206 protein-coding genes, 4 tRNA genes and 2 pseudogenes (1 of these 212 cut by a window edge) are annotated in these 230,686 nt (G+C 37.6%); 125 read left to right on the top strand and 87 right to left on the bottom strand.

Features of this window, described 5'->3' with window-relative positions; genetic code table 11:
• Together CH364_RS12815 and perRA are read right to left on the bottom strand one after the other, a co-directional pair.
• Positions 1–456: the 5' portion of a ketopantoate reductase family protein gene (locus CH364_RS12815; RefSeq protein WP_100744520.1), read on the bottom strand. It extends 522 nt beyond the left edge of the window; the window shows 456 of its 978 coding nt (coding positions 1–456); the start codon lies at positions 454–456; its stop codon lies off the left edge, out of view.
• Between the two features lie 27 nt (positions 457–483).
• On the bottom strand, positions 484–912 hold the full coding sequence (gene perRA, locus CH364_RS12810; RefSeq protein ID WP_100744521.1) for a peroxide-responsive transcriptional repressor PerRA: 429 nt from the start codon (positions 910–912) through the stop codon (positions 484–486).
• Positions 913–1,440: 528 nt separating this feature from the next.
• Between perRA and CH364_RS12800 the strand changes: the two genes are divergently transcribed.
• From CH364_RS12800 to CH364_RS12785, 4 genes are read left to right on the top strand one after another with little or no spacing between them, the layout of a single operon-like run.
• Complete coding sequence (locus CH364_RS12800) at positions 1,441–3,327, top strand: PP2C family protein-serine/threonine phosphatase (protein ID WP_207762297.1); 1,887 nt, start codon at positions 1,441–1,443, stop codon at positions 3,325–3,327.
• Positions 3,324–4,628: a sensor histidine kinase gene (locus CH364_RS12795; RefSeq protein ID WP_100744523.1), complete on the top strand. Its 1,305-nt coding sequence runs from the start codon at positions 3,324–3,326 to the stop codon at positions 4,626–4,628. The genes CH364_RS12800 and CH364_RS12795 overlap by 4 nt, the downstream gene beginning before the upstream one ends.
• A gap of 41 nt (positions 4,629–4,669) precedes the next feature.
• The gene (locus CH364_RS12790; RefSeq protein ID WP_165779517.1) at positions 4,670–6,931 is read left to right on the top strand and encodes an NAD(P)-binding domain-containing protein; all 2,262 of its coding nucleotides are present in this window, start codon (positions 4,670–4,672) and stop codon (positions 6,929–6,931) included.
• Positions 6,900–8,123, top strand: coding sequence for a glycerate kinase type-2 family protein (locus CH364_RS12785; RefSeq protein ID WP_100744524.1), 1,224 nt, complete (start codon positions 6,900–6,902; stop codon positions 8,121–8,123). The genes CH364_RS12790 and CH364_RS12785 overlap by 32 nt, the downstream gene beginning before the upstream one ends.
• Here the strand turns inward: CH364_RS12785 and CH364_RS12780 are convergent.
• Positions 8,097–9,449 carry a C69 family dipeptidase gene (locus tag CH364_RS12780; RefSeq protein ID WP_100744525.1) on the bottom strand — a complete coding sequence of 451 codons (1,353 nt, stop codon included), beginning with the start codon at positions 9,447–9,449 and terminating at the stop codon, positions 8,097–8,099. The genes CH364_RS12785 and CH364_RS12780 overlap by 27 nt on opposite strands.
• 54 nt (positions 9,450–9,503) lie before the next feature.
• Here CH364_RS12780 and CH364_RS12775 point away from each other — a divergent pair, with 54 nt between their 5' ends.
• From CH364_RS12775 to CH364_RS12760, 4 genes are read left to right on the top strand one after another with little or no spacing between them, the layout of a single operon-like run.
• Positions 9,504–12,014: a cation-translocating P-type ATPase gene (locus CH364_RS12775; RefSeq protein ID WP_100744526.1), complete on the top strand. Its 2,511-nt coding sequence runs from the start codon at positions 9,504–9,506 to the stop codon at positions 12,012–12,014.
• 37 nt (positions 12,015–12,051) lie between these two features.
• The gene (locus tag CH364_RS12770) at positions 12,052–12,918 is read left to right on the top strand and encodes a patatin-like phospholipase family protein (protein ID WP_100744527.1); all 867 of its coding nucleotides are present in this window, start codon (positions 12,052–12,054) and stop codon (positions 12,916–12,918) included.
• 7 nt (positions 12,919–12,925) lie between these two features.
• The gene (locus CH364_RS12765; protein WP_100744528.1) at positions 12,926–14,851 is read left to right on the top strand and encodes a hybrid sensor histidine kinase/response regulator; all 1,926 of its coding nucleotides are present in this window, start codon (positions 12,926–12,928) and stop codon (positions 14,849–14,851) included.
• A 44-nt stretch (positions 14,852–14,895) separates the two neighbouring features.
• Entirely contained in the window at positions 14,896–17,067 is a 2,172-nt protein-coding gene (locus CH364_RS12760) for an ATP-binding protein (RefSeq protein WP_100744529.1), read from the top strand.
• On the opposite strand, the gene CH364_RS12755 is transcribed toward CH364_RS12760, so the two are convergent.
• Positions 17,064–18,953, bottom strand: a complete 1,890-nt coding sequence (locus CH364_RS12755; RefSeq protein WP_100744811.1) for a SpoIIE family protein phosphatase — start codon at positions 18,951–18,953, stop codon at positions 17,064–17,066. The genes CH364_RS12760 and CH364_RS12755 overlap by 4 nt on opposite strands.
• A gap of 350 nt (positions 18,954–19,303) precedes the next feature.
• Between CH364_RS12755 and CH364_RS12750 the strand changes: the two genes are divergently transcribed.
• On the top strand, positions 19,304–21,691 hold the full coding sequence (locus CH364_RS12750; protein WP_100744530.1) for an ATP-dependent Clp protease ATP-binding subunit: 2,388 nt from the start codon (positions 19,304–19,306) through the stop codon (positions 21,689–21,691).
• A 76-nt stretch (positions 21,692–21,767) separates the two neighbouring features.
• Entirely contained in the window at positions 21,768–22,595 is an 828-nt protein-coding gene (locus CH364_RS12745) for an aldo/keto reductase (protein WP_100744812.1), read from the top strand.
• A gap of 33 nt (positions 22,596–22,628) precedes the next feature.
• On the opposite strand, the gene CH364_RS12740 is transcribed toward CH364_RS12745, so the two are convergent.
• Positions 22,629–23,672: a hypothetical protein gene (locus CH364_RS12740; protein WP_100744531.1), complete on the bottom strand. Its 1,044-nt coding sequence runs from the start codon at positions 23,670–23,672 to the stop codon at positions 22,629–22,631.
• A gap of 19 nt (positions 23,673–23,691) precedes the next feature.
• On the opposite strand from CH364_RS12740, the gene CH364_RS12735 reads away from it, so the two are divergent.
• Both CH364_RS12735 and CH364_RS12730 read left to right on the top strand, forming a co-directional pair.
• Positions 23,692–26,067 (top strand): ATP-binding protein, encoded by a 2,376-nt coding sequence (locus CH364_RS12735; protein WP_100744532.1) that lies wholly within the window; start codon positions 23,692–23,694, stop codon positions 26,065–26,067.
• A 1-nt stretch (position 26,068) separates the two neighbouring features.
• On the top strand, positions 26,069–26,545 hold the full coding sequence (locus CH364_RS12730) for a response regulator (RefSeq protein WP_100744533.1): 477 nt from the start codon (positions 26,069–26,071) through the stop codon (positions 26,543–26,545).
• 86 nt (positions 26,546–26,631) lie between these two features.
• Here CH364_RS12730 and recA read toward each other — a convergent pair whose 3' ends face one another.
• Positions 26,632–27,795 carry a recombinase RecA gene (gene recA, locus CH364_RS12725; RefSeq protein WP_100744534.1) on the bottom strand — a complete coding sequence of 388 codons (1,164 nt, stop codon included), beginning with the start codon at positions 27,793–27,795 and terminating at the stop codon, positions 26,632–26,634.
• Between the two features lie 301 nt (positions 27,796–28,096).
• Between recA and xerA the strand changes: the two genes are divergently transcribed.
• The 6 genes from xerA (at position 28,097) to CH364_RS12700 (ending at position 34,608) form a co-directional block, all read left to right on the top strand.
• Positions 28,097–29,032, top strand: a complete 936-nt coding sequence (gene xerA, locus CH364_RS12720) for a site-specific tyrosine recombinase/integron integrase (RefSeq protein WP_100744535.1) — start codon at positions 28,097–28,099, stop codon at positions 29,030–29,032.
• Positions 29,033–29,251: 219 nt separating this feature from the next.
• The gene (locus tag CH364_RS12715; protein WP_100744536.1) at positions 29,252–29,941 is read left to right on the top strand and encodes a TetR/AcrR family transcriptional regulator; all 690 of its coding nucleotides are present in this window, start codon (positions 29,252–29,254) and stop codon (positions 29,939–29,941) included.
• A 48-nt stretch (positions 29,942–29,989) separates the two neighbouring features.
• A complete protein-coding gene (locus tag CH364_RS18805) occupies positions 29,990–30,769 on the top strand; it encodes a hypothetical protein (protein ID WP_243401408.1) in 780 nt (259 codons plus the stop codon).
• 15 nt (positions 30,770–30,784) lie between these two features.
• A complete protein-coding gene (locus tag CH364_RS18800) occupies positions 30,785–31,462 on the top strand; it encodes a carbon-nitrogen hydrolase family protein (protein ID WP_243401409.1) in 678 nt (225 codons plus the stop codon).
• A 115-nt stretch (positions 31,463–31,577) separates the two neighbouring features.
• Positions 31,578–33,734, top strand: a complete 2,157-nt coding sequence (locus tag CH364_RS12705) for a PAS domain S-box protein (RefSeq protein WP_100744537.1) — start codon at positions 31,578–31,580, stop codon at positions 33,732–33,734.
• Between the two features lie 94 nt (positions 33,735–33,828).
• Positions 33,829–34,608, top strand: coding sequence for a lysophospholipid acyltransferase family protein (locus tag CH364_RS12700; RefSeq protein WP_100744538.1), 780 nt, complete (start codon positions 33,829–33,831; stop codon positions 34,606–34,608).
• A gap of 18 nt (positions 34,609–34,626) precedes the next feature.
• Here CH364_RS12700 and CH364_RS12695 read toward each other — a convergent pair whose 3' ends face one another.
• Both CH364_RS12695 and CH364_RS12690 read right to left on the bottom strand, forming a co-directional pair.
• Complete coding sequence (locus CH364_RS12695; RefSeq protein ID WP_100744539.1) at positions 34,627–35,115, bottom strand: SRPBCC family protein; 489 nt, start codon at positions 35,113–35,115, stop codon at positions 34,627–34,629.
• The gene (locus CH364_RS12690; protein ID WP_100744540.1) at positions 35,112–35,447 is read right to left on the bottom strand and encodes an ArsR/SmtB family transcription factor; all 336 of its coding nucleotides are present in this window, start codon (positions 35,445–35,447) and stop codon (positions 35,112–35,114) included. Before CH364_RS12690 ends, CH364_RS12695 begins: the two co-directional genes overlap by 4 nt.
• Positions 35,448–35,577: 130 nt before the next feature.
• Here CH364_RS12690 and CH364_RS12685 point away from each other — a divergent pair, with 130 nt between their 5' ends.
• The 3 genes from CH364_RS12685 to CH364_RS12675 all read left to right on the top strand — a co-directional run bounded on the left by CH364_RS12685 (position 35,578) and on the right by CH364_RS12675 (position 40,740).
• On the top strand, positions 35,578–36,843 hold the full coding sequence (locus CH364_RS12685; RefSeq protein WP_243401410.1) for a chloride channel protein: 1,266 nt from the start codon (positions 35,578–35,580) through the stop codon (positions 36,841–36,843).
• A 305-nt stretch (positions 36,844–37,148) separates the two neighbouring features.
• Positions 37,149–38,291, top strand: coding sequence for a FecR family protein (locus CH364_RS12680; RefSeq protein ID WP_100744542.1), 1,143 nt, complete (start codon positions 37,149–37,151; stop codon positions 38,289–38,291).
• Between the two features lie 376 nt (positions 38,292–38,667).
• Positions 38,668–40,740: a methyl-accepting chemotaxis protein gene (locus CH364_RS12675; RefSeq protein WP_100744543.1), complete on the top strand. Its 2,073-nt coding sequence runs from the start codon at positions 38,668–38,670 to the stop codon at positions 40,738–40,740.
• A gap of 57 nt (positions 40,741–40,797) precedes the next feature.
• Here CH364_RS12675 and CH364_RS12670 read toward each other — a convergent pair whose 3' ends face one another.
• Both CH364_RS12670 and CH364_RS12665 read right to left on the bottom strand, forming a co-directional pair.
• A complete protein-coding gene (locus CH364_RS12670; RefSeq protein ID WP_100744544.1) occupies positions 40,798–42,612 on the bottom strand; it encodes an alginate export family protein in 1,815 nt (604 codons plus the stop codon).
• A gap of 378 nt (positions 42,613–42,990) precedes the next feature.
• Positions 42,991–43,983 (bottom strand): HpcH/HpaI aldolase/citrate lyase family protein, encoded by a 993-nt coding sequence (locus CH364_RS12665; RefSeq protein ID WP_100744545.1) that lies wholly within the window; start codon positions 43,981–43,983, stop codon positions 42,991–42,993.
• A gap of 281 nt (positions 43,984–44,264) precedes the next feature.
• Here CH364_RS12665 and CH364_RS12655 point away from each other — a divergent pair, with 281 nt between their 5' ends.
• On the top strand, positions 44,265–44,693 hold the full coding sequence (locus tag CH364_RS12655; RefSeq protein WP_100744813.1) for a globin domain-containing protein: 429 nt from the start codon (positions 44,265–44,267) through the stop codon (positions 44,691–44,693).
• Between the two features lie 896 nt (positions 44,694–45,589).
• On the opposite strand, the gene CH364_RS12645 is transcribed toward CH364_RS12655, so the two are convergent.
• Both CH364_RS12645 and CH364_RS12640 read right to left on the bottom strand, forming a co-directional pair.
• A complete protein-coding gene (locus CH364_RS12645; protein ID WP_100744546.1) occupies positions 45,590–46,522 on the bottom strand; it encodes an ornithine carbamoyltransferase in 933 nt (310 codons plus the stop codon).
• Positions 46,523–46,609: 87 nt separating this feature from the next.
• Entirely contained in the window at positions 46,610–46,957 is a 348-nt protein-coding gene (locus CH364_RS12640) for an LEPBI_I2431 family sigma-54 regulated protein (RefSeq protein WP_100744547.1), read from the bottom strand.
• Positions 46,958–47,238: 281 nt separating this feature from the next.
• Between CH364_RS12640 and CH364_RS12635 the strand changes: the two genes are divergently transcribed.
• Positions 47,239–48,225, top strand: a complete 987-nt coding sequence (locus CH364_RS12635) for a cytochrome-c peroxidase (protein ID WP_100744548.1) — start codon at positions 47,239–47,241, stop codon at positions 48,223–48,225.
• Between the two features lies 1 nt (position 48,226).
• On the opposite strand, the gene CH364_RS12630 is transcribed toward CH364_RS12635, so the two are convergent.
• On the bottom strand, positions 48,227–48,820 hold the full coding sequence (locus CH364_RS12630; protein ID WP_243401411.1) for a TetR/AcrR family transcriptional regulator: 594 nt from the start codon (positions 48,818–48,820) through the stop codon (positions 48,227–48,229).
• 318 nt (positions 48,821–49,138) lie between these two features.
• Here CH364_RS12630 and pyrE point away from each other — a divergent pair, with 318 nt between their 5' ends.
• Positions 49,139–49,699, top strand: a complete 561-nt coding sequence (gene pyrE / locus CH364_RS12625; protein ID WP_100744550.1) for an orotate phosphoribosyltransferase — start codon at positions 49,139–49,141, stop codon at positions 49,697–49,699.
• Positions 49,696–50,448, top strand: a complete 753-nt coding sequence (locus tag CH364_RS12620) for a hypothetical protein (RefSeq protein ID WP_100744551.1) — start codon at positions 49,696–49,698, stop codon at positions 50,446–50,448. Before pyrE ends, CH364_RS12620 begins: the two co-directional genes overlap by 4 nt.
• A gap of 2 nt (positions 50,449–50,450) precedes the next feature.
• On the opposite strand, the gene CH364_RS12615 is transcribed toward CH364_RS12620, so the two are convergent.
• Genes CH364_RS12615 through CH364_RS12605 form a run of 3 tightly spaced genes read right to left on the bottom strand, consistent with a single transcriptional unit; the run spans position 50,451 to position 54,557 of the window.
• Positions 50,451–51,359, bottom strand: a complete 909-nt coding sequence (locus CH364_RS12615) for a hypothetical protein (protein WP_100744552.1) — start codon at positions 51,357–51,359, stop codon at positions 50,451–50,453.
• A 37-nt stretch (positions 51,360–51,396) separates the two neighbouring features.
• Positions 51,397–53,856 (bottom strand): ABC transporter permease, encoded by a 2,460-nt coding sequence (locus CH364_RS12610; protein ID WP_100744553.1) that lies wholly within the window; start codon positions 53,854–53,856, stop codon positions 51,397–51,399.
• A complete protein-coding gene (locus CH364_RS12605) occupies positions 53,853–54,557 on the bottom strand; it encodes an ABC transporter ATP-binding protein (protein ID WP_100744554.1) in 705 nt (234 codons plus the stop codon). Before CH364_RS12605 ends, CH364_RS12610 begins: the two co-directional genes overlap by 4 nt.
• Before the next feature lie 58 nt (positions 54,558–54,615).
• Here CH364_RS12605 and CH364_RS12600 point away from each other — a divergent pair, with 58 nt between their 5' ends.
• Genes CH364_RS12600 through CH364_RS12565 form a run of 8 tightly spaced genes read left to right on the top strand, consistent with a single transcriptional unit; the run spans position 54,616 to position 62,874 of the window.
• Complete coding sequence (locus CH364_RS12600) at positions 54,616–54,903, top strand: hypothetical protein (RefSeq protein WP_100744555.1); 288 nt, start codon at positions 54,616–54,618, stop codon at positions 54,901–54,903.
• A gap of 38 nt (positions 54,904–54,941) precedes the next feature.
• Complete coding sequence (locus CH364_RS12595; protein WP_100744556.1) at positions 54,942–56,687, top strand: proton-conducting transporter transmembrane domain-containing protein; 1,746 nt, start codon at positions 54,942–54,944, stop codon at positions 56,685–56,687.
• Positions 56,688–57,569 carry an NADH-quinone oxidoreductase subunit H gene (locus CH364_RS12590; protein ID WP_100744557.1) on the top strand — a complete coding sequence of 294 codons (882 nt, stop codon included), beginning with the start codon at positions 56,688–56,690 and terminating at the stop codon, positions 57,567–57,569.
• A gap of 8 nt (positions 57,570–57,577) precedes the next feature.
• Complete coding sequence (locus CH364_RS12585; RefSeq protein WP_100744558.1) at positions 57,578–58,189, top strand: formate hydrogenase; 612 nt, start codon at positions 57,578–57,580, stop codon at positions 58,187–58,189.
• Positions 58,186–59,403, top strand: a complete 1,218-nt coding sequence (locus tag CH364_RS12580) for a proton-conducting transporter transmembrane domain-containing protein (protein WP_100744559.1) — start codon at positions 58,186–58,188, stop codon at positions 59,401–59,403. The genes CH364_RS12585 and CH364_RS12580 overlap by 4 nt, the downstream gene beginning before the upstream one ends.
• The gene (locus CH364_RS12575) at positions 59,391–60,821 is read left to right on the top strand and encodes a hydrogenase large subunit (protein ID WP_100744560.1); all 1,431 of its coding nucleotides are present in this window, start codon (positions 59,391–59,393) and stop codon (positions 60,819–60,821) included. Before CH364_RS12580 ends, CH364_RS12575 begins: the two co-directional genes overlap by 13 nt.
• Positions 60,818–61,636: an NADH-quinone oxidoreductase subunit B family protein gene (locus CH364_RS12570; RefSeq protein ID WP_100744561.1), complete on the top strand. Its 819-nt coding sequence runs from the start codon at positions 60,818–60,820 to the stop codon at positions 61,634–61,636. Before CH364_RS12575 ends, CH364_RS12570 begins: the two co-directional genes overlap by 4 nt.
• A gap of 5 nt (positions 61,637–61,641) precedes the next feature.
• Positions 61,642–62,874: an adenylate/guanylate cyclase domain-containing protein gene (locus tag CH364_RS12565; RefSeq protein WP_100744562.1), complete on the top strand. Its 1,233-nt coding sequence runs from the start codon at positions 61,642–61,644 to the stop codon at positions 62,872–62,874.
• A gap of 32 nt (positions 62,875–62,906) precedes the next feature.
• On the opposite strand, the gene CH364_RS12560 is transcribed toward CH364_RS12565, so the two are convergent.
• The 3 genes from CH364_RS12560 to CH364_RS12550 form a co-directional block, all read right to left on the bottom strand.
• Complete coding sequence (locus CH364_RS12560; protein WP_100744563.1) at positions 62,907–63,749, bottom strand: HDOD domain-containing protein; 843 nt, start codon at positions 63,747–63,749, stop codon at positions 62,907–62,909.
• A 63-nt stretch (positions 63,750–63,812) separates the two neighbouring features.
• Positions 63,813–64,934, bottom strand: coding sequence for a SpoIID/LytB domain-containing protein (locus CH364_RS12555; protein ID WP_207762299.1), 1,122 nt, complete (start codon positions 64,932–64,934; stop codon positions 63,813–63,815).
• A gap of 56 nt (positions 64,935–64,990) precedes the next feature.
• Positions 64,991–66,310: a class I SAM-dependent RNA methyltransferase gene (locus CH364_RS12550; protein WP_100744814.1), complete on the bottom strand. Its 1,320-nt coding sequence runs from the start codon at positions 66,308–66,310 to the stop codon at positions 64,991–64,993.
• Positions 66,311–66,356: 46 nt separating this feature from the next.
• On the opposite strand from CH364_RS12550, the gene CH364_RS12545 reads away from it, so the two are divergent.
• Together CH364_RS12545 and CH364_RS18940 are read left to right on the top strand one after the other, a co-directional pair.
• Positions 66,357–68,417, top strand: coding sequence for an adenylate/guanylate cyclase domain-containing protein (locus tag CH364_RS12545; protein ID WP_100744815.1), 2,061 nt, complete (start codon positions 66,357–66,359; stop codon positions 68,415–68,417).
• Positions 68,418–68,464: 47 nt separating this feature from the next.
• Positions 68,465–68,605 (top strand): site-2 protease family protein, encoded by a 141-nt coding sequence (locus CH364_RS18940; protein ID WP_100744565.1) that lies wholly within the window; start codon positions 68,465–68,467, stop codon positions 68,603–68,605.
• A gap of 4 nt (positions 68,606–68,609) precedes the next feature.
• Here the strand turns inward: CH364_RS18940 and CH364_RS12535 are convergent, their stop codons facing one another.
• Together CH364_RS12535 and CH364_RS12530 are read right to left on the bottom strand one after the other, a co-directional pair.
• On the bottom strand, positions 68,610–68,894 hold the full coding sequence (locus CH364_RS12535; RefSeq protein WP_100744566.1) for an ATP-dependent Clp protease adaptor ClpS: 285 nt from the start codon (positions 68,892–68,894) through the stop codon (positions 68,610–68,612).
• Positions 68,891–70,381, bottom strand: coding sequence for a deoxyribodipyrimidine photolyase (locus tag CH364_RS12530; RefSeq protein ID WP_207762273.1), 1,491 nt, complete (start codon positions 70,379–70,381; stop codon positions 68,891–68,893). Before CH364_RS12530 ends, CH364_RS12535 begins: the two co-directional genes overlap by 4 nt.
• Before the next feature lie 293 nt (positions 70,382–70,674).
• Between CH364_RS12530 and CH364_RS12520 the strand changes: the two genes are divergently transcribed.
• Positions 70,675–72,063 (top strand): ammonium transporter, encoded by a 1,389-nt coding sequence (locus tag CH364_RS12520; RefSeq protein WP_100744568.1) that lies wholly within the window; start codon positions 70,675–70,677, stop codon positions 72,061–72,063.
• Positions 72,064–72,083: 20 nt separating this feature from the next.
• On the top strand, positions 72,084–72,428 hold the full coding sequence (locus tag CH364_RS12515; protein WP_004786287.1) for a P-II family nitrogen regulator: 345 nt from the start codon (positions 72,084–72,086) through the stop codon (positions 72,426–72,428).
• A gap of 66 nt (positions 72,429–72,494) precedes the next feature.
• On the opposite strand, the gene CH364_RS12510 is transcribed toward CH364_RS12515, so the two are convergent.
• From CH364_RS12510 to CH364_RS12500, 3 genes are read right to left on the bottom strand one after another with little or no spacing between them, the layout of a single operon-like run.
• Positions 72,495–75,800 carry a GH36-type glycosyl hydrolase domain-containing protein gene (locus tag CH364_RS12510; RefSeq protein WP_207762274.1) on the bottom strand — a complete coding sequence of 1,102 codons (3,306 nt, stop codon included), beginning with the start codon at positions 75,798–75,800 and terminating at the stop codon, positions 72,495–72,497.
• Positions 75,797–77,500 (bottom strand): ABC transporter ATP-binding protein/permease, encoded by a 1,704-nt coding sequence (locus CH364_RS12505; RefSeq protein ID WP_100744569.1) that lies wholly within the window; start codon positions 77,498–77,500, stop codon positions 75,797–75,799. The genes CH364_RS12510 and CH364_RS12505 overlap by 4 nt, the downstream gene beginning before the upstream one ends.
• Before the next feature lie 48 nt (positions 77,501–77,548).
• Positions 77,549–78,898 carry an adenylate/guanylate cyclase domain-containing protein gene (locus CH364_RS12500; protein WP_100744570.1) on the bottom strand — a complete coding sequence of 450 codons (1,350 nt, stop codon included), beginning with the start codon at positions 78,896–78,898 and terminating at the stop codon, positions 77,549–77,551.
• A gap of 154 nt (positions 78,899–79,052) precedes the next feature.
• On the opposite strand from CH364_RS12500, the pseudogene CH364_RS12495 reads away from it, so the two are divergent.
• The 20 genes and pseudogenes from CH364_RS12495 to CH364_RS12400 all read left to right on the top strand — a co-directional run bounded on the left by CH364_RS12495 (position 79,053) and on the right by CH364_RS12400 (position 96,576).
• A pseudogene (locus CH364_RS12495) lies at positions 79,053–79,942 on the top strand (alpha/beta fold hydrolase).
• A complete protein-coding gene (locus CH364_RS12490) occupies positions 79,927–80,520 on the top strand; it encodes a TetR/AcrR family transcriptional regulator (protein ID WP_100744571.1) in 594 nt (197 codons plus the stop codon). The pseudogene CH364_RS12495 and the gene CH364_RS12490 overlap by 16 nt, the downstream one beginning before the upstream one ends.
• Positions 80,521–80,569: 49 nt before the next feature.
• Positions 80,570–82,483: a threonine--tRNA ligase gene (gene thrS / locus CH364_RS12485; protein ID WP_100744572.1), complete on the top strand. Its 1,914-nt coding sequence runs from the start codon at positions 80,570–80,572 to the stop codon at positions 82,481–82,483.
• Between the two features lie 48 nt (positions 82,484–82,531).
• Complete coding sequence (locus CH364_RS12480; RefSeq protein WP_100744817.1) at positions 82,532–83,413, top strand: hypothetical protein; 882 nt, start codon at positions 82,532–82,534, stop codon at positions 83,411–83,413.
• Between the two features lie 90 nt (positions 83,414–83,503).
• The gene (infC, locus tag CH364_RS12475; protein ID WP_002975194.1) at positions 83,504–84,067 is read left to right on the top strand and encodes a translation initiation factor IF-3; all 564 of its coding nucleotides are present in this window, start codon (positions 83,504–83,506) and stop codon (positions 84,065–84,067) included.
• An 8-nt stretch (positions 84,068–84,075) separates the two neighbouring features.
• Positions 84,076–84,276 carry a 50S ribosomal protein L35 gene (gene rpmI / locus CH364_RS12470; protein ID WP_002988170.1) on the top strand — a complete coding sequence of 67 codons (201 nt, stop codon included), beginning with the start codon at positions 84,076–84,078 and terminating at the stop codon, positions 84,274–84,276.
• Between the two features lie 3 nt (positions 84,277–84,279).
• On the top strand, positions 84,280–84,633 hold the full coding sequence (rplT, locus tag CH364_RS12465; RefSeq protein WP_002975326.1) for a 50S ribosomal protein L20: 354 nt from the start codon (positions 84,280–84,282) through the stop codon (positions 84,631–84,633).
• 57 nt (positions 84,634–84,690) lie between these two features.
• Positions 84,691–85,323 carry a hypothetical protein gene (locus CH364_RS12460; protein WP_100744573.1) on the top strand — a complete coding sequence of 211 codons (633 nt, stop codon included), beginning with the start codon at positions 84,691–84,693 and terminating at the stop codon, positions 85,321–85,323.
• Positions 85,324–85,328: 5 nt separating this feature from the next.
• Positions 85,329–85,646 carry a cell division protein ZapA gene (locus CH364_RS12455; protein WP_100744574.1) on the top strand — a complete coding sequence of 106 codons (318 nt, stop codon included), beginning with the start codon at positions 85,329–85,331 and terminating at the stop codon, positions 85,644–85,646.
• Positions 85,643–86,227: a 5-formyltetrahydrofolate cyclo-ligase gene (locus CH364_RS12450; RefSeq protein ID WP_100744575.1), complete on the top strand. Its 585-nt coding sequence runs from the start codon at positions 85,643–85,645 to the stop codon at positions 86,225–86,227. Before CH364_RS12455 ends, CH364_RS12450 begins: the two co-directional genes overlap by 4 nt.
• A 36-nt stretch (positions 86,228–86,263) precedes the next feature.
• Positions 86,264–86,767, top strand: coding sequence for a chemotaxis protein CheW (locus tag CH364_RS12445; RefSeq protein ID WP_100744576.1), 504 nt, complete (start codon positions 86,264–86,266; stop codon positions 86,765–86,767).
• 18 nt (positions 86,768–86,785) lie between these two features.
• Positions 86,786–89,983 carry a chemotaxis protein CheW gene (locus tag CH364_RS12440; protein ID WP_100744577.1) on the top strand — a complete coding sequence of 1,066 codons (3,198 nt, stop codon included), beginning with the start codon at positions 86,786–86,788 and terminating at the stop codon, positions 89,981–89,983.
• Positions 89,980–91,047, top strand: a complete 1,068-nt coding sequence (locus CH364_RS12435) for a protein-glutamate methylesterase/protein-glutamine glutaminase (protein WP_100744578.1) — start codon at positions 89,980–89,982, stop codon at positions 91,045–91,047. The genes CH364_RS12440 and CH364_RS12435 overlap by 4 nt, the downstream gene beginning before the upstream one ends.
• 1 nt (position 91,048) lies before the next feature.
• Complete coding sequence (locus tag CH364_RS12430; RefSeq protein ID WP_002975323.1) at positions 91,049–91,411, top strand: response regulator; 363 nt, start codon at positions 91,049–91,051, stop codon at positions 91,409–91,411.
• 3 nt (positions 91,412–91,414) lie between these two features.
• Complete coding sequence (locus CH364_RS12425) at positions 91,415–92,158, top strand: segregation and condensation protein A (RefSeq protein ID WP_100744579.1); 744 nt, start codon at positions 91,415–91,417, stop codon at positions 92,156–92,158.
• 6 nt (positions 92,159–92,164) lie between these two features.
• Positions 92,165–92,794 (top strand): SMC-Scp complex subunit ScpB, encoded by a 630-nt coding sequence (scpB, locus tag CH364_RS12420; RefSeq protein WP_100744580.1) that lies wholly within the window; start codon positions 92,165–92,167, stop codon positions 92,792–92,794.
• 1 nt (position 92,795) lies between these two features.
• Entirely contained in the window at positions 92,796–93,887 is a 1,092-nt protein-coding gene (gene pheA / locus CH364_RS12415) for a prephenate dehydratase (RefSeq protein ID WP_100744581.1), read from the top strand.
• Positions 93,884–94,777, top strand: a complete 894-nt coding sequence (locus CH364_RS12410; protein ID WP_100744582.1) for a prephenate dehydrogenase — start codon at positions 93,884–93,886, stop codon at positions 94,775–94,777. Before pheA ends, CH364_RS12410 begins: the two co-directional genes overlap by 4 nt.
• The gene (locus tag CH364_RS12405) at positions 94,774–95,931 is read left to right on the top strand and encodes a DUF1343 domain-containing protein (RefSeq protein WP_100744583.1); all 1,158 of its coding nucleotides are present in this window, start codon (positions 94,774–94,776) and stop codon (positions 95,929–95,931) included. The genes CH364_RS12410 and CH364_RS12405 overlap by 4 nt, the downstream gene beginning before the upstream one ends.
• A 54-nt stretch (positions 95,932–95,985) precedes the next feature.
• Positions 95,986–96,576, top strand: a complete 591-nt coding sequence (locus tag CH364_RS12400; protein ID WP_100744584.1) for a LemA family protein — start codon at positions 95,986–95,988, stop codon at positions 96,574–96,576.
• Between the two features lie 152 nt (positions 96,577–96,728).
• On the opposite strand, the gene CH364_RS12395 is transcribed toward CH364_RS12400, so the two are convergent.
• The 7 genes from CH364_RS12395 to CH364_RS12365 form a co-directional block, all read right to left on the bottom strand.
• Positions 96,729–98,159: an MBOAT family O-acyltransferase gene (locus CH364_RS12395; RefSeq protein WP_100744585.1), complete on the bottom strand. Its 1,431-nt coding sequence runs from the start codon at positions 98,157–98,159 to the stop codon at positions 96,729–96,731.
• Between the two features lies 1 nt (position 98,160).
• Positions 98,161–99,399 (bottom strand): LA_2490 family SGNH/GDSL-type esterase, encoded by a 1,239-nt coding sequence (locus CH364_RS12390; RefSeq protein WP_100744586.1) that lies wholly within the window; start codon positions 99,397–99,399, stop codon positions 98,161–98,163.
• A 42-nt stretch (positions 99,400–99,441) separates the two neighbouring features.
• Positions 99,442–100,392 (bottom strand): LA_2486 family SGNH/GDSL-type esterase, encoded by a 951-nt coding sequence (locus CH364_RS12385; protein ID WP_207762300.1) that lies wholly within the window; start codon positions 100,390–100,392, stop codon positions 99,442–99,444.
• Entirely contained in the window at positions 100,376–101,056 is a 681-nt protein-coding gene (locus tag CH364_RS12380) for a DUF6989 domain-containing protein (protein WP_100744587.1), read from the bottom strand. Before CH364_RS12380 ends, CH364_RS12385 begins: the two co-directional genes overlap by 17 nt.
• A 92-nt stretch (positions 101,057–101,148) precedes the next feature.
• Positions 101,149–101,225 (bottom strand) — tRNA-Val (locus CH364_RS12375).
• A gap of 14 nt (positions 101,226–101,239) precedes the next feature.
• Positions 101,240–102,523, bottom strand: coding sequence for a UvrD-helicase domain-containing protein (locus tag CH364_RS12370; protein ID WP_100744588.1), 1,284 nt, complete (start codon positions 102,521–102,523; stop codon positions 101,240–101,242).
• A gap of 47 nt (positions 102,524–102,570) precedes the next feature.
• On the bottom strand, positions 102,571–103,230 hold the full coding sequence (locus tag CH364_RS12365; RefSeq protein ID WP_100744589.1) for a class I SAM-dependent methyltransferase: 660 nt from the start codon (positions 103,228–103,230) through the stop codon (positions 102,571–102,573).
• An 80-nt stretch (positions 103,231–103,310) separates the two neighbouring features.
• Between CH364_RS12365 and CH364_RS12360 the strand changes: the two genes are divergently transcribed.
• The gene (locus CH364_RS12360) at positions 103,311–104,996 is read left to right on the top strand and encodes a tetratricopeptide repeat protein (protein ID WP_100744590.1); all 1,686 of its coding nucleotides are present in this window, start codon (positions 103,311–103,313) and stop codon (positions 104,994–104,996) included.
• Positions 104,993–106,162, top strand: coding sequence for a tetratricopeptide repeat protein (locus CH364_RS12355; protein ID WP_100744591.1), 1,170 nt, complete (start codon positions 104,993–104,995; stop codon positions 106,160–106,162). The genes CH364_RS12360 and CH364_RS12355 overlap by 4 nt, the downstream gene beginning before the upstream one ends.
• Here CH364_RS12355 and CH364_RS12350 read toward each other — a convergent pair.
• Complete coding sequence (locus CH364_RS12350; protein WP_100744592.1) at positions 106,159–107,133, bottom strand: alkaline phosphatase family protein; 975 nt, start codon at positions 107,131–107,133, stop codon at positions 106,159–106,161. The genes CH364_RS12355 and CH364_RS12350 overlap by 4 nt on opposite strands.
• A gap of 50 nt (positions 107,134–107,183) precedes the next feature.
• Between CH364_RS12350 and CH364_RS12345 the strand changes: the two genes are divergently transcribed.
• Genes CH364_RS12345 through CH364_RS12330 form a run of 4 tightly spaced genes read left to right on the top strand, consistent with a single transcriptional unit; the run spans position 107,184 to position 111,109 of the window.
• Entirely contained in the window at positions 107,184–109,952 is a 2,769-nt protein-coding gene (locus tag CH364_RS12345; RefSeq protein WP_100744593.1) for a hypothetical protein, read from the top strand.
• Positions 109,924–110,532, top strand: coding sequence for a tetratricopeptide repeat protein (locus CH364_RS12340; protein ID WP_100744594.1), 609 nt, complete (start codon positions 109,924–109,926; stop codon positions 110,530–110,532). Before CH364_RS12345 ends, CH364_RS12340 begins: the two co-directional genes overlap by 29 nt.
• Positions 110,532–110,723 (top strand): CopG family transcriptional regulator, encoded by a 192-nt coding sequence (locus CH364_RS12335; protein ID WP_100744595.1) that lies wholly within the window; start codon positions 110,532–110,534, stop codon positions 110,721–110,723. Before CH364_RS12340 ends, CH364_RS12335 begins: the two co-directional genes overlap by 1 nt.
• The gene (locus CH364_RS12330; protein ID WP_100744596.1) at positions 110,720–111,109 is read left to right on the top strand and encodes a hypothetical protein; all 390 of its coding nucleotides are present in this window, start codon (positions 110,720–110,722) and stop codon (positions 111,107–111,109) included. Before CH364_RS12335 ends, CH364_RS12330 begins: the two co-directional genes overlap by 4 nt.
• Here CH364_RS12330 and CH364_RS12325 read toward each other — a convergent pair.
• From CH364_RS12325 to serC, 4 genes are all read right to left on the bottom strand, one after another.
• The gene (locus tag CH364_RS12325) at positions 111,071–112,642 is read right to left on the bottom strand and encodes a LamG-like jellyroll fold domain-containing protein (protein WP_100744819.1); all 1,572 of its coding nucleotides are present in this window, start codon (positions 112,640–112,642) and stop codon (positions 111,071–111,073) included. The two genes, CH364_RS12330 and CH364_RS12325, sit on opposite strands and share 39 nt — an antisense overlap.
• An 89-nt stretch (positions 112,643–112,731) precedes the next feature.
• Positions 112,732–113,169, bottom strand: coding sequence for a ribose 5-phosphate isomerase B (rpiB, locus tag CH364_RS12320; protein WP_100744597.1), 438 nt, complete (start codon positions 113,167–113,169; stop codon positions 112,732–112,734).
• Complete coding sequence (locus tag CH364_RS12315) at positions 113,166–113,825, bottom strand: hypothetical protein (RefSeq protein ID WP_100744598.1); 660 nt, start codon at positions 113,823–113,825, stop codon at positions 113,166–113,168. The genes rpiB and CH364_RS12315 overlap by 4 nt, the downstream gene beginning before the upstream one ends.
• Complete coding sequence (gene serC / locus CH364_RS12310; RefSeq protein ID WP_100744599.1) at positions 113,818–114,915, bottom strand: 3-phosphoserine/phosphohydroxythreonine transaminase; 1,098 nt, start codon at positions 114,913–114,915, stop codon at positions 113,818–113,820. The genes CH364_RS12315 and serC overlap by 8 nt, the downstream gene beginning before the upstream one ends.
• Before the next feature lie 124 nt (positions 114,916–115,039).
• Here serC and CH364_RS12305 point away from each other — a divergent pair, with 124 nt between their 5' ends.
• A complete protein-coding gene (locus CH364_RS12305; RefSeq protein WP_100744600.1) occupies positions 115,040–116,716 on the top strand; it encodes a P83/100 family protein in 1,677 nt (558 codons plus the stop codon).
• 187 nt (positions 116,717–116,903) lie between these two features.
• Here the strand turns inward: CH364_RS12305 and CH364_RS18755 are convergent, their stop codons facing one another.
• Positions 116,904–117,071 carry a hypothetical protein gene (locus CH364_RS18755; RefSeq protein WP_207762275.1) on the bottom strand — a complete coding sequence of 56 codons (168 nt, stop codon included), beginning with the start codon at positions 117,069–117,071 and terminating at the stop codon, positions 116,904–116,906.
• Positions 117,072–117,151: 80 nt separating this feature from the next.
• A complete protein-coding gene (locus CH364_RS12295) occupies positions 117,152–118,258 on the bottom strand; it encodes a tetratricopeptide repeat protein (RefSeq protein ID WP_100744601.1) in 1,107 nt (368 codons plus the stop codon).
• Between the two features lie 111 nt (positions 118,259–118,369).
• Here CH364_RS12295 and ilvB point away from each other — a divergent pair, with 111 nt between their 5' ends.
• From ilvB to CH364_RS12280, 3 genes are all read left to right on the top strand, one after another.
• Positions 118,370–120,076, top strand: coding sequence for a biosynthetic-type acetolactate synthase large subunit (ilvB, locus tag CH364_RS12290; RefSeq protein ID WP_100744602.1), 1,707 nt, complete (start codon positions 118,370–118,372; stop codon positions 120,074–120,076).
• Entirely contained in the window at positions 120,073–120,561 is a 489-nt protein-coding gene (gene ilvN, locus CH364_RS12285; protein WP_100744603.1) for an acetolactate synthase small subunit, read from the top strand. Before ilvB ends, ilvN begins: the two co-directional genes overlap by 4 nt.
• 65 nt (positions 120,562–120,626) lie before the next feature.
• Positions 120,627–122,378, top strand: coding sequence for a peptidase MA family protein (locus tag CH364_RS12280; RefSeq protein ID WP_100744604.1), 1,752 nt, complete (start codon positions 120,627–120,629; stop codon positions 122,376–122,378).
• Here the strand turns inward: CH364_RS12280 and trxB are convergent.
• Both trxB and CH364_RS12270 read right to left on the bottom strand, forming a co-directional pair.
• Positions 122,375–123,316 (bottom strand): thioredoxin-disulfide reductase, encoded by a 942-nt coding sequence (gene trxB / locus CH364_RS12275; RefSeq protein WP_100744605.1) that lies wholly within the window; start codon positions 123,314–123,316, stop codon positions 122,375–122,377. The two genes, CH364_RS12280 and trxB, sit on opposite strands and share 4 nt — an antisense overlap.
• Before the next feature lie 61 nt (positions 123,317–123,377).
• Positions 123,378–123,899, bottom strand: coding sequence for a tetratricopeptide repeat protein (locus tag CH364_RS12270; RefSeq protein WP_035982824.1), 522 nt, complete (start codon positions 123,897–123,899; stop codon positions 123,378–123,380).
• Between the two features lie 97 nt (positions 123,900–123,996).
• Between CH364_RS12270 and xerD the strand changes: the two genes are divergently transcribed.
• From xerD to hslU, 4 genes are read left to right on the top strand one after another with little or no spacing between them, the layout of a single operon-like run.
• Positions 123,997–124,905, top strand: coding sequence for a site-specific tyrosine recombinase XerD (xerD, locus tag CH364_RS12265; RefSeq protein WP_100744606.1), 909 nt, complete (start codon positions 123,997–123,999; stop codon positions 124,903–124,905).
• Complete coding sequence (locus tag CH364_RS12260; protein ID WP_100744607.1) at positions 124,905–125,336, top strand: ATP-binding protein; 432 nt, start codon at positions 124,905–124,907, stop codon at positions 125,334–125,336. Before xerD ends, CH364_RS12260 begins: the two co-directional genes overlap by 1 nt.
• Before the next feature lie 46 nt (positions 125,337–125,382).
• Positions 125,383–125,916: an ATP-dependent protease subunit HslV gene (hslV, locus tag CH364_RS12255; protein WP_100744608.1), complete on the top strand. Its 534-nt coding sequence runs from the start codon at positions 125,383–125,385 to the stop codon at positions 125,914–125,916.
• 1 nt (position 125,917) lies between these two features.
• Positions 125,918–127,336, top strand: coding sequence for an ATP-dependent protease ATPase subunit HslU (hslU, locus tag CH364_RS12250; protein WP_100744609.1), 1,419 nt, complete (start codon positions 125,918–125,920; stop codon positions 127,334–127,336).
• A 53-nt stretch (positions 127,337–127,389) separates the two neighbouring features.
• On the opposite strand, the gene CH364_RS12245 is transcribed toward hslU, so the two are convergent.
• Together CH364_RS12245 and CH364_RS12240 are read right to left on the bottom strand one after the other, a co-directional pair.
• Entirely contained in the window at positions 127,390–129,252 is a 1,863-nt protein-coding gene (locus CH364_RS12245; protein ID WP_100744610.1) for a chorismate-binding protein, read from the bottom strand.
• On the bottom strand, positions 129,249–130,085 hold the full coding sequence (locus CH364_RS12240; RefSeq protein WP_100744611.1) for a hypothetical protein: 837 nt from the start codon (positions 130,083–130,085) through the stop codon (positions 129,249–129,251). The genes CH364_RS12245 and CH364_RS12240 overlap by 4 nt, the downstream gene beginning before the upstream one ends.
• An 87-nt stretch (positions 130,086–130,172) precedes the next feature.
• On the opposite strand from CH364_RS12240, the gene CH364_RS12235 reads away from it, so the two are divergent.
• Genes CH364_RS12235 through CH364_RS12210 form a run of 6 tightly spaced genes read left to right on the top strand, consistent with a single transcriptional unit; the run spans position 130,173 to position 135,423 of the window.
• The gene (locus tag CH364_RS12235; protein WP_100744612.1) at positions 130,173–130,415 is read left to right on the top strand and encodes a biotin/lipoyl-containing protein; all 243 of its coding nucleotides are present in this window, start codon (positions 130,173–130,175) and stop codon (positions 130,413–130,415) included.
• Positions 130,412–131,275, top strand: a complete 864-nt coding sequence (locus tag CH364_RS12230; protein ID WP_100744613.1) for a metallophosphoesterase family protein — start codon at positions 130,412–130,414, stop codon at positions 131,273–131,275. Before CH364_RS12235 ends, CH364_RS12230 begins: the two co-directional genes overlap by 4 nt.
• An 11-nt stretch (positions 131,276–131,286) precedes the next feature.
• Positions 131,287–132,339 carry an Mrp/NBP35 family ATP-binding protein gene (locus CH364_RS12225; RefSeq protein WP_100744614.1) on the top strand — a complete coding sequence of 351 codons (1,053 nt, stop codon included), beginning with the start codon at positions 131,287–131,289 and terminating at the stop codon, positions 132,337–132,339.
• 47 nt (positions 132,340–132,386) lie between these two features.
• A complete protein-coding gene (locus tag CH364_RS12220; RefSeq protein WP_100744615.1) occupies positions 132,387–133,079 on the top strand; it encodes a hypothetical protein in 693 nt (230 codons plus the stop codon).
• 50 nt (positions 133,080–133,129) lie between these two features.
• Complete coding sequence (locus CH364_RS12215) at positions 133,130–133,516, top strand: peptide chain release factor family protein (protein ID WP_100744616.1); 387 nt, start codon at positions 133,130–133,132, stop codon at positions 133,514–133,516.
• On the top strand, positions 133,498–135,423 hold the full coding sequence (locus tag CH364_RS12210; RefSeq protein ID WP_100744617.1) for a PP2C family protein-serine/threonine phosphatase: 1,926 nt from the start codon (positions 133,498–133,500) through the stop codon (positions 135,421–135,423). Before CH364_RS12215 ends, CH364_RS12210 begins: the two co-directional genes overlap by 19 nt.
• Positions 135,424–135,511: 88 nt before the next feature.
• On the opposite strand, the gene groL is transcribed toward CH364_RS12210, so the two are convergent.
• The 3 genes from groL to CH364_RS12195 all read right to left on the bottom strand — a co-directional run bounded on the left by groL (position 135,512) and on the right by CH364_RS12195 (position 139,192).
• On the bottom strand, positions 135,512–137,158 hold the full coding sequence (groL, locus tag CH364_RS12205; protein ID WP_100744618.1) for a chaperonin GroEL: 1,647 nt from the start codon (positions 137,156–137,158) through the stop codon (positions 135,512–135,514).
• A gap of 22 nt (positions 137,159–137,180) precedes the next feature.
• Complete coding sequence (groES, locus tag CH364_RS12200) at positions 137,181–137,471, bottom strand: co-chaperone GroES (RefSeq protein ID WP_004784852.1); 291 nt, start codon at positions 137,469–137,471, stop codon at positions 137,181–137,183.
• Positions 137,472–137,608: 137 nt separating this feature from the next.
• Positions 137,609–139,192: a helicase HerA-like domain-containing protein gene (locus tag CH364_RS12195; RefSeq protein ID WP_100744820.1), complete on the bottom strand. Its 1,584-nt coding sequence runs from the start codon at positions 139,190–139,192 to the stop codon at positions 137,609–137,611.
• 171 nt (positions 139,193–139,363) lie between these two features.
• On the opposite strand from CH364_RS12195, the gene CH364_RS12190 reads away from it, so the two are divergent.
• The gene (locus CH364_RS12190) at positions 139,364–141,775 is read left to right on the top strand and encodes a hybrid sensor histidine kinase/response regulator (RefSeq protein ID WP_100787867.1); all 2,412 of its coding nucleotides are present in this window, start codon (positions 139,364–139,366) and stop codon (positions 141,773–141,775) included.
• On the opposite strand, the gene CH364_RS12185 is transcribed toward CH364_RS12190, so the two are convergent.
• Entirely contained in the window at positions 141,772–142,392 is a 621-nt protein-coding gene (locus CH364_RS12185) for a response regulator transcription factor (RefSeq protein ID WP_100787866.1), read from the bottom strand. The two genes, CH364_RS12190 and CH364_RS12185, sit on opposite strands and share 4 nt — an antisense overlap.
• A gap of 187 nt (positions 142,393–142,579) precedes the next feature.
• On the opposite strand from CH364_RS12185, the gene CH364_RS12180 reads away from it, so the two are divergent.
• From CH364_RS12180 to greA, 5 genes are all read left to right on the top strand, one after another.
• Entirely contained in the window at positions 142,580–143,050 is a 471-nt protein-coding gene (locus CH364_RS12180) for a cyclic nucleotide-binding domain-containing protein (protein ID WP_002975277.1), read from the top strand.
• 153 nt (positions 143,051–143,203) lie between these two features.
• A complete protein-coding gene (locus tag CH364_RS12175; RefSeq protein ID WP_002975368.1) occupies positions 143,204–143,440 on the top strand; it encodes a DNA-binding protein in 237 nt (78 codons plus the stop codon).
• 11 nt (positions 143,441–143,451) lie between these two features.
• On the top strand, positions 143,452–144,168 hold the full coding sequence (gene flaA2, locus CH364_RS12170; protein WP_004786860.1) for a flagellar filament outer layer protein FlaA2: 717 nt from the start codon (positions 143,452–143,454) through the stop codon (positions 144,166–144,168).
• Positions 144,169–144,184: 16 nt separating this feature from the next.
• The gene (gene flaA1, locus CH364_RS12165) at positions 144,185–145,171 is read left to right on the top strand and encodes a flagellar filament outer layer protein FlaA1 (RefSeq protein WP_004787637.1); all 987 of its coding nucleotides are present in this window, start codon (positions 144,185–144,187) and stop codon (positions 145,169–145,171) included.
• A gap of 206 nt (positions 145,172–145,377) precedes the next feature.
• Positions 145,378–148,143, top strand: coding sequence for a transcription elongation factor GreA (greA, locus tag CH364_RS12160; protein WP_100787865.1), 2,766 nt, complete (start codon positions 145,378–145,380; stop codon positions 148,141–148,143).
• Here greA and CH364_RS12155 read toward each other — a convergent pair.
• Complete coding sequence (locus CH364_RS12155) at positions 148,116–149,927, bottom strand: peptidase M23 (protein WP_100744625.1); 1,812 nt, start codon at positions 149,925–149,927, stop codon at positions 148,116–148,118. The genes greA and CH364_RS12155 overlap by 28 nt on opposite strands.
• A gap of 123 nt (positions 149,928–150,050) precedes the next feature.
• Between CH364_RS12155 and CH364_RS12150 the strand changes: the two genes are divergently transcribed.
• The 7 genes from CH364_RS12150 (at position 150,051) to CH364_RS12120 (ending at position 157,107) form a co-directional block, all read left to right on the top strand.
• Positions 150,051–150,602 carry an LPS assembly lipoprotein LptE gene (locus tag CH364_RS12150; RefSeq protein ID WP_100744626.1) on the top strand — a complete coding sequence of 184 codons (552 nt, stop codon included), beginning with the start codon at positions 150,051–150,053 and terminating at the stop codon, positions 150,600–150,602.
• Between the two features lie 64 nt (positions 150,603–150,666).
• Positions 150,667–151,104, top strand: a complete 438-nt coding sequence (locus CH364_RS12145; RefSeq protein WP_051012788.1) for a Fur family transcriptional regulator — start codon at positions 150,667–150,669, stop codon at positions 151,102–151,104.
• The gene (tgt, locus tag CH364_RS12140; protein WP_100744627.1) at positions 151,104–152,219 is read left to right on the top strand and encodes a tRNA guanosine(34) transglycosylase Tgt; all 1,116 of its coding nucleotides are present in this window, start codon (positions 151,104–151,106) and stop codon (positions 152,217–152,219) included. Before CH364_RS12145 ends, tgt begins: the two co-directional genes overlap by 1 nt.
• A gap of 93 nt (positions 152,220–152,312) precedes the next feature.
• Positions 152,313–152,648, top strand: a complete 336-nt coding sequence (locus tag CH364_RS12135; protein WP_002975418.1) for an STAS domain-containing protein — start codon at positions 152,313–152,315, stop codon at positions 152,646–152,648.
• Positions 152,649–152,714: 66 nt separating this feature from the next.
• A complete protein-coding gene (locus CH364_RS12130; protein WP_100744628.1) occupies positions 152,715–154,118 on the top strand; it encodes a lipoprotein LipL71 in 1,404 nt (467 codons plus the stop codon).
• A gap of 71 nt (positions 154,119–154,189) precedes the next feature.
• Entirely contained in the window at positions 154,190–155,053 is an 864-nt protein-coding gene (gene nadC, locus CH364_RS12125; protein WP_100744629.1) for a carboxylating nicotinate-nucleotide diphosphorylase, read from the top strand.
• Positions 155,053–157,107, top strand: coding sequence for a RelA/SpoT family protein (locus CH364_RS12120; protein ID WP_100744630.1), 2,055 nt, complete (start codon positions 155,053–155,055; stop codon positions 157,105–157,107). The genes nadC and CH364_RS12120 overlap by 1 nt, the downstream gene beginning before the upstream one ends.
• Here CH364_RS12120 and CH364_RS12115 read toward each other — a convergent pair.
• Positions 157,097–158,425 (bottom strand): alpha-amylase family protein, encoded by a 1,329-nt coding sequence (locus CH364_RS12115; protein ID WP_100744822.1) that lies wholly within the window; start codon positions 158,423–158,425, stop codon positions 157,097–157,099. The two genes, CH364_RS12120 and CH364_RS12115, sit on opposite strands and share 11 nt — an antisense overlap.
• 54 nt (positions 158,426–158,479) lie before the next feature.
• Between CH364_RS12115 and CH364_RS12110 the strand changes: the two genes are divergently transcribed.
• The 4 genes from CH364_RS12110 to CH364_RS12095 are packed head-to-tail and all read left to right on the top strand — an operon-like array spanning position 158,480 to position 163,721.
• A complete protein-coding gene (locus tag CH364_RS12110) occupies positions 158,480–160,327 on the top strand; it encodes an extracellular solute-binding protein (RefSeq protein ID WP_423790177.1) in 1,848 nt (615 codons plus the stop codon).
• A gap of 30 nt (positions 160,328–160,357) precedes the next feature.
• A complete protein-coding gene (locus tag CH364_RS12105; RefSeq protein ID WP_243401427.1) occupies positions 160,358–161,419 on the top strand; it encodes a hypothetical protein in 1,062 nt (353 codons plus the stop codon).
• A 3-nt stretch (positions 161,420–161,422) separates the two neighbouring features.
• On the top strand, positions 161,423–162,994 hold the full coding sequence (locus CH364_RS12100; protein WP_100744632.1) for a hypothetical protein: 1,572 nt from the start codon (positions 161,423–161,425) through the stop codon (positions 162,992–162,994).
• Positions 162,981–163,721, top strand: a complete 741-nt coding sequence (locus CH364_RS12095) for a purine nucleoside phosphorylase YfiH/LACC1 family protein (RefSeq protein ID WP_100744633.1) — start codon at positions 162,981–162,983, stop codon at positions 163,719–163,721. The genes CH364_RS12100 and CH364_RS12095 overlap by 14 nt, the downstream gene beginning before the upstream one ends.
• On the opposite strand, the gene CH364_RS12090 is transcribed toward CH364_RS12095, so the two are convergent.
• From CH364_RS12090 to CH364_RS12075, 4 genes are read right to left on the bottom strand one after another with little or no spacing between them, the layout of a single operon-like run.
• The gene (locus CH364_RS12090; protein ID WP_004785265.1) at positions 163,702–164,112 is read right to left on the bottom strand and encodes a response regulator; all 411 of its coding nucleotides are present in this window, start codon (positions 164,110–164,112) and stop codon (positions 163,702–163,704) included. The genes CH364_RS12095 and CH364_RS12090 overlap by 20 nt on opposite strands.
• A 17-nt stretch (positions 164,113–164,129) precedes the next feature.
• Positions 164,130–165,209: a 3-isopropylmalate dehydrogenase gene (gene leuB / locus CH364_RS12085; protein ID WP_100744634.1), complete on the bottom strand. Its 1,080-nt coding sequence runs from the start codon at positions 165,207–165,209 to the stop codon at positions 164,130–164,132.
• On the bottom strand, positions 165,206–166,423 hold the full coding sequence (locus tag CH364_RS12080) for an aspartate aminotransferase family protein (protein WP_100744635.1): 1,218 nt from the start codon (positions 166,421–166,423) through the stop codon (positions 165,206–165,208). Before CH364_RS12080 ends, leuB begins: the two co-directional genes overlap by 4 nt.
• Entirely contained in the window at positions 166,420–168,174 is a 1,755-nt protein-coding gene (locus CH364_RS12075) for a phospho-sugar mutase (RefSeq protein WP_100744636.1), read from the bottom strand. The genes CH364_RS12080 and CH364_RS12075 overlap by 4 nt, the downstream gene beginning before the upstream one ends.
• A gap of 46 nt (positions 168,175–168,220) precedes the next feature.
• Between CH364_RS12075 and CH364_RS12070 the strand changes: the two genes are divergently transcribed.
• Both CH364_RS12070 and CH364_RS12065 read left to right on the top strand, forming a co-directional pair.
• Complete coding sequence (locus tag CH364_RS12070) at positions 168,221–169,309, top strand: pyridoxal phosphate-dependent aminotransferase (protein WP_100744637.1); 1,089 nt, start codon at positions 168,221–168,223, stop codon at positions 169,307–169,309.
• Positions 169,291–170,049, top strand: coding sequence for a ribonuclease H-like domain-containing protein (locus CH364_RS12065; RefSeq protein WP_100744823.1), 759 nt, complete (start codon positions 169,291–169,293; stop codon positions 170,047–170,049). The genes CH364_RS12070 and CH364_RS12065 overlap by 19 nt, the downstream gene beginning before the upstream one ends.
• On the opposite strand, the gene CH364_RS12060 is transcribed toward CH364_RS12065, so the two are convergent.
• From CH364_RS12060 to hemW, 4 genes are all read right to left on the bottom strand, one after another.
• Positions 170,046–170,477, bottom strand: coding sequence for a CBS domain-containing protein (locus CH364_RS12060; RefSeq protein ID WP_100744638.1), 432 nt, complete (start codon positions 170,475–170,477; stop codon positions 170,046–170,048). The genes CH364_RS12065 and CH364_RS12060 overlap by 4 nt on opposite strands.
• Before the next feature lie 73 nt (positions 170,478–170,550).
• Positions 170,551–170,623, bottom strand: a tRNA-Ala gene (locus CH364_RS12055).
• Positions 170,624–170,632: 9 nt separating this feature from the next.
• Positions 170,633–170,706: transfer RNA gene (locus CH364_RS12050), tRNA-Ile, on the bottom strand.
• Positions 170,707–170,787: 81 nt separating this feature from the next.
• The gene (hemW, locus tag CH364_RS12045) at positions 170,788–171,960 is read right to left on the bottom strand and encodes a radical SAM family heme chaperone HemW (RefSeq protein WP_100744639.1); all 1,173 of its coding nucleotides are present in this window, start codon (positions 171,958–171,960) and stop codon (positions 170,788–170,790) included.
• A gap of 4 nt (positions 171,961–171,964) precedes the next feature.
• On the opposite strand from hemW, the gene CH364_RS12040 reads away from it, so the two are divergent.
• The 5 genes from CH364_RS12040 (at position 171,965) to CH364_RS12020 (ending at position 175,052) form a co-directional block, all read left to right on the top strand.
• Complete coding sequence (locus CH364_RS12040) at positions 171,965–172,447, top strand: hypothetical protein (protein ID WP_100744824.1); 483 nt, start codon at positions 171,965–171,967, stop codon at positions 172,445–172,447.
• A gap of 61 nt (positions 172,448–172,508) precedes the next feature.
• A tRNA-Ile gene (locus CH364_RS12035) sits at positions 172,509–172,582 on the top strand.
• A gap of 26 nt (positions 172,583–172,608) precedes the next feature.
• Entirely contained in the window at positions 172,609–173,184 is a 576-nt protein-coding gene (locus tag CH364_RS12030; RefSeq protein WP_004786440.1) for a bifunctional nuclease family protein, read from the top strand.
• A gap of 131 nt (positions 173,185–173,315) precedes the next feature.
• Positions 173,316–173,681 carry a phasin-related domain-containing protein gene (locus CH364_RS12025; RefSeq protein WP_100744640.1) on the top strand — a complete coding sequence of 122 codons (366 nt, stop codon included), beginning with the start codon at positions 173,316–173,318 and terminating at the stop codon, positions 173,679–173,681.
• An 87-nt stretch (positions 173,682–173,768) separates the two neighbouring features.
• Positions 173,769–175,052: an MFS transporter gene (locus tag CH364_RS12020; RefSeq protein WP_100744641.1), complete on the top strand. Its 1,284-nt coding sequence runs from the start codon at positions 173,769–173,771 to the stop codon at positions 175,050–175,052.
• Here CH364_RS12020 and CH364_RS12015 read toward each other — a convergent pair.
• Both CH364_RS12015 and CH364_RS12010 read right to left on the bottom strand, forming a co-directional pair.
• Entirely contained in the window at positions 175,049–175,672 is a 624-nt protein-coding gene (locus CH364_RS12015; protein WP_100744642.1) for a hypothetical protein, read from the bottom strand. The two genes, CH364_RS12020 and CH364_RS12015, sit on opposite strands and share 4 nt — an antisense overlap.
• A 122-nt stretch (positions 175,673–175,794) precedes the next feature.
• Complete coding sequence (locus tag CH364_RS12010; RefSeq protein WP_100744643.1) at positions 175,795–176,952, bottom strand: Lsa36 family surface (lipo)protein; 1,158 nt, start codon at positions 176,950–176,952, stop codon at positions 175,795–175,797.
• A gap of 108 nt (positions 176,953–177,060) precedes the next feature.
• Between CH364_RS12010 and CH364_RS12005 the strand changes: the two genes are divergently transcribed.
• The 3 genes from CH364_RS12005 (at position 177,061) to thiC (ending at position 180,918) form a co-directional block, all read left to right on the top strand.
• A complete protein-coding gene (locus tag CH364_RS12005; protein WP_100744644.1) occupies positions 177,061–177,432 on the top strand; it encodes a PilZ domain-containing protein in 372 nt (123 codons plus the stop codon).
• A gap of 172 nt (positions 177,433–177,604) precedes the next feature.
• Positions 177,605–179,122 carry a hypothetical protein gene (locus CH364_RS12000; RefSeq protein ID WP_100744645.1) on the top strand — a complete coding sequence of 506 codons (1,518 nt, stop codon included), beginning with the start codon at positions 177,605–177,607 and terminating at the stop codon, positions 179,120–179,122.
• A 284-nt stretch (positions 179,123–179,406) separates the two neighbouring features.
• On the top strand, positions 179,407–180,918 hold the full coding sequence (gene thiC, locus CH364_RS11995; RefSeq protein WP_100744646.1) for a phosphomethylpyrimidine synthase ThiC: 1,512 nt from the start codon (positions 179,407–179,409) through the stop codon (positions 180,916–180,918).
• Positions 180,919–181,037: 119 nt separating this feature from the next.
• Here the strand turns inward: thiC and CH364_RS11990 are convergent, their stop codons facing one another.
• The 4 genes from CH364_RS11990 to CH364_RS11975 all read right to left on the bottom strand — a co-directional run bounded on the left by CH364_RS11990 (position 181,038) and on the right by CH364_RS11975 (position 185,586).
• Positions 181,038–182,168, bottom strand: coding sequence for an acyl-CoA dehydrogenase family protein (locus CH364_RS11990; protein ID WP_100744647.1), 1,131 nt, complete (start codon positions 182,166–182,168; stop codon positions 181,038–181,040).
• Between the two features lie 51 nt (positions 182,169–182,219).
• Positions 182,220–184,373, bottom strand: coding sequence for a cAMP/cGMP-dependent 3',5'-cyclic-AMP/GMP phosphodiesterase (locus tag CH364_RS11985; protein WP_100744648.1), 2,154 nt, complete (start codon positions 184,371–184,373; stop codon positions 182,220–182,222).
• Positions 184,374–184,391: 18 nt separating this feature from the next.
• The gene (gene trxA / locus CH364_RS11980) at positions 184,392–184,703 is read right to left on the bottom strand and encodes a thioredoxin (protein WP_004786415.1); all 312 of its coding nucleotides are present in this window, start codon (positions 184,701–184,703) and stop codon (positions 184,392–184,394) included.
• Between the two features lie 73 nt (positions 184,704–184,776).
• A complete protein-coding gene (locus CH364_RS11975; protein ID WP_100744649.1) occupies positions 184,777–185,586 on the bottom strand; it encodes a hypothetical protein in 810 nt (269 codons plus the stop codon).
• Positions 185,587–185,672: 86 nt separating this feature from the next.
• Here CH364_RS11975 and CH364_RS11970 point away from each other — a divergent pair, with 86 nt between their 5' ends.
• Positions 185,673–185,885 carry a hypothetical protein gene (locus CH364_RS11970; RefSeq protein WP_100744650.1) on the top strand — a complete coding sequence of 71 codons (213 nt, stop codon included), beginning with the start codon at positions 185,673–185,675 and terminating at the stop codon, positions 185,883–185,885.
• A 67-nt stretch (positions 185,886–185,952) separates the two neighbouring features.
• Here the strand turns inward: CH364_RS11970 and CH364_RS11965 are convergent, their stop codons facing one another.
• From CH364_RS11965 to CH364_RS11955, 3 genes are all read right to left on the bottom strand, one after another.
• The gene (locus tag CH364_RS11965; RefSeq protein WP_100744651.1) at positions 185,953–186,807 is read right to left on the bottom strand and encodes a hypothetical protein; all 855 of its coding nucleotides are present in this window, start codon (positions 186,805–186,807) and stop codon (positions 185,953–185,955) included.
• Between the two features lie 65 nt (positions 186,808–186,872).
• Positions 186,873–187,229, bottom strand: coding sequence for an aspartate 1-decarboxylase (gene panD, locus CH364_RS11960; RefSeq protein ID WP_004785828.1), 357 nt, complete (start codon positions 187,227–187,229; stop codon positions 186,873–186,875).
• On the bottom strand, positions 187,226–187,759 hold the full coding sequence (locus tag CH364_RS11955) for a type II toxin-antitoxin system antitoxin SocA domain-containing protein (RefSeq protein WP_100744825.1): 534 nt from the start codon (positions 187,757–187,759) through the stop codon (positions 187,226–187,228). The genes panD and CH364_RS11955 overlap by 4 nt, the downstream gene beginning before the upstream one ends.
• Here CH364_RS11955 and lipB point away from each other — a divergent pair.
• The 4 genes from lipB to murJ are packed head-to-tail and all read left to right on the top strand — an operon-like array spanning position 187,742 to position 191,934.
• Positions 187,742–188,401, top strand: a complete 660-nt coding sequence (lipB, locus tag CH364_RS11950; protein ID WP_100744652.1) for a lipoyl(octanoyl) transferase LipB — start codon at positions 187,742–187,744, stop codon at positions 188,399–188,401. The genes CH364_RS11955 and lipB overlap by 18 nt on opposite strands.
• Positions 188,402–188,461: 60 nt before the next feature.
• Positions 188,462–189,442: an LIC_12071 family protein gene (locus CH364_RS11945; protein WP_100744653.1), complete on the top strand. Its 981-nt coding sequence runs from the start codon at positions 188,462–188,464 to the stop codon at positions 189,440–189,442.
• A 3-nt stretch (positions 189,443–189,445) separates the two neighbouring features.
• Complete coding sequence (locus tag CH364_RS11940; protein ID WP_100744654.1) at positions 189,446–190,309, top strand: STAS domain-containing protein; 864 nt, start codon at positions 189,446–189,448, stop codon at positions 190,307–190,309.
• 11 nt (positions 190,310–190,320) lie between these two features.
• Positions 190,321–191,934, top strand: coding sequence for a murein biosynthesis integral membrane protein MurJ (gene murJ / locus CH364_RS11935; RefSeq protein ID WP_100744655.1), 1,614 nt, complete (start codon positions 190,321–190,323; stop codon positions 191,932–191,934).
• Positions 191,935–191,999: 65 nt separating this feature from the next.
• Here the strand turns inward: murJ and ileS are convergent, their stop codons facing one another.
• The 3 genes from ileS to CH364_RS11920 are packed head-to-tail and all read right to left on the bottom strand — an operon-like array spanning position 192,000 to position 197,613.
• Entirely contained in the window at positions 192,000–194,741 is a 2,742-nt protein-coding gene (gene ileS / locus CH364_RS11930) for an isoleucine--tRNA ligase (protein ID WP_100744656.1), read from the bottom strand.
• Between the two features lie 57 nt (positions 194,742–194,798).
• Positions 194,799–195,428: a leucine-rich repeat domain-containing protein gene (locus CH364_RS11925; protein WP_100744657.1), complete on the bottom strand. Its 630-nt coding sequence runs from the start codon at positions 195,426–195,428 to the stop codon at positions 194,799–194,801.
• Positions 195,429–195,441: 13 nt separating this feature from the next.
• Positions 195,442–197,613, bottom strand: a complete 2,172-nt coding sequence (locus CH364_RS11920; RefSeq protein WP_100744826.1) for a hypothetical protein — start codon at positions 197,611–197,613, stop codon at positions 195,442–195,444.
• A gap of 266 nt (positions 197,614–197,879) precedes the next feature.
• Between CH364_RS11920 and CH364_RS11915 the strand changes: the two genes are divergently transcribed.
• On the top strand, positions 197,880–199,409 hold the full coding sequence (locus tag CH364_RS11915) for a methyl-accepting chemotaxis protein (protein ID WP_100744827.1): 1,530 nt from the start codon (positions 197,880–197,882) through the stop codon (positions 199,407–199,409).
• Entirely contained in the window at positions 199,396–199,959 is a 564-nt protein-coding gene (locus tag CH364_RS11910; RefSeq protein ID WP_243401428.1) for a hypothetical protein, read from the top strand. The genes CH364_RS11915 and CH364_RS11910 overlap by 14 nt, the downstream gene beginning before the upstream one ends.
• A 6-nt stretch (positions 199,960–199,965) precedes the next feature.
• On the opposite strand, the gene speD is transcribed toward CH364_RS11910, so the two are convergent.
• The gene (gene speD, locus CH364_RS11905) at positions 199,966–200,727 is read right to left on the bottom strand and encodes an adenosylmethionine decarboxylase (protein ID WP_100744658.1); all 762 of its coding nucleotides are present in this window, start codon (positions 200,725–200,727) and stop codon (positions 199,966–199,968) included.
• An 81-nt stretch (positions 200,728–200,808) separates the two neighbouring features.
• On the opposite strand from speD, the gene CH364_RS11900 reads away from it, so the two are divergent.
• Positions 200,809–202,452: an alpha-glucosidase gene (locus tag CH364_RS11900; protein ID WP_100744659.1), complete on the top strand. Its 1,644-nt coding sequence runs from the start codon at positions 200,809–200,811 to the stop codon at positions 202,450–202,452.
• Here the strand turns inward: CH364_RS11900 and CH364_RS11895 are convergent.
• From CH364_RS11895 to CH364_RS11880, 4 genes are all read right to left on the bottom strand, one after another.
• The gene (locus tag CH364_RS11895; protein ID WP_100744660.1) at positions 202,429–202,722 is read right to left on the bottom strand and encodes an STAS domain-containing protein; all 294 of its coding nucleotides are present in this window, start codon (positions 202,720–202,722) and stop codon (positions 202,429–202,431) included. The two genes, CH364_RS11900 and CH364_RS11895, sit on opposite strands and share 24 nt — an antisense overlap.
• Before the next feature lie 119 nt (positions 202,723–202,841).
• A complete protein-coding gene (locus CH364_RS11890; RefSeq protein WP_100744661.1) occupies positions 202,842–203,600 on the bottom strand; it encodes a polyprenol monophosphomannose synthase in 759 nt (252 codons plus the stop codon).
• Between the two features lie 26 nt (positions 203,601–203,626).
• A complete protein-coding gene (locus tag CH364_RS11885) occupies positions 203,627–203,941 on the bottom strand; it encodes a hypothetical protein (RefSeq protein WP_100744662.1) in 315 nt (104 codons plus the stop codon).
• Entirely contained in the window at positions 203,938–205,545 is a 1,608-nt protein-coding gene (locus CH364_RS11880) for an ArnT family glycosyltransferase (protein ID WP_100744663.1), read from the bottom strand. The genes CH364_RS11885 and CH364_RS11880 overlap by 4 nt, the downstream gene beginning before the upstream one ends.
• A gap of 279 nt (positions 205,546–205,824) precedes the next feature.
• On the opposite strand from CH364_RS11880, the gene CH364_RS11875 reads away from it, so the two are divergent.
• The 4 genes from CH364_RS11875 to CH364_RS11860 all read left to right on the top strand — a co-directional run bounded on the left by CH364_RS11875 (position 205,825) and on the right by CH364_RS11860 (position 210,164).
• Positions 205,825–206,325, top strand: coding sequence for a DinB family protein (locus CH364_RS11875; protein ID WP_100744664.1), 501 nt, complete (start codon positions 205,825–205,827; stop codon positions 206,323–206,325).
• Between the two features lie 171 nt (positions 206,326–206,496).
• On the top strand, positions 206,497–208,158 hold the full coding sequence (locus tag CH364_RS11870) for a sulfatase-like hydrolase/transferase (protein ID WP_243401417.1): 1,662 nt from the start codon (positions 206,497–206,499) through the stop codon (positions 208,156–208,158).
• A gap of 144 nt (positions 208,159–208,302) precedes the next feature.
• The gene (locus tag CH364_RS11865) at positions 208,303–209,112 is read left to right on the top strand and encodes an SUMF1/EgtB/PvdO family nonheme iron enzyme (protein WP_100744666.1); all 810 of its coding nucleotides are present in this window, start codon (positions 208,303–208,305) and stop codon (positions 209,110–209,112) included.
• Entirely contained in the window at positions 209,112–210,164 is a 1,053-nt protein-coding gene (locus tag CH364_RS11860) for an MBL fold metallo-hydrolase (RefSeq protein WP_100744667.1), read from the top strand. Before CH364_RS11865 ends, CH364_RS11860 begins: the two co-directional genes overlap by 1 nt.
• Positions 210,165–210,198: 34 nt before the next feature.
• Here CH364_RS11860 and CH364_RS11855 read toward each other — a convergent pair whose 3' ends face one another.
• A complete protein-coding gene (locus tag CH364_RS11855; protein WP_100744668.1) occupies positions 210,199–211,308 on the bottom strand; it encodes a hypothetical protein in 1,110 nt (369 codons plus the stop codon).
• A gap of 351 nt (positions 211,309–211,659) precedes the next feature.
• Here CH364_RS11855 and CH364_RS11850 point away from each other — a divergent pair, with 351 nt between their 5' ends.
• On the top strand, positions 211,660–213,402 hold the full coding sequence (locus CH364_RS11850) for an alkyl sulfatase dimerization domain-containing protein (RefSeq protein WP_100744669.1): 1,743 nt from the start codon (positions 211,660–211,662) through the stop codon (positions 213,400–213,402).
• Here CH364_RS11850 and CH364_RS11845 read toward each other — a convergent pair.
• The 3 genes from CH364_RS11845 to CH364_RS11835 all read right to left on the bottom strand — a co-directional run bounded on the left by CH364_RS11845 (position 213,389) and on the right by CH364_RS11835 (position 217,964).
• Positions 213,389–214,909 (bottom strand): SDR family oxidoreductase, encoded by a 1,521-nt coding sequence (locus tag CH364_RS11845; protein WP_100744670.1) that lies wholly within the window; start codon positions 214,907–214,909, stop codon positions 213,389–213,391. The two genes, CH364_RS11850 and CH364_RS11845, sit on opposite strands and share 14 nt — an antisense overlap.
• Positions 214,910–214,978: 69 nt before the next feature.
• On the bottom strand, positions 214,979–216,103 hold the full coding sequence (locus tag CH364_RS11840) for a methyl-accepting chemotaxis protein (RefSeq protein WP_100744671.1): 1,125 nt from the start codon (positions 216,101–216,103) through the stop codon (positions 214,979–214,981).
• A 58-nt stretch (positions 216,104–216,161) separates the two neighbouring features.
• A complete protein-coding gene (locus CH364_RS11835; RefSeq protein WP_100744829.1) occupies positions 216,162–217,964 on the bottom strand; it encodes an ABC transporter ATP-binding protein in 1,803 nt (600 codons plus the stop codon).
• Positions 217,965–218,082: 118 nt separating this feature from the next.
• Here CH364_RS11835 and CH364_RS11830 point away from each other — a divergent pair, with 118 nt between their 5' ends.
• Complete coding sequence (locus CH364_RS11830; RefSeq protein ID WP_100744672.1) at positions 218,083–218,814, top strand: pseudouridine synthase; 732 nt, start codon at positions 218,083–218,085, stop codon at positions 218,812–218,814.
• On the opposite strand, the gene CH364_RS11825 is transcribed toward CH364_RS11830, so the two are convergent.
• Both CH364_RS11825 and CH364_RS11820 read right to left on the bottom strand, forming a co-directional pair.
• On the bottom strand, positions 218,804–219,634 hold the full coding sequence (locus tag CH364_RS11825; protein WP_100744673.1) for an acyl-CoA thioesterase: 831 nt from the start codon (positions 219,632–219,634) through the stop codon (positions 218,804–218,806). The two genes, CH364_RS11830 and CH364_RS11825, sit on opposite strands and share 11 nt — an antisense overlap.
• 80 nt (positions 219,635–219,714) lie before the next feature.
• Entirely contained in the window at positions 219,715–220,155 is a 441-nt protein-coding gene (locus CH364_RS11820) for an LIC_13387 family protein (protein WP_100744674.1), read from the bottom strand.
• A 90-nt stretch (positions 220,156–220,245) separates the two neighbouring features.
• On the opposite strand from CH364_RS11820, the gene CH364_RS11815 reads away from it, so the two are divergent.
• Positions 220,246–221,070, top strand: a complete 825-nt coding sequence (locus CH364_RS11815) for a helix-turn-helix domain-containing protein (RefSeq protein ID WP_125178704.1) — start codon at positions 220,246–220,248, stop codon at positions 221,068–221,070.
• On the opposite strand, the gene CH364_RS11810 is transcribed toward CH364_RS11815, so the two are convergent.
• Together CH364_RS11810 and CH364_RS11805 are read right to left on the bottom strand one after the other, a co-directional pair.
• Positions 221,050–221,580 carry a MepB family protein gene (locus CH364_RS11810; RefSeq protein ID WP_100744675.1) on the bottom strand — a complete coding sequence of 177 codons (531 nt, stop codon included), beginning with the start codon at positions 221,578–221,580 and terminating at the stop codon, positions 221,050–221,052. The genes CH364_RS11815 and CH364_RS11810 overlap by 21 nt on opposite strands.
• A 9-nt stretch (positions 221,581–221,589) precedes the next feature.
• On the bottom strand, positions 221,590–221,916 hold the full coding sequence (locus CH364_RS11805) for a DMT family transporter (protein ID WP_100744676.1): 327 nt from the start codon (positions 221,914–221,916) through the stop codon (positions 221,590–221,592).
• Between the two features lie 223 nt (positions 221,917–222,139).
• On the opposite strand from CH364_RS11805, the gene CH364_RS11800 reads away from it, so the two are divergent.
• The 4 genes from CH364_RS11800 (at position 222,140) to CH364_RS11785 (ending at position 224,174) form a co-directional block, all read left to right on the top strand.
• The gene (locus CH364_RS11800) at positions 222,140–222,520 is read left to right on the top strand and encodes an ArsR/SmtB family transcription factor (RefSeq protein WP_100744677.1); all 381 of its coding nucleotides are present in this window, start codon (positions 222,140–222,142) and stop codon (positions 222,518–222,520) included.
• The gene (locus tag CH364_RS11795) at positions 222,483–222,962 is read left to right on the top strand and encodes an SRPBCC family protein (protein WP_100744678.1); all 480 of its coding nucleotides are present in this window, start codon (positions 222,483–222,485) and stop codon (positions 222,960–222,962) included. Before CH364_RS11800 ends, CH364_RS11795 begins: the two co-directional genes overlap by 38 nt.
• Positions 222,963–223,008: 46 nt before the next feature.
• Positions 223,009–223,479: an SRPBCC family protein gene (locus CH364_RS11790; protein ID WP_100744679.1), complete on the top strand. Its 471-nt coding sequence runs from the start codon at positions 223,009–223,011 to the stop codon at positions 223,477–223,479.
• 110 nt (positions 223,480–223,589) lie between these two features.
• Positions 223,590–224,174: a putative antibiotic biosynthesis monooxygenase gene (locus CH364_RS11785; RefSeq protein ID WP_100744680.1), complete on the top strand. Its 585-nt coding sequence runs from the start codon at positions 223,590–223,592 to the stop codon at positions 224,172–224,174.
• Positions 224,175–224,324: 150 nt separating this feature from the next.
• Here CH364_RS11785 and CH364_RS11780 read toward each other — a convergent pair whose 3' ends face one another.
• Entirely contained in the window at positions 224,325–224,714 is a 390-nt protein-coding gene (locus CH364_RS11780) for a DoxX family membrane protein (RefSeq protein ID WP_100744681.1), read from the bottom strand.
• A 110-nt stretch (positions 224,715–224,824) separates the two neighbouring features.
• Between CH364_RS11780 and CH364_RS11775 the strand changes: the two genes are divergently transcribed.
• Both CH364_RS11775 and CH364_RS11770 read left to right on the top strand, forming a co-directional pair.
• The gene (locus tag CH364_RS11775) at positions 224,825–225,262 is read left to right on the top strand and encodes a MarR family winged helix-turn-helix transcriptional regulator (protein ID WP_100744682.1); all 438 of its coding nucleotides are present in this window, start codon (positions 224,825–224,827) and stop codon (positions 225,260–225,262) included.
• Positions 225,263–225,397: 135 nt separating this feature from the next.
• Positions 225,398–226,009, top strand: coding sequence for a glutathione S-transferase family protein (locus CH364_RS11770; protein ID WP_100744683.1), 612 nt, complete (start codon positions 225,398–225,400; stop codon positions 226,007–226,009).
• Here the strand turns inward: CH364_RS11770 and CH364_RS11765 are convergent, their stop codons facing one another.
• The 5 genes and pseudogenes from CH364_RS11765 to CH364_RS18750 form a co-directional block, all read right to left on the bottom strand.
• Positions 226,010–226,663 carry an SOS response-associated peptidase family protein gene (locus CH364_RS11765; protein WP_100744684.1) on the bottom strand — a complete coding sequence of 218 codons (654 nt, stop codon included), beginning with the start codon at positions 226,661–226,663 and terminating at the stop codon, positions 226,010–226,012.
• A gap of 241 nt (positions 226,664–226,904) precedes the next feature.
• Complete coding sequence (locus tag CH364_RS11760) at positions 226,905–227,468, bottom strand: DUF4256 domain-containing protein (protein ID WP_100744685.1); 564 nt, start codon at positions 227,466–227,468, stop codon at positions 226,905–226,907.
• Positions 227,469–228,385: 917 nt separating this feature from the next.
• Positions 228,386–229,162, bottom strand: a complete 777-nt coding sequence (locus CH364_RS11755) for a PhzF family phenazine biosynthesis protein (protein WP_100744686.1) — start codon at positions 229,160–229,162, stop codon at positions 228,386–228,388.
• Positions 229,163–229,791: 629 nt separating this feature from the next.
• On the bottom strand, positions 229,792–230,403 hold the full coding sequence (locus CH364_RS11750) for a hypothetical protein (RefSeq protein WP_100744688.1): 612 nt from the start codon (positions 230,401–230,403) through the stop codon (positions 229,792–229,794).
• An 83-nt stretch (positions 230,404–230,486) separates the two neighbouring features.
• Positions 230,487–230,686 (bottom strand): annotated as a pseudogene (locus tag CH364_RS18750) (hypothetical protein); the annotation flags it as partial.

Raw genomic sequence — 230,686 nt, 5'->3', positions numbered from 1 at the left:
GAGAATGAGACTTCCCACATTTGATTGGTAATAAGTTCCATCTTGCAAAGTTTGAGTATTCCATCCCACAACTCCACCAAGGATTTGACTTTGATAAGATTCTAGATGAGATTCCGGAATTCCATTTTGAATGAGTATCAATTTCCCATTAGGCTTTAGGAATTTTTTTGTTTCTTCTAAGTATTCAAGAAGGTTTTGGTTTTTGCATCCAATAAAAATATAATCAAATGTATCTTGGCAGTTTTGAATATTTGTTAAGTAACCATTCAAATCAATGGACACAAGGTTACCTTTTGGACCACGGAAACGAATTGGATTATCGCATAGAAACTGATACCTATTTTTGTTACGACAAAGAATTTGGAAAGGAATTGAATTTTGATAAAGTGCGTGGATGATCGTTGCGGTAACAGAACCGATGCCACTCAAAGCAATGGAAGGATAAACTGTTTTCATTTCTTTGAAGTCAAAGCGAGAGGAAAATTATTTCCCTCTCATTGTGATGACTAGTTTTACGTTATCTAAATTTTTACCTGTCTTTCTAAAATAACTTTCCTTTAATTCATCCAATACTTTAGATTCGAGTTCTTGATCCATTTCCACGTCTGTGATCTCTCCTGTTTCTTCATTGAGAGCATGGTGGTGTGGACCGATGTTGGAATCAAAATGTGTTACACCACTTTTTAATTCCAGAGTACCTAACATTCCCTTTTCAGAAAAAAGTTTGAGGTTATTAAAAATGGTAGCTCGTGATGCATGCGGAAAGTGGGAATTGACCAAATGGAAAACTTCTTCAGCAAAAAGATGTTGGTGTCTCTCTAAAAGCAAATGTGCCATTTCCAATCTCTGCGAAGTGGGTCGAATCCCATGAGATTCCAGGAGTTCCTTGGTTTTTTGGTAACTTAAATCCATCTCAGTTTCACCTTCTCTGGAAGCTTTTTTTTGTCAATAATTAGACTAAGTCTAAAAAATCATTTACTAGGAATGAGTTTTGTTTTAGATTTAATCTAAAATAAAATAATTACTTTCTAAGTTAAGCCAGTGAAGATAGATAGGGAGTCACTTTTTCCAATGGATGGTTTTCATTGGTGGATCGGCCAAACAATGCAAACAGCATACAAATCACCAGGCAGTGGGAAACACTCTTTCGCAATTTAGTAATGTAGTGAAAAAGGTAACTCACTTACTTTTTACACTGTCCAGAGATATCCAATGCCTTTCAAATGTTCCTGGATTGGAATGGTGTGGAAGTGTTTATTTATCTTTTTTTAGATGATTGATAATTGCCAACTAACCAAAGCAGATGCCAATTTTCTCAGGAATTTTCAAATAGTGGAACAAAAGAGGGCTTTAAAAAAAATCCTTGCACTTCGAAATGGTTTGGATTCAATCCTTCCGGTGATCTCCGGGGATTCTCGAAAACATCTACGTTGCCTGCCTATGAAATTTTTGTTTTTAGTATTTCTATTCTTTACGATTCCTGTGGGGGCAGAAGTGGTTTCCTTGGAAGAGGGTTGGACATTCCAACGTGATGGTGAAAAGGAAACCAAACCAATATTAGTTGGAGTTCCTTTGGTCAAACAAGGTTACGAAGTGCCATTACGAGGCAAATATCGACTAAAAATTTCGGTTTCAACTTTCCCTGAGTCTTCGCAAGCAATTTATATGGATCGGGTTCATTCTGCTGACCAAACCTTTTGGAATGGAGTGCCCATTGGTTCGACAGGAAGTTTTTCTCCTGACTATTACCCGTATTGGCATAAAGTGCGTTATTATGAAATTCCCATTTCTCTATTAACAAAGGGAGAAAATGAACTTGTTGTGGATATCGAATGTCGTGAAACACAGTTTAGGTGTGGAATCTTTCGATCGATACCGGTTTTTGGAACTCAAGACGAAATTAAAGATAAAATGGTTTTTGAAGATGTAAACCAAATCCTTATAGGTGCCTTGTTTTTTGGAATTTTTTTACAACAAGCAGTTGGTTATGCATTGAATCGATCTTCTAAGTCTGGATTGTATTTAGCTGGTACAGCTATTTTTTTTGTAGGTTGGCGATTGCCTTCTGTAAATAAAATTCATTTTTTGATGATTCATCCAGAGGTTCTGGTTAGACTTTTGTTTTTTTGTCAGTTTATTTTCCCCGTCTTTATTCTGTTATTCGTTCATACTTTATTTGATAGACGTATTTCGAAACTTGCGTTCACAACATTTTTTTTAGATACCGTTCTTGCGTTCATTCACTTACTTCCAATGGATCCCGATCATCGGTTTTATTTGGTTTACATCTGGTATCTATTACTTGCAATTAAGGTTCCAATTCTGATTCAACTATTGCATAGAAACTATAAAAAAACTGCGGAGGCTATTGTTGTTTCTTTAGGTGCACTGGTAGCAACATTTTTCGGAATCGCCGATGTCATCACCGATGTGATTACAGGAAAAAATGCTTATTTAACACAATATGGCATTTTAACATTTTTATTTGCTGGGGTTTTTGCCATTGCCTTACAAAGTGCGAGGACAAGAAGAGAACTTCGAAATCTAAATGAATCTCTTGAAATGTTAATCACTTTGCGTACTCAAGAATTACACAAACAGTATAAATTGTTACATGATGATTTGGTTATGGCGGCAGGTTTACAATCTAAACTAATACCACCTATGGAATTTAAACACCAAACACTGAGTGTGGCTTCAGTGTTTATGCCAATGGAAAAAATTGGTGGTGATTATTTTGACTATTATATTCATGAAGATGGATCTGTTACTTTTTTGTTATGTGACGTACTTGGTCACGGGATTGCTGCAGCCTTGATCGCCAGTATGCTAAAGGTCAATTTTTTAGAAATTGCTCCCAAGGAAAAAGATCCCGCCAAGTTTATGTTAGATTTAAATCTTAAAATGTTGCCTGTGGTCGAAAAAAACTATATCACTGCCGTAGTGAGCCATTTTGATTTAAAAAACTCTGTAATGAAATATTCTGTGATGGGACATCCTAGTCCTTATTCTATGAATATTGTTTCAAATTCCTTGGCTGCCCTCGGAGGAAGAGGCCCCATCATGGGTTGGAAAAAAGATATTTTTGTAGAAACATTTTCACATGATTTATCGCCAGGGGATCGATTCTTTTTTTACACCGATGGGATTACAGAAAGTCAAAATAAAAATAGGGAATTGTACGGAGAATCAAGGTTAAAAGAACAGTTAGCGGGTGGCTTCGACCTCTCGCTTTTTGAATTAAACGAAAAAATTAAAAAGGACATTCGGAATTTCGCATTTCGTTTGTCAGATGACGTAACATACTTTACGATCGATATCAAATGAAAACCCTTTTGAATCGATGGGGAGTCTATCGGTTGCTCAATTTAGGAGTGACGGACCAATTGGGTTTAGAGTCTTCCGTTCGCGTCCAACTTTCCAATTTAGTTGCTATTTTAGGAATATTCTCGAATATCGAATATTCCATTTTCTTTGTAATCGCGGGTGCTCCCTATTATCAAATCATGAATATCATTCATATCTTTGTGATATGTTCATTGATTTATGTGTTATATCTTAATACAAGACAACGGTATTTTTTTTCTCGAATTCTATTAATAATTACAATTTCCGTTCCATTGTTTTGTGTATCCACGATTAGTTTTGGAACCTCTGGTGGATTTTATTATTATTTTCTAATGTTCGCAATTGTTCCTTTTGTGATATTTCCATACGAGGAAAAAGGGTGGATACTCTTTGTCTTTTTAATGAACACGGCCTTTTATATCTGGTTTGAGTTTTTTGGGAGTCCAGGCAATTTTAAAAAAGGAACTTTATTGTATTATAAAGAAGTACAGGACTTGTTTCGCATTAATTCAGTTGTGTCCTGCCTGTCATTTGTGGCTTTGTTTATGTTTTATTTTTTAAGAAATATCAACCGAATCCAAAAGGAAATGACTCGGATCAATGATCATAAAGACCGAATTTTTTCTATCCTTGCACATGATCTAAAGGGACCAATTGGAACAATAAGCACATACCTTGGTTATATTACAAAATCTTTGCCAGAAAGAGAAGAGTTACTTTTTGGTTTAAATGAGCTAAAAAAAAGCACAAACCAAACCTACCTTGTATTGGAAAATTTGTTGGACTGGGTACAAAACGAAACACAAAAAACGCAATGTAATCCTAGCAATTTAAATGTATCGAAAATTTTAAGAAATGCATTGGATCTACTGAACATACAGGCAACTGAAAAAGGTATTTCTTGGGAAACTAATATTTCGGAAGAAGATTGTGTATATTGTGATGAAAGAATGACTGCAACGGTTTTGCGTAATATATTATCTAATGCAATAAAATATTCTCATCCCAATAATAAGGTATTCATTGAAACAGAGAAAAACTCGAATTGTTTGGAAATTCGGTTTCAAGACTTTGGAGTGGGAATGGATTCCGATTTAATTGCAAAGATTTCCGAAGGAAAAAAATTTGATTCAGGATTTGGAACCTCTGGCGAAAAAGGAACAGGCCTAGGTTTACTCGTTTGTAAGGAATTATTAACGGAACAAGAAGGGTCGATTCAAGTTTTCAGTAAACCGATGGAAGGAACAAAAATTATCATTCAACTTCCTTTAGCAAATTAAAATCATTTCTTTTTTTTAAACATTAAGTCCAATCATTAAGTATGTGGCCATCTGCTTATTTTCGTTGGTTAACCAAATCTGCCCCAATGGGTACTGTTGAAGTATATCCAGAACTCTCTGATTCATTTGAAACAAATCTCCCTAATGTTTTTATAATCGGTGATTTAACAGGTGTTCCTCTTTTGAAGCTGGCAGCTGAAAGTGGTGTTTTGGTCTGGAAATACATTCGTGGGTCGAATGAAGATTGTTTGGATGCAGTCATTATTGGATCAGGGCCTGCTGGTATATCCTGTGCGTATGAAGCTAAACGTTTAGGGAAAAAGTTTGCACTTCTAGAAGCAAATATACCATTTCAAACCATTCAGAGTTATCCAAAACAAAAACCGATATTTGCTGAGCCAAAGGATCTAAAGTCCCATTCTAAAATTGAAATTACAGATTCGACAAAAGAGGAATTATTAGAATATCTAAATGTTCTAATAAAAAACAATCCAATTCAAATACAAACTGGGAAACGAGTTGTTTCCATTCAAGCAGCGGGAAAGTTATATCAAGTAAAAACGGAAACTGGCGAATCGTATCTCACAAGTTCAGTGGTGATAGCAATTGGAAAATCGGGTGATCCCAAACGTTTAGGTGTGAAGGGAGAATCTAACCCATCTGTTTTTTATCGAGTTTTTGATCCATACGACACACATGACAAATCAGTCGTTATCGTAGGTGGTGGCGATAGCGCGGTAGAAGCAGCAATTGCAAGTTCTCGTTATGCGAAAGAGGTTAGATTAATTCACCGAGGAAAGGATTTTCGAAGACCAAAACAAAAAAATATAGAAGAATTGGATAGGTTGGTCCGCGAAAATAAAATCAAACTGCAACTTGAGTCAGAAGTCACAGAAATTTCTGAACAAAATGTATTTGTGAAAACTCCTGAAGCATCGGTTAAACTCAAAGCAGATGTGGTTTATGTTTTGATTGGAAATACTCCCCCCATTCATTTTTTAAAAAAAATTGGTATTAAAATTCAAAATCAAAAATCGATAACGGATTGGATTGGATTTAGTTCTCTTTTTTCCTTTGCAGGTGCAGCTTATTTGGGGAAAGCCTCTTTTTATGGACCTGGCTGGTTTTCACCTTTGGCCACAATCTTTGCGAGCATTTCATTTCTAACTTTATCTTTGTTTGTTTATTTTAAATGGAATCGGAACCAATGGAAAATCAATTCTTGGGTTTTCCTAAGAAACACCTATCTTATGTTTGTCTTTTTCTATTTTCTATTTGTTTACCTTGCAGCAACATATTTCGGATATACTCTTTTTGGCAAATATCCTTCTTTCCACTATACTATGTTATACTCTCTTACCATATTATTTTTTGGAATAAGAAGAATATTAGTTCGAAAAACAAATTATATTTTTTACCAGACTTTAAGTTTGATTTTTGTTCAAGTTTTCTTTTTGTTTTTATTGCCTGAGTTAATCCTTCCCGCATTAGGTGACTTGGGTTATTTGGGAACACCTGAAGGTTTCGTTCGATCAGAAGTATTTCCAAATGATGCTTATTGGAAGGCCTATGGATTTATTTTGGCATGGCCTTTAAGTATGGGTGTATTATATGATGGAGGAATCACCAATTTTTGGTTAGGTTACGGTTTTTTGTTTAGTTTTGGGTTCATCCCACTTTTGGTTTATCATTACGGTAAGGGTGCTTATTGTGGTTGGATTTGTTCGTGTGGTGGGCTTGCTGAAACTTTGGGAGATGAACATAGGCAGAAAATGCCTCATGGAAAATGGGCGTATCGATTAGAACATTCAGGTCAGTATATTTTATTTTTGGCTTTTATGTTAACATTATTAAAGTTAATTGGCGTTTATGGAAAAAGTAAAAATCCAAGTTTAGAATTAAGCGAAATTATTGCTGATTCAGTTAAATGGATTTATGATATCGTAGTAGATATTGGGCTTGCTGGAGTTGTAGGAGTTGGATTTTATTTTCTTTTTTCTGGAAGAATATGGTGTCGAATGTTTTGCCCTCTCGCTTCTTTGATGCATATTTATGCTCGGTTTAGTGAATTTAGAATTTTTGCAGATAAAAAGAAATGTATTTCTTGTAATGTTTGTACGAAAAATTGTCATCAAGGGATTGATGTGATGGGTTATGCAAGTCGAGGGATTCCTATGGATAGCGTACAATGTGTCCGTTGTTCTGCTTGTGTTTCTCTTTGTCCGACAGATGTATTGGAATTTGGAAAGTTGACCTCTCGTGGAATTATTTATGATTCCATTCAGGCAAAAACTAGGAAATAAATCTCTGAGTAATTTAAGAAAAGATATTGAAGAACTTTTTTTAGAAGGAGTCAGGGTGGCAACACCAGAATATCTTTCAATTGAGTTCTGGAAAAACCAGAAAGATCTATGTGAAGAGCTCTCAAATCCAAGGAAAAAAAATTATATTTTTGCATTAGGCAAAGCTGCTTATTCCATGGCTCTCTCTTTTCAAAGATCTTTTACTGTTGATAGAGGTTTTATTCTCACTAAGTACAACCATCTTCCTAAAGATATTTCGGCGAAGGGACAAATGGGTGTATGGAAATGTCGTGAGGCATCTCATCCTGTACCTGACAGAAATTCTGTATTATTTTCAAAGGAAGTGATGAATGATTTGTTGCAGTTAGGTGAAAATGACCAATTAATTGTTTTGTTATCTGGAGGTGGGTCTAGTCTTTTTGAAATTCCAGAAAACGGATTTGATTTGAATGATGTGATTGATCTGAACCAGAATTTGTTAAAAAGAGGACTAAATATCCAAGAAATCAATGCAGAAAGAAAGAAATATTCTGCAGTAAAAGCGGGTAAACTCTTAAAAAAACTTTATCCAGGTTTGAAAGTTTATACGTTTGCAATTTCAGATGTGTTAGGTGATGATCCTAATGTGATTGCCTCTGCACCTAGTTATCCTGGCAGCGAATATTACATTATGGGTAATTTAGCATCGTCTCTAAAGGCAATAGAAAATATGGCTAAAAGTTTTGGGTATGAAGTAAAAACCATTTCGGATTCATGGGAATTATCAAGTGAGGCCACGGCAGAACAGATCATTGAATACATGTTAGCTTGCGATGAGAATCCTAATAAACAGACCATTTTAATAGGTGGAGAACTAGTTTGTCCAGTCCAAGGATTGGGACTAGGAGGCAGAAATCAGGAAGCAGCACTTCGTGTGGCGATTCTTTCAGAATCAATAGCACTAAATCGGGATTGGTTATTTCTTTCCTGTGGTACGGATGGAACTGATGGTCCGACAGATGCTGCTGGTGGTATTGTTGGTCCAGGATGCATTAGAAAAATGAAAGAAAAAGGTTGGGATCCGATAAAAGAACTAAATCATTCCAATTCATATCCCATACTAAAAGATGTGGATGCGCTATTATTTACAGGTGCCACTGGCACCAATGTAAATGATGTTTTAATACTATTGTTGACGGAAAGGTATCCCTAATTTTTTATTTTGTCCAGACCAATAGATTTGGTAAAGTGGGTTTTGCCATCGACTTGTTCCTATTTTGGAACGGATGAGTTCCTCATCAATTTTTTTCAAAATATTTACATGATCTTTTAAGAATCGCCATTGAACTTCTTCTTTTTTCTGGGGAGAAAGATACTCTTTCGAAATATTTAAAATTGATTCCTGTAATCCGATAATCGCAGGAACTAAAATAGATCTGACTGCTTGGTAATCAAAATTTGATTTTCTTGCTATTGATTCATGTAACCACCATAAGGTTTCTGAATATGCTTCATTTGAAGATAAACTTGACGAACCAATGAAGTTTTTTGTTCCAAAATAAAATGGCTTAAATAAACTCAAACAAGGCGTGGACGTGCCAGTATAAAATACTCTGAGTGGGTCTTGGTTGGTTTCGGAGGTATCCCATTCAACGATCAAACTGCCATTGGTTTGGTTTGGTGTTGTGGGACCTGTTGCGTGCAAACAAAGTGATTTCATGGAAGAGGAAGATGGTTCAAATTCATCTGTGTCAACAGAATGAGTTTTTAAAGTATCCATTGCTTGTTTAGTTGTATAACTTGCGAAATCTAATGCAAAGTTTCCAGCAGTTTCTTTGTGTAAAAGTCTTCTGTCTTTACAACGACTCATATAGCTATAAAAATGATCGCTAAAATGATCTTTAAAAGAGAATTCTTTATTTGGCTTTTTTTTAAGTTTCTCTATTAAGTTAGGTGATGAATATTCGAAATCAGAGCCAATTGTTAATCCATTGGAAATGGCATAAAACGAATCAATTTTTTTAGCCACCCAATAACGATCTGCTGTTTCTAAAACGTATCCATCATTTCTATCTGCAATGATAAAGCTATTATGGTAAAAGAAGGATTTATTTTCATACCCGCCGCATGCGTCTTGTCCGTAGGTTTCCAAGAATTCAGTAATTAGGAATAATCCATCTTTGGCAGATTTACATCTTTCCAGTGACAATCGGATTAAGTCCATTCCTGTTAAACCATCATTCTTTTTAGGAATTTTTAAATTAGTAAATACTGCTTCATTACCAATACAAAGTCCAAATTCATTTACGCCCATCTCTGCACCCCACATATGAAATGGTTTACTTAAAAAAACTTCATAAGTAACGGGGGTTTGTGGAATTTCAATATAAGTCGTGCGTAATTTGGAACCTTTTTTGTGCTCTAAACGGGGAACGTGGAGTATGGATTGCGCTTCGTTTGGTTCTCGGTCTGAGTTTTTGGCAAATATTCTTTTTTGTGTTTTTGTAAATTTTTCAGTGGCAAGAGATGTATCGCACATTCTAGAATGTTAAACAGATTTTTTATAAAACACAAGAGCAAATCAAATAAGAATATGCCTTCGATTCCAAAACAAATATCAGAATACATTCTCATGGGACTTACCCAAGAACAGGTCAGAAAAAACCGCGGTAAATATGGAGCCAATGAAATCAGCTCTTCTAAAAAGAAAGGGATTTTACAGATGTTGTTCGGAGTGGTTACAGAACCAATGATTCTGCTTCTCATTTCCATAAGTATCGTTTATTTACTTTTGGGTGATCGGGGCGAAGCTCTTTTATTATTATTCTCTGTCGTTGGAATCATCACGATCACTTTTTACCAAGAGAAAAAAACAGAAACTGCAATTTCTGCATTACGTTCACTAGCTAGTCCTAGAACCAATGTCATCCGAGACAAACAAATCATTCGTATCGAAGGAAAGGATGTCGTATATAATGATTTGTTGATATTAAACGAGGGGGATCGGGTGCCAGCTGATTGCGAATTAATTTCTGACAGAATGTTCTCATGCGACGAGTCTTTGTTAACTGGTGAATCTGTCCCTGTATCTAAATCGCAGTCAAATTTAGTATATTGTGGTTCGTTAGTTGTTAGTGGAGAAGGAGTTTGTCGAGTCTATGCAGTTGGGAATCAGACAGAAATAGGAAAAATTGGACGCAAAATTGCAGATGAGGCTGTTGGTCGCACTTTGCTTGAAATAGAAGTTGCACGTCTAGTACGTAATTTATTCATTGTTGCTGCCTCTTTATGTGTCATACTCGCACTTTATTTTGGATTCGTAAAAAACCAGTGGTTACATGGTCTTCTTTCCGGATTAACACTAGCAATTGGTTTAATGCCAGAAGAACTGCCATTGGTACTGACCATTTTCTTTGCGTTAGGTGCTTTCCGTTTGAGTACTAAAAATGTTTTAGTTAGGCGTTCATCGATAATTGAAACTTTAGGAGCTGCTACTGTTTTATGTTCCGATAAAACCGGAACCATAACTCAAAACAAAATGAAAATTGGAATTGTTGTGACACAATCGGAAACAGTCACTTTGAATCCTTCATCAATTCTTTCGGAAGAAACTAAAAATTTACTTAGGATTGCATACTGTGCATCTAAACATCCAAGTTTTGATCCGATGGATACTGCGATTTCGGATTGTTTGGTTTCCTTTCATGAAAGAGAAGATTCTGCTTTATTGTCAGTTCGTGATTTTCCTTTGACGCCAGATCATTTAACAATGGTAAGAGTATTAAAAGAAGAGAATGTGTATCAAAGTTTTGCAAAAGGTTCTCCCGAAGCAATATTTGATTTATGTAAATTTGATTCTACTGAATTGAATTTTTGGACAACAAAAACCAATGAGTTGGCAAAGGAAGGTTACCGTGTTCTTGGTGTTGCAAAATCTAAATTTCCTGGAACAGAAATTCCAGAAGAAAGAAAACAAATTGAATATTTGTTTTCTGGACTTCTCGCTTTTTTAGATCCCATTCGCGAAATTGTTCCCTTGGCCGTCAAAACTGCATACGACTCGGGAATTCGTGTCATTATGATTACTGGAGATTATCCGGAAACAGCTAAAAATATAGCAGATCAAATTGGTTTAAAAGATTCTCATTTAGTTTATACGGGAAAGGCATTGTCAAGTTTGAACGAGGAAGAGATACAATCTGTCATCCGGACTTGTAATATTTTTTCAAGAGTGAGCCCCGAAGACAAATGGCGAATCGTACGGATGTTAAAAGCAGATGGTGAGATTGTTGCAATGACAGGAGATGGAGTAAATGATGCCCCAGCTTTACGGACTGCCAATATTGGCGTTGCGATGGGTGAAAGGGGAACAGATGTTGCTCGTGAGGCTGCCGACATTGTTTTGTTAGATGATTCATTTTCTTCAATTTTGGAATCTGTTCGAATCGGAAGGCAAATATTTGATAACTTAAAAAAAGCCTTGGGTTATTTAATTGGTGTACATATTCCAATTGTTGGAATTACCTTTTTCCCTATAATTTTTGATTGGCCAATCGTAGTATTGTCAGCCATTCATATTGTTTTTATGGAAATGGTAATTGACCCCACCTGCACCATTGTATTTGAAAGGGAATCACAAGAATCTGATTTGATGAAAAGAAAACCTCGGGAAACTTCGGAACCACTTTTAGATCGGGAGCTATTTATTAATTCTTTGATTCAAGGTGCCATTTCTTTATTATCAGTAGTGTCTTCTTATTGGATTACTGAGTTATTTTTGAAAGGAGCCTCTTCCCCGAAAGTTGTCAGTACTGCTACATTTGTTACATTAGTATTTTCGAATTTATTTTTAATCCTGGCCAACAGGTCTCTTCATGAGTCGATGTGGAGTAGGATGCGGATTCCCAATCCAATCATTCGTTATGTTTTTGCTGGGACGATCGGTGTGCTTATTTTGTCTATGTATTTGCCCGGTTTGAATGCAATGTTCCATTTTGTTCCGCTTAATTTTGTTCAGTTCGCATCAGCGATACTTGTTGCATTTATCGGAGTATTGTTTTATGATATGACAAAAGTTTTGGTTTCAAAATTACTTCGTGGCTGACATGATCGTAGTCTGTTTCCAAACTTAACAAAAGCTTATGATAGAACTCTTCTTTCCTAAAAAGTATTCTGCACTTTGTTTGAAATCCGCTTTTTTTGGATTTTTTGCCCATACTGGATTTGTGCGTGGTTTGCAAGAAATAGGTTTCAAACCCTCAGTTGTGACAGGCTCCAGTTCCGGTGCGATGATAGGCGCACTTTATGCGACTGGGCGTGAAATGGTCGATTTTGAATCGTTAGTTTTAGGACTTAGAAAAAAGGATTTTTGGGAAGGAAATTCTTTGTCAATGTTAGGTCGATTGTTACGAAAGGGACTCAACGGATACAGTGGGGTATTAACGGGCAAAGCCACGCGTGAAATTTTATATCCTTATTTAGGTAACAAAAAGTTTTCCGATCTTCCTATCAAGTTAGGAATTGCAGTTTCAAATCTTTCAAAAAATAAAAGAGAACTGATTACGGAAGGAAATGTTTTGGATGCAGTGATGGGATCCATTGCCTTTCCTTTTTTATATGAAGTACAGGAATTTCAGGGCCAAGAATTTTTAGATGGTGGGATCGGCGATGGAGAACCAATTAAGGAACTCATTTTGGATCCAAGTATTGACCGAATTGTAATTCACCAAATTAATAACCATCGGCCAGTTAGTCGTAATACCATGAAACGAGCATTAGATGCTTCGGTTCAAATCATCGAATCGGAAACTGAAGATTTAAAATCTTTATTAGCAAAAGAAAAAGGAAAAAAGCTCATACGATTGGAAACAAACACACCCTATCTTTCACCAAATGATTTTTCTAAAGGAAAGTTTGCACTTGCTGAAGGCCGGGGAACTGCATACAGACATAGGGCTGAGATTTTAGGTGATTTGGAATTGCCAATTTTTGGTTTTTTAAATCAGTAATTAGATTATGGACATCCAAAAGAAACTCAATGTATTGATTGTAGAAGATTCTCTTGCCTCTTATAAAGCGATTGTATCAGTTCTACAAAACTTTGGGTTTTCTATATTTTCCGAAAGAGCGGAGTGGAAGTCGGAATTTGAACAAAGAATCAATGATGAAACTTGGGATATTGTAATTTCCGATTTTTATCTACCTGATTTTGACGGCCGTTACGTCATCACAAGAGTCAAAGAAGTCAATCCGGATTTACCTGTAATTCTTGTTACTGAATTTTTACCTGAAGAAGCCGCATCTGAATTTCTTAATTTAGGAGCAGCGGAATTTTTGCCAAAATCATCAATCATCAAACTTCCGTTTGTTGTTAATCGTGAGTTGGAAGCTTACCGTCTCAAACAATCGCAGAAAAAAGCATGGGATATGTTGGTTCACGGTGAAGAAATTTTAACACGTTCGCAAAAGATTTCTCACTTGGGACACTTCGAAGTTATTTTTCCGGAAAAAAATACATTATGGTCTTTGGAATTATACCGGATTTTGGGTTTTGATTTTGCTGAAATTCCACTAATGGAAAAGGTATGGGCGCTACTAGATGAAAAGGAACAAAACCATATTAAAGTAGTTTGGACCGAATTACTGAGAGACAATCATTCCAAGGAAATGATTGTCACCTTAAATACTAAAACTGGTAAAAAGAAGGTTAACCTTTGGTTGGAAGCCGAAAAATTTGACGACTATCGATATAGAATTTTTGGAACCATACATGACATTTCCGATTTATCTGAATTAGAACATTCGATCCAACTCAACGAACAATTGTTTAAGGGTATTTTTAATAATTCTTCGCAGGCGATTTTTCTTTTGGATTTACAAGGTCATGTGATTCGTATGAACCGAAATGCTGTAATCTCATTTGAAAGAGAAGAGACCGATATCCAAGGTTTGGAATTGATACGATCCATTTTTTCTAATTCTGATGAAGAATCTAAAAAGAAATTAACTTATGGAATGAAACTTGCTTTAAAAAATCAAAGTTTTGAGGTATTTGTCAGTTATATTCTGTTAGATGGGAGAGAAAAATACTTTGATTGCGATTTCTATTCTTTAACGGACCCATCTGGAAAAATTTTATACATTGTTTTAGAAGCAAAAGACATTACAGAAAAAATTGTTCTCGAACGTGCTTATGCACAATCACAAAAATTGGAAGCACTCGGAACTTTTGCTGGTGGAATTGCTCACGATTTTAATAATTTACTCACACCTATGTTAGCATATGTTTCATTTTTAAATTCAGAATGGTCTAAAACAGAAACAAATGAAGTTATCCAAAAATCTTTACCTGCAATAGAAGGAATTTCTAAATCATTAGACAGAGCTAAAAATTTAATCCAACAAATTCTTACTTATTCTAAAATTGATAATTCAATTTCAAAACAATTAGATCTTAGAGAAAATCTTTTACAAGTTTTGAAAGAGGTTCGGACCGTTTCATCAAATCAAATCACTTTATTTACTGATTTAGGAAACGAACCAGCCTATGTAAATGCAGATCCAATTCAAATTTTTCAAATCCTTTCTAATTTATATGAAAATTCTGTATTTGCATTGCAAGATGTGACCAATCCTAAAATAACAATTACTCTTTCAAAAGTTTTATATGAAAAATCGGAATTACTTCACATTGGTTTTATGAAAAATACGGAGTATTGGAAGGTGGGTTTTGCTGACAATGGGGAAGGAATTCCTTCTGAAATTATCGAAAAGATTTTTGATCCATTTTTTACTACCAAAGGTGGAAAAGGAACAGGATTAGGTTTGCCAATAATTTACGGAATTATGGTCAAGATGGGTGGGATGATCCTTGTTAATTCTAGAGTAGGCAAAGGAACAGAATTCGATTTATATTTCCCTGCATGGAAGGCTATGCTTTAATCAATTGACAAATTTTTTCTTTTGTATTACCTAATGATGGTTCTATGAATGATTTCCTGAGAAAGCACTTCGAGTCCTTCTACCTTGGTTTTTTATGGGGACTCCTTGTCTTACTTCTGCTTTCTTCATTTTTTTTCTTTTATCAAGTTTATGAAAGCCGTAAAGACCGAAGTTTATATGAAAATCAAAGTCGTTGGAATGCTCTTTTAAATCAATATTCCTCTTACTTAAAAGATGCGGAAACGGGAGTAAGAGGATATCTTCTGACTTCCGATCCAGAATTTTTGGAACCTTATAAAATTTCTCTCATACAAATGGTTAAACTTGAAACATCACTTCGAGAAGAGTGTGAGTTTCACTTTATCGGTGAGTTAGAATCAATCATCCGAGCAAATCATCAAAAGTTGGAATTCATTCAAAAATTTGTAAAAAATTTTCCAGACAAACATCCAGTAAAATCAGATTTTATCGAAAGCAAAAGGCGAATGGACGTTTTTCGTGAAGAAGTTCAAAGTCTTTTGGATAAGAAGATAGAAAATGAAAATTCAAACAAAGAGAAGAATCGAAAATTTACAATTCGGTTGATTGCAATTTCCGGTGGTTTATTTTTTATTTTATCTATATTCATATTGTGGATGATCTTTGTTTTAAAAAGAAACACGGAAATTTTAATTGAGAAGGAATTAATCGAAGATCGTTTATTTGAGATCGATGACTTATACCAAAACTCACCAGTTGGATTCCATAGTTTGGATCCAAATGGTTACTTTGTCAAAGTAAACCGGACTGAATGTGAATGGTTTGGTTACACAGAGGAAGAGTTAGTCGGAAAAATTAAATGGCCCGATCTTCTTACCGAAGAAAGTAGAAAAAACTTTCAAAACAATTTTTCCGTTTTTAAAGCAAGAGGACAAATCAATAATCTGAGATTTGAGGTTATCCGTAAAGATGGAAGATCTTTATTTTTAAACGTATCAGCAACTGCCATTTATTCAAAGAATAACGAAATGATTCGATCTCGTTCTGTATCTTTGGACATATCTCAAATGGTTTTGTATGAAAGAGAATTAATCGATTCCCGCGTTAGGGCAGAGGAAGCTAACCGCGCCAAGTCAGAATTCCTTTCGAATATGAGTCATGAATTGAGAACTCCTTTGAATGCAGTGATTGGACTTTCGATGTGGCTTATGGAAGACAATCCCAAACCAGAACAAGTTGAGTATTTAAAAAATCTTCGTTTTTCCAGTGAAACACTTCTTACTTTAATTAATGATATACTAGATTTTAATAAAATTGAAGAAAGAATGATAATCATTGAGGAAATCGATTTTAGTTTAAAAGATTTTATTAGTTCTGTATCTTCTTCTTTTGAAATTAAAGCCAAGGAACAATTGTTATCATTTCATGCTGAAATTGATGAGAAACTTCCTGAATCAATTTGTTTTGATCCTACTCGAATGTTGCAAGTTCTTAATAATTTATTATCGAACGCTGTAAAGTTTACCAAAGTTGGTAAAATTACTCTTCGGGTTCTTCTTGTTTCAAAAATTGGAAATGAAGTTGTGATTCGTTTTGAAGTCGAGGACACTGGGATTGGAATTGCAAAAGACAAACTCAAATTTGTATTTGAAAAATTCACTCAAGCAAGTGGAGACACAACAAGGAAATATGGTGGTTCCGGTCTTGGGCTTGCAATTTCGAAAGGTCTTGTGGAGCTCATGAAAGGAAATCTTGAACTAGAATCAGAGTTAGGCAAAGGTTCCAAGTTTTCTTTTACTTTTCCTTGTAAAATTGGTAACACAAACACAAACAGACAAATTCATTCCTTAGACGAATCTTCAAATTTAGCAGGTAAGAGAATACTTGTCGCAGATGATATAGAAATCAACCGATCCATCGTCATTCGATTTTTACAGAGATGGGGCATTGAGTCAGTAGAAGCATCCGATGGTGTGGAAGTTTTAGATAAGTTATCAAATGGGAAATTCGATTTAGTTCTTATGGACTTACATATGCCAAATGTAGATGGTTATATGGCAACGAAACAAATACGCGAAAACTTAATTTGGGCAAACTTACCAATCATTGCTTTAACGGCTTCGGCCCAATTGGAAACCCAGGCAAAAATACATTCAGTTGGAATGAATGATTTTATTTCGAAACCCTTTTACCCTAATGATTTGTATCAAAAATTAACACACTGGATTGTCTCTTAAGTATCTTTATCTAAGGATATTGCAAGTATCGTAATATCATCATCCGATCGTTTTGATTTTTGAAATTTTTCAACTTCTGCAATTACTTGGTCACAAATGGTTTGTGGGCCTTGATTTGCCAAAGCCTGTAAAAGAGAAAAAAATCTTTCTTCACCAAAAAGTTCCCCAGTATTGGCTTTTCTTGCTTCAATCACTCCATCAGTATAAAGTATGAGTGTTCCAGATTTGGGGAGAGGGAGTGTTTTTTCAATTACTTGTGCTTCGATATATTCATTGATAGCTCTTCCTTGACTTGTAATATGTTCTATATTCCCATTTCGATCTAAATAAATCATAGGATGGTGGCCAGCATTGGCAATTTTCATGATTTGATTTTTTGGATGGATATAAACAAAGAAGGCACTTAAAAAATGTCCTGAAAGCGAACTGAGTAAAGATAAACGGATGCGTTCCGCTGCATAGGCCGGTCTATCGAGTGAATCATCCCAAATTTGTAGAGAAACTTTTGTCATGGATGCAATCATAGCTGCAGGAATTCCGTGTCCCGAAACATCACAGAGAAATAGACCTATTTCATTTTCTTTTACAATGAATTGAACAAAATCACCACCGATATCGGATGCAGGTGAATAACGAAATCCCAGCGCGTAACCATTTGCATGAGTTCTTTTTTGTGGTAATAGTCCATTCTGAAGTTTTTGAGCAATTTTTAATTGAAGATCGATTTCTTGTTTTTCTTCGGTTGCTTTTCGGTAATCGGAAACTTTTAACACCAATGCCATAGACAAAAAGAACACTTCCACTGCAGAACCTAAAGGCAAGGAGTAAGATGATAAATGAATTGGTTTGATAAAACCTTGAACAGTTAGTGTATTTAATGCTCCTCCAATTAATATAGAACCAAAGGCTAGTAGGAAAAGGACAACTTCGAGTTTCTTTTTATTCTTTATCATCGCCATAAGGGAAATAAAAAGAGCTAATGAAATAGGAATAATCACAAGAGAAACACCTAACTGAATGAAGTTTCTAAGTTCTAAGAAAAAGATGGTAAAAATCAAAGAAATAAATAATAGTATAAAACCTTTTGTAAGTTTTGTGACTTTTGGAAAGTTTTTTTCAGTTTCTAAAAATTCTATAGTAAAAAGTAATCCAAAGACTGATGTCAAATATATCGTAATTGGAAATAAATAATTTTTCCATGTATGCGAGTTTCCAATTTCAATGTATTGCATAAATCCTGTGGAAAACAAATTGATCAAAAGGACTGTCGCTAAATAGAAAAAATAAAAGAAAAATTTTCTGTAACGCAATGTATTCGCTAAAAATAAGCTGAATAAAAACATCATAAAACCTGCACCAAAGTATGCGGCAAAAAAGATATCCTGTTTTTTTGAAAATGCGATGAAACTTCTGGAATTATAAATGGAAACGAAGTTAAAGATTGGATTTGCTGAATCGATTTTTACGTATAAGGTTCTAGTTTCATCAGGTGAGAGTGTGATAGGAAAAGCGGGGATGTGGGAATATATCGGTTTGTTTCTTTGTAGGACTTGTTCTCCCGAAACCTGCGTAATCCAATTTCCTTTGACTTGTGTATGGAGTTCAAAGACATCAACTACCGGACTTGAAAAATGTAAGAAGAATGTATGCGGTAAATTTCCGTAATGGATCAATGTGATTCGTAACCAAAGTGGATCCTTCACTCTTGGAAAAGAGATAGTCGCTTTCGGATTTGGGTGCCAAATCGTATCCTCTCTTTGGACCCGATCCAAACTGGATTCCTGTTCCGGTACAATTACATACTCAAAGTATTTTCCGATGTCTCTATAATTTTTTGATTCTTCAATGGAGAGGGGAAAGGCGGCAATTGGGCTATGGAGAAACAAAGTTCCTAAGCAAAAAATAATCCAGAGTATGGGAGATTTTAGGAAAGATCCTTTACCAACATTTTTTTGAATTGTATGCTTTCTTCCGATTGAAAGGAATTTTACTTTTCTCCTTTCTGTTTCACATTTAGATAACGCTGTTATCTTTTTATTCTTTGGTTTGGAATTCCAACCTATGTTTCGTAGGGGAAAATGGGGTGAGGAGAAGCAAAAAGTAAGCCAGTTTCGAAACATTCGCACTATCATAGGACGAGGAATGGGAAAGAGAAAGTGATTTTCCGTGAAAAAACTGTAACAAGAACGAAGAATTGGCAGTCAAATGATTAGAGTGCTAAAAGAGAGGAAACACTATGAAACAGTATGATTCCAACGTCCAAGGAGCTTTGGACATTGCGCAAACAGAAGCAATGAGGAGACAAAATACAGAAATCACTCCTTACCATTTGGTTTGGGGTTTGATGACCCTCCCCACATCTGTTTCGGGCAAAACGTTAAGTAAGTATAAATCGACAGTCGATGAATTTTTAAAAAAACAAGCGAGAGCTTCGGGAGAGATCCCTTTTGAGTCGTTACGAACCTCTCCTAAATTGGCGCAGTGGTTCACTATGGCCTCGTCCCGAGCTGCTGAAAATGGTCGGGAAGAACTGAAAGAGGCAGATTTTTTAAAATTTTTACCTCAGATCCTACCTGAATTAAAAATCAATTATGAAGACCTGCAAGTGAAAGAGACGGATGAAGAGGTACCTAACTTTCTTGTGAATTTGAATGACCTCGCACGGGAAGGAAAACTGGATCCCGTCATCGGTAGGAGCAAAGAAATTCGTTCCGTAATGGAGATATTAGGTCGCAGGTCGAAAAACAATCCAGTGTTAGTTGGTAGTGCCGGTGTTGGTAAAACAGCTATCGTCGAAGGACTTGCAGAACAAATTGTAAAAGGAAGAGTTCCTGATGTACTCAAGGGAAAAACCATTTACTCTTTGGATATGGGCCAACTCATGGCAGGAACAAAATACCGAGGTGAGTTCGAAGAAAAATTGACCGCATTACTTCGTTATATCAAAGGACAAGCAGGAGAAGCCATCCTCTTTATTGATGAGATACATCAATTGGTGGGAGCAGGAAAAACTGATGGTGCAATGGATGCAGCCAATCTTTTGAAACCAGCATTAGCACGTGGTGAACTACATTGTATAGGCGCCACTACGCAGGATGAATTTCAAAAATATATTTTGGGTGACCAAGCTTTAGAAAGAAGATTCCGTGCAGTGCCTGTCAATGAACCAAGTAAGGAAGATGCAATCGAAATCCTTATGGGGATTCGTGATAAACATGAAATCCATCATGGAATCAAAATTTCTGATGAAGCGATTTATGCATCAGTACTTTTATCAGATCAATATATCACGGATAAGTTTTTACCGGATAAAGCGATCGATTTGGTTGATGAAGCTGCGTCTGCTTTAAAACTTTCAGCGGAAGCAATGCCTACGGAACTTGTGGAGTTGGAGAGTGAGATTCGTTCCAAAAAAATCTTTGCGCAGGTAGAAAAGAAAAACGAAGAGATTTTAAAGGAAATTGAAATCTTAGAAAAAAAATTCCAAGAAGGTAAACTGGTTTGGGAAAAAGAAGTCAATTCTTTGAAACAAATTGCTTCGATCAAAAATAAAATTGATCGAGTGAAGTTTGATTTAGATGCGGCCCAACAAAGAGCTGATTATACGGAGGCTTCTCGTTTAAAATATGCAGTCCTTCCTGAATTAGAAAAAGAGTTAAATAATTTTCAAAACAGTTGGATTCTAGAAAGAAATCATATAGCGGCCGTAATTTCTAGGCAAACGGGAATTCCTGTAGAAAAAATTCTTAAAACCAAACAAGACAATTTACTTCATTTGGAAGAAGATCTCAATACGGTTGTTTATGGACAGAAAGAATCCATTCGTGAAATTGCGGATACACTTCTCACTTCCTATGCAGGTATTTCTTCGGAAACAAGGCCGCTAGGTTCTTTTTTACTCAAAGGACCTACTGGTGTAGGAAAAACAGAAACTGCGAAAGCCATTGCTAAATTTTTATTCGATCAAGAAACAAATTTAGTTCGCCTTGATCTCAGTGAATATTCGGAAAAACATTCTGTTGCAAAGCTGATAGGAGCACCTGCCGGTTACGTAGGTTATGATGAAGGTGGAATTCTGACAGAAGCCATTCGAAGAAAACCTTACTCGGTGGTTCTTTTTGATGAAGTGGAGAAGGCACATCCCGATTTTTCAGATATCCTACTTCAAATTTTGGATGAAGGTAGATTGACAGATAACAAAGGTAGAACGATCAACTTTAAAAATACCATTGTTATTTTGACTACGAATTCAAAAAATATTGAAGCTGACTTTAAACCAGAAGTTCTAGGGAGATTGGATGCGATTCTGACCTATCATTCATTAGATTCTTCTATTATGGAAAAACTGATAGAAAAACAAGTTCGCCAATTGAACGAACGATTGAAGGTAAAAGGGATCTTTGTTGAACTATCGGAAAGTACTGAACACATTTTGCGAGAACAAGGATTTGATCCGAAATTTGGAGCAAGACCTTTAGGAAGTGTTTTTAACCGAATTGTAAATCGGCCTTTGGCAAAGGAGATTCTATCAGGGAGTATAGGCGAAGGTAAATACAGAGCTGATTGGAATGGCGACCAGTTACAATTTGAAGCCATTCCGGAAACAGTAGGATCAAAACGATAGTTTTTACCGTTTCCAAAACTGAAACCCGACTATATTAAAACTATAGTTGGGTTTTTTTTCGTCTAAAATCTACTTTATGGCAAACCTAGAAATTACATCCACTTTACTATCGAATCAAAACGTTTCCGTACCTATGTTTGGTTTAGGAGTTTGGAAGTCGCGACCGAAAGAATGTTTTGAGGCTGTCAAATCAGCATTATCTTTGGGATATAGGCATATAGATACAGCAGCAATTTATGGAAACGAATCAGAAGTGGGAGCTGCGATTAAAGAAAGTGGTGTGAAACGAAGTGAAATTTTCCTCGTTACAAAACTTTGGAACGCTGACCAAGGTTATGATTCCGCCTTACGTGCAATAGACGTATCATTGAACAAACTGGATACTGACTATGTGGATATGTATTTAATTCATTTTCCAGTGACAGGGAAAAGAAATGAATCTTGGAAAGCATTGGAAAAAATAAAAAGTGATGGCAAAACAAAATCGATTGGAGTCAGTAATTTTATGGTTTCGCATCTAGAAGAACTTTTAAAAGAAACCGGCACTATTCCTGCAATGAACCAAGTGGAATACCATCCTTTTTTACAAGATACTGAGTTAAAAGAGTATTGTTTAAAAAAAGGAATTATATTAGAAGCATACAGTCCACTTGCACATGGACAAAAGTTGGAGGACTCGCGGATCACAGAACTTGCAAATCGTTATCAAAAATCAAATGCGCAAATTTTAATCCGATGGTCTTTACAAGCAGGCCATGTAGTCATTCCAAAATCAAAAAATCCAGCTCGTATCAAAGAAAATGCAGATGTCTTCGATTTTGTTTTATCTGATCAGGATATGAAAGAAATCTCTAGTTGGAATGAAAACTTCCGAACTTGTTGGGACCCTACCACTGTAGAATGATAAAGTTTTCCTTATCGATGCATTTTACTCGATTTATTTTTTTGAAAAAACGAGTACAGCGGATTGGCGGTTGTCTTTAGTTCCTAAATATCCGTAACCAAAGGGAAAAGGAAGAGGGCTATCGTTTGTGGCTTCACTCAGGTATTTTAGTTCTGGTTGGGCTTCAGGGGTGACAGCTCCAGATAAATTCCAAGATCTTTCATATCTTCCAAAAACTTGGCGTTTCCAGTTGTCTTCCGGAAAAAAACGAATAGGAAATCCCGACTCATCCTGTACAACAAACTCTGCATTTTTTAGAAGTAGGTCTCGGATTAACTTTCTTTTTTCTCCATGAAATAAATACTCAGCTGATTTTGTGAATATACCTACATTTCGTAATTCTGAAAAATATTCGGACAAGCAGTCACCTGGGGTTCCTTCATTTCCAATTAAGAATATTTTGAAATATGTAAGTGATTCTCGTTTTTTTAGTTTTGTATCGTAAAGCGAAATTGTAAATCCTTTGTAATTGATTCCTTTACCTTCTATTGTTTCTTCTTTTGAATCTAAAATCTCTTTGCCCATTCTGCGAAGAAAAGCAACGAACACGGGATAGGCTCCATTGAGTTCTTTTTTTTTGGTTTCTTCTTTCATCTTTCTATAGGTAAAATAATTTCTACCTGCCAAATGATCAGAAAGGTTTCTAATTCCTTGTTTTACGATTTGTTTTTCTTTTTCTGAAAGAGAATCGTATTGGTTCGGAAAACCAGGATCTTCTAAACCAAAGAGGATGTAACGTTCAGCATTCGGATAAAATGAAAAAAGATTTAGGACATCAATTCCGCTGAAAGGATAAACAACTGTTTTCACATTCGGTTGGTAATCTTTGTTTTTTAAATAGTTTGTAATTGTATCTCTGGTGTTTATTAGTTTTTTCCAACTAAGATCCATTTCGTTTTTATGTAGAGGATCCGACTCAGAAAGTCCTGCCCATTCGTCGTAAACTTGTGTTTCAGCAAATGCGATCTCTGTTTTCTTTTCTTGAAATTGGCATTGGAGGGTTAAAAATAATAAGCAAATAATTAATTTCTTCGTCATATCTTGTCGGTAGGTTTGTATGGAAATCAGCGAGGCTATCGATAAAGTACTAAATGCAAAGCAGGAGTTGGAAGCTGCCTGGGATGGGAATCCATTACCTTCTTTTGTATTAAACAATGACCTAAAGATCCTCAGATGCAATGCTTCTGCAACGGAACTTTTTCATACATCCTTTTTTCATCTTCTAGGAAAGGATTTTGTTGAACTATTTTGGAAAGAAGAAATCCAAGAAGAGATTCGAACCTCTTTGGTTCGCAGGTCTGATAAGTCTTCTTATCCTGTGATCCTTTCGCGCTTGGAAGGTTCCTTCCAAATACTTTCCCAATCAATTTCCTTAGATAGACGTGTTGTTTATATCATAAACTTAGATACCATTCGAGGACTTGAAAATCGCGAAGAGGAAGTTCGTTTAAAGTTAGCTTTAGAAAGTGGGCAAAGCGGTGTTTGGGATTTTTCTCTTCGCTTGGGGAAGGCCTATTTTAGTCCGGAATATGCGAGGATGTTAGGTTTTGAGCCTGAACATTTTCCACAAAACTTTTCCCATTGGGAGACTTTGGTTCATTGGGAAGACCGGGAACAAATTCGATCCTTATTTGAAAACTATCTTAACGGTTCTATCGAATCTCATGATCTAGAAATTAGAATGTTTACTAGGTCAGGAAAAACTGTATGGGTTTGGAGCCGCGGTAAGGTGGTGGAAAGAGATGAGAATGATCTACCCGTTCGAGTGATAGGTACTCATATCGATATAACAGAACGCAAAAAAACGGAGATTCGCACGGAAGCTGTTATAAAAATTGGTCAAAAAAGTTCTCGTACGGAAAGCGAAGATAAAATATTACTTTTGGCATTAAGGTATTCTTTACAGCTAACAGAAAGTAGCCTAGGTTTTGTTAGGATTTGTCGTGATGGCGTTACTTTAAGTGAATCTGGTCTTTATACAATGCGGGACCAATCAACTTCCGTTTTTATGCCAATTGATTCCTCTACTACTTTACCTCGAATCATTCGGGAATTGCCTCTTAAGTTTAATTTAAAAGAAAATGAATCTGTCGAATTAACACTTTATAATAAAAGAACTGAATATGAGGGAATCGATTTTAAAGAAGTCGAATTACTTGGTACTGAGTTAGTTCATATTCTGGTTCGAAAAAGAACTGAAGATTTACTTTTGGCGAGTGAGTGGAATCTTCAATCAATAGTTGAGTGTTCTCCCAATGGAATTTTGATATTAGTCGATGGAAACATTCAGTTTTATAATCGAAGTTCAGAGATTCTTCTCTTACAAAACAAAAATCAGATGAAAAATAAAAAAGTTTCTGAAGTATTTGGTTTTTTGAACGGAGACGATCCTTTTGAGTTCATTCAATCCTTATCCAACAATGGATTTGCCCCTGATCAGAATGTTGTAGAGAAAAATATTATTTTGTCTAATGGTCAAAAAAAATGGATTAGTTTTTGGGCCATTGAGATTATCTATAATGGTGAAGTTTCGATTTTAGTTTACCTTAACGATCTTTCAAAAGCAAAAGATACAGAGATACAACTTTTACAAAGTGAAAAGTTGGCTACAATTGGACAATTGGCTGCAGGTGTTGCACATGAAATCAACAATCCGATGGCATTTATATCAAGTAATTTAGAAACTATGAAGAGGTATCACAAACAAGTTTCTAACATAGTGGAAAGTGTTACTATGGTTCTTAAAAAATACCAAATGGATCCTGCGGTTTCAAAGATTATTTCTGATTGGGATCGTTTTGATTTATCTAATGTTCTATTGGATACATCTGATATGTTGGAGGAGTCGATTGACGGCGCCAGTCGCGTTGTGGATATCGTTCGTAATATTAAAAGTTTTGCTCATGTAAATAAAGAAGAAAGTTTTGTTTTGTGCAATTTAAACGATGTGATTACTTCTGCTATTAATATTAGCCATCATAATATAAAATATGATAGCGTAGTGGAATTTTCTTTTGATAAAAATCTTCCCGATTTACCTTGTCATCCGCAAGAGATTGGTCAGGTGATTATCAATTTACTAGTTAATGCAGGTCATGCAATTGAAGAAAAGAAAAAACATGGTTTATTCCCTGATACTCAAGGCGAAAAACCTGGAAAAATTGAAATTAAAACAAGTTGGGTCAGTTCTGAAAATAACCAACAATTTGCGAAGATAATCATTAAAGACAATGGGATTGGAATTCCTGAAGATATCCAGTCAAGAATCTTTGATCCATTTTTTTCGACAAAAGAAACAGGAGAAGGAACTGGCCTTGGATTGTCCATCAGTATGGATATCATAAGAAAACATAAAGGGAAAATAGACTTAGAAAGTGTACGTTGTGAAGGTACAACGTTTTCGATTTCATTACCAACAAATCTGGAGGATTAGTATGGTTCCGAGTAGCATAGACCAATTGATACAAGAGGTAGAGTCTCAGGTAACTGACGTGTCAAAAGACGGGAAAGTTTATAAAATAGTTATGGTTGATGATATAAAATCGATTTCATCTTCCATGAAACGAGAGTTAACCTTTGTTGCGCGTAAATTAGACAATGTAAAATTATCTATTGTTGATATCCAGGATCCAGAAATTGCATATGAATACCTGCAAAAGAGTAGACCTGATCTGCTTATTTCTGATGTTAAGATGCCGTACTTAACTGGTGACAAATTAGTTGAGGCAGTTAAAAAACTTTATCCTGATTTGCCTGTGATTGTCGTCACTGGTTTCGCCACTAAGGAAAACATTCTTTCTGTTTATAAATCAGATAAAAACAGCATCATTTTGTCAAAACCATGGGAACCAGAGCGACTCGTTGGTGCGGTGAACCAAATGTTGGGAACGAACTTTCAGTGGAATGATTGATCATTCGTTTTTTGTGAAAGCAAAAAAAAACCGGCCCGGGAAACCCCGAACCGGTCAATGGTTCCTAAAAAGAAAGCCGTCTTTGTTTATTCTCCGACTGCCACGTCTCCGTCTGCTTCGGTTGAGAAACTAACTGGTTGTTTTGATTTTGTTTCTTTAGTTTCCTTTGGGTCCCTTTCAATGGATTTTACTTCTCTGGTTTGGATCTTTGCTTGGTCTACCAATGGAAGTCCATTGAGATCCCGAACTTGGTTCTCAATTTTAAATGCGATGTCTGGGTTTTCGAGGAAGAAAAGTCTAACTTGTTCCTTTCCTTGCCCGATCTTCTCTCCGTTATAGGAATACCAAGATCCCGCTTTTCCAACTAGGTCATGGCGAACGGCAAGATCAATGAGGGAACTTTCTTTGTTGATTCCGGTTGCATACATGATATCAAACTCTGCTTGTCGGAAAGGTGGAGCGCATTTGTTTTTCACCACTTTCACACGAACGCGGTTACCTACAGGTTCTTCTTTTTCTTTCAGAGTTTCGATACGACGAATGTCCAATCGGATGGATGCATAGAATTTTAAGGCATTACCACCTGTAGTGGTTTCCGGACTTCCAAACATCACTCCAATCTTCATACGGATTTGGTTGATAAAGATAACTGTGGTATTGGATTTGGAAATGGTTCCTGTGAGTTTACGAAGGGCTTGGGACATGAGCCGTGCCTGAAGTCCCATATGAGAATCTCCCATATCACCTTCAATCTCCGCTTTCGGAACAAGAGCTGCCACAGAGTCTATGACAATGAGATCAATCGCATTGGAGCGAACGAGAGATTCACAAATTTCTAGTGCTTCTTCTCCGTTGTCCGGTTGGGCAACGAGTAGGTCGTCTACATTGACTCCCAATTTTTTTGCGTAGGCAGGATCGAGTGCATGTTCCGCATCGATGAAGGCAGCAATGCCTCCTTTTTTTTGCGTTTCTGCGATCGCAGAAAGAGTGAGTGTGGTTTTACCAGAAGATTCTGGTCCGTAGATTTCTAGAATTCGACCAGAAGGAAACCCGCCAATCCCCAAGGCGATGTCCAAGTCCAAAGAACCTGTAGATACAACATTCATTTCTGCCATACGTGTATCTGCACCGAGGCGCATGATGGAACCTTTACCAAATTGTTTTTCTATTTGGCCTAGGGCGGCGTCAATGGCCTGCTTTCTTTGGTCGGTTTCTTTTTCTTGAGCCTTGTCAGCTTTCTCTTTTTTCATGAATCAAACGTTCTCCTAAAATCGGTGTTCCGAAAGACTAGGTAGGGGACTGGGCCGGTTGGTCTCAAAAAAATGATCTGACCGACTCTCTCAAGGATGAACCCATCCCTTCCGAATTCCACTCTTTTTCTCTTCCAGATTGACTCCAGTATGAATGAGACCTGGGACAAATTGGGAAGATGAGGGAAATTTTTCTGGATTATGTCTTTTTTTGTCGTTTTCAACACTAAACAAAATGTAAGTACTTGTATAGTATTTTTTTGCCGTTGGAGAAAGAAAACTTTGCCGATAGTTTGTCTGTATGACTCTGCCAGCTCTTGAAGTCCAAATCCCCGACCATTTTCCACAAGCCATGGCTGAACTTTTCCGAAGTTACCGAACTTACCTGAAAATTGAAAAAAACTATTCGGAACATACGTTATTCGCCTATTTACGTGATTTGAAATTTTTCTTTGAGTTTTGTCTGAAAGAGGAGATCGACATTTTGACTGTCGATGTTTTGGATGTAAGGGCTTACTTTGCTGATTTAAAATCTACGAAAAAACAAGACAAACGAACGCAAAGTCGCAAACTTTCTTCGCTTCGCACTTTTTATAAATTTTTATTCCGTGAAGAAAAAATTGGTGCAAACCCCATCTTACAGGTAAGTTTTCCAAAAACAAAAAAGAAGTTACCAAAAAATTTCACTCCCATTGAAACAGAAGACATCCTTGATTATGAAGATGGTGAAAAAGCAGAAGTGCTTGGAAAGAGGGACAAAGCCATTGTCGAAGTTTTATATAGCACTGGCCTTCGTGTATTTGAGTTAGTCAATGCAAAGTTAAGTGATCTCAATCATGAATTAACTTCCCTCAAAGTGATGGGGAAACGTCGCAAAGAACGTTTTGTTTTTATTGGCGAAGAAGCACAAAATGCACTTCGTGAGTATTTAGAAGAAAGAGGAACCACTGGACCTGAAGAAATTTTTCTAAACCAACGCGGCGGAAAACTAACGACACGTGGGATTCGTTATATTTTGTCTGAACGAAGAACAGTGATGGGAATGGAAAAAGCCATCACTCCTCATAAGTTTCGTCATACCTTTGCAACTGATCTTTTGAATGCTGGTGCTGATATTCGCGCCGTACAAGAGTTACTTGGTCATGCTTCTTTATCTTCTACACAAGTGTATTTGAGTGTTTCGAGAGACCGGTTGAAAGAAGTGTATCGGAATGCCCATCCTCACGCAAAGAAATAGGGATTGGATTTAGTTTCCGCGCGGATAGAATCTCCCCGCCCTGATTAGGGTGGGGAACTAGACCCACCGCCCAATACTTTCCTTCTACCACGAAACTACATTTTGCGAAACCAAATCCCTTCCTGAGTTAAAAAAATATCCAAATAGTTCACCTTTTGGGATGTTTTTGTAGGTAAATATGGTTGACTATAAAAATAGTCCTGACTATATTTATTTTACATGTCGCAGAACACTGAAAAAAAATCGGAAGTCCTCAAACAATTTTCCCTAAAGGAAAGAAAATTTGCCAAAACTCGCACGAACTTAACCTTAGCTTTCCTCTCGGAATTGAAATCAAAACCTTTTGAAGAAATCAAAATTAAAGATCTCTGTCAGATAGTTGAAGTTTCGGAGCCAACCTTTTATAATTATTTTCCTGAAAAAGGAGATTTAATCCTTCATTACATCCAAATTTGGAGTTTGCAAGTTTCAGTTTTTGTTCATGAGAATAATTTATCTGAAAGTGGATATGAAATCCTATCTACGTTATTTCGTTATACAGCAAAAGAATCGAAAAAAAATCCAAGAGTTCTTTTGGAAATTATTTCTTTCCAAGCGAAAACCAAAAAACCAATACAAATCAGTCGGCTTACCTATGCTGAGCGGGTATTATTATTTCCAGAGACCTCTGGCATAGAAAATCTCCCGGCAGATGGAATCGAAGGAATCATCCAGAAAGCACTTACGCTTGCTGCAAAAAATGGAGAACTTCCAGATTCGACCAACTGGAAATCCTTATCATTATCCATTGCTTCCTGTTTTTTCGGGATTCCCTTACTTGCTTTTCAATTAAATCAGAACTTAGAAAAACTTTGGTTAGACTCACTTCAGTATTTGTGGTTGGGGGCTGGTGGTAAAGTCAATGTTTGAAAAAGAAATAGTTATTAATATATTTATATTATAAAACAGGAAAATCTAATGAAATATTTGAATCAAAAATGGTTTTTGTTGTCGGTTGGTGGATTATTGATTGGATTCACGGGAATGAATTGGAACATCCCCTTGTTTGTTTGGGTAGCCATGGTTCCCTTTTTAAGGTATATGCGCCTTGGTTATTCAGTTTGGCATTTACTAATAGCTTTGATATTATTTCAAACATTATCAACTATGCGGATTGTATCCGAACCATTCCATATTATGATTGCCGTTCTTTCTGGAATTCAAGGTGGAATTGTGTTTACTGTTTTACTATGGATTTGGAATCAATTTCGAATTAAATTCCCTAAACAAATCTCGTCTATTTTATGTTTTTCGTTTCTCTTTATGATCTCAGAATGGATTGGAGGTACCTACTCTGAGTTAGGTGTTTGGGGAATGTTTGTGAATAGCCAATTAAACAATTTAATTTTGATACAATCGGCTGCATTAATCGGTGCTACAGGAATTAGTTTTCTGATTTATATGGTGAATGCGAGCATCGAACAAACTTTATCAGAACAACTATCGACTGGAAAAATATCAAATTCTTCTAGCAGGTTTCTTTTAGCCTCTTGTTTTCTATTAGTAGCATTATCATTTTATGGAACCATTCGTTTGACCATTCCAATTGAAGGTAGAAGTATCAAGGTAGGTACTGTCACATCTAAGATGGAAATCCAAACCATTTGGTCTGACCAAGAACAAAACCAAATAAACACGGAGCTCGTTTTGAGTCGTACGCAACAAGCAGCCGCCGAAGGTGCAAAAGTTGTGGTTTGAAATGAAGGCGCAGTAATGGTCCATCGAAAGGGTGAGGATTCGTTTCTGAAAAAAATTAGTTCCCTTGCTTTAGAGAAAGAAATAGAAATCATTGCGGCATACATTGTTCCTCTAAAGGAAAATGAATTCTTTATGGAAAACAAATTGTATTGGATTGGAAAAGATGGTGCCGTCCGACAAGTTTATTTTAAACAATTCATTCCTCCGGGTGAACCTATTTCTCATGTTACTTCAGAGATCAAAACGATTGATGTTGGTTGGGGAAATGCTACAGTCGCAATTTGTTATGATTTTGATAATCTTAAACTAACAAAAAAACATGCGGAATTAGGAACAGGAATCAGTTTGATTTCAGCTTCAGATTGGAAAGGGATTCATCCTTTCCATACAGAAATGGCGGTTTTGCGAGGTATTGAAAATGGTTCTTCGATCGTACGGTCAACGCGAGGCGGACTGTCTGGAATTTATGATTCTTATGGTCGTGCCAAAGGTACACTTGACTACTTTGAAGAAAATGATGGTGTTCTTGTTTCTTCCGTTCCAACAAACCAAATACCGACACTTTATCGCTTATTAGGGAATTGGATGGTGGGAATTGGTTGTTTGTATTTTCTAATTTCCGGTCTTTTCATTGTAGTTCATGTACTAATGGATAAAACTAACAGAGATTTGGGTAAGGTTAGGAAGGAATGACTCCCTTTTGTTTAGAAAAATTCTAAATATTTGATTGAATTAAAATTCGTTTTTGTCATCATTTGTAGTTTGTGAATTCCTAATGCCATCGTTAGGAATCAACAAAGGATGTTTCATGACTCTAGTCGCTGATAAATCCATTTTGCTTGTAGAAGATGAAGCCCTACTTGCAATGTTTGAGAAAAACCAATTGGAACAAGGGGGTTATTTAGTGACCCATGTTACAAATGGAGAAAATGCCATCCAATTGGTCATTCGTGAGGAAAAACCTTTCGATCTAATTCTAATGGACATTGATCTTGGAAGGGGATTGGATGGAACGCAAACTGCTACAGAAATTTTAAATCATAAAGAAATCCCTGTTGTATTCCTATCTTCCCATACAGAAAGAGATATCGTTAAAAAAACAGAGACCATCACATCTTATGGTTATGTAGTTAAAAATTCAGGTTTTACTGTGCTCGATGCTTCAATCAAAATGGCATTTAAACTTTTTGAAGCAAATGAATTGACAAAAAGTAAAAAAGAACATCTAGAGACCGTATTGCACTCGATAGGTGATGGTGTCATTGCCACAGATAGTGATGGGAAGATCATAAGGATGAATCCCATTGCTGAAAAATTAACTGGTTGGACACATGATGAAGCTGTTGGTTTAGAAATAAATCAAGTATTCAAGATTGTGAATGTAAAAACCAGATCATTAGTAGAGAATCCTGTTGATAAAGTGTTAAGAACCAATTCAATTGTAGGACTTGCGAATCATACTGTCCTTCTTTCTAAGGATGGATCAGAATACCAAATTTCTGATTCAGGATCTCCTATTAAAGATTTAAATGGTGATACAAGAGGGGTTGTTCTCGTTTTTCGAGATATTACAGCAGAGTACAATGTCCAAAGTCATATTGCAAAACAAGCTAATATGTTGAATAATGTATTAGATGCAGTGATTGGAACAGATTTTAATCATCGGATCAACTATTGGAATAAAGCTGCAGAAAAAATTTATCTTTGGAAATCTGAAGAAGTTATGGGGAAATCTGTTTTAGATACTCTTAGGACAGATTATCTTAGTTTAACAACTGACCATGTGATTGCAAAAGTTAATATAGAAGGTAGTTTTATTGGAGAAGTAGTTCAGGTTGCAAAAGATGGAAGTAACCGTAATATTGAAGTTAACCAAGTATTGTTAAACGATGAAAGTGATTTACCTATTGGTTACATTGCAGTAGGTAGAGATATATCGGAACGATTGAATGCCATGAATCATATTCGTGAATCAGAAGCAAAACTCACTCAAATCATTGAGTCTGCTATGGATGCAATCATCAGTATTGATCAATCCAAAAGAATCATTCTATTTAATGGAGCTGCTGAAAAAATGTTCGGTTACCAATCTACAGAAATCATTGGTCAACCTTTGGATCGTTTGATACCACTTGATTTTCGTAACCAACATGATAGTCATATTGATTCATTTTCTAAAACGGGAGTTAGTCGAAGAGCAATGGGCGCGCTTGGTGAAATTCGTGGACTTCGAGCCAACGGAGAAGAGTTCCCGATTGAAGCATCTATTTCACAAATTTCAGTTAAGGGTGAAAAATTATATACTGTAATCTTAAGAGATGTCAGCGTGAGAAATCTATCGGAATCAAAAATTCAAAAATTATTGCACGAAAAGGAGAATATACTCAAGGAAATCCACCACCGTGTAAAAAATAATATGAGTTCCATCTTTACCTTGTTAACTCTACAGGCAAGAGCTCAATCCGAAAGTTATGTTCAGACAATTCTCTATGAAGCAGCAGGTCGTGTTAAAAGTATGATTGTTTTGTATGATAAACTCTATCATTCGGAAACAGACAACACTGTATCTTTACAAGATTATTTTCCGGCAATATTTAAGGAAATTGTATGTATTTTTCCAAAACTCGTCGAAGTCAAGATGGACATTTTAGAAGATCCAATTGAGTTAAACGCAAAACTTCTTTCTTCACTTGGGATCATTCTGAACGAACTCATTACAAATTCAATGAAACATGCATTTGGAGAGAAAATAGATGCAGAGATCGGACTCAAAATTTTCCGCGAAGGGAAAAAAATATTTTTAGAATACTCTGATAATGGGGTGGGAATACCAGAAACTGTATCATTCGACCATTCACCTGGATTTGGTTTACAATTGATTGGTATGCTTGTCGATCAAATCGAAGGTAAAATTAGCATCGTTAGAAATCCAAGTTCTAAATTTCTATTAGAACTGACAGTTTGAATCATTATTACTTCTATTCAAAAATATTTTAATTTTCGGACAATCAATACGAATTTATTGTTTACCAACTCTTGGGTTCGGCTCCCATTCTCACATGGGCCAACTCCAATTCTTTGTGGTATTGTGTTATTCAATACCATTTCTAGTGATTCTCTTTCCTATAGGATTGTCATTCTCTTACATATTTAAAATCACTGGACTAGATCGCTGGTCGAACCGAATCAATAATTATTTAGGTTTCTTTTGGTACCGTTCTTTTTTCCTCATTACAGGACGCACTTTAGATTTTAAACAAGGAGATTGGGATCCAAACGGGAACAATCGTTTTTTAATTTGTAATCATACAAATGCAATGGAAGTTCCGCTCATTGTTGCACTTCCATATTTATCTAATTCAAAAGATGTAAAGTTATCTTATTTAGGTGGTGATATCATTCAAAGGTATAAAATCATACCGCTAATGATGCATAAAACAATTGTAGAAGCAGTGATTTATTCTGAAAAAAAACCAAATTTCCGAAACTTTAAAACCGATGTGCTCAGAGTATTAAAAACAAGATCTATTTTTTTATATCCTGAAGGCGAAAGAACTTTCACAGAAGAGATCAAACCATTTCAAACTGGTGTGATGAAAATTGCTTATAAGTTTAACGTTGACTTAGATGTATTTGTTGTGAGTGGAATGATGGGATATTCTAACCTTGCAGAATACTCTCATTTAAAGAAAACAAAAACTGTGTATTTTCATTTTTGTGGTTCTATTAAAGCAAAAGATTTTTCAACGTTTGAATCTTATCTAGCAGAGGCAGAGACTCTGATGAGGAATAAAAAACAGGAAATTGAATCTTTAGAAAAGTCCGCCGTTACTGTATAACGGCAAACATTTATAGTATTATCTTGGTAAGGTTTTCGTAAAGGCAACAAGTTGGTCTAAAGCAGTACCCCATCCATCCATAAATCCCATTTCTTCATGTTGTTTTTTAGTGTCTGGGTCTTTGTGTTTTGCGACCGCTTTGTATTTTGTTGCAGCACCAATTGATTCCATTGTTACAAATGCTGTCATAAAACTACTCCCTGAAGGTCGATATCCTGAAAGTAAACTATCGGTAAAAACAAGTTTCTCAAATGGAATGACTTCCAAAAAACATCCGTTATTTGGAAATTGGTTTCCTTCCGGCGATTGCATCAAAGTGTAAAACTCTCCACCTGGTTTTAAATCTATTCTACAATCGATTGTTTTCCAAGGAACTGGAGTAAACCATTGTTTTAATTGTTCTGGTATTGTCCAAGCATTCCAAACTAACTCTACTGGCACTTCAACGATTCTTTCCAACACCAAATCCAATTCGAGATTGATTTGTTCATTTGATTCTTTATTCATGTTTTCCCCTGTGTTTTTAATAAGAAAGAGTCCAATTGGTTCAATCGTCTCTCCCATTGCGATTTCTGCACCTGTAACCAATTTTCCATTACAGCAAATGGATTTTGATTAATATAACAGATGCGAACCCTCCCGACTTTTTCCGTGTAAATAAGTTGAGAGGATTCTAAAATATCCAAGTGCTGCATAAACGATGGCATAGCCATAGAAAATGGGGATGCCAATTCACTTACACTTGCTGGTCCCATACTTAATCTTTCGATGACTTGGCGTCTTGTTGGATCTGATAGAGCATGCAAAACGACATCAATGCTGTAGTTTCTTTTGACCATAATGGCATTTTGCGTAAGTCCAATACTTAGGTCAACACCTAAGTATTGGTTTTTCTAATTTTGAAAAGTTGGTTTTCGAAAGGATCGAATTCCATTTGATGGAAAAGGTAAGTTGATGGAAAACTCCAACTTGAGTTCAAATATACCCAAATCCCAATTCCAGCCCCTTTCTTTCGGAATTCAGTGGCTTATTGTTTTTTTGTGGATTTCCTTTTTTGTTGGTTCTGCATCAGCTATCTTTCTTTTTGCATTAGAAAAAGTAAGCCAGTTACGGGAATTGAATTCTTGGTTGGTTTATTGGCTCCCAATGGCCGGATTCTGCATCGGTTGGTTTTATTTTCATTACGGTAAAAACGTGAGTAAAGGGAATAATTTACTCTTAGAAGAGATTCATTCTCCCACTTCCATCATTCCGATCCGAATGGCACCATTTGTATTTTTAGGAACCCTAATGACCCATCTATTTGGTGGTTCTGCAGGCAGAGAAGGGACGGCTGTACAAATGGGAGGAGCCATCGCCCATCAGTTGACTCGTTTGATTCCCTTTCAAATAAAAGACCAACAAACTTTAATTATATTGGGAATTAGTGCAGGTTTTGCCTCTGTATTTGGGACTCCACTTGCAGCTACCGTATTTTCTATCGAAGTCATTCGAATCGGGGAATATCGATGGAGACTATTTTTTCCTGCTTTGATTACAGCTTATCTTTCTCATTGGGTTTGTCTTCTTTGGGGAATTGGTCATTCTCATTATCCAAAAATACCGTTTGAATTAAGTAGAACATTAATTCTTTGTTTGGTGGGAATTTCAATTCTTTCAGGCCTTGTTGCGCGAACCTTCAGTTTGGTAGTTCATAAAGTATCAGAATGGTTTTCTATTTGGATCGGATATTCTCCTCTTCGGCCTTTGGTTGGTGGAGCTATCATCGTAAGTTTGGTAGGATTGGGTCTTAATCCTATTTATTTGGGACTTGGGTTACCAACCATCCAATTAGCCTTCCATTCCCCTTTGCCAATGGAATCTTTTCTATTGAAGTTTCTCCTTACGACTGTTACTATAGGATCCGGCTTTAAAGGGGGAGAAGTGACTCCTTTGTTTTTTATAGGTGCAAGTTTGGGAAATTTATTTGGTTTTTTTGATCCCACTCATTTGTCATTGTTTGTTGCGATTGGTTTTATTTCTGTTTTTGCAGGCGCAAGTAATACACCTCTGGCTTCTGCCATTATGGGGATCGAATTATTTGGTTGGGAGGCAGGTGTTCTTTTTTTCTTTAGTACTTGGATTGCTTTTATATTTTCCGGGCACACAAGTATTTACCAATCGCAATTGATTGGTAAAACAAAATTTTTCAGTAAGTCTCAAGATTTAGGTAAAAAAATTTCGGAAATAAAATGAATTTACTCCCCAACAGTTTTGCCCTATTGTAAGTAGTGAAGCGAAAGATACAAAACTTATCTATTTCTCTCAAGTGACACAAACATTTTGGCACTGAACTCTTGTTTATTGGCGTATTTTTCTGTTGCCATTTGGTAATTTTTCCGTATTCTGATTTGTAAGTACTAATCCGGAACACGAAATCCAAATATTTTTGTATAAAAAATCCCTCAATTTCCTAAAAATAATATTTTGTTTTTACAAATTTGAAAATGAGGTTAGTTTGGGTTGTTTCCTATATTACAAGGCTTAGTTGGAAAAAAAATATGAAAACAAAAATAATCCTCACAACAATCCTCCTATTTTCCTTTCAATGCAGTCGTTTCCAATTTGGATCGAATGCCTCAATTGACCAAACTGCTGGTGCTGTGGTCACTTTTTTGCAAGGAGATGTGTTGATACTTTCTCAAGGAAAGGAATCCAAAGGCAAAATTGGTGACGTAGTGCGACCAGGAGACCGAATCCTTTCTAAATTAGGAAAGGTTGATTTACAAACCTATCGTGGGGAAGTGATTCGCATCAAAGAAAATTCAGATATAATGTTTCGCGATATCGCTGGCGAAAATCATCCGAATACAGAACTACATTTATGGGCGGGAAACCTACTTGTAAAATCTGTAAAATTAAAATCATCTCAAAATCTTTCAGTAACTTCTCCTACAATGGTCGCAGGTGTTAGAGGAACTGTTTTTTCCTTTGAATTAGAAAAAGGATCTGTTCCCAAAGTAAAAGTATATGAAGGTGCCGTTTCTGTTGCCTTTAAAACATCTCCCAAACTAGTAGAAATCAACGAAGGTCTATCTGTGGAGAATTACAATCGTTTGGTGAAAACTTTAGAAGAAAATGAAGTCATTTTGGAGCCAGGTGAAAAGTTGGAAGTGAATCCCAACTTAAATGAACTTGTGTATCTGATCAATGCAAAAGTGGCAGCCAATGCTTTGACAAATAAAGAATTGGCTGGATTTATCGATTTTGACAGCGGTTTGTCTAAACAAGAAAGTGTAGTATCGCCTCAAGAGAAAGCTGAGGCAGAAACGCTTGTTGCAATTCCATCTGAAACAATTCAAAAACAAATTGAATCGCAAAAAAACAATCCAACCAATCCATCGGAAGTGGTGATTTCTACAATTGAAAAGGAACATGCTGAGAAACGAGCGGAAGCGTTAAATAAAATTGTTTCTGATGCTACAAAAACGGGATTGGACGAAGAAGAAGAAATTCATAACCATTATAGTGTTTTGGAAACTATTCATAAATCAAATGGAGATGTTCTTTCCGGTGCCGTTGTCGCTCAGTTAGGTGACATATTTATAGTTCACTCAACAAAAGGAGTGCTCCAACTTTCAGTCGATGATATTGAATACGTGGAATACAAAAATTTCTCGGTAAAAACTAAGGCAAAAAAATAGAGATTCAATCGAAATCGATTTTTCCTCGAATTTCTCTTTAACGTAGACCAGGGACATCCAAGAAATTGACAAAAAACTTGGTGTTCCTAATTCTTGGTTAAAAAATAACGGCGATCAGTCGCCCAGTAACCAGACTCATTCTTTTCTTTCATTCATATCCACTCTCTCCAAAAACCAAAATGAGAACCTAATGTGACAGATTATCTCAATTTGGTAAAATTGAGTTACCCTAAAGGAGTCCAATCTTAGTAAAACTACCAAAAAACAAAATTAGAAATTAGGAAATTAATTTCATCCTAAACCTTAAAATCGGATTTCAAACATAAGAAACGGTAATCTATTTACAAAAAATTGAAAACACCTAAGATCGATCCTTATGAGTATACGCCAAAGGGTCTCTCTTTCCATCGCAGGAATTTTGTTTATTGGATTTGTTGTCTTAACCACTTTTCAAATCTATCGCACAGTCTCAGACCTCAATGCTGAAATTAAGGAAAATTCAAAAGTCACTTCTGAAAAATGGTCTTTTGAAATTCAAGAACACCTCAATGCTATGATGGGTGTGATACGGGGATTCCGATTTGCTTTGTTTTATACTTCACCACCTCGGGATTCTATGATCAGTAGTATGAGAGAGATCTTAGAGCGTAATGATGATATTTTTGCCATTTGGCTCTGTTATGAGCCGAATGCATATGAAGGAAGGGATGCCACTTTTGTTGGTAAACCAGGTCATGATAAAACAGGAAGATTCATTCCCTATTTGCACCGTACACCAGATGGTAAAATTAACTTTGAACATTTAGTCGATTATGATAATCCGAATGGGGCTGGTGATTATTACCTTCAGGTGAAAAAATCCAATAAAGCAAAAGTATTTGGACCTTATGAATATTTGGCAGGTGGAAAAAAAATTCAAATGATATCTCTTGTGGTACCAATTTATCCGAAAGGAAAATTTTTAGGTGCGGCAGGAATCGATTTAGATATTACAACATTACAAGAAAAAATCGGAGATACCCGACCATTTCGTGGACAAGGAAGAATCGCCTTCTTGTCATCTAATGGGACTTATGTGATGTATGGGCAAGACCAAACTAAATTAGGGAAAAAAATAGAAAATCCAGATCATCTCAAATTTTATTTAGAAAATCTAAAATTAGGAAAGAGTTTTACCATCCAACACGAAGGTTATACTCACTACTTTTCTCCATTTCATATTGGTAAAGATCCGCAGTTTTGGGCATTACAGGTGAGTATTCCTGATTCAATTTTTAGTGATCAAATTACAAAAGTAGTTCTAAGTTCAACTTTGATTTCTATAGCTATTTTAATTGTAGTTTTGTTTTTTCTGAACTTTGTATTTAAAAAACAAATCAGTAGTCGTTTAGAAAAAGCAATGGAGTTCTCTTCCCAAATTGCAAATGGAAACCTAGCTATCAATGCAGAAGAGATCAACCAGGATGAAATTGGTAGTTTATTGCATTCCATGAACCAAATGAAGAATAGTTTGGTTTCTATCATTGCTGATATAAAATCAACAGTGGAAAAACTTGGCAGCCAGTCAGGTAAGATGGCTTCAACATCTCAAACCCTATCTGATACTTCACAAGCCCAGGCATCTGCTGCAGAAGAATCCTCTGCAGCGGTAGAAGAATTATCGGCATCAGCAGATAATGTCGGTAAGTCAATGGAAGATGCTGTTGTAAAAATGAAAGAAATAGATAAGTCGGTGTTAACTCTCAGAGAAGAAGTTCAGAATATTAATAAGGAAATGGAATATCTTGCTAAGTTTGCTTCTGAATCCAGAGAACATGCTGTTGTGGGTGAAACTGCAATGAATGAATCCACAAAGGCTATGGAAGACATTGGTGAAAAAGCGGAACGAATTAGTGAAGTTCTTGATATCATTACTGAAATTTCGGAAAAAACCAATCTATTGGCTTTGAATGCTGCGATTGAAGCGGCAAGAGCTGGTGATGCTGGACGAGGATTTGCGGTTGTCGCAGAAGAAATTGGAAAACTTGCATTACAAACCGGTGCCTCAGTAAAGGAAATTGGTGATCTTGTAATATCAACCAACTCTGCTGTTGAAAACGGAAACAAAAAGGTAACTGAAGCCGCCCAGGTTTTGAATTTACTCAATAGTCGAGTGAAAGAGTTTGAAACTTCAGCGACTAGAGTTTTGGAATCAGTACTCTTGCAGGAAAACAATGCAAAAGATATTGCTCAAAATTCAAATCTTCTCACCAACTTGAATTTACAAATTGAAGATGCTGTATTTGAACAGAAAAGAGCAACTGAAGAAATTTCCAAAACCATCATCAGTATTTCAAACGGAACACAAGATGTGGCGACCGGATCCGATCAATTGACCATTGTTGCCGCTGAAATTGCTTCACAGGCTTCTTACCTTTCTACTCAAGTAGAAAGGTTTAAACTGAAGTAATTTCTTAATTAATGTGTCTGACACAAAACAGAAAAGAACAGTATTTTCGATTATTTATTAAATCGCAAATACTGTTTGGAATGTTGCCATTGTAGCGGTTGGACTCAAATCATATCGATGTAGAGGATCTGTTTCAAGAGGATTATTTTTTTGATTACGAATTGCATCTCCAGCCTTGATGACCGTTGCTCCAAACCAAAATGAAACATTTTCAAATGGAGTAATGATATAGATAAAGTTTAGTTCCGTTGCTACCAAGTTACCTAACTTTGGTTTAGTGGGATTGTATGCCTCTGCGTTATAATAATCTTCTGTAGACGCTGTTTCGCCTGTAGCTTTGCTTCCAGAAACATAATTATTGTTATCATAATAACCATCTTGTAGTTTAACTTTGTAATACCAATGAGGATTGATGATAAAAGTTCCGTAATTTGATGATTCATATTTTAAATGTAAGGAATAGTCTTTGATATTTTGCCAGAAAACAAGACCGGAGTTACCATTACCGGCAAACGGTAAGGAGCCACCTGCCATTCGTCTGGTAGCAAATAGCGGATTGTAAGTTGCAACGCTCGAGTCGTTTCGATTAGGATCACCTGAAGCTTGTACATATTGGACTCCAATTCGAAATTCCTTTACAGGTGTATAACCTAATTGGACTGCCACAATGTTCGCTTTATATCTGACTGCTTCTGAAAAAGGAGGTGGTTCTCCTGTTTTCTGATTGGTAGTGTAAACCCCATTTTGGTTTAGCCAATTCGGAGTTACTCGTTCGCCATTAAAACCTGTTTGCCAAGCTGCTTCTACCATCCAGTCGATTCCTGTTGTATCAGGGAGTGCATTATTTTTTGTTCGATTCGTGAGTCGAAAACCAGAAGTATTTAATTGATCGTCACCTCGGTAATTTCTTGTTTCAGAAAGTGTAGGAGGGGCAGAGGCTTTTCTTTGTTGTTTAAATAAGCTGTAGTTATATAAATCAATACCCAACCAATCTGCCACTTTCCAGTTATAATGAATACCTCCATAGTAAGAATCACCAATTCCACCTAACTTTGTAGAGTTGTTTGATACAATACTATTTGAATTATTTTCTGCCCCTATGACGGAACCAAAAACATCTAATGTATGATTACTAATTTTACCAGTAAACCTGAGTGCATCAAAAGAGTTTCCATTTAAACTATCGTTTCTAGTACCAAGGATTCTACCGTCACCAAATTCTAAAATTTGTCTTCCTGTTCTTAATCTGAATGCTTGATTTGTCGTTTTTAAATCCAAAAAAGCTTCTCTGAGGCCTGTGAAATTATTGATGGCAACTTCCCTCTGTTTGGTGGTATCAACTGTAGTTCCAGCATTGGCGATTGCCGCATATTTCTGCTCTGCATTTCCGCTAGAAACCACTTCTCCTCCCCAAAGGCGAACATCTTGCAATGTGATCTTAAAAAGGACATTTTCGTTGATGTCTCCCAGGATAAAAAACTGCGTTTGGGTCAAGGCATTGTTTCTGTTATCAGGTGTAGATTTATCAAAATCAGTATTATTCAATGAATCTGCTTTTGGGCGAATGCCAAACCCAACACGAAACTTGTCAGCGAACCAAAGGCTTTTGTTTTCTTGGATCGCCTTCCTTTGTTTGCTTGTAACCTGGAAACTTCTCAAATATTCTCCAGATAAATTGCCAATCTGCGAACTCACATACCCTTCTTTTTTTTCTTCTTTCGGCTGCTGAACTACGGGTTCAGAAACTGCTTCAACTTTGGGAGTTGCATTAGGTTCCGCCTGGGCATAAATTCCACTCACCTGAAACACTGCCGTTAAGATGGTAATCGAAAGGAAAAAAATGGGTTTAGATTTTGTAATTCGCCAGCTCATAGATTAGGACATTAGCTAATCTGCAGTTCAATATTGCAAATAAAAAATCGATATATTGAACTAAAAATCCGTAAAAACAGAAATTTGGTGAAAAAACATGCCTTTTATACAAGATAATTTATCCGAATAGCGGATCATTTCACCTGCCTATAAAAGTAATATTTATCAGAAATGACGAGGAACGGGTGGGTTTCTTTTGGTTTGATTTGTATTGGGATTCTAAGGTTGTAATGTGGAAAGATCAGGAATCGATTTAGAAAGTTTCGGAAAAAGGAAAGTCAGTTACCAAAGAAAGCCACTTACCTTTTAGCACAAATTACTAAGGTGAGCCAGTTTCCAAAGTAACTCGCTCACCATTTCTATTCTGTTTAAAAGTTTTTAGTTAGAAAAGAATCTTTTCTCTACTTCGTCTGGAAGTTTTTGCCCTGTCAATTTTGCTCTTTGGACAAGTTCCCAGAAATATCGGTAAGTAGCCCGGTCATGTAAGTCGCCATCATGTTGGATTGGTCCCCATTCTGCGTCTTGTGCTTTGATTAGAATGTCACATGCTGTTTGTGTTTCAGCAAAGTTTGGAGCCATTGCATCCAAAATAGATTGGATTTGAGCAGGGTAAATAGACCACATACGTAAAAATCCAAATTCATCATGTGCACGTTTTGCATCTGCATATGTTTGGTAAATGTTTTTCAAATCCAAAGTTACGTTATGAGCTGGAATCACTCCATTCATAAGTGCAGCCGCTACTAAATTCGCCTTTCCACGACGAAGAAGTTCGTGGTCAAATTGGCCTGGAGATTTCATGCAAGATGCAGGAATCGCACCGTGGTGACCGGAAATAAAATCCATAAGTCCGAAATCCAAAACTTGCAACCAAGGAAGTGCAGCAATTTCAAATACATCATTCAATGCGCCATGAGTTTCAATCAACACGTGAATTGGGATTTCTCTTTTGATACCTGCTTTTTTGCAGGCTTCTTGAATGTAAGTGATTTGCTCTTTCACCTGACTTGCTTTTGTCGGTTTTGGAATTGTGATGTAAGCAATTACATTTCCTGCTCCAGGAACAAGGATATCTACATCTCCACGCCAGTGTTCGTTAGTATAATCATGGATACGAACCCCGCTCATTTTGTGTTTATTCAGTTCGGAGTTTTGGATACGAACAATCATTTCTGCGTGTTCTTTCTCTTTTCCAGTTTGGGCACCGTCTTCGCAGTCCATCGTGATGTCGAAAAGTCCACCGAGTTTATTTTGTAACTCGAGCGCTTTTGTGATGAGTTTTTCAGATCCAGCGAAGTGTTCACAAGCAGGGATGATAGGGAAAGGTTTTTCTCCTGCAAAGAGTGCGGATTGCGGGTGAGTCAGTGCCATTTAGTATACCTTTTTCGGATTTTTTTACCAAGTTTTGTGAATTTTACCTATCGTCCAGGAATTAATGCCGAATTCGGATGGAAGCAATTTTGTAGAGGATTGCAAAAGGAAAGTCACTTTCTTTTAACAGTCGGTTCCAATGGAAATTGAGAGGGTTTCTTCTTGTTTTCTGGGGCGAACCCCTCGTGACCTCGGGGCCGGGCCATACCGGGCTCCGCCTTCGGCTCCGGTCGAAAATTCGACTTCCCCTACCAGTCCCTTTCGCTACACTGACTATCGATTTGGATCCAGATAATATCTACAACCCACCAGGAGGACCACCTCCTCAGAACCCTAACGTAAAATTGCTTTTTCAAAAATGGGGAGAAACTGCCATTCGTGAGTTGGTTTCAGATTTTTATGATCTGGTTGCCAATTCTGAAATTAAATGGATGTTTCAAGGTGATTGGGATTTGGCCAAGGAGAAACAAGCTGATTTTATGATCCAAGTGTTAGGCGGCCCGAATTACTATATTGAAAAATGGGGACCCGCTCGTATGCGGATGCGCCACTTTGTTTTTCCAATTTCAGATAAAGAAAGAGAAGTTTGGTTTCGGTGTTACGATGAAGCCTTACAGAAGTTTGATTTTGAACATGATGATAAAATCGATTTTTTATACTTTTTAGATGGTTTTAGTGCGTGGATGGTGAATCGCAAAGACTCAATCTAATAAATATGTTCTTTAGCAAGTATTAAAACGTATTTGTTGTTTGATTTACTTTTGAAATTTAAAAATTAAATTAATTCTTGTGTAAGTTTAAGTTATGGCGATTGTATTGTGCATACTTCTCAATAGTGAGTCATATGTTCCCAAAATTCATCACTTTGTTTTTTCCCTTACCTTGTTTTCTTGCACAAGTAAGGGTATTCCTCTAGAAACGCAGTTACATACGAAATCAAATATTGCTCTCCAGTGTCAGGCAACAGAAATTAGGACTTTTCGAGTTTTGTTTTTGTTACCTGTATATCACATCTAAACTTTTTAAGCGACAAGCGATAGTTATGTGATCCAAACAAAATCCTATGCAAAACCTTTTGACATTGTAATTACTATTTTGGTTTTTTTCTGTGAATTTCTCAACAGATTACATTCGTTCTTGTCCTTGGGAGCAAGTTGAAAAATCTCTGAAAGACAAGGGAGAAGGTGAAAGTAGATTGGGAAAATCAAATTGGAAGCCAGTGGAGTTCCGAATCCATCAAATCTATACTGTTTGAGCCAGATGATCATAGACTTAGTGAAGAGTTGGTAAATAAATAAATAAATTAGTTATTTTAGTCCAAAAGATATTAAAACCAGAAGAAAAAGTTAAAGTGGTTTTATATGGTAAAGTCAACATGCTGGAGATGTTGGTTTTCAAATTGGACTTCTTGAACCTCGTTATTATGAGATAAAGTCAGCTCTTTCAAAAGAATCTTCTTTCGATACAAATACTATCATTCCAATAATTGGAGAAAGGGATAACTAGGCTGATTAAATACAGTTCAACGATTCAGATTTATTTGTTAATGAACTGATCAATCAATCAAACTGAATTTTCGTTTGGATTTTGAGTTATCTTACTTTAATTAATTATGATTTTCCAAAAGTTTTAGAATCACTGCTTTTTGTGCATCCAGGCGGTTTTCTGCCTGAGTGAAAATGATGGAACGTTCGCTTTCAACCATCTCTCTTGTGATTTCATAACCTGCATGGATTGGCATATCATGCATCACTTTTGCCTTAGTATTCTTTAGAAGTTCTGAATTCACTTGGTATGGCATCATCAATTGAATTCTTTCTTCTTTTTCTTTTTGAAACTTTGGATCATTAAAATATTCCATATCAACCCATGTATCAGTATAAACATAGTCGGCATTTGAAACTGCCTTTCTGACATCCGTTTCCCAGGTAATGGTACCTTTCTTTTTTGCTCTGTCTATGGATTCTTTTACAATGGCTTCATCTGAAGCAATAGGTGTTACAAGAGTTAGATGGATCTCTAAAGCTGCAGTAATTTCAATAAGAGAATTTGCTACGTTGTTGTGCACTCCAATATAACATAAGTTTTTCTTTTGCCAATCGTTTGGCGAATCCATAACGATTGTAAGTATATCTGCTAGGGATTGGCATGGATGAAATAAATTACAACAACCATTGATAACCGGTACTGTAGAACCTGATTTTAAAACGAGTAGGTCTTCATGTTTTTTGAGTCGAGCCATAATGATTGCAACATTGCTCGAAAGATACTTCCCCTCAAAATCTATATCTGAAAGAAGAAAGTTTGAAGCCATCCAATCAAGGAAGATCGCATGTCCACCGAGTTCGGTCATCCCCGCTTCGAATGAAACTCTGGTTCTCGTTGATGTTTTTTGAAATAACATGGCAAGAGATCGTCCAGCCATGTGCCCGGAAAAATAAACGCGATTTTTCTTTACATAGACTGCAAACTCAAGGAGTTCCCGGATTTCACCATCGCTCCAATCTTGCCAAGATATCAAATGTTTCACTTGGGACATAGCTTTCCCCACTAATATCGGAACAGATTGGATTCAAATCGAGAGATTCTCGATAGAAACTAAGCCAGATTTCTGATTTTTTTCCCTTTATGCCGCCGATTCTGCAATTGACCTGGCAATGATGAAATTGGGAAGGATTAGTTCCTCTGAAAATTTGATTCCAAAAAGGAGTCCTTGGTCAGTTTCTTTCATCCAAGCTATTTTCCCTTTGAATGAAATACGAGACCGAGTTAAGTCACTTTCAATGATTCCCGTGACATGGTCTCGGTCGTTCAGTTGGATGTCCTGATCGACACATCCGCTCACCCCAAGTTCAGAAATATTTCCTATCTTTGCGAGCAGGAATTCCGGTCGTTCATTGATTGAAAAGAGTTTTAAGACCAAATCATCCCAGTCCATTGATTCGATTCGATCGGTTCTTCTTGTGTTCAACATATGCAACTCCTAAAGATCTATAGACATGGTAAGCATAAATCGTGCCAATAGAGTAAGGGAGTTACTTTTTCCGGTTTGTCACTTGGGTGCAATTTGGACGCCATTCATTTGACTAAAATTGTTAAATTTCGATCATTTTCCGTTGGCTGGACCTATCGGATAACTTCCAAACTGCTTAATCTTGATACAAATTAAAATAATTCCAAATTTAGACTCAATGTATAATAATTCTAACTTGCCGATTCTAAACAAATCTAAGAATTATCCGTTAGAGGATCGATATGCTCAAACAAATATTTACACCTTTTCTTTTATCCCTTTTATTCGTAACGCTTACAAACTGTGGGCCGTCTGCGGAAACCAAAGATTTGCAACTAAAAGCAAAACAAATCATCGGTGCACTTCCTGCAAAAATGCCTGGATCGGAAAAAGATAGTCAGGAACTAATTTCTCTCGGTAAAAAACTATACTTTGAGAAAAAACTTTCCCTCAATGAAACGCAATCTTGTAACTCTTGTCACAATGTGGAAGGAAAGGCTGCAGGTGTGGACAACCTTCCTACTTCTCCAGGAGCTTTTGGTAAAAATGGAGACAGGAATTCACCAACTGTCCTCAATGCTGGTTTTCATTTTGTTCAATTTTGGGATGGTCGAGCTGCTGATTTGAAAGCACAAGCCAAAGGCCCAATCCTAAACCCAGTGGAAATGGCAATGCCTTCTGAAAAGGAAGTTTTAAAGCGAATTAATGAAGATGCTGAATACCCAACTTTATTTGCTAAGGCCTACCCAAATGAAAAATCTGCAGTTACTTACGATAATCTAGCAGGAGCGATTGCTGCATTTGAAAGAACTCTCGTGACTTCCTCCCGTTTTGATGACTTTATCAATGGGGATCACAAAGCGATTTCAAAGGAAGAGCAAGAAGGTTTTAAAAGTTTTATTGCTGCAGGATGCACTTCCTGCCATTCCGGTAACCTTCTTGGCGGAAATTCCTACAGAAAAATTGGATTAGTGAATGAGTATAAAACGACAGACCTTGGGCTTTATAATGTGACAAAAAAAGTAGAGGATAAGTTTTTCTTTAAGGTTCCTAGTTTAAGAAACATTACTTTGACTGGACCTTACTTTCATGACGGCCAAATTAAAACTTTGGAAGAAGCTGTTCAAAAAATGGCATTTCACCAGTTGGGTATCAATCTTTCTGATGAAGAAACAAAAAAGATTGTTCTCTTCCTTGGAACTTTATCTGACAAAACAAGAACCAATTAATTCATTTCATTGAGTTCGGATATCCTTGGATCCCTGATAGCATTTGTAGAGATCCAAGGAGCCATTTTTCTAATGCACGGTGTCTGAGTGCAATCGGTATCGGTTGTAAGTATTCCTTAAATGCCTTTGAGCCCAGGATCCGTATCACAGATACCATCTGTCCTGAAATTACCCTTAAAATGGGATTAAACTCCCTAGAGCCACTTTCTAATTGCAGCGCATCAGCCAACCTAACTTCATAATGCTCCCAAAGTAATAAATACCTCTGTGCCAAATCAGGGCTATCCATCCAAGGGTGAAAACCCGGAAGTGATTCGATCAACTCTTCTGGATCAATTGACTGAATTAAGTTCCACAGGAATTGTTTGAATGCGTCAAAGAGAGATTCGGTTTCACTTCTTGCCAAAAGACTTCGAATGAGTTCATCACAGAATAGAATTTCATCTTGAAAAGCCAGATCTTCTTTAGAACGAAAGTAGGTGAATAGGGTTTTGACAGAAACATCTGCATCATCGGCGATTTCGGATACGGTCACAGCAGAGTATCCCTTTTCCTGAAATAATTGTTTGGCGGACTGCAAAATGGAAATTTGCATACTTTGCTTTTTTCTTTCTCTAAGCGGTAGTCTGAGGATCATCTTGCTCATAGGGTTCCATTTTCCGTGTCTTGGCCCTAAAATCCAAATTTCTCTAGAAAAGGAGGGTGTTCGGATTTGAGGATAAATTTTGTATCAAGTGAGTAAGTAAAAGAATATTGGAAGGTACTTTATTTCGTAAGTCACTATACTTTTACATTTATTTTATTTAGAAAGCCACTATATAAATAAAGTCACTTACTTTTTATAGTCAAATAAAATTATCCTACCAATATAAAAATTTTGTTTCCGAGGTGGAATTGGAAAAATAATTGGACTATGTCTCAAACTTACCGTGACCAGCTTTTTCTTTGGATGAAATCCTATGTTTACCGTTATTCTGAAGCGCCGTTTCGATTGGCTAGCGGGTTAGAATCCCACCATTATTTCAACTGTAAAGAAATTACACTTCATCCCGAAAGGCTTTCGGTCTTAGCTGAGTGTTTCGTTGAGGAGATCATTCCAAAACTAGGAACGGAGTTCCAAGCAGTGGGTGGGTTAACCTTGGGTGCTGATCCATTAGCCTATTCGATTGCCTTAGCGTATCAGAGAAAAGGGAAACTCATTTACCCGTTAGTTGTAAGAAAGGAAGCGAAAGGACACGGGACCGGACAACAAATTGAGGGTTTTTGGAAGGAAATCAAATCTTGTTTGGTTGTTGATGATGTAATTACTACAGGCGGATCAACGCTCAAAGCAGTCCAAGCTTTACGAGAGGCTGGAATTTCCGTCACCAAGGGGATTTGTATTTTGAACCGGGAAGAGGGCGGTGCAGAAAATTTAGAAAAGTCTGGGATTCAGATGGAATCGATCTTTCGTAAAAGCGAGTTTTTTGAATGAGTACAAAAAAAACATTTCTATATGATGTGCAGTTATTCGGTAGTAAATTAAGAAAGAGAACCGGGTCCGTTATTTTTTTGTTTGTTGTTTTTGTTGCATATAACAGCCTACAGGTTCCAAAAGAAGGAAGAGTTCAATTTTTTACAATTTTTTTGCCATTACTAGCATTGTTCTTTTGGTTTTTGAGAAAAAATTATTTAAAACAAATTGAAATACTAACATCGGGAAAAATTGAACTGGATGGTGGATCGTTAAAACAATTTGATTCAAATGGGAATTGTGCCACGATTCGAATTAAAGATTTGGAACAAATAACAACTGATAAATTTCGTGGATATAATCGGATTGTATTGGAAACAAAGGAAAAAATTCACCCAATAGTAAACATAGAGTCGCAAGAAGAGCTTGTATCCATTCTTGAAAAAGAATCTGGAGTAAAAAGAATTAATGATCTAACAGAGGATAGGATGTGGAATTGGAATACTCCTTTGTATTTTATTCCGAGTATATTAATTTTATTGGTAACCTACATTCCGGCTATTAAAGAAAAATTTCCCATACTGACGCCTGAGTTTTTCGGATTGTTTTTTAATGTGAATTTAATCGTTTACTTGTTATATTTGCCTGAAAAACAAAACCACACAATCAGTCAGTTTTCATTGAAAAGAAGAATGATTTTTATAAGTTTAGTCGTATTTTTCTTTCAGGTTTACATTCAACTTGAAAAGTCGGGTTGGCTTAAAAATTAACTTTAGTTTTCTTGTTTAGAACCAACACCTTGCCTGAGTAAATTTAGTTTTGCTTGGGCATACCGACGTAACTCTATCATTTCTGTAGCATATCTTTTTAAAAGATTATCCTGTTCCATTCTATTTTCCATTAATTGTAGAGTGTCACGAACATATTTGATATCTTTTTCATCTTTTAATTTTCCTGACTGAATGAGTTTTTTGACTACATCGAATTCATATTTTCTAAAGTGTACACGTAACAAGAATTCCGTTGAAAAATTTTCCTTTGCTTTGACCCAATTCTGGTCAATTTTTTCTTTGGGACCTTGTTCCTTTAATTGGTCAACAGCACGTTTTGTCGGATCCATATCTCTGGTCGACGTTGCATTTGCTAATTCTTCGGCCGCGTTGATTTCATCTTTATAAATTTCTTGGAGTTTGTTCCTCCGCCATTGGTCCGTATATTCGTAACTTTGTGCCGTGAGCATTCTCTGAAATTCTTCGAGCATCACAGAAACATTTATGGAACGACCAAGAGGAGTGTTGTTGAACTCTTTGATTTTTGGAAATAACTCTCTTGTTATTTGGAATGCAGATTTTCTCTTATAATTACTGGCTTCATAGAGTTTTTCTAAAGCCTCTTCTGAATGTTTTTTGAGTTCATTTAGGATGAATGGCTCTGCAAACACATAAGCGTCTTCACCGTAAACAAATAAATTTGGATCTGGTGCAACTACTGATACTATAAAAATATAATGACTGTCTCTTAGCGCTGTCAGTAATTTTCGTAGGTCTTCTTCTGTCCTAGAGAGTTGCGAAGACCAAACTCGCAAATGTGTATCGGAGGTTGGGATTTTTTCTCTGGATTCGAGATTTTCTTTTCGAATCATTTCTGCGAGATCCAAACATACCTTGATACTTCCTGCCATGAATAGAGGTTACGAGTAGCACTTTTTCGGTAAAGAATTATTCATATTTCAGTTCTTTTGAAATTTTCATTTGATTTAGAAAATAAAATGGAAGTAAACAGATAAGAAAGGTAATTGCGGGTATTATTATCGGGAGTTTTACTACAAAAGAGAGCGGGTATTGATAATCGAGTATCCACCCGAAGGCATTTCGATTGATTCCAAATATAACTATTGGAGATAAAATTAAACTATTTAAGATTCCTGAAAAAATTCCAAATGAGACAAGGAATAATGCCTGATAATAAATCAATAGAAACATTTGGAATGAGTCCATACCTATAGATTTAAGACCTGCTAACATTTGTGATTTTTCTCTTATAAAATAAACTAGCGAAGTGGAAAGTGTTAGAATAGAAATGATAAGCGCTGAAATTTTAAGCGTGTCAAGGATAGAAAACACTTTCTTCATACCTTCTAGGTATAACTTTTTTAGTTCTTCCTGGTTTATATATTTCAAATCAAATTTTTTCGATATATTTGAAAGATGTGTTAAGACATCAGTCATTGGTTTTTCTTTGTTCCGTGTGATTCTAATGGAGTTTAAGAATTTAACTTTATAATTCTTTTGGAAGAAGGTGTAATCCATCATAATGGTTCCTCTCTCCGAAAAAAAATGATCTTTTGTAGCTTGGATTTTGATAGGAACATTTGAGTTTAGATCCGTATTGATATTGATTAAATCACCTTTACAAATTTGGTCTAAAAAACATAAGTTAGTTGAAGTAATTAACTCATCTTTTTTGTATTGTTTTGGGAAATCAAATACATGTAAGGTGTAATATTTCCCATTTACAATGAATTTCGAATCAATGTAGAATGGTTCTACCGATGTGAAGTTTGTATCCTTGGTTAATGTTTCCAAAAGAGAAATTGGAACACCTGGATCACCCGAACTTAATTTTTTTTCACTGATTAACGAAAAATCCGATTTGTTTTCCTCATCCACCCAACGAACGACTGAATGTTCGTAACTTTCTGTTAGGCTAGTAAGAGTGAATACAAGGGAGCTTGATAACATGATAGTCGAAGCGGTCAGTCCATGTTTCCAAGGTTCTGATTGAATTTCTTTTAAACCGATTTTAAGGCTAGGCAGGAACTTAAATTTAGAAAAGAGTTTGTCTATTAGTTGGATGATAAAAGGCAAACATAAAAAATTTAACAATACAAAGCTAAGGATTACAAATCCAACTCCAATCATTCCAGGAACGATTAGTTTGGAAATATTGAGAAGCCCCAAAAAAATTCCTATGGCAAGTGAGAAGAGAGAAATATTAAAATTTGATTTTTTTGAAAGTCCGAAAAGGAGGAAAGATTTTTCCGAATCTTTTTCCCTGATCAAATCAATCGGTAAAATCCGAAAAGTTTTGTATGAATTGTAAATTGATGCAAGAATGGATCCTACCATGGAAATGGTAATGCCTAATAAAATGATAGAGAAGGGGAAACGTCGGTAAGAACTAATTTGGTTGGCATCAGTGATCGTGTTCACCGTTGTCAAAAAATTTGTATTAGCAATCAAGATGCCTAATAACACGCCTGTCACTCCCCCTAAAGCCCCTATAACAATAGATTGCGTTAAAAATAAAAAGAAATTATCCTTTTTGTCTGAACCAATTGATAACAAAATTCCGAATTCACGTTTTCTGGATAAATATAGTCCAGTAAACATATTTGAGACCATAAAAAAGGAAATTAAAACAGATACTAGTGAAACAATCGTTAGGTTTATTTTTAGTGAACTTAATACCGCGCCAGCTCGTTCCAATATTTGTTCTTTGGATTCATAAGTCCATTCGTCTGAATTTTGAATAATGATATTCTGAATGTTTGTTGTATTATCTTCTTTAATTAGCCAAATGGATGTAAGTTGGTTATTTAGATTACAAATGGATTGTAACCTGGTGATATCCATAACTAAAAAAATTCCTTCCATAGGTAAAATTTGAATATTGTCATGCCGTAACTGGATTTCTTTATCGCAGACAGAAATTGTTTTTTGTTCCGATTGTATTTTTAGCTGATTGGCAAGTGCTATACTAATAAAATACTTTGGAATTAGATTCGTATCACTTTTTTTCGGCAAGATCGTAGACGTTAATAGGATGTCTCTTCCCACTACAGGAATACTTTGGATTTGGTTCTCTGAAAGAGAGTAAGTTGCTTTTGTCTGTAACTCTGGTTCAATCCGAATGTTTTCGGGTAACTCCGAATCCACTTTTTTTAAAAAACGGTCGTTTGCACCTTGGCTCTGGTGGTTCGAAATATACCTTCCCGTAAAATTTTCAGAGTTATAACCAATCATTTGGTCGAGAACACTTTGTTCTGCACGCCAAGCATTGATCTGTGTGCTTACAAATAGAGCAATTCCTAAACTAATTCCTGCAATGGACAATAACATTTTTGAAAAATGGTCTTTGAAATAACCAAGTATAAAAGAATAGTAAACCATTTTCATTTGGATTTGATATTTCCATCTAACATTCGCAGGTTAATGTCTCCAGATTGACCAATTTGTTCATTATGTGTAACAAGAAATACCGAAATATCTAACTCGTGAACACATCGAACAAATAAGTCCATAATCAATTCAGAGGAATATGAATCCAAATTTCCAGTAGGTTCATCTGCGAGGATTAGTTTTGGTTGGTGGATTATTGCTCTTGCAATTGAAACTCTTTGTTTTTCACCGCCGGACATTTCTTTTGGTGTGAAATCTCTTCTGTGACTAAGTCCCACAAGGGAGAGGACTTCTTTTGCCTTGGCTTCTGCCATCCTTTTTGTAATCCCCGCAAGATATAGAGGTAGGGAAACATTTTCAATCGCTGTAAGATATGGAAATAAATGAAAAAACTGAAAGACGATTCCAATTGTTTTTCGTCTGTAAATGGTAAGATCTTGTTCTGTGGCACCAGAGAGTTTGTTTCCAAATACAGTGATTTGTCCCGAATCTGCTGACTCAATGGCAGAGAGGATATTCAATAGTGTTGATTTGCCACTTCCCGACGGCCCCATCAAGGTAATGAGTTTTTTCTCAGCAATTTCGAATGAAATATCATTCAAAACAGGGATGGTGATCTCACCTTGTTGGAAACTTTTGTTTACATTTTTGATATGGATGGCTGTTTTTATGACAGGTTCTTTTTTTTCACTACTCACTAAAAATAACTTCCCATATATAAGACAGTCGAGAATATCAAGATTAAGGTAAAACTGATTGTTAGCACGTATATTTTACATCCTAATCGTTTCAGTTTTAGTATTTGGTAAATCACAAGCATGGACATCAATTGCGGAGTTTACCGAGTCTGGCGAAATTTTCACTTCCGAAAATAGTTTCGAAGAACAACCACCTGGCGAAGAAGAGGGTTTATTATATGTGACCGCTCTTACTGTTTCTATTTCTATCATTCGAATTCATTCTTTTTTAACTGCTACTTTACTTGCACCTAATATAGTTTCTATTAAGTTCCCTGATCGTAGGGGATCACCAAATTTCACATAACACACTTATTTCTTTAAAATTTAATTTTTGAGGTAGTTATGTTAGAAGATGAAAGGATTTCAATCTTCAGATCGGTTTTAGTGGGTATATCTGCGCTTTCGCCGCTCGCTATATTTTTGTTTTCTGATTATGATGTGTTGTCGGTTGACTTCCCCATTTTAGTTGGACTTGTCATTCAGGCGTATATTGGGTTTTCTTCATTTATGTTGGTTCAGTCTTATGAACCAAAGGAAAAAAACAAAGTCACCATTGGATACGTTATTTTTTGGTCAGCACTTGGTGTTTGTTATTTATCTGGTAAGTCGCTCGTTCTTCCCATTGCTTTGGAAGTAACTTCATTTTCCACCATATTGATTTATTCAGGTACTGAATTTGGAAAAAAACAGATTGAAAGTTTGGGATCATTACTCCTTGCTTCAGGTATTGCCGCTTTGTTTCTTGCCGCCTGGGTTATGTTACCCGATGGCGATAATGTTGGAACGATTTTACTTTTAATTGGTCTTCTTATTAAATCTGGATTCTCGGGATTTCATTTATGGATACCAAAAGTAAACGAAGGTGGTCCATCGCATGCACTTGGTTCCTTTGCCGGTGTTCTCGAAGTTTTTCCACTTTTGTTATTTTATCGTTATGTGCTACCTAACCAGTTAGATCCGATCATTTATCAAATTTTATTTCCGCTGGCAGCACTCGGGATTTTCTTCGGTGGTATCACTAGTTTTTTCCATAAAGATCCAAAAATATCATTAGCATATAGTTCTGTTGAATCAATTAACTTTCTTTGGTTGTGTTTGATCATTGCAGGAATGTTTCAGTTTTCGGTTGATTCTGAGTTGATGAACCTAAGTAATTCATTTCGGATTTTGTTTTTTCTTGGATTGTTTCATCATTCTTTTTCTAAAACATTTCAATTGTTTTCTATTGGTATGGTTGCAAGATTAAAAAACTCCAGTTCCAGCGATGAGCTAAAAGGTATTGGGCGATTGCTTGGGATTTCACCTTTGTTGGTCGGAGCAGGAACGTTTAGTTATGCTGTTCTTCCTGGCACTTTGGGATTTGTTTCTGAAGCAACATATTTTTATCTGAATGCTCGTATCTTGGATATGCCCATTGGTCGTTCTATTTTCCTTTTACCATCGATGATTTTTATTTTCTTTGGGATTGTTCTCGGCGGATTTACTCATATTAAGTTGTTCTTAAGTTTGTTTTTGTCTACTCCTGGAAAAGATATCAACATCCAACCTTTTGGACCGCAAAAGAGAATATGGGTAAAAATTTCATTGTTTAGTTTGTCATTGGTAATTTTTATTTTTCCTTTGGTGATACCTTATTTTGTTAAACTTCCGATGTTAAGTCCCTTCGTAGATCCACTGTTAGCGGATTGGTTTTGGACATTGTCAATTGTTTCTTATGTAACTATTGGTGCTGTGTTTGTTTTTCGATTATATGATCGTTACCAATTAAAAAAATACGGGGAACCAAAAAAGAAAAACTGGGATTGTGGAGGAGGATACAGTGGACATGAACTTTCTATACCGACCTCTGTTTTTTCTGAACCATTAAGAAACTCCCTTGGTAGGTATTTTCTAAATAAAGCCGGAGAGTCAAAGGTAGATTCTTTCCTGATAAAAGGGATTTCATATTTGTTTAGATTTGGAACTCGATTTGTGTCTGCAACGAATCATCCAAAGGAAGAAGATGTGAGTAAATATCTGGCGATTTCCTCTATGTTTTTGATTTTCATCTTCTCATTATTAATTTTGGGTGATTTTGGAGGTATATAGATGTATTCATCATTGTTATATTATTTATATCTATTAGTTTTGTTTGTTGTAATGCCCTTTTTGCTAACGGGTATTATTCGGAAAGTGCGTGCTTATGCTCAAGGAAGACGTGGGCCAAAATTACTTCAGTTCTTTTGGGAAGTGGATAAATCATTGAGAAAGAATCCTATTTCCCATACTAATATTTCTGATTTTACACATTTGGCACCAAGAGTGGCATTATTTTCTTCTTTGATGATTTGGAGCGTTGTGTTGTTTGAATGGGCTCCATTTATATTGATTCCGTTCTTTTTGGCATTGTATCGATTCTCTTACGTGAGTTTTGCGATGGAGGGTGCTTCTTCATTTGGAGGAATGGCATCTGGGAGAGAAATCCTTCTTTCTGTTATGGCTGAACCAACATTTATTCTAATGATTCTCGCCGCTCAGTCTCATATAGAAATATCCGTTAGTCCGCAAGGTGCTTTGATTGGCTTACTCTTTCTGTCATTGTCATTTATTGCAATTCTTGCTGAGCTCGCTAAACCACCGTTCGATGATCCACGAACTCATTTGGAGTTAACGATGGTACACGAGGCGATGATTTTGGAAGCTTCAGGAAAACAGTTGGGAATTTTTGAGTTGGCAAGTTCAATCAAACTTTCTACTTTACTTGTTTTTCTTGTAAAATTGGCCCTAGAACATTCTAAATTATTCAAAAATGAAGTTTTGGATAGTTTCGCTCGTGAACTAATGATTGCTCCAATGGTCATATTACTTGCAATCATACTTGGGTTTTGGGAATCGAATAGTGTTCGGAGGAAGTGGACATGGATTCCCGAATTTATGGGACTTACATTCATTGCAATTTTGATATTAGGCACATTGGTTAAGTTGTCTTAAGGGTTATTATGATATACGATTTTATCTATTTATTATTATTACTCACCGGCGTTGTTGTTTTAGTAGAAAATCGACTTAGTCGCATTATTTTCTTCTTAAGTATCCAGGGATTTCTTTTGATATTTCCTGTATTACAAACACATGAAGGTGAATGGAAACACGAAATTTCATTGATTGTTATGGTTGTTTTGTTTAAGGGAATTCTAACTCCGTGGGTTTTAAACTGGACAGCCAATAAATCAAAAATGAATGAAAGCACAGCTCCCCGATTTGGGTATTTAGCAACATTGTTATTTATGGTGCTTGGTTTGGTTCTTGCAGTAAAGATAACCGAAGGGGTTCCCGTTTTAACCATACCGGTTCATAAAATAGGACTAATCTACGTGATCTTATTGGTATACGTTGGAATTCTTTGTTTTGTTGTTAGGCGAAACTGGCTTGCACTCATTGCTGGATTTTGTGTTTTTGAGAATGGAATTTTTGTTTTAACAATGGTTTTAGATAAAGGGTTACCAGTAGGACTTGAGTTTGGTTCCTTTTTAGATGCCATTCTTGTGATTGTTTCTGGAGGAATTTTACAACTCTCTCCTCATATGCACACTAAGGAGAGAAAAATATGATGAAAGAATTGTTTTATTTTTCAGGTGTTCTCGCCTTCGTAATTATTTTTCTAGTTTCTGTTTTTGCACCAACAAAAGGGCAAACTCGGATATGGTTATGGAGTCTTTTGAAGATTTGTTTCTTTGGTTCTTTGTTTTACTCTTGGTTTACTGATAACATTGTACTCAAGTGGATTTTAATTGAAGCATCGACTTTATTTGGCGCATTGTTAATTTCTTCCAGTGGAACAGAACGTTCCTTCCATGTTGGTTGGAAATTTTTATTGATCAATTCTTATGCACTTGGTTTAGCATTTTTAGGGATTGTGATTTTACTTTTTGCTTCTACTCCGCTTGATAATTTGGATTTTTCTTCCTTAAAGCAAGGGTTAGTTGGTCAAAGCGGATTGTTAATTGAGACTGGAATCCTTCTTACTGTATATGGATATAGTGGAAAATTGGGACTTGTGCCAAACCATTTTTGGGTGGGAGATACCTATGCAGAGAGCCCAAGTCAAATTTCTTCTTTGATTGCATCATTTGTGCCAGTAAGTGTAGTACTTGCTGTTCGTCCTCTGATTCAGTTGGAACGCGAAATCAATCCACATATGATTAATGCGGCGAATGGATTGCTTTTTATCGGAGTTTTGACCATTCTTTATTCGACGTTAATTCTATTCTCACGTGAAGACATTCGCAGAATTTCGGCAAAAGTTGCGTTATTTCATACAGGTATGTTGACCTTGTTTTTGTGGTTAGATGTAACTGATGATGTGTTTTATTTTTTATTGGCTACAACAGTTTTAGTGAAACTTCTTGTTTTCCTTTCAATGGGGATTTTACGAATGGATGCAGGAAAAAGAAACATTTCACAGATTTTGGAAAAAGCATCTTTGAGCCATAAAGCATTGTATATGTATTTACTAGCACTACTTGTTGCTTTTGTTTTTCCATTATCCCCTGTTTTTGTTTTAGATTTAAAAGTCATTGAAATTGCAATCAAACAAAGAATGTTCTTTTTGTTTTTGTTTCCCATCGTTGGGGCAATCTTCTTCTTCATAGCACTTAATAAAGTATTGCCTTTGGTTCGATTGCCCAATCGAAACTTTGAATCAAGTGTTTATGGAATATTACAAACACGTTTGGTATTCTTTTGGTTCAGTTTTTTATTCACCGTAACTGTTGGGACATACGGCTTAACCTATTTAATGGCAGAACATATATGGAAAAGATAACAGGCGTTACTAATTTTGATGGTGTATATCACCAGTTTATTATCCGTGACCAAAAAGTGGTTCGGGAAGAAGTAGGATCTAAAAAAAGTAATATTGATTTTTTATTAGATCCACAATATCCAGTTTGGCTTGTGAGACATGCCTTCGGCCAAGATATGGGCGTGGAAGATTATTCCGAATTAAAAGAAGATGATTATTTATCTGATAATAGAGGAAAAAATCTCTCTTTACACCAAAAAACAGGTATTGTTAGAGATTTATCTTACCATGGATTGTTTGTTCCATTTCATGAAGGAACTTATTCTCATGCAGTCGGACCAATTCATGCAGGAATCATTGAACCTGGTCACTTCCGGTTTGTTGTGGAAGGGGAAGTCATTCGTCACCTCACAATTCGATTAGGATTTCAACATAGGGCAATACGCGAAAAAATTCACGGAAAACCTATGTCAGATGTGATGTCATTTTCGGAAACAATTTCTGGTGATACAAGCGTTGGTTATGCGACTGCATTTACTAAAATTTATGAAGAATTGTATGGAATCTCTGTTTCAAAGAGTGTTTCTTTATTTCGTTCATTTCTAGTTGAGTTGGAACGGATTGCGGTTCATATCGGGGATTTAGGTGGTATTTCTGAGGATATTGGTTATTATCCTTTGTATGGAGTTTGTGTTACCGATCGAGGTGCGGCACTCGGTCTTATGGAAACATGGACTGGCAATCGATTTGGAAAAGCGGTAGTGAGGCCGGGTCGAGTTCGAGTTAACCAACGTATCACCGCAAAACAAGCAAAAGATGCATTTTTTATTTTGAAAAAAGTATATTTCAAAAAAGTTCGTCCTCAAATTTTACGAGCTCTTTCTGTTTCTACTTTGAAAGAGCGGATGCAAGGCTGTGGATTTATTTCTGAATTGGATGTCCAAAAACACGGATTTTTAGGAATGGTAGCTCGGATGGCAGGCGTCGGTGATGATTTGAGAATCAATCATCCAGATTACCCTGGTTGGAAAGCTTTACCATTACAAGAAGAACATCATCATTACAATGGAGATGTTTGGGCTCGTATGTACATTCGTTATTCGGAAATTGAACAATCATTGGCTTGGATTGAATCTCAACTGGATGAAGTTGATTGGGAATTTTTATGGTCAGATAAAAATTCGGGAACCATAAATCCAAATGAAAATGATTTAAAGCCAAAGGTTGGAATTTATACTGCTGCTGTCGAAGCATGGCGTGGACCACTTCTTGTGTCTTTGGAGTTTGATTCTGAAGGTTTGATTAAAAACTCTTATATCAGAGATCCATCCGTTCTAAATTGGCATGCCTTGGAGTTAGCAGTTCGAGGCGAACAAGTTGGTGATTTTCCACTAAACAATAAATCGTTTAATCTTAGTTATGTTGGGTTTGATTTATGAATTTTCTATATGAATTAAAAAGTTTTCTTTTCCCTAAGAACGTATTAAATTTTAATACTGCTTCTCCAGTCCATCCAACGAGTCGAGGAATTCCAGTCCCAACAAAGAAGATGCGAGAAGGTTCTGGAAATTTATCTGAGTCGGCGAAGGTCTGTCCTACAAAGGCAATTCGGATCATCTCAGATTCAGAAGTTCAATTTGATTATGGCAAATGCCTACAATGTGGACTCTGTACAGAACGTTCGGATGGGAAACTGAGGGATTCCGGTTTTATTTATACCTTTGCCCTAAATCGTGATGAATTGAAAGTCACTTACGTTTCCGGCCGAATGAAAAAGGTGACTGACTTACCTTTTTCACTGACTGCAAATCAACAGTTATTTCAGAAATTAACTAAGAAACGAGGTTTTCTTTATAGGGAAGTTGCTGCTTGTGGAAACAATACAGTGGAGTCGGAGTTAAATGCATCTTTCAATTCCGTTTTTGATTCGGAAAGAGAAGGGGTTCGTTGTGTCGCCAGTCCTAAACATGCTGATGCTATTGTATTTTCCGGCCCCGTTGGTCAAAATATGGCCGCACCACTGGAAACTGCATGGGAAGTGATGGCCGAGCCAAAGGCTCTCATCGCATGCGGAACAGAGGCAGTGAGCGGAGGTTTGTATCCGATGGGGAAATTACCCAAGGAACCAGATCTCTATATTTCAGGAGATCCCCCTAGGCCAGACGTCATTTTACAAGGTTTTCGACTTTTAATGGGAAGATTTTCCTTCCAGTTTCAAGAGGCGCTTCACAAAATTTTAGAGAATGAAAAATAAGGTGCGTGGATTTAGAAAAAGAAGAAATCGTTCGTGTCCTGGTCCTAGAACCTCAAAAGAAATCGTATGACACAATCTCCCAACTGCTCAGTGAGTGGTTTGGAGATTACATCGAGTTAACTTGGCGCTCCGTTTTCGAAAATGGGGCTCTGGAAATCAAAAAAGCTCAGTATGATCTTTTGATTACTGAAGTCCAATTCCCCGAACTGGAAGATTCACCCGAATCGGTATTAGAAATGATTATGGATCTAGCAGGTCCATCAGAACTTCCTGTTGTTGTCTTTACAAAAGCCGAAGGAAAACAACTTCCCATCCAGGCCTTTCAACTAGGAATTAACGAATACTTCGGCAAACGAAGGTTAAAGAAAAACATACTGGAACATCGATTCAGAAATTTGTTCCGTGAAATTTATCGCAAAAAAGTTGTCTCGATTCAAATGGATGATAGTTTAAAAAGGTTCCAAAACCTGTATGGAATGAACCAAACTGAAATTCAAGATTTGAACTCGATGGTAAAAAAATTCAAAAAAGAATTAGAAAAAGAATACGAAGAGAAACTGAACCTGGAAACCGAAAAAAAGAAAATGCAAAATGTTTTCGGTATGTATGTAGATCCTGTAATTGTTGAAAGTTTGATGAACAATACACTTTCTTTGGATCAAAAAGGAAAAGAACAGGAAGTTTCTGTATTGTTTTCGGATATTCGAGGTTATACGACACTTTCTGAAAAAATGAAACCGGAACAGGTGATTTCTTTTTTAAACGAATACTTTACCGCAATGACCGAAGTGATTCTTGGATATGGTGGAATGATCGATAAGTACATTGGAGATTCCATCATGTGTTTGTTTGGTGCACCAGTTTTTCAGGAAGACCATCGGCAAAATGCATTGGATTGTGCTGTGGAAATGGTGCAAGTATTTGAGTTATGGCAACCCAAGTGGGAACAAATATATGGTTTTGTTCCACAGATTGGAATCGGTCTCGCATCGGGAAATGCTATCGTTGGAAATGTGGGATCCTTTCAAAAACTTTCTTATACTGCAGTAGGGGATACGGTTAATATGGCAAGTCGGTTGGAGTCGATTGCAAAACCTATGGAAGTATATGTTTCAGAAGGATTGTATAATTTTTTACCGGAGGATTATGCTAATAAATACAAATACGAAGAATTAGAACCTGTAAAAATAAAGGGAAAAGAAGGTTTACACCGAATTCTCAGTGTAAAACCTATATAACATATAACAAGAAGTAGATGGGTAATTCGAACTTAAAGTGTGCTACAGAACTGATACAGTTCGTTGGTTTTTAGTTTTTGATCTTTTGAAGCAAAAAATTCTTTTTTATCTTCAACGACTACACCAAGAGCCAATTTGTATTCTTCAAATTTTTCATCCATACCAGGTTCTTGTTTTCCATGACCTGTTGCTTTTGCAATGACACCTGCAAATCCTATAATCTGTCCTAGAACGGTTTGTTCCGTAACCGGTTTTGATAAATCATCTATCGAGGCGATGATGATATTTGGCATTTTCCAGAGTTTTGCTGCGGCACTTCCGATCTCATATGAATCTACACCGAAAGATTTTTTTTCTAACGATATCAAGCTTAAATCAGAAGTTTGGAATTCAGTTAACACTTCCACATATTTTTTTCGATCAATGGTATTGAGTACGATTCGTCCGAGGTCTTGCATAAGTCCGCAAGTGATTGCAAGTTCTGCTTCTTTTTTTAGCTTTTTTTCTTCACAGAGGATTTGTGCAAAAATCCCTTTTGCAACCGAATGATCCCAAACTTCATCACGGAATTTTTTATAATTTCCTTGGCTGAAGAGGGAGTCTGTCATAGACATCGCCACCATGCTCCTAACAGTTTTGAATCCTAAACGAGTGATGACTTGTTTCATATTGGCAACTGGATTACCACGAGAGAAAAAAGGTGAATTGGCAAGTTTTAAAAGTCTCGCCACGAGCACCTGGTCAGATTGGACTTTTTTCTCTAACTCTCCAAAGGAAAGTTCATTGTCGTCATCTAGGGAAAGTACGGAAAGTAAGACTGGCGGTACAATCGTCAGGTCTTTGATTTGGGAAAGATATTCTTCAACAGTTGCCATTCAGATAGGGACCTAAAGTCAGATTCTAAAATCATAGGACTAAGGAAACCAAAAACTCCCAACTTATCTGGCAACTATTCTTGCGAATTCGATTCCTTTAAAGTAATGCTGTAGGATTTCTCTGTGGTTGAATTGGCTTTTTGCCATAGCAAAACTTCCCCATTGGGACATCCCAACCCCATGACCAGACCCAAGGCCTTTGACAAAATAATCCCCTGAATCCTCTTTGCGAATTCCAAATCGAGTCGACTTGAGTTTGGTAGCTCCTAATTTTTTTCGAAACTCCGTTGCTTTGATTTTTTTTGATCCAGATGTTCCTATGATTTCCATTTCATTTACTCGGGAAGAGGGGAAACGACTAGCAACAATAATATCTTGGATTTCACCAACACCTAAGTCACGTAAGTTGGAATTGATAAAGTCAGTTTTCCATTTTTCTTCCCATGCATATTGTTCTCCATCCTTATCATATTCTGATGGAACTGGTTTTAAGTATTCAACTGGACTTCCCCAAACATTGATGGGATCTTCTGTATATCCACCTGCATTGGAATGGAAAAAACTTTGGATGGGTTGCCCTTTATGAATTAGAATTAATCCTTCTGTTTCAAAAACAGCCTCAGTTGTATTTTTATGTTCTTTGTTTTTTCCTTTGTAAACTTGCGTGTTAGTCGAAGTATCAACATCAAACTCTTGTTTTTTTCGGTTCAACATTTCTCTCACAACATAAGTCCTTGCGCAAACAGCTTGTGCTTTTAGGGCTTCTTTTGGCCATGAGGCACTCACTTCAGATGGAACAACTGACAAAAGATACAATTCGATTGGTACTAAATTAATGATAAAAACTTTTCCTTCAATTGGTTTGAGTAAAATAGAACCACGGTAACTCACACCTTTGTATTCAATCCATTCGGAATTGCTGTGAATAGAGATAGGAGCTTTGAGTGCTGTAGGATTTAATGATAAAAAATCATAAACTTTTTTAATGGTGAGATCATTTGCATCACGAACAATGATTTCACCATTTGATTTAAATACTTCTTCATCTGTCGCATAACCTAGAAATACACGCACCGGTTTTGACTTAAAATTGGGTTCTTCGGGAGACCAGTTAGTTACCATTACACTCGCACAACCGATTTGCCCCAAAATGGCCAGACATAAAATGATAATCGATTTTTGAATCTTCATAGTACCCTCACTACTAGTTTCGGAGAAATTTCAAAATTGGTGAAGGGAATTTATATGGGTTTTCTTTGAAAGAATAACACAGATTCTGTATGAGGGGTGTGTGGATAAGGGTCGATGATGATTCCATCAACAAAATCATACTTAGGCAGAAATATCGATACATCTTCTTTTTGTGAGTAAGGATTGCAGGAGACATAGAAAACATACTCGGGTCCAAAATCGCGAATCCATTGGTTGACTAATTTTCCGGCTCCCGCCCTGGGTGGATCTAAAATCAAAGTAGCATTTTCTCGTAATTTGAGCTGTTCAATTGACATAAACAAATTGGCAATTTGGAAAGTGTGGGATTTGTTTGGATATTTTTTTTCAAATATTTTTGAAGCAATTTCAATAGAGGATTCTGTGAGTTCGTATCCATCGATATGTTCAAAAGATTCACCGTATAACAGAGAAAAGAAACCATTACCACAAAACAAATCGATCAAATTTTTACCTGATTTTGGCAAACGTTCTTTGATAAAGGATAAGATTGGCAAAAATCCATTTGGGTTTGGTTGGAAAAAAGAATCAAAGGGGATCTCAAACGTTCTGCCAAGGACTAATTCAGTAAAAGTTGATTTCCCACGTAAAACTTCCGGTCGCCCAGATGCAGAAACTTCTGATTTTGGTCGGTTATAACAATAAACTAATGATTCTTGTGTAAGTGATTCCAAACAAAGGTTTCGAAATTTTTCCATGGATGGATGTGATTCAAACCCATCTGTAAAAGTAAAAATTAAAATTCCATCGTTGGTGTTTTGTGCTTTTCTAATGGTAAGATATTTTAGTCCACCTTCTTCGGATCTCCTGTCCCAAATGATTTCTGGCATTTGGTTAAGTATAAACTGTACATCTTTTAGGGCCTTGTTTGCCCAGGGAGATTGGATGGAACAAGATGTAATAGGGACAACTTTACGAAAATTTCCACGTTGTCTTTGTCCAATGGTGGGCCCTGGGAAAACAGAAAAATCCATTCGGGATCTGTATTCATAAATTTGTTCGGAAGGAATGGAATGAATAGAGATACCTAATTCATTTTGAAATCCTTCGAGAATTGGTGAAAATTTTAATTTAAGTTGTTCCTTGTATTCGATATGTTGGCCCGTACATCCTCCGCACTCACCAAACACATTACATTTTACTAAATTCCATTCATGGTTTCTGATTGTTTCATTAATACGTAAAGATCTTTGTCTTGGCCTTCGTTTGACATACTCAACAGTTAATTCATCGCCAGGGTAGGCAAAAAAAACATTCACCTTTTTTCCGTTAGGTGCTGTAACGATTCCTGAAAAATCAGAATCTAAACTTTCCACAATGACTTTGTCCAATGTTTTATTCTTGCCAGTTCCTTTTGATTTTAATATGATTTCCGACATGGTTTTTTCGAAAAGACTCTTTTGTTTATTTCTCAGCATCCTAAGTTTTACGGGATTTCTCTCAAACCTTTCTGCCCAGGTTCTGCTCACCAATCAAATTTTGGACCTTAGGTCTGAGACCTCTTTTGGCCAAACAGTTCATAAATGGAGTTTTAAACCGGGAGATTCTCCTCTTGTGACAGAAGAAAATGAAGATGATTTATATTTAGATGAAGAAAACGGACAAACCAAAGCTTTGCGTTTTGCACATGCAAAGCCTCAATTGGATGAATCGGTGCGAAATGGATGGATTTCAGGGTTTCAAATCCAAACGGCTTGGGACAAGGTGAGAGATGGGGATGGGGAATTGTATTTCCCTGACTTCGATCAGTTTCAAAACACCTACCGAGGATATGCGTGGTACCGAACAGAAATTCAGATTTCAGAAGAAGATATACGTTCGAAATTTAAATCCAGAAATTTAACAATCCGATTGGGTCAGATCAGCCAAGCAGATGCCGTGTATTGGAATGGAAAGTTTATTGGTGGTACAGGCCTTCATCTGGATACAGACGTTGATACGACGTTAGAAGACAAATCACTTTATAGTGATAAAATTAGATTTTACCAAATTCCCATAGAACAACTAAAAACTGATGAACCCAATGTGCTTGCAGTTCGAGTGTATGCAAAATACCCATTAAGTCCTGGTTTGTCACATGATAAGTTTTATTTGTCATCTGTCAAGTATGCTGAACGAGCTGAATATTGGAACGATTTCAAAAAGATTTTTGTCATCGTACTCACATTATTACTTGGTAGCTTTTATTTATATTGGCAATTTTTGTTTAGAAACGAAGACGATGCGACCATTTACTTTGCATTAGGTTCAATTTTTATGGCATTAAACACTTTGTTTCAAAGCCAAATCATTTATTCAATTATTGGCGATGGATTTTGGATCAAAAAAATAGAATATTTTGCTTGGATAGGACTTGTACATCTACTTTTTAACTTCATAGTTCGTTTTGCACATGTTCGATACGGTTGGATTGCCGTCACTAATCGATACATTGACATTGCGGGAGTATTGTCGATGGTAGTGGTAATTCTTTCACCTAACCTATTTTTTCTTTCTAAGTTTTTCTTTTATTGGACATTTGTGACGATTTTACTTGGCGGAACCTTGTTTTATATTATTTTTCTTGGTAGAAAAGTTCCATCTATGGGAACTGTATCACTTGGTTTTTTAGCTTTTATCTCGCTTATCCTCAATGATATCTTTGTTGAGATGCAATGGGAATGGTATCCTAGTCATACCTTTTTAAAAGATTATGCATTTGCTGCCTTTTCTGTATCAGTTGCACTTTCGATTGTTAAAAATATGATAGATTCCCGAAGACTTGTGGAAAAACAAAGAGAAGAAAAAGAAAGACTCTCTCGATATTTTTCACCTGCCGTTATGGAAACCATTGTTTCCGATAATATAAAGTTAGGTGGAGAAGAGAAACATATAGCCACTTTATTTTCTGACATTGTCGGATTTACAACTTTTGCTGAGAAAAATCCTCCAGGTGTTGTTTTACAAAATTTAAATACAATTTTTGAGTCCTTGTCTGATTTGATATTTCATTATTCAGCAACTTTAGATAAATTTATTGGTGATGCGATTATGGCTTTTTGGGGTGCACCTAAACAAACCGAATTAGATGCATACCATGCGATTGCTTGTGCTGTAGACATGCAAAAACGTATGGAAGAAATTAATCAAGATTTAGGACTTCCTCCTGGAACCTTTCGTTTGCGAATTGGTGTCAATTATGGAGAGGCCATTGTGGGTAACATAGGTTCAGTCAAACGTATGGATTATACTGTGATTGGTGATGCAGTCAATACTGCGGCAAGATTGGAAAGTCATGGAATCCCAGGAAAAGTAGCTGTATCGGAAGCAGCTTATCTTGCTGCGGGTGGGAGTGAGTATATCGAATATGAAGATATCAAAGAGCTTACCTTAAAAGGAAAAGCAGAACCGGTTAAAGTGTATTTTGTGACAAAGGTAAAACCAAGACCAGGTGTTTGATTTGATGGGGATAGTCTATGATTTGTTTACATTAAATTAAAAGAAATATGAAGAGACTCAAATATCTTTTTTATATTTCAGTATATTTACATGAATTTGGCCATCTCCTATTTGCGAAACTAACTCACCTTAAGGTGGATCGGATTGCCATAGGGAATGGCAAAAATTTTGTTGAAACTTTTTTTTAAAGATTCATACACCAAGGATTGCTGTTAAGTTTGCGTTTGTCATATTTTCTGCAACGGTTTCGCATTCTTCAATACTTCCTTGGAAACAAACTGCTTTGCCGTTTGTATGTGCTTCCATAGCTATTTGTTTGGCTTCTTTTTTTGTTTTGAAACAAAGTTTCATCAAACAATCTTCAACATAGGAAAACTCATGTATGGAGTCATTAAATAGAATGACAAAGTAAAAGTAGATAGATTCAAAATTGGTTTTTGTTTCTTCAAATGTGCTAGGATCGTTTGGGTTCGTCATGGAAACAAAGAGTCGGAGGTTCCGCTCAGTTCACCAATATACTCCAAATAGGATTTCATTTTAAACTTCTTTTTTGTTGAATCGGAGGACATAAACCGGACATTCCCGAATACATTCCTTTCAGGAAACCAAGGTCTATCAAATAAACCAAAACACCATAAAATCCCTGTATAAGAATTGGGATTTCTTCCATCATAAGCATATTTGTTATTCAAATGTTCTAAAATTTGGAATGCTTCTTCGTAGGTTTTTGTCCATTCGATTACTTTTTTACCCCATAACATTCGCATATAATTATGTATCCGTCCTGTTTTCAAAAGTTCTGTTTGTGCTGCGTTCCAAAGTTCATCATGAGTATGTGCAGATTCAAACTGTTCTAAGGTATAAAGATACTCTCTTTGATCAGATTTATGTTTATTAAAATTAGTTTTTACCCAATCGGGTAGATTTGCTAAATTGATGTTACTTGGTTTGGTTTTCCAAAAAAATAAATATCCTATATCTCGCCAAGTAATAAGTTCATCTAAGAAGTGATTGGCGGAGGTAGATTCAGAATAAAAATGTTCACGGTCTCCTGGTTTATTATGGCTGATTCTTTCGGGATTCCATTTTCCTTTTGAGGAAACTTCTAAAACTAATTGAAAGATTTCTTCGATTCCGATAAACCCAAAATGTAGATAAGGAGAAAGACCACTTGTCGCAGTCAATTCCGGTGGATTAGGATTGGAGCGACCTGTTTCATATTCCTGTAATTTCTTTGAAACAAAAGATTTTAAAATTTTGAGTGCTTCATTTCGACCACCTTTCACATCTTTAGCGGGAAGAACTTTTTCTTTATAATCAATAGTTTTTAAAAAGGAATCCAAATTTTCCGGTAATCCAAACCCTTTCGGCGGTTTTGAATTTTTATGAAGCCCCCCTAAATCTACTTTCAGCCATTTTTGTTTCGTTTTTTCAGGCATAGCTTTTAAAAATTCTTTATGAATCCAAATTCGTAGAATTCTTGCGGCACTTGCCTCTTTTTCAAATCGAGAAAGTGGTATGAGAGAATTACTGTCTACGGCAATTAGAGGACAGTCTATTTTTTCAGATAATTTTTTAATTTGTTCTGGAATGATAAAACAAGGGAAGTCATCAGTAACAATGGCAACCGCTTCTTTGGATAGATTTTTTAAAATGCCAAATGCAGGGTTTGTTTTGGATTCTATAAAAGGCCAATAGTTGATTCCTAGTTCGTCTGCTCTTGTTTGGTTGTCATACATACCTTCGATTATGAATTTGTGGATTCTTTCAGAACTCCAAGGGTAGTCTGAACGCAATCCTTCATAGACAATCAGTTCCTTGTTATGTTTTTTTGCGAGATTTACGGCATAAGCAAATGCATGATTCGAATCAAAACGTCGATAGGCTTGCATCCAATAGAGAATGTATTTTTGATCAGTTTGGATGGGGTTGGCATTGCAGAGACGGATTCGTTCCTCAGTCACCTTTATTAGAGGGGGAAAAAGGTAATTCAGTTTCTTTTTTTGTGAATGCAGTGAGAACCATATACCAATATATGCGCAAATATAGTGCGATGTGTTCCTATATTAATCATATTGTTTTATATTTGGAAGACCATCCCAAGAGGGTTGAAGGAGATTGACTTGCGAATTTAGACAAAATGGGGGGTTTTTAGGCACTATTCGTTTTTTTTCCTTCCCTCGGCTCGTAGAATTCAATTTGGGTACCAATCTTGCACTGTAAGTAAGCAAATAACATGGAAAGGAAACATGGCAATATGAAACAGTATTTCAAATCAATCGCCTTCCTGCTCCTGGTTGTTCCGATGTTCCTTTTTGCAGATGAAGCTGCAACCGTCGCGAACCCAGCAGAGGAAACAGCAAAAGCAATCCAAACCTTAACAGTTGGTTTAGACACCTTGTGGGTGTTAGTCGCTGGTATGTTGGTATTCTTTATGAATGCCGGTTTTGCACTCGTTGAATCGGGTTTTGCACAGTCAAAGAACACCGTGAACATTCTTGCGAAAAACTTTATCGTTTTTGCAGCTGCAACATTCTCTTATTGGGCAATTGGTTGGGGTTTGATGTTTGGTGACGGATCTCCCTTTATGGCAACCGAAGGTCTTTTCTTCTTAGGTGGAGCTGATAACTCTCCTGCAATCGGTGATGCTTACCAAGGTGTTTATTCATCAATGAACTGGACAGGTGTCCCACTTCTTGCAAAGTTTTTCTTTCAATTGGTTTTTGCGGCAACAGCAGCAACCATTGTTTCTGGAGCAGTCGCAGAACGGATTAAATTTCATTCTTTCCTTATCTTCTCTTTTATTCTTGTCGCAGTAATGTATCCATTCACAGGTCACTGGGTTTGGGGTGGCGGATGGCTGGCAGGTCTTGGTTTTCATGACTTTGCAGGATCTACTGTAGTACACTCCGTAGGTGGTTGGGCAGCTCTTGCTGGTGCAATCGTTCTAGGGGCAAGAAAAGGAAAGTTCTTACCTGATGGTAGAATTAAACCAATTCTTGGTCACAACATGACTTCTGCAGCACTTGGAACTCTTATCCTTTGGCTTGGTTGGTTTGGATTTAACCCAGGTTCTACGATGGGTGTAGGTGATGGAAGTGTAATGGCACATGTGATTGTAACCACTAACATTTCTGCTGCTCTTGGTGCACTTGCATCAACTGTAACCGCTTGGATCATTTTGAAGAAACCTGATCTTGGTATGATTTTAAATGGAACTTTGGCAGGTCTCGTAGGTATTACTGCTCCTTGTGCGATTGTAAGCCCTACATCTGCTGCAATCATTGGTGCAGTGTCCGGAGCTCTTGTTGTATTATCTGTTCTATTCTTTGATAAAATCAAAATCGATGACCCGGTAGGTGCAACTTCAGTTCACTTAGTTTGTGGTATTTGGGGAACATTAGCTGTGGCAATCTTTGGATACGAAGGTGCACCTGCAGGAGTAGAAGTTCCTTCAATCTTAACACAACTTTACGGAATTCTTGCAATCGGCGGTTTCACATTTGTAGTATCTTTTATATTATGGTATGTGTTGAAACTTGCAGGTGGAATCCGAGTGGGTGAAGAAGAAGAACTCAGTGGTTTGGATCTTGGGGAACATGGAGCAGAAGCTTACCCTGATTTCAATATCCGAGCTCGTGGTTAAGGGAATAGGAGTATAACATTATGAAAATGATCATTGCAATCATCCAACCACATAAGTTGGAAGAAGTTAAAGCAGAATTAACTAAAAACGAAATCTATCGTCTAACAGTATCAGACGTTCAAGGCTACGGACAACAAAAAGGAAAAACAGAAGTATTCCGTGGTCACGAATACACTGTAAACCTACTAAGAAAAGTTCGATTGGAAATTGCCGTAAATGATGAATTCGTAAAACCAACTGTTGATGCGATTTTGAAAGCAGCAAAAAGTGGCGACGGAAAAATCGGTGATGGAAAGATTTTTATCTCTCCTCTCGAAGAAGTCATTCGAATCAGAACTGGCGAAAAAGGAAAAAGCGCCATTTAAATCTTCCTTTTTGCAAAGGAAAAATCGGAAAACGTGTGGGGAAAATTCCCTACACGTTTTTTATGTTTATCGCAAGATCACTGTTAATTGGTTTAAATCATCTTGTAAAAAATCTTTTATTTCAGATAAGCTGATTTTAACTCCACCTTTTCGGTATCGGTTTTCTATTCTTTTGTATTCCATGAGTTCACCATTGAGGTGAATGGATTCGATACATGCATTTTCTGATTCTACATGATATATGATTTTAAGTTTTTTTTCGTGTATCTGGATTTCCCATTCCAAACCATCTAATCCTTTTGGAAGGACTGGATCTAGTTCCAGGTGATCAATAAAGAAACGAATTCCAAACAAACATTCGTAAACAAGTTTGATATAAATTCCAGGCCCACTGGAATACACCCTCCAGCCACCTTCTAGTGGAATGTTTCCAATTAATAATTCTTTATAGTTTTCCTTTGCTTCGTATCGATCTAAAAATTGGCCATCGGAACTTGAATAATAACAATTAGACTGTCTTGGCATAGAGGAACTCACCTTCGTTTGGATACCGATGGGGTTTACCAAGTTCAGGTTGTAAAAAAAGTCTTCGGATTTTCCCATATATGCGAGTGCTTCACAATAACGTAAATGAGCATGAGTGTACATGAGTCCAATTTCTCTTCCGAAGTAACTGGCAGTCTCTGCGCGTTTGAATTCTATGCTGTTCCCATCCGAATAAGAAATTGGTGTATCGAATAAACGCACTCCATCTAGACCAGTGAGTTCGTTTTTTATTATTGTTAGGTGGTTTTGCGCTTCTTTTGGGGCTAAGGTCTCAGATAAAATTCCATAAATCATCGGAAGGATACTGTATCGAATTCCTGTTTTTGTATCATTTGGGTGTAAGTAAAACTTTTGTGAATTCAAATCATCAAAATAACGTAACCCCGTAAGGATATTATCCTTCATACATAATTCTTTAATATTTTGATCGATGATTTTTAGATCTCTTTGAAAGAGGGATTCATTTTCTTTATCCTCAGTTAGATGGAAAATTTTGATTAAGGCTTTGTAGGTTAGAGATTGTAATTCAGCAGTCCAGGTGCTGACAGCATGGTTCCTAAATTCTTCTTTTACCGGTTGTAAGGAATCATTCCAATCGCCATTTCCGTATATTGGAAGTTTTGTTTCTGTCACCAAACGTTTGTTCATAAGTGAAATTGTTTTTTTTAATGCTTCTATGATCGTAAATGGTTCTTGGTTATGAATTCCTTTCGTTTTTTCTTCGAGAAAGGGAAGGTCATTGGTTCGTTCTAGATAAGTAGCGAGTGCAAGGATCGGCCAATAAAGAATATCACCATGGGAATCATTTGCTCGTATCGATTTGTCTCTGGGAAAGAGCATAAACCATTGAGGCCAGTCACCATCTTCATTTTGTTCCTCAAATACAGTGAGAAGCAGAGTTCGGCAAGATTGAATTTCCCCCATAGCGAGCAAATATTCGAAAGCTCCTTGGCAAACATCTCTTGTCCCCCATCCTCCTCCTGAATATTGTTCGAGTCCTCTCGGATTAAGATAGTGAATGCGTGCGTTTTGTTCGAACCAAGGAAGTATTTCTTTGATTTGGTCGAAGGATTTTGATTCTAAGTTTTGAGTTTTTATTTTTGGTAAACTTTTATTGTATGATAAAACAGGTGTATGTTTTTCATTTATCTCTGTTAGTGTAGGTGCAGAAACTAAATTTCCTTGGATAGAGAATTGTAAACTCGATTCAACTTGGACGATTGCAGTAAGATAGGACAGGCCTCTGGAGTTTCCATCCTGAAATAAAATTCGATCATCCGAAATCTTCCATTGATCAAAGTTTTCTCCATTCAATTGGAATCCCTTGCCTTCCAGTCTATGGAATAGGGGGGATTTCTGGTTTGGTAGGATTTTGATTTCTGTTTTGTTTTTTGTGACAACCGGTGGAAGATCCAATGCTCCGTTATCACCGTCTAGCGCGATATGAAAAGAGAAAAGAAATCGCTTCGCCTGTAGATTGTTTGTTGTTAATAAAATGGAAATTTGGTTGTTGTTGGTCGAATCCACTTGGATTCGTAAAACTTCTTTTTCCCATAGGTAAATCCACTCGACTAAGTTTGGATCCATACGCATAAAAGAAGGTGACTCTAATAATGCAAAACCAGAATCCTCTTCCATAAAAATACGAAATCCATATGACTGAAATAAGCTTAGATAACTATGGTTACGTGATAAGTATTGATTAATACTTGTATGACCTTCTGTTAGTTGAGATAAAAATATTCCTCTAAAATAACAGGTCGCAGTCAGTGATGATTCGTCAGGAACATTTTTAATCCCTGTTCTTAGAATTTGTCCATGAGGACGAAGGCAAAGGGTCTCTTTTTCTTTTAAGACCACGTGGGTGGATGTATCAGTAAAAAAGGAAAGAATTACCCCAGATGGGGAATACTCCACTTCTCGCCATTCGTTTGGGAAAAAAGTTTTTAAATCTGTTTCTCTGATGGTTTCACCTTCCCTATGTATTGCGGTAGTAAAAAGACTAGGATTTGCTTTGGAAAAGGTGTTCCCAAAATTTGGAGTTTTCTCCCATCCTGCGGAAATATTTTGGATGAGTCCTTTTGACTCAGGAATTGATTTTAAAGTTTTTAGATCGCTAAATAGATACCCATAAAAACATGTTTCTTCTGATTCACCAGAATTGAGGGTGGTTTTCTTTCTGTTTAAACCGAGGATTGAGTGTTCACCCTGTCTTCGTTTTGTGGAAAGTGTGTTGTATATTCCATTTGGATATAAATCCAGACCATCGGTAGCAAATGATACAATCGAATTGGTACTAAACAAAAATGATGCAGGATGTTTTCCTGATACAGATTCGTTTTGTCTGGATAAAATTCCATACCCATATTCGTTTGAAAGAATTGGTTCATGATGGATGTAATGGCAGACAAAAAATTCATTTAATCTGGCTGCACCATAATCGCAAATTCCTATATCCTGCACATAGACCAAATCATATTCCAAAGTTTCTTTGGTTTGGTTTATTATTTGTACTTTGTATCTCCAGGAAGGAAGGTTTGGATGAAGTTCCAAATATAAAGTATAATCTAGACCAAAACAACTCCCTTTGCAATGATAAGTAGAACCTAAAATTTGAAAATGAGAGTTTGATTTTGGTCCAAACAAAGGAGCTAATATCAATTTTGATTTGGAATGAATTCTTAGATAGAGATTACTGGTACAAGGTTCCATCTCGTTTCCAAGATAGAGATTGACTAACAAATTTTCAAAACGAATGGAATGGACATTGCCATTGGATAAGAATTGGAATTGAAGATTCGATTGGTTCTGAATCGTTTGGTTCATTCGTTGCTTTTTCCGTGGCTTGAACTTAAAGTCCATTTCCCAAAATGAGAAATATTTAGGTGGTGGTCATATTCCAAAACGGTTTCCTCATCTTTTGCAATCACAACTGTGGAGACTCCTAGTTTGTGAAAGAGTTTTAAAATTTTTGAAATTTCAAATTTACCAAGACTGGATCCTGGTCGATCCAAAATCAAAAACTTTGGTTGAACAAAGAGAACACGAATCACAGCAATTTTATATTTTTCGGCTAACGATAGTTCTTCGTTCCATTCTTTTAATGTCCTCAGTCCACCAAATCGACGCACTAAAGTTTCGAGGCCCATTTTTTTAATTTCTGTAAGGATTTCTGAATCGGATACTTCCAGGTTTTTATAAGCAGGTACAATCACATTGCGGAGTCTTCCTGGCGGTAAATAAGGTTGTTCAGGGAGAAAAAGAATATCTTCCCAACTTGGTTTTTTAATTTTCCCTTCGGAGTGGTTACTAATCGCTGCAATGGACCTAAATAAACTGAGTTTTACGATTTCATCTGGGGAAGTAATCAGCCAACGTTCCTTACATTTGATTTTTACATTTAGGTGATCCAATAAAAGTTTAGATCTATCATTGGAGTATAAAGTAAAGTTCTCAAAACTAATTTCATCGGAACTATAATTGGATTCTCTTTTTTGTTTTGCTTCCGACTCCGAATGTAACATCGCTACTTCCAGCGAATGCAATCGTTTGACAACTGCAGAAAATGCAGAAATGGATTGGAATTGTGTGACAATGAGTGAAAATGCATTGAGTAACGTTGTAAAGGCAAGTGCCGCTTGTGTAATCACTCCAAATTCTATTTCCCCTCTCATATAACTCGGTGCAATGACTAGCATAGGGATTATTTGAATAAAATAATTATAATTATTTGTAAAAAAGCTTAGTCGTAAGTTTATAGAGATGAGTTTGCGGAAATTATTCACTAACTTCCGGAGTCTAGACTTTAACCTTACTGACATTCTTGCTTCTCTATGGGTAACTGCTATGGACTCAGCATGTTGGCGGATATGCAAAAGATCTGCTCTGTAACTTGCTTCCATATCCAACTGGTCATAGTTAAGACGAATCAGAGATTTTCCAAGAAAGATAGTTGATACAGTTCCAGAAAGAGCATAAGCAACTGCAATCAAAAACAAAATAGGATTAATACTCCAAAGAACTCCGGAAAATGAAATCGCAGAGAAAATACCACCAATAAAGAGTAAGGTGAAGGAAATTGTAGTTGTGGTAAAAGCTTTTACGTCATCCGTAATTCTTTGGTCAGGATTTTCAATTCCTGGATTGCCGATGATTTGTTGAAAAGTTCTTTCAGTTAAATAGTTTTCGGTAAACTTCCAGGTGAGTTGTTCTCGCCATAGGATTCCTAATCTTTCTTCCGCATATCGATTGATAGAACCTATAGCAGAAGAAATAATAAATACAATTGCATAGAGGATTGCATTTGTGTAAAATGCTGATGAGTTTTTTTGTTCGATAGAGGAAATAAAATCACGTCCCACGTAACTATTAATGACGTTAAAAACGTTGAATGAAATCACGAGTATAATCAAGGTAATTCCATAACGGATGGCCGCAGGGCCTTGTTTTGATTGAATTAATTGTCGTATAGTATTTGTTAAGCGAATCCAACTTTCGGATGGTTTTTTTCTTTTATCTGGATGCATTTTTTTAATCTAATCAAGTCAGAGTGTAAATCTAATGCAAGGAAGATTTTAAGATTCGATTGTTTCTATCGTGAGGTCCATTGTAACTTGATTCCAGATCGATTCTAAGTCGGTATTCCATTCTGAAGGAAGATTTTCTCTGATCGAAGAGATAAGAATGGGGACTAGTTTAGGAAATTCTTTTTTAGAAATACCAACCAATTCATAGAATGAAGTTAGTTTAGAGATTTCTTTTTTTAAAGACTTAGGATTTCCTAATTTTTCAATAATGGATTCTATGGTAACTAATAATTCATCTGGAGGAATTAAATTTTCTACTTCATCGGTTTTTTGAAGTAAGTTATCTTCCGCAAAAGTTTTTAATTTTTCAATGTAATCTAATGCCCAACGTGGGTTGTTCTCTAAAACATGATCGAAGGATTTTTGAATCCTAAGGATAGAATCCGAAGTTTTAAATCCAAGAACGGAATAGGCAGTCATTTTATCTGATTTTCCGCGAAGCCTAGTGATTACTTTTTTATTCACTGAAAGCGAAGATCCGATTAAGTTATAAATTTCATCAGAAACTAAAAAGTTAGTATTTGTTTTTTTATTCAAGGCCTCGAGACGACTCGCTACATTCACAGTATCGCCAAGCACAGTTTGGCTTTTGTATTCAGAATGTCCAATATCTCCGTAAATTACATTTCCCGCATGGAGTCCAATTCGAATGTCAAAACTAAAGTTAAATCTATCTTTCATTTCAAAATTAAACTTTTTAAGTTGATCAAACATACGAAGGCAAGCACGGATTGCCGAATGAATGGTTTCCTTTTTAGCTTTTTGTAAACTATCTTCGTTTTTGATGACCTCGTCTTTATTTTTCAACTGGAAGAATGCCAAAATGCCATCCCCAATGAATTTATCAATTTCTCCACCGTTGTTAATAATAGGTTCACTCATTTCTTGAAAGAAACGATTCAATACAAAAACAACATCATATGGCAAACTTGACTCGGTAAAAGCGGTAAAACCTTTGATATCAAGAAATAGAATCACTGCATAACATTCTTCGCCGGTTTTGGAAGATTTGGATTCACTAGTAACTGTTTTTAGATCTTTATTGTCTTTTATGATTCGGCGTAGTGTTACATCTCCATACACTTCTGTTTGGCAGGCGAGTCGGATCTCAGATGGCCAACCCTTTCTTTCAGCAAGTGTCTGTTCCCTTTCATTTCGTGAACTTAGGTAGGAAAGACCATCGGTAATAAAAACCCTACATGTTGTACATTTAGCATTTCCCCCACAAAGATGGTAGAGCGGGTATTCATGTTTTAGGGCCGTTTCCAGAATGGTTGCCCCCGGTTTGTTCGTCTCTAGTGGAAAATTTTCTTTATCTTCGAAGGTAACAATGGACATGGATCACCAATTTTTTCGGGTGATTGAATGATCTGCGGTTAGAGGGGAAGGGCAAGTCGGAAAATTCAGGGTTTAGAGAAAAAAGTAACATTTTTAGTAAAACTTTCATAAAAACTAATTGCATTAGTTAAATAAACTAATATCATTAGTTTTCATGAAAACAATCTACCACAATTTTTTTATGATTTTCCTACTTTTGTTTCCATACTTTATTTGGGGAGAGGATCTTACGAAGGCAACATCCTTTAAAACTTCTTTTTTTCAAACAAAAGAAGGTCGAGTGGCTTATTCCCAACTTGGAAACGGCAAACGAAATTTGATTTTCCTCCCAGGGATTGGAGACAGAAAGGAAAGTTATGAGGGACTAGCCACAATACTTTCCAAAAACAATTCTGTTTATAGTTTTGATTTGCGTGGGTTTGGAGAATCGGATATCAATTTTTCTTCTTACGGGCCTAAGGAAACTGCTGAAGATATTTTAGAATTCATTCGAGAGAAGGATTTGGAAAATGTATACATCATCGCTAATTCAATGACCGCAGCTTCGGCTGTGTACATTCGTTCAAAAGAAAAAAAAGAGTTTTGGGTTTGGTCCTGTCTGGACCATTTGTTCGCGATAAAGAACCAATGTCTTTTGGAATGAAGGCACTCATCCAACTTGCCTTTCGTGGTCCTTGGGGACCAGCTGCCTGGGTTTCATTTTATGAATCTTTGTTTCCTTTCCATCCTCCCAAAGACTTAAAAGAAAGATCAGAAAAATTAAAAAAAAATCTAAAGGAAGAAGGTCGTATGGCAGTTGTTAGATCCATGTTGTTCGCTTCTAAAAAAGAATGCGAAGCTGCATTGCCACTTGTATCAGGAAATGTCATTGTAGTGATGGGCTCCAAAGATCCCGATTTTGATTCCCCAGAAGAGGAAGCGGAATGGATAAAAAATACCTTGGATGGATCCGTAAAAATATATAAGGATGCAGGTCACTATCCTTTTGTGGAAGATCCTATTCGGTTTTCATCCGACGTACAACTTTTATGGCAAAAAAACTAAAACACAAACCAGGCCGTCCAAAAAAAGGCCAAACACAAATCACCAGAGAATTTGTTTTGGATGCGGCTTGGGATTTGGTTATGGACCAAGGCCTTTCGGAATTTCGTCTGGCAGGTCTTGCGGAAAATTTAGGAATTCGGACACCTTCTCTTTACAACCACATTCAGGATTTGGAAGACGTAAGAAGGGAAATGAAAAGAAGATCCTTGCAGATCTTAGGTGATCGGCTTAATTTGAAACTAAAAAATTCTGACCAGGGTTCCGAAAGAATCATTGATTTTTTAAATACTTACAGAAGTTTTGCGAAGACTCATCCTTATGTATATCCCTTGACCATTGAATCCACTGAGTCTGATCCTGAACTAAAGCCATTGGGTGATCGGATTTTGGTAATTTGTATGGAAGTCTTTCAATTCCAAAGTTTGGACGAAACGGCGGTCCATAAGATACGGATTTTACGTTCTCTCTTACATGGTTTTATTGTATTAGAAGAGGCAGGTGGGTTTGGCCGAAAGGAATCTGTGGAAGAAAGTTTTAAGAAAATAACAGAATCATTCGAATCTGGCAGACTCTGGTAAAACTTTACTTTTCGGGATTATGTGTCTCCGAAAACCTGGGTATAGAATTATGGCAGCAATTACAATCACTCTACCTGATGGAAGTTCCAAGGAACTCGAATCTGGTAAATCCTTTTCTGATTTCATCCAAGCCCAACTGCCTTTCTTGAAAGAGAAAGCTCTTGCCGTTGTTTTGTCCGATGGTCGCACCGTTGACCTTTCTTATATCCCTACGACGAACACCACGGTAAAGTTTCTCACCTTTGATGATACAGAAGGAAAAGAAGTTTTCCACCATTCTTCTGCCCACTTACTCGGGATGGCTGTCCAAAGGCTTTGGCCAGAGGCTCGACTGACTGTCGGACCTGTCATTGAAAATGGACCTGGTTTTTTCTTTTATGATATTGATTTTGGTTCTATCATTTTAACCCCTGAAGACCTTCCAAAAATTGAAGCAGAAATGGCAAAGATAGTTAAGGAAGATCTCGTTGTCAAACGTTGGGAACTTTCCAAAGAAGAAGCTATTGAAAAGTTTAAAAAAGAAAACGAACCTTATAAAGTAGAGCTCATCCAAGGATTCGATTCCGCATCGGTTTCGTTATACGGACAAGGGGAGTGGTATGATCTTTGCCGCGGCCCCCATGTTGCAAGGACTGGCCAACTCAAAGCCTTCAAACTCACTGCGATTTCTGGTGCGTATTGGAAAGGGGATTCCAAAAACAAACAACTCACTCGTATTTATGGTGTGTCTTTTCCCACCAAAAAACAGTTAGATGAATACATCTTCCTCATTGAAGAGGCCAAAAAAAGAGACCATAGAAAACTCGGGAAAGAATTGGATCTTTTTAGTTTCCAAGATGAAGCCCCTGGGTTTCCTTTTTGGCATCCCAAAGGAACAGTTCTTTGGAACACACTTGCTTCCTACATTCGTGAGGAATGTTTCAGGCGCGGGTATCAGGAAATCAAAACTCCAGCCATCTTAAATTCCTCTCTTTGGAAAAAGTCAGGCCATTGGGATAACTTTAAAGAGAACATGTACTTCACTGACATCGATGAAAGTGAATTTGCTGTGAAACCTATGAACTGTCCAGGATGTTGTTTGATTTACAAATACCATATGCATTCATACAGAGAACTACCCCTTCGGTTTATGGAACTGGGAAATGTTCACAGACATGAAATGTCCGGAGTTCTTCATGGACTTTTTCGTGTGCGTGCATTCACACAAGATGATGCTCATATCTATGCACCACTCGAAAAAGTAGAATCCGAAGTCGAGGACATCATTGATTTTACTTTTGATGTATATAAAAAATTTGGATTTACTGAATTCAAAACTTTCATTGCGACAAGGCCAGAAAAGTCACAGGGAAGTGATGAAGATTGGAATCTCGCCACACAAGCATTACACGATGCATTGAAGAAAAAAGGAATCGAATACGGAATCAAAGAAGGGGACGGAGCTTTTTACGGTCCAAAAATTGAATTCAATATCAAAGATTCACTTGGAAGATTATGGCAATGCGGAACCGTACAAATTGACTTCTCAATGCCGAGTCGTTTTGAACTCGACTTCACTGCTTCAGATGGAAAAAAACATGCACCAGTGATGATCCATAGAGCTATCTACGGATCACTCGAAAGGTTCATTGGAATTTTAATCGAACACTTCGAAGGGAAATTTCCACTATGGCTCAATCCGACACAAATTCGTGTCTTAACTGTGGCAGAAGTTCACAATGATTATGCAAAAGAAGTATATCAAGATTTGGTAATGCAAGGTTTCCGAGTCGAGATAGACCTACGTAATGAAAAGATTGGAAGTAAAATTAGGGATTCCATCCTAAAACGAAGTAGTTACACTTTAATTTTAGGTGATAAAGAAAAAGAATCTGGTTCTATCTCGTTCCGAAAGATGGGAGATGAGAAAACAGAAACAGTTTCTCGGGATGGATTCCTTTCACTTTTGAAAGGGAATCTTTAGATAAAGAAATTTCTTGACTAACACTTGGGGGGAATTACACTCCCTCCAGTGCCACAAAACATAATCACCACCAAACAAATCGACCCGGTCACCTACGATTTGGAGCTTCCCATCCATCCACCGTATGATGCTCGTGATGCGTTTGATGCCATCCCTATGCAGCTTCTTCCTTTTGCGGATGGGCTCACAGTAGGTTGGAAGGTGAGCCCTATGCAATTTGTAGATGGGCTTGGGCGAGATTTAAAATTGGATTGCCCGAACATTGTCATCACTGGGGGACAAAATCTCGGTGATACTCCTGTGGTGCTCTATGTTGTTGCGGCTTTTTACGATTCTAAAAATCGCCTGCTTTCTTGCCAGACGAGCGAACACATTGTCCAACCTTGGGAAAGTTATGACATCCCTGGGCTTTGGAGCCGTTTTCCTTTTCCCATCACAGAAATTGCCAGTGCCACTGTTGGAATCACTTCCTACGGTTGGGAAGACCTAAATCCCAAAAATGCCTTAGTCCTCTCCAAACAAAAACCAAAATCTGAAACCAAATATGAATGGAAACGGGAAGGGGGAGTGGTGGGATCTTATAGTTTCCAAAAATGGAATCCAGGAGCAGGGGATCTCCTTTTTGCCACAGAGCCCCTCACCAAGGAAAACCGCCTCCGAGTTCGTTTAGAACGAAGACAAAGTGAAGGGCTTAAATTTTTAGCTCTCGTCCAGTCCCAGTCCCCCAAAAATCCGGTCAAAACCTTTGATAATTTAATCCAATACGCAATTTATACAGAAACTGGTCGTCTTTGCCATGGCGGCTCATGTATGGGAATGGGTAACCATGGAGATTTGGTCTCTTTGGTTCCGATTTTGCCTGAGTTCCTCGAATCTGAATCCTTATATTTAGAGCTTGTCGTCTGGGAAGGTCCCTCCGGCTCACTCTAACCTTTTTCCTTAAGCAATTCGGAAAGAAATGTACTTGCTCGCCTGGATTTTCATCCGAAATTGGAAATTGAAAGAAATTTCGGAGACTGAATGCAGAAACGGCCCAACCCTAGAGGGAACCCAAACCAAGATAAATTCGCCCACATCAGAATTAACGAACAAATTACCAATGTAGCATCGATTCGACTCGTCTCTGACGAAGGGTCTGACATCGTTACTCTGGAAGAAGCTCTTAAGCGAGCTAAGGAAGCTAACCTTGATTTGGTGGAAGTCTCGGGAGACCAAGATGTTCACGTCTGTAAGTTGATCGATTTTGGAAAATACAAATTCGAACTTCTTAAAAAAACGAAAGAAGCGAAAAAGAAACAACACGTTGTCACGGTGAAAGAAATTAAAATCCGCCCGCGGATTGATAACCATGACTTCGAGATTAAGAAGCGTCATGCTTTAGAATTCTTGCAAAAGGGTGATAAGGTAAAAGTGACTCTTCGATTCCGAGGCAGAGAGATGGTTCACTCTGAAATTGGAATGAATATTGTTAACCGGTTTGTCGAGGACCTAAAAGAGCATGCCTCTCCCGAAAAAATGCCGGTACACGACGGAAAGACGATAGTGGTCGTGATGAACCCAATTGGTGAAAAACCTAAAGGATAAAAACAACTATGTATAAGCTGAAGACAAATAGGGCAGCAGCCAAACGTTTCAAGTTTACCAAATCTGGTAAAATCAAACGTGGTTGTGCGTTCCGAAGACATATCTTAGAGAAAAAATCTCCTAAGATGAAACACCAAAGCCGTGGAATGCACCTCATCCACGAAACCGATTATAACCGTGTAGAAAAACTTCTACCTTACGGAGGTTAAACGATGCCACGCGCAGTCAACGGAACCATCCATAAGAATCGTAGAAAAAAAGTTCTCGCTAAAGCAAAAGGTTTTAGAGGCGGACGTTCTAAACTTTTCAGAACAGCAAAATCTGCTGTAATGAAAGCAGGTCAATGGGCATACCGTGACCGTAGAAAGAAGAAGTCTGAATTTCGTAAACTTTGGATTACGAGAATCAATGCCGCAGTAAGAGAAAATGGAATGTCTTATTCAAAATTCATCCATGCACTCAAAACACACGGAATCAACTTAGATCGAAAAACTTTGGCTGACCTTGCATACAACCACAAAGAAGTATTCAATGCCATCGTAGAAAAAACCAAAGTCGCTAAGTAAATTAGTGCTTGATTGGAATAGAATGGCTAAGCTATTCTATTCCATCGGATTGTTATCATGTTAAAAATCGAAACCATTGAAGAGCTAGAAAGTAAAGTTGTTAAGGCTTTGGAGTTAATCCAAGACCTGAGAACGGAAAATGCACGCCTAGAGACGGAAAACGAAACCCTCCGTGCGGAAAACGACCAAATGAAGCTCGCAATGGAAGAGAAGGAACGTGAACTAAAAACTCTTCGTTCTCAACTCCAAGAAGCAAACGATGAGTTAAACCAACTCCGCGAAAGGGAAGGACTTTTGGAATCCAAAGTCCACCAACTCCTTGGACGTTTGGATGGACTTCCTACAACAGGAAGTTCCGCTCCAAAATCGCAACCAAGTTCAGACTCAAGTCCAGTAGAACCAGTAGTAGCTGCAGCTGCAATTCCTAGTTTAGTTTCAGACGAAGATGATGAAATCATTTTGCTTGATGAAGACGAATCAGAATTCCAAACAGAAGATGTTTTGGAAAAATCTCCCGCAGCTGCTTCCTTTGAAAAAGAAGAACTAGTTGTCGAATCAGAAGAAGAAGTTCCTACAGTGGAAATCGACGAAGATGATGACATCATCATTGACGACGATGACGAAGCAATCAGTGTATTTGATGCCGATGACGACGATGATTTCCTAATTATCGAAGACGATCCTAAATAATTTTTATGGCAGAATCTGCCCCAAAGTCACAAAAAATAACCAAACAGATCTTTGGTGAAACTTATACCATAGTTGGTGAAGCCTCCTCGGGATATATTACTGAGGTGGCTGATTATGTTGAGAACCGTTTGAACGAATTGTCAAAGGCTTTGCCTGCAGCATCCAAAACAAAATTAGCGGTTCTTTGTGCTCTTAACATAGCGGATGAACTATTTCAGATGAGAGAAGTCTCCGCAAAGGCAAAAGAAAATCCTGAACTAGAAGAACGAACAAAAAAGATCATTTCTCTATTGGAAGAGGGGATCATTGGGGATCATTTTTGAATCCAATTTCCAAAGAAGATGCTAGGAACATTCTAAAAAAAAATCTTCCTAACCTTCCAGAGCGGGAGGACCATGAAGCGGCCATCTTAAAAAGATTGTATCAGCTTTTGCTAGGCAAATCCAAAATCATCACCTATTCCCCTGACCTGTTGTACGAAGTGGACGTACTTCCCATCATCGAATCTTGCCCTCTCCCAAGGCCAACAGGATTTATCGAAGCCAGACATTCTGCCAAATGGTACTTTCCTAGGATGGAAGCAGACAAAAAACTTCGGTTCCTTCGTCCCTATTCCTTTCAAAAAAACCCAATGGGAATATTTGAACCCGTTGGGGATGAGGAGATCTCCGTAGAAGAAGCGGATTTGATTCTTGTGCCGGCCCTTGGATTCAATGAAAAAGGATATAGGTTGGGACGAGGTGGTGGGTATTATGATCGCATTTTAAATTCAGAAACCATCCAAAAGAAAACGGTAGGCCTTAGTTTTTCTAAACTTTTTCCCGTCCCATTCCTTGCAGAAACTCACGATCTAAAAATAGGAAAAATGATTACGGAAACTCAGATTCATTCGTTTTTAGATTGAATCCATGAAGGATTCTGACACGATTCCAGGTAGCATATGGACCAAGAAACATTACTCACATCCCTGGCGGAAAAAACCAAAATGGAACAAGAGTCCGATTTGGGAGACTTGGAACAGTTCCTTACTTTTACCATTGATAAAGAATTCTTCGGGATTCGTTTGCTCTTGGTACATGAAATTTTAAAACCAGTTTTAATCACTCGGATTCCGAATGTGGATGATTACATTTTAGGTGTCATCAATCTCCGCGGAGAGATCATTCCCATTGTGGATTTGAAAAAAAGATTTCATGGAGCAGATTCTGAAATTTTACCAATCTCACGAATCATCGTTATCATGTTAGATGAAAAAAGGATTGGTGTCCTTGTTGATGAAGTCAAACAAGTTGTAAAAATCCAAAAAGATTTTATCAGTTATACAACTGATGACTTGTCGTTAAACTATAGTAAGATGGTTGAGTCAGTATCTAGATACGAAGACCATTTGATTTTGAATTTGGATTTGGAACAAATTGTTGATTTTGTTTCATCCGCAAAGTAAAGAGAAAGGGATACGACATTGGCTGGAATTTTAGGCGAATACACAGAAGTTTTCCTGGAAGAATCTGAGGATCAAATTGAGGAATTAAATTCCAATTTGGTGAAACTCGAAAAAGACCATGAAAACCCAGAAATCATCAATGATATCTTTCGTGCGGCACACTCTTTAAAAAGTTCTTCTGCCTTCGTTGGGTTATACAATTTATCTGATTTAGCTCATACTATGGAAAACCTTCTCCAAAAAATTCGAGAAGGAAGTTTAGAAATCAACGTTAAGTTGGTGAATTTATTATTTGAATGTTTTGATCTCATCAAACAAGTCATTGAAGGGGTTGCGAATGGCGTGAAGGTGGAAACTCCTTTTACGGACATGATTAAAAAACTCCAAGACTATGAAGCAGCGCCAACTCAGTCTGGAACTGGTGCAACTCAATCAGGTGAAACTAAAAATTCCAAAGAAACATCAGTGTCTCCTATCGTTTTAAATGAGGAAGAAATTTCCGAAATCCGCCAATCATTAAAAGAAGATAGTGACCAAACAGCATTTTCTGTTCAGTTAAAACTGAAAGACGAAACTCCAATGCAAAATCTAAGATTACTTTTGATTTTGCAATCGGTGAAACAATCGGGTGCGATCATTAAGTGTAATCCTTCAGAAGATGCTTTGGATAATGGACAAGGAAGTTTTGCGCTTTCCTTTGTGACAGTCACCAAATTAAACAGACAAGAGTTACATGTTCAGTGTAACATCGATATGGTGGATAAACTAACTGTGGAAGAAATTAAACTTCCCGAAACTGAAATGGAAGCACTTGAAAAAAGGACAGACTCTTCCAATATTCATTCAACAAACTCTGCAATTACACAAACAGATTCAGAAGAAAAACATGCCACCAAGGGTTCTGCTAACTTCGAAAAAGCGGTGACTGATTCCAAAGTTGTGATGAGAACCATCAAAGTATCTTCAGACAAATTAGACCAACTCATGAACAACGTGGGAGAACTTGTCATCACCAACTCTGGATTCCAAAAAATCTATGATGATTTGGTAGCACAGTTCGGCGAAGATTCATTATTTAATGAACTCAAAGGAAAAATCGATCAAATCAATCGAATTTCCAAAGATTTACAAACTGGAATTATGAATATCCGAATGGTTCCGATTGGATCTGTATTCAACAGGTTCACAAGGCTCATTCGAGACCTTTCTTTGGAAACTGGAAAACAGGTAAATCTTGTCCTTCGTGGTGAAAACACAGAACTAGATAAAAAAGTTATCGATGCGATTGGAGAACCACTCATTCATCTCATTCGTAATTCTGTTGACCATGGGATCGAGTCTCCTTCCGAAAGACGAGCTGCCGGCAAACCAGAAGAAGGAACTGTAGAACTGAATGCCTACCAAGGTGGATCCAATATCCTTGTCGAAATCCGAGATGATGGAAAGGGATTAAACAAAGATAAAATTCTAAAAAAAGCCATCGAACGCGGACTTGTCAATGAGTCGGATGCACAAAATTTATCAGAATCCGATATCTTCCAATTTATTTTTGCTCCTGGTTTTTCAACGGCAGATAAAATTTCCGATATTTCTGGGCGTGGTGTGGGAATGAACGTGGTCAATAAACTCATCGAAGAGTTTAAAGGCAAAATTCTCATTCATTCCGAAGAAGGAAAAGGTTCTTCCTTTACCCTATCTTTCCCACAAGCTCTTGCCATCATTCCTTCGATTCTTGTGATTATGGAAGAAGAAGTGTATGCATTCCCACTTTCCGAAGTTTCCGAAACCATCAAGGTCAACTTAGATCAAATCACTACTTTGGAAGGACACGAGATCATCAACTTACGCGGAGAAGTTTTACCGATCTATCGTTTGAACCGAATCCTTGGGCTTGCCGACAAACAAGAGATGGTGGAAGTTCCGGTGGTCATCGTAAACTATAAAACAAGAAAACTTGGATTTATGGTGGATGACCTGATTGGAAAACATGAAACGGTAATCAAATCTCTTGGTAAAAACTTTAAAGACATTCAAGGTCTAACTGGTGCAACGATTATGGGTGATGGAACCATCATTCTCGTTTTAGACATCCCTGGTCTTGTGGAAATTGCTGCCGATAAAGTGGATTGGTCTGACAAGTTAGTGGCAGGTGAGATGATGAAACGTGCCTCTACCATTCGTTCTTTGGAAATGTCTGATTCCGAGTTTATGTTTAAATCCAATCATCCAACAAACCGCTATAATGCGAAGTTGATTGAATTACGAGCAAAAGACAAATCTAGAGTAAAAAAAGAAAAACATAAAATTGAAAAACACGTGATTGTTCCGAAAGAAGAAGTGTTTGCAGAAGAGCCGGCTACCAACTTAAAAATCACAACCGAAGTGGTAGTTACAGAAACTGCAGTGAATGGAGATTCTGCTGAATCATCAAAATCTGCAACTGCAACACTTGTGATTGATCACAAAACCGATGAAATCCATCGGTTGGCTGATGTCGCAAAAATCGAAAATGTAAAATTAACAGAGCGTGAACAAGCTGCTGAAATCATCAAAGGGTTCGTAGAACAAAAAGAAGAACGATTGAACCAAGTAGCCGCACTTAATTCCGATGCAATCAACGAAATCATGTCTTCTAAAGACATTAAAAAGCTGGAAAACATTGTGAATACAGGTATGATGAATGCTGGAGTCGTACTTTCTCAGTTAGTTGGTAAGGAAGTAGAACTATTTATCCCTGAAATCAAATTGACTGACAGAGAAGGATTGGCTAAAGAATTCCGATATTCCATGGATCAGTTTTTTGGAATGAAAATTCGTATGACAGGGGATCTAAACGGAAATCTTTTAATGATGTTTTCTGAGGAAAATGGTTCTGAAATTGCGAAAGAACTACTTGGATCAGAAGATGCAAAATATGCAGAAGGAAGTCATCATAAACTCTCAGAAGATATGGTTTCTGTATTATCAGAAATTTCTAATATCGTTTGTTCTAGTGTGATGAACTCTCTTTCTAATAAGTTAAAAAAAGAAATTTTACCTTCTGTTCCTGAAATGATTACAGGAAGTTTTATGGATGTCATCGACATTGTAAAACCAGAAAGAACCAAGTTTTTGTCAATGCATACGGAATTTAATCACCAAGGTAGCAATCTAATTGGTGTTTTGGTTTTCCTACCAGATTTTGATGAGCTGGTAGATTTGATTCATAAATCATGAATAAAAAACCAACCGTTGCCATTATTGACGACTCACTCCTCGTGAGAAATATCCTGAGTGATGCTCTCACTAAAAAGGAAGAAGTGCAGGTCATAGCCACAGGGAAAACAGGAATGGACTGCATTGATTTGGCGGTTAAATTAAAACCTGATTTTATTGTTTTGGACATTGAGATGCCAATTATGGATGGTCTTACCGCTTTGGCAGAAATTAAAAAGTTAAAACTGCCAAGCCATGTCATCATGCTTTCAGTTTTAACCCAACACGGTGCTGATGCTACTTTCAAAGCATTGGAACTCGGAGCGGTTGATTTTATTCCTAAACCATCAAGTGGAAACCAGTTTTCCCCTGAGGATATTGCTGCGGTTTTGTCCGCAAAAATCAAAGGGTTTTCGGATTCAAAACAGCCTAGCATTGAAGTTCTCCTAAAACCAGAGAGAACTGAACGCCAATTAAATAAAAGTTTTCAAAAACCGATCAAAGTAGACGCTATCGGAATTGGGACCTCCACTGGAGGACCAAAAGCATTGCAGACTGTTTTTGCAGGGATTCCTGAGGATTTTGCAAAACCAATCTTTGTAGTGCAACATATGCCAGCAGGGTTTACGAAGGCCTTTGCGGATCGATTGAATTCCTTGTCGAAAATACAAGTGAAAGAAGCAGAGCAGGGTGATTTAGTTCAATCCGGAACTGCTTACATTGCACCTGGTGATTACCAGATGACAGTGGTTACAAAGGGGAAAGATCATTTCATTGAACTGAACCATTCAGGCCAGGTCAATGGACATAGACCTTCCATTGAAGTATTGTTTGATAGTTTGGTGGAAGCATACGGAGGGGATCACCTTTTATCCATGATCATGACAGGTATGGGAAAAGATGGTTCACAGTCCATCACCAACATTCACGCCAAAGGTGGTATTACTCTGGCGCAGAATGAAGCAACATCGGTTGTATATGGAATGAACCGTGTTGCTGTAGAATTGGGAGGGATTGATTTTGTCCTTCCCGTTGAAGATTTAGTACCAAAGATGATTGAATTATTAAAGTCGAGAGGGAATTAACATGGCAAGAATTTTGGTTGTAGATGATGCAAAATTCATGAGAACGCTCGTAAAAGATGCGTTAGTTGGTGCGGGTCACGAGATCGTAGGTGAAGCTGAGAACGGTAATATTGCGGTAGAACAATACAAAAACCTCAAACCAGACTTGGTGACTATGGACATTACCATGCGTGAAAAAGATGGAATCGAAGCGACAAAAGAAATTATTAAATTTGATGCTTCTGCTAAGATCATTATGGTAACGGCTCTTGGTCAGGAAGATTTACTGGCAAAAGCAATTAAGATGGGTGTGAAGGATTTTGTTGTAAAACCTTTCCCGCCAGAAAGATTGCAACAAGCAGCAGCAAAAGCACTAGGTTTATAAACAGTGTCCCAAACCCCGGAGTTTATCGTCCGGTGGCAAAACCAGGACGGAGGATTGACGGAAGGACCTCTTACGGTTCTATGGTCTCTGATTGATAGTTATAAGGTTGATATTTTTGAAGTCTCCCTTTCGCGTATCACATCCGATTTCATTCAATTTCTGAGAACCAGTCAGTCCTTGTCGATTGAACTTACTTCTGAGTTTGCTGTGATGGCATCTCATTTGGTGTATCTAAAATCCAAAGCCTTATTGCCGGACCCCGGTTTTGAGGAAGAGGATTATGACCCACCGCTTCCCAAAGAACTCGTCGATAAATTACTCGAACACAAGAAGTTCCAAATGGCGGGACAACGTCTAGCGGAACTCGACCGACTCACAGCCGGAATGTTTACAAGAGAAACCAACCAAGTTTTGGATGAAACGGAAGTTTGGTTGGATGTGAGCCTTGTGGATTTAATTTCCGCTTTCAATTCTATTTTGGAACAAGAGTCTTCCAATGAAATTGAAGATCTTTTGCCCATTTACGAGGGTGTGGCCCAATACTCCGTAGAGGACAAAATGGCCTATTTACAGAATCTTTTAGAAAAAACCGGGGAAATCCATTTTATGGATTTGTTTGAAACAGAAAAACCGGAAAAAAAAGAAATCGTCGCTGCCTTCCTTGCTGTATTAGAAGTTGTTAAAATCCGAGTTTGCAAAGTCCTCCAACATGCAGTTTTCGGTGAAATCAAAATAGTCAAGGTTTAGATTCATTTGGAAGAAAGAACTTATACAAAGGGCCTTCTTGAGGCGCTTCTTTTTTTATCTTCAGATCCAATCAAATTGTCTGCTCTTGCCAAGTCTGCTGGGATCGAAAAAACAGAAGCCCGGGAACTCTTAGATGAACTCATCCTTGATTACCAAGAAAAAGAAGGCGGATTTTTACTCAGAGAAATCGCGGGTGGTTACCAGTTCATCACCAACCAAAAATATAGTGAAATCTTAGCCCATATCTTTAAAGATAAAAAACGAGAAACACTCTCTCGTGGAACCTTGGACACTCTTGCCATCATAGCTTACAAACAACCCATCACCCTGACGGAATTGGATGAAATCAGAGGTGTCTCTTCTCGTGCTATGGTTGCAAGTCTCATGTCTAAAAAACTTGTCAAAGCTGTCGGCCAAAAGGAAGTTCCTGGCAGGCCTACATTGTATGGAACTACCAACGAATTCTTGTTACACTTTGGACTTAGTAAACTCACTGACCTCCCTACACCAGTGGAAGTGAAGGAACTCAAATTTGAAGAATTTTCACCTGAATCCATTGTCGTGACTGATGAAACTGAAATGAATCCTGATTTTGATACAAGCACTCTACCTGAAGAATTACAAGAAGAGGCCTGACATGAGCAGTGCAGAAGAAGAACTAAAAAAACTCCGTGCTGGTATCGATTCATTAGACACAGAAATCATAGCTCTCATCCAAAAACGTGCAGGTTTTGCACAAAAGATTGGTCGGGTCAAAAAAGAATCGGGTGGCCCGATTTACCGCCCTGATCGTGAAAAAGATGTATATGAAAAAGTAACAAAACTGTCTGGTGGACCACTTCCTTCTTCTGTGATTCGTGCAATTTATAGAGAGATGATGTCAGGTACTATCGCCTTAGAACACCCGTTAAAGATTGGTTTTTTAGGACCCGAGGGAAGTTTTTCTCATTCCGCACTTCGTTCCAAATTTGGAACATCTATTGAAGCAGTTCCGCAAACCTCGATTCCCGATGTGTTTCGAATGGTGGAAGAGGGGAAATTGGATTACGGAGTGGTTCCTGTGGAAAATTCCACAGAAGGACAAGTTAGCTCCACTTTGGATATGTTTTTAGAAACAGACCTATTCGTTTACTCTGAGTTATACCAAAGAATCTCCTTTTCACTACTTGGATTTGAAACCGATCTTTCCGCTGTAAAAAAAATCTACGGGATTCGGATTGGAAACGAACAATGCCGCAATTGGATATCAGCTAACCTTCCGGGTGTAGAGGTTGTGGATACATCTTCCACAGCCATGGCGGCAAAATTAGTGTCCGAAAGAAAAGACGGACTTGCGATCGCATCCAAAATTGCCGGCGAAATTTACGGTTTAAATGTCATAGCCGAAGGGATTGAAGATTATTCGGGAAACACCACAAGATTTCTTGTGATTGGAAAAACAGAATCACCTAAAACAAGGGAAGATAAAACATCTATCGTTTTTTCCATCCCGAACCAAACAGGTTCTTTATTTGCAGTTTTAAAAACATTTAACGATAGTTTGGTGAATCTCACTAAGATTGAATCTAGACCTTTGAAACGTAACTTATGGGAATACCATTTTTTTGTAGATTTTATTGGTCATAAAGAAGATCCAAAAATTGCCGAACTTCTACAAAAAGTAAAATCACAATGTACCTTGTTTAAACTTTTGGGATCATATCCGACCGCCGGATCTTTTCCGACATGAATTTGTCCAGAGTTTTGATTTATGGAATGGGGCTTATGGGTGGGTCTCTAGCCCTCGCTATTCGAAAGAAATTTATAGATACAGAAATCACTGCTGTAGTTCGTTCTGAAAAAAGTAAAAATACAATCCTGACTAAAAACCTCGCTGACCAAGTTTTTTTACAATCAGAGTTCACTTCTCCTGACTGGAATCAATATGATTTGGTGATCTTTAGCACTCCTGTAGAATCCATTCTGAAAATCATTCCAACACTTCCCAAATCAGGGAATACAATCTTTATCGATTTGGGATCTACCAAAGAAACAATTGTTTCTGCGGTGGAATCTCACTTTGGTGATGCCACTCATCATTATATTTCTACTCATCCGATGTGTGGATCCGAACAAGTGGGCCCGGACGCTGCAGTCTCCGATTTGTATGTGGATAAACTATGTATACTCACTCCTCCGAAATCGGCATTTAATGTTAGTTTGCAGTCAGTGCGTTTGTTTTGGGAGAAAATTGGTTCTTGGACAATGGAGATGGATTCCAAATCTCATGATGAAACTTTGGCTTACCTATCTCATCTTCCACATGTCATTTCTACTTTGCTTGTGAATGTAGCGGGAGCCAATCCTACAACCAAAAAAGAAATCATGGGATCTTCTAAACCCATTACCGGTGGTGGGTTCCGTGATATGTCAAGGATAGCTGGTTCCAATCCTGATATGTGGATTTCCATTTTTAAAGAAAACCAAAGTTTTTTACGTAAATCAATCGATGATTTGATCAAACAACTATTAGAGTTTCGGGATCTATTTGGATCCAATGGATCTTTTGATGAAGATAAAATTCGTAAAATTTGGGAATTGGCTTTATCAAACAAAGAAGAAATCCGAAAGGTAAAATGAAGTTTTTAAAAAACATTAGTAAGTTAAGCGGCTGTAAGGCGGCCATTCTCACCAACCAAAGTGCATTTGGTTTTAACGGAAAATACCATTTCCAAACTTATGCAGAAATTTTTGATCTAAAAACTATCTTTTTACCGGAACATGGGCTCTTTGCTGAATTGCAAGATCAGGTGAGTGGTGATGAGTTAAAGTATCTTTTTGGAGATATGCACATTGTCAATCTGTACGGAAAGGAAGAATCAAGTCTTGTTCCTCCTCGAGAAAGGTTAACCAATGTAGATGTGATCATCATTGACATTAAAGATGTTGGTTCCCGGTATTATACTTTTTTAACAACAGCTTATTATATTCTTTGTGAAGTCTCACGTTTAAAAAAAGAAACAGGGAAAGCTCCTCTTTTTTTAGTCATTGATTCTCCGAACCCTATTGGTTCAAGAGTAGAAGGGACTCCACTCCAAAAAGAATATGAATCTTTTGTTGGTGTTCCAACCGTTTTACATAGGCATGGTCTCACACCGGGAGGATTATTATCATATTATAATGAAACCTTCCTTTTAAAAGTGGATGTTATAGTTGTACCTGTAGGTGTCTATCATCCAAAGTCTGTATCAAACTTTGAGTGGGTTCCGCCTTCTCCTAATATCCCAACACAGAATACTTGTTTGGTGTATCCTGGAATGTGTTTATTGGAAGGAACGAATCTTTCCGAAGGAAGAGGAACCACCAAACCTTTTGAAACTTTTGGAGCACCCTATTTAGTTGGCAAGGCAAAAGAGGAATTAGACCAAAGATTGGCTTCTCATCAATCAGGAAATTACCTATTGCGTAATTTAAGATTTTTACCTACCTTTCATAAGTATGTTGGTTCCATTTGTGAAGGATACCAACTTATGGTATTAAAACCAAAACGATTTCATTCCTTATATTTTGTATTATTTTTTTTGAAACAACTCAATGAGTTATTCCCAAATGAATTTGGATATTTAAAAGGGGTCTACGAATTTCGTTCAGATCGCCCTGCAATTGAACTTTTAGCTGGTGATTCAACTTTATTAGACTATTTGTACGGAAAAAGATCGGATTCTGAACTTGAGATGTATCTGAATGAATCAGAAAGTCGTTGGGCGAAACTGATAAAACCCTTTCGGTATTAAATTTTTTAACAAAATGGTGTTGCAGACCGACTAAAGGTTAGGTATACAATCACCATGACAAGAATGTTTCGAACCATTTTTCTAATTTCCCTTATGGCAACAGTTCTTACCAACTGCGGTTATAACCGTATCCAAGAGTTGGATGAAGAAGTAACTGCTTCTTGGGCAGAAGTTCTCAACCAATACAAAAGAAGATCTGATTTAGTTCCCAATTTGGTTTCTGCCGTCAAAGGATTTGCCAACCAAGAAAAAGAAATTATGACAGGAATTGCAGAAGCGCGTGCCAAAATTGGATCCATCCAAGCAACTCCAGAACTAGTAAACAATCCAGAAAGTTTAAAACAATTTGATAAGGCACAAGGACAATTGGGCTCAGCATTATCTAGATTGCTTATGATCCAGGAAAACTATCCACAACTCAAATCAGACCAACACTTTTCTGATCTTATGGCACAGTTGGAAGGAACAGAAAACAGAATTACAGTGGCTAGGAACAGATTCATCAAAGCAACCAAAGATTATAATGTTTACATTCGTCAATTTCCAGCGGTTCTTACTGCCAAAGCCTTTGGTTATGATGCAAAAGCAACATTCACAGTGGAAGATCCAAAAGCGATTGAGAATGCACCCAAAGTAGAATTCTAGGTAAGTATAGAATATAAATAAATTAAGAATTAAGAAATTTTAAGTGAATCAAAAAACATTGAATCTGAATTGAATTTACTTAATGTCAAAGTCGAGTCAATTGATTTGATTTTTTATAAATGAAGCCGGTAAGTGATTGCCGGCTTTTTTATTTAGAACTGAAAGTAGAGGAAGGGACTTGATACAGTTACACTATAAATAATAAACGATGTGATATAGAGTAAGATACAGGTTGGAATGAGAAAGTATAAATTGTCAGTGATAAAGGCAAATCGGTCTTCCTTTCTATCTTGGAGGATGTCCACAAAAAATAAAAATCCAACCAGGATCACTAAACTCACACTCATCTGAGGAAAAATTCCAGAAGCTCCTGTGAACGCACGTTCTAACATAATTTTGGTGATTCCCATTCCTGTTGGGACTTCAGGCGTTGCTTTTGCTCTGAAGAAAAAACAAGACAATACAAATATACCCACAGGATAAATTGGTTGTATGGCCCGAGGGACTCGATTCCAGGCATTTCTCATCGATTCAAATTTGAATACAAACTTTTCTACCACCATCATCGTAGAGTGAAGTGTCCCCCACAAAACAAATGTCCAGTCTGCACCATGCCAAATCCCAGAAACAAAAGTGGTGATGAATAAATTTACATAAGCCATAATTTCACCACGTCTATTTCCCCCGAGAGTGATATAAACATAATCACGTAACCAGGAACTAAAGGAAATATGCCAACGTCGCCAAAGTTCAGTCAGTGTGCCTGAAAGAAATGGGCGATCGAAGTTTTTAGGAATATGAAATCCAAGTATCCTCGCTGTTCCAATAGCGATGTCTGAGTATCCGGAAAAATCACAATAAATTTGTACTGCAAATAAAAACGCAGCAATCCACATCGCGATCCAATTGTATTCCGTAGGATTGGCATACATGGGATCGATCACATAAGAAACAGGATCTGCAATGAAGGTTTTTTTGAAGATCCCCCAAAACAGTTGTTTGAGGCCTTGTTTTAGGTTTTCTTTGGTGAAGTCTTTGGAATCTAAAAATTGGTGGAGGACATCACTCGCACGTAAGATGGGCCCTGCCACAAGTTGCGGAAAAAATGCTAAGAATAGCCCAAAATGAAAAATGGATTTAGCCTTTTCTACCACACCCCTATAAACATCTACGGCATAGGATACTGCCTGTAAGGTGAAAAAACTAATCCCCATCGGAAGAAGGATTCCAGACTTTTGTACAAATTCGGGATCACAAGGAGTGAGTGAAAAAGTTTGATTCCAAACAGTAATGGAAAAGTCCAAATACTTAAATACAAAAAGTAAACTTAAATTACTCCAGACCGCCACATTCAGCCAAAAAAGTTTTTTAAATTTAGAAGTAGCGAATTCCATATAATCGACAGCAAGTTTTGTAATGACAAAAGAAAAAACGAGTAAAATCAAAAACGGGATTCGAAAGATTGCATAAAAATATAAACTAACAATGAATAACCAGAGACCTTGAAATCGTTTGGGAATCAAAAAATAAACGAAGATAACAACCGGTGCAAAAATCAAATAATGAACTGAGTTAAAAAGCATTTTATTTGTTAACCTTTAAGGAATCGGCAATGGACTCAGCTGCCCATAAGTTACCTAGTTTTGTTAGGTGGCCATCACCTGGGATATAGTAATCCTGAATTCCCGCTTTTTTGGTTTTTCCACGCAAGGTAAATTCACGGCCGCACATCTTGTCTGTATACGGAAGGATATCTAAGGTTTTGATTCCTTTCGAGTCCAAATACTTTTTGGCTCGGATGGCATAACCTCCGAGTGAGTTATATTTTCCCACTTGGCGGCAATACACTTCTTCAATTTGCATAGGAAGGATCACCGGAACAAACTGATAACCTTTTTCTTTCGAAAGGGCAATCATCAAATCATATGCTCTTGTTGTGGTTTCAGGTAATGGTTCAAGGGAATTTGGATCCACAGGAGTATCCGAACAGACTACGTTTAAATTTTCTAGTGGAGCAGGGCATATAAATTCGTCAGCTTCTTCACATTTCAGGTGTTTGATGGGAAGAATAAAAGTTTCACGTAAATAAACGAGTGGTGAAGAAGTCAGAAGATTTGTGTCTGCAGCAATCATATATTTTGTTTGCGCAAACTTGACTTTTGTCTGTTCGTAAGCTAGTTTTAAAGCCTGTAGAAGATATGATATTCTTGTGAGTTCAAATTGGATGCGGAAGTTTTTTTTCCAAACGGGATCGTTCTCATGAAGTGCATCGTTTTCATCGTCAGGAAGGATGCCTTGGGCGCGTAATTCGTCAGGCATTGTAAAGTCATTTGGTGAAATGAAGAATAAAACAGTTTGGATGTTATCTATTTTACCTGACAAATCTTTTAATCTTTTGTAGGAACCAAGAGATCCATAGGCATCCACACCCAAATTCAGACTTTGGTAACTTTGACCATTTTGTTCAAAGGTTCCAAGTTTAGAACAAAAAGTATCTTCATCCGAAACACCAAATCCCATCACTAAACTATCACCCAGACAAACAAGTTTTGGTTTATTTGGAATTGGCTCTTCTATACCTCGAAGACCTAGAGAATTGGTTGTGAACTGTCCTTGCCAGAGATCGGCATAGTGACGGACAAAACGACTTTCGTTTGGTTCCAAGGTGACACCGTATTCAGGATGGTATGCATGTAACAATTTGACATCGCGATAATAACGTAAAGCAGGTGGGTTAGCGAGGCGTAAAATCAATTCCAAAGAAAGTAACGCCAACGGGAAAAATAGGACAATGGCTCCCCATCGTTTCCAGTTTTGAATCATATCCCTCAAAAATTTATCAATAGGGCAGGGAATCAAGCATTTCTAAGGCAAATTTAAGAAGTCCTTGGCAATGGCATCGGCAAAAAGTTCGGCGAGTGCGGGACCTGGGTGACCATCAAGAGGAATGTAAACTTGTTTCTGTTCTTTAAACAACGCTTCTGTTTTGGTTCTTAGGTCGATTGTATTGATTCCTTGTTTGAAAAAGAATTTTTTTGCCAACTCGTAATTAGGATCCTTTGTGTCGGGAGTTCCTGCTTTGGACATCCCCCAACTAAAAAGTAGATTCATTTTTTCTTTGGGTATAATATTCTTTAAAAAAAACTCACGTAAGTAAGAGTAAGTGATATGATTTTCTGGATATTGGTAAGGAATGCCGTACGAAGTGTACACATTGGGTTGGGGAGATGGGAGGAGATTTCGATACAAATAGGATATTTGGGATAACTTATGGTGAAAGGGATAAAAAAATTGTTTGAGTCCTTTTTTTTCTCTTTCATCATCTATAAAATCGGAAGGATTCCAAATCCAGTAGACCTGGTTGGGAAATTCTTTTGTATCAGTGTTTTTTACTGCATCTTGCAATAGTCGAAACACACCCCTTGTGCCAATGGCATCCACTGCAATCACTCTGGCTTCTAACTGGTATTTAGATTTTAAATAAAATGCAGGTGTTTCTTTAGTCGGTAACCCAAAGCCCATGGCCATAGAATCACCAACTAACCAAAGTTTATTTGGATTAGTACCTTCACCGAGAGTACGTTCCCCTTGGGAATTGGTTTGGATGTCCCAGATTTTACCATCTTTACGTAAAAACTTTTCATTTACATTGGGACAAAGACGGATTTCTCTTAATCCATACAAACAATGGATTTTTTTGTATCGGATTTCTTCACTATCGGTTTTAGATTGGTAACGAAAAAAAAGCTCTCCTAGAAATAAAACTAAGAGAGTTGATATACCAATGGAAAATAAGTAATTATAGAATTTTTTCAAAGAGGAGGTAAAAGAAAGAAAGGTTTCCAATGTAGAGAATCATTACTAAAAATCCCATTGCAATTTGAAAGATATAAGCCGAATAGGAAAAACCTTGGTAGGCAAGATAGGCTGTGATTCCTAAAATCATTTCAGGAACTAATACGTAATAGGCCACCTTTCCCCACATTTTTACATTTTGTGGATACCAAGATCCGAGTATCCACATAGTTGCTTCAGAAGTTCCAAAAATAACTAACGCAGTGATCCCGACCCAAAGTCCAGTTCCAATAATGGATACAGACATTTCTTCCAATTTGATTCCTGTATAAACACAGATAAACAAAGGAATGACCCAAAGGCCGGCCATATAACCAGAAACAGTTCCTATTTTTAAGAATCCATCTTCAGGAAAAACTAAGATCTGTAAGGCACTAGATAGAAACCAATCTGGAAATACCATAAAAATGGATAAGGGAACTAAAAACTTCCAAATACGAAATGGAGTATGCCAGCGAAGTCCAAGTGATAACACCACGAAACTGATGTGGAATAGTAAAGTAAGCGATGCAAGTTTGATCCCGGACGGACTATCTGACCAATAGAATACGAGTCCGGAAACAATGCTAAATACCAAAAAATACAAAGCCAATAGGAATTCTTCTGCCAGGAACTTAGGTTTCATCGGTTCGAACTTTAAGGATGTTCTTTAGAGATGCAAGTCGAAACTTTGTTTGGTGTTCTGAAAAATAAAAACTAGGTGGGAGGAAGGATCCTTGGTGGGAGATACTGGGTTCGAACCAGTGACCTCTACCATGTCAAGGTAGCGCTCTAACCAACTGAGCTAATCCCCCAAGGTAAAACCACTTCACCAGAGCCGAGCCCACCGTAAAGTACGATTTCGCAATCGGTTCCTGAATGAAAAATCCCCGCTCATTTGATCGGCGAGACGTTCTGGTTTGGGTTTGTCCGGGATTAAAAGAACCAAATTGTCCTTTGCTCTTGATAGGCCAACATACAGGATCCTACGTTCTTCAGCTTCATCGATATCGTTTCTGCTTTCACTCCAGCCGAGCACTAGGTCTAGGAGGACTGTTTGGAACTCTAATCCTTTTGCACTATGGATCGTCATCACTTGCGAATGTGGAACTCCTGATTGGATCCATTCATTTTTTCTGTAATTACTCCTGGTGAGAATGATAGTATTTGGGTCTTTCGTTTGCCAATGTTTCCAAATCTCCATTGGACGTTTTGTTGTTTCTCTGATTCTTTCCACCAAAAAAGTTCCTTTTTCCTTTCGAAAGTTTTGTACCTGTTTTGGAATTTTGTCCTTGTTATGATTTAAAGGAAGGAGAGAGGATTTGATGATGGATTCCTTTGAACGGTAGTTAGTTGATAGAAAAAATTGGATCACTTCAGGAAAATGTTTGGGAAAATCTAAAAAAGGTTTAGGAGTTGCACCTCGAAATCCATAAATGGCCTGCCAATCATCACCCACAACAGTGATGGATTGGAATTTCATCTTTTGGATGATTTGGAGTTGGACTTCGTCAGTGTCTTGGAATTCATCGATGATCAGAGATGTCCATCTTTCTTTGACTAAGTTTGCCGATGCAGAATCTAAAAAATGAAGAAAGTCAAAAATCAAATCATCAAATTCAAAGTATTGGTGTTTATCTTTCCAGGATCGAAAACTTTCTAAATAAAAATCATATCCAGTTTCTGAAATCTTACGGAAATTTTTTCCATTGTTTTTGAGAAGGATGGGGAAAGGAATTCCCCCAATTTCAAAGCGATAAACTGAAAGGATGTCTTTTGTGATTTCCCATTTTTTGGATTCACTTAGTAGTTTGAACTTTGACCAATTTTTTGATGCATCATATTTTTTTAGGACATGATAACAAAACGAGTGGAAGGTGGAAATATGGTATTCCTTAGAAAGTCCCTTTTTTTCACACCGTTCTTTAAATTCGTGTGTTGCTTTTTTAGTAAAGGTAACGATGAGTGTGTTTTTAGGGAGAATGGATTTTTGTAGTTCTCTTTCTTCCAATAATCCCACCATCGTTGCCGTTTTTCCAGAACCAGCACCAGCAATGACTTGTTTGATGGGAAAATTGCAATGAATGATTTTCTTTTGTTCATCACTCCACATATAAGGAAGGGGGAAAACAAATTTATCTTTGGTTCTAATTTTTTAGGTTATTGTTTGAAGACTGCAGTATCCTCATCTTCTTCTTCTTTGAGGTCATAATACCCATAAATAAAGTTAGAACTTGCTCTGACTTCCATCCCATAAAAGTGTTCGGAAATCCTTCCTGACTTAGTGACTTCCAGTTTGTATTCTTCCGCAAGAAATTTCATTTTATCCATCGAAATCTTTTCGTTGATTTTAGGACCAAATCCAGATTCGGTTTTTGACCAATCGATGATAAAAAGCCTTCCTCCCGCTTTCATGGAACGAATGAGTCCATCCATCGCCAAACCAGGATTAGGAAATGTGGATAACGATAGGGAGGCAAAAATAATTTCTGGGACTGGAACCCATTCCGGTAGGAGAGGGTGGTCTGATTGGTCCATGTGGAAAGGTGTGAGTTGTTCAATCCCTTCCATCAGTTTACGACGAAGGACCATATCGATGATCTCTTGTTGGCACTCCGCCGCCCAAATCCAAACATGAGGAAACCATTTTCTAAACTCGTTAAAGTAAAAACCAAGCCCACTTCCGAAATCCACTAGGTTGTTTAAACCTTTCCAATTGAAAAAGGCATAAACATCTTCTGGAGGGCAAACCTCTCTCCTATGACTCGAAAGTAAGTATTCTTGGTAACTTTGCGAACGGTAGTATTCCGTTTCCGACATAATGACAATTCTTACAGAAAAGCGGGGAAAGTACAAACGAAAAATTCAATTCGCGGGTCTTTGCCACCGAAAATCTAAGTATGAAGTTCTCGATTCAATTCTGGGTGGCTGTACTGCTATTGTCTCAATTTCCGGTTTGGGCAGACTCTGGATTTGAGGAAAGTCGATATCCAACGATTGCCAAAGCAATCCATGCAAGTCTCCTCCCTGACAAAAAATCGATTCGTTTGGATTGGGATCCACCTAAACAAGAAGGTGAAATCATTGTGGCTCGTTCCACGGTAATGATTGATAGCGCGGAAAAACTCTATATTGCCGATTCATTAGGTCGATACAAAGCGTCTGGAGCAAACGCAACACGTGTTTATTTTGACTATAATCTAAAACCTGGCACTTACTATTACGCAATTGTAATGGTAACAGATGTTCGTCGTAGAGAAGTAAAATTATTTTCGAACCAAAATTATACAGTAATACCTGTCCATATTGAAGAAGAAAATGGAACACCAGTCGTCGGACAAAATCCTGATTTTCCTGCCTTTCCTTCTGATGCAGGAATCCAGTCGATGGTGGGTGGGGTGTCCGGTATTACTGCAAATATTGAAAGAAAATTTGTTCGTTTGAATTGGACACCACCAAACGGTGCAACGGCGGGGCGAACTTTATATACGGTTTACAGATCCAATTTACCTTTAACAAGTTTGCCATTGATGCAAAAAGCAGAAAAGCTGGCGGAACTCACTCATCCTGTGAATTCATTTTTGGACCAAGATTTGGATAAATCACAGACTATTTATTATGGTGTCTCTGTAAAACAAGTTGGTGGAGAAGAAACTCTTCCTTTGGAAGATAAAAAATCCACCTTACGAGTATTTTACATTAAACAAACAGAAAAAAATAATGCAGAAGTCATTGTTGAAGAATCACCTAAAAAAACAAAACAAGAAGTCGCATCCAATGAAACAAGGCCTGAGCTAGGTGGAGCCATGCACGTCAGAGGGCTTGGTTATGAACGTGTGGGCAAGGGTGCCGTGATTAGTTGGCTTAGTCCAGAAGCTGCGGATGAAACAACAGTTTATAGTTTATATGCATCAGTAAAACCTTTAAACCAAGGAACTTCTTCCTTTGGCCAAGGATCTGTTGTGAAAGTCGCAACTGTGTTACATCCCAAAACAAACTTTTTTATCAAAGAATTAAAAGAAATTGATGAACTGTATTTTGGTGTGACCGCAAAGTCCAATGGAATTCCAGAAGATTACAATTTGAAAGAAAACGTATCTTACTTTAAATACAATTTTTCAAAAGATATCCTTCCGCAAGAAGAACCGAATGTGGTGGCTGAGTCTCATCCAAAAAAAGAACCAGAAAAACCAGAAAATTATAAAAATGAACATGCTGTATCTCCAACAGATATCATTCCTCCGAAGGAAACAAATGAATCAGTGGATGATTTGAAAGAAGAGCCATCTGCCACTGTGAATTATGATTTAGGTCAAACGGATCTAAATCGAATCATCAAAGAAACTGTCATTAGAAAAAAATATGAAACAGCATTGTATCGATTGGAAGAGTATTTAAAATATGAATCCAATTCTTACTTACGAGGAAAAGCTATGTTTTTTCTTGGAGTGAGTGCATTAAAAACGGGTGATACCAAAAAAGCATTAAAATGCTTTTTGAAACGGGAAACTAAATCTTATTCACCAACTCGAGTGGAATTTTGGACGAATCAAACCCTAAGTCAGGCGGGTAGAGGGAATTTATGAATCGAATCATCGTAACGTTGGCAGGATTTTTATTTATTGTAGCAGGCCTTTCAACTGCGTATTACCAAACGAATATTTCTGCTAAAGAAGACCAATCACAAGTTATATTGGAAAAAATTGCTGAAGGGGAAGAATACTTAAAACAATCCAATCCGCAAAGTAAAGAACGAGCAATCACCATCTTCTCTGAGTTAGCTGGAAAAAGAGGAATGGAAAAGTATGAATTCCAAATTAAATACAACCAAGCAAGAGCATTAGAGAAAAATTCTGATTTTTATCCAGCTTTAGATATTTATAAAGACCTAAAAAAGAATTCCAATCTAAAGGCAGATGAAAAAGAAAAACTAAGTTATTCACTGGGAAATCTACTTTTGAAAATTGGAAACGAATCAGAAGGTAAGGCTCATTTAGAATCTGTTTTGCAATCGAGTTCAGATAACAAACTAAGATCTAAGTCTTTTTTATCCCTTGGCGATTTTTATTATCGAACCGGAAATTTTGAAACTGCTCGAAAAAACTATACACTGGCTCTTCAGGAAGATCCAAATAATACAGAATCTAGAATTGGTTGGGGAAGAGCACTTCGTAAACTTGGAAAAGACTGGGCTTCGTTTGATGTATTTGATGAATACATTGAAACTGCTGACCAACTGGCAGGAGCCGATGAAAAAGTGGTTGGGGAATACAAAGACTCAGTTTTGAAAGATGCTAAGGATAATTACACAAAAAAACAATATGCTAAAGCAATTGAGCTTTTCCAAAAAGTAATCAGTGTAAATCCAGCTCCTAAAAAAGAAGAGGAAGCTTTATACTACATTGCATTATCTTATGATGGCATGGGCAAACAAGTTGAGTCACTTACTTATATTAATAAATTGCTCAATAACAGTGATTATTCGCTAGACCAAGCGGCTTTATACAAAAAAGGCACTATCTATTTCAGACAGGGGAAGTTTGAAAAAGCGGCAGGAATATTTCAAACAATTGTAGATAAATACCCTAAAAACCAGATTACCGACAAGGCGATTGCATGGAAAAAAGAATCACTCGATCAGTTTACCGACCACAATGATCTTGATGATTCAGATGTATCGTCTGATTCCAATTCATCTAAACCAAGTTCGGTGTCAAATCGACCTGAATCTGGAAATGATTTAGAATTTTAGTCGGATTCAATTAGAAATTCATTCGTTTTGGTATTGTAAATGGCTTCTTCCATTCCGAAAGTTTTATAAATTTCCGGAACAATGTCAGCAAGCGAATGTATATTTTCTGCGAAGCGGTCAGCATCCTTTCCATAAAGGATGGTGGCCGCCGGGTTTTCCGTATGATTTTTTTGACTTAAGTCTTCCATATTTCCGTGATCACTGGAAACAATGAGTAGGTCTTTGTTTGGATCTATACTTTCTAAAAGACCACGAAAAAAATCTTCCAAGTTTTTGATCACTAACTCTGCTTTTTCCCAATCCATGGCATGGCCTACTTTGTCTGTTAGAAAGTATTCATACAAAGCCAACTGGTAATTTGCAAATTTAGAAAATGAATTTTTGCCGAGTTCATAAGGATCTCTTTTATTGAGAAGGGGATCACCAGGTTTTAACATATCAATCCCAAGTGTTCCCATAATCTCATGGGTAAGGTCCATATAAAGACCGCGACCATTTGAAAGGTCATCGAAGTTTTTTAAAGGACGGCCACTCGCCAACTGCACTAAGGTAGACGCAGAAACTAGTTTTGGTTTTTCTTCTACGTGTTTTAGATAGGGTGGAGAAAAACAATTTAGAAAATCACTTAAGTGACCATTTTCATTTAAAACTTTGATGAGAGAGTATTTCGAAATGATTTTACGAAGGGTGATGGTCGGAAATCCACTCACGTGGCGACCCAGCACTTTGGGTCCTGGGATTCCGGTCCAAAGTGCCGTTTGGCCTGTGGCAGACTGGGGAAGGCCGGGGACACCCATATGGGCATCGGTTTTGATATAATGCAACGGGGAAGAAAGATGAGGAAGGTCTGCATCTGCTATCGGGATTCCTCCCACAGGGGCTAAAAAACCTTTGGCAAAACGGCTAAATGGGTTGGATTTGGGATCGTAGTTGGCAATTCCCACTCCGTCCAAAAATACATAAAAAATCATTCCTTTCCTTGGACTGATTGGTTTTTGCCAATGACAACCCGATAATTAGAATGATGAAACGGAATTTCGGAAACCTGTCTATTCTTTTTGGATACTTCGCGGTTTCTCTCCTAGTCACCTCCGTTTTGTTCGGATATTTTGAATGGGTTCGACCGATCCGTCACAAATCAAACTTGATTTCAGCATTGGAACGTTTTGATGAAGATCAAACAAAAGAGTATTTAAATACCCTTGAGTTCTTTTTTCGTGAATCAACACTTCCCTACCGCGCCTCTCAAGTCACCACTCGCATCAAAGACACCCTTGGTTTAAACTATGTTCGGTTGTATGATGATTCCCTTCGCCTCATCCATAGCACAAACGAAACCAGTGAAATTTTTCAAGATGAATTAAGACAGGATCCCTCTGGGTTGTCAGAGGGAAAATTGAAAAACCTATCTAACGGTGATTATGTGTATCGCGATTTGTCCGGAAAATTTTTTGTAGTATTTCCGAAAGGTCCACCGCTTCCAAAACAAATTCAAAATGCTAATTTAGAATACGGTTATCTTTATTGGGCTTTTGACCCCAAATCCCAAAAGATATTATATACAAATGATGAATCAATTTTAACAGGCGATAGAGAAAGTAACCAGTTGTTAGGTTTGTTTTCAGGAAAAGAGGGACAAACCATCACTTGGCAGTTAGATGGTGAAAATTCAAAACTCATTTTAGAATCTAGAGAAAGGTTTTCTGTTTATTTACTCCGTCAATCTGACACGGAAGCTGATGAAATTCGTTTTGGTTGTTTTGTCCTTTTTCTTGTTACCTTTACAGGACTTTTTTATATTCGCTTTATATGGATGGTCACTCACTCAAATGGATTTCAATTCAAACGAAGAATCCTTTTGCCTGTGATTGTGTATTTGATTTTACTTTTGTTTTACCAAAAGAGTTATGAACTTTTTCCAGATTATCGGTATTACAAACCATGGGCCAAACACAGATTGGTTCAATTTGAAGAGACCTTATCAGTTCTTGAAAAAAACCTTCTTCGCGAAGGTTTAGGAGAAGGTAGGGGACTTGGCGAAACAGAAAGAATCGTTTCCGAATTGTATCTTTGGAAAAAAGATTCGTTTGATAACAAAACAATTCAAAACCGATTTGGCACTGAAATTTTTAGTTTATTCGAACGTATACAAAATCACCCCATCACGATTTTATTTGAATCAGAATTTGATTTAGTGTTTTTAATACCCAAACGAAATTATGAGACGGGTTCTATTTCCATCTTGGTAGCAGTTCTTGATTCTAGTCTTTTGCAGGCAAAAAAAGAAAAGGACCGAGACGAATTTTATTTTCCCTTAGTTTCTGCAAAACTTTCGGATAACAAAAGTAAGGAACAAGTTCTATTTAATCCTCGTGCTTGGAAGGGAGAAGATACTTCAAAATTTGTACATTTAGATTCGAAAAAACAATCTGTTGGTTTTTTGCATCATAAGTTCCATTCTTATTATACTTCTAAAGAACATGGAAAACCAGGATTTTTAACTGGGTTATCTGTTTATCGTTATTCTTCCTTTCCTCCTTATTTGCTAAGTTTTGGATATTTATTCATAGGGCCTTGGATCTTCTTTGTGTTATGGGCATCCATCAAAAGAAACTGGGACCATCGATTCATGCTAGGGGAATCCCTTTTGGTGAGTGAAGAATCACCCAACGTAGAAATTGAGATAAAAAAAACTGTCTCTCTTAAAGAAGGAATTGAAACAAAAATGGAACCCGTTATAAACAAACCTAGTCCTGTGAAAAAAACGAGTTTTAAAATTTTACCCCCAGCCACTTGGAGAAGAGTTGCTATTCTCGATGCTGTACAAAAAAAACGAGAAACAATTTTTAATCCTGAATTAGAAAAACTCGTTCAATCCGTTACCAAAAAAGAAGATACAAAAGAATCGAAAGTTTCGCCTGAAAACTTCCTTACCATCATTCCCGAAGAAAAACGTGTCGAATATGGTTTGCTTGATAAAATCTATAGAGAAAACGAAATTTCTTATGACGGAATCATTGGTTATACAAAAAACTTTATTTCAAGACTCGGATCTCCTCGATTTTCATATCTTTTTTTAAACGATTCATTGGGTTCTTTTCATAATCAAATTTCATCCGGACTTGACTATAACACTCGTTCTAACTTAATTTTTTTACACCATGATCCCTATTTGCCTTTTGATGAATCTGGATTTGCTATGCTTGAGGTAGACGATACAGTCAGACTTGATCGATTTATCGCAAAAAAGTTTTCCTGGGAAATTCTTTTACAAACAGAAGCCATCATTGCTTTTCATATGGAATCTCTTGGTTTTCCTGGAATCTTTTTAGTTCTATTGAATAAAGAGGAAAAATCAAAATTTTTGGACTCTCATAAGCGAATGATTCAAGAAAAACTTCGCCAAGTGATCCCAGCCCTCCATGTCCTTGTAGAAAAAGAAGAACGAAAACCCGAGTTTTTAAAAGACAGTTTGTCTTGGATGATTCGATCTTTTATGCAAGCTACCTTTGGTGGAAAACGAACCACTTCTGTACTCAGAATCCAGTGGCCAGAATACCATCCTTCGCAAGAATGGGAACGTTCCAAAAGACATTTTGTTGATTCCATCCAAGGGTATTTGGAAAGTAAAGATCGATTGATTGAAACATCACCCAATTCTATGTTGATTGTAACGGCAAAAGATTTATATCTTTCTGTGATACAAAAATTACAGGAACTACCATTTCGCCATGAAATCAAATCGATGAAATTTCCAGACGATGGACAAAACTTCTACTTATATTTTTAAATTTGTTTGTATCTTATTTTTATCGTCTCAAGTGTCTTGGGCCGGTGGTAGCAAAAAAAAAGAAGAAACAACTGCACTTAGAAAACAAATTTACAATCTTCACAAAGTAGATGATGAAACTACATCCATTCCATATTTAGAAAGGTATTTAGACTTAAGTCAAAACGAGTTGTATTTTAAGTTACTCTACGCAAAAGCACTTTTGTATAGAAACGATTTGTCTGTGCCAAAGCCGGATGAACCTGCAGAAGACAGAATCAATAAAGCAAAACTCATTCAAAAAAATTATAACCTTTCATCCAAACTTTTCCAAGAGAATGTTTTGCATTTGGAAAAAGTAAGACCTCGTGACCCAAACTTAGGAAGATGGTATTACCTTTGGGCCTTTAGTGAATGGTTTTCAGATAACAAAGAAAAGTCGATTAAGCTTTTTCAAAAGGCAGTGAAGTTGGATTATCGTTTGACCGAATCATATTATAATATTGCATCTCTGTACGAATCTCTAGGGCAGTGGCAAGATGCTAGTTTGTATTGGCGCAAATTTGAAAAGGCCGAAAAAGAATTAGAAGAAGAAGATTGATGGCAAAAATTGATAAACGGTTTCAAATCCTACTTTCTGAAGAGGAACAAATTTTATTAAAAAATGAAGCATCCCGAAGAGGAATTTCTGGAGGAGAACTCATTCGGATGGCTTTAAAAAACGAGATCATTCAAAAATCAGAACTTGTAAGAAGAAAAGCTCTCATTGCGCTCGCGGAGATTTTGGATTGAAAGTTTACCTCACATCTTCTGTATTATTAACCTTGTTACGTTCTTCTCGTAAATTAGAGATACAAAAACTTTTGTCAGAAGCACTTGATTCCCACAAGAGATTTTTTACTTCTTCTCTTTCGATCTATATGTTGTTCCAACAATTAGGAGACCTTGAAGTTACGAAAAAAAAACAAATCCTTGGGTATTTAGAGGACCTAACGGATGCTATTTTCGATTTAGATACAGAAAGCCTAAGGACTCAAATTTTAATGTCTGAAACCTGTGATCTTGAAATGGCAATTGCTCTTAAGGAAGGAATGGACGAAGTATTTGTTGATTTAGAAAGGGAGGTAACCTCCCTTCCTTTACTTGTTGTTCGTAACTTCTTTGGGGAAACTAAATGAAACTGCAGGAGAAAGAGGACTTCTTTGGTCTTTTGAATCCCATTCATTCAGATAACGGTTGTAAGCTGAAATTCTAAAATAATACGTTAAACCAGGTTGGAAGAGAAGTCCACGTTTCTCTTTTCTCGAAACGTCCACTTGATCAGCAAGAGGTCTGAACTCATCTGCTCCCAATTCTCCTTCTGGAATGTAAATATTGTTCACTAGGGTATCTTCATTGATACAAAAACGTTTATTTCTAAAACTACTTTCGTCTTCATTTCCATCAATTTTATTTAAATTGCCAACTTTGTCTTTTTTGACAAAAACAGAACCAAGCATTCGGTGGGGAGTGAGTCCGTAGTGAATGATATAACCGCCACCGTTTTGTACTTCTTTTTCATGATTGGAATTCCATAAAAAACAAACTGGTTGCCCTTGTGTTGGATTTGAATCCAATCGAAATCTTGTGGGGACATCTGGAGGAGTTTGTTCCGTATATTCAAAAGAGAGAGATTGAACATTGGGAACAGTTTTTCCCATTGGATCAGGCCTAAACCATAACTTCCATTGGTAGTATTTGAATTTATAGTTTGGAAGTCCTTTGTCCAGTGATCCTATTCTTGTCCATGGAAGATTGGTGTTGGAATCCAAAAACTTTTGATTGGATCCACGAAAGTAAAGCTCTAACATCGTGTCTTTTGGCTGTTCTATGTTCCAATGGATTTTAGTTAAACTTGAGTTGCTATATTTTGTTTCTAAAACAGGAGAGATAGCTGTGTTACCTTCCATAAAACCAATTTTTGTTTCATCATCATAACGTACAGATTCAAATTTAGTGTATTCTATCTCAGGTTCCCCTTTGTGTATATGAAACCCATCTAAATTTCCATAAAATGATTTTCCAAGTACTAGCGGAGTGGAATCATTTTCAGGAAAACCAAATCCTATTGTATCTGCTTGTCTGTTTTCATATTCTGCCGTTTCGATTCCGTTTTGATACATTGTGAATTTATGACCTAGAGTATCAAAATATAAGGAGATCACTTCCCATGTTTTTCGTTTGAGTTTGACTGGTGATTCTAAAATAAAACTAGCAGTACGGCCATCTGATTTTTGGAGTAGGTTGTTTACTTGTAATACTGGTTTACCTTCATTTAACTCAAGTGAGATGCCATATTTTTTCCCTTTTATATAAACGGTCCTATCCAAAATCACAGAACCTGCGCCTTGTTCACCCAACCGAACGGGAATGGAAATAGTAAAAGGATCGGGGTGAGTTCCAAAAAGAGAATTTCCGGAAACAGAGAGATGGATTTGGTTTCTGCGTCCTGAAAAATAAGCTGACCTTTTTCCAAAAAAATAGGTTTGGTCATCGGTTAAATAGGAAGAGGAAACAACAGAGATCGATTTGGATTTAAAAGGATACCCCGCTTCCGTAATTTGAGGTTCTCTCACTTCCCCTTCAAAGTCGAAAAAAAGTTCCCCATGTTTCGGTGTATTTTCTTTGGGTTTTAAAAAGTTCTTTTTGCCTGGTTCCGAATTTTGAACCACGCCATTCTTTTTCCAAAGACTTAGGTTGAGGATTTCTTGTTTTGGGACTTCCCATCCAAATAAAGGTAGGCCCCAAACAAGGAATAAAATTACGACTGTTCTTCGATCAGACCCAATCGTTTCTGGTGCCGTCCACCTTCGAATTCTGTTTCTATCCATTTTTTTACGATTCTCTGTGCTAAATCTGTTCCGAGAACCCTTCCCCCTAAAACCAAAACATTGGCATTGTTATGGCGTTTGGACATTTCCGCCGTAAACTCATCATGGCAAAGGGCCGCTCGAATGCCTTTGAAACGGTTGGCGACAATTGAGGCTCCAATGCCTGTTCCGCAAAGGGCGATGAGTCTTGGAACTTCACCAGAAAGAACCTTTCGGCAGGCATCTCCAATGATGGTGGGGTAGTCTACAGACTCTTCGCTCTTAGTACCGTAATCGACAATTTCGTAAGTTTCCTCGAGACTTTTCCTGAGGAATTCTTTGAGAGCAAATCCTCCGTGGTCAGAGGCAATTCCAATTTTTTCTTTCATTCTGCTTTCTCCTTTCTATGTTTTAGGGCATCAGTGTATGATTTCATTGATTCTAAGGAAAGAGAGAGTAAAAACTTATCTCTTTCTCTGAGTAAACTTCCATAGTATCCTGTGAATAAATCAAAATAACGTTCGTATTTATTTTTTGGATTTTTTTCTGAAAGGTATTCGATGGACAGGTTTGTGATTTCTTTTTTAATTTCCAAATGTGATTCAAACCATTGTTTGGCGAGACTAACTTCTCCGGGTGTGAGAGGGTAAGGTCTAGAATCAGAAAGTAAAACCCTCCACTCATAGGAAAAAAAATTCTCTTCTTTGTCCTTACCTGCGAGTAGGGAGGCTTTGAAATACTCTCCTAAATCTTCGGAAAGGGGGTCCTCATTGGGAAGGTTTTTAGATACTTGATTGTAAAAACAGTTTAGGGAAGCCATACGAAGTTCTGCTGATTCTCTAGCATAATCTTCCATTTTGGAACGATCCAAATTTAGAAGATTGGGACTAATTGGCCCAGGTGGGATTTCCTTTTTTAGTGGCAAATAACAATCATTTGCTGCTTCCCATCCCAAGTTCCCTTCGGGAATCCAAAGGGAATGGGCAGAAAGGGATCCTATGATAATGAAAAAGAAAAAAAAGGAGATTTTTGGAAAACTACCCATGAGTTCTTTCAAATTCTTTGATAAAGGAAATCAGGGCATCAACTCCTTCTTCAGGCATTGCATTATAAATACTGGCCCGAAAACCGCCAGCTTCCCGATATCCTTTGAGTCCAGCAAACCCTTGTTCTTCGGCAAGAGTTAAAAATTTTGAATCCAAACTATTGTTGTGGCTTCGGAACGTTACATTCATCGCCGAACGAAAGGCTTCTGGAACTGGTGCATAGAATAAAGAAGATGCATCAAGCGTATCATAGAGTTTTTTGGCCTTTCTTTCGTTGATGGCCTCCATAACAGCAAGACCACCCATTCGTTTTAAGTATTTAAATACTAGCCCTGCAATGTAGATGGAATAAGTAGGAGGAGTGTTGTACAATGATCCATTTTTTTCCATTAGCGCATAGTTCATGAGATTCGGAATCGGGTGGTCAAGCGTTGGTAATTTTTCTTTGTCGTAAATGACAAGAGTGAGTCCAGACGGCCCAATATTTTTTTGTGCTCCAGCAAAGATGACAGAAAAATCTTCTATGGGAAGTTTTCGACTAAGAAGTTCACTTGTCATATCCGCAAAAAGGGGAGCCTTTTTTAATTTTGGAAAAGATTTATAACGAGTTCCATAAATTGTATTGTTGGAAGTGATATAAACATATTTGGCACCTTCATTCAGAATCTCGTCTGTGATGGTGGGAAGTTCCATATATTGAGAATCGGCCCCATTAAAAATTGATTTTACATTCGGGTAAAACTTCTTTGCTTCTTCGAAAGCCTTTTTGGCCCAAACCCCTGTGACTGCAAAATCAGCTGAGTCTCCGGACTTTAAATAATTAAATGGAATTGCAGAAAATTGTAAAGTGGCTCCGCCCGGGAAATATACCACCGCATAACGGGATGGCAGTTCCAGTAATTCCCTAAGGTCGCTGAGAGATTCGTCCAATATATTTTGGAAAACATTCCCTCTATGGCTCATTTCCATAACGGACATTCCCGTTCCCTTGTAATTTAGGAACTCACTCTTCGCTTCCTCCATGACTTCTGTGGGCAACATGGCAGGGCCGGCATTAAAATTGAAGACTCTGTGCGTAAATGTAGGCATTCTCCCACAGAATTTTGAAGATCCACCCCCCGGTAAATAGATTTTTATTCTAAAACTTGCTTTGCAGAATTGGAAAGGTTGTTAATCTTGTGGGCATCTTTACCCCAAATTTCGTGAGGAAACAATGAGAATTTCTCGTTCCATCATCATTTGCCTAACTTTCGTCAGTCTTTCTCTGACAGCCCAATCCAAAGCCCCACTCGGAGAGTCCGAAATTAAGGGTTCTAAAAAAATCGAATTCATCAACCGTTCCTTACGTAAGGCCTCTGATGAGATCATCCAAGAAAATACCGAAATCGGTCGCAAACTCGCCGAAACCTTAGCCAAAGAAAATACAGCCGCTGTGGATGGAGTGAAAATCCAAAGAGTGCTTCCTGGTGCTGATGGAAAATTGGGTGCTGATATTCTTTATCTTTCAGAGACACAAAGTTTTGACCATGTCAATTCCATAGCTCGGATCATTGCATCCTATGTGGAAAAATCTTTCCAATATAAAGTGGGAAATGCTGAGACCTTGGCACAGTACATTCTTTATTACAATGCAACACATAGAAAAGATTCTAAGTTTTTTACCAAAAAATATACCGAAGGTGTGATTGCCGCTACTTCCTCAGACAAATTAGGAATTGATACAGTTTATAAAAATTGGCCAGGCAAAACCCAAATCATCATTCCTATCGAGGGGAATATTTTAAAGGATAGTGGGAAAGATCTCACAACGGATGAATTAGAAAAAGACGTAAATAAAATGGTGAAGGACAAAGAAAAAGATCCTGCCACCAAACAGAAGATGGAAGACGAAGCCAAAAAAATGGACAAGTTGCAAACCGATAAAATCAAAGAAGAAAAACAGGTTTTGCAAGATAAAAAACAAGAAGTAACAAACGAACAAAAAGACCTCCAAGATAAAAAAGATGCTCTGAAGAAAAAAGAACAAGAAACTGTTGCGAGCCTCAATGAGTTAAAAAAAGACCCTGTTAAAAACAAAACAGAGATCGAAAAGAAAACCGAAGAAGTCAAACAAATCCAACAAGAAAAAAAAGACACTGAGAAGAAACAAGAAGCTGTAGAAGCCAAAAAAGAAGAACTCAGTAAAAAAGAAGAACAAATCGCAAAAAAAGAAGAAGCAAGAACCGGAACCACATCAGGCGACACCGCAAAAAAAGATGATACCGTTCAAAAAGCAGAAGCGAAAGTAGAAGAGTTAAAAACGGAACTAACGCAAGCTAAAGAAGAACTGAAGAAAAAAGAAGAACAAAGTGACAATGTTGTGAACAACAAAATTCTTTTTATGAAGTTTATCAAATATGATACAGATGGTCACTATTCGAATGAACTTTGGGCCATCGATCCTGCAAAAGATGACGCTCTTTATAAAAGTTCCTATAACAATATTTGTTCCAAGGAATTTAAAGAAATCGCCAACCAAGGGGTTCTTGTTCTTGGTTATGACGGAGTAAAAGTAGAGAATAGAAAACACAAACTAGTGTTACTTGATCCAGACAAACTCGGTGTGAAAAAAACAAGTGAGTCTGCAGATATTTTTTGGAGAACTCCGATGATCAATCGGGAAGATAAAATCTACGTGATTGAAAAGGTAAAAGACAAATACCATGTTTCTCGTTTTAAATCTGATTTAACGTTTGAGAAAAGAACAGAAGAAGCAGTGGAAGAAAACTCGGAACTTACTTTTTTTGGGGACAAAATTTATGTAACCGGCAAACCAAAAGAAGGCGATAAAACAACGATTAAGGTATTTAAAAAAGAAGATTTAAGCCTGCTTAAAACCATCGCTCCGTAAGGAGGGTGGTTGCACCAACCAATCCATCGTTGGAGGGGTGTTTTCAAAACTGAATCGCTCTTCCATTGGACCAGTGGTTTGCCACCAATATGAAAACAATCTCCAAAACGGTTTTGATACTCTCGCTTGTGAGTCTTTTTACAGACATCGCAAGCGAAATGGGAAAAAACCGCTGATAGGATTGGATTTATGCAAGTGCAACAGAAGGAATCTCCAAAGCTTGGATTAGTAATGTAGTTCCGTCAAATGAAGTAGGGACTGCTATCGGAATGTTTACAGGGTTACAAAGCATAGCAACATTTTTTGCCAGTTCCATCGCTGGTTGGATTTGGTATACGTTTGGAGCTCCAATCACTTTTTTGTGACTGGAGTATTCGGTGTTTTGGTTTGGATTTACTTGTTAATTGCAAAAATTGATGAAGGTTCGTTGGAAACCTAATCTTTTAAATATTCAATCCTTTCACGAATGGCTTCGTTAGAAGGATTTTTCTTCGCTAAATCTTCCAATAGTTTCACTGCTTGTGTTTTTTTACCCATAATGTCCCAAAGGTCAGATAATTCCAGTGCGGGTCTTGGATCACTCGGGGATTTAGAAAGAAGTCCCAAATAAATTTCTTCGGCTTTTTCCAGGTCACCAATCAGACGTAATGCGGCTGCTTTTCCAAGAAGGGCAAAATAATCGTCGCCACTCGCAAGAATTTTGTTAAAACATTCTAATGCTTTGTCATAATTACCAAGTCCTCTAAGGGAATCAGCGTAACGGTTGATGATGAGTTTGTTATCAGGATCGGATTCGAGAATTTTTTCCCAGTAAGTGATAGCGGTTTTAAAATCTTTTTTACCACGATAGGACTCGGCAAGGCCGTAGAGTGCAAAAAAGTTTTTGGGATCAAGTTCTTTGGCACGGTCATAATAGAGAATGGCTTTATCGAAATCTTTAATTTTACGATAACTATTTCCAATTTCAGTAAGGATCTTGATATTGTTTGGTTGGCTAGAAAGTAATTTTTCCCACCATTGTATGGCATCCACGTATCTTTGGCATGCAAAGTATAAATGCCCAAGTCCCACAATTACATACTGGTCGCTTGGATTGATTTGAAGTGCTTCCATATAATACACTTCAGATTCTTTGAAGTTTTTTAATTTACGATGGGCATCTGCGACTCGTGAAAGAATACTTGCATCTGTGATTGTTATGTGATGAAATTCTTCTGCAACTTCTATAATTCTTTTAAGGCTGTTCAAATCTCTATAGGCATTCATTAGCCCCATAAGAGAGAACTTATTTGTTGTATCACCTGCCAAACACTTACGATAGTATTGGATGGCTTGTTCTGGTTGTTTGGTTTTTGCGTAATAATCACCAAGACCGACGAGACCGTAAGTATTGGAAGGATCTTCATCAAGTAATATGTCTAATCGCTCTTTGGCTTCTTTGAAACGTCCTTGATCAAGAAAACGATACGCCTCTTTTGCAAGGGCTTTGATTTTTGTGAACTTTTCATCTTCTTGTGGCTTTTCAATATCTGTATTTTCCATATCCCGGTCCAATTTTCAGCATTCCTTTTTAGACAGTAAAAATCGACTCAAAAACGTGAGAACATTGACAACAGGCTCTTTTTTGCAGAAATGACAATGAGGGGGAAACGTATGTCATCTACAACCGAAGCAATTACTGGCGGCCGACTGATGGTCGAATTATTGGAAGAAGCGGGTGTGGAGATCGTCTTCGGATACCCTGGTGGTGCCATCCTCCCTTTCTACGACGAACTCTATCATAGTAAAAAAATCAAACATATCCTTGTCCGACATGAACAAGGTGCCGTTCATATGGCTGAAGGTTATGCTCGTTCTACTGGTAAGTTAGGTGTTTGTATTGCTACTTCCGGTCCAGGTGCTACCAATTTAATCACTGGGCTTACCGATGCCAAATTGGATTCAGTTCCCATCTTAGCGATTACTGGTCAAGTTGCCACAGATGCCATTGGAACTGATGCCTTCCAAGAAGCAGATATTTTCGGAATTACCATTCCAATTACTAAATACAATGCACTCATCAAAAAGGCAGATGATCTTTCTCGTCATTTTGAAGAAGCCATCAAAATTGCGATGGGTGGAAGACCAGGTCCTGTGCTTTTGGATTTTCCCAAAGACGTACAGTTGGAAAAAACATCTGTCAGAAAAGCGTCCTCGTTAAAAATTGCACCTCACCATTATGAAAGACCAAAGGTCAAAGGGGATCCGCAAGAATTTGCAGAAGCTTTGAACGCAGCCAAACGCCCGTTACTCTATGTAGGTGGTGGTGCGATCAATTCCTTTGCTTCTGCAGAAATTAAAGCATTGGCTGAAAAAGCAAATGCTCCAGTGACAACAACTCTTATGGGACTTGGTGCATTTCCTGGAACTCATCCACTTTCTGTAGGAATGCTTGGAATGCATGGAACTGCTTATGCCAACAAAGCAGTGTTAGAGTGTGATTATATATTGAATTTAGGTGCCAGGTTTGATGACCGTGTAGCAAAATACCAAGACTTTGCCCCGAATGCAGTTCGTGCTCATGTGGATATTGATGCCGCTGAGTTTAACAAAAGAATCAATGTCGATTATATCCTACATGGAGATCTAAAGGATGCCATCCGGGAAATCCTTCCTTTTGTCAAAGGTGGAGACCGAACTTCTTGGATCGATAATATTCAGTCCTTAAAGAAAAATCATCCACTTGATTTTGATAACAGTGGAGACAGTATCAAACCACAGGACTTCTTACAAAGGGTTTATGCCAAAACAAAAGGTGAGGCTATTGTATCCACAGATGTGGGCCAACACCAAATGTGGGCCGCACAGTATTATTTATTTGATAAACCAAACACTTGGTTAACCTCTGGAGGACTTGGGACTATGGGGTATGGACTACCTGCTGCCATTGGCGCTAAGTTTGGAAATCCTGATAAAATGGTTATCTGTGTTACAGGCGATGGTTCTTTTCAAATGTGTATTCAGGAGTTGGCAACAATCGCACAATCAAAGTTAGGTGTAAAAATTTTACTTTTTAATAATAACTTTCTTGGAATGGTTCGCCAATGGCAGGAACTATTTTATGAAGAAAGATTCAGTGAATCACAATGGACTTACAATCCTAACTTTGTCAAACTCGCTGACGCTTATGGAATTCCAGCCATGCGAATCGAACACAAATCTGAAATTGATAAAGGTGTGGAATTCTTCTTAAAAGACAATGGATCGGCTCTGATTGAAGTGATGATCCCTGCAGAAGAAAAAGTTTTTCCAATGATCCCTGCCGGAAAATCACAACAAGACTTAATTGAATTCAAAGACTTGGGGAAAATGAAAAAATGAAACACACTCTAAGTATTTTAGTAAATAACCATCCAGGTGTCATGAGCCATGTTTCTGGACTTTTCACCCGTCGCGGATACAATATTGATTCCATTGCAGTTGGTGTGACGGACAATGCGGATGTATCTTCTATGACGATTGTTCTGAATGGAGATGACTTTATCGTTGGTCAGGTAAAAAACCAGCTCCTCAAATTACCTGATGTTTTGAAAGTTCAAGATATGGCTTATGCTAGTTCTGTTCAAAGAGAACTTGTTCTAATTTCTTTTTCGATTACAGAAGCCAACCGAAGTGAGGCTCTTACCATTTGTAATGGATTTGATGTCAAAATTTTAGAAATGACGGAAGACTCACTTCTGATTGAATTTTCCGGAAATTCTAGGCAGGTGAGTAACATCATCTCCGTCCTGAAACCATTCGGAATTCGGGAAATTTCGCGCACTGGCCAAATTGCCATCGCCTATCGAAACCAAAACTCCGTTTAGAATCCACTTGACAGGGGCTAAAATGGGGGAGAGCATTGGGGCGTTAAGTGGGTCAATGCCTCTCCATGGTTCGCAAATTAATTGTATCTTTTCTTTTTCTCCTAACAATCGTTATCTATGCTGATGGGGAACGTTTACAAGTTCCACTCAAAAGAGGTCAAGGCTCGGATGTATTGTACTTTGACTTTGGTGAAACGGCTCCTACCTCTTTTTTCGCAGTCGAAAGACTCCAAGAACCAAAATTAGAAGATTTAAAACTAGGTTTTTTAGATCCAGCGCCTGGATACTACAATGGGCCAGACGGTGGAGAAGTATACCAATGGGCCAAAAACCATTACCAATGGAAACGTGCCGATGGGAGTATTTTTACGGAATGGGCCAATGGAACATTCAAATTGGATTTTCCTATTGGTAATGGTTTTACTTCTGCACCAGCATCATGTAATGGATGTTTGCCGACTCTTGTTTGGAACTATCCTGATTTAACTAAAATCACAAAATATTGGATTTCAAATCGAAAGGAATACGATTATATTTACCAAAAACCACTTAACTTTGAAAATTACCTACTTGTTGATGAAACAAAATATGGGAAACCCAAATTAGAATTTGGAAATTATGTGTTTTATGGATCAGACAAATGGAAGGAATACTTGCGTGTTTTTGGTGATAATTTTAAAATGAAATCATTTTTACAATATGTAAAATCAGAATTTCAATTGGAAAATCGAGGGAAAATTCCTGTTTTGTTATTCGACAAATATGAGGAGATTAAAGAATACATAGGTGCCGATATTCCTGGTGGGTCCGAAGAAGGTGGGTTTGGAGGCAGGGATTCTATCACTTTATGTTGTGGGGAAAAAATGCCACAGGCCACAGGGGTTTTGGAGTTTGATTCGGATGCACTCAGGCGCGTTCATTTTGGGACTTTTTACCATGAGGCAGTTCACAACTTAGAACAAATCTCTTGTCTAAAAATCCAAACAGAAACAGGCAAATTTCCACAAACCGATATTTTAGATCCTTGGTTTGAAGAGGGACTTGCCAACTATGTGGAGGCAAAATTTTACGAACGAAAACAATTCTATATTTATAATGATGCGGAAAAGTTAATTCGAGAAAACAAAGTTCCCAAAACATTCAAAGCATTGTTAGATGCTAAATTTAAAGATTTACTTCCTTATTCTATTGGACCACTCCTCATTAAACACATCCATGAAACTTACGGAAAGGAAGCTATCATCTCTTACCAAAAGGAGACATGTGTAGGAGTATCGCCACTCCTTGCTTTACAAAACGCTACTGGTGTTTCTCCCGACCAAATTTTAAAAGATAGTTTGTCTTCCTTTGAAAAAGACAAGGATTCTGTCCTTCGGAATGGAAAAAAATTTCAGTTAGCAGGTTTTACTACCATGAACTCGAAGTTTCCCAATGAATATAAAAACTTTTTAGACAAAGGGTTTAGTTTACCTGAATCGGCATTGGATATCAAAACGTATACAGACCTACCTAGCTTACAAAAAATCTTTCCTGCTTCTGTGGAAACGTATTCAGGTAAATTAGAAGGTGATTTTCTTGGTCCTGGATCTAGTTATTTTTATCTCTGGAAAAAAGGAAACTACCGCTGGTATGGAGATTCCTTTGAGGCAAATGTTTTTCCTGGAAACCAAATCCTGTTTCGAGGATCCGGTTTTACACTCATTGAATGGGAAGATGGGAAAAAACAATACATATCACCGAAAGGAGATTCGGTGATATTTTTTAATTTGGAATCAAAATCCTATTTGGACGCAAATGGAAAACAGGTCACTCCCTAGTGACCTTCTAACCAACGTTCGGCTTCTAGGGCAGCCATACAACCACTGCCTGCTGCGGTAATGGCTTGTCTGTACACTTTGTCCTGCACGTCACCGGCAGCAAACACACCCGCTACATTGGTTTGTGTGGTTCCTGGTTTTGTGATGATGTATCCTGTTTCATCTAAATCCAACTGGCCTTTAAATACTTCTGTATTGGGAACATGTCCAATTGCATAAAAAAGTCCACCGACTTCTAAGTCCTTCTTTGATTTGTCTTTTGTACTTTCAAGAACGATAGAGCTAAGTCCAGCAGGACCACCTTTGGCCTCTACAACAGTTTGGTTCCAAAGAATCTCAATTTTTGGATGTTCCATGGCACGTTTTTGCATGATTTGCGAAGCTCGGAGTTGGTCACGTCTTACTACCAGGTACACTTTGGACGCAAACTTTGTGAGGTGGTTTGCTTCTTCTACGGCAGAGTCACCTCCACCGACTACGGCAAGAGCTTTGTTACGGTAGATCGGTAGGGCACCGTCGCAAACCGCACAAGCGGAGATCCCGCGTTGCCAGTAGGTTTCTTCACCAGGAACAAACATTCTTTTCGCAGTGGCACCAGTGGCGATGATCACTGATTCTGCTTTGATTTCTTCGTCGTCAGACCAGATGGTAAAAGGGCGTTTCGAAAAATCCACTTTGGTAATGGTTTGGGTGTGGATGGCAGTCCCATATTTTGCAGACTGTTCTCGGAAAAGTTGGGTGAGTTTGGTACCATCAATCCCTTCAGGGAAACCGGGAAAGTTTTCCACTTCGGTTGTGGTCGTAAGTTGTCCACCTGCGGCCACACCTCCTGCCATAAATCCTTCATACATCACCGGGTTTAGATTGGCTCTTGCTGCGTAAATGGCTGCGGTATGTCCTGCGGGACCGGATCCGATGATGACAACTTTATGGTTCATAATTTCTCCTATTCTGTATCTTGTTCTTTATTGTTTAGACTGGATCTCAAGGACTTCTCGTCTATTTTGTTTCGCAAGCCCGGACCCAAGGCGCATAGTAGGGGTCCCCTGCGAGAGGGCTTTTTTCTAAAGTCAGTAGGTAATCCTTTTGTTTGAATCCTCTGGTGAGGCAAAGGTATGTGGTTTCAAAAAATTCCAAAGTTTCTTTTTTTCCTTGGAACCGAATTTCTTCCAAAATTTCCAGCGCTTCTTTTTCATATCCTGTGGTAAGATAGAGCCGGAAGAGTTCACGTTGTACTTCTGTGTCGTCCTTTTTTTGTTTGTGATACTTTTCCAAATAAAAAATGGCCGTGGCAATCGACTGGTTGCTTTCCGCAAGAAGGAGTCCCATTCGTTTGAGAACGGGGTCATATTCTGGATTTTCACGGAGAGACAATTCGTAATAGTAGAGGGCTTTGGTTTTTTCTCCTACCATTTCCCATTTTTTACCTTCTTCAAAAAGGGACCTTTCTTTTCGGCCGCAATTAACGACTAACAATAGTCCAAACGTGAGTAAAAAAATAAGGGAGTTTCTATGAACCACATCTCCTTTTTTCCTGACATAGCCATTTGTGGCAAAAAAAATAATAAGTCTCTTTAAGCTTTTTGTCCGACTCTTTAAGTAACATAAGAGAGTAAAGATGGGTTCCAAATTGCCAGTTTCTCAAAATCAGCTTTTACAAACATTCCAAGAGTACCTGTCCGTAGAAAAAGGACTGAGCGATAATTCGATATATTCCTACGGATACGATCTCAACAAGTTTGCGATCTTCTTGGAAAAAGAACATATCAACTTCTTAGAAGTAAAAGCAAACGATATTATGCGTTTTCTTGAAGAAGAAAGGGAACGTAAAATCTCAGCAAAAACGCTGGCTCGAGAAGTGGTGGCAATCCGTCAATTTTACAAGTACCTTCGCGATGAAAAAAGGTTAGATTCCAATCCAACCGAGAAAATCGAAACTCCAGAAGTTGCAAGAACCATCCCTGATTATTTAACTCAAACCGAAATTGATGAACTCTTTCGTAATATCAAAGAGGACAATTTGTACGAACTTCGAGACAAATGTATCTTTGAACTTCTTTACTCTTCCGGCCTTCGTATTTCTGAAGCATGTAACTTAAAAATGACTGATATCGACATGGAAAACATGACGATCACTGTGGAAGGAAAAGGGGGAAGACAACGCCTCGTTCCATTTGGTGAAAAGTCATTGGATATTTTGAAAAAATACCTAAGTGAAAGTCGCACAGAAATTTTGAAAAAAAGAACTTGTGAATTTGTTTTTGTTTCCAAAAAAGGATCGTATATCAACCGTAAGTCGGTATGGCGCCTTTTAAACCACTACATCAAACGTACAAAAATAAAGAAAAAAGTAACACCACACACTCTTCGCCACTCATTTGCCACTCACCTACTTGAGAACCATGCAGACCTCAAATCGGTTCAGGAACTTTTGGGTCATATCGATATTTCGACGACTCAAATTTACACTCATATGGCAAATAAAACTCTGAAGGAAGTTCATAAGAAATTCCATCCGAGAGGATAATGTCGAACCAAAATAAACCCACGGACTACAGTAAAGTAGTCCGTATCCAAATCCCTTCAAACCCCCGTTTTGTATCTCACACTCGTAACTACTTTTTTAATCTTTGTTTAGAACATGGATTTTCCCTATTTGATTCCATGGATTTAAAACTGGTGATCGGGGAAGCCATTGTGAATGTCATTCGTCACGCTTATTCAGGAAATACGGGAAAACCAATTTTTATAGAATTCCAGTTTGATAAAGACCGTGTGGAAATTCGACTGAGAGATTATGGAAAAAAAGTAGAACCAAGCGAACTTCGTAGTTTTGACCTGAGCGATTACCGAGAACATGGGATCGGCCTATTTATGATTAGAGAGCTCACCGATTATTATTTTCTCGACCAATCATTTGAAGTGGGGAACCAAATGGTTCTCATCAAAAGAAAGTAACCTCCATTTTTCTCGACAACACTCACCATTTTGGAATTTTATCCTTATGGAAACAATTCACGCAACGACCATCCTTTCTGTTCGTAAAAACGGTAAAATTGCTGTAGGCGGTGACGGTCAGGTGTCCATGGGGAATACCGTGATGAAACATACCGCCAAAAAAGTCCGAAGACTTTACAACGGTAAGGTGATCGCTGGGTTTGCTGGAAGTGCTGCCGATGCCTTCACACTCTTTGAACTTTTTGAAAAAAAATTAATCGAACATGGTGGATCTGTGTCTCGGGCGGCGGTGGAGCTGGCACGTGAGTGGAGGATGGATCGGATGCTTCGTAGGCTTGAAGCTCTTCTTATTGTTTGTGATGCCAATGAATCCTTTTTAATTTCTGGAACAGGAGATGTGATCTCACCGGATGACGGAGTGCTTGCCATTGGTTCTGGTGGGAACTTTGCACTTTCTGCCGCTCGTGCCCTTGTACAAAATACGGATATGGATCCAAAAGACATCATCACAAAAGCAATGGGTATCACAGCTGATATATGTATTTACACTAACCATAATTTGGTGATTGAGGAATTATAAAATGACATACCCTACCGTAATCGCAGAAGTTCTTGGTTCCGAGAATCCAGCAGAGGAATTAACTCCTCGTCAAATTGTTGAAAGATTGGATGAACATATCATTGGACAAACCAAAGCCAAAAGAGCCGTGGCTGTGGCTCTTCGCAATCGTTCCAGACGTCGTAAACTCGACGAGTCACTTCGTGAAGAAATTTATCCTAAAAATATCATTATGATTGGACCCACTGGTGTGGGGAAAACGGAAATTGCTCGTCGTCTGTCTAAGTTATGTGGTGCCCCTTTTTTAAAAGTAGAAGCCACAAAATATACGGAAGTAGGTTATGTGGGTCGTGACGTAGAATCCATGATTCGAGATTTGGCCATGGGTGCCTTAAATTTAGTGAAAGCCGAATTTCGTGACCATGTGAAAGACAAAGCAGCAGAAAAAGCAGAAGAAATTGTTCTCGATGCCATCTTACCACCCATCTTCCATAAAAAAGAAGAAGACCTGAATCCAGAAGAAAAAGAAAGACAATCGAGCTACAAAGAATCCAGAGAAAAGTTTAGAGAAAAACTGCGCACGGGTGTCTTAAATGAACAAGAAATTGAAATCGATATTCCTAAACCATCCGCTCCATCAGGAATGCCCATGTTGCAAGTGTTTGGCGCTGGGAATATGGAAGATATGGACAACCAATTACAAAGTTTACTCGGTGATTTGATGCCCAAAAAATCTGGCAAACGAAAAGTAAAAGTAATTGATGCTCGGAAACTTCTCACTGAATCGGAAGCAGAAAAACTGATCGATGCCGATAAAATCCAATCGGAAGCCGTCAGGCGTGTGGAAGAGATGGGAATTATCTTTTTAGATGAAATTGATAAAATTGCTGGTCGTGAAGGTAGGCAAGGGGCCGATGTTTCTCGTGAAGGGGTACAGAGAGACCTTCTTCCTATCGTAGAAGGATCCACAGTGAATACAAAGATTGGTCCGATTAAAACGGATCATATTCTTTTTATCGCAGCGGGTGCCTTTCATATGACAAAACCATCGGACCTGATCCCGGAATTACAAGGAAGGTTTCCGATCCGTGTGGAGTTGGAAACACTCACCGAATCTGATTTTGTGAAAATTCTAACCACACCTAAGTCTTCTCTCACAAAACAATATGAAGCTCTTCTTGCGACAGAAGGAGTGAAGATTGAATACACGAAAGATGGGATCAGTGAGATCGCTAAACTAGCCTTCCAAATGAATGAAAAAAATGAAAACATTGGGGCAAGAAGACTCAATACCATCATGGAAAAACTTTTGGAAGATACAAGTTTTGACGCACCTGACCTTCCAGATGACCAAAAACAAGTTGTGATTAACGAAGGTTATGTGTCGTCCAAACTAAAAGGAATCATCGAAGATAAGGATTTAAGCCGATTCATTCTGTAAAAAAAATTATAAACAGGTAGGAGAAAATTTTACCTGTTTATTTCTATCAATTCTTAAAGAATCAATTCTACACGTTCGAAACCGCGTAAGGAATTCCCAACAAGGATCTCGTCCGCTTCTAACAAATCCGATTTGAAAAGAACGGTTTCCTTTACCCACCCCTTTTGGAGTAGTGCTTTTCGAAACACACCAGGAAGGCCGCCAGTTTCCAATGTTGGTGTGAACCAAACCTCTCCCTTTCTAATATATAGATTTCGGAGATTGGTTTCTAAAACCCTATCATTTTCATCAAACAAAACACAATCATCGATTCCTTTGGTTTTGCATTCTTCTAACATCTTTTGATAAAATGGTCTGTTCGTTGTTTTGTGGTATAAAAACAAATCGCTGGAATCCACGGGCCGACTCGCGAGTCCAAGTTTGATTTTTGAACGGATTTTTGGTTTTGTAAAAGGGAAACTTTCCAAACGAAATTCTCCCCTTTCATTCAGTAAAAAACGCAGACGAAAAACCCCAACGCCCTTAGAAGAATGGTTATGTGTTTTTAAAACAGCTTCGGCATTTTGTTTAGAAAATGGATAACCAAATCGATTTGCCGTTTCTTCCATTCGTTCCAAGTGGAGTTCTTTTAAAAAATAATGTCCAAAACTGAATCGTATGGTTTCTAAAATTTCAAATGAAGGAAGGTTTGGATTTGTAATGAATTTTAGTTTGGCAAGACATTCTTTATATTCTGCTTCCACATCAGAAAGAACGGTAATTCCACTGCCTACACCATAATTTCCAGTCCAATGTTGGTCTTCTTTTTTTAAATGTAAGGTCCTTATCGTAACATTGGAACGAATCCAGGGTATACCATCTAACATTTCTGACACGAAGATGGATCCTGTATACAATCCTCTATTTGTATTTTCTAGTTCCCGTAAAAGTTCAAAGGATCTTTTTTTCGGTGCTCCAATCACAGAACCAGAAGGAAAAAGAGCCTTAAGGATGGGGTACCATGCAAAAGTATTTTTTAATTTGGCTTCCACTTTCGAAACCATTTGCCAAACCGTTTCCAGACCATTAACTAAAAATAGATCGGTAACCTGCACCGTTCCTTGTTTGGCGATCCTACCTAAATCATTTCGATACAAATCTGTAATCATCACATTCTCAGCTCTTTCTTTAGAAGAGGATTGGAGTTGCGTTTTATAATTTTTGTCTTGGTTTGATGTAAACCCACGTAGACTTGTACCTTTCATAGGTTCGGTTTTTATATTATCACCTTTTACTTCAAAAAATAGTTCCGGTGAAAGGGAAAGAGTCCTAGTGTTTAAAAAAGGGTAATAAACGGAGTAATTAGTTTTTTGTTTGGCTTTTAAAGATTGGTAGTATAAAAACAAATCCCCATCGATCGATATGGAAACGGGAAAACATAAATTCAATTCATAACTTTCACCAAGTACCAGAGATCTTTTTGTTTTTTCAAATCTTTCCTCGTAGGTATATTGATCCCATAATACAGAAATATTATGTAACTCTATTTTTCCAAAGGTAAGTGGAGAAGGATTGGGATATTTAATTCTTTTTTTCTGTTTGTATATGGAATATTGGAGGAGTGGAGTTCCTTCTGCGAGGGGAGAATTATTTAGATCCAATCCTTCGATGAAAAAATATCCAAGTTCGAAAAATAGAGCACCACAAGGATAAAATCCTTTTTCTCTATAATCATCTAACTTGGATAAGCTGTTTTGGATTTTTTCTGCGACTGTTTCTTTTTCTGTATAGAGGATTTCCATTTCCTCTTGTAAATCAAAATACCAATCACAAATAGTAAAACCTGGTTCCGACCGAGAGTCTTCAAAGAGTAGGCCACCAATTTTTCGGTATTCTTTCTCAAAAGACTCCCAAGTAAGTTCTAAAACCTGTATCAAAACTCCATCTTTTGGAGTGCCTCTAACGGATAGTTGAGGTAAACCGTAGTAGTTTTTTTACTTGTTTGGATATCGAAACAATCTAAGGGATCAAGTCCTAAGTTATAAAAACCTTCATCTATCATTGCAATTCCAAACCCTGCGCTTTCTTTTTCATCCAAAAAGTCTGGTCTAAAAAATTCTGCAGAATTCCCTTGTTTTGCAAGTTCGGCATGTCTCTCTCTACTTTTGCGAATTCGGTTTAAATCCATACCCATAATTGGGGAATCATTCCTAATTCGAATGTAAACAGATGTTGGTCTGATTTCAATTTTCATTGAAATTTTTAGATCATATTTTTTTACCTTTTCTCTAACGATTGTTAAGAATTCTTTTTCATCCATAGAGAGGTTGTGTTTTTTTGATCTTTTTTTGTCCGATAAAGTTAGAATCTTTTGAACCACTTTTTTGATTTTGTCTGGAACAATGTAACGTTGCATTGCATCTCGAAGTGGTTCGGTTTCTAAAATAATGTCGAGTAACTCTTCTGCTTCTTCTTCTGGAGTTTGTCCCTGTGCCGTGAGTTTATTCAAAAGTTCATCTTGAAAAATCACAAAACGCGTGTTTGCCTTAACAGCATTTAAGAGGGCTTCCATTAGACCGCTAAACAAATGAAATGAAGTAAGTGGATTTGCACCAACTCGGTTTAAGATTCCTTGAACTACTTCATTGACGATATCTCGTGTTGACTTGGTGAGACCTTTTAGTTCAAAATGGAAATAGTCCTTTTGAATCAAATGGTCCAAGTTTTCGATGATTTCAGTGCCTTTATATTTGATTTTCTCGTTTCCCATTGAGGTTCGCTAAACTTTTATGTTAAAAAAACGGGAAAACACGGTTTTGTAAACCAGTTTTCATTCCCGTGGCAAAGGATTGTATCGATGAAAGAATTCCTTTTAAAAACTCCTGATTTGGGTGATACAGAAAAGATAGAATTGGTACGTTGGCTCCGAAAGGTAGGGGATTCCGTGTCAAAAGGGGACGAAATGATCGAACTAGTCACCGACAAAGCAGCTTTCCCAGTCGAATCTCCGTATTCAGGAATCTTAAAAAAAATCATAATGGAAGAAGGATCGGTAGTGAAAAAAGGAGATATCCTCGGAATCATGGATATTAACGAATGAAAATCCTACATATTTCCGACTTACATTTCCCGAAGAAACTTTCATTGTTTTCTCTTCGTGGAAAAGCAATTGTCGGTTATCTCAGCTATCGGTTGAGACGAAAATCAAAACATCCGCTGATTCTAATTTCAGCGATGATTGAGGCTATTAGTAAATTAGAATATGATGCACTTGTTATTTCCGGTGATTTGACAAATGTTTCTCACCCTGGCGAGTTTCAAAATGCCAAAGAAATTTTACGTCCACTGCTTACAGACAAAACCTTTTTAATTCCTGGAAACCATGATCGATACCAAAAACGAGCTATTGGTCCAAATCCATTATTTGAAAAAACATTTAGTGAGTGGATGGGTACCTCTCTTGATCCAAAATTATACATTCGGTCTAAAAAAATCGGCGGAAAACTATTTATAGGTTGGGATTCCAATTATGCAATCCCTCGGATTACTGCGAATGGTTATGTGGCGCCGGAGGTAATCCAAAAAACATTGGATTTGATTAGCGAACCTTATGTGCTTGTTTGTCACCATCCACTCTGGAATCCCAAAACTGAAATTGAATCCAAAGCCCATCAAATGACAAATCGTCGCGAAGTCATAAATCAATTGCAGGTAAGGCCACCTGAGTTGTATTTGCATGGACATACTCATACCAATTGGGTAAAACTTCCTGGGACTAGTGCTTCTTTTCCAATTGTTAACTCAGCATCCAGTACAAGACTTTCAGATAAAAACCATGAATGTGGATTCCATTTGATTGATATGGGGAAGTCTATTTCATATCGTCGTTTCATTTATTCAGAAGACAAATTCACTGAGACAAATCCAATTTTTTACGAAGAATCGGAAGGAGTCATTTAAAAGGATTAACCATGGCAAATTCAAAAGTTGATTTAACATCCATCCAAAGACAACTCATGCAGGTCAAACACCCTGAGTTAAAAAAAGATATCGTAAGTTTGGGCATGGTTGCATCTGTAACTCCCTCTGATGATGGAATTGAGATATTAATCAAAACACCCAATGCGGATAGACGATTACAAATTGGACTAGAAGCACAAACAAGACAGCTCATCTCCAAAATTGAAGGTGCAGGTAAGGTTAAAATCAAATTCGAAGTAGACCAAAACCTAAAGATGGAAGATGGGAATCGAATCATCGGAGTCAAAAAAGTAATCGCTGTTGGATCTGGAAAAGGTGGGGTTGGAAAATCGACCGTCACTGCAAACCTAGCTTCCACACTTGCACGTAACGGTAAGAAGGTGGGAATTCTAGATGCTGATATCTACGGACCTTCACTTGGTAAAATGTTTGGAATCAATGGTCGTGTTGCTTTAAAATCCGAAGAAGATAAAATTTATCCTATCGAAAAACATGGAATCAAACTCATTTCTTTTTCTTTCCTTGTGACTGAAGACCAACCAGTTGTTTGGCGTGGACCAATGCTTGGTAAGGCCATCGAACAGTTCTTATACGATGTTGTTTGGGGAGAATTAGATTATCTTTTTATAGATTTACCTCCCGGTACCGGAGATGTCCAACTTTCCCTTGCCCAACTCATTGATTTGGACGGCGCAGTGATTGTGACAACTCCGCAAGAAGTCGCTGTCCTCGATGCCGGACGTGCAGCTGCAATGTTCAAACAAGTAAAAGTACCAATCCTTGGGATTGTGGAAAACATGTCAGGATTTGCATGTCCGAAATGTGGCCATGTAACGGATGTTTTTTCGAAAGGAGGAGGGGAAAAACTCTCCAAACAAGTTGGTGTTCCAGAGCTTGGATCGGTTCCTTTGACATTGGACGTCATGAGTTCGGGTGAATCTGGAAAACCAGCCCTCCTCGAAACAGGGGATTCTCCTTTAAAAGAGGCCTATTTTCGCATTGCAAAAAATTTGGAAGACCAAATCGCTGCGTGGGAAGATTAAAAATCACTTGTTTCTTCAGAGCTTTTTCTTAGTCTAAAAGATACACTATGAATTTTGAACGCGGTTCCAAACCAAACCCTACCGGTAACTTAATCGCATACTGCCATGTATTCGGTGAAAATCCGATTGCACCCGGTGGTAAAATCATAGCATCGAATGTGGTTGTGAGTTTTCTTAAAATTGGTGATAACTATCCAGTGGTCACCTTTCCACCTGTGGGTTTGCCTTCCAAAGAGGAACTCATGAAAATCCTCGCAGACAATATTCATCTTTATGATGTAGTACAACTCCCAGATTTTCAAATGCCTGATAACAAAGAATTGGCCAACCAATACATCCAAGAGAGAATGGAACAGTTCAATTCTATGGTCATGCGTTATGTGGAATTTTGTAAGGCCAAAGAAAAGAAAACACAAACCACAAGTCTCACTGAACATTTAGAACAGGTCAGTGAACCATTAGAAACATTAGCGAGCCTTTCTTTAGAATTCCGTAACACTTCAGGAATTGCTAGGGAAGCTACTAGGCTTAAAATGGAACGGATCGTTGACTATTTTCATAACAATCATCCCACTCTTGATATAGATAATTTTAAAAAAGCATTGTCTGTTCCAGGAAAGATGGGAGATGAACTAGTGGGATTATACATACAAAAGTTTAATGCCATCCAAATTGAAAATTATGAAACTGCTTCTGACTTGCGAAAACGTATTTTAGAAATAGAATCTACCACTCCTTAACTCTTTAGGAAAAAAATTTCTTGACCAATTTCACCTAAGGCCTACTCTAAATGCCCTTAAGCTTTCCCGTTTCTGTTGAAAAAAATTTATCGCTACAGAAGCGGATGGAAGTTCTAGGAATTTCTGAAAAAGACCTAAGCGAACAATTCATTCAGTCCGGCGGAAAAGGTGGACAAAACGTAAATAAAGTTTCCACAGCAGTGCATTTGGTTCACAAACCTTCGGGGAAACAAATCAAATGTTCCGTCTATAGAACCCAAGGTCTCAATCGTTACAAGGCCAGGGATTTGTTATGTGTAGAATTAGAAAGGGAATTGAATCCTTCAAAATCTGATTCTTTACTACAAAAAATTCGAAAGAAGAAACAAAACAAAAACCGCAAGGCATTAAAGAAGAAATTGGAGAAAGAAAAACTGGAATGGAACGATCCTATGTAAAATTAATTTTTATTTTCCTGTTCCCAGTTTTCTTTTTTGTATCTTGTTTTGATTCATTTCTTCAATACAAATCTGTTAAATGGTCTTCTGGTTGGGAATTTCGATTCCTCGCAGAAGAAGAGTTAGCCGAATTTAGGCCAAGTATAGAAGACCTTTCTGACGATTACCAACCCTATACAATCCCTTATATTAGTTTGGAAAAACCGAAACCAAAATTTCTTTCCGCTCGGATTCGTTTTCGTGAGAGTTTAGGTTATGAAGAACCTGCATTGTTACTCAGGGGACTGGTTACTTTTTTTGATGCCTATTGTGGAGAAACAAAATTACAATCTGAATTTTTTCGAATTCCTTCTACTGATCAGTCTCTTCCCAAAAATCTAATTGTGTACAATCGAAGTTTTATTCCTGTTTTACCGTTACCTAAAGAGTGTTTGGGAAACCATGTTTATATTGTATTTTTTTCTGATGGAATATTGCCGCTTGGTTTTTCTGAACCTCCTTTGTTTGGTGATCCCACTGACCATTACAAAGCAATTGCCAACAGGACACAATCATTTGCATCCCTTGGTTTTTTCTTTTTGATATTGGGTTTTTTTTCTTTTTATCTTTTTGAAAGGCGTAAGAAAAAACAATTACTAGCGTTTACATGGTTTTCTACCATATCTGGAATTCATTTTTTATCCCAGTCTGGATTTTTTGGACTTTATTATTACGATTCCATACATCCTAGTTTTATCATTTTTATCATCAGTTTATTTTTAATTCCCATCAGTTGTTTGTATTTTTTTGAAAAGTTAATCGGCACAAGTCGTTGGAATGTGATTCGAATGATGTGGCAGTTTCATGTTTTATTTTCGATTGTCATTTTAACCTTAGTATTTACAGATACGATTTCAATATCTATTGGTATTTTAACATTCGTTTGGTTGTGTTTGCCAACACTTGTCATTCAGATCATTGTTGCTTGGGGCCAAGTTGCCGCCAGAAAACCAAAGGCAATTTTACTTGTGATTGGAGCCTCTGCGCTATTCATTCTGAATGCCCATGATATTTTGTCTTCCCTTGGTATTTTGGATTCAGTACCAAGGTCTTCCCATTGGGGATTTTTTATTTTTGTAGTTTGTCTCACTCTTTATGGTGAAAATTTATTTCGTAATTCTGAGATCAAATATGGAACTTTACAAAGAGAGATCGTTACAGCCGCAAGGATTCAAAGTGCCATTCTTCCTCCTTCTGCTCCACAATGGGAACAAATGGAAATTTCAGTGCATTACCAGCCTTCTCATGGAGTTGGCGGGGATTTTTACGACTTCCAAGCATTAGGTGGCCGAAAGTTTGGAATATTAATTGCGGATGTGGTAGGTCATGGGTTGGGTGCTTCCATTATCGCTTCTCTTTCAAAGTTCGCTTTTTTTAAAGCCTACAAACATTGGTCAAACCCTTCGTTTTTACTTTCAGCAATGAATGAAGATTTGGTGAAAAAATCATTCGGTCGTTTTACAACTGCTACCTATTTTCATATAGATTTGGAATCTCAGAAATTCATGGTTTCGAGTGCTGGTCATCCCTCTTTTTTTCATTGGAAATCGGAGTCGAGAAAACTGGTAGAGATCAAACCAAAAGGAAAACCACTGGGGATTTTGCCAGGCCTTACATACGGAGAAGAGGAATATCCATTTCAGTTAGGAGACCAGTTTTTGTTTTATACGGATGGATTGACAGAAGAGGAAAACGTTGACCGATTAGAATATGGTGAAAAACGGTTGGCAAATTCCTTTTTGGAAACGATCACCAAACAATCCTTAGACCCTATGGCAAACATACTCGAAAACTTCCATTATTTTACCGGACTTTCCGGCTCGCCGCACGATGATATCACCATCATTCACTTACATGTGAAGGCATAAAAAAAGCCTTGGAGGTAAGTCCAAGGCTTTTGTGGTTTTGGCAGTTTGAATTTTGTCCAAACAGACCAAAGAGAGAATAGGGGATGATTTACATCATGCCGCCCATTCCTCCCATACCACCCATTCCTCCCATACCGCCCATTCCAGCACCTGCATCTTTTGGTTCTGGTTTGTCAGTAATGGTTACTTCTGTAGTGAGGATCATTGCTCCAATGGACGCTGCATTTTGAAGAGCAGAACGAACCACTTTCGCTGGGTCAACAACACCTGCTTTGATTAGGTCTTCCCAAACCATAGTGAGTGCGTTGAATCCTTCGTTTCCTTTACGGGCACGAGCTTGTTCCACAATCACAGATCCTTCAAGACCAGCATTGGAAGTAATCATACGGATAGGTTCTTCTAATGCACGTAAGATGATGTTCGCACCTGTTTGTTCGTCACCTACAAGTTTAAGAGCTTTTACAGCATCTTGTGCACGAAGTAGAGTGAGTCCACCACCAGGAACAATTCCTTCTTCCACAGCAGCGCGAGTTGCAGAAAGTGCATCTTCAACACGAGCTTTTTTCTCTTTCATTTCTACTTCAGTAGCTGCACCCACGTGGATTACCGCAACACCACCAGCAAGTTTTGCAAGGCGTTCTTGGAGTTTTTCACGATCGTAATCAGATGTAGTATCTTCGATTTGTTTTTTGATTTGGTTGACTCGGCCTTGGATATCTTTAGAAGCACCAGCACCTTCGATGATAGTTGTGTTTTCTTTGTCCACTACCACTTTTTTCGCGCGACCAAGCATCTTCACATCAGCGTTTTCTAGTTTCATTCCGAGGTCTTCAGAAATCACTTGTCCACCAGTGAGGATGGCAATGTCTTCGAGCATTGCTTTTCTTCTATCACCAAAACCAGGAGCTTTTACAGCCACACATTGGATGGTTTTACGAAGTGTGTTTACTACGATAGTTGCAAGAGCTTCGCCTTCTACTTCTTCTGCGATGATGACAAGTGGTCTTCCCGCTTGTGCAATTTTTTCAAGCACAGGGAGAAGGTCTTTCATAGACGCAATTTTTTTGTCGTAAATTAAGATGAATGGATCGTTAAAAGTAGCGATCATTGCTTCTGGATCAGTTACCATATAAGGAGACACGTATCCACGATCGAATTGCATACCTTCTACGATATCAAGAGTGGTTTCAATTGATTTTGCTTCATCAACAGTGATCACGCCTTCTTTACCTACTTTGTCAAAAGCTTGCGCAATTAGGTTACCGATTTCTGGATCATTGTTTGCAGAGATAGTCGCAACGTTTGCGTATTCTGCTTTGCTATTGATTTTGATAGCGTGTTTTTTGATTTCTTCTACAGCAGAAAGAACTGCTTTGTCAATTCCGTGTTTGAGTGCCATTGGGTTTGCACCCGCAGTTACGTTTTTCAAACCTTCATTGATGATGGCTTGTGCAAGAATGGTAGCAGTCGTTGTTCCATCTCCAGCGATGTCGTTAGTTTTTGTAGAAACTTCCTTCACCATTTGCGCGCCCATGTTTTCGATTGCGTCTTCTAGTTCGATTTCTTTCGCAACAGTCACACCGTCTTTAGTGATGGTAGGTGCTCCGAATTTTTTATCGATCACTACGTTACGACCTTTTGGTCCAAGAGTTACTTTTACTGCGTTAGCAAGTTTGTTCACTCCGCTGAGTAGTTTTCTACGAGCTGTTTCATCAAATTCAATTGTTTTAGCCATGATTGATTATTTCCTTCTATGATTAGTTTGTAACAACACCGAGGATGTCGCTTTCACGGATGATGAGTAAATCACGTCCGCCTTGTTTGATTTCAGTTCCGGAATACTTTCCGTAAAGAACTGTATCTCCAACCTTTACTTCTAAAGGAACGAGTTTTCCGTCTTCATAACGGCCTTGTCCCACTGCGATGACTTTCCCTTCTTGTGGTTTTTCTTTCGCGGTGTCCGGTACGATGATGGATCCGATTTTTTCTTCCGACTCATTCTTTGGCTCTACGACCACTCGGTCGCCTAAAGGTTTGATTGATGCCATGAGTAACTCCTTGTATGCAATCTACTAATGATTCCGAGTTTAGCAACAATTCGAAAAGAGTGCTAAACTCTGGTACCATCAAATGATTCGGTTCAGGAATCGTCAAGCACTTTAGGCCAAAGAGTGCTAATTGCGATCTAGAACCCGAAAAGGCCTGTTTTTTTGCGTTTGGAGCCACGTTTGGGTGTGACCCCGAGCATTCCGAGAAGTCCCCGAGTGACCTCTTTGGCAACTGTTCGACCTACCTCCCGGGCGAGTGGGTTTTTGGATAGGGTTTCTACAAAACTAGGATCTTCTTTTTCTTTGGAACGTTTGGTTTTGGTTTTTTTCTCATCTGACTCTTCCTCGGCTGCCTCAGTTTCATCGGCTATGGTTTCCATTTTTTTAGAAAGCATTTCGTGTGCACTTTCCCGGTCGAGAGTGGTTTCGTATTTTTTAACGAGATCCGATTTTTTGATTTTTGCAGCTAGTTCGTCAGGATTCAAAGTCCCCATCCGAGAAGCGGGTGGTGCCAGTAAAGTATGGACAAGCGGTGTCGGTGTTCCTTTGGGACTAAGAGCTGTGATAAAAGCCTCACCAATTCCCAGTGTAGTGATGACTTCCTTAGTATCATAAAATTCTGTTTCAGGATAGTTTTCTGAAGCAGTTTTTATCGCCTTGCGGTCGTTTGCTGTAAATGCGCGAAGGGCATGTTGGATTTTAAGCCCGAGTTGACCCAAAATTTCTTTGGGTAAATCTGTGGGAGATTGGGTACAAAAAATAATTCCGACACCTTTCGAACGAATGAGTCGCACCATGGTTTCTAATTGTTTCAGTAAATCATTGGATGCTTCATCAAAAACTAAGTGGGCTTCATCAATGAATAAAACAAGTTTTGGTTTATCTAAATCTCCTTCTTCTGGAAAGGTCGCATAAATTTCTGTGAGTAAAGACAACATAAAAGTAGAGAAGAGGCGAGGTTTGGTTTGGATGTCTGTCAAACGAATGATGGATACACTTCCTTTTTTGGATTCTGTCTGCAAAAGGTCATTCACATCAAAAGATGGTTCCCCAAAAAATTCTTCTCCGCCTTGGCCGTCGAGTTCGATGAGTTTACGTAAAATGATAGAGATACTTTGGGAAGAAACAGTTCCGTATTCTTTTTCTAGTTCTTCTTTGCCCGCATCATTGATGTACTGAAGTGCTTTTTTAAAATCTTTTGTATCAAGGATGGGAAGGCCCAAATCATCGCAGTATTTAAAAACAAGGGAGACCACACTGCTTTGTGTATCATTCAATTCCAAAATCCGAGAGATAAGCACCGGCCCAAATTCCGCAATCGTTGCCCGAAGGCGCACTCCAGGTTCTTGGGAGAGAGATAAAAATTCTACCGGATAAGAAGAAGGTTTCCAATCGATCCCTAGGGCCTTCGTTCTTTCTTTGATTTTGTCATTTTCTTCGCCTGACTCTGCAAGACCCGAGAGGTCTCCTTTGATGTCCATAAGGACTACGGGAACTCCCGATTCCGATAAAGCTTCTGTAAGAAGTTGTAAGGTTTTGGTTTTACCGGTACCTGTGGCACCTGCGATCAGTCCGTGCCGATTGAGGGTGGCAAGGGGGATGGAAACGGAAGCTTCCTGAAAGGTTTCTCCATCAAAGACTCCGGCTCCTAAATAGAGTGCACCTTGGGTCGGATACCCTTCTTTTATTTTTGAAACAAATGTATCTGATTTTTTTGCCATCACTTCCCCCGAATCCTCTATTCCTTTCGGTTTTGAATCCTTCGTCAATGTTTTCTAAGGTGTTCCTTGCGGAGGGCTTTTAGATCCATAAAATCGTGACAAAAAGAATAAATTTCTCGTACACGTACTAATATGATTTGAGTTTTTCGAAATTCTTTTTAAGGTTAGGATGTGGCACGTTTCTCGATTTCCTCTTTATTTCGATCTATTTTGTTTCTCCTTCTCGTTTCCGTTTTTTTTCAATGCAATCGCTCCATTCCTTCCTTGGCACCAGCGAAAACCATTGTCGGAGGAATCCTCGATCTTTCTGAAGAAGACCCAAAAACTTTGGATCCTTTTCCACTTGCAGGTGAGTGGGATGCCTTTCCTGGGGAACTTCCGGAAACTGAAGAAGAATTTAAGGCTCTCGATCAAAAAGAACCTACAAGGCTCGCCATACCTGCCTATTGGGTGAACCAAAACCTTCCAGCCCATGGGTTTGTCACTTACCGTTTGAAGTTAAAGGTCAAAGACCACATCAATTTAATGTTTTATCTTAGGGAAACTTCTTCAGCATACAGGGCTTATTACCATAATGTAGAAAGAGGTCTTGTACTCCTTGGCTCAGCAGGAAAAGTTTCCAAAACCAAAGAAGGTTCTGTTGGTTATTTTTTAGAAACAGGAAGGTCTTTTCGTGCAACACCTTCCACAGTCATATACTTACAAATTTCTAACTATCTCTATTCACGTGGTGGTCCATATTATTCACCTGTATTAGGTGAAGTGGGAAAAACAGTTTTGTATTTACGGTTTAAAGAAAGAAAAAAAGCATTTTTCTTTGCCATTTTCCTTGTCCTTGCCCTTTCTCATTTGTTTTTATTCATCCACCGAAAAAAAGATAAGTCTCCTCTTTGGTTTTCTTTACTTTGTATTTCTTGGCTCGTTCGCATTTTACTTTTTGATCGAGTGTCAAGGGATTGGTTTGTGGCTTCCGATGGGCTCGAAATGTTTCAAATCCGTTTGGAATACATTGCCTTTTGTGGGATTCAGATTTTTAGCCTTTTGTTTTTTTTCCAAAACCAAACAAACTTTTTTCCTGAAAAATACAAAAAATATCTTATGATTCCAATTCTATTGGAATTGTTAATCATAATGACAACACCGTACGCAGTGTACACCAAACTCCTTATTTTTAGCCAAGTTTACATGTCTTTTATTCTTATACTTGCTATGGTTGCTTCGTTTCGTTCTTGTTTACAAAGGGAAACAAGATACATTGGAAGTATCATTTTGTTTGGAACTCTGGTCATTTTATCCGCAACAATTTATGACTCTGTTGTCTTTTTCAAACGTTGGGACTTACCTATGCTCACGGAACTGGGGTTTGCCATTTTTTGTATGTGCCTTGCAATCGTAATTTCCAAACAAAATGCACATACATGGGAAACCGCCGAATACCTAACGCTCAATTTACGAAAAGAAGTGGAATGGGAAACCTTAGAACTAAAAAAAGAAAAAGAAAAAGCTGAAAAAACAGGGGAATTAAAAGATAAATTTATCTCCATTGTTTCTCATGACATTCGGTCTCCTCTTTTTGGAATTTCATCTGTTTTCAATTTACTGACTGAATCACCTCCTTCCCTTTCTCCGGAAAGAGCAAAACAGGTGCTTGGTGAGGCTTCCACTGGCCTTAAAAACATCCTAAGTATGGTTGAGGAACTCATTAAATATTCCAGATTCCAAAATGCATCTGTGTTTCCTGATTACCAACTCTTTGATTTTCGCCAAATCACGGACCAACTCATCGAAAGAGTTCAAGAGATGGCAGGACCAAAAAATATTTCCATCATCACTCGTATGGAAGAATCTTCTATAGGAATTGGTGATCCCAATTTAATCGAACATTTGATTTGGAATTTACTTACAAATGCAGTGAAATTCACAAAAGAATCTGGGACTGTGGAAATTTCCTTAACAGAATCCAATAAACATTGGAGTTTGAAAGTGATTGATACAGGGATTGGAATGCCACCCTATTGGGCCGAACACATTCTCGAAGAAGGTTTTCTTTTTGTCAGAAAAGGAACAGCGGATGAGATGGGGGCAGGGGTTGGCATAGCCTTCTGCAAAGAGGTGGCAGAACGTCATGGTGCCGAACTCATTGTACGCTCTGAAGAAGACCATGGAACCTCGGTAGAATTATTGCTACCAAACTTTGAAAAAATTGTATTGGTACTAGATGACAATCCGGGATACAGAAAACAAATCAGGAAAGTATTAAAAGACCTTCCTTGTATCCTTTGGGAAGAAGAGTATCCAGACCATGCCCTTCTTTCTGTGGGCCGATTGAAACCTGACCTAATCATCGTAGACTATTCCATGCCCGAAAAAACGGGAGTGGATTTTTTAAGAGATTTGTATTCGAATTCAGAAATGGAAGAGATTCGCTCTCTCCTTGTTTCTAGTTCTCATACAGATCCGAATACTGGTTATAAATTGGAAACAACTGTCATCGAAATTGGAGGAGATGCTTTTTTAACAAAAACATCCCCCGATGAAAAGTTGGTAGAAGCGGTTAAACGACTGTTAGATCTAGAAATTTAGATTAACATTTGTTCTTTGGCACGACCAATAAGTTCCGCAACAGTTTTTGCATTAAATCTGTCTTTTAGGCGACCAACATGGTATTCCACAGTTCGTTTGGAAAGGCCAATCTCCGTCCCAATTTCTTGGTAGGTTTTCCCGTGTCCAAGAAGGGTCAAAATTTGTTTTTCCTTTTTGTTTGCCACTTTTCCATCTTGTGGTTTGCGGTTGAAACTGAGTTTTAGATTTTTGGAATATACTGTTTTTCCTGAAGCAATTTCGTTCAGGTTTTTGGTTAGACTGCTTAGGTCATCACTCTTTAAAAGATATCCATCCACACCGGCTTCAATGGCAGAATGAACAATGGGTTGTTCATCAAGCATGGTGAGGGTCACCACTTTCAAATGGGGATGTTCTTTTTTCCAATCTTTCACCATATTGAGCACGTTCTCTCCTGGGATTCTTAAATCGAGGAGAACAAAGTCGGGCTTAGTTTCATTTAAGAGGGGGGCGATTTGAGAAGAATGTTCCGCCTCCCCCACGACTTCAAAATCAGCCGAAGAGTTCACAACATGTTTTACGCCAACTCGAGTGACGGCGTGGTCTTCAACCAGTAATACCTTCTTTTTAGGTGTCATAAATTTCCCTTTGTTTGGAACTAGGAATCTTTTGTCCCTAGCGTTTCCCCCTAGTAGACGAGGAGAATTGAAAATATTAGTACTATCCCGTCCCATTTGTCCATAAAAAATCGTGGGTCTATCTACTTAATTTTCTCTTGCAAATTCGCTAAATTCCCCCATTTTCAGAGAAATCCTAGGAGTATGAATGAATACTAAAGTAGAGAGTCTCAAAAAAATATATCTCTTCCAAAAGTTAAACCAAGACGAACTGTTACACATTGCTGAAAAAATCCGGGAAGTCCACCTGCCTCCTAGAAATGTTTTGTATGATATGGGCGAAGAAGCTGAGTCCATGTACATCGTGAAATATGGAACTTTACAAATTTCCACATCGACTAGCCACGGGGACGACGTGAACCTCATCACTCTCGGAGAAGGGGACCACTTTGGGGAATTGCCTTTTTTTGATGATGAAAAACGATCTGCCAAAGTGGAAGCCAAAGAAAATACCGAACTTTATGAACTCCGTTACGCTGATTTGCATGATATGTTTTCTAAAAACAAAGAAATGGAACTCAAATTCTACAAAGAAGTGACCCATTATTACATCCGTAGACTCCGAAAGCTAACCCATGACTTGGCTTATGCTCGGGAATTACGGAAACGATTCGCGTAACCGATCCAAAGAGACAAAATTCATTCAAATCTGGATTTTTTATCGATCACTTTCGAAAAAACCTTTTCCATTCCTCAGTTTCTTCCTATTACAGCTAAGGAATGGGTTTCGGAATCCGATACTATTTACGTAGGCAGGGAGAAGGAATGCATGGTGGACCCCGAAATCCTAACCGAGAAGATCGTAACACAAAATAAGACCTTCTTGGTGGATTTGAAGAAAAACCAGGCTGGATTCTACCTGAAAGTATCGGAGTGGTCGAATAGCAAAAAATCCTCGATCTTTCTTCCGGCAGAAGGAATCGATCGAATGATCGAAATCTTGAATCAATTTAAAAGCCGGATATCCGATAATGAGAATACGAAAGACCCGGAGTTAGGAGCCTTTTAGGAGTGAGTTTCATGGGGAAATTAGGAATGACCAAACTGTTGTTAGGCCTCTTCCTTTCAATAGGAATGTTGTACGCACAGGCAGATACTGGCGGACAAAATACAGCTAACACTGCAAATGATGAGGATAGCCCTCTTAGAAAAATCGTTTTAGATGATTTTGAAGAGGCTGAGGATTGGAGAGTGAAAGCTACCACTCCACTCGGAGAAACAAGAACTTTGAAACTCGTTCAACGCGGGCTCATCAAAGATGTATTCGATGAAAAAACTGTACCAGAAGATGGTGGTGATAAAGTCGAAAAGAACCATATTTTAGGAGTCAAAACACATTTTGCTGCTAAAGGTTTGGATCGGGTTGAATTATCCCCTCCACATGAATACATCATCAAAGGGAAAGTAAGACAAATCTCTGTTTGGGTTCTCGGAAGAAAATACAGACATACTTTATTTGCAAAATTTAGAGATTATAAAGACGTAACACATAATATCCGTTTGGGTCGTTTGGATTTCTTCGGATGGAGAAAACTTACGGCAACCATTCCAGGATTTATTCCACAAAGTACAAGATTTGCGCTTTTAGATAAAAACCTGCATTTCGTTTCTCTTTTTGTGACATCTGATGTTCACGAAGTAGCAGGGGACTTTTACTTTTATGTAGATGACCTCCAAGTGAGAACCGACAGATCCGAAGCAAAATACCCTGGTTCTGAAATTAAGGACAATTGGTAAGCAGGAGAAAGGAACAATGGAAAACAAAAAAACAAAAATCCTAACATTACTTGCTCTATCCTCCATCGCTCTGATTGGTTTTGCCCAAGCACAGTACAAAGTTTCCAATGGAGTGGCAACACCAATTGGAAACGATATTGGAGCTCTGGAACTCAAAGCCATTACAATCGAATCTTGGGACTCTCCTGTTTCTTCTGCGCCATTTGGCTGGGAAGTGTTCACTGACAAAGATGGTGTGAACAAAGATGGTACTGGGGATATGAAATATGATGAGAACAATAAATATTCACCTGTTCTCAATGACCCTGTGAAATCTCCACTTGTGATGAGAGAAGTAAAACTAATTCCCGGAAAACCAGGCGATGTGAAAAACGTCGATGCAGGAAATGCAAAAGTTTTGGCAGTTAAATTCCAATTCACTTTCCCTGGAAACAATGTTGTGACGGTTCGTCCACCTCGTGCTCCTGAGTATGAAGTCACTCGTGCGAGACCTTATATCGATGCAGATAACAAAAAGAAAATCGAAAAAGTTTACGGAATTGAAGCTCCGGGAAATGTAAAAGCGATTTCTGTTTGGGTTCTCGGCCGTGGTAACGAATACGATTTAGAAGGTTGGATTGAGGACTATAATGGCAATAGCCATATTTTCCCTTTCGGATCTTTGGACTTTGTGGGTTGGAGACCTCTCCACATCATCATTCCTCCAGGAATCCCGCAAGAAGCAAATGCATTCCCTGCGACAAGAAACCTAATCTTCAAACAGTTTAAAATTCGTTCCAGACACAATACTGGGCCTGAAGCGGTTTACCTTTTCTTTGACGAACTCCGAGTCCTTGCGGACACTTTCGAAGTTCACTTTGATGGGGCAAACCTTGACTTTGATGAAGAAGATTGTAAAAACAAAGTTAAGATGGAGCAAATGCTTCAGAAGTCCGGGGCGATCTCCACAGGCGCAAAAATTCGTGATTGTGGCGGGAGCAACGGTTCTTCCCAAAACAAGTAGAATCCTCACTCACTAAAAAAGGTCCCTTGGGACTAAAGGAAAACCCAGTCAATCGGCTGGGTTTTTTGACTTTACAGAATCGAACGGACCTGGAAAATGAACTCTAGGACTGTTCTTTTCGCGGATTCATCGCTAAATTTACCGTAACAACTTTATAGGAACAATGAACACCCTTTATTGGAAATACGAAGAGGGAGATTCTTTTCATGCCTGATACTATTACCGAAGACAAATCAAACAAAATCGCCGACAACGACAAACTAACTCCTCTATTTAATGAGGAAATTTATGTACGTGCTGATGCAGGAACGGTTCCCGTTTCTAAATTCAAAATCTTTGACGATGTCATTGATGCATATAAGGCAGAAGATCGTTTAGCGGAAGCTAAACAAAAAATTGAAGACCATTTCAAAGAACATCCTGAGTCTATCTCCGCCAAATATATGTTAATGATTATTTCTTTTATGGAAGATTCCATGGGAGATGCAAATTTGGTGAAGAACATTTTGGATGCTTTCAAAGCACATGCAAAATGGACTATCATTGAATACATTACAGATTCTATTTTACGATTTGGTGACCACAGGTTAGCACTCCGTGTCAAAGCTGAGGCACTTGATAAACTCAAGAAAAACAAAGAACTTAAAGTGGTTCTTGAGAAACTTGCGAAACAAGATCGCAAGAACCCTGAGATTGCAAAAAAATATGGCTTTTCCATTATGGAAGAGGACAAACCAAAAGCAATTTCCTATCTCAAACTTGCTGTTGAGATGTATGCAAAAAATAAAGAATACGTTCAGATGGAGGAAATTTGGCCTACCATCGTTCAAAACAATTATGAAGACGTTTCTTTCTTTGATAAAATTGAACGTATCCTTCTTGGCCAAAGAGAAAAAACTCGGTTAGTTGGTCTTCTTTATCCAATCGTTGAACCTTTTAAAGCGATGGAAGATTGGGATCATGTGATCTACTTCCTAAAAAAGATTTTAGAACACGAAGCCGCTTCTCAAAAAGCAAGAAACGAACTCATTCGTGCTTATAAACAAAAATACGTAGCACACTCACTTCTGGAAGATTTCCTAAAAATGAGTGAACTAGGTAACAACCGTAAACCTGTAAAACTTTGTATCACTAACTTCGAAAGAAATATCGTATTTGATACCGGTAACTATGTAATGCATAGAAATTGGGGTGTTGGTAAAATCACTTCTATATCCCAAACTGGTGACTCTATCTTTGTTGATTTTGAAGAAAAAAAAGATCATAAACTTTCCATCCAAATGGCAATCACTTCACTGAAACCTTTGAAGAAGGATCATATTTGGGTACAACACTACGAAGATAAACAAGCCATCAATACAATGTTTGCTGAGAACTTAGCTGAGTTCTTAAAACAACTTCTGAAATCTTACGACAACCGTATGATCATTGCTGATATGAAGAACGAACTCATCGGAACCTTCCTAAAAGCAGACGAGTGGTCAAAATGGTGGGCTAAGGTAAAATCGGTTCTTAAAAAAGAAGCGAACATCGGAATGAATCCTAAGAAAAAGGATGAAGTGGTTTATCACGAAAAACCGATCACTCACTCCGAAACTCTCACACAGAAATTCCAAGCAAGTAATGACGTGAATAAAAAACTAGAAATTGCTATGGAAGCGGTTCGTGATGCAGATGAAGCAGCGGAAGCAGGTGATTTCTTTATCTCACACTATAGTGAAGAAGAAACTGCGAGAGATCCTCTTCGTAAACTTTCGGCTTATTTATATCTCGAAGAAGCAAGTAAGGCATGGCCTGCAGAAGAGTTCACTCATAAAATTCGTGAGCCAGAACTAAAGACTCTCATCCAATCTTTTACAAAAGATGAAGCTTTGAAAATTTCCAAAGGTTTGGAAAACACGGATATCAAAAAGGGATTTAAGGATCTCATCCGTGCGCACCATCCAGAAGCAATCAACATCCTCATTGGATTATTGTTTGAAGTTCCAGTAAAGGTAAACCGTTCGGTTTTCCAAAACCTTGTTTCTGATGATAAGTTTGCTGAACTCAATTTGTTTGTGGAAACAGTTTGTAACAAATCAAAAGAAAACCCTGAAGTTTTCCTTTGGGTTGCTAAATCAATCTTGTCACATACTTGGAAATTCGATTGGTTGAAAGTCAGCGAAGAAGATTTGGTTCTTCGTGTGTTCCGTATTCTGAAGCCACTTGCGAAGATTGAAGACAAAGGAACTAAACTTAAAAACCAAGCGATGGACATTCTGTTTGGAAAAGATAATAGCCTTTTGCGTGACATCCTCACCAATGCAGACGATGAATATGTGCGTAAACTATTTGCTCTATTCAAAGAAGTTCCTTACGTAACTGATTTAGAAAAAGACCAACTGTATGCTCTTATCAACGAACTCAAACCAAACATTGTTTGGGATGAATATGATTCGGAGGAAGATGCTGATGATGATCCTTTAGCAAATCTTCCAAGTGATGTAGTGCTTGTCACTCGTCGTGCTTTTAATGCGAAGAAACTTGAGTTTGAACATCTTGTGAATGTTGAGATGGCGGAAAACTCTCGTGATATCGGAGAGGCCCAAGAAAAAGGGGACTTAAGAGAAAACGCAGAATACAAAGCAGCTATGGAAAAACAAGCACAGTTGCAAGCAGCGATCAAACGTTTGGAAGCTGAACTGAAAAGTGCAAGGATCCTCGACTTAAGTGATGTAAAAGCGGAAAAGGTTGGAATTGGAACTACCGTTCGTTTGAAAAACAAACAAACTGGTGAAGTGGTTACTTATTCTATCCTTGGTGCTTGGGATGCGGATACAGAAAAGAATATCATTTCTTACCAATCCCCACTAGCAAAATCATTACTTGGAAAACACTCTGGCAATGAAGCAACACTTGTATTTGGTGCTACAGAAACTGTTTACGAAGTATTGGATATAGCTCGTTACTCCATGACAGGACAAGAGGCCTGAAGTTCTTCTTTCCAACCGCGAGTAGAAATTAAATCCACAAACGGTTCGGAAACATTTCCGGCAAAATCAAAGGCCTTAACTTCCAAAAGAAGATAAGGCCTTTCCTTTTGTAGGCTTTTCGGAATGGTCACACGAATGGCTCGCCTATCAGGATCATATTCATAAGGATAGGATTGTCCATCCATAGTGAGTTCCACACTAGTTCGAAATCCACTTCCAGTATCTCCAATAACATAATATCTATCATCAAAACAATGGTTTCTTACTTCTGGGAGTTCGATGTAACGGGCAAGGGAAGTCATCGGAAAAATTGTGGGTGGTGTTTCATCAGACAAAACCATCACATAACCAAGTTTAGTGAGTTTAAAACTGAATCCGTTTGGTTTTCTTTTTTGTGTAATGGATTGGAATTTTCCAATGGAAGAATCATAAAAATATAATGATTCTTTGGTTGAGACAGGATAACCGAGGTTCCATTCTCCTGATCCTTCTCCTTTCCAACTTAGTTTTTTTGTATCTAGTTGGTAAATTTTTCCTTTGAGTGGTAACCCACTCGGAATTTTAAAAGGGATGTCTTTGGAATTGATTTCAGTTATCTGTAAAGTACCTTCCCCTGAAACTTCTACCTTAGATAAATCAATGGTTATGTTGCCATCTAGTGAATTGTATTTGTTTCCAGACTTTTTGTTTTTAGAAAACTTTTGATTTTCTTTTTCCTCTTTTTCATGAATCACTGTGAAAAAAACTGAAGATTTGTTTCCTGTTGCATCTCTTAGGGAAACTTCGAGTGGGAGTTTTTCTTTTGGTTTGTATCCATCCAAATCTAAAGAAAATCCTTCTTCTTTGAAATTTTTAGACTGTTCATACATATGATAAAAATAAACAGGCGGAGCGAGAGATGACCTGTTGATATCATAAAACTGATGTTTTTTGGAACCATCTTCATATGCTAAAAAATCGAAATTACGACTGAAGATGGGTTTCCCATTCAAAAACAAATCCATTCCATACACATTGTTTTTGTTGCGAGAACGAATGAAGTCATACCCACTCATCCGAATGCGAACTTTTCCTGTGAGGGATATTGATTCAAATAGGTCACCTGATTCATTATATAAATCATACTTACCTTTTGATTTTTCTTTCGCAGTGAGAAGGATTGGATTTTCTAAATGATCCCCTTCTAAGTACAATGATAGAATTGTGGGTGGAGTGGTATCTTTTTGGTGGATTTCAGGAAAATAAAGAGGGTTAATGATTCCTTTTTCTGCTCGAAATTCGAGATGGAGGTGAGAAATCCCAGATCCTGATTCCCCTGTTTTGCCAAGGGAGTTTCCTTTTTTGGTCGCAAACATACCTGGTGGAAGTTTGAGTTGGAATCCCGTTGGGTCTCCCATAAGCAGTAAAGCTCTTCGCAAAAGTTCTAAATCATACAAACTCCCACCAAAGGAATGTAAGTGGGCATATTTTGATTTAAGTTTGTATTTTGGGTTATAAAGATTGAGAGAGAGCCCATATCCTGTTTTCGAATAACTGATTTCTTCAATATAACCATCAAACGTGGCTAAGATGCTATGTCCATTGAGGCCATAAGATTTAAAATCAGAACCCAAATGTAAGTTATGATTTCGGATTTCTGCAAATGTTCCTGAAACAGGAGAGTAATAAGGAAGTGGAAATCCTACGTCATCTAATGGGATGTCTGGAATTTTTGACTCAGCCCAAAGAAGGCCCGTGAAAAAACAGAATAGGAAGGTAAAATAACGCAAGAGACTGAACCTCATGGGAGAATCAGAATCCTCCCACTTCCTTTGTCATGCCTTTCCTGAAATCGAAAGAAATTCCCTTCGTTTCGATTCCCTTGACAAACTAGACTTAGGGACCAAGATGACAGGGAACATTTCTGTATGAAACAAGGCATTGTTTTCTTCCTCATTTTCATTGTTTCTGGTTGTGCCTTTTTATCCAAGGAACCAGGTAGACCTCCTAAAATTGATGGGGTTCCTGTCCCCGATTCCAAACGTTTGATTTATATCCAAAATGTCCGAAACAATACCTATTCACCGGGAATGCACACTCGTCTGACTCAGATGATCATAGAAGAAATTGACAGACGTGGCAGGTTTATCACCACTCGTGAAAAAACTCTCGCGAAATACCGGTTGTATGCAGAGATTGTCCACTACCAACAAGTCGGAGATCTTATGGATCTCGCCGATAGACAAATTACCTCGGAACTATTTGTAGTTACCCGAGTGGAAATCATAGAAGCGGAGACGGGAAATAAAATCCCTATGGAACGCAGTGAAATTCCTGGACGAGTCCATTTTTCGACTCAGATTGGATTCCGGGAATCAGAATTGGAAGCGCAAAATCGCCTACTACGGGTGATGGCCCTTCGAATTGCAGAAGAATCAGAAAGAGCATGGTATTACTCTCTTTCTGGAATTTTGAATTAAGTGAATCATTAGGAGATAAACCTTGCAAAACGATCCTATTTCCAGCGACGACACAAAAAAGGAAATGCTCGCATTCGAAGAGTATTTGAAAGAAAAAGGACTGAAAATTACCAACCAACGATTGTTAGTTGCGCAAAAGATATTTTCTTCTCATAATCATTTTACGGCCGAAGGTCTTTTGGACGAATTAAAAGACAATAAGGATCGAATTTCTAAAGCAACTATATACCGAATCCTTGCGATTATGGTAGAAGCAGGATTACTAGAAGAACATGACTTTGGTAAAGATTACAAATATTATGAACACATCATTGGCCATGAACACCATGATCATATCATTTGTATGCAATGTGGTCGTATTGTTGAATTCATCGATGAACGAATTGAAGAACTTCAAAACAAAGCAGCTTCTGAAAATGGATTTACCATCACTGGACATAGTTTGAATATCTTTGGTAATTGTTTGAATTTTGCCACTTGCGAACATAAAATTAAAAAATAGTGTCTTCTATTTTTAAAGAAAGGTCAAAAGACCCTGGATCTTATGCAAGAACTGGTAATCTCAATCTAAATGGAATCCAAATTGAAACTCCCATCTTTATGCCGGTGGGAACAAGAGGAAGTATCAAATCACTCTCTTCTTCGGACATTGATGAACTCGGTTACAACTTAATCCTTGCCAATACATATCATTTATATTTAAGACCTGGGAAAGAAGTATTAGATCACTTTCAGGGACTAAAAAACTTCATGGCTTACAAACGGGCGTTACTTACTGATTCTGGTGGGTTCCAAGTGTTTAGCCTCGCAAGTCTTTTTAAATTCGAAGAGGATGGAGTTAGGTTTCAATCTCATATCGACGGAAGTCATCATAAATTCACCCCTGCATCTGTCATTGATATGCAACGTTCGATTGGTTCTGATATCATGATGGTATTGGATGATTGTGCGCCGTATGGAAGTGATCTGGGAAGATTGGAATTGGCTTTGGACCGAACCCACCGCTGGGCATTGGAATCATACAATTATTGGATGGAAAAACCCAATGGACAGAATGTATTTCCAATTGTGCAGGGAGGTGTAAACGAATCCCTTAGAAAACGAAGTTTAGATACATTACAGAATATAAATTTTCCAGGAATTGCCATCGGAGGTTTAAGTGTTGGTGAACCTAGACCAGAATACATTCGAATTTTAGAATGTATGGCACCTTATTTTGACCAGGCTCGACCTCGTTATCTGATGGGAGTGGGGACTGTTGTTGATATCTTGGAAGGTGTTAAAAATGGAATTGATATGTTTGATTGTGTTTTACCCACAAGGAATGCAAGAAATGGGCAAGTTTTCACTTCCAGGGGCAAAATCAATTTACGAAATGAATCTCATCGATTGTCAGATACACCCATTGATCCTGAGTGCGGATGTAAAGTATGTGTAACATATAGTCTAGGCTATATTCGCCATTTACATAAAGTGAAAGAATTGACTGCTTTTTCACTCTCCACTTACCATAACTTATTTTTTATGCAAAGCTTCATGGAAAAGATGCGAAAGTCCATAGAAATAGGCAATTTTCAGGGTTTTTATGACCATTGGAAAAATTTGTTTGGTAGCTAAAATTATTAGGTTGACGTATCTCTTTTTTTTGAATGCAATTGTACCGTCATTTCTACATTGATTGTAGCTTCATTGAGGAGTCTCTAGACACACATGGAAATCACCAGAAGGGAAAAAGATAAAATCGTAGTCCTTGATATTAACGGGGAAATCGACCTTTATAACGCGCCTGAGATCAAGGATGTAATTGCCAAATTGATCGAAGAACAAAAATATTGCATCGTCATCAATCTCGAGAAGGTATCTTACATCGACTCTTCCGGAATTGGAGCTTTAATTTCAAGTTTGTCCAACTTGAAGAAATACCAAGGTGGGCTAAAAATCATCAACGTAGCAGGTTCTGTTCGTAAGGTATTTGAACTCACAAAGTTGACTTCATTTTTTGAAATTTTCGACAGCGAAGACGAAGCCGTCACTGCTTTCAAGTAATAGGGGAAGCGTGTTTTGCGCTTCTCTCTTACACAATCCCCCGAAGAAATATTTAAGGAGTTTGTTATGTTAAGAAAGAAAAAGACAGCCGTCTTTCTCTCTGTTTTGGTATTGTTTTCCATTGGATTAGTTAATTGTGCGCAAGAACTACCACTTAAGGAATTAGCACTCGCAAAGTCGCAAGTAGAAAGAGCAGAAAGACTTTCCGCTGAAGAATACGCTCCGGAAGAATACTCAGAAGCAAAAAAAAGTTTGGTATCTGCCAATGAATTTGCTGCAGAGGAAAAAGCTTCCGATTCTAAAAAGAGTGCAGACTACGCTATTTCTAAAGCGTATGATGCCTTAGAAAAAACTTTACCAAAACTTGCTGCCAAATCTCGTGAAGAAGCAGTGACAGCCATTGATGCCGCAGATGAAGCCTATGCTTCCGAATACACTCCAGAAGAATTTAAAAAAGCAGTGAGTGCTCGTGATGTGGGTGAATCTAAGTTGGCACAAGCTGATGCAAGCCTTGCCTCTTATTTACGTGAAGACAAAGATGAAACCGCAAAAGAACTAAAACGTACTGTTGCCTTACAAGAATATGAAGAAGCCCATAACAATTTTGTGGAAGCTGCAAAGATCAGCCAAAACGCAAAAAAAGTGGCTTTAGATAGATCAGGTTCTGTACGTCAATCTGCTGACGAAGTAGATGCAGTATTAGAAAAAGCTTATACTTATTCCAAAGGTGGAAATCCTGCCATCGACGAAGAAAAAGCGAGAGTGGCATCTGCACGAGAAGACATTGAAGCTGGACGTTTGAAAACTGCTGATGAAAAGATTAAAACAGCACGTCTCGCTTCCGCAGCATTACTTGCATCGGCAGTCAAAGACCACGCAAAAAATCGTAACTTACAAGCACGTGAAGTGGTCGAAGATGCCAATGCACGTTTTGGTGAGTTGAATGCAGAAACCTACCTCAAATCAAATGCAAAAGAATCCTATGCTAGCACACAAGAAAACTTAGGTGCTTCGAACGAATCTCTCCAAGCTTCTGGAAATCTTTTAGAACAAGAAAAGTTTGATGATTCCATTTCTCAATCGGAAGAAGCCATTCGATTGGCAGAGATTTCCATTGACCAAATAGAAACTTTGAAAGGGAAAAATGCAGTTGCGAAAAAAGATCGTAAAACTGTTGAAACCGATACAACTACAAAAACTACGACTGAAGAAACAACTGACAAAGTTACTTCTTCACAAGTGGAAGAACTTTCTGGTGGTTGGAAACGTTACACAGTTGAAAAATCAAACCCAACTGATTGCCTTTGGAGAATTGCCGATAGAGAAGACATCTATAGTGATGCAAAACTTTGGCCAAGAATTTTTGAAGCTAATCGTAAATCGATTCGCAACAAAAACTTGATTTATCCAAAACAAAAATTAAACATCCCTCCTAAAACAGGGAAAATTGGAAAAGCTCCTAAACAATAAACATGGTTTAGGTGAAAGGAAAAAAAGCTGTCGTAAGGGCAGCTTTTTTTTTGTCTAAATAATAGGACCATATGATTCGAGGATACACAACACCTGTCAAAGAAATTTCAGAAAAAGACTTTGAGGCACTTGTCACACTTGCCCTAGAGGAAGACTTACCTGCAGGGGATATCACAACCGATTCGTTATTTGATTCGATTGAAAATTGCACAGCGGAGTTACTTGCAAAAGAGGAAGGGGTTTTGTGTGGGCTTCATGTAATCCCTTGCCTCATTCGAAAGACAAAGGCAAATTTGCGATGGAATCCCATCCTATCTGATGGAGCGACATTAACAAAAGGAACCATCATCGGGATATTAGAAGGTGCTCTAGTAGATGTGCTTAAAATGGAAAGAATTTTATTAAACTTTATCCAATACCTTTCTGGAATTGCAACAAATGCGAGTAAGGTGACAAGAGAATTCCCGGATCTTCTGATTTTAGATACAAGAAAAACCCTTCCGGGTTATCGAAAACTTGCTAAGTATGCGGTTTATACAGGTGGAGGAGCCAATCACCGCTTAAATTTGTCTGAGATGGCAATGTTAAAAGACAACCATGTAGCAAAAGCAGGATCCATCCAATCTGCTGTACAAATTGTTCGAAATGCTAATCCAGGGAAAAAAATAGAACTAGAAATAGATGGCCTATCACAACTGAATGAAGCTATCTCTTCAAATCCTGATATTATTTTGTTAGATAATTTTTCTGATTCAGATACTGAAAAAGCGATAGAACTCATCAAAGCGAATTCTGAAAAAATTCGTATAGAATGTTCTGGTGGTATCACTCCAAATAAATTAAAATTTCTATCTAAATTTAAAGATATTGGAGTGAGTATGGGTTATTTAACTCATACAGTAAAATTTTTAGATATAAGTTTGGACATTAAGTAATGGGATTATACCAAGACATCAAAGATAAGCAGGAGTTATTTGACGCAGTAGGGAAAAGACTTGGGCCAGAAAAGGCCACATTAATCCAAAAGGCATACAGTATTGCCGATAAAATGCACGAAGGACAAAAACGCCTTTCAGGGGAACCTTATATCATCCATCCGATGAATGTTGCTTCTGTTTTGGATGAACTTGGCCTCGACGAAAGGGCAATTGCTGCTGGGCTTTTGCACGATGTTGTCGAAGATACAAGTTACAGCAAAGAAGATATGGCACGTGAGTTTGGTGAAGACATTGCCGCCCTTGTGGAAGGTGTTACCAAAATTTCGGAAATCAAATCTCAATCTAAGGAAACGGAAGCGGCTGAAAATATTCGTAAGATGTTACTTGCAACCATCAAAGATGTGCGAGTGATGTTGATTAAGTTAGCTGACAAAACACATAACGTTCGCACATTAAAGTTTCAACCGGAAGAAAAACAAAAACGAATCGCAAAAGAAGTTTTATCCTTGTATGCACCGATAGCGGGGCGATTGGGAGTTTATAAAGTTAAATTTGAATTAGAAGATTTGGCTTTTCAATCGTTACATCCAGAAGAATACCAAGAAATTAAAAAACGAGTTTCAGCTAAAAAATCAGAACGTGATGAATACATCGAAAAAATTAAAATCATACTCAAACAAAGATTAGCTGAAATAAGTATTGATGCACGGATTGATGGTCGGGCCAAACATTTTTATTCGATCTACAGAAAGATGGTCACAAAGGAAAAATCATTTTCTGAAATTTTTGACCTTCGAGCTGTTAGAATCATCACAAACGAAATTAAGGATTGTTATGGGGTTCTGGGAATCGTACATACTCTTTGGACACCCATCCCAGGTAGGTTTAAGGATTATATTGCCACACCTAAAACCAACCTTTACCAGTCATTACATACAACTGTTTTTGGGCCTGACGGTCGACCGATGGAAGTGCAGATTCGAACCAAAGACATGAATGCCATCGCAGAGAATGGGGTAGCGGCCCATTGGGCTTATAAAGAATCAACTAACCTTTCTAAAACTTCCGTCATTTTGCAAAATGGTGTAGAAAATGCCTTCCGAATGAAGTGGTTGGAAATTTTAAAGTCATGGCAAGATCCAAGCCTTGATTCCAAAGAATTTATGGAGGAACTACAATATGACCTCCATGAAGATGAAGTGTTTGTTTTCACTCCTAAAGGTGAGATCATTGAGATGCCAAAAGGAGCTACGGTTCTTGACTATGCGTTCCGAATCCATACGGATGTGGGGTTGCATGCTCGTGGTGGAAAGGTCAATGGAAGGATGGTTACACTTCGTACGGAGTTAAAGTCTGGAGACCAGGTTGAGATCATTACTGAAAAAAGTTCCAAACCTTCTCCTATTTGGTTGCGGATTGTTAAAACTTCAGGCGCTCGCCAGAAGTTACGTGCCTATTTTCGAAAATTACAAGAAGACTCACAAAGAGAGACCATTGGTTCTGTTTTGGAAACGCAATCGCCTCCGATTGATGAAAACACAATCAAAGAAATTAAAAAAGTAAAAATCAAGAAGCCACATAAAACAAATCCTCACCAAGAAGAATCCAAAGAATTTGGAATTTCAGTTGCGGGTTGGAACGATGTGCCTGTTCGTGTGGCTTCCTGTTGTACTCCTATCCCCGGTGATGAAATCATTGGTTTTATTACCAGAGGACGTGGTGTGAGTGTTCATAAAAAAGATTGTACAACTGCAACCAAACAACTCGAGTGGATGAAAACCATTCCTGTTCGTTGGGAAGGACCAGGGGAACCCATTCCAATCCAAATTGAAGTGCGTGCCAAAGATGTACAAGGGATCTACTTATCTATGGTGGAATCTATTTCAAGCACAGAAACAAATATTTTGGAAGCAGGTGCTTCTTCCCATCCCAACGGGACGCTTACCGCCAAATTTATGTTAGAAGTGGACCATTTGGACCAACTCAAAGAAATATTGGAAAACTTAAGAATGATTCAAGGTGTGGTATTTGCAGAGAGGGTTAAAAAATAAACCACTGCACTTGGTTTGGTCTTAGTTTGAAATATATCCCTTCCGCGGATTCTGTTTGTGGGTATTCAATTCCTGAGACAAGGTCAGTTAAAACGGTTTGGAATTGAATTCCTTCTTGGAAAGGGATTCTTCCTGATACTTCCGAATTTGTTTCATTCCATAAGATCAGTTCTGTATGATTTCCGGTTTGGATCGCTCTCATAAATATAGAAACATCATGAAACTCGTTGTAATGTGGCAAAAAAAACATACTATCCGCATTTCTTTTGGTGATTGTCAATAGTGCTCGTTTGTAAAATTCTTCTGAATGAGGATTTGATAATTCTTCGTCTGTAAAAATCATTTGGACAGGAATTTTTCGAGTGAGTCCCTGTTCTTGTCCTTCATGAAACAACAAAATACACTCTGAAGCAGCTAGGAGACTAAAATAGGATTCTGAGTTTTCACCAAATTGGAGTTTGGCTCTTTCTTCGTCATGGTTTTCTAAAAAACGAATTTTTGATTTATTCGAATTTTCTCTTATACTTTGTGAAACAAAAGAGAAGTGGTTTTCTTTCAATGCATCATAAAAAGATTTATCATAAGTAGCATCAAATCCTAAGCCAAGTAATCGATTTTCCATCCCCCAATAAACTTCTGCATAAAATTTAAAATGAGGAAAGTCTTCGCGGATTGTATTTATGACACGTTCCCAATCATATACCGATGTTTTCCCATGAGTCTTTTCAAATACTTCAGGCAGGAGTAACATTGCCATATCACAACGAACACCATCACATTGTTTAGCGATTCCTTTTAAAATTTGAATGTGTTTTTTTTCGACATCCGGATTTGAAAAATCCCATTGGATGGTATCCGTCCATCCATCAAAATAGGGATCTCGTCCATGTAAGTATACATTTCCATTGGGATGTCTGAATGAGTTTTTTGGCTTAGCAGATTCATCTGCTTTCAAAAATAAATCGGGATTGGAATCTACAACTGGGGAATCAATTGCCATATGGTTTGGCACAAAGTCTAAGATTAGTTTTTTATTCCACTTTTGAATGAGTTTGTATACGTTTGTTAGGTTGTCATTCTCGGAAACCAAAGGGTCGGGAGTGTAAGAAAAAATAGAATATGGGGATCCATAAACATCTTCTGGAAGCAGTGGTTGTTTGGTAGCTTGGAATCCTGGTTGAAGTTCCGGCATAGAACGAGCAATGGACTGTGACTTAGGGCTATTTTTCCAGACACCCATAAGCCAAATTTCATCGGCCCAAAGTAAAGGAAGGGAATTTTTTTCGGAACTAAGAGCTGATTCGAGAGGTTCCTTCATTTTTGAACAAAAAAGCCTTGAGCCTATCTCGTACAAATGGATTTGATGGAAGGGATGTTTCATAACAAAGTTCAAATATTTAAGTATAGTTCCTCCTTACGCAAGATAGTTTTGGTTGGTTTGACAGGACTTTTGTCAATGGGCTTTTTCCTCCATTGTTCGGAAGAAGATACAAAAGAATCCTTGTCGAAGGTAAATGATCTTCCTTGGGAAGGGGATCTGGCTTCCATTCCGTATGCACTTCGAATCAAAAATCCGGTCGCAGATCCAAATGCCAAAAAAGGGGGAAGGATTCGAATTTATTCACATCAGTTCCCTAAATCTTTGAATTATTATTTAGATCAGTTTACAACCACTGCACGGATCTTTACAAGTTTGTATGAACCGCTCACGGGTTACCACCCTCTGACTTTGGAAACCATTCCTCATTTAGCAAGGGATTGGAAAATCTCTCCTGACAAAAAGAAATTTACTTTCTACTTAGATCCAAACGCTCGTTGGTCTGATGGCAAACCTGTGACTAGTGATGATGTCATCTTTACTTATGACACTATCATGAATCCCAAAAATGGAACAGCAGTGTTTCGTGTTTCCTTATCAAGATTTTTAAAACCGGTTAAGGTAGATGATCTTACAGTTGTTTTTGAAGCAAAGGAAGTGCATTGGAATAATTTTAATGATATTGCATCGTCTATATTTATCCTACCCAAACATCATTTTGAAGGAAAAGATTTTAATAAGGAAAATATGGAGTTTCCAGTTGTGTCTGGTCCCTATAAAATCACAGAAGTGAAAAAGAATCGTTACATCAAACTAGAAAGAAGAGGGGACTGGTGGCAAAGGGCTTATCCTTTTAATACAGGAAGAAATAACTTTGATCAAATTGTTTATAAGGTATATAACGAAGAAGCTGTTGCTCTCCAAGCCTTTAAAAAAGGAGATATTGATATCTATCCAGTGTATTCCGCTTTTGTTTGGGTGGAAGAGGCAAAGGGAGATTCTTTCGATAAAAATTGGATCGCAAAACAAAGGATATTCAATTTAAAACCAATTGGGTTCCAAGGCTGGGCTATGAATTCAAGACGATCCATTTTCTCTGACAAACGAGTGAGAGAAGCCATGAATTTACTTGTGGATCGAAAACTTATGATCGACAAACTTGCGTATGGTGAGTATGATCCAACTAATAGTTATTATCCTGATTTTTATTTAGGCGGTGAAAAAAATCCGAACCAACCTTCTGAATTCAATATCGAAAAGGCAAGAAAGCTTCTGGCAGAAGCTGGTTGGAAACCCAATGCAGAAGGGATCTTGGAAAAAGATGGAAAACCATTCCAGTTTTCTATTTTAGATCGTGATAAAAAAACAGAAAAGTACTTCACCGTATTTTTAGAGAAAGCAAAGGAAGTTGGTATTCGTGCATCCATTGACACTTTAGATTTGGCTGCTTGGAGCGAACGAGTTGATAAATACGACTTTGATATGACCTGGGCTGCTTGGGGATCGGGTGTGTTTAAGGATCCAGAATCACAATGGCTTTCAAAATATGCAGATGAAGAGGGACAACCAAACCTACCAGGATTAAAAATTCCTGAAGTAGACAAACTCATCGAAAAACAAAAAACTGAATTTTCTGTTTCGAAACGAAATGAAATTTTAAAACAGATCGATCGAATTGTTTATAAAGAATATCCTTATGTTTTGTTATGGCATTTGCCGAGCACAAGACTGTTATACTGGCAAAAGTATGGAGTTCCCAATTTACCTTTGGGTAAGTATGGAGATGAAAGTTTTTCTTCTGACTATTGGTGGTATGATGAAGAGAAAGACAAAAAATTATCAGAAGCAGTTTCCCGTAAGGAAAAATTTACAGATTACGAAGCAGTAGTGCGTTGGAAGTAGAATCTAATCGTGTCTGAAAAAAAAGGCCCGATCAAAGGGATTCGCGATCGGATCACACAACTCTGGAACCAATATCCAAACTGGGGAAAAATTCCTCAGTTTTTGGAGTTACTTGAGAAAGGTCTCGACAAAGAGTTGTTTGTCGATCCAGATAAAAAAGAAATCCCCATCCCCATTGAAGACCTTCCTGTAGATGAAGTTTTACGAAAGTCCGGTTTCTTTCGTAATTTGTATGAAAAACTTTTTCCTGTATCGCATGTTTTTCGAATCACATACCGGTATGACCGTGAATTTTTGGATAACTTTATGCCATTGTCAAAAGATGGCTACATTGGTCGTGGTTCTTATAAGTTTGTATATAAACTTCCTTGGAACCAAGTGGTGAAAATTGGAAAATCAAAGTTACCATCTGATGCAATATTTGGATCCCTTTTCAAAGAAGTAGGGAGAGATCTTGCTCGTTTTTTGAAACCCGAGGAAATTGAACTTAGGGATTTTTTAAAAGCCAAAACAATCCGTGATTCTAAAAAAGATGAAATTGATTTTAAATTCAAACGTTTGGGATTGGAGAGATTACATTATTGGAAATTAAAGTCTCTCATTCCTGACCTAGTGGTTCCCACACGTTTTTTTATGGGGATGCGAGTCAGAAACAATCCTTTTGGAATTCCCAATGTCACTCTCACACCTTGTGATCAACAACCGTTACTTGCCGGAAAACATCTAAAAGAATTCACCATACGAAACGAAAAATTGGACCAAAATCCAATTATGGACAAACTGTTTCCGAAATGGAAATTGAATTTTGACTCTCATCGTTTTGGAGTAATTTCAAAAGCAAAACTAAAAAAAATTGCAGTAGATTTTAATCGCGTGATAGAAGTGACCAAATTTTTAGCAGAAGAAGAGAAATTGATTTTTGATATTCATGCTGAAAACATCATCATCACCTTACCAGACTTTGAATTAAAAATTTTTGATTTTCACGTCTTTGATGATTATTTGTATGAACCTTCCGAAGAAAATCCGACCCCAGAGATGGATCACATTCAAATCATTGAAGAATTTATCAAATCTTTTGAACTGGACTAATCCATGTTATTTTTTAAACGAAACTTACTTTCTTTTTATATATTAACAGTTATTTTTTTTTCCTTTGCCATTTACCAAACCTATAAGTGGAAGTGGATCTGCGATGATGCATATATTAGTTTTGTTTATGCTAGAAATTTATTCGAAGGTTCAGGTTTCGTTTTCAATTTAGGTGAAAGAGTTGAAGGTTATACAAATTTCCTTTGGACTCTTTTACTTTCCATGGGTTATTTTTTAAAATTAGAACCACAATGGTTCTCTCTAGTTTTGGGTAGTTTCTTTTACTTGATGGTGCTTATTGTTTTTTTCTATGAGGAAAATCGAATTTCCTTTGGTAAAATTTATCCTCTTCTTTTAGTGCATTTGGCTTTATTCTTTCACCTCCATATCTTTGCTACGTCAGGTTTAGAAACTTCCCTTTTTACTTTTTTAGTTTGTTTTGGACTCCTCTTATGGGAAAAAGAAAGTAATTTACTTTTTTTGTTGTTTTTACTAGCTGCGCTAGTTCGTCCGGAAGGAGCACTTTTTTTATTCATTGCTTCTCTTGATTGGATGTTTCGAAAAAGAAGTTGGATACCGGTATTATTCGGTGTTTTGTTTCTTGGTTTTTTAGGTTTCCGGTATTTTTATTATGGAGATCTCCTTCCAAATACGTTTTATGCAAAAGGAAATAAAGGAGCTTACTTTTCGCAAGGGATCTATTATCTTTTTTATTTTTTAAAGTCTTATCCTCTTTACCTTTTTGTCTTAGTTCTTTTCGGTGTGCAAACCTTCAAACGATTGAAATACCAAAAGAAAAATCGATTCCTCATTTCTTCAGTTCTTTTATACATATTTTATGTTTTGTATGTTGGCGGGGATTTTATGGGGATTCGGTTCTGGATTCCTATTTTACCATACATATCTTATTTGGCATTCCATCAAATTCATGATTGGGATTTGGATTCTCAAATTGAGTCCAAAAAAAAAACCTCCTTTCTATCTATTTATTCCAAAAACCAAATCCTTGTGGCTTTTCTTTTTATTTTATCCACTGCTGTGTATACGGATCCTTTAAAAATTAAAGGATCAAGGATTCCTGATTGGCATGGAATCGTCGAAGAACGAATGTTTTATGAAGATCACTTGATTAACACCTCTGGTTATGACAATAAGGCGCTTTCTGATTTTCGTGTTGCCTTTTTTGGTGCCCAAGCTCATTTTATTTTTTATTTAAGACCTTCCTTTGCATTTGAAGCGGAATCCGGTTTGACGGATAGAGAATTTGCCAAAAAGAAAATTGCCGTAAGGGGAAGAATCGGTCATGAAAGCGAATTAGAATTAAAAGATTTACTCGACCGTAAAATTGAGATCTTACTCGACAATCGACTTCATGGAACAAATTTGCCGCATATACAATACACTTGGAGGTCTATACCAATTAAGTTTTATCTTTTATCCTACGATCCTGCCAAAATGAATTCTCTTTGTATACGTAGTGATTGGAATTGTTCTGATTTATATCGATTTATGTTTGAGAATCATTGGGACAAAACACAACCGAGATCATTTGTCGAGACCAATGGAATTCAATAAAAAAATCTCCCTTTCATATGGAAAGATCCGGTTTGGTACTGCCGGCAAACAAAGTTTAGACGGTTTGAAGAAATTATTTCCTTCTTATCCCAAAAATCCAACAACCTGGAAAGAATATACGGAAGTTTGGGTGAAAGAAAAATTTGATTCTCCACTACCAAACGTTTTCACACTCAACCAAGTGCACGGAGATCTCCTCCACCAAGTGTTACCAGGACCGGTTAGCACAAATTCAGAATTGGATTGGGAGGGAGATGGGTTGTATACGGAATTGCCGAATTCCATTCTTGTAGTTCGCACAGCAGACTGTGTTCCCGTTTACTTATATTCAAACAAACGACCGTTTGTTGCCATAGTCCATTCTGGTTGGAAGGGATCTAGTTTAGGCATTACAGAACGAATGATTGAGAAGGCCATGCAATTAGGTTTGAAGGAAGAGGAACTTTATTTAGAAATTGGGCCTTATATCCAAGGTGCCGATTATGAAGTTGAAGAGGATGTTGCCCATTTTTTTATGCCATTAGGAAGGGAAGTTTGTCATGCGAAAGGAAAGGGAAAGTTTTTACTGGATGTGGGACTTGCGATTGAAGCCGGAGTGAAAGGACGTTTTCATAAAATCGGTGGGATACAGAATTTGCGGACGAATGTTTTCCAGAGCCCTCTTTACTTTAGCCACAGAGCCAAAGAAGAAGGCAGGAATATAAATTTTATACTTTGGGAATCTTAAGAAGAGTTTCTTTGATTTTCTCTAGGATTTTTTCTCGTTTGATCGGTTTGACAATATAATCCATTGCCCCGTTTTCGAGAAGTGCCTTGATGACCGAAGGTGTGTTTTCTTCGGAAATAAACAGAATCCTAGGAAGAACACCCATTTCTTTCATATCCCAGAAAGCTGCATAACCATCGACCTCGGGAAGAAAAATCTCAATGGTCACAAGATCAATCTGTTGGCGATTGTCTTTGTACATTTGCAAAAGTTCTTTTCCCGTTTCGGCAACTCCAATGATTTTGAAACCTTCCGATTCCAAAATTTGTTGGAGTTGTTTGGATTGGAATTTGGAATTCTCAGCAATGAGAATTTGGTAAGGTCTGCCTGTCGGTCCGATGCCTGTTTGCATAATAGTTCTTCCGTAGTTTATCCAAGTGCCTTTTCGATTTCAACACCAATTTCTTTCGTACCGAGGACAGATGTGCCTTCTTCGGCGATATCTCTTGTGCGAAATCCCTGCTTTAGAACCGTTCGAATGGCATTTTCAATTGCCACTGCTTCTGTTTCCAATCCAAAAGAGTATCGTAACATGAGTGCCCCTGATAGGATTTGTGCGATGGGGTTTGCAATCCCTTTTCCTGCAATGTCTGGAGCGGATCCACCGGAAGGTTCGTAGAGTCCAAATCCTGATTCAGAAAGGGAAGCTGAAGGTAACATCCCTATGGAACCAGTAATGATGGATGCTTCGTCTGACAAAATATCACCGAACATATTTTCGCAGAGCATCACATCAAATTGTTTTGGTTTTACAATGAGCTGCATGGCAGCATTGTCCACATAGAGATGTTCTAAAGTGCAATCAGAGTATTCTGCTTTATGTAGTGCTACAACCACTTCTCTCCACAACACGGATGTGGTGAGAACATTTGCTTTATCAATACTTGTTACTTTTTTGTTTCGTTTTCTCGCGGCATCAAAGGCTGTGCGTGCAATTCTTTCAATTTCGCGACGAGAATACCGCATGGTGTCGAAAGCAAATTCTTCAGGTCCACTGCCTTCTCTACCTTTTGGTTTTCCAAAATAAATTCCGGATGTTAATTCCCTAAGGATTAAAATATCGAGTCCATCACCGATGATGTCACCACGGATGGGACTTGCTTTTTTTAATTCTGGGTAGATGATCGCAGGACGAAGGTTAGCAAATAAATCAAAATGTTTTCGAAGTGGGAGGAGGGCACCGCGTTCCGGTTGTCTTTCTGGAGGAAGAGTTTCCCACTTTGGTCCGCCGACAGAACCAAAAAAGATGGCACTGGATGATTCACATAGTCTTAGAGTTTCCTCAGGAAGTGGAAATCCTGTCGCATCAATGGCTGCACCACCAACTAATGCATGTTCGAAGGTAAATTCGGAAGATTTGTTTCCTAATGCTTTTTTGACCACAGAAAGGGCCACATCCATTACTTCTGGTCCAATTCCGTCACCGGCAAGTACTGCTACTTTTTTCATTTCATATCCTTTAATACTGATTCTAAAATATCCAATCCTTCTGTTGCTTTTTCGATGCTTAAGATGAGAGGAGGAATAATTCTAATAACATTTCCTGCTGTGCTATTCACAACAAGGCCTCGTTTCAAACATTCTTCCACAACAGGTCTCGATTCGGAATACAATTCCACACCGATGTGTAATCCACGTCCCCTGACTTGTTTGATTTTTCCAGTTGATTCCATCATGGTTTTCAAACGTGCAAACATTTGTTCTGAGATGGTCGAGACATGATCGAGTAAGTTACGTGATAAAATGATTTTGAATGTTTCGAATGCAGCAACACAGGCCAAATGGTTTCCGCCAAATGTAGAACCATGCATCCCTCGTTCTAAAACTCCTTCGTATTCTTTCGCAACGACAAGAGCGCCAATGGGAAATCCGGAACCAAGTGCTTTGGCAAGAGTAAAAGCATCTGGATACATTCCGTAATGTTCAAAACAAAACATCTTTCCTGTTCTACCCATTCCCGTTTGGATTTCATCAAAAACAAGTAGAGAATTTGTTTCTTCTGTGAGTTTACGAGCTAAGTTTACAAACGATTGGCTAAGCGGAATGACTCCACCTTCACCTATGATGAGTTCCATAATGATTCCGGCTATGGACTCGCCGTATTGGTCAAATGCTTGGATGAGCGAGTCTTCGTTATTGGCTTCTACAAAGTATACATCTGAAGCCAAATCCCCAAATCCAGAACGAACAGCTTCGTTTCCAGTCATGGTCATTGCAGAAAGAGTTCTGCCATGAAAACTAGAGTGGAGGGCAAGGATCACAGGTTTATCGATATTTTTTTTCACCCCATGTCTACGCATGAGTTTAAAAGCGGCTTCGTTTGCCTCAGTTCCTGAATTACATAAAAACACTTTTCCAGGAATGCTGTTTTCGATGATGACCTCGGCAAGTTTTGCTTGTTCTTCCGAATAATAGAGGTTAGATGAATGGAGGATTTTGTCCATTTGGTTTCGCATGGCTTCAATTAGGTCCGCTTCCCCGTGGCCTAAATTGGAAACAGCGATTCCTGCAAGAAAATCAATATAACCTTTGTTATCTTGGTCGAAGATCATCTCTCCTACGCCATATTCAAAAGCAACCGGATAACGGTTGTATGTGTTTAGGAGATACTTGTCAGAAAGTTTTTTGATTTCTTCGAATTTAGTTTTGGTATTGTTACTCATTTTAGACCTGCCAGTTGTAAAAATTCTGTTTCTGCTAGGGAAATTTCTTTCCCGAGAGACTCCCATAAACTGGAAATCTCTGATTGTTTTTTTGGTTTTTTTAAGGAAGCGAAGGAAGAGTAAACTTTTACCTTTGGTTCTGTTCCAGAAGGCCGAATGGTGAGTTTAGCATTTCCTTCCAGTTCCACTTGGATGACATTGGATTTTGGCATTCCTTTGAACGCAGAAGTTTTGGCTTTTCCATCAGCTTTTTGTGTTTCGTAATCTAAAACTCCCACAACCTTTCTACCACCAATGGTTTTCCCAATTAAGTTTTCTGACCTAAGTGTTTCGATGGATTTTTTAATTTTGTCTTGGCCAGAACTTCCTTCCAATGTCAATGAATACAAACTTTCACGGTACAATCCATATTTTAAATAAATCGCATTGAGGTAGGAAAGGAGATCTCCTTTTTCAGCAAGGATTTCTACAAAGAGTAAAGCACTGGATAAAGAGTCTTTGTCCCGAACAAAGGGTACGGGTAAGTATCCGTAAGATTCCTCACCACCAAACAAGAAGACATTATTTTTCTTTGATTCAATTTGTTTCATCTCTTCTGCGATGTATTTGAATCCCGTGAGTACGTTTTTGATTTTGATTCCGTTTTTTTTCGCAATCGCTTCTTGTAAGTCAGTTGTCACAATGGTTTTTACCAAATGATAGACTTTGGTTTTAGATTTTTTCCTTTCGGAAAGGTAAGCTGCCATGATGGAACCAATTTGGTTTCCATTGAGGTATTCGTATTCCCCATCAGGACGACGAACTCCTACACCCAGTCTATCAGCATCTGGATCTGTGGCAATGAAGGTGGCTGCTTTTTTCTTTTTGGCGTGAAACTCACATAAGGCGAGAGCTTCTTTTTCTTCTGGATTTGGGTATTTTACAGTTGGAAATTCCCCGTCCGGTTTTTTTTGTTCAGGAACAAGGAAAACCGATTTATACCCAAAGAAATTTAACATTTCTTTCATATAATCGCCACCCGTTCCATGTAACGGAGAGTATACGATTCCTAAATCATTTCTTGTTTTTGGTTTTACTGAGGAAAGGATCCCTGCTTGTTTTAAATCCTTTAAATAGGTTTTGAAAACTACTGGTCCTACAGATTTTACGAATTTTTTATATTCTTTGTCTGTTTTTTTGACAAGAGGAATAGTCGACCAGTCACTGATCCCACTAATCCTTCCAATGATAAGTGAGTCATCTGGAGGAACCAGTTGCCCTCCGTCTGCAAGGTAAGCTTTGAATCCATTATACTCAGGTGGATTGTGAGATGCTGTGATGACAATCCCACCACTTGCTTTGTAATAACGGATGGCATAAGATAAAAGTGGGGTAGGAGTAACCTTAGGAAAAATATAAACCTTTACTCCTAGTTTGGCGGCAATACCCGCAGAGAGTTCTGCAAATTCTTTAGAGAGCCTTCTTGAATCATAAGCGATGACGATGGAGGCATCTTTTTTTGTATCTCTTAAATAACTGATAAAACCAAGAGCAGCACGACCCACCGTATAGAGGTTCATCTTGCCGATTCCATTTCCAATTTTTCCCCGAATTCCCCCCGTTCCGAAAGTGAGTGGACTTGCGTAGGCATCGACGAGTTCCGAACGGATCCCCGCCTTCCAATCTTCGAGAGCCTTTTTGGCTTCATTCTGGATTTCCGATGAAAAAGGTGATTTCGTCCAAGATAGGATATTGTCTTCTGGTTTCAACATAGCTTACATACTAATCTTTTGAAGCTAAGTAGTCTGGAAATCAATTTTGGAACCTAGAGAATTTTTCATAGAAGACCGATTGGAACGTTTCCGCCTAAAGGCATTTTGCAATTTAGGGGAGAGTGGGCTTGGTTTTTTTCGTTTAGAAGAAGTGCTAAGGATGGCAAATGTTTCTGTCTCGGAACTTTCGGACATTCCTATGAATGATGCACCGAACCAAGGTTCCCTGGAATTACGTAAGGCAATTGCCAATTTGTATCCTGGTGTTTCGCCAAACCAAGTCCTTGTCACTACGGGAACTGGTGAGGCCTTGTACTTGGCATTTCATCTCATGGTAAAACCCAAAACCAAGGTGGCTCTCATTTGGCCTGCCTTCCAAGCATTGTATGAAATTCCCAAAATGTTAGGAGCCACAATCATCCAAGTGCCACATGAAGTCGCATTCCAATCTTCTACTTGGAAAGAAATTGATGCCGATCTTTATATCTTAAACCATCCCCACAATCCTACAGGAAAAACTTTTCCTGATTCCGAATGGGAAAGTCTTCTCGGTTGGTTTCGCGAAAAAAAGAAACAAGTTCTATTTGATGAACACTACCGGTTTTTACCAGGTGTCGGATTTATGGGAAGGACGGGTGTGGATACAAACCATTCTTTTTATGGAACTGGTTCTTTTACGAAATGTTTTGGAGTCACAGGGCTTAGGGTAGGATGGCTAATTGCAGAGGAATCTTTTATAGCAAGGGCCCGTTCTTTTAAAGACTACTTAACTCATACTGTTTCTCCCATTTCCGAAAAAATTGCCCTTGGACTTTTGGAAAATAAAGAATCGTTTTTGCCGGACATCCAGTCCCGGGTGCGAAACAATATCGCAAAGTTTACTTCGCTTTGGAAGGAACTTCCCCAGACCAAAGACTTTACTGTACCGAAAGGGGGACTTGTGGGCTGGCTGAAATTAGAATCAGGAATATCTTCCGAAGTATATGCCGACAGACTTTTTGAAAAAACGGGTGTTTTTGTTCTTCCAGGATCTAATTTTGAAGTAGAAGGTTTCCTTCGCATAGGATTTGGGGAAACGGAAGAGCGAATGGCAGAAGGCCTAAAGCGATGGAAAGAATGTACGGATCTCATTTAAAGTCTAGCCTCCAACTGTTTCCAGGAATTGGTGAAAAAAAAGAAAAACAACTGTTTGGTGTTGGTGTTTATGATTGGGTATCTCTCCTCCAATACCAAAAACAAAAAAATGATCCTCTCCTTCCTTCTGTTTCCATTTTAGAGGAACGCCTCGAAGAATTAGAACACGAACTCTCTGAAGCCAATTTTAGTTTTTTTACTACAGAACTTCCAAGCCTTGAATACTGGAGGTTATGGCAGAACTTCCCCGAACGATTTTGTTTTTTAGACATTGAAACCACAGGAATTTCGGAATCCTCAGTCACTACAGTTGTGAGTCTCTACCAAGACAAACGGATGTTAACTTTTGAAAGAGGAAAAGATTTAGAATTTCTTTTTGATTCTATTTCTCCTGAAGACATCCTTGTGACTTACAATGGGAAAAGGTTTGATGTTCCCTTTTTAGAAAGGGAATTTCGTTATCGAGTCAAAAATCCGCAACTGGATTTGATGAATCTTTTGCATTCGATAGGAGTCAAAGGTGGTCTTAAAAAATCCGAAGTGTTACTGGGTCTTGTTCGACCCGAAGAGATAGCAGGAATGGATGGAAGGCAAGCACCACTACTTTGGTTTGAATACCAAAGGACTAATAACAAAGAAGCTTTAGAAAAACTAATCGCTTACAACAGAGAAGATACTAAAAATTTAGAAATTGTTTTGGAAAAAACAATCGATCGGCTAACAGAAAACCGTTTGTTTTAGTGCGGCCCGTACATATACTCTCTGAGTATACTCATCTCCGCTTGGGTTCTTGTCAGTTTGGTTTTGACTGCATCTCCAATGGAGATAAGACCAATGATTTTATCCCCGTCAAGAACTGGCATATGGCGAAATCTTTTGGTGATCATATTGTTTAAGATATCATCCACGTCTTCTTCGGGGCCTGCCACTGTGAGTTGAGTGGTCATTACATCTTTTAGTTTGATTTTGTCTAGGTTGGCATGGTCTTTGGCGACCACTCGCATGAGATCTCGTTCCGTAAAGATTCCCACCAGTTTTCCCTGGAAGGTCACAATGAGAGATCCTACTTTTGCACCCACCATCATCTGGGTGGCTTCCAATACATTTCTATCTTCTTCGATGGAAAGAACAGAGGACGCTTTGTCTTTTAGAATATCTTTTACGGACATGCCTCAAGATTTATAGGAATGAAAGTGAGATAGCAAGAATTTTTTAAACAGAGAGGATTGTGAAACGGGTTTTTGGAGCGTATCGGGATCGAACCGATGACCTTCTGAATGCAAATCAGATGCTCTCCCAGCTGAGCTAACGCCCCGTATCATAATGGGCCTGACAAGATTTGAACTTGTGACCCCTCGCTTATCAAGCGAGTGCTCTAACCAACTGAGCTACAGGCCCGGGATACGAACAGTATTTTTCGAGAGGGGTCTATGGGCAATCTTTTTTTAAGATTATTTTAAGAAAGAAAACTAGAAAAAATCAGAGTGAAATTTCTAAGATTAGGTCATCTAACAAGAGTAATGCCTGTAGTTGCCATTGGAAAATTCCATTGCGGGTGGAACAGAATCCTTTTTTTTCCCAACCCTCAATGGTTTTTAAATATTTGGATTTGGATTTTTCATCCAAATACGTATCAATAAAATCTAAATACCGAAAGGGAGAAAACAATCGAAATAGTGTGAGACTTAGTTCTGTAGAAGGATCAATTGTTTCGTATTTGGTAGATGTTTCTTTTTTCTGATAGAGTGAAGCGTTTCTTGGATTGCCATACCTGTGTCCTGCAATCATTCCATGCGCTCCAGGACCAATGCCTAAATAAGGTTCATAAGTCCAATATTTCAAATTATGTAAGGATTCAAATCCCGGTTTTGCATAATTGGAGACTTCATACCAAAGGTATCCATGGTCTTTTAAGATCTTTGGCAATTGGATGAGGATTTCGGATTGTAGGTTTTCTTCCGGTTCTGTTTTTTTGTGATCGGTTACATCGCGAGAATACTGGGTTCCTTTTTCTAAAGTTAAAGAATACAAACTCAAATGCGGAAGGCCGGCCTTTAGAAAAAGAGATAAATCAGTGAAAAATGATTCTTTCGAAACACCAGGAATTCCATACATCAAATCAATTCCCACACGTTTGATCGGAGATTTGGTAAGCACATCCACAAGAGCATGGTAACGATCTTCATCATAATGACGTCCTAAGAATTCGAGTCCTTTTTTCTCTAAGGTTTGGACTCCCACATTCACTCGGTTGATGCCAATGGAATTGTATTCGGCAAGTAGGTCAGAACTCAAATCTTCGGGATTGACTTCGATAGAAATCTCTGGATTCTCCGAAAAAGAAAACTCGGATCTTAAAAAATCTAAAAGTTCTTTCCAGTGTTTTGCGGAAGCCTTGGAAGGAGTACCTCCACCAAAAAATACAGTATCAATATTGCGGGTTTTTATTTCAGGAAAATGATTTACCCTATCTAAAATTTCTTTTTGGTAAGACTGAAAAAGCGACTTTTCATCGTTAGCTGGTGCTGCTCCAATTCCTTCTGAATAAAAATCACAATAATCGCATTTTTTAAAGCAGTAGGGGTAGTGGACATAGACTCCCAAATAAGAATTTCGGACTTGCCAGATGGACTGTTTCTCTAATATTTCCATGAGTATGAAAGGAATTGTATCGATTTTTATTTTTTTAGGAATCGTTACCTCATCTATCCTTTCACAGACAGTTGTAGAACCAAATCAAAACTTTGTTTGGGAATCTTTTTCTTTTGTTTTTCCTGAATCTGTAGTGGTAAAATCAGAGATGACGATGAATAAAAAACTCACCGTTTACCCGGCAAAACGAGATGGATTTTTTATGGTGGTGCGGACTCTACCTTGGCACGAACCATTGATGGATCAATTCCTTTGGAGAGATTCCGTTTTTAGTCGGGGAATCGAACCCAAAGAAATCCAAAAAAAAGTTGGGACCCGAAACTTTCAAATATTCCAGGCGGACCAAATTCGAAACCAAAATGCCCTTCGTAACCAAGTTTGGATTGGTCTGGATACAAAACCTGGATTGTGGATCTGGATCCAATGGAAGACGGATCGCAAAGACCTAACCGAATTCTTTGAATCCAACCTGTTTCTTCCGCTTTAAGGTCTAATCTTTTGTTTTATGCTTGTCTCTACTTATTTCCCCGAAAGATTGGAAGTCAGTGGGGCCTATAGCTCAGTTGGTTAGAGCAGCAGACTCATAATCTGCGGGTCGAAGGTTCGAGCCCTTCTGGGCCCACAAAACAGGAAAGGTAACGATATTCTATGGAGTTTTATGAAGTAAAAATCTCTGATATCAGCCTGACCAATGTTGGCTTTGCTGTTTTCCTGAGACCAAAAGATTCGGAAGACAAACGTGTGGTTCCGATTTTCATTGGTCCACTGGAAACCCACTCCATCACTACGGTCATCGATGGAACCAAACCCCCAAGACCCATGACACATGATCTTATGTTGTACATGTTAACTTCTCTTGGAGCCACAGTTCTTAAAATCACCATCGAAGAAATCATCGATAGTACCTTTTATGCCAAAATCCAACTTCGGAAAGACGAGGAAATCATTACTTTGGATGCACGGCCCTCCGATTCCATTGCCCTGGCTTTGCGTGCTAATGCCCCTATTTATATCGCTAAATCAGTGTTAGATGAAACTGGGATCATCATGAAAGAAGATGAAATCCAAGGCGAGAGTATTTCCTCTGAGAAAAAAATCCAAGCATTGCCAAAATCAAACCTTCAAATTCTAGAAGAAACATTGGAAAATGCTTTAAAAACTGAAGATTACGAAACCGCAGCAAAAATCCGAGACCAAATCAAAAAGCTTATCGAAAATAGTTGAGAGAGTCTTTCTTCTTTACTATGTCACATAGAAAATCCGTACATTCGAATTTTTTAATTGTAATCCCATCTCAACCTTCCTAGACTTAGAATCCAAAAATAGGTGCATTCGCCCTTCGATAGGAAAGTTGTATGGAAAAATTGGTTATGGATGTTGTCAATGCTGGAATTGCTCTCTTTCGTTCAGGAGAAGAAAAGTTAAAAACTGCAGTTGTCGATTTAGAAAAAGTTTATAATGATCTAAAGTCAAAAGGGGAATTGGATAAATCGGCTGAATCCCAAAAGATTCGTGACCTCTTAAGCAAAACAATTGCAGATGCACAAGGTGCGATTGGAAAAACAAACGCAAGTTACGACGAAGTGCTAACAAAACTTCAGGCAAATTACCAATCAATTTATCAACAAATTGATACGGCAATTCCTCCTCAAGTGAAAGAAAAGTTGAAACAAACGTTAGATGAACTAAAAGTTTTGATCGAAAAAGCAAAATCGAAATAGTTTTTTTAATTTTTAGTTTGTGAAATTTAAGAAAAGGCCACAGAGTTTTCTGTGGCTTTTTTTATTTGTGCTTGGAGATTAGTCTAGATGAGTACGTCCCCAAAACGAATCAAATTCATACTTTTCCTGATTGTTTTTACGGACATGATGGGTTTTTCCCTCCTGTTTCCTTTGTTCCCCAAAACCTTAGAATTCTTCTTATTAAAGGGTGACGATGTTTTGTTCAGAATGTTCTATTCGGCAGCAAACCTTTTGTCTTTTGGTGGGGATACAAAATACACCTTTGTATTGTTTGGTGGAATTTTGGGAAGTATCTATAGCTTTTTACAGTTTATTGCGGCCCCTGTTTGGGGAAGATTTTCTGACCATTCTGGAAGACGGGCGATTTTACTGTTTACCACTCTCGGTAATACTGTTGGATATTTACTTTGGTTGTTTTCTTCGCAGTTCTGGATGTTTGTCCTAAGCCGTGTCATCACGGGAATGATGGGTGGCAATCTATCTGTGGCCTCCGCTGCCATGGCTGATCAAACTGATGAAAAATCAAGAGCAGCCGGAATGGGTTTTTTGGGAGCAGGAATTGGACTTGGATTTGTCATGGGTCCTCTCCTTGGAGGAATTAGTTCCCAATGGACATTTTTGGATTCCTTTTACAAAGAAGGATCGATGGTTGTGTTTCCCGCTTCTGCCTTATTTGCGATTTTGGCTTCGCTTCTCACAGTCATTTTAGTTTTTGTGTTTTTGCCACATAACAAACCAGAGGTGGTTCCTGAAAAAGAAATCCATCCATTCCTTTCTTTGAAAAAAATCGAGTCCCGGAATTTAGTACGTATTTCTCTTCTTAATTTACTTTTTGTGCTTAGTTTTTCTGGATTTGAATTTGTTGTGAATTTTTTTCTCTCCGATACTTTTCAGTTTTCTCCCAAAGAAATTGGATTCACTTTTTTATATATCGGAATCATCATTATACTCGTGCAAGGTGGTGTTGTGCGAAGACTTTCTGGAAAAATTTCTGAAAAACGAATTTCTCTTTATGGAGCAGTATTCGTTGTGATCGGGATGGGTTTACTTGTTTCGTTTGGAACTAGTTTTACAGGATTATTCATTTCCTTATTTTTTTTGGCTTTTGGAAGTGCACTCGTGAACCCTGGGCTTTCTTCCTTTGCTTCGCTTGAAAGTGGGAGGGGAGATTTGGGAAGGTCACTCGGACTCTTTCGAAGTTTTGGTTCCCTCGGAAGAGCCGTATCTCCTGTCGTATTTTCTTTGTTATACTTTCAAAAAGGACCTAGTTTGGCCTTCTTTGTATCCTTTGTCCTTCTTATTGGATTCGGATTATTACTGTATACGCAAAAAGAAAAAACAGCCTACTAAAGAAAGGATTCTAATTTTGCACGAAGCATGGGAAACATCAGTTTCTCATCTAACTTTTCCCCGGTAAGGGATGTGCGGAGTAGAAAACTATCTCTGATTTTGCCGTCAAAACTATTGGCGGTAAAACTAATGATATCAATTCCTAAATGAAAGAGAGATTCCGTAATCTGAAATAAAATTCCCGGAGTGTCTTTCATTCGTAAATCCATAACTGTAAAATCAGAAGAGATAGGATTGTAAAGTTTGAGAGTCGCTTCAGAATCACCAATTTTACGAACAAGAACTTCTTCTTTTGCATTTTCACGTAAATACATGGCTACCGTTTTTCCCTCATAAAAAAGAGCGTAGAGGTCAGTTCGGATTTGAGACAAAAGTTCCTCTGTCATTTCTCCTCCGTCCCAACTGCGAATGACAAATAGATCTTGGACATGTCCATCACTTGCGGTTTCAGCAACTGCCTCTAAAATATCCCACCTATGGTTATAGAGAACGGAAGTGACCCGGTAAAGGATTCCTAAATCATCTTGGGAAAGAGAAATTTTCAGTAGGGTTGTATCTTTTCTGGGAACACAGGACACATGTAGGATGGGTTTTTTGATTTCTTGCATAGTTTGTGCCATAGAACTCTCCCTTAAAATCGGCATTTTGCTTAGAACGTAAACAAACGGTGATCAGGAAGACCCGAACCGGTTCTAAAAAAGCCGTTCCTCAATGAAATTGCAAAAAGGATGCCAAAACTTATTTAAAAGGAAAATTTTGCACCCACCATCACTGATTGGACATTTTGAGCTACAATTGCCTCCATAGTGAGTTTGGCGATGAGCGCATTGATTTCAATTCCAGCGATAAGGAAGTTTGTTGTGTTCGGTGCTTGGGCTTTTCCACTTAAGTCCATGGTAAGTGTACCTGTTTTGGTTTGTCCAAGTGCCGATGCTGGGATGAGTGCGGCGATTTCAGGAGAAAGAGATGCAGAAATGGCAGAAGAATCCAATGCCAAAGTTAAGGGACCGGAGCGAGATAAGTTGAGGCTTGAGCTTCCAAAGTTCATTGAAGCCCCAGCACCTGCGAAGATAGTAAAAAAGTAAAACATACGAAAACCGGTACGAATGTCGATGGGAACACTTGTGACCGTACTTGAGTAATTAAAAGTAGTGGAGCCGCCCCAAGTTCCAATGGCAGGACCTAAGGTGATGGTCTGTGTTTTTTTATCATTATAGGTAACATCAATTTCTTGTTTTTGGTAGTGGAGTCCAAGTCCCATCGAAATTCCCGAAAATTCAAAAAGTCCAATTCCATCAGAATAATTTTCAATGATATGGAAACGCAAAGTAAACCCACCAGTGGTAATGTCTCCACCAAGTTGCACGTTTTTACTTTGCGCCTCCACTGCCTTTTGGACATCACCTTGAGCGAAGTTGAATTTAAAACCATGAAGGTACAAATTGAATCTATGTAGAAAGGTTTTTAGTTCTGGTTCTGTATCAGAAGGTCCTCCTCCCATAAGCCATCCCAAGTTTACCGCCACAACAAAATTAGGTGCAAGAGAGGCACCGACATTGGGTAATTTTTGAAAACTTAAACTTTGGTAAGCAACGTTGATGTCTTCTTTTTGTTGGCCAGCAACTGTGAGTCCCGCTCCCACTTGGAATCGGTTCACAATTCCTGGGCCCATAAGAGAAGAGTTGATATTGGAAATGACAGCTGCCTCTGACATGGAAGAGAGAACTTTGTCTGTGTATTGGAGTTGTAAAGCAGTGTCTAAACTATTGATTTGTGATTGGATCGTAGCTGGCAAAATGGTACAGGCATCACCTGTACAAGTCACTTTTGCTTGGATGGAACCGTTTGGAATGAGCCCAAAACCAATGGTGATAAATAAGAACCCAATACGGAATTTCATGTCGCCCCTAGTATACCAAATATCGGAGATTGGTCTATGCTTTCTTAACAAATGGAAGGCATTCTATTTCCTGGTTTACAGGCAAGAAATTGCAGATAAAATAGAAGGATGGCACCCATCCAAGAAAAACGGAAATATGTCCGAGTACAACCACTAGAAAAAGAACCAGTTGAAATCCATCTGATGGGGACGGCCCTCCTGGATGTCCTAAAAGCAAGTGACATAAGTATGGGAGGGGTAGGGGTCATTGCACCCAATCATTTTGATGAATGGGATATGGACGAAACAGTCGAAATTCTTGTGGCTCTTCCTGGTGATTTAGAAGACTTTTTGGCTCGCGGCGTGATCAAGCAAATTGGCAAAAAATCCAAAGAAACTGGGCTCTACGGGGTGCAGTTTACAGAAATTTCTACCAAGGGAAAACAGGACTTACAAGTTTACGTGAACCGAATGATCAGGCAAGGTCGCGAAGTGAAATAAACCAATTTAGTTTTAGATTATCTCTTTACCAATTTTATGTAATTATAGAGAAATCAAAGTTTTCTTTTTTTCTCTATAAGCCCTTCCTTAGTAGTTGTTAGAATTATTCTAATAATAGTAGTTTACATTCAATTCCAAATGTTAGCATATATTAATGTTTGGAGGTTGTTGTATGGCAATGTTTCGACTATCAGGTGTTTCTAGGTTAGACCAACTCAAAATATACGCACCGATTTTTTTACAAGCCTTAGAAGATTCTCATAAACGAGAATTGATGATTACCGACCAAGCATCCAAAGTTCTTTCTACATTGAGAAAACTTTGTGTACCTGACTTAAATCAAAGTTATTTTGCCTTCCAGTTAAATGTAGATACAATTAAAGAAAATGAATTAAAAGTTTATGGAAAGCCTATGGTTTCGCTCATCCAGAATTTATTAGACAACCATTTGGCGATGCCAATTTTTTATTTAACCAGAGTCGAGGAGGTGGAAACTGCAAATCTAATTCCATCTTTTTCCTCAATGATAGGACCAATCCAAGTGGAATTGGCAATTGTTTCTTATTCCGGCGATCGGTCCGAAGAAAAGTATGCACTGGCCTTCAATGCAATTGCTGCAAGATCCTTTGTTAATCTTCAAAACTTTTTAGTAGATAATTATAAATGGGAAATATCCGATTTTTTTCAAATTCCATTTGAATTGTTAAATTTAAAACCAAATTCAATCATACGTAATTTATTGGAGGAATTTGAAACTCCGTTTGGCATTCAGTTAGAATTTAAAGAGGAATTGGTCGACTATCTGGAACAAGGGTTTCTTAATTCTGAAATTTATTATTTTATACCTTCTGTGGGTTGGATATATTTTGATACAACAGAACCAATTCAAAGAGAAGAAGAGTATTCTCCTTTTTTTGAACAAATGATTGTTCCCAAACTTTTAGAATTAGAGCCAAGTTTAAAAGAAGCATACGAATTAATGAAAACCAAAATTTCTGAGACAAAGTTTGATGAATTAAGAAGTAAAACTTACTTACCTCAAATTGAATTTGCTGAAACAATTGATTCCATTCTTTCTAAAGAAACAACTCCTACTCTGGAGTTTGTTAAAGTTTACCATTTACTTTGTTCGAAAGCTGAAAAAATGTCTGAAGAAAAAGCGGAAAGGGAAGCCAAACAACATTTTGATATTCTATATACTATGATGAAAATGGGTGATAATTTTATCAGCCGATTTTTGTTAATTGGTCAAACATTGTATTCAGGAAGGGATCGAGTCATTGAAGCCCTGAAAAATACAGATGATGTGATGCATTGTGAGTATTATTTTAATTCAACATTTTATTGGGTTTTTCTTTCGAAAGATATAGATTCCGTAATGATTGTATTAGATAAAATTATCGAACAATATTATGAAGGGGATCATACACTTTATATATTTGAAGTGTTAATGGAGAAATATCCAGAGGTGAAAAAAAGTTTTTTAACCAATCGAAAGTTTAAAACTTCGTATAAAGTTGCAAAAAATAAAGTTTATTGGAAACAAGTTTCTATTTTTCAACGAATGTTTCGGTTTTTTATTGGTGATGAATTTCCTACTGATTGGGAAAAAAATATCTTATCGAAGGTCAAATACACCCAAATGAAAGCTAAATACCTTCCGCGAATGAATAAAACGAAACCTGTTTGATTTCCTATGGATCCTAGAATATTGACTTGCCAAAAAAAACTTTTATCCTCATTTGAGAGATAACCGTTAGGGGTGCTATTTCCTTTGTCCATCAAACATTTGGTGGGCGGGGATGGCTGAGAAATACCCTTTTTGAACCTGATCCTGGTAATGCTTGCGAAGGGAAACGTGAAAAGTCCTAAAATGTTTGTTTCGTGTGATACACAGCAAGGTTTTAGATTCGAATCATTCTTTTTCTTTTTTTAGTGCATTTCATGATCAGATCCGGTTAAGGAAAACTGACTATGGAAACAAACTCCACCCATCCCATCACCATTCCAGAAACAACCATTACACTTTCTAATCAAACCAAGTTTCAGTCCTATCGAACGGAAGGTATGTTTTGTATCCATGAGAATGAATACGATTATAAAAAAGGAATCCCAAAACTACGAGAACCCTGGATTCAATCTCGGGAAACTAGAGGGGATAAAAATTTTTCCCAATTGTATTATGCCAAAAGAGACATCATCACAGAAGAAATGATGTATGTAGCAAAAAGAGAAGGGATGGCACCAGAATTTGTTTTGAACGAAGTAAAAATTGGCAGGGCCATCATTCCATCAAACAAACGTCATACGGAACTCGAACCGATGATCATTGGTAAAAAGTTTTTGGTAAAAATTAATGCTAATATTGGAAACTCCGCCATTCTTTCTTCCATTGATGATGAAGTGGAAAAACTGAGATGGTCTTTACATTGGGGTGCTGACACTGTGATGGATCTTTCCACGGGAAAAAATATCCATGAAACCAGAGAATGGATCATCAGAAACTCTCCAGTCCCAATTGGAACCGTTCCTCTTTACCAAACTTTGGAAAAGGTAAAAGGAAAGGTAGAAGATCTGAACATAGATGTATTTTTAGAAACTTTGGAAGAACAGGCAGAACAAGGTGTGGATTATTTTACAATCCATGCGGGAGTTCTTCGGGATTATATCCACCTAACAGACAAAAGAATCACCGGGATTGTATCTAGAGGAGGGTCTATTCTTGCTAAATGGTGTAACCACCATAAAAAGGAAAATTTTCTTTATGAACATTTTGATGCAATCTCAAAAGTCATGCAAAAATATGGAGTCTCATATTCACTTGGTGATGGCCTCCGGCCAGGTTGTATCAATGATGCCAACGATGAAGCACAATTTGCCGAACTCAAAACTTTGGGGGAACTCACAAAACGTGCCTGGGCCGATGATGTGCAAGTAATGGTAGAAGGTCCGGGGCACGTTCCCATGCATCTGATTCAGGAAAATGTGCGTCTCCAAGAAGAGATTTGTATGGAAGCTCCGTTTTATACACTCGGGCCACTTGTGACAGACATAGCACCAGGTTATGACCATATCACTTCAGCCATCGGAGCAGCAATGATTGCATGGTATGGAACGGCAATGCTTTGTTATGTGACGCCAAAAGAACATTTGGGCCTTCCGAACAAACAAGATGTAAAGGACGGGGTAATTGCTTATAAAATTGCAGCCCATGCGGCCGATCTTGCCAAAGGTCATCCTGGAGCCAAAGAAAGAGATGATTTGTTAAGCAAAGCTCGGTTTGAATTTCGATGGGAAGACCAATTTGCACTTTCCCTTGATCCGGAACTGGCAAGGTCCTACCATGATGAATCCCTTCCACAAGATGGAATGAAAAAGGCACATTTTTGTTCTATGTGTGGCCCGCATTTTTGTTCTATGCGCCTTACAACGGATTTGCGAAAGGAAACGGCAGAAGAAGTGGGAGTGTTAGATTCGAAAGGATAGATTGGATTTCGGTCAAAAACACACTGTAAAATCAAAAAACCCGGGCATTCTGCACCGGGTTCTCTAAAAGACTTTTGTCGTTTGTGTTTTGATTATAGGAAATTTTGGATGTGTTGAGACTATAGTCCCAAACTACGTCCAATGATTTCTTTCATAATCTCGGTGGTTCCTGCATAAATGGTTTGGATCCTTGCATCGAGGTATGCTCTTGCAATTGGATATTCCATCATATAACCGTATCCACCAAAGAATTGTAAACATTCGTCTGTATGGCGTTTTTGCATCTCAGTTGTATACCATTTACACATAGATGCTTCGGCAGTGGTGTTTTCACCTTTCATATGTTCCATCACAACTTTGTCGCAGAACACTTGTGCCATTTCTAGTTCGGTTGCCATTTCCGCCATTTTGAACTTTGTATTTTGAAAAGATCCAATCTTTTGACCAAAGGCTTTTCTTTCTTTGATGTATTGGAGAGTGATTTTTTGCACCAGGCGAGTTGCTTCCACAGCGGCAACTGAAAGTACAAGTCGCTCTTGTGCAAGTTTTTGCATTAAGTAACGGAAACCTTGTCCTTGTTTACCGATGAGGTTTGATTTAGGAACAATCACATCGTTAAAATACAATTCCGAAGTATCTTGGGCTTTGAGTCCGATTTTATCTAAGTTACGACCTCTTTCAAATCCTTTCATTCCTTCTTCAATCATCACAAGAGAAATGGTTCCATTGTCGTGTTTGACCGCAGTAATGATAAGATCCGCCAATTGTCCGTTGGAGATAAAAGTTTTTTGTCCATTCACCACAAAGTGGTCACCTTTATCGACCGCGCTTGTGCGAAGTGATTTTAAATCAGACCCAGCTCCTGGTTCTGTCATCGCCACTGCAAGGATGGATTCACCTGTTGCACATTTCGGAAGCCAACGTTTCTTTTGTTCATCACTTGCAAAAGCAGAGATATAAGGAGCGATCACATCGTTATGAAGGGAGATAAAAAATCCACTATTTCCCACACGAGAAGATTCTTCGATGATGATGATGTTATAAAGAAAGTCGGCCCCAGAGCCACCGTATTCTTGTGGAACATCGGGACAGAGTAGGCCGTTTTCGCCCGCCTTTCTCCAAACTTCTTTGGGTACGATATGGTTTTTTTCCCATTCTTCGTGGTGTGGTTTTACTTCTGTTTCAAAAAATTTCCGAGCCATCTCGCGGAATTGATGGTGTTCTTCAGTAAAGGGGAGGATACGCTCCATATGATTTGTGACTCCTTGATATGGAAATGCTACAAAAATGGCGAATTGAGGTCAATTATAAACAGTGTTCAGCTTCATGTAAACACCCGGATTTTTCTTGATGTATTGGATGGCGTCTTCTTCGGAAAGGACGTAGAGTTCTGTACCCGGCCAAGCCACAAAGCTGAAATTAGAAGGAAGGTTTTTGGTGAGAGAATAGATTTCCCCAACAAAGTCCCCAGCACCCAGCTCCCGGATGGTTTTGTGGTTTTGCATGACCACAACCGTTCCCGACCTGACGATAAAGGCATTGTGAAAGGTTTGTCCTTCTTCAATTAGGGCCGCTTCCTTTTTTACCGTTTCCAGTTTTAAGATGAGTTCGAGTTGAGTGACTTGGTAACTGGTAAGACCCCGGAACGTTTGGGACTCTGTGAGGGTTTTCCAAGTATTGGTTTCCCGGATGCTATTCAGTTTGGTTAGGTTTTCGTGGAGTTTGGATCCGCGGATGAACTGAAAGAATCTGGTTTTTTCAATGGTGAGAGCGAGGACATCGGTTTCTGCATACACATCCGCTTGGCGGGCCGTATCTAAAATTAAAGATGCTTCCCCAAAGTATTCATAGGTTCCATACCGTTTAACGGCTGTTGGGTCTCCCGAAAGTCCTTCAAACCGAACATTCCCTGAGGCAATGATAAAAAACCTATCCCCATGAGTTCCTTTTTTGATGATTTGTTCGCCGCGTCGAAACTTTTCTTCCTTTACAATTTGTAAAAATTCTTTGGCTTTTTCAATGGGGAATCCAGAGAAGATATCAATCTGCGATAGAATTTCTAAAAGTTGGAAAGCCTCTTGGTGTTTTGGTGGAGTGATTTCTGGATATAAAGTATTTTCAATTCCAAATTTAGCTAGTGTAAGGTGGTTCCCTTCTGGCATATCTTTTGCGGCAATATGATAAACAGTAATTCGTTTTTGTACTTCTTCTGGAAGGGAAGCAAGATAACTGATCTTTGTATGAAGAGGAGGAACACCTGCTTCGTGGTAAATGATTTTACGATCCCAAGGAAAGTCTTTTAAAAACTGATACCTTGATTCCGGAAACACACCTTTTTTATACATTTCTTCAAAGGCATCAGGATCGTTTAAATGGTCAGAGGTGTAATAGAAAGATTGGTCTTGGAAAAAAAATTCGAATCCCACTGACGGAATGGAATGGAGAGCATAGTGAAAATAAAACTCACCACCGTTGATGATGGTAGGCCTTCCGATCACTACAGGAATAAAGTCAAATAGGTCTGTGATTTCGCGGCGCGGAATCTTTGTTAAACTACAGTATTTTTTAAGGAAAGATTCCATCACCGTGGCTGTAGCGTAGATGGTGATTTTGGATTCTTCTAAAATTTTTTGGAAGGTTCCCGCATCATGGTCAGCGTGGCAGTGAGTGAGAATGATAGAGTTGATAAACTTGGGATTGACATTGGATTCTCGTAACCACTCGGTGGAATTCACTGGTGGGTCTACCATAATCCCTTGTCCATTCAACCAAATGATAAATCCTGAAGTGTTGTCTGTAGGATCAAACCCATGGGAAGGACCAAGGCAAGTGATTCCAATTAAGGGTGGTTGGAAAGGTTCTTCGAGTCTCTTTCCAATATCATACTTTACATGAAAGTCGACTTCCCCTGGAGTTTTGATTTGTTTGTCCCCATCGACAATAAGAAATTCATTGGAGGGAAGTTGTTCGATGGTGATTTTACCAAACTTTGCTTTGTGGTGTTCATCAAAGAGAACAAACTCCACCACTTCTTCCATAGTTTTGTAACTACGAAAATGTGCCATTTCGGCCTTGATATCAGGAAAACCAAAACTCGCTGTTCCATCGATAAACTCTGATGCTAGGTTGAGTTCCTGAGGTCCCATAAGAGATTCCCCGAGAACAATGGTTAGCTGCTCTTTTTGTTCCGCAGAACAAACGATAAAAGTCTTTTTACCACCGCGAAAGAAGAAGTTGAAGTAAATGGGGAATTCTAACTCCGCAATGGAGATGCCTTTTTCGACATGAAAGAATTTATTAGGAAGGACAAACACCAGCGGGGTTTTTTTTTCTAACCCCATGGTGTCTTTAATTGTCTCCGGAGGGGATCCAATTTGGATGTACCCTTCGGATGTATCGACTAAATATCCCCCTCTAGGGAGAGCGGTAAAACCATTCGGTTCAGAACTGACCATTAGGGGATAATTTATTTCCTACTTGTGATTTTCTATAAATTTTTTAATTTGTGGTTTTGGTAAAGCACCAATTGCTTTATCCACTAAAACTCCGTCTTTATAGAGAAGAAGGGTAGGGATGGATTGGATTCCCAATTCCTGAGCCGTCTTCTGATTGAAATCAACATTTAGCTTTGTAATTTTGATATCAGCCATTTCTTGCGATAATTCATCAAGAACAGGAGCCACCATGCGACATGGTCCACACCATTCCGCCCAACAATCCACGAGTACAACGCCCTTAGCAGTCTCTGCTTTGAAATTGGCGTCTGTGACTTCCGTTAGTGCCATATTTCGAAATCTCCTTTTGAAAAGTATTGCCCTTTCTATAAACTAGACTGGGGATTCTAGGGAAAAACGTCGATTATTGTTTCTTTTTTTTCTTTTTATCGTCGGATTCGAGGTCTGCGATCTTTTGTTGGAAGGACTCAATCAGTGTTTTTGTTTTTTCCAAATCCTCATTTTCGCCTGTAATTTGAAAAATTTTACGATTCATCTCTAACATTTCTACAGAATGTTTCAAATCTGTGGAATCTTGTGTAGACATTTCAAATTTTGTCCTATAATCCTGGGCCGCTTGGTTAGCAAGTTCTATGACAAGATTAAAATGTTCTTTTCGAATGTAGTAATATGGATTTTCAAGATCCTGTTCTCTTTCATAAGCGATGAAGTCGAAAAGGTTTTTTGTACAAGCGGCCACCCGAAAATTGATGTCTGGCCAAGACCATTTCCACTTGGAGTTGGTTCCAAAGGCAGTTGTTGTTTTTTTCATGGCCTGGAGTAGGCCTTTGATGAGGTTTAGTCTTTGGGTGGGAGTGAACCTTTCAATTTTTGCCAATTGTTCTTTGTTTTCAGAAAGGGAACCATCCACATTGTTTCCCACAGTTTTTTCAATATAAGAAATGCAATTATAAATTTCTTTTCTCGCTGTTTCTAAGTAGTTGTTGTTATTGATTTCCAAAATCGCAGTGGAAAGTTCATTGATCACAATACAGGTGTTAATCGTTTTGATGGAGTTGATGGCGAGGGAGAGATTAAAATAAGGTTCCATGTCCTTACTTTTTTTGGCCTGTGCTTTGAAGATATTGGCTTCCTTTTTCAGTTCTTCTAAGTAGTTTTTAAAATCTACTAGTTTGTCATTGAAGTCGGCCTTTTTTTCCTTTGTGATCGCCATGGTCTGGTATCATTTTCGGCAGATCCGACCGGATTTGTCCATAAAAAACGTCGACCCGTCGGGTAACTTACCGAAACTGGAATAGAATGGAAAATACTCCCAGGAAACAAAGGGATCTACTCGATCTACTCGACACCTACAAATACATGAACCAGGCGATATTCTGGGATTTTTTGGATTTGGATGGGCGTTGGGATTTTGCAAATGGTTGGCTGCATTTGAACCATCCTGAAGACGAGTGGAGGGTGAGGGCTTCGGAACAATTCCCCCCCATCCGCCCGGAAGGCACCGACCACTAAAATCGTTTCCGATTTTTTATGGCCAGTTGTCGGAATCCAAGACCAATCTGGTCTTGGAAACAATCACTTAATAAGTAATTCTTAAGTCAGAGATATCGATGAACTTTCTAAAAAGAAGGCTATTGGTTGGTTTTTTAGTATCAAAAACTAAAACGGCCACTTTGTTGAAAGATAGGAAGTTAGGGCGGTATTGTGTGTAGTGGTGGCTTGTTACCGTCGCACGATACTTGTTATTGTAGATTGTATAGGTGTGTTTGGGAAGAGTTTCATGCACTTGGCGTTTTTTCTCATCCTCAGTTTGAGCCACATAATTATAGATTACTTGTTTGTCTTTAGAAGGACCAGTTTCACCAAAGAGTGTGAAAGGAAGTGCTTTTGCATTGTTTTTGCAAAGGTAATCCACCACTTCTGTAAAAGTAGGTTCTGGCATTTCTGCTTCAAATCCTGCAAAATGGCGTTTTTCTACTTCAGCTTTTTTCTTTGCGAAAGTTTCTTCACCCCAAATTTCTTTAGCAGTCACTGGTGTAGGCATAACATTGGAAAAGTATAAAGTTCTATCATCCTTTTCTGGATCTGCCTTTCTCCACGCAGGATATGGGATTAGTTTTCTTTCATCTGGATTGGTACGGTCTCCCTCAAATCCAGCAAGAACGTAGATCGCATATTCATTGTTTTCAGGAACTCTAGATTCTAATTCCACTTGGACATCCAAAAATTCGCCTTTTCCTGTATCAGCATGTCGCCTAACAAAGTTTACACTTTTTAAACGAATCCTTGAATCATACATAGAAAGTGGATACAAGTCGCGGTTGTCTTTGGAAGAGGCAACTGCGTTCCCCGACCCTTGGGTATTCCCTGATTCTTGGGCAAAGAGAGCACAAGTGAGCAGGGTGAATGAAATGGCAAATATTGTTTTGTTCATGTTCCGACTACCAATTTGGTTTATACAGATAGTATCGAAGAAAAGCCCTGGAAAAATTAGGGAAATTAGGCTTTTTTCGGGCGATTGTTCTCATCCACGAAAACCACTTTGGGTTTGTAATCAGCAGGAAGGTCTTTTTCATCCACCTGGCCATAAGTAATGATGATGACTTTGTCCCCTTTCATCCCAAGCCTTGCCGCTGCCCCATTCAAACAGATGGTTCCAGAACCACGTTCACCAACGATCAGGTAGGTTTCAAACCGTGCCCCGTTATTGACGTTCACGACGGAAACTTGTTCATAAGGTTTCATTCCGGCCAAATCCATAAGGTCTTGGTCAACAGTAAGACTGCCTTCGTAGTGGAGTTCCGCCTCAGTGACGACGGCTCTATGGACTTTGCCTTTGCAAACAGTGATGATCATTCTGACCTCTCAAATAAAACTCTAAACATTTTGCCTGATAGATTCAAAAGGCTTTTTTGTACAAGAACATGGATTTTCGTATTGATCCGATCCACAGAAAAAGGGATCGCATCGAAGAGGGGGGTGACTACGTAGTTTTCGTAGAGATTGGGGTAATGGCGATTTTCGTCCACCACTCTTCCCCTGAAGGCTTCCACCACCTTCATCATCACTCGTTTGTCTTCCCGAGAAAGAACAAGACCCTCTAATGGCTTCAAAAAACGTAAAGTAAAACCTTGGATTCCGTTTCCTTCAATTTTCGGACTGGCATCGATATGGCCATTTTCTTTCAAAAATAAAAGTGCTTCGTTCAGTTTGACGGGGTAAGGGGAGTCTTCTAAGTGGATATAGTCTCCTCTTGTGATCATCTCCGCATGTTTTTGGAAATGAACACCATCCGAATAGTAGAGCAGTTTCGCCAAATCGAGACGAGCTCTCCCATTGGGTGATTTTTCGAGGATCCAAAGGATCGCATGACAAAGTTTCTCCATCGAAAAGGACTACCTTCCTACCTGTTTCCTTCGATTGTTTCTTACACAAGATACGTGAAATTCCAGGAAAATTCCAGGAAAAATCGAAGGGAATCCATGCTCTTTTTAGAACACAGTCCATGTTTAACAGGGGGCATTGGTGCGAAAGCGGAAAATCTTTTGGTTTCGCCTGCCCATCTTTCCGCTCTTGGAGTGGAGCTTGTGACCTTGCCCCGGGGTGGAGACTTTACCGCCCATGAACCTGGCCAGATTGTTGGTTACTTGCATATTGATCTGAAAAAAAGGAACCTAAGTTTGGGTGATTTTTTACGTGCCTTAAATCAAAGTTTGGTGGTATCCATTAAGGAAACTTGGGATCTTTCTGTGGAAGAAAATCCAAAAGCTCCAGGTCTTTACGCAGTGGAGGCTCCCAAATTAAAACTGGTCTCGGAAGGAATTTACGCAAAATCTTATTTTACTAGTTTTGGATTTGCTCTGAATGGGGTGAACAACCTATCTACCTTCTCGCTCATCAATCCTTGTGGTGCCAAGTCAGAAGATATGACCTCCCTCCTTAGGTTGGGAAAAGATAAGGATTTCCCGAAGAAACGGAGAAAATTTGTAGAGATTTTTACGGAAAAGTTCATCGACCAACTCAATTAATTTCCTTTGTATTTTCCTCTGCAAATCTATGGATTTGGCCGAAAGGTATAAGGGGGATCTATGAAATATTCACGTTTTTTTCTATCCTTTATCCTTTTCTTTTTCCTCTGTGAAACCTTGGCACTCAGTGCGGTGGTTTGGACTTTTTATGAATCTTTACAAAATGCTCTGACCCAAGAACAATTTGTTTCGGATCATAGAGCTCGTGATTTAAGTTTGGCACTTGCAAAAAGTTCGGAACAGAGGCTGAATCATGAAGGTTATATAGAACTAGAAAAAATGTTTCATCGTTATGTAGAACAATCCAAAAATGATCCTGAAGAATTTTATATCCGAAAGATCAGTTTGTATTCTGCGGATGCCATTCTTCTTGTTTCTACAGATACCATTTATACCCCAGATGAATTAAAAAAAAGAAATCCGGATGAGGTTCTACTCCATTCCACTTTTTTTAAAAAAGGAATTCGGATGAAAAAATGGCAATGGTCTGAGGCTGAAAATGGAGAAAATCCCATCTTAAATTCCAAACGGGATCCAAAAGTAAGATCAGGTTTTGAATGGGTTCTTTCGTATTTGCCACTTGCTAAATCAAACACGGTAAGACTCACTTCACCACTTTACAAACCAGGAACATTGGATGTCTCTGGGCTTGTCATTTTGGTATATGAAAGGGGGAACTTAGGTTTACTCTTTGAAAACCAATGGAAACTTGTGGAGTGGATGGTTATTAATTATGTTGTTTTTGCATTTGTTGTTAGTTTGATTTTAACCGGAGCTTTTGTGACTTATACAATGTTAGTTGCAAGAGATTCATCAGTAATCCCGAAAGAATCTTCTAACCTTCCTTTGTTTGAGAAAAAAACAATCGAAACAAAAGAGTCAGAAATTGAACCTGTTGTGGATTTAACAGAAAACCAAAATCAATCGGAAACTTTGTTAAAAGAAAGTGAAGTTGAAATTTTGTCTGAAGGTCCTCTGGTTTCTACTCTTTCCCCAGACCCCAACCAAACTCCGATTCGCGATGCGATCTTTTTAGGATAAATCATGGAACCAAAAGACAAAGTATTTTCCATTCAATTGAAAGGTGGTTTGGACGGAACCAGTGCAGAGGATTTTTACCGTTATTTTGAATCGCAGCTAAACAAGGGTTATCGAAAGTTTTTATTTCAGTTTGGTGCCTTGGATTTTATTACATCCAATGGAATTAGTATTCTTGTTAAAATTCACAAACAAACCAAAAAAATGGGAGCAGTGTATGCCATTTACGGAGTGAAACAAGAAGTGGAAGATGTACTCGGTCTTGTCGGACTTTTTGATCAGTTACCGATCTTTCGTGATCATACCCAAGCTGAAGGATTTTTATTACAGGCCGAACTTAGACGACCAGAACCAACAGAACCAAAATCATCCGATACGGAACCAAAGACTAGCCCCTCATCTTTAAAAGATGAAAATAGAATCAGGTTTTATTTCACAGGAAAATCGAAGGGAAGTGATTCTTCGATTGGTTCTAAAGAACCGGTATCTCAACTGGAATCTATTTCCGAAGTAGAGGAAAATCCGAACACGCCAGAAAAGAGTTCTTCTCCTATGGAATCTTTATTAGAAGAAAAACTAAATAGCCTTCGGTTGGAAATCAAAGACACTCTCAACCATGAGTTGGAAAGACGATTTGCAGTTTATAAAACCAATCCCGAAATCCAAGAAAAACCAATCACAATCCCGAGTTACATCCAATCCAAAACAAAACAATTGGAAGCAGTCGAAAGAATCATCCAATGTGAAGTTTGTGGGACAAGGTTGCGAATTCATAAGTTTGGGAAACATGAATGCCCAGGGTGTTCCACGCAGTTCCAGATGAGTCCAAGTGGTTCTATCCGTTTTCTTGAAAAATTGAATCCCATCTAAAACCTGGTCTTATGACAAAACAAGCGAAGGGAAGTGAGTCAAGTACCAGGCGTTCGCTCGCCCTTTCTTTTTATACTTTTTTATCCCGAATTTTGGGACTCGTACGTGACCACTTTATGGCTGTTAGTTTTGGGACAGGTATGGTGGCCTCGGCATTTAGTGTGGCCTACCGCCTCCCTAATATGTTTCGTAACTTACTGGCAGAGGGAACCTTAAGCCAATCCTTTATGCCAATTTTTTCTGAATATGAAAAGATGGGCATAAAGGATGCTCGGGTGATGGCAGGAACCGTCCTAAGTTTTCTTTTCTTTTGTCTGTCGCTTTTTGTTGCTTTGTTTTGGTTTTTTGCCGCGGGTTTTTTACCAGCACTCGTAGGAGGGTCTCCTGAATATGGAACACTCGTCGTTGAACTTTCATTAGTTCTTTTTTTTCTCATTATGACTGCCAGTTTGTCTTCGATTTTTATGTCGATTTCTAACTCACACCATAATTATTTTGTCCCTTCCTTATCTCCCATCATCCTTAACTTTAGTTATCTGATAGTATTTATTTTTGTTTTTCCTTATTACCATGAGATTCGAGATAAAGTTTTTGTCCTAGCTTATGGAATTGTCACTGGAGGAGTGTTGCAACTGATTGTCCAGGCTTGGTATGTATACAGAAATGGATTCGGTCCGATATTTCGTTTGAACTTAAAACACCCTGCGATTCGTAAAATCTTCAAACTAATGTTACCTGCGGCCCTTGGTGGGAGTTTCTATCAAATTGGACTCCTTGTAGACATCTTTCTTGCAAACTACATTCAGAATCAAAATCCAGGACTTGGAGCTGTAGTAAGTTTGGATTATTCTCAAAGACTTGTCCAACTGCCTACAGGAATCATTGGAGTTGCGCTTGCCACTACCATTTTACCTTCGCTATTGAAAGATCTAAGGGAAGGAAGAGAAGAAAATGTTCCCAAAGAAATTACTGATGTATTGTCTTTTGCTTTTTTTTTGACACTCCCAGCAAGCATTGGTTTGGCGGTCCTTGGAGAAACCGTTTTGGATTCTATCTATTACGGGGGACGTTGGGACCATTTGGCAACAATCACTGCTTTTTATCCATTGGTCTTTTATTCCTTTGCCATTCCTTTTTATAGCATCAATAAGGTTTTGGTGTCTTCTTATTATGCATTTTCTGATACTAAAACTCCCTTAAGAATCCAGTTAGTTTCTTTTGGGCTGAGTGTTGTGGTCAGTATCGGACTTATGTTTTTCTTAAAACATTCAGCCATAGCATTGGCATCTGCTCTGAGTGCCTCTGTGACTTCTTCGTTGTTATTGTTTTATCTTAAGGCCCACCAAGTGAAAATTCCATTTCTTACGGTTTGGTTTCGTATTTTAAAAATGGTGCCAGCTCTCTTTGGACTTTTTCTTTGGTTGGTGGTTTCTGAATGGGTTTTGAAACCCATCTTCGTTTCTTATCTATCAGAATCATTAGGGATTGGTTTTGCTAATGTCAGTAGGCTTTGTCTTGTGGTTTCGATCCTTCCTGCAGTAGTATTATATTTTGCCGTGGCAGGGATTACCAAATTACCCGAAGCCGATATTATTGTAGGTAGGTTTTTTAGAAGGTTTCGATAAATAACTTACTTGAGATAACGCCACCAAACTCTTAGTTGGTGACGCATCCAGTTTAAGTTTTATTTTTAGTGTTTGGACACAACAGATTCGCAGCGATTACAAAGTGATCCTTCTTTTTCAGAAACATGACGCCAACATCTTGGACATTCGTGATGGCGTGGTTTTCTGATTTGGATGGAGGCTTTTTCTCCCTTCCATTCCGAGAATACTTCTCCAATTTCCTTAGCGTCGAAAGAAACTTCCGATACCACAAAGAAAAGGCTCAAATCTTCCTTGGTAAACTTTGTATCTTTTAGGGAATCACCAGTAACTAGTACTTCAGCCTCCAGTGATTTCCCAAGTTTTCCTAACTTTCTTGCTTCTTCCAGTGCTTTTTGTACCACTTCTTTGGTAGCAAAGATGGGTTCGAATTGGGATTCTAAGTCTGCATTGAGTAAGGAAGATAAATCTGAAAAATCAGAATAAAACACAGAATCCTTTAAACCAAATTCAGCCCATACTTCTTCTGTTGTGAACGAAAGGATAGGTGAGAGGAGTTTGGTTAAGGTTTCTAAAATGACTGCCAAAACGTATTCAGAAGATTTTCTAGTTTTTGAATCTTTGGCATCACAGTACATTCTGTCCCGAATGATTTCAAAGTAGTCTTGAGATAAGTCAACCGTACAGAAAACTAAAACTCGGTGGTACACTTGGTGGAAGTGGTAGTTCTCATACAATTTTTTGACGTCTTCATTTAGTTTGGCTAATTTATGCAGGTAATACTGATCAATTGGTTCTAAATTTTCTTTATTTAGATTCCAAGCAAGAACCTCAGCTTTTGTATTTCCTAATAGATACCGGAAGGTGTTTCGGATCTTACGATAGGCTTCGGCAACGGTTTTGATAGAGTCCTTTCCAATTTTGACATCGTCTCGGAAATCTTGGGTGGAGACCCAAAGCCTAAGAATATCAGCTCCGTATTGGTTGATGATATCTGTTGTAGGATTGATGACGTTTCCAAGGGATTTGGACATAGCGTGTCCTTTTTCATCTAACACATAACCATGGGTGAGGACAGATCGGTATGGAGGTCTTTTTCTGATCGCCATGGATGGCCAAAGAGAAGATTGGAACCAACCTCTATGTTGGTCGGAACCTTCCAAATACAAGTCTGCTGGTTCGCGGTCGAGAGAATCACCAAACACAGCAAAGCTGGAAACACCTGAGTCAAACCAAACATCCAAAATATCTTTGTCTTGTTTGAGATCATCTGATCCACATTTGGAGCATTTTGTTCCTTCAGGTAAAAGGTCCTTTGCTTCTCTTTCATACCATACTTCGATTCCTTCTTTTTTTACAATTTGGATGAAGTGATTGATTGTTTTGTCGTCTAGATGAGTGAACCCACAAGTTTTACAAGTAAAGGAAGGAATTGGAACACCCCAGTTTCTTTGTCTCGATAAACACCAGTCAGGTCTAGATTCTACCATAGAACGGATGCGAGTGATTCCCCAATCCGGAATCCATTGTACTTTGTCGATGGCTCTAAGTGAATCTTCTCTGAGACCTGCGTGATCGATGGAAAAAAACCATTGTGGGGTCGCACGAAAGATCAGTGGTTTTTTACTCCTCCAACTATGTGGATAGGAATGTGTGAATTCAGAAAAGTGTACGAGGGCATTTTTTTCTCGGAGGAGTTCCACAATTTTAGGATTGGCATCCCAAATTTTGATTCCCTTCATCATTTCAAATTCGTCCGTATAACGACCGTAATCATCCACTGGAGATAGAGGAGGAAGTCCCGCTGCTGTTCCGACTCGGTAGTCATCAGTTCCATGACCAGGAGCCGTGTGGACACAACCCGTTCCTGCATCCAAGGTAACATGGTTTCCAAATAAAGGTATAGATTCACGATCAATAAACGGATGTAAGAAGGTCATTTTTTTAAGGTCATCATTCGTTAAAGAATGAATTTTTGTGAGAGTGATTCCTGTTTTTTGTTCAACAGCTTCTTTTAATCCATCCGCAAGGATCAGTCTTCCATGAGAATCAGATTGGAAAAGAGAGTAGTCTAGTTCCTCATTAAAACAAATCGCAAGATTTGCCGGAAGTGTCCAAGGAGTGGTGGTCCAAATCAAACAGTAAGTGTCGGTTTCTCCCTTCACTGCAAACTTTACATAAATAGAAGGGGAGACATGGTTTTGGTATTCGATTTCTGCTTCCGCATGGGCAGTCGCTAAATCAATACACCAATACACAGGTTTTTTTCCTTTATAGATATATCCTTTTTCGAATAGGGATCCAAAAACTTCAACGATCCTCGCCTCAAACTCAGGAGCCATAGTCAGGTATTTATTTTCATCTTCAAAGAAACATAAAAAACGACTTAAATCTTCCCCTTGTTTTCCGACAAACTCTGTCGCATATTCACGGCATTTTTTTCGAAGTTCACTGGGGCTAGTGTTCCTTGCTTCTTTTCCAAGATTCTTTAACACCTGTACTTCGATAGGAAGACCATGACAATCCCAACCAGGAATCATGTCTGTTTGGTAACCGGAAAGAGATTTGGATTTAACAATGATATCTTTTAAAATTTTATTGAGGGCGTGGCCTACATGGAAATTTCCATTGGCGTAAGGAGGTCCATCGTGTAAAACAAACGAAGGTTTGGATTTACGAATTTCCTTCATCTTTTGGAAGACTTTTTTCTCCTTCCAAATTTTAATTTGACCTGGTTCACGATTTGCCAGGTCGGCTTTCATGGGAAAGGAGGTCTCAGGGAGAAGAACCGTTTTAGAATAAGGATTTTCCGTTTCTGGTTTGGCCATAGTAAGACCAATGTTTGTGGTCTAGGCCAAAGAGAAAACGGAAAAAAAATGGTGACCTTAGAGTTTGACGCGAACCTTGGGGAGTTCGTCCCGTAACCTAACTACATCGGATTTTTCGAGAAGGGTTTTCTGTAAAACAAGCTGTCGCAAATGGTTCAGTTTTGCTAGGTTTTTGGGAAGAGTTTTATACTCCCGCATAAGGCTTAAATCTAGGATTTCTAAATTAGGAAGAGAGGCGATCACTTCTACGTCAGCTTCTGTTAGTTGCACTTTGGTCTCATCCAATGCCAGTGTTTTTAATTTTTGTAATTTTGTTAAAACAGGTGGGATCTCATGAAAATCTGTTCTACCTAGAAGTAAGATTTCTAAGTTTTCTAAATTTCCGATTTCATCTGGTAGCGTTTGGAGTGGATTTCCAAAAAGATTGAGGATTTTTAATTGTTTTAGGTTTCCTATTTCTTTGGGAACTGTTTTGAGTGAGTCGTATTGGAGTGTGAGTTCCTCTACTTTTGTTAAATTTCCTATAGATGCAGGAAGGACTCCCACTTCTTTGTTCGAAAGGTTTAGGACCCGATCTTCTTTATGGTTTTCTAACCATTCCTCTGCATTGACTACATCCTTATTCGTACACTGTGAAAAGGTTGTTAGAAAAAAAATCGTAAGTGTTGCGTATACAAAAGACTTCATAAAACCAGATTTATCATTTCAAATATTTATTATAGCCAAATTCTAATTCTCGAATGATAAACTGGATGTAATCCATTTGGTCACGGTCTGATTTATAAATACTTGCTTCCTTTCGATAGTATTCTGCCAATTGGGTTCGAAATAAAATAGTGCGAAAGTCTGCTTTGGAAAGAATGAGTTCCTTGGGCCTATTTTTTAATTGAATGGCTTCGGGAATTTTCATCACCACTGAAATTTGTAAGATGGCATGTTCGATTTCTGCCACAATTTTGTTTGTATCTTTTTTCTGATCGTTCGCCGGAAGTTGAATTTTGATGTCTTCTACACAATCTTCGATATGATTTCGTAATCGTTTGAAATCAAAAACCTTTTCTGCAATGCTATTGAATTTTTTAGGATAAATAAATCCTTCTGCCACTTTTGCAATACCAAGTGATCTATTCTCTTTCGGTGAAATGGATGTTTGTTTTTCTGGGATTTGTATCTTTTTTCCATCGTTCCGATAAAGATAACCAAGAAAAAGTCCCACTAAAAAACTAAACATAAATCCACTCACTATATATTCTAAAGAACCTAAGAATAAAGAAATGACAGTGGTTAAGGATGCTAATGCTAAAAAACTAAAAACGCCAATCGGCACATGGAACTTTTCTTGGAGTGCAGAAAAAGAAATCCGTGGATCACCGGAATTCGTTTGGTTTGAATTGTTATCTTCTTCTAATTCTTTTTCAGGAATTTCTTCTTTGTCTATGTTTTCATCTGATCTATTTTTTAAGATCACACGGATTTGGTCGAGGATGGGAAGTTCGTTTCTATAATTTGAATCTGTTTTTGCAAGAGTTAAAGTGTTTGCTTCTACTTTGGAAAGTTTTTTTTGATCCAATGCAAATAGGACATGGAATGTATCTTCCTTCATTTCCAAACAACCATAGGTTTCGGAAAGAGAAGTAACAATTTTAGAAATGACGTCAGTGATTTCTTTATCGCTTTTCAGTCCTAAAAATTTTACTTCTGATTTTAAATCAATTTTTGTGAGGGTGAGAGTGTTTGTTGTATTGTCTTCGATTCTTGTTCCAAGAAGTTTAATGAGTGTGGTAACAGCTTCTTCGGAATCTTCCTTTTTCTGTTCTTTTAAGCGTTTGGAAAGTTTGTCTAAAATGAAAAGACTTTCCCTGATACTACTTCCAACTCGTTTGCCTTCTTCTGTTGTGATTTTATCAAATGGAAATTCTTCGAGTAGGGATGTGAGTTTAGGATGAAGGCTATTTCCTAGTTTGAGAAGTTTTTCTGTTTGAGTTGGAAAACTAATTTCCAATTCGGATAGTTTTTCTAAAAACCCAACATATTTGTTTTCGTTTGCAAATCGTTTTAGATAGGGAAATGAAAATACTTTTAGGGCATCCAATTGGACTGTGAAATGACGCGCATATTCAGGGTTATGTGATCCATTTGGCAAAATGAGGTGGTATCCTGGAATGATTTCAACAAGTTTTGCAGTTTCTTTCCCTCTTGAAATCACATCTTGGATAAAATCTTTCATGGGGATATATCCAAAATACTCCATTGTTTTACGGATCATTAATTCTAATTCCGTTTCATAACTGAGTTTGGTAGGGAAAAAATAGGTATTTCCTTTTTGGTCTGTTCGAACCAAGGTGGATCCAGGGTTTTCTTCTTCTAAAACATATTCTCTACTTGCCCTGTTTTTTAACAGAAGGTCAATCAAATCTACGCTGTATTTGAAACAGGCTCGACGGTAAGGAACAATATCAGTTTTATCTCTGTTTTGTGGTGCAATCATACTGATTCGCATTGTGAGTTTATTATCTACCTGCAATAAAAAAGGATAAAAATAAACCACAGGTTCCCTGTTGTGTTCCGTAAGGCCTGCTAATTCCTTAAACGCTTCCGTAATCGCTGCTTGCGATTTATGCATTTCTGTAAGTTGCACTTGTTTTGAGAGTAATTCGGGAATGGAGTCAACCGTAAGAAGCAATGAAGGTGTAATTTCGGCACTGCCATGCATTTCCAACCGTCTATGTCTCACACGAAGTTCTTCTAATATAGCCTGCGAAGTCATGGAATAACTTGCTATATTTTTAGGTAATTGGATGAAAAAGGAAGGATCCGTTGTATCTCCTGTAAGTGGAGTTTCTGAATCGGTGGGATCTGAAAATGGTTCCAAAATATACCTTCTGGAGCAAGTATCAAAATCTATTTTGGACAAATCAAGAGAGAATTAGGGATTTCTTCGGTCCAAATTCACAAAACAAATAGGAGACAAACCGAAACCAACAGAACAGATGAATTTGTATTTATACGCAAATTTTAAGAAACAAAATCGGAACGTTTCAAATGATAAGAAACTTAAAATATTTAATTTTATAATCAAATAATTTATTGATTAGACTTCCTTCCTTTTTTTTCGTCTATGATCATATGGATATTAGATTGGCAGCAGTTTTATCGGAACGCCAAAAAAAAGTAGATACATTTTTTCTTTGGGCGATTTTGGCTCACACTCCTCTTGTTTTTTTTCTCTCATTGGGTTATGGTGCCACTACCGTCGTCACGCTTTCTGCTGTGGTGATTTCCTTTGTTTCCTTTATTTTTTATAAGATAGCACGCGGAACTTTTTTCCTTAGGGCTTGGAATGGGGCAACTCTTATGATGTTTAGTGCTCTTATGATCCAAGCTCAGTTTGGTCGCATCGAAATGCACTTCCATGTATTCAGTGCCCTTGCCATTTTATTTGTTTATGAAGACTGGCGAGTATTATTGGTAGCTGCTTTGACAATCGCCGTACACCACTTAGTGGGAAATTACATCCAAGAGTTTGGGACAGTTATTTTTGGAACCAAAGTAATTGTGTATAGTTATGGAACAGGTCTTGAGATCGTTTTTACCCACGCATTATTTGTAGTGTTTGAAACAGGAATTCTCATTTATTTTTCCATTCGTTCTGTTTTGGAACTTAAAAAACAAATAGAAGCACAGACGAATTTGGAAACGGTGATTGCAGGCGTCACTGCGGCTGTAGACGAAGTATCCTCTGGAACAAAAACATTTTTTGAAAATTCCAATTTGATTTCGCAAAAAGTAAAAGAATTTCAAACATCTTTTCAAACCCAATCTTCTTCCATTGAGGCTATTTCGGCTGCAACAGAAGAAACGGCAGCTTCCAGCCAATTGATTTTAGAAGGTTCCAATCGCCAAATTGGTGAAGTGAAAACGGTTGAGGAATTAAATCGAAATTTATTTAGTTTGAGTGAAGGGTTTGTGACTTCATTGGAAGTGATGCGTTCCAAAATCCAGGAGTCAGCTGATAGTGTTAAAAAAACCGAAACAGAATTTACTGGTCTTTACCAATCCATGGAAGTCGCTGTTGACGATTCGGAAAAAATGGAAGAAATTTTAGAGTTAATTTCTGATATCGCAGAAAAGGTCAACTTACTTTCGTTAAATGCTTCGATTGAAGCGGCCCGTGCAGGAGATGCAGGACGTGGATTTGCTGTTGTTGCTTCCGAAATTTCAAAACTTGCCGATTCAACTGCAGAAGCTACAAAAAATATTTCTTCCATTTCAGGAAAAATCAAATCGGCCATCCAGGTTAGTTTTAAACAATCCAATCAAATCAACCAAACAGTTCAAAGTTTTGTGAAGTCAATTCTTTCTTCAGAAGAAGGAATGCGAGAACTGACAGTAAAAATTACAGGAACTCTTTCTGCCTTTGAAAAACAAGAACAGGCCTTACTTACCTTGGATCAAATTGCCCAAGAGATGCAAGTATCAAGTAAGGAACAATCTACAAGTATGGATGAAATTTCAAATTCCATTCTTGATTTAAATGTAAAAACACAAACCAATTTAGGAACTTGTGCGAATATGATTGGGCTCATAGATAAGGGGAATGTTATATTCCACGGTTTGAAGGATTCAGTAGAAACTTTATCTGCAATCATTGATGATGACAAATCGTAATGGTTTTTTGATTCGAATTGGGTTATTTGGTTTTGGCCTCTTTCTACTGATCTTTTTGAGTTTTGCGATCGCATTCTACAGTGGAAAGACTCGGTTTGTAGATTGTCCCTTTTGTTCCGAAAAGTTTTCAAAAGAACCAAATGGCACTTGGATTTGGATTTATCCTGGCCTTGTGGGTTGTGGTAAAAAATGCCCGCTGGCTCTAGAGGCACTTCGTAGTTTTAAAGAAAAATTTCCAGATATCCAATCTTCATTTTATTTTTTAGTCACAGACCCCAGTGAATCAGAAGAAGCGATAAACTCCTATTTGGTCTATTACCAAAAAAGTATACAGATTAAGGCACTAAAAACAGAAACAGACGAGGAAATCGGCTTCTATCGAAAGTTAGGTGCTTATATGCCAATTCATCCCTCATTAAAACAAAGAGACGAACATGGAACTCAGTTTTTTTTAGTCCCACCCAACCGCAATGTTATGTATTTAATACCGAAATTAGGTGAGAAGGAATGGCTAGAAATAAAAAAAGAAGTAGAATCAAATATCCATTAACTAACGTTAATGGATCATGTGGTAAACTTCTTTCATTTCCTCTCTTAGGAGTTTCATTTTGTTTGGAACATCGGGATGAGAAATGTCAGTTGGATTGAGTAAATAATTTTCTGGCCCAAGTTCCTTGATCATCATTTTCGTTTGCCAAGTATTGTCTTGAGGCATATTGATATCTGATAAAAAAGTATAATTTCTTTTGAGTTCTGGTTTTACAAAATCCAAAATCGAATTAAAATGGTGGTCGTTATAAATTTTCCTACCGTCCGCCAAACGTGTGTAACCTCGAACTACATAATCAATGTACACCACATCGCATTCAAATGCTTCAAATAAAAAATTGATGGAGTCAAGAGGAATGATCTCTCCACAAGTTGAAATGTCAATGTCCACTCGAAAAGAACAAATCCCATCGGGATCTGCCGCATCTGGATAGGTGTGGACAGTGATATGTGATTTGTCTAGGTGCATACTGACTTGTGTGGAGGGGATGGGATTGCCCCCACCTTTGACATCGCTCATCAGAACCATAGCAGAAGCACCTACAGGATCGTAGTCTTGTGCAGAGACAGAAAGGATATTTGCATCAATTCGTTTGACAATCTCTTTAGAGATTTCTGTAATTTTGCTAGCATTGTATTTGTCGTGGATATAACTTACGTATCTACCTTTTTGTTCGTCATCCAAAGTGATGCAAAAATCGTAGAGGTTAAAACTCAAAACTTTTGTCAGATTGTTGAAACCGGAAAGTTTGATTTTTTCTTTATCCATTGCTACCTGCTTGTATAAAGAACAGAAATTCGGTATTTAGGTAAGAGGCAACTGAAATAACGGGGAAGTTTTAGAAAAGTCATGGAAAAGAAAATGGAATGGTGGAAACAAACTTCAATTTATCAAATTTACCCTTGGTCCTTTCAGGATTCCGATGGTGATGGGATTGGCGATTTAAAAGGGATTCTTGGGCGTTTGGATCAAATTCGTGAATTGGGTGTGGAGACCATTTGGTTTTCCCCATTTTACAGAAGTCCTGGTGAAGATTTTGGATACGATATTTCCGACTACACCGCCATTGACCCCCGGTTTGGCACAATGGAAGACTGTGACAAACTCATCAAAGAAATCCACAAACGGAAGATGCGAGTGGTACTCGATATGGTGATGAACCATACTTCTGACAAACACCCTTGGTTTTTAGAATCCCGATCTTCCAAAGAGAATCCCAAAAGGGATTTTTATATTTGGAAAAAGGGGAATGGGCAAAAGCCAAACAATTGGATTTCAATGGTTGGGACCTCCGGTTGGAACTATGACAAAACTACGGATGAGTATTATTATAGTAATTTTTTATCCTTTCAGCCAGATCTTAATTATAGAAATCCAAAAGTAAAAAAAGCCATGTTTGGTGTTTTAGATTTCTGGTTAAAAAAAGGGGTCGATGGGTTTCGCCTAGATATCTTTAACTCCATTTATAAAGATGAAAGTTTCAAAAACAATCCTTTTAGCTTTCGATATTTCCCAACTCCAGATAACCATGATGAGGCGTTCTTTCAGAAAAAAACATACAATCTAAACTTACCTGAATCCTTTCAATTTGCAAAAGAAGTAAGAAAACATATTTCTAAATACAAACAAAATCCATTTCTCATTGGAGAGGTGAGTGGGTCAGACAAAGTTTTAAAATCCTTTTTGGGAGAAAAATCAGATGGGCTCAATTTGGTATTTCAGTTTGAATTAATTCACTTTGACTACCATGCTAAATTCTTTAAGGAACTTTTAGAAAAAAACGAAAAAGAATTTTTTGCTCCTCACACTCCGACCTATGTTTTGGGTAATCACGACCAAAGACGTTACATCGACAGATTAGGTGGTGATATCAGAAAGGCAAAAGTTTTGTCTGCGTTTCAGTTTTTAGCTCGAGGAATTCCTGTTGTGTATTATGGAGATGAAATAGGAAGGAAGGAAGGCCGAATTTCTAATTTTCTTGGAAAAGATCCTATTGCCAAAATGAATCGGTTTGTACCTCTATTTTTATCCAATCTTCTTGGGATTTATATCAATAGAGACAATTGTCGTCTGCCTATGTTATGGGATACAGTTGAAAATGCTGGATTTTCTAAAGGAAGGCCATGGTTGTCTGTCGGAGCATTTAAATCTTCTGATACAGTCAGTGGCCAAAAGAAAGAAGAAAATTCTCTTTGGAACCATTACAAGTCGCTCTTTCATTTAAGAAAAGGATCTGAAGTTTTAAAAGCGGGAAGTGTCCGAACAAAGTCGAGTAGTTTTAGTGATCTATTGTGTTTTGAAAGGTTTCTTGGGGATAAAGTGATTACGGTATATCTGAATTTTGGTGAAACGGAAGGGAAAGAACCGGTTATAAAAGGATCAAAATTATTGTATCAGTTTGGCGATGCGATGGTTAAGGGAGAAACGATCCATTTACCAAGTCATTCGGGTCTTGTTTTCGAACATAAACTACAGAAGAAAATGAGCATTTAGGTTTAGAATTTTTAAGATCTTTTGAATCTGTGGGTTTACATTGATGAGAAAAAGTCTGACTCCTTGTTTTCCATAGATCATCTTTTTGTATAAAAGTAGACCGAGAACTGAGGAAGAAACCTCTTCTACCTTGGAAAAATCCAAGTAGAGAGAGGTGACTCCTTTTTCGAAGATATTTGTCATATCTTCTTCTAAACTTGCAGCAGAGTATACATCCAGTCGATTGGACTCAATTCGATAACAATTTTCCTCTACCGTTTTTGTGACCATGTTTTCCCTCACAAATCAATGGACGGTAAAAGAAAAAAATACCTGAGAGTTTGGAAAAGAAAAACGATTCAAAATATTTTTTATCTCTCAACTTTTTTCTAAATCGCTCTAAAGTTTCCCTATGGATGGATATGTGAATTTCTTCTTTTGGATCGAAATTGGAAAGAGTGAGATAATCTCCATTGGTTCCATTTAATCGAAATTAGGTCCCAAATAAAATAAAAAATCACTCCAGAATCAAGTTTCGATTGTCCCCAAGTTCTTAGCCCAAAGGTATAACCTACTTCAGCAATTTTTTCCGTACGAACTGAACCCAAAATTTCAAAAAGAATTTTATAACCTCTTGGGTGAAGTTTTTCTTTGGTTTCTAAATAAATAGATTTTCTAATTCCAAAGAATCCACTCATGGGATCAGAAATGGGAACAGGAAACAACCACTCAGAGATTTTGGTAGCAAACTGACTTGCTAACTTTCTAAGTATCGGAAAATTACCATAACCGCCATCGGCACTACGACGTGTGGCTACAACAATATCGTTTTCATTCAGCAAACGAATTACATCTGGAATTTTGGTATAATCGTGTTGAAAGTCTGCATCGACAACCACTAGATTGTCACCTTCTGCTTTGTCGTAACCGTAAGTGACAGCTGAACTCAGTCCTCTTTCTGTGGTGCGGACAAAAGGTTTGATTCGTTTGTCGTATTCAGCAAGGACTTTAGCAACTTCAAATGTTCCGTCAGGGGAGTTGTCATCCACAATGACAATTTCAAACTCTAAGGATTCTTTTTCTAAAATTTTAGAGATAGTTTCAGCACAGTTTTTGATATTACCGGCCTCGTTATAAGTTGGGAGTATTATACTTGTTTTATTTTGCATGACTGGTCATTTAACTTCTTTTGTTTTTAAAAAAGCCCCTTTGTTTGATTTTTGATACATAACTCACCATTTTCACAAGAAGTTGCAATTGCCTTGGAACATTCACCGAACAATTGGAACTGTTTCGTGCAGAGAATTTCACAGGCAAACTGGTACATCTTGGGATCTTGTAATTGCTTTTGGTCTTCTTTTAAGCAGTGACTTGCTTTTTCACATAGAACTTTGCATTCAGATGACTGTTCTAATTTTGCTTTTTGCCCAAACTTGGGGGCATTGTCTTTTGAGATGTCCCAAACAGAAACAATCGCTAATAAAAAGAGTAAGAATCCATATTTCTTCATAGTCTTTCCTCTTTTTTCCAAACACTTACTTCTGATTGGAAAGAACGTTTGTCCATTTTTAGTAAGGCTTTGATGGTTTGGTCTGTATCTAAATTCAGATGTTGTTTCCATTGAAACCAAGAGGTATCTTTTTTCCAATCTTCTCCGAAATTGGTATCTTGAAACGCCACCATCACTGTGCTTGTGGCGCAGGTTTCTCTGTAAGTCAGAGGTAATGCAAAGTTTACTTTTGAGCTTTTCAGTTTGTTTTGTACATCCATAGCTGTCCAAGGATTTTCAGCAATGACGCAAACATCCTTCCCTTCTAATCCAATGAGTTGTTTTGTAATATCTGGATCGGCCATTGGGCGAATGAGAAAAAACATTACAACTGGAACAAGAAGAAGTTGAGGAATCAAAATTCCATAGAACCTAACTTTTCCATTTTGAAATGCATAAATGGCACTGATGGAAATAACAATTCCTGTGAGAGATACCAAAAATAAAAGTGGAAGTCTTAATATTATCGCAAAGGCAACAAATAAAAAATAAACTATTGGAATTGAAAATTGATTTAGTTTAGAAAGAATCAAAGTTTCCCAGTTTGTTTTTATGATGGCAGGCAACAAAAATAGTAAGGTTACAAATGGAGTTACATAATATGGATCTTTGCGGTTTGGTAATAAATGAAAGATCGTTACAAGTATCAAAAACACTATCACAACAACTGACCAAATTTGGTTTTTCTGATTTGTTGTTTTTTTGATAGTCAACCAAACGGAATACAACAGCGGAATGGTGAAGGGGATTGTATACAAAAGCCAACCACCCCAGATTCTAAGACCTGATTGGTTTGCTGCATAAAATTTCCCCATATTCTCTGTTACAAAAAAGAATCTTAACAATTCTTTTCCAGAACTTGTAAATAAATACAAATAGGAAATCCAAAGGATAGGAATGATGAAGGAAAGTGAAAACAACGTAAGAGTTTGTTTTTCTTCTCTTAGAGGTTTCATTGAAATATGAAAATGTCCTCTTCTTACTCTTACCATTTTTGTGTAAAGGTAACTAAGTAAAAATAAAACAATATAGATATGAAGGATTGGACCTTTTAATAGATAACCAAATCCAACTAAAAAACTTCCACAAACAACATAGATTAGATTCTTAGTTTTTTTATATTGGTAAAAAAGAAATACATAGAGAAGGGTGAAAAACACCATTGCCCCTTCCATCATCAAAAGCCCAAAGAATTTTAAGGAAAGAAAAGAAAAGGCAAAGGCTAATGTTGCGAGTTTTGTTTCTTTTTGCGACTTACTAAAGGATAAATAGAGTTGATAGAACAATCCTAAAGTTCCTAGTCCGAAGAGAAAGGACACAAATCGTTCTGCAAAATATCCGATTCCAAAAATTCTATCAAAGAACATTCCCATCCAAAATAGAAGAGGGGGCTTGTATGGGTTCGGAAGTCCAGACAAAACAGGTAATGTATAACTTCCCACTTCCAAACTTTCTCGAATGGAGCGAATGTGCATGATTTCGTCACCTTGCGGAAAGGTGGCATCGGGAATACCGAGGGTCATCGCAAATATAGCAGAAAGAAATATGAGAAGAACAAAATACATTTCGACCCCTTTTATCCATAAACGAAGATACTGACCAGTCAGTCAACGTGTTTAAGTTTAAAATTGTGAATCGTATTGTTTTTAGAAACTTATGATTTGTGTTTTTTTAACTTTGCAGAGGGAAAGTTGGACTATGACTTTAGACATGTTTTTGAAGGAGAAAATGGTCCAAATACAAGGAAATCTGCAGTTTCCTCATAAAAAACCGTCTTCTTTGGATTAAAATCTTTGAAAATTGTTTGGAATGTGGACGGAATCCAACAGTCTAAGACACATTGTATGGATCCAAATTATGCTGAAAACTATCAAATTTTACAGCAAGGGATTTATCTCCTCGAATCTATTTCGAACGAAAGTTATAAACTAAAACACGGAATCCTTGAGTCTTCCATAGGTGAACACTTTCGTCACATCATTGAACATTACGAGCTGTTTTGGAATGGGATCCCAAATGGCCACATTGATTACGACCAGAGGAAAAGGAATCCTCTCCTTGAAACTGATCGATTGTTTGCCATTGAATCAATGAAACATTTTGTCTCTCTATTTCAAACTCAGATCTTTGAACCAAAAAATATTTCAATTTCACAAAACTACAACCCTACAGAAAACATTCCTGCCATTCTTAGTAATACCAATCGGGAACTTTTATTTTTACTTTCTCATACAGTTCATCACTATGCCATTATCTCCATCTTAGTTAAGTTAGATGGAGGTATCGTTTCTGATGGGTTTGGGTTTTCACCTGCCACTCTTTTTGCGAAAGCTAAACAAGTTTAATTAACAAGTTTTATGGTGAATTGATGGTATTGTTTAATTCATTGATCGAATTTACATTGGACTGGATGGATTTAGCAATTTTTTAAATTTGCGAAAACCTGGTTTTTACTTAACTCTTGGCGAGATTGCCAGATGTAGATTACTTTCAATCAGGTGACTTTCCATTTTCTGATGAAACTTTTAAAAATTGTAGTATCAATCTTCTTTGTTCTTTTTACCCTTCTTGGCCTCCTCTATTATAATCGATTACTTTTACTTCGTTATTCACTAGGTTGGATTACTGACATCCGTCATCCGAGAGAAAAAAACCATCCTGTACCTTGGCAAACTGGTCCAGATCATTCAAAAGAACCACTCACTAGTCGCCCACCGAATGTTATTTTAATTATGGCAGATGATTTGGGTTTTAACGATGTGACAACATATGGTGGAGGTTATGCGGACTTAGCAGTTCCCACTCCTCATATTGACTCCATAGCAAATGATGGTGTACGTTTTGATTCTGGTTATTCCGGGAGTGCGGTTTGTACCGTATCACGTGCAGCTCTATTGACGGGTAGGTATCCCTCTCGATTTGGAGTCGAGTTTACGCCGACACCTGGGGCACTGGCAAGAGTAGGTGCTGATTTATATGCAGATCCGGACCGGTTGTATCCTGTTGTTATTGATAAAGAAAAAGCAGAAAAATCAAAAAGTTTTAATGAACTAGGAATGCCTGGTTCGGAAATCACAATCGCTGAAGTTTTAAAAGAGCGAGGATACCACTCTGTTCACATTGGGAAATGGCATCTGGGAAGTACTGAGGAGATGAGACCCAACAAACAAGGGTTTAATGAAACATTGTTTATGGAGAGTGGGTTGTATCTTCCAGTTGATGACCCTAACGTTTATAATTCAAAACAGGATTTTGATCCGATTGATCGTTTTTTATGGCCGAATATGCGTTTTGGTGTGAGTTATAACGGTGGTAGGTGGTTTGAACCAAGCCGATATTTGACAGATTATTTTACTGATGAAGCAGTGAAGGTGATTAAAACCAATAAACACAGACCTTTCTTTTTATTTTTAGCTCATTGGGCAGTGCACACTCCCTTACAAGCAAGTAAGGAAGATTATGATGCACTATCTCATATCAAGGATCATAGGAAACGAGTGTATTTAAGTATGATTCGTTCTTTGGATCGAAGTGTAGGAAAAATTCTCGAGTCGTTGGCACAAGAAGGATTGGATAAAAACACAATTGTGATTTTTACAAGTGATAACGGTGCACCAAATTATATAGGGTTACCTGATGTAAATTCACCCTTTCGTGGTTGGAAATTGACCCTTTTTCAAGGTGGGATCCGTGTCCCTTATGTTGCGAAATGGCCAGGTCATATCAAACCAGGTACAAAATACCAAAATGCAATTACCAATATTGATATCTTACCTACGGTAGCAGGTGCCGCTGGCGTAAAACTTCCGTTAGATAGGGAAATTGACGGTGTAAACCTTTTGCCTTATTTAAAAGGTCAGGTGGTTCAAAAACAAAGACCTCTTTTTTGGAGTGATGGGTATTACCAAACGGTCCAAGCAGAAGGATGGAAATTAATTCGAACAGAGCGTCCGAAAAAGAAATGGTTGTTTCATTTAGACATTGATCCCTTGGAAAAGAAAAATGTTGTTTCTTTGTATCCGGAAAAAATATCGAAATTGGAAGGATTATTAGATAACTATAATAAACAAATGCCTGAACCACTTTGGGCTTCTTTTATTGAATTTCCTGTCTCGATTGATAAAACATTAGATCAAAAACAAGAGAAAGAAGATGAATATACCTATTGGGTGAATTGAGTATACCTGATATCAACTAATATGTGTAAGTTGATCATGCTAATGTTATTTCTATTTTGCCACTGTTCGCTAGTTCGTACACCGTGGGGATCCAAAAATAATTGTCATTATCAGAAATCGCATGAGAATCCAAATTTTCCTGGAATGGTTTGGGTTCCTTCGGGACAGTTTGAAAAGGGATCTAATGTATATCCGGAAGAATCACCAATGTACCAAACGTCCGTTTCTGGATTTTGGATGGATGAAACCGAAGTTACCAATGATGAATTTGCAAAATTTGTTTGGGAGACTGGTTATCAAACGGAAGCCGAGGCTAAATTCATTCCAAACCTCCATCCAAACGATTTGATACTGAATGAACCTGGCGCCGTTGTTTTTCAAAAACCGAAAGTGGATCTAAAGGCCTCAGCAATTGATTGGTGGAGTTATGTTCCTGGCACCAGTTGGCGTCATCCTGATGGTCCAGATTCTTCCATAGAAGGCAAAGGATCCTTTCCTGTGGTGGCCGTGAGTTATATAGACGCATTCAACTTTGCAAAATGGAAAGGCCATACTTTGCCTACGGAAGTGGAATGGGAATGGGCAGCAGCCAACGGGAGTCAGGAAGAAGCAAATACCTGGCAAGGTGAGTTTCCTTACTTAGATGAAGGGAAAGATGGATTTATTGGAATTTCACCTGTTGGTTGTTTTGCGAAAAATAAATTCGGTTTATATGATATGATCGGAAATGTTTGGGAATTCACTGCAGATCCCTGGCTTGTTGATAAAAATTTAGACAAATCAAAATACCATACGATCAAAGGTGGATCTTTTCTTTGTTCGCCAAACTATTGCAAACGATATAGGGCCCAAGCAAAACAACCTCAGGAAGATCATTTGGCAACGAATCATATTGGGTTTCGAACCATCTTACATATTAGAATCAATACAATTCACCAAAATAAGGAAAACTAATGAAAAAAAACAATTCCAATTCTCTAAATTTTAAGATCGTATTTTTGTTCTTTCTATTCACGAATCTCTCTTGTTCATGGGACCGATTCGTACTTCGTCGTGTGAATGAAAGCACAATTGTAAAAGCCAAAGCGGCAAAGGAACTTTTGGACAAGGATAAAATTACGATTATCCTTACGGGAACGGGTTCTCCACTTCCTTCGGAGAGTATCCAGAATTCCACTGCCATATTTGTGAATGGACAGTTTTTGGTTTTTGATGCTGGTGATGGTGTTTCAATGGCGATGGAAAAATTGAATTTACCCGTAAGTGAAATTAGCGCCGTTTTTATTACACATTTTCATTCAGATCATTTTGCTGACTTAGGCGAGGTGATTGACCGCAGTTGGTTACTGGGAAGACAAAAAACTCTAACCGTCCATGGACCAAAAGGGATTTCGGATCTTGTGAATGGGTTTATGAAAAGTTATCAATCTGAATATGGTTACCGTACCAAACACCATGGAGAAGCGGTGATGCCACCGCAGTGGAAAGGGGCTAAAACAAATGAATTTTCTCCTAAATCAGATGGATCTTCAAAAATTGTTTATGAAAAAGATGGAGTCGTCGTATATGCTTTTTTTGTAAATCATGAACCTGTGGAACCAGCAGTGGGTTATCGAATCGAATATAAAGGTAAATCCATCTTAATTTCCGGTGATACAGCTGATTCTGAATTTCTAAAAAAACAGTCGTTTGGCGATGATTATTTGATTTCAGAGGTAATGAACAAGTCAATGGTTGCGAAAATTGAAACAGCTTATGAATCGATAAATAATGAAAGATTAAGTAAAATTATGAAAGATATCCAGTTATATCATATAGATGCTTTTGAATTAGGAAAATTGGCTGAGGATGCAAAAGTTAAAACATTAGTTTTAACGCATATGATTCCGTTTGTAAGTGGATATGTTCAAACCAAAGCAATTTATAAAGACCCAATCCAAAAGGTATATCACGGAGAATTGATCATTGGACATGATGGCAAAAGAATCGAAATTCCATTGCCATAGTTGAAAAGTAAATTTTAAAAAACTTGGTCCTACATTAAAACAAATACGTAAATGTTGGGCCAATTTCCCAACCACGTAAACTTAAAGGATTGATTTCCGCTTCTGCATAGATCCCACCTACAGTGATTCCAAAATATTTATTAAAAAATACTGTAGCAGAACCTCTCACTTCCCAAGCGGCAAGCACTGGATTTCTTCTGACATCAGTCCTGAGAAATATAAACTTATAAGGATTGTATTGTAACCTTATGCCTACGTTTCCAAATTCTTTATTAATCGAATTGTATAATGGGAGGACATAAGCACTGCCTAGGCCTTGGTATGCCCAAGCATTTCCAATGGCAACGGGATCCGTGGGTAAAAGTAAATTATCAGCTCTTTGTACAATTCCTACAGTGGAAAACACATTAGCATAAAACCTGGCATCACGATATTGAAAGTAAGGTTCAATTTCCCAGTTTTTGAAATTATTGAATTTAAAACCGAGTGAATAGATATTGATTTTCATATTATCATTCACTTGAAATTTAGGAAAGGCTACATAATGGTTTGATACACTTGTAGTTTCAAGGACATTGTTCCATTCATAATTCCCTGTTCTTAAAAATTGCCGAACAGAAAACACTGCAGATACTAAATCAGAAATTTTTTGTGTATAATCCACTCGAATGTTTCGAACAATGTGTTCGGAAGAAGAATCAAAATATCGAATGGGGACAACTCCTTGGTTTGCCGGTGACATTTTTAAATCGATCGAAGTATATCCATAAGCAAACAACCATTTATCGTTGGCCAATGTAAATACAGAGCCTTGGTTAGTTCCTGATCCTTCGGAAGGAAAGTTTGTGGTACCGGCATTTGTTAGTCCTGTTCTCTTACCGATACCAGGATTGATGAGTAGTCCAGAATTGGGATCTCTGTGTGCGAACGGAATGTTCGGGTTGGTTTGGATTTCTGCCTTTCCGGCCCCAGCGTAAAAGAGAAATCGCCACCTTTCTTTTTCTGTAGTCTCTTCCTCAGGTTTAGGATTTGGTGCCTCTGCTTTGGATTGGGAGAGGATTGTGGGTTCTTTTTGCGTAGATTGTGCCAAAAGAGGGGATATTACGAATATGGAAAGGCATAGGCTCGATAAAACTTGTTTCATTGGGTCTCTCGTTAGTGTTTTGGACACTGTTCTCTAAAGGCCCGTTTTGAGTAGGCAAGAATCTGCTATTGCAGATATATATCCAGTATATTGTATTTAATGTTTAGTTCTTAGATGGGAATCATTCATTTTTTTTATTCACTTTTGGTTCTTAATTGTATTTCCACCTATTCAGCGTTAGTTTACATGATTTGTTTTCCGATTTGAATCATTGGCTTCGATACGATAGGAATTGTCGGCGATCGATTATACAATTCGCACAATGTAGTGGGTTTAAATGGAAAGGTTCCATTCATTGAAAACAAAACTATCTTTATTCCTTAGAGTTTGGTTGAATTACTATGAATTTGTATGAAAATTAAATCCCTCATCCTATGTTTTTGTTTCATCTCATTAATTCATTGTAACTCTACGAAATTAAAAGTATTGGAAAATGATTCCAAACATATTCATTTGGAGGAGTTTAACAAAGAGTTTGAAAAAAAAATTTATGAGGTAACACCTGGAGTTTACTCTGCTGTTGGTTATGGGATTGCCAACTCAATCTTACTTATTGGTAAAGATGGTCTCATCATCATTGATACGTTAGATGAATTAAAGGCATCTAAAGAAGTTTTAGAAGATTTTAGAAAGATTTCCACTTTACCAATTAAAGCAATCATTTACACGCATAGCCATCCGGATCATATTTTTGGTTCTGGGTCATTTGTTACAGGTGGAATACCTGATGTTTATGCCCATGAGAGTTTACTCCCTACCGTACAGAAATTAGCAAGTGAAACTACTCCGATCATTGGAACAAGAAGTGCTCGTATGTTTGGTAATTATTTGGAAAAAAGTGATTTAGTGAATGTTGGAATTGGACCCTACCAAGGCTACAGTGCAGATACCAAATTAGATTTTGTTCCTCCTACAAAAACTTTTCGTGACACACTCAACGTTGAAGTTGCCGGGATACAACTGAAACTGATTCATGCACCGGGTGAAACCGATGATCAAATTTATATTTACCATCCTGAAAAAAATATACTGTTTGTAGGTGATAATTTTTATAAAGCTTTCCCAAATTTGTATACAATCCGAGGAACTTGGTTCCGTAGTTTAAAACATTGGTATGAATCACTTGATATCATTCGAAATATAAAACCAGAACATATAGTGCCTAGTCATGGAAAACCAATCTCTGGAAAGTCAACGATTTATGAAATAATAACAGATTATCGAGATGCCGTACAATTTGTACATGACCAGTCTTTACGCGGAATCAATGCAGGTTACCATCCAGATGATTTGGTACAATTAATTAAACTTCCGGAACACCTTCAAAAATCACCTTATTTAAAGGAAATCTACGGAAAAGTTTCGTGGTCTGTTCGTTCTGCATTTAACGGAAATTTGGGTTGGTTCAGTGGTGACTCGGCCGAATTGCAACCGTTAAACAGAAAGGTTTATGCCGATTTGATTGTGGATTTGGCAGGAGGAAAAGAAAACTTAATCAAATACACAAAAAGTAAACTCCAAAAGGAGGATTACCAAACCGCATTAACACTTTCCGGTTATTTACTTCGTCACGATTCCAAATTAACAGATGCGATATCTGTCAGAATCGAAGCACTTGAAAAATTAGGTGCATTAGAATCCAATGCCAATGCAAAACACTATTATCTTACAGAAGCCTTGGAGTTACGAAATCAGTTTATCGCTAAAATTAAGGTAAGGCCGAGTCCTGAGTTGTTAAGACAATATCCTGTAAAAGTGATTCTAAGTAGTTTTGTGACGAATTTAGATCCAAAATTGAGTTTCGATACGGATGAAAAAGTAGGATTTATTTTTTTTGATACGAAAGAATCGTATACCATCCATTTGCGAAGAGGAGTCGCAGAAGTCATTCCTGGATTACTGACAGATGCGAAATTGATTGTGGAACTTGATTCACAAGATTGGAAGGAAATGTTAACCAAATTGAAATCGCCTGCCACAACACTTCTTAAGTTTCGATTTAAAAAAGGAAACTTGTTATCTTTTACCCAGTTTTTAAAAAAGTTTTCACCGAAGGAACAGATACTAACTATGAAAGTTCCTACCAGTCAATAGGGAAGTAGTCTTTTAAAAATTTACCGATCCAATGTTTCCCTGTATTGACGCCGTCAAAAAGGGGATCAACGACTCTTGCGGCTCCGTCCACTATATCGAGAGGAGGTTGGAAATCATGTAGGTCTTGTTTCCTTTTTGCAAGTTCGATGGGATCTTCGTCAGTCACCCAACCTGTGTCCACGGCATTCATAAAGATTCCGTCTTTTGCAAAATCTTCTGCGGATGTATGAGTCATCATATTAAGTGCTGCTTTTGCCATATTCGTGTGTGGGTGACGGTCTTCTTTTTTAAATCGATGAAATTTTCCCTCCATAGCAGAAACATTGATAATATGTTTTTTTCCTGTATTGTCTTTTCGCATAATCCCAACTAGGCGATTACAAAGTACGAATGGTGCTACTGCATTCACTAACTGTACTTCTAACATTTCAGAAGTATTAATTTCTCCAAGTTTTAATCTCCAACTATTTGTTTTGCGAAGATCAACTTGTTGTAAATCCGCATCTAACTGACCTTCTGGAAATACTGCCTCTAATTCGTTTGAATTGTCATGGGAATAAGGAATTTGGGACAGAGCTGCTGAAGAACGAATTCCAACACCAGGTGTTTTGTGATTCCAACTGACAGCAAGGGCGGTGGCAGTGTCTTTCATTTCAGAATCAGAGCGATAAGAATCTAACTCCTGTTTGCAATGTTGGTAAAAACTAAGCAATTTTTGTGTTTCTTGGGGCAATTCAGAAAAAGATAACTTTTCAGTTTCTAGTAGGTGGGAATAAAAACCTGGAGGTCGCCTTACCGTTTGTGCTGCGTTGTTAATTAAAATGTCTAATCGTTCTAAATGATTTTCTAAAAATTTACAAAAAATTTCTACACTCGGAGTGTGCCGTAAGTCGAGTCCAAAAACTTGTAATCTATCTTTCCATAAATGAAAATCAGTTTCTTTGGCAAAACGAATGGCTGAATCATTTGGAAATCTTGTCGTTGCAATCACTCTTGCGCCGGAACGTAACAAGAGTAAGGTTGATTGGTAACCAATTTTTAAGCGAGATCCAGTGATAACGGCCACGGTTCCACGTAGGTCTGCTGTTTGAAACCTTTTGGAATAATTGAGTGCTGCACAATTCGGACACATGGAATCATAAAAAAAATGAAGTTTATTAAATGGAGTTTTGCAAATATAACAAGGTTTTGGATTTGTTAATTCCTCTGCCTTATCCCAGGACCATCCAGCAGAATTAGAAATTTGTAAAGGAGCTTTGAATACTGCGGATTCTCTGGCCCGTCTAATTCCCGTTAGAGCAGTTTTTTGTTTTTCTTGAATTTTTATGGTTTGTTTTTTTTCGACACGGACAGTTCTATTTCTTTTTCTGACTTCATTCCGGTCTGGGCGAGATATCTTCCCACAGAGGATCATGAGCTCTAATCGTTTTTCTTCTGAGATGGTTACAAGTTCCTTGGGTGAATCCAAAAGAGTCTTTAAGTCCTGTAACAAGGAATCGATGTCCATAGAACCAGAGTTTTTGTTTGCTATGGCGAATCAAGTATCTAATCACCTCACTTTGAGAGAGGGAAACAATTACTTTTTAAGAACGGAAAGTAAATTGAACTCTACGAGTATACTCCATGGTCGTTTACTTTGTCCAATTCTGACCGGCTTCAAAATTCTTGCTATGTTGGATTTGTCAATAAAGGTGAAACTTTCCCCTCTTTGGATTGCTCTTTTGGCCTCATCGTTAAGTTGTTCTGCTGGCGTTCCTAAAAAATCAATTTCAGGATGTGAAGCATAATTGCTGTTATACGTAATGAGAGATGTTTTTCCAATGCCAAAAAGTTTTTTAGGAGATAGCTCTGATTGTAATTGTTCTAGTGAAAAGTCAGCACCCAAGATACCAGCAAATTTTGAATGTAGAAAAAGATTAGTCATAAGACTTGTCATCTTTACAGTTTTGCCTTCGATTGGATAATCATATGGTTCCATCATCACATCTTCCCCTAAATCACGTGGGACGGTATACCATTCGTTTTCTCCTGGTGTGTCAAAACCTTGTAAAGGTTCGATTGATATTCTACCTGTATGTCTATGGCAATAGGGAACAAACCTACCTTGGGAATCATGACCTTCTTTGTTTTTGTATTCTCCATCCATCATATCTATCACGTTTGGTTCACAACAGATAGCATATGCGAGTTGTTGTTCATTTTGAATTAAGTATTCTTGCAAAATGAGAAGTAAATGTTCTCTTTTCATTCCTATATTTGCGTGTACTAAACTTTGAATTAAAAATTTCAAACCATAGAGTGAAGTAGCCATGATATAAAATTTAGATTCTAGTTCTTTGGCAATATTACTCGTCCAAAGTTCAGCGTATTCTACAATGGATTGTTTTTCCATTTCAATCACATCTACATTGGCAGATTGGTTTTCAATATTTATGCGAGATAAAATTTCAGAAATTTTTTTAGTAGCTTCTGACGTTTGATATGAAAGTTTTGTAACTTCGTTCGCTACAATTTCAAATCCACGTCCATGTTCTCCTGCTCGTGCTGCTTCGATGGAAGCATTGAGCGCTAGTAAGTTGGTTTGTTTTGCAACCTGTTGGATTGAAGAAGCGACGGAACCTATTTCTTTAGATCTATCTCCAAATGATTCGATCAGATCTTTTAGTTTCCTCATCCCTAAATTAGAGTAACTCTCTTCCATATCTAACCCTTACAGTGCAGAATAACCTTCATTAATAGTATCGGATATTTTAATCCCGCTATTGATATCCAGCCTGTTGTAATCGAAATAGTTTTTCGTATTTTCCTTTATTGATGAGGAGTTCTTCATGGCTTCCCCATTCAGTTTTTTTACCATGTTCCAAAACTAAAATTTGATCGGCCATTCGTACTGTCGAAAATCGATGTGAAATTAGAATCACCGTTTTTCCTTGTGTATGTTCTCTGAAATGTTCAAAAACTTTCATTTCAGCTTCTGCATCAATTGCAGAAGTGGGTTCATCTAAAATTAATATATCTGCGCTAGACCGCATAAAAGCGCGAGAAAGTGCCACTTTTTGCCATTGCCCACCTGACAATTCACGTCCGTCTTTAAACCATTTACCAAGTCTCGTTTCATATCCTTGTTCTAAATTTGTAACAAATTCGTGGGCCATTCCTAGTTTTGCAGCTGGAATCCATTCTGCTTCAGATTGATTTTTTTGTACGTCACCCATTCCAATGTTCTCACCAACTTTGAACTGATATTGCACAAAGTTTTGAAAGATAACGCCAAACCTTTTTCGTAATGCTTCTTCTTCCCAATCTTCTAAATTAATTCCATCTAAATAGATTTTTCCTGATGTAGGCGAATATAAACGAGTCAGAAGTTTGATAAGTGTTGTTTTGCCTGATCCATTTTCACCTACGATGGCAAGTTTTTCCTCTGGTTTTAATTCAAAACTAACATTGGATAACGAAGGATTTTTGGAGCCAGGATATTGAAATGAAACTGAATCAAATACAATGCCTTGTTTTTTATGGTTCCCTTGATAGTTTCCATATTGTTTTAGAATAGGTAAGTCCAAAAATTCCATTAGATTTTCGATATATAGATGGTCTTCGTAAATTCCGCCGAATGCAGAGAGGGCATTGGAGAAAGTACTTTGGCCTTGTCTAAAGATGACAAGATACATTGTCATCTCACCTAATGTAATTTTGTGTAACAAGGCTAAACATACAATCCAGATATATGAACCATAAAATGCAAATTGGCTGAGTAACCCGAGGAAAAAACTAAATATCCCTTTATAGATTGTTAGCTTTTTATCTTCTGTATAAATTCTTTGGAAATTGTTTTTATATCGATTTAAGAATTCTTTTCCTAAGTTAAAAAGCAAAATTTCTTTGGCATTATCTTCTCTTGCCATTAAAGTTTCCAAATATACTTGTTCTCTAGTTTCTTTTGCTTTCCATCGAAATAGTCTAAAGCTATGATTTGAGAATTTTGTTTCTGCAATAAACGAAGGTATGGCTGCAATTACTAAAATAAATGATGCAAGTGGCGAGAGTTTTACAAGTAAACCAAAAAAACTCACAATTGTAACTAAGGACTGAGCAATTGTAAAAAATCTTGTAACCATTGATAGAGGTTTTGACGAAGCCTCTGTCCTCGCTTGTGTCATTTTATCATAAGTTTCTGAATTTTCAAAATGAGTGAGTTCTAAACGAATTGCTTTTGATAAAATTCTTTCGTTTACCTCTTGTCCCAATCGAATTCGAAGTAGTGTATACGAGATATTATATAATTTTTGTGCGCCAAAAAACAAAATAGTAAGTGTTGCTTCTAAATAGACCAATTGAACGGTTTCGGATTGTAACAAATCGAACCAATGAGTTGATTCAGTTTGTGAGATTAAAATTGAATCGATAATCAATTTTCCGATCCAAACAAGTAAGGAAGGAAAAAGTCCATTGGTAATGGTTAAGGCGGAAATGATTAAAGTCAAAAATGGGGAACTTTTGTAGGCTAAATCAAAGGCAATTCGCGAAGTTTTTAAGATCCTCAGAAACGTTTCAATCATACTAGTTAGATTGTTTTTGGTATTTGTTTTCGATACCTTTTTTTGTTTCAAACTCTACTTAACTTTTTGAATTCCTGATTGCAATATCTCATTAGGATTTTGAAGTTGAAAACAGAATATGGCAAAAGAACGTTTAGATAAGGTTCTGGGAAATTTCGGGCTTGGTTCTCGTTCGGATGTCAAAAAAGAAATCCACCAAGGTCTTGTTAAAGTTAATGGCGTTGTGATAAAGGATCCTGGTTTTAAGGTAACATTAACCGATGAGGTTATTTATTATGATGAAACTTTGGCTCGTAAGGATTTCTATTACTTCATGATGAACAAAGCCCCTGATTGTATCACAGCTACAGAAGATCCTAGAGAAAAAACTGTGATGGATTATTTAAAGGAAAGACATCAAAATATGAGTCTATTTCCCGTTGGTCGATTGGACAAAGAGACTGAAGGTTTACTTTTATTTACTACCGATGGAACTCTTGCACATTATTATACTTCTCCAAAACATTTTGTTGAAAAAGAATATTATGCAGAAATTTCAGATTCTGTTACAAACGAAGACATACTAAACTTTGAAAAAGGTATTGTTTTGGATGATGGTTACAAAACGCTACCAGCAAAACTCGCCATCCCAGATCCAACCAATCCAACCATTGTTACTGTTTGGCTGAAAGAAGGGAAATACCGGCAAATTCGAAGGATGTTTCAAAGTTTAGGGAAAGAAGTTACTTATTTGAAACGAATGAAAATGGGAAATTTGGAATTGGATCCTTCGCTTGCATTAGGTAGTTATAGAGAACTTTCAGAGGCTGAAGTTGCCTTACTGAAAGAAAAAACACCTGTCATTCAATAAATCGTTCGATTTTATCAAAAAAAGCTGCAGGTGCTCTTCTTGGTCTTGCGCTAGAAAGTGAAACAAACAGTTGTTCGTCTTTCATACTAACTAATAAATTTCCATTAAGATCCACTATATCTTGCCTAAAATAAAAACGAATTTTTTCGAAACTTTCTATCCAACTTAAAATTTTTACATGAGTGCCTGGCTCTGGTTGTTTATAGATTATTATTTCGCCTCCCATAAAAAATGTTGTTGAGTCGGTTTCTTTGATTAAATTTAAATCTACAATTTCTTTAAAAAATAAAAACCTTCCTTCTTCGAAAATTTTCCAAATCGAATCAGATGGTAAACTCCAAAAACAATTCATATCACTAAATGGAATGTAGTAATCATGTTCGACGGTATTTTGTGCGTTAGGTTTTGGATGTATGGTAAATGTATAAGGAGAAATATTTATATTTGGAATCTCAGAAATTTGTATGTTCCTTCCGTCCTGAACCAACCGCGATGTTGTTTCTAATTCACAGGCCTTTTTTCCCTCAGGTCCAAAAATGGATTGTTTCCATAGGAGTGTTCCATCTTCCAATTTATAAACTTGAGATTCTACTGTAATCTCAGCGTTTGCAAATTGTTGGTCTAGAAAACGTACATACGTGGAACCTGGAATATAACTAATGTTCGTGTTTAACATTTGTTCTATTGAAAATCCTAGATTTTTTAAAGCCTCACATCTAGCATCATATCCAAATTTTTCATATGTCCTACTTGTGACGTGGCGGTTCCAGTCCAGATCAAAGTGTCGAGTGATTAAGGTTTTACGAAAAATTTGACTCATTCCTCCTTTCTTTTTATTTTAAGAGAAAGGTAAAGAAAAATTCCTGTATATATTTACCATTTTCATAGTAAATAGAATTGTTAAATCCTTTCAGATTTAAAGTAAACTATATACCACTCCATTGCCAATAGTATTGCGGTGAAAAGACAAGTAAAAGCTGGTACCGGAAAGATATAACGAAAACTTAAAATCGAAACGCTTATAGTCCAAAGAAATGCAAATAATAAAATTCGACTTTTGGACCGAACCGGTAGTTGCCCATCAGTTAAACAAATTGTTAAAATACTGATGACGAGTAGGATAGAAATATCCAATGAAAGACTCATACCTTGATAAAATTCGTCAACTGTATGATCGGATAATCCACCAGGGAGTTCGACAAGTGTTGTTTCCATAGCATGCAGGGTTTGAATTGAGTTTTCTAATTTTAAATCCTTCCGAGTAAGGCTGCCGATTGTATGACCAATAAGAAAAAAAATCATTAATCCTACTGCAGTGTAAAGTCTCCATTTAGATTTCATTTATTATCTCCTTTGAATTGAAATGTTTGTATTATGTTTTTAATTTACAATATAAATGAAGAAAAGTATTGTAAAAAAGGGAACTAATCATTGAAATTAATTTCTCTTAAAATAAGACCGGAGCTGACTCAGATTATCGAAAGTATCTGGTGGTTTGAAAGTGGGATCGGCATTCCAAGCTCTGATAGTTCAATTGTTGTCCCACACAGTAGCGCAAAGTTGATCGTTCCTGTTTGTGGAAAACTAAAGACAGAGGAATTTGACTTAACAAGAGAATACCCAATATCTAAGATTTTGGTAACTGGAATATGGGATCATCCAGTTTCAATTCGGTCATCAGAAAATCAAATCAATACACTTATCCTCCGATTGACCACTACGGGTGGTTATCAAATCTTTCCATTTCCATTATATGAATCAACCAATAAGATAATATATTTCTCCGATATTTATGGAAAATCAGCAAACGATTTAGAAGAAAGAATTAGTAACAGTAACGATCCATATTGGATTTCTGATTGTATTCAAGAATTCTTAATCCACTCAAAAAAAATATTAAGTAGAGAAAATCGAATCGTGAATTATGTAGTTGGTCAAATACAGTTACAAAAAGGGCAGTATTCCATACAGGATATTTTTGATGATATAGGATACACTAAACGTTATATTGACAAATTGTTTCAGTCTTATGTCGGAGTTTCACCAAAGTTGATTTCATCCATTGAGAGATTTCAATCAATTTACAAATCATGGGCGAAAACAGACATCCTTCATTTTCAGAAACTTGGTTTGTTAGATTTATACTACGATCAGTCGCATTTTATTAAAGAATTTAAAAAATACACTGGCCATAGCCCCAGTCAATTTAGTGCGAAGGAGAATCAATTTGGTAAATTATTTTATAAAAACCTCTAATTGAATTTTCAAAGCTGCCAAATTAACTTTATCATCAGTTGATTCAATAAAAAAGGGGAGCTGCCATTTTTGTGTGGCAGTTCCTTGTTTGTTATTTGGTTTATCCCACGAAGGATAAACTCTAAATCCTCTTTTGCCTTCAAATTTTCCCAAAAGGATTCCGTGTTCATTTAATATGTCTTTGGTAAAAAGAAAATGACCAATTCGATTTTTATATGATGTTTCTATAATGTATATATCCATTTTGTCATTAAAGCGATAAGGTTCTATCGGACCTTTTACACTTCGTTTCCATAAAGTTACAAATTGCCCAATTTTTTTCGGAGTGACTTTTGCCTTTCTAAAAGAGAAAAGTATTTTTTTACAACGAAAGTGGCAGGCATTGTATTCGCCGCTTTCTTTTTCTAAGCTGACATCTTGGATGATTAATTTCAGAGGATCAAATAAACACCTTTGAATATTATTTAAAAATGGCTGGCTTGTATTTTCAAGTGAGGAGGATTGTTTCATAGTTTACAATTAGTGAGAAACAAATTTTAAACCAACAACAGATAAAACTAATGTAAAAAGGAAAAACAATCTCCAAAATTCCATTGGCTCTTTGAAAAATAGAATTCCAATCACTACTGTTCCTATGGCACCAATTCCAGTCCATACTGCATAACTAGTTCCTATCGGTAACGTTTGAGTTACTTTAATGAGTAAACCCATGCTGATGATTAGCGAAATTAGAAAACCCAAATACCAAAAGTAGGTTTCTGTTCCGATAGTGTCTTTTGTTTTTCCTAAACAAAATGCAAATAAAACTTCAAAAAGACCTGCAATTAAAAGTAAAATCCAACTCATATTCACTCCCGAAAGGATATCCTCGCCACACGACTTTGGTTGTAAACACCATATGAATGAACGAATTGAGATAAGTAGGTGTAGTTTGTATCACGACATTGTTTATTTAAGAAACAATCTTGGGCAGTGAAACCTCGGTTTTATTTTGTATTTTGGCTAAAATTTATTCAACTATTTGGTTTAATAATTGACTAAAAAAATGGATATCATCTTATTCAACTAAATGGTTGAATTAAAGAAGAAGGAACAGGTTTTAGATCGAGTTTTTGCAGCACTTGCTGACCATTCTAGAAGGCAAATGTTGACTCGGCTTCGGAAAGGTCCACTAAGCATTTCTGAAATTGCAGAGCCCTTTGCTATGTCATTTGCAGGAGTTGCTAAACATATTGAAGTGTTAACGGAAGCACAACTCATTAGGAAAGTAAGAGCACCTGAAGATGGCCGAAGTTTTCGTTTGGAATTACAGAAACAAACTCTTTCGGAAGCAACCGATTGGATTGCATACCATCAAGAGTTTTGGACAAACAAATTAGTCAAGTTAGAAGCATTTATTGAGGAGAAGGAAAATGAATCCAAAGGTATTAAAAATCGAAAAAAAAATTAATGCAGATCCATCAAAACTTTTTCGAGCATGGCTTAATGCAGAAGATTTTGCAAATTGGTTTTTATCTGGAGATGGAATCGGTATTGAATCAGTTTCGATGGATTCGAAACCTGGCGGAAAGTTTTTAATCAATATGTCACTAGATGGAAAAATTCTGCCACACGAAGGAGAATACATTACCATTGAGGAACCGACAAAACTTGTATTCACCTGGCGTTCACAGGCAACGGAAAATAGAGATACTCTTGTTACGATTACTTTTATCGAAATTAAAGATGGTTCCACGGAAAACACCAAGGGTTCTAAACCAAAAATCCAAACTTTAGTTACTCTCATTCAGGAGGAACTAATCACTGATATTCAAATCAAAATGCATAACCATGGTTGGACCTCTATACTTGAAGGCCTAGAACAGTGGCTGGGAGAAAAACAAAAAGATTAAAACAAAGCAGTAGTTTTAAAATTTTATAAATATAAAGGAGAACCTTATGAACGGAATTTATCACAAAGTAGGAGTCAGAGCATCTGAAATAGAAGTAAGGCAAGCTTTGACAACTAAAACAGGTTTATCAAAATGGTGGACAAATGAAGTTGATGGAAATTTTACTTCTGGGGTGTCTGCAGTTGGAGATTCTATTTTTTTTGGATTTGGACATGGAAATCCAATGGAAATGAAAGTTAGAGAAATGGAAACAAAACGTGTGTTATGGGAGTGTGTTTCTGGCCCAGAAGATTGGATTGGTTCACACATTGATTTTCAATTGAATTCGGGTAAAGAGTCAGAGGCAGGAAGTATGACAATTGTCTATTTTAGGCATCAAGATTGGAAAAAAGAGTCAGAATTTACTGCTCATTGCAGTATGAAATGGGCAACTTTTTTATTAAGTTTAAAAGATTCCATAGAAAAAGGAGTTGGTAGACCAGCACCAAATGATATTAAGATAGACGATATCAATTGATGTGACCAAATTTTTTTTTACAAATTAGCCTTTTAATTTTATTTAAAGGGCTAATTTTAGATTTTAAGTTAATCTTGACGGTTAAGCATCGTATTTCAATTTAACGTTTAATGAATTCAAAAGTAAACTTATCAGCAATGAATGTTTATGGAGCCACAGCTATAATTTCACATCGTGTTTTGAAGGGTGAGGAAAATAAATATGAAGCTTGGCTAAATATTATATCAGAATATTGCAAAGCTGCAGTTGGCCACTTGGATTGGCAGGTTATCAAACCAATTCCGAATCTTACTACAACTTATACTTTTATAATTAGGTTTGATTCTGAAGAAAATTTAAATAACTGGATGAATTCTGTAAATAGAAGCCAGCTAATTCAGGAAATAAGTAATTCTCTTGATAATGGCGACCAATATGCAACTAAATCTGGCCTTGATTTTTTATTCTCTTTTGAGAATCAGTCCATTCAACCTCCGTTACGCTGGAAACAATTTTGTGTAACTTTTTCTGCAATTTTTCCTTTGGTTAATTTAGTTCCGATTATTATTATTCCGATTCTACGTAATCTTGGTCTCCCCGAAAATAGACTCATTGATTCTTTTTTTATTTCAGCGACCATTGTATTTTTAATGGTTTTTGTGATTATGCCCAAGTATACAAGTTTGATAAAAACTTGGTTATATAAACGAGATTAATTTTTCACAAACTAAAATCGTAATAAGTATTCCTGATTATCAAATTTAGTTTGTGTCTTAATCTTCCAGGTTGTTTCGATCCAGATTCAAATGTTCTTTTTTGTTACTTCAACTGAAAATCATGAGCAACGAATTGATGAATTAACATTTTCACCTAAGCTGAAATAATTTTTCCCACTTCGCTTTACGTTTCCATGCTAAGGTAATGCAACTTAATAGCAAAAAGAAAATCATCAGAAATGGGGCAGGTCCAATACTATATTGTAAAAATCCTAAATATAAAATAATATTAATGATAATTGGAGTTAAAATGATTAATCCAATGACAGTTGTTTTTCTACAGATAACCAGAATACCACCCGAAATTTCCAATACTCCAACTAACTCCCATAAATATCCGGTACTGATGATAGCAGCAATAAAATTTGCAGCATTTGGTGTCATCGGTGGAGTGGGCATGTAAACATAGAATTTATTAAACCCGAATAAGATAAAAACTGTTCCGAGTAACACTCTTAAAACCATATCAATTTGTTTCATAAAATACTCCAAAATAGTTGTCAGAACAATTATTTTTAGACAATAAATTTTTGTCACTGTAAATTTGTCTGGACAACTAAATTTGCTTAACATAAAATGAGCGAAATAATATGTTTTTATTAGATGACCAAATTGGGTTTAATTTGAATCGGGTTGCCCTTCTTTTTCGAAGAGAACTGATCCGTTGTCTCAGAGATTTTAAATTGTCACCTGAACAGTGGCAGGTATTGGCGATGCTTTGGCAAAAAGGTAAATTGAGTCAAAAACAAATCATTGAATTAACACTACAAGATGCACCATCCGCATCGAAAATGATTAGCCGAATGGAAGGTGCGGGTCTGATTCAAGTGGAAATATCGAAACTTGACAAAAGATCAACTCTGATTAGTCTCACTGTAAAAGGTAAATCATTAGAAAAGATATTACCAAAAAGAATTTTAAGCCATTTTGATCTTATATTGAGCGCAATGTCTGTGAAAAATAGAAAAACATTTTTGATTTTATTGAAAGAATTCAGAATAATATTTGGCGATGAGGTAAAGAAATAAATTACTTTTTAAACTTAGTGATGAAGAATTTATCTAATTATATAGAAGTGTTTGTTTTTGATTTAAAATTTTAGAAAACTATTTATCTAAAAAAAACATTGCTAGCTCTTACGTTAGCTTGGTATAGAAAAGGTTATGATTGAATTATTCGAATTTACAATGTCCGGAAATAGCTACAAAATTAGGTTACTGTTATCATTTTTGAATCTTCAGTATGAAAGCAGAAGCTTAAATCCTGCGGATAAAATACATAAGTCTGAAAACTTCCTAGAATTAAATCCTTTTGGCCAAGTTCCCGTTCTTAAAGATAATAATATAATTCTAAGAGATAGCCAGGCAATTTTAGTTTATTTAGCTCGTGCATACGGAGAGGAACATTGGTTTCCTAATGACCCCGCAAAGTCAGCTGAGATCGTTGCTTGGCTCTCAACTGCTGCAAATGAAGTTTCTCGTGGACCTGGGGCATTAAGGGTGCACTATTTATTGGGACGTACCATCAATTTAGAAGAAACAAAACAAGTTACTGAAAATCTTCTTTCTCTATTAGATAAAAAGTTAACTTCGAGACTTTGGATAGCAACGGACTCTTTAAGTATTGCTGATATAGCAATGTATCCTTATATAGCATTGAGTCACCAAGGCAAAGTTGATCTAACAGAATATAAAAATATAAAAAAATGGTTACATCGTATAGAAAGTTTACCAGGTTATATACCTATGCCAGGTATTGAACTAGATGTTTTATGATTAGTCAAATAAAGTCTGTTCGTGGTCTAAATCTTCTGTAATTATTTCAGTTTGTTGAAACTGAGTAATCAAATTTTTTGTATCTGACTCAGAAATTACTTTTGTATTTAACCACGAGTTTTGATTTTCGTTCCGTATCACAATTGGTTGTCTATGCTTATTATCGCCAGAATTATGGATTTCTGCGGTTTTCTCATTTGCCTCTTGCGTAAGAATCGTTACCCAAGTCGTGCTCTCCTGCATTGGTCCCCATATTCCTCCAAAAAAGGAATTTTTATCCTTAAATTCAATTTTGAACTTATGTTTTTTACCAGTCATTTGCATTTGCCATTCAAAATATGCAAAAACAGGAATCAAACATCGATTTGCTGAATATTTTTTCCAAAAGGCTGAAGAGAATAAATGTTCCGATTGAGTGGTTGTGATTAAACGATTGGCAAATGCCTGTTTTGTTCCCCATTTTCCTGTTGAAAGGGAAATCTTATTTTCAATTTCTCTGATATACCAAAGAGTATCATTTGGTTTTATCGCCAATCCAATTTGACTATTTTCTCTAAACGTTTTCTCGTAATCTAGGTTAGATGGTATAAAGTTTTCCCATCTCCGCTTATAATCCTCAATTGGGGCCAACCTATTTATGAACAAATTTGACATGGAATCAAGTTTATTTGATTTTTTTTCGCTGTGAAACTAAAATTATACAATGTTTCATTTTTTTTCATAACCCACACCCAATTGCAAAAACTGAGACTGTTAAAGCACAAGCTAAAGTACATTCTCCAAACAATGATGAACAATAAGAAGGTTTATTTGTGTTATTAGCACAACTGCTAAAATAGGATATTTGAATAATAGCGCAGGCTGTTTCCGCTTTTTTTGACTTTTTGTTTTGTCTTCATACCCGAAGAGATCCGCGAAATCCTCTTACCGCGTAGTATGATTCAGCTCCATTGTGATAAATGAATACCTCATCATAACGGAAATCTGCAAATAGTGCTCCACCTAATTCTCTAATTTTAGTTGGAGTTAAGATCCAGCTTGATGTTTTTGTGTCAAAGTTTCCAAAAGATTGTAATTCTCTATATTGCTCTTCCGAAAGTAAATTGATGCCCATTGCATTTGCCATTTCAAGAGCACCATTTTTGGGTTTGTTCTCTTTTCTTGATTCCAATGCCTTTTGGTCATAACAAAGACTTCTTCTTTCTTTCGGTGATTCAGGGGAACAGTCATAGAATATGTATTCTTTTGTTTTTTGATCATATCTGATTACATCGGGTTCACCACCTGTTCTTTCCATTTCATGAAGTGACCAAAGTTTTTCGATGTTAGTTTCCAATTTTTTTTGTAATTTCTTCCATTCCAAGTTGAGGTGACGATTCATGTTTTTTCCAAACCTGTTTTTTAGAACTGAGAGTATGTCTTTTATTTGTTGTTGAGATAAACTTCGTTTGGTACTCATTGGCCTAAAATCCTTCTTCATTTAATCGATTTTCTCTGATGAGATTTATATGGCTTAAAATTTTGGGTAACTTGGTAAATTTTGCAATTAGTATTTCAATTTATTTTTGTTTTATAATAGTGCTTTTAATTAATATCATTTGGATCGTTGCATTTTTTTCTTAAAAATTTAGTTTATAAAAGAGACGTAGGTCTGAGTTTATAAAAATATATAAAAGGCAAATTTTCTTGATTTGCGATGATTCTAAAGTGTTAGTTTCTTTTTTTTTAAACTGATTATTTATAGGTGCAAGGTAAAAGGGGTATCAAATTTCTAAGAATTTCTACGTAAGTTGATATTTAAAATTTAAAGGTTGCATTTCTGTTTAATTACATTTCGGGACGTTAGGGACTGGTCACGTAGCTTGCGTATGCAAGCGAGTGCCAGAAGGGGAATGTGCCGCAGGCCAAGCGAGGCCGGCAGTGCCGAAGCGAAGTGGTTAGCGGATGTTATACGAAGTTGCGGCATCTTTACCATTTTAATTCTTGACGATGAATAGGACCTCTTCCGCGATTCTTCGATTTTTATTTTTAGAACTCCGAATGAATTCCGGGCAATGAAGATGAAGGGGACAATGAATTAACCAGTGTAGGATTCTGGACGACTAGAACCGATCCTGAAATTACATTATTCAAAATCACAGAATAAAAGTTTTTCCATTCGATGTACTCCACACTCTTAAAACTGTCGAGGAACCTACGAATATTCTAGCAGCAATGACGTATAAGTTGGGATATGCGATGGCGTTTTTTTGACGCCTGTGTCAATTGATTAATTTGTAAATATAATTCACTACAAAAATGTGATCGTAGCAGCTCGCTCGCAGTGCGTAGAATTTTTTGTTTAAAGTAATTGCGCAGATTTTTCATGCATCGGACTTAGAGGAGATTACCTTGGGCTACAAATTCGACGCACCCCCCGACTGAGATACTATCAGTTTCAATATTATTATTGAGTCTCAATTCACCGCGATTAAGAAAATGTCCCGAACCTTGCTGGACAAGCCATTTTCCGGATGGTATCAATGGGGCTAGACCAGCAACCGCACCGCCAGTAGAAATATCTTCCCTGCCGCCTAGGGAAACTGTAAACACGCGGAGGCGCAGAACATCACGCCTCTCATATGCATAAAAACATAACCCCTTAATGTTATATTCGGTACAGGTGCGAATTACTTCGCTTGAATCGAGGTTTAAATTCTCAAGCTCAGCACTGTCTACTTGGAGAAAAGCGCGGCGGCGACCGCTATCGACTATGTGTCCCAAATGCCGTGGTCCGGAATCTATTCGAATTTGACTCTTCAAAATTTCAAACCAAGACAGTGCGCCATCGCCCGGTTCCGCAAAAGTCCGGACATTGCCATCCGTCGTTAGAAATTCAATTGGCCCAGCAACCTTTGTCGCTTGACGCAACACTGCATCGGCGGCAATGAAACCTTGACCGCAAAAAGACATTTCTCCTTCCAAAGGCGAGAAAAATTTTATCGTGAGGCCAGCAGAGGCTCTCTTTATGAAAGCAGTATCAGGCGCCCTAAGCGCACGGGCCACAGAGGCCCGACTACGCGTAACTTCGTCAAAATCATCAAGTATCACGCATGTTGGATTTCCCCCAGCTTCTTGACCAACAAAAGTATTCACCCACCAAACGCTACTCATCTTCAGCCACCTGTTAAAATTGACTTAACCAAAATATATGCCCAATCTGTGTATTCCAAAAGTCAAATTCAATTTCAATTTCAGAATTCATAATGAATAGTGCCGATACAGATGCGGACATTCAGTTTATTGAGGTAAAGCGTGACAATCTGCTACGCTTGAACATACTCAACATCAACCTTGCGACAAGACTGACGTCGAGCAATATTATGCCGACCACAGAATGTATCCTGAATGACCCAGCGCCTAGGTTCCTTATGAAATGTAACGCAAAAAAAATACGAACCAAATATAGTAGTCAAGCGAGGCGAAGCGCGTAGCAAGCGTCCGTTGGCATCAGTCTTAGGTAAGCGAGAAAGTACATGACCACGTATTCGAGGCCGCCGACACTATGTCTTGCTACAAAAGTGTTACCCATGTCCTGAGGCATACATTGCAGCAATTTCGTATAACGAACTAGCGGAGACGACGTTCCCCGACCCTGAGTCCCGAACGGGACGCTAGGGACTGGAACGATGCTTGCGAAAGCAAGAGGAGTGCCAGAAGCCTATGTGTCGCAGACCGAGCGAGGCCTCAAGTGCCGAAGCGATTCGCCGCTGTTATGCGAAGTGACGAAATAAAGCTTTAGATTAATAGGATAAGCATAATAATTCAAGAGAAGTTGTATTTGTACATAGCTGCACGTCCATTGTATATACTAAAGTAGACATATTCCAGTACGCACCGTTTCCAACTGTAGAAGTGCCTGCGCCGCAATTAAAAGTAATATTAAACGCTCCATTTAGATTTGAAAAAGTCCAAATTCTCGAAACGGACGAATCTCGTATTATATTGGCAGCCGTCATAGTGATGGCTAAATCTCCATCCATAAAATCACGCCAGTTATTTGCAATTATTACATTGTTTGGAGCACGAATAGGTAAATTCACAGGAAGGGAATAGTTTTCAGGAAAATCTCTAATTTCATCAGAACTTGAATAAGAAACAAAAGCTTTTGAATTATTTCCTTTTATTCGTGAAGCGAGAGAAGGATCAGATTTACGATTAGTACATAATGTATCTGTTGTGGAGCGATCTCCGAACACTGCATTTATTGGAGAACCTAGCGAATAAATGTAAATACCTGAATCAGAGTTCTGTATTGTTAAGATCGAAAGGGCTGCTAAAGGAACCTCTTCAATAGAGTCATTTGTTTTACAGCTAAAGCAAATTATTAATGAAAAAAATAGAATATAACGCATAACATAACTTGCTAGTGTTTATATTTATTGTCAATTTGAATATTTATGGTATTCAAAAATAGAGTTAGTTTTGATATAGTGATTTATTTTTTATAACTTTTGAATAAAAATAAGATTCCAAATAATAAAGATTGTATTTGAGAGAATGAAAATCCTGACCAAGAATTTTGCATAGTTTTATCATGAGAATTTAAGTTATTTGTAAATGTGGAAATATAAGGGATTTCGTTTTTAAGAAATTCAATAAAGAATAGGAAAACTAGATAGGAAAGAAAGTAATATT

It is taken from the genome of Leptospira harrisiae, from assembly GCF_002811945.1.
In the GTDB taxonomy this organism is placed as follows: domain Bacteria; phylum Spirochaetota; class Leptospiria; order Leptospirales; family Leptospiraceae; genus Leptospira_A; species Leptospira_A harrisiae.
This window is presented reverse-complemented; position numbering and strand designations above follow the sequence as displayed.

Excerpts from the sequence above, each read along its gene's own strand:
- perRA (WP_100744521.1), bottom strand. The coding sequence starts at position 912 with ATGGATTTAAGTTACCAAAAAACCAAGGAACTCCTGGAATCTCATGGG.
- CH364_RS12800 (WP_207762297.1), top strand. The coding sequence starts at position 1,441 with ATGAAATTTTTGTTTTTAGTATTTCTATTCTTTACGATTCCTGTGGGG.
- CH364_RS12795 (WP_100744523.1), top strand. The coding sequence starts at position 3,324 with ATGAAAACCCTTTTGAATCGATGGGGAGTCTATCGGTTGCTCAATTTA.
- CH364_RS12790 (WP_165779517.1), top strand. The coding sequence starts at position 4,670 with ATGTGGCCATCTGCTTATTTTCGTTGGTTAACCAAATCTGCCCCAATG.
- CH364_RS12785 (WP_100744524.1), top strand. The coding sequence starts at position 6,900 with ATGATTCCATTCAGGCAAAAACTAGGAAATAAATCTCTGAGTAATTTA.
- CH364_RS12780 (WP_100744525.1), bottom strand. The coding sequence starts at position 9,449 with ATGTGCGATACATCTCTTGCCACTGAAAAATTTACAAAAACACAAAAA.
- CH364_RS12775 (WP_100744526.1), top strand. The coding sequence starts at position 9,504 with ATGCCTTCGATTCCAAAACAAATATCAGAATACATTCTCATGGGACTT.
- CH364_RS12770 (WP_100744527.1), top strand. The coding sequence starts at position 12,052 with ATGATAGAACTCTTCTTTCCTAAAAAGTATTCTGCACTTTGTTTGAAA.
- CH364_RS12765 (WP_100744528.1), top strand. The coding sequence starts at position 12,926 with ATGGACATCCAAAAGAAACTCAATGTATTGATTGTAGAAGATTCTCTT.
- CH364_RS12760 (WP_100744529.1), top strand. The coding sequence starts at position 14,896 with ATGAATGATTTCCTGAGAAAGCACTTCGAGTCCTTCTACCTTGGTTTT.
- CH364_RS12750 (WP_100744530.1), top strand. The coding sequence starts at position 19,304 with ATGAAACAGTATGATTCCAACGTCCAAGGAGCTTTGGACATTGCGCAA.
- CH364_RS12745 (WP_100744812.1), top strand. The coding sequence starts at position 21,768 with ATGGCAAACCTAGAAATTACATCCACTTTACTATCGAATCAAAACGTT.
- CH364_RS12740 (WP_100744531.1), bottom strand. The coding sequence starts at position 23,672 with ATGACGAAGAAATTAATTATTTGCTTATTATTTTTAACCCTCCAATGC.
- CH364_RS12735 (WP_100744532.1), top strand. The coding sequence starts at position 23,692 with ATGGAAATCAGCGAGGCTATCGATAAAGTACTAAATGCAAAGCAGGAG.
- CH364_RS12730 (WP_100744533.1), top strand. The coding sequence starts at position 26,069 with ATGGTTCCGAGTAGCATAGACCAATTGATACAAGAGGTAGAGTCTCAG.
- recA (WP_100744534.1), bottom strand. The coding sequence starts at position 27,795 with ATGAAAAAAGAGAAAGCTGACAAGGCTCAAGAAAAAGAAACCGACCAA.
- xerA (WP_100744535.1), top strand. The coding sequence starts at position 28,097 with ATGACTCTGCCAGCTCTTGAAGTCCAAATCCCCGACCATTTTCCACAA.
- CH364_RS12715 (WP_100744536.1), top strand. The coding sequence starts at position 29,252 with ATGTCGCAGAACACTGAAAAAAAATCGGAAGTCCTCAAACAATTTTCC.
- CH364_RS18805 (WP_243401408.1), top strand. The coding sequence starts at position 29,990 with ATGAAATATTTGAATCAAAAATGGTTTTTGTTGTCGGTTGGTGGATTA.
- CH364_RS18800 (WP_243401409.1), top strand. The coding sequence starts at position 30,785 with ATGGTCCATCGAAAGGGTGAGGATTCGTTTCTGAAAAAAATTAGTTCC.
- CH364_RS12705 (WP_100744537.1), top strand. The coding sequence starts at position 31,578 with ATGACTCTAGTCGCTGATAAATCCATTTTGCTTGTAGAAGATGAAGCC.
- CH364_RS12700 (WP_100744538.1), top strand. The coding sequence starts at position 33,829 with ATGGGCCAACTCCAATTCTTTGTGGTATTGTGTTATTCAATACCATTT.
- CH364_RS12695 (WP_100744539.1), bottom strand. The coding sequence starts at position 35,115 with ATGAATAAAGAATCAAATGAACAAATCAATCTCGAATTGGATTTGGTG.
- CH364_RS12690 (WP_100744540.1), bottom strand. The coding sequence starts at position 35,447 with ATGGTCAAAAGAAACTACAGCATTGATGTCGTTTTGCATGCTCTATCA.
- CH364_RS12680 (WP_100744542.1), top strand. The coding sequence starts at position 37,149 with ATGAAAACAAAAATAATCCTCACAACAATCCTCCTATTTTCCTTTCAA.
- CH364_RS12675 (WP_100744543.1), top strand. The coding sequence starts at position 38,668 with ATGAGTATACGCCAAAGGGTCTCTCTTTCCATCGCAGGAATTTTGTTT.
- CH364_RS12670 (WP_100744544.1), bottom strand. The coding sequence starts at position 42,612 with ATGAGCTGGCGAATTACAAAATCTAAACCCATTTTTTTCCTTTCGATT.
- CH364_RS12665 (WP_100744545.1), bottom strand. The coding sequence starts at position 43,983 with ATGGCACTGACTCACCCGCAATCCGCACTCTTTGCAGGAGAAAAACCT.
- CH364_RS12645 (WP_100744546.1), bottom strand. The coding sequence starts at position 46,522 with ATGTCCCAAGTGAAACATTTGATATCTTGGCAAGATTGGAGCGATGGT.
- CH364_RS12640 (WP_100744547.1), bottom strand. The coding sequence starts at position 46,957 with ATGTTGAACACAAGAAGAACCGATCGAATCGAATCAATGGACTGGGAT.
- CH364_RS12635 (WP_100744548.1), top strand. The coding sequence starts at position 47,239 with ATGCTCAAACAAATATTTACACCTTTTCTTTTATCCCTTTTATTCGTA.
- CH364_RS12630 (WP_243401411.1), bottom strand. The coding sequence starts at position 48,820 with ATGCAAATTTCCATTTTGCAGTCCGCCAAACAATTATTTCAGGAAAAG.
- pyrE (WP_100744550.1), top strand. The coding sequence starts at position 49,139 with ATGTCTCAAACTTACCGTGACCAGCTTTTTCTTTGGATGAAATCCTAT.
- CH364_RS12620 (WP_100744551.1), top strand. The coding sequence starts at position 49,696 with ATGAGTACAAAAAAAACATTTCTATATGATGTGCAGTTATTCGGTAGT.
- CH364_RS12615 (WP_100744552.1), bottom strand. The coding sequence starts at position 51,359 with ATGGCAGGAAGTATCAAGGTATGTTTGGATCTCGCAGAAATGATTCGA.
- CH364_RS12610 (WP_100744553.1), bottom strand. The coding sequence starts at position 53,856 with ATGAAAATGGTTTACTATTCTTTTATACTTGGTTATTTCAAAGACCAT.
- CH364_RS12595 (WP_100744556.1), top strand. The coding sequence starts at position 54,942 with ATGTTAGAAGATGAAAGGATTTCAATCTTCAGATCGGTTTTAGTGGGT.
- CH364_RS12590 (WP_100744557.1), top strand. The coding sequence starts at position 56,688 with ATGTATTCATCATTGTTATATTATTTATATCTATTAGTTTTGTTTGTT.
- CH364_RS12585 (WP_100744558.1), top strand. The coding sequence starts at position 57,578 with ATGATATACGATTTTATCTATTTATTATTATTACTCACCGGCGTTGTT.
- CH364_RS12580 (WP_100744559.1), top strand. The coding sequence starts at position 58,186 with ATGATGAAAGAATTGTTTTATTTTTCAGGTGTTCTCGCCTTCGTAATT.
- CH364_RS12575 (WP_100744560.1), top strand. The coding sequence starts at position 59,391 with ATGGAAAAGATAACAGGCGTTACTAATTTTGATGGTGTATATCACCAG.
- CH364_RS12570 (WP_100744561.1), top strand. The coding sequence starts at position 60,818 with ATGAATTTTCTATATGAATTAAAAAGTTTTCTTTTCCCTAAGAACGTA.
- CH364_RS12560 (WP_100744563.1), bottom strand. The coding sequence starts at position 63,749 with ATGGCAACTGTTGAAGAATATCTTTCCCAAATCAAAGACCTGACGATT.
- CH364_RS12545 (WP_100744815.1), top strand. The coding sequence starts at position 66,357 with ATGGTTTTTTCGAAAAGACTCTTTTGTTTATTTCTCAGCATCCTAAGT.
- CH364_RS18940 (WP_100744565.1), top strand. The coding sequence starts at position 68,465 with ATGAAGAGACTCAAATATCTTTTTTATATTTCAGTATATTTACATGAA.
- CH364_RS12535 (WP_100744566.1), bottom strand. The coding sequence starts at position 68,894 with ATGACGAACCCAAACGATCCTAGCACATTTGAAGAAACAAAAACCAAT.
- CH364_RS12520 (WP_100744568.1), top strand. The coding sequence starts at position 70,675 with ATGAAACAGTATTTCAAATCAATCGCCTTCCTGCTCCTGGTTGTTCCG.
- CH364_RS12515 (WP_004786287.1), top strand. The coding sequence starts at position 72,084 with ATGAAAATGATCATTGCAATCATCCAACCACATAAGTTGGAAGAAGTT.
- CH364_RS12510 (WP_207762274.1), bottom strand. The coding sequence starts at position 75,800 with ATGAACCAAACGATTCAGAACCAATCGAATCTTCAATTCCAATTCTTA.
- CH364_RS12505 (WP_100744569.1), bottom strand. The coding sequence starts at position 77,500 with ATGCATCCAGATAAAAGAAAAAAACCATCCGAAAGTTGGATTCGCTTA.
- CH364_RS12500 (WP_100744570.1), bottom strand. The coding sequence starts at position 78,898 with ATGTCCATTGTTACCTTCGAAGATAAAGAAAATTTTCCACTAGAGACG.
- CH364_RS12490 (WP_100744571.1), top strand. The coding sequence starts at position 79,927 with ATGGCAAAAAAACTAAAACACAAACCAGGCCGTCCAAAAAAAGGCCAA.
- thrS (WP_100744572.1), top strand. The coding sequence starts at position 80,570 with ATGGCAGCAATTACAATCACTCTACCTGATGGAAGTTCCAAGGAACTC.
- infC (WP_002975194.1), top strand. The coding sequence starts at position 83,504 with ATGCAGAAACGGCCCAACCCTAGAGGGAACCCAAACCAAGATAAATTC.
- rpmI (WP_002988170.1), top strand. The coding sequence starts at position 84,076 with ATGTATAAGCTGAAGACAAATAGGGCAGCAGCCAAACGTTTCAAGTTT.
- rplT (WP_002975326.1), top strand. The coding sequence starts at position 84,280 with ATGCCACGCGCAGTCAACGGAACCATCCATAAGAATCGTAGAAAAAAA.
- CH364_RS12460 (WP_100744573.1), top strand. The coding sequence starts at position 84,691 with ATGTTAAAAATCGAAACCATTGAAGAGCTAGAAAGTAAAGTTGTTAAG.
- CH364_RS12455 (WP_100744574.1), top strand. The coding sequence starts at position 85,329 with ATGGCAGAATCTGCCCCAAAGTCACAAAAAATAACCAAACAGATCTTT.
- CH364_RS12445 (WP_100744576.1), top strand. The coding sequence starts at position 86,264 with ATGGACCAAGAAACATTACTCACATCCCTGGCGGAAAAAACCAAAATG.
- CH364_RS12435 (WP_100744578.1), top strand. The coding sequence starts at position 89,980 with ATGAATAAAAAACCAACCGTTGCCATTATTGACGACTCACTCCTCGTG.
- CH364_RS12430 (WP_002975323.1), top strand. The coding sequence starts at position 91,049 with ATGGCAAGAATTTTGGTTGTAGATGATGCAAAATTCATGAGAACGCTC.
- pheA (WP_100744581.1), top strand. The coding sequence starts at position 92,796 with ATGAGCAGTGCAGAAGAAGAACTAAAAAAACTCCGTGCTGGTATCGAT.
- CH364_RS12410 (WP_100744582.1), top strand. The coding sequence starts at position 93,884 with ATGAATTTGTCCAGAGTTTTGATTTATGGAATGGGGCTTATGGGTGGG.
- CH364_RS12405 (WP_100744583.1), top strand. The coding sequence starts at position 94,774 with ATGAAGTTTTTAAAAAACATTAGTAAGTTAAGCGGCTGTAAGGCGGCC.
- CH364_RS12400 (WP_100744584.1), top strand. The coding sequence starts at position 95,986 with ATGACAAGAATGTTTCGAACCATTTTTCTAATTTCCCTTATGGCAACA.
- CH364_RS12395 (WP_100744585.1), bottom strand. The coding sequence starts at position 98,159 with ATGCTTTTTAACTCAGTTCATTATTTGATTTTTGCACCGGTTGTTATC.
- CH364_RS12390 (WP_100744586.1), bottom strand. The coding sequence starts at position 99,399 with ATGATTCAAAACTGGAAACGATGGGGAGCCATTGTCCTATTTTTCCCG.
- CH364_RS12380 (WP_100744587.1), bottom strand. The coding sequence starts at position 101,056 with ATGAAACCTAAGTTCCTGGCAGAAGAATTCCTATTGGCTTTGTATTTT.
- CH364_RS12370 (WP_100744588.1), bottom strand. The coding sequence starts at position 102,523 with ATGTGGAGTGATGAACAAAAGAAAATCATTCATTGCAATTTTCCCATC.
- CH364_RS12365 (WP_100744589.1), bottom strand. The coding sequence starts at position 103,230 with ATGTCGGAAACGGAATACTACCGTTCGCAAAGTTACCAAGAATACTTA.
- CH364_RS12360 (WP_100744590.1), top strand. The coding sequence starts at position 103,311 with ATGAAGTTCTCGATTCAATTCTGGGTGGCTGTACTGCTATTGTCTCAA.
- CH364_RS12355 (WP_100744591.1), top strand. The coding sequence starts at position 104,993 with ATGAATCGAATCATCGTAACGTTGGCAGGATTTTTATTTATTGTAGCA.
- CH364_RS12350 (WP_100744592.1), bottom strand. The coding sequence starts at position 107,133 with ATGATTTTTTATGTATTTTTGGACGGAGTGGGAATTGCCAACTACGAT.
- CH364_RS12345 (WP_100744593.1), top strand. The coding sequence starts at position 107,184 with ATGATGAAACGGAATTTCGGAAACCTGTCTATTCTTTTTGGATACTTC.
- CH364_RS12340 (WP_100744594.1), top strand. The coding sequence starts at position 109,924 with ATGGACAAAACTTCTACTTATATTTTTAAATTTGTTTGTATCTTATTT.
- CH364_RS12335 (WP_100744595.1), top strand. The coding sequence starts at position 110,532 with ATGGCAAAAATTGATAAACGGTTTCAAATCCTACTTTCTGAAGAGGAA.
- rpiB (WP_100744597.1), bottom strand. The coding sequence starts at position 113,169 with ATGAAAGAAAAAATTGGAATTGCCTCTGACCACGGAGGATTTGCTCTC.
- CH364_RS12315 (WP_100744598.1), bottom strand. The coding sequence starts at position 113,825 with ATGGGTAGTTTTCCAAAAATCTCCTTTTTTTTCTTTTTCATTATCATA.
- serC (WP_100744599.1), bottom strand. The coding sequence starts at position 114,915 with ATGCCTACATTTACGCACAGAGTCTTCAATTTTAATGCCGGCCCTGCC.
- CH364_RS12305 (WP_100744600.1), top strand. The coding sequence starts at position 115,040 with ATGAGAATTTCTCGTTCCATCATCATTTGCCTAACTTTCGTCAGTCTT.
- CH364_RS12295 (WP_100744601.1), bottom strand. The coding sequence starts at position 118,258 with ATGGAAAATACAGATATTGAAAAGCCACAAGAAGATGAAAAGTTCACA.
- ilvB (WP_100744602.1), top strand. The coding sequence starts at position 118,370 with ATGTCATCTACAACCGAAGCAATTACTGGCGGCCGACTGATGGTCGAA.
- ilvN (WP_100744603.1), top strand. The coding sequence starts at position 120,073 with ATGAAACACACTCTAAGTATTTTAGTAAATAACCATCCAGGTGTCATG.
- CH364_RS12280 (WP_100744604.1), top strand. The coding sequence starts at position 120,627 with ATGGTTCGCAAATTAATTGTATCTTTTCTTTTTCTCCTAACAATCGTT.
- trxB (WP_100744605.1), bottom strand. The coding sequence starts at position 123,316 with ATGAACCATAAAGTTGTCATCATCGGATCCGGTCCCGCAGGACATACC.
- xerD (WP_100744606.1), top strand. The coding sequence starts at position 123,997 with ATGGGTTCCAAATTGCCAGTTTCTCAAAATCAGCTTTTACAAACATTC.
- CH364_RS12260 (WP_100744607.1), top strand. The coding sequence starts at position 124,905 with ATGTCGAACCAAAATAAACCCACGGACTACAGTAAAGTAGTCCGTATC.
- hslV (WP_100744608.1), top strand. The coding sequence starts at position 125,383 with ATGGAAACAATTCACGCAACGACCATCCTTTCTGTTCGTAAAAACGGT.
- hslU (WP_100744609.1), top strand. The coding sequence starts at position 125,918 with ATGACATACCCTACCGTAATCGCAGAAGTTCTTGGTTCCGAGAATCCA.
- CH364_RS12240 (WP_100744611.1), bottom strand. The coding sequence starts at position 130,085 with ATGGGAAACGAGAAAATCAAATATAAAGGCACTGAAATCATCGAAAAC.
- CH364_RS12235 (WP_100744612.1), top strand. The coding sequence starts at position 130,173 with ATGAAAGAATTCCTTTTAAAAACTCCTGATTTGGGTGATACAGAAAAG.
- CH364_RS12230 (WP_100744613.1), top strand. The coding sequence starts at position 130,412 with ATGAAAATCCTACATATTTCCGACTTACATTTCCCGAAGAAACTTTCA.
- CH364_RS12225 (WP_100744614.1), top strand. The coding sequence starts at position 131,287 with ATGGCAAATTCAAAAGTTGATTTAACATCCATCCAAAGACAACTCATG.
- CH364_RS12220 (WP_100744615.1), top strand. The coding sequence starts at position 132,387 with ATGAATTTTGAACGCGGTTCCAAACCAAACCCTACCGGTAACTTAATC.
- CH364_RS12215 (WP_100744616.1), top strand. The coding sequence starts at position 133,130 with ATGCCCTTAAGCTTTCCCGTTTCTGTTGAAAAAAATTTATCGCTACAG.
- CH364_RS12210 (WP_100744617.1), top strand. The coding sequence starts at position 133,498 with ATGGAACGATCCTATGTAAAATTAATTTTTATTTTCCTGTTCCCAGTT.
- groL (WP_100744618.1), bottom strand. The coding sequence starts at position 137,158 with ATGGCTAAAACAATTGAATTTGATGAAACAGCTCGTAGAAAACTACTC.
- groES (WP_004784852.1), bottom strand. The coding sequence starts at position 137,471 with ATGGCATCAATCAAACCTTTAGGCGACCGAGTGGTCGTAGAGCCAAAG.
- CH364_RS12195 (WP_100744820.1), bottom strand. The coding sequence starts at position 139,192 with ATGGCAAAAAAATCAGATACATTTGTTTCAAAAATAAAAGAAGGGTAT.
- CH364_RS12185 (WP_100787866.1), bottom strand. The coding sequence starts at position 142,392 with ATGACACCTAAAAAGAAGGTATTACTGGTTGAAGACCACGCCGTCACT.
- CH364_RS12180 (WP_002975277.1), top strand. The coding sequence starts at position 142,580 with ATGAATACTAAAGTAGAGAGTCTCAAAAAAATATATCTCTTCCAAAAG.
- flaA2 (WP_004786860.1), top strand. The coding sequence starts at position 143,452 with ATGGGGAAATTAGGAATGACCAAACTGTTGTTAGGCCTCTTCCTTTCA.
- flaA1 (WP_004787637.1), top strand. The coding sequence starts at position 144,185 with ATGGAAAACAAAAAAACAAAAATCCTAACATTACTTGCTCTATCCTCC.
- greA (WP_100787865.1), top strand. The coding sequence starts at position 145,378 with ATGCCTGATACTATTACCGAAGACAAATCAAACAAAATCGCCGACAAC.
- CH364_RS12155 (WP_100744625.1), bottom strand. The coding sequence starts at position 149,927 with ATGAGGTTCAGTCTCTTGCGTTATTTTACCTTCCTATTCTGTTTTTTC.
- CH364_RS12150 (WP_100744626.1), top strand. The coding sequence starts at position 150,051 with ATGAAACAAGGCATTGTTTTCTTCCTCATTTTCATTGTTTCTGGTTGT.
- CH364_RS12145 (WP_051012788.1), top strand. The coding sequence starts at position 150,667 with ATGCTCGCATTCGAAGAGTATTTGAAAGAAAAAGGACTGAAAATTACC.
- CH364_RS12135 (WP_002975418.1), top strand. The coding sequence starts at position 152,313 with ATGGAAATCACCAGAAGGGAAAAAGATAAAATCGTAGTCCTTGATATT.
- CH364_RS12130 (WP_100744628.1), top strand. The coding sequence starts at position 152,715 with ATGTTAAGAAAGAAAAAGACAGCCGTCTTTCTCTCTGTTTTGGTATTG.
- nadC (WP_100744629.1), top strand. The coding sequence starts at position 154,190 with ATGATTCGAGGATACACAACACCTGTCAAAGAAATTTCAGAAAAAGAC.
- CH364_RS12120 (WP_100744630.1), top strand. The coding sequence starts at position 155,053 with ATGGGATTATACCAAGACATCAAAGATAAGCAGGAGTTATTTGACGCA.
- CH364_RS12115 (WP_100744822.1), bottom strand. The coding sequence starts at position 158,425 with ATGAAGGAACCTCTCGAATCAGCTCTTAGTTCCGAAAAAAATTCCCTT.
- CH364_RS12110 (WP_423790177.1), top strand. The coding sequence starts at position 158,480 with ATGTTTCATAACAAAGTTCAAATATTTAAGTATAGTTCCTCCTTACGC.
- CH364_RS12100 (WP_100744632.1), top strand. The coding sequence starts at position 161,423 with ATGTTATTTTTTAAACGAAACTTACTTTCTTTTTATATATTAACAGTT.
- CH364_RS12095 (WP_100744633.1), top strand. The coding sequence starts at position 162,981 with ATGGAATTCAATAAAAAAATCTCCCTTTCATATGGAAAGATCCGGTTT.
- CH364_RS12090 (WP_004785265.1), bottom strand. The coding sequence starts at position 164,112 with ATGCAAACAGGCATCGGACCGACAGGCAGACCTTACCAAATTCTCATT.
- leuB (WP_100744634.1), bottom strand. The coding sequence starts at position 165,209 with ATGAAAAAAGTAGCAGTACTTGCCGGTGACGGAATTGGACCAGAAGTA.
- CH364_RS12080 (WP_100744635.1), bottom strand. The coding sequence starts at position 166,423 with ATGAGTAACAATACCAAAACTAAATTCGAAGAAATCAAAAAACTTTCT.
- CH364_RS12075 (WP_100744636.1), bottom strand. The coding sequence starts at position 168,174 with ATGTTGAAACCAGAAGACAATATCCTATCTTGGACGAAATCACCTTTT.
- CH364_RS12065 (WP_100744823.1), top strand. The coding sequence starts at position 169,291 with ATGTACGGATCTCATTTAAAGTCTAGCCTCCAACTGTTTCCAGGAATT.
- CH364_RS12060 (WP_100744638.1), bottom strand. The coding sequence starts at position 170,477 with ATGTCCGTAAAAGATATTCTAAAAGACAAAGCGTCCTCTGTTCTTTCC.
- hemW (WP_100744639.1), bottom strand. The coding sequence starts at position 171,960 with ATGGAAATATTAGAGAAACAGTCCATCTGGCAAGTCCGAAATTCTTAT.
- CH364_RS12040 (WP_100744824.1), top strand. The coding sequence starts at position 171,965 with ATGAAAGGAATTGTATCGATTTTTATTTTTTTAGGAATCGTTACCTCA.
- CH364_RS12030 (WP_004786440.1), top strand. The coding sequence starts at position 172,609 with ATGGAGTTTTATGAAGTAAAAATCTCTGATATCAGCCTGACCAATGTT.
- CH364_RS12025 (WP_100744640.1), top strand. The coding sequence starts at position 173,316 with ATGGAAAAATTGGTTATGGATGTTGTCAATGCTGGAATTGCTCTCTTT.
- CH364_RS12020 (WP_100744641.1), top strand. The coding sequence starts at position 173,769 with ATGAGTACGTCCCCAAAACGAATCAAATTCATACTTTTCCTGATTGTT.
- CH364_RS12015 (WP_100744642.1), bottom strand. The coding sequence starts at position 175,672 with ATGGCACAAACTATGCAAGAAATCAAAAAACCCATCCTACATGTGTCC.
- CH364_RS12010 (WP_100744643.1), bottom strand. The coding sequence starts at position 176,952 with ATGAAATTCCGTATTGGGTTCTTATTTATCACCATTGGTTTTGGGCTC.
- CH364_RS12005 (WP_100744644.1), top strand. The coding sequence starts at position 177,061 with ATGGCACCCATCCAAGAAAAACGGAAATATGTCCGAGTACAACCACTA.
- CH364_RS12000 (WP_100744645.1), top strand. The coding sequence starts at position 177,605 with ATGGCAATGTTTCGACTATCAGGTGTTTCTAGGTTAGACCAACTCAAA.
- thiC (WP_100744646.1), top strand. The coding sequence starts at position 179,407 with ATGGAAACAAACTCCACCCATCCCATCACCATTCCAGAAACAACCATT.
- CH364_RS11990 (WP_100744647.1), bottom strand. The coding sequence starts at position 182,168 with ATGGAGCGTATCCTCCCCTTTACTGAAGAACACCATCAATTCCGCGAG.
- CH364_RS11985 (WP_100744648.1), bottom strand. The coding sequence starts at position 184,373 with ATGGTCAGTTCTGAACCGAATGGTTTTACCGCTCTCCCTAGAGGGGGA.
- trxA (WP_004786415.1), bottom strand. The coding sequence starts at position 184,703 with ATGGCACTAACGGAAGTCACAGACGCCAATTTCAAAGCAGAGACTGCT.
- CH364_RS11975 (WP_100744649.1), bottom strand. The coding sequence starts at position 185,586 with ATGGCGATCACAAAGGAAAAAAAGGCCGACTTCAATGACAAACTAGTA.
- CH364_RS11970 (WP_100744650.1), top strand. The coding sequence starts at position 185,673 with ATGGAAAATACTCCCAGGAAACAAAGGGATCTACTCGATCTACTCGAC.
- CH364_RS11965 (WP_100744651.1), bottom strand. The coding sequence starts at position 186,807 with ATGAACAAAACAATATTTGCCATTTCATTCACCCTGCTCACTTGTGCT.
- panD (WP_004785828.1), bottom strand. The coding sequence starts at position 187,229 with ATGATCATCACTGTTTGCAAAGGCAAAGTCCATAGAGCCGTCGTCACT.
- lipB (WP_100744652.1), top strand. The coding sequence starts at position 187,742 with ATGACAAAGTTTCTCCATCGAAAAGGACTACCTTCCTACCTGTTTCCT.
- CH364_RS11955 (WP_100744825.1), bottom strand. The coding sequence starts at position 187,759 with ATGGAGAAACTTTGTCATGCGATCCTTTGGATCCTCGAAAAATCACCC.
- CH364_RS11945 (WP_100744653.1), top strand. The coding sequence starts at position 188,462 with ATGAAATATTCACGTTTTTTTCTATCCTTTATCCTTTTCTTTTTCCTC.
- CH364_RS11940 (WP_100744654.1), top strand. The coding sequence starts at position 189,446 with ATGGAACCAAAAGACAAAGTATTTTCCATTCAATTGAAAGGTGGTTTG.
- murJ (WP_100744655.1), top strand. The coding sequence starts at position 190,321 with ATGACAAAACAAGCGAAGGGAAGTGAGTCAAGTACCAGGCGTTCGCTC.
- ileS (WP_100744656.1), bottom strand. The coding sequence starts at position 194,741 with ATGGCCAAACCAGAAACGGAAAATCCTTATTCTAAAACGGTTCTTCTC.
- CH364_RS11925 (WP_100744657.1), bottom strand. The coding sequence starts at position 195,428 with ATGAAGTCTTTTGTATACGCAACACTTACGATTTTTTTTCTAACAACC.
- CH364_RS11910 (WP_243401428.1), top strand. The coding sequence starts at position 199,396 with ATGACAAATCGTAATGGTTTTTTGATTCGAATTGGGTTATTTGGTTTT.
- speD (WP_100744658.1), bottom strand. The coding sequence starts at position 200,727 with ATGGATAAAGAAAAAATCAAACTTTCCGGTTTCAACAATCTGACAAAA.
- CH364_RS11900 (WP_100744659.1), top strand. The coding sequence starts at position 200,809 with ATGGAAAAGAAAATGGAATGGTGGAAACAAACTTCAATTTATCAAATT.
- CH364_RS11895 (WP_100744660.1), bottom strand. The coding sequence starts at position 202,722 with ATGGTCACAAAAACGGTAGAGGAAAATTGTTATCGAATTGAGTCCAAT.
- CH364_RS11890 (WP_100744661.1), bottom strand. The coding sequence starts at position 203,600 with ATGCAAAATAAAACAAGTATAATACTCCCAACTTATAACGAGGCCGGT.
- CH364_RS11885 (WP_100744662.1), bottom strand. The coding sequence starts at position 203,941 with ATGAAGAAATATGGATTCTTACTCTTTTTATTAGCGATTGTTTCTGTT.
- CH364_RS11880 (WP_100744663.1), bottom strand. The coding sequence starts at position 205,545 with ATGTATTTTGTTCTTCTCATATTTCTTTCTGCTATATTTGCGATGACC.
- CH364_RS11875 (WP_100744664.1), top strand. The coding sequence starts at position 205,825 with ATGGATCCAAATTATGCTGAAAACTATCAAATTTTACAGCAAGGGATT.
- CH364_RS11870 (WP_243401417.1), top strand. The coding sequence starts at position 206,497 with ATGAAACTTTTAAAAATTGTAGTATCAATCTTCTTTGTTCTTTTTACC.
- CH364_RS11865 (WP_100744666.1), top strand. The coding sequence starts at position 208,303 with ATGGTTTGGGTTCCTTCGGGACAGTTTGAAAAGGGATCTAATGTATAT.
- CH364_RS11860 (WP_100744667.1), top strand. The coding sequence starts at position 209,112 with ATGAAAAAAAACAATTCCAATTCTCTAAATTTTAAGATCGTATTTTTG.
- CH364_RS11855 (WP_100744668.1), bottom strand. The coding sequence starts at position 211,308 with ATGAAACAAGTTTTATCGAGCCTATGCCTTTCCATATTCGTAATATCC.
- CH364_RS11850 (WP_100744669.1), top strand. The coding sequence starts at position 211,660 with ATGAAAATTAAATCCCTCATCCTATGTTTTTGTTTCATCTCATTAATT.
- CH364_RS11845 (WP_100744670.1), bottom strand. The coding sequence starts at position 214,909 with ATGGACATCGATTCCTTGTTACAGGACTTAAAGACTCTTTTGGATTCA.
- CH364_RS11840 (WP_100744671.1), bottom strand. The coding sequence starts at position 216,103 with ATGGAAGAGAGTTACTCTAATTTAGGGATGAGGAAACTAAAAGATCTG.
- CH364_RS11835 (WP_100744829.1), bottom strand. The coding sequence starts at position 217,964 with ATGATTGAAACGTTTCTGAGGATCTTAAAAACTTCGCGAATTGCCTTT.
- CH364_RS11830 (WP_100744672.1), top strand. The coding sequence starts at position 218,083 with ATGGCAAAAGAACGTTTAGATAAGGTTCTGGGAAATTTCGGGCTTGGT.
- CH364_RS11825 (WP_100744673.1), bottom strand. The coding sequence starts at position 219,634 with ATGAGTCAAATTTTTCGTAAAACCTTAATCACTCGACACTTTGATCTG.
- CH364_RS11820 (WP_100744674.1), bottom strand. The coding sequence starts at position 220,155 with ATGAAATCTAAATGGAGACTTTACACTGCAGTAGGATTAATGATTTTT.
- CH364_RS11810 (WP_100744675.1), bottom strand. The coding sequence starts at position 221,580 with ATGAAACAATCCTCCTCACTTGAAAATACAAGCCAGCCATTTTTAAAT.
- CH364_RS11805 (WP_100744676.1), bottom strand. The coding sequence starts at position 221,916 with ATGAGTTGGATTTTACTTTTAATTGCAGGTCTTTTTGAAGTTTTATTT.
- CH364_RS11800 (WP_100744677.1), top strand. The coding sequence starts at position 222,140 with ATGGTTGAATTAAAGAAGAAGGAACAGGTTTTAGATCGAGTTTTTGCA.
- CH364_RS11795 (WP_100744678.1), top strand. The coding sequence starts at position 222,483 with ATGAATCCAAAGGTATTAAAAATCGAAAAAAAAATTAATGCAGATCCA.
- CH364_RS11790 (WP_100744679.1), top strand. The coding sequence starts at position 223,009 with ATGAACGGAATTTATCACAAAGTAGGAGTCAGAGCATCTGAAATAGAA.
- CH364_RS11785 (WP_100744680.1), top strand. The coding sequence starts at position 223,590 with ATGAATTCAAAAGTAAACTTATCAGCAATGAATGTTTATGGAGCCACA.
- CH364_RS11780 (WP_100744681.1), bottom strand. The coding sequence starts at position 224,714 with ATGAAACAAATTGATATGGTTTTAAGAGTGTTACTCGGAACAGTTTTT.
- CH364_RS11775 (WP_100744682.1), top strand. The coding sequence starts at position 224,825 with ATGTTTTTATTAGATGACCAAATTGGGTTTAATTTGAATCGGGTTGCC.
- CH364_RS11770 (WP_100744683.1), top strand. The coding sequence starts at position 225,398 with ATGATTGAATTATTCGAATTTACAATGTCCGGAAATAGCTACAAAATT.
- CH364_RS11765 (WP_100744684.1), bottom strand. The coding sequence starts at position 226,663 with ATGTCAAATTTGTTCATAAATAGGTTGGCCCCAATTGAGGATTATAAG.
- CH364_RS11760 (WP_100744685.1), bottom strand. The coding sequence starts at position 227,468 with ATGAGTACCAAACGAAGTTTATCTCAACAACAAATAAAAGACATACTC.
- CH364_RS11755 (WP_100744686.1), bottom strand. The coding sequence starts at position 229,162 with ATGAGTAGCGTTTGGTGGGTGAATACTTTTGTTGGTCAAGAAGCTGGG.
- CH364_RS11750 (WP_100744688.1), bottom strand. The coding sequence starts at position 230,403 with ATGCGTTATATTCTATTTTTTTCATTAATAATTTGCTTTAGCTGTAAA.